Genomic DNA, 196,638 nt, shown 5'->3' on the forward strand with positions numbered 1-196,638 from the left:
CGCCCCAGGAGGGCCCGAAACAGGGGGGTACCTTAACTGCGTTCCCGCAGGTCAGGCCCCCTGTTTCGGGCCGATGCCGGAGCTAGCCCCCGACGCGCACGCCGGCGACGTTGCGCTTGCCCTTGCGGACCACGAGCCAGCGGCCGTGCAGAGCGTCGTCCGCGGACGGCTTCCACTCCTCGTCGGCGATCTTCGTGTTGTTGACGTACGCGCCGCCTTCCTTGACGGTGCGGCGCGCGGCGCCCTTGCTGTCGACGAGGCCACCGGCGATCAGCAGGTCGATGATCGTCGAGTCGCCACTCGGGTCGACCTTGCCGTTCGGGACCTCGGCCATGGCCGCGTCCAGCGTCGGCGAGTCGAGCTCACGCAGCTCTCCCCTGCCGAACAACGCCTGGCTCGCGGCGACGACCTGCCGGGTCGCCTCCTCGCCGTGGACCAGGGTCGTGAACTCCTCGGCCAGCCGTTTCTGGGCCGCCCGCAGGTGGGGCCGCTGCTCGGTGTCCTCGGCGAGCGCCGCGATCTCCTCCTGCCCCAGGAAGGAGAACATCCGCAGGTAGCGGACGACGTCGGCGTCCGCGACGTTCACGAAGTACTGGAACCACGCGTACGGCGAGGTCATCTCCGGGTCGAGCCAGAGGCTGCCGCCCCCGGTGGACTTCCCGAACTTGCGGCCCTCGGCGTCGGTGACCAGCGGCGCGGTCAGCGCGTGCGTGTGCCCGCCGTCGGTCCGGCGGATCAGGTCGACGCCGCCGACGAGGTTGCCCCACTGGTCCGAGCCGCCGACCTGCAGCTTGCAGCCGTACTCGCGGTACAGGTGCAAGTAGTCCTGGGACTGCAGCAGCAGGTAGCTGAACTCGGTGTAGGACATGCCGTCGGTTTCGAGGCGCCGCTTCACCGTCTCCCGGTTCAGCATGGTGTTGACCGGGAAATGCTTGCCGACGTCGCGCAGGAACTCGAGTACGGTCTGCTGTCCGGTCCAGTTCAGGTTGTTCTCGACGACCGCGCCGGTCGGCGAATCGTCGAAGTCGACGAACCGTTCGAGCTGGCCGCGGATACGGCCCGCCCATTCGGCGACCGTGTCGAGGGTGTTGAGCGTGCGCTCGCCGGTGTCACGCGGGTCGCCGATCATCCCGGTGGCGCCGCCCGCCAGCACGATGGGCCGGTGCCCGGCGCGCTGGAACCGCGAAAGCATCAGCAGCGGGACGAGGTTGCCGGCGTGCAGGCTGGGCGCGGTCGGGTCGAATCCGCAATAGAGGGTGAGGGGTCCCTGGTCGAGGTCTCGCCGCAGTGCGTCGGCGTCGGTGGATTGCGCGATCAGGCCGCGCCAGGTCAGCTCGTCAAGGATGTGCTCACTCACGCCTGTAGATCCTCCCGTACCAGGTCAACCGACTATCGGCCGGGGGCCGCCGCTCGTCGCTTGCCGCCGCGGCGATAGGCCGAGACCGCGGGTGAGCCGTCGACCCAGAACCGCCACGGCGTGTCCATCGCCATCGCGACGCCGACGCGCGGACCGGTGCGGATGGCCGATTCGGGCACGCGCTCACCGGTGAACAGCCGGACGGGTGACGCGGGGTCGGTCAGATCGACGCCGTTCTCGGCCTTGTCGATCCGGAGGACCGAGGTGAGGATGGCCGGTCCTTTGGCGAGTTCGCCGTTGCCCCGGGCGGACGGCCTCCGCGCCCGGGCGATGTCGGCGCCGGACACGACCTCTCCGGCACGCAGCAGCACGGCACCCGGCCGGCCGTCTTCGGTGCCGACGACGTTGGCGCAGAAGTGCATCCCGTAGACGAAATACACGTACAGATGCCCCGCGGGCCCCCACATGACCGCGTTGCGCGGAGTCTTGCCGCGATAACAGTGGGACGCGGGATCGTCGAGTCCTCGATAGGCCTCGACCTCGACCAGGCGGACGGCGACCGTGCCGTCGGGTCCGGTCGCTTCGATCACCGCGCCGAGCAGGAGCGAGGCCAGTTCCACCGGATCCAGCGCCAGTTCCTCCCGGGTGAACTGCTTGCCGGTCACCAAGTTCCGCACGCCCAGACCCTAACCGGAGGGTCCGACAGATCCGACATTGAGCGATCGCTCAAACATGGTCTACAGTGCGTTTGAGCAGTCGCTCAAAACTGGAGGGAGGCTCGATGAGCCGGAAGGCGCTCTACGTCGAAACGGTGATCCGCACCGATCTCGACACCCTGTGGCGGCATACGCAGGACCCGGGACTGCACGAACGGTGGGATCTGCGCTTCGCCCGGATCGAGCCGGTCCCGGGCTCACCGGGCCGGTTCCGCTACGCGACGAAGTTCCTGGGAATCGTCATCAGCGGGACCGGGACGCACGCCGGGGAGAGCACGCGTCCCGACGGCGGCCGGACGTCCGCGCTGCGGTTCGCCTCCGCGGATCCGATGTCGCTGATCAGGTCCGGTTCGGGGTATTGGCGCTACACCCCGACCGAGGACGGCGTCCGGTTCGTCACCGGCTTCGACTACGCCACCCGGTGGGGTGTCTTCGGCCGGTTCGCCGATCTGCTGTTCCGGCCGCTCTTCGGCTGGATGACGGCCTGGTCGTTCGATCGGCTCCGGTTGTGGCTCGAAAGTGGTGTCCCGCCCGAAGAACTCCCTCTGCTCGCCCCGTCGGCGAGCCGCTGTAGCCGAAGTCCGCGGGCAGGCGAGGACGGCGTCGCACCCCGCGTTCTCGACACCCTGGAGCAGGCGTGATCTTCCGAGAAGCACTGGGCGACGACTTCGCGTCGCTACACCCCCGCATGCGCGAACGGCTTTCGCTGAGCCCCGAGAACGGCGTCGGGATGATCGGCGTCGGCGTGATGGACGAGATCTGGCGCGGCCCCGCCTTCGCCACGCCGTTCCTGAGGCTCGGCGCGTCGAGGCACATCCTGTTCCCCGAACGGGGGCGGAACGTGCCCTTCACCATCGAGAACTATCCGTACGTCGATTCGCTCGGCCGGGAGACGGTGTCGTTCGTGCGCACCTTCGAACTGCCGGAACGACGTCGCCGGTTCGACGCCCAGATGGTCTACAGCGCCGAACGCGGGAAGATCGTCGACTACCTCGGCACGCATCAGCACATCGCCGTCGACCTCGAAATGACCGTGCGGCCGGACGGCGGCTTCCGCATCCGTTCGGAGGAGTTCCGGCTCCGCGAAGGCCCGCTTCGGTGTGTGGTGCCGCGATCCGTCGTCGGGGTGGCGGAGGTCGACGAGTGGTTCGACGAGGAGAGCGGCCTGTTCCGGATCGAGATCCGGGTGACGAACCGGCGGTTCGGTCCGCTGTTCGGTTACCGGGGCGCGTTCGAAGCGCGGTTCGTCGACCTGCGGACGGGGGTGAGCGGGGCGGTCAAGCCGTTGCGTGAGAAGGTCCTGGACTGATGAACGGGCCGAGTACGAAACAGCGGTTGATCGACGGGGCGCTGGAGACGATCCGCACCAGCGGCATCACCGCGGTTTCGGCCAGGACCGTGGCCACCGCGGCGGGGACCAACCAAGCGCTGATCTTCTATCACTTCGGCAGTGTCGAAGAGCTGATCGCGCAGGCCTGCGTCACGGCGACCGAGAACCGCGTCACCCATTACCGTGACCGGTTCGCCTCCGTCAGCACGGTGGGTGAGCTGCTCGAACTCGGCCGGACCATCCATGCGGAGGAACGGGCCGAGGGGAACATGGCGGTCCTCGCCCAGACCCTCGCCGGCGCTCAGGGCGGTGGGCGGCTGGCCGAGGCGACGCGTGAGGCCCTGGACAAATGGGTCCGCGAGGTCCGGGGCACGCTCGATCGCGTGCTGGCGGGTTCACCACTGCTCGAAGTGGCGGAGACCGAAGGGCTCGCCCATGCGGTCTCCGCCGGATTCCTCGGCCTGACGCTGTTCGAATCCGTCAATCCGGAGGGCAGCGAGCAGGCGCTGGCCGCGTTGGGACAGCTGGCCGTCCTGGTCGACGTCCTCGAAGGACTCGGCCCTGTCGCGACTCGCGCCGTACGCGCGAAGCTGCGGAAGACGGCGAAGCAGTAGCTACGCGATCTTCGGCGCCACTCGCATACTGGTGAAACAGCATGGGGTGCCGTCCGGGAGCTCGGTGAACAGGACCGGCATCCAGTCGTCGCCGAACATCGGGTTCATCCCGGCGAAGACGCCTTCCGACACCGGCACCAGATCCGCCTCGATCGGCGGCGCGATGCCTTCGAGCGCGTCGGCGAATTCGTAGACGAAGTGCAGTTTTCCGTCCGTATCGGTGACGGTGATGATGACGCCTTCGCGCCGGTAGGTGCCCACGAAAGACGCGACGTCCACCGAAGGCGGTGAAGTCGGCGGAGCGAAGTCGGCCGGCAGGACGACTCCAGCGAGTTCTCCGAGCAGTTCTCGCGCCAGCGAGGTGTAGAGCCGATCGGTCGTGCCGTGGTTGGAGAGCAGCGCGAAGGCCACGCCCGCTTCCGGCACCACTCGCAGGTAGGAACGCTGGCCGATCGACGAACCGTTGTGCCCGAAGCCGAGAACTCCGTCCCAGTCGAAGATCGACAAGCCCAGGCCCCAGCCGTCGGAGCCGAGCGTCCATTTGTCGGGCACTTCGACCTCGCGACGCCGCATGGCGGCCACGGTCTCCTCGGCGAGCACGCGGGTCCCGTCGGCCGCGACGCCGTCCACCAGCATCCGGGCGAACCGGACGACGTCGCCGGCGGTGGCGAGGACACGGCCATAGGGACCGGCGTTGCGCGGCAGGAGGTCCCAGACGGCCGTCGGCTCCGGATCGGGCCCTAGATGCCCCATCGCCACCCGGAACCGCAGCGCCTCCTCGGGCAGGGTCATCGTCTCGGTGAGCCCGAGCGGCGCGATGAGCCGCTCGCGCAAGGCGTCGTCCCAGGTCAGACCCGTGAGTACTTCGACGATCCGGCCGAGCACGTTGTACCCCACGCTGCTGTAGGACGCCGCCGTCCCCGGCGGGCAGTCCATCCCCACTCCCCTGGCCGCTTCGACGTACTTGGCGAGACAGTCGTCGCCGCGTCCGGTGTCGTCGGTGAAATCGCAGGTGAGACCGCTCGTATGACTGAGCAGTTGCCGGGCGGTGATCGTCTTGGTCGCTTCCGGATCGACCGTCGCGAACTCCGGCAGCACCTCGATCACCGGCGCGTCGAGATCCAGGCGTCCTTCCTCGGCCAGCCCCATCACCAGCGACGCCGTATAGACCTTCGCGACCGAGCCGAGCTGGAAGACCGAGTCGCTGGTCGCCTCGACTCCGGTTCCCCGATGCAGGATCCCGCTCGCGAGTTCGTGGATCTCACCGTCGATCAGCACCGCCAGGGCAGCCCCCGGAACGTGGTGCCCGGCCCGCAGTCCGTCGAGCCGGGCCTGCCAGTGGGCGCGGTCGAATGTTGTCCGTACACTGTTCGGCATAGTGAACACTGTACGGACAAGGAGTGCGGATGTCGTTCCCGTCGGTGTGGGCCCGTCCCCCGAAGCGAAAGCGCGACCAGCCGTCCCTGAGCCGGGAACAGATCGTGGCCGCGGCCATCGAACTCCTCGACACCGAAGGCATCGACGCGCTGAGCATGCGGAAGCTCGGGATGCGGCTCGACGTGGCGGCCGCCTCGATGTACACGCACGTGGCCAGCAAGGACGAACTGGTCGAGCTGGTCGTCGACGAGATCTACGGCGAGGTCGCGCTACCGGAGGCGGGCCCGTGGCGCGCGGCCGCGCCGCGCTTCGCGCACGACCTGCGTTCGGTGTTCCTGCGGCATCCCTGGATCGCCTCGCTGCTCGGCGAGACGGGGGTGGCGTATCTGGGACCGAACGTCCTCAGGCTGTCGGAGGCGGCGCTGACGCTGTTCGAGGACGCCGGTTTCTCGCTGGAGGACGCGGATCTGGCGTGGAACACGGTCATGGCGTACGTCGTCGGGCGGGCCACCAGCGAGGCCGCGTGGCTCTCGACGCTCACCCGCAGCGGGCTGGGCGAGCAGGAGTGGAAGGACCGGCTGTGGCCCACCGCCGAGCAGGCGGTGCGGGATCACCCGCGGCTGAAGAAGCTGTATGCGGCCCGCCGGAACCGGAAACCGGGCGAGATCAACAGCTCCGACTTCGCGAATGGCCTGGAGTGCGTCCTCGACGGCCTCGCGAGCAAACTGCCCTGAAGTACGTGAAGGCCCCCTTCCTGTACTTAGGCGTAAGGAAGGGGGCTTCACGTACTTGTCAGCTCAGCCAGGTGCGGTGCTCGGTGACCCGGGCGACCAGCCGGTCCAGCTGCTCGGCGACCCGCTCGGGAGCTGTGCCACCACGGGCGTTGCGCGAACTCACCGAGCCTTCGACGGTCAGCACCTCGCGCACGGCCGGCGTCAGGGCCGGGTTGATCTTCTCGAACTCTTCGTCGGTCAGTTCGTCCAGGCCGACACCGCGGCCCTCGGCGACGCGGACGCTCTCCCCCGCCGCTTCATGCGCGACGCGGAACGGAACCCCTTGGCGCACCAGCCATTCGGCGATGTCGGTGGCGAGCGTGAAGCCGGCGGGCGCCAGTTCGGCGAGGCGGTCAGTGTGGAAGGTCAGCGTCTCCAGCATGCCCGCGATGGCCGGGAACAGCAGTTCCAGCTGCTCGACGGAGTCGAAGACCGGTTCCTTGTCCTCCTGCAGGTCCCGGTTGTACGCCAGTGGCTGCGCCTTGAGCGTCGCGAGCAGGCCGGTCAGGTTGCCGATGAGGCGTCCCGCCTTGCCGCGGGTCAGCTCGGCGACGTCCGGGTTCTTCTTCTGCGGCATGATCGAACTGCCGGTCGCCCACGCGTCGTCGAGGGTGACGTAGCCGAATTCGGCGGTGTTCCAGATGATCACCTCTTCGGCGATCCTGGACAGGTTCACCGCGAGCATCGCGACGTCGAAGGCGAACTCGGCGACGAAGTCCCGCGAGGCGGTGCCGTCGATGGAGTTGTCGACGCTGGTGTCGAAGCCCAATTCCGCGGCGACGGCCTCCGGGTCGAGACCGAGCGAGGAGCCCGCGAGCGCGCCGGAACCGTAGGGCGACTCGGCTGTACGCGCGTCCCAGTCACGCAACCGGGTGACATCGCGCAGCAGCGACTGGCCGTGCGCGAGCAGGTGATGCGCCAGCAGGACCGGCTGGGCGTGCTGCAGATGCGTACGGCCCGGCAGGATCGCGTCCGGGTGCCGCTTCGCTTGCGAGACGATCGCGTCGACGACGCCGAGCGTGCCCGCGACCACGCGGCGGGCCGCGTCCCGAAGCCACATCCGGAACAGCGTCGCGACCTGGTCGTTGCGCGACCGGCCCGCGCGCAGCTTGCCGCCCAGTTCGGTGCCCGCCCGCTCCAGCAGACCACGTTCGAGCGCGGTGTGGCAGTCCTCGTCGGCGACCGTCGGGGTGAACGCGCCCGAAGCGACGTCCTGCGCGAGGGTGTCCAGCGCGGCGAGCATGCCGGTCAGCTCGTCTTCGGTGAGCAGTCCCGCCTTCCGCAGCACTCGCGCGTGGGCCCGCGACCCGGCGATGTCGTACGGCGCCAGCCGCCAGTCGAAATGGGTCGACGCGCTCAGCGCCGCCATGGCCTCCGCCGGTCCGCTGGCGAACCGGCCGCCCCACAGCTGCACCGGCTGCTCATTCCCGCTCACAACACTCCTCGGTTCTTTCGTTTTCGTCAGGCGACTGATCGGTCGAAGGTAGCGCCTGTGGTGAAGTCGTACAGTGTGCGCTCGTCGCGCGCGGAGTTCACGACCGCGTTGCCGCGGTGCAGCACCAGGCTGACTTCGCCGGACACCTGGCCGCGGCCGACCTTCCGCAATTCCTCGTACGCGGTGGCCAGCGCGAGCACACCCGGGCCCTCGTGGCTTTCGCGCCCTTTGAGACCGAAGGCGCAGGCGCGAAGGTTCAGCTGCTGGAGCGCCTCCAGCAGGGTGACGGTCTCCCCGTCGATGGCCACCGGCACCCCCTTGTCGAAGGTGAGGACCAGCTCTTCCGGGTCGTCGGCGAAGCCGAACTCGTCAGGCGCCACCTTCGGTCTCCTCACCGCCGTCCAAAGTGGACGACCGCCGGGCCAGCGCCATGAAGCGCTCGGCCAGATCCTTGCCGGACAACGGTTCCCTGGCGATCACCGCGACAGTGTCATCACCGGCGATCGAACCGACGACCTCCTCCAGCGCCGCCCGGTCGATGGCGCTGGCGAGGAACTGCGCCGCCCCCGGCGGGGTGCGCAGCACGGTCAGGTTCCCCGACGAATCGGCCGAGACCAGCAGTTCGGCCAGCAGCCGGGAAAGCCGCGAGGTTCCACCCTGCACGCCGCGTACCGGGCTGCCGTCCTCCGGGATGACGTACACCGGGGCACCGGAATCGGCACCCCGCAGCTTGACCGCGCCCAGCTCGTCGAGATCGCGGGACAAGGTCGCCTGCGTGACGTCGATGCCTTCCGCCGCCAGGAGCTTCGCGAGCTCCGTCTGGCTGCGGATGGCCATCGTGGACACGAGTTCGGTGATCCGGGCCTGCCGGGTGACCCTGCTGCCGGTCATCGTCGCTTCTCGTCCAAGAGCCACACCATGAGCGCCTTCTGGGCGTGCAGCCGGTTCTCGGCTTCGTCCCAGACCGCGCTCGACGGGCCGTCGAGGACCTCGTCGGTGATCTCCCAGCCGCGGTGCGCGGGCAGGCAGTGCAGCACGATCGCCTCGTCCGCGGCGCGGCGCATCAACGCGGCGTTCACCTGAAGCTCGCGGAACGGGCCGACTCGGTCGAGCCCGTCGTTCTCCTGGCCCATCGACGTCCAGGTGTCGGTGACGACGACGTCCGCGCCTTCGACCGCGGCGTACGGGTCGGTGAAGACCGTGGTGCTGCCGCCGGTTTCGGTCGCGCGGTGCTTGGCGTCGAGCATGACCTGCTGGTCCGGCTGGAAACCTTCGGGCGAGACGACGCGAACGTTCATCCCGGCCGTTGTCCCACCGAGCAGCAGCGAATGCGCCATGTTGTTGGCGCCGTCACCGAGGTAGACCAGGGTGAGCCCGGCGAGCTTTCCCTTACGCTCGCGGATGGTCATCAAGTCGGTGAGCACCTGGCACGGGTGGAACTCGTCGGTGAGCGCGTTGATCACCGGGATGCTCGCCGCCGACGCCATCGCGTCGATGCGCTTCTGCGCGAAGGTACGCCAGACGATCGCGTCCAGGTACCGCGAAAGCACCCGCGACGTGTCCTCGATGGTCTCTTCGCGGCCGAGCTGCATGGAGCGTCCGTCGACGATGACCGGGTTCCCGCCGAGCTGGGAGATGCCCACCTCGAACGAGAACCGGGTCCGGGTGGAGTTCTTCTCGAAGATCGCCGCGACGGATTTACCCTCCAGCGCACGGGAGCTCAGCGGCTCGGCCTTCAGCTGGTCGGCGAGATCCAGGATCTCGGCCTGTTCGCTCGCGCTGAGATCGTCGTCGCGGAGAAAGTTGCGGGGCATGTTTCGTCTCTGTTCTAGGTGGTGGTGGAATCGAGCGCCCCGGGAAGGGCTTCGAGGAATCCCTGGGCCTCGTCGGCGCTCAGGATCAGCGGTGGTGCCAGCCGGATGGCGTCCGGGGCGACCGGGTTGACCAGATAACCCGCCTCCTGCGCGGCCTTCGCGACCGCCGCCGAGACCGGTTCGCGCAGAGCGATGCCGAGCAGTAGCCCGGCGCCCCGGACACCGGCCACCAGCGGGTGGCCGAGTTCCTCGACACCGGTGGCGATGTCCTTGCCCAGCGCGGAAACGTGGTCGTTCAGGTTGTCGGCGGCGATGGTCTTGAGCACGGCGAGTCCGGCGGCGCAACAGATCGGGTTGCCGCCGAAGGTGGTCCCGTGCTGCCCCGGCTTCACCAGGTCGCCCGCCTCACCGACGCCGATGACGGCGCCGATCGGGAGGCCGCCACCGAGCCCCTTGGCCAGGGTGATGACGTCCGGGACGATGCCGGCGTGCTGGAAGGCGAACCACGCGCCGGTGCGGCCGATGCCGGTCTGCACCTCGTCCAGGACCAGCAGGGTCCCGGTCGCCTTGGTGATCTCCCGCGCGGCCTGGAGGTAGCCGTCCGGTGCCGGGATGACACCCGCTTCACCGAGGATCGGCTCAAGGAACACCGCGGCCGTGTCGGTGTCCACGGCGGCGCGGAGCGCGTCGATGTCACCGTAGGGGACATGCGTGACACCGGGAACCAACGGCACGAACGGGTCGCGCTTCGACGGCTGCCCGGTCAGGGTCAGCGCGCCCATGGTGCGGCCGTGGAAGGCGCCCTCGCACGCGACGATCTTCGTGCGCCCGGTGAGCCTGCTGATCTTCAGCGCGGCTTCGTTGGCCTCCGCGCCGGAGTTGACGAAGAGCGTCTTCGCGTTGCCTGTCAGGCCCGCGACGTCCAGCAGGGTCTCGGCGAATTCGACGACGACCGGGTTCACGTAGATGTTCGACGTGTGCCCGAGTTTCGCGACCTGTTCGGACACCGCGGCGACGACGGCGGGATGCGCGTGGCCCAGGGCGTTGACCGCGATCCCGCCGAGCAGGTCGACGTACTCCTTGCCGTCGGCGTCCCAGACCTTCGCGCCCTCACCGCGGACGAGCGTCAGCGCCGGGGTGCCGTAGTTGTCCATGAGGGAAGACTTCCAGTGCTCCTGGCCGTCTACATTGGACTTGAGCGTGGTCACGGAAGCTCCGTTTCGGGGAAGACCATGGTACCGATGCCGCGGGAGGTGAAGACCTCCAGCAGCACCGAATGGGCGATGCGGCCGTCGATCACGTGCGCACGGCGGACACCACCGCGGATGGCGCGCACGCAGGCCTCCATCTTCGGGATCATGCCGCTGGCGAGGCCGGGCAGCAGGGTTTCGAGGCGGTCCACGCGAATGCGGTCGACCAGCGAGCCGCGGTCCGGCCAGTTGGCGTAAAGGCCCTCGACGTCGGTGAGGACGACGAGTTTCTCCGCGCCCAGCGCGGCGGCCAGCGCACCGGCGGCGGTGTCGGCGTTGATGTTGTGCACGACGCCGTCGATGTCCGGCGCCACGGTGGACACCACGGGGATCCGGCCCGCGTTGACGATGTCGAGCACCGCGTCCGGGTTGACCTCGGAAACCTCTCCGACGAGCCCGATGTCGACCGGAACACCGTCCACAGTGGCCTGTTTGCGCTCGGCGGTGAACAACCGCGCGTCCTCGCCGGAGATGCCGACCGCGTACGGGCCGTGCGCGTTGATCAGTCCGACCAGTTCGCGACTGACCTGGCCGGTCAGCACCATGCGGACGATGTCCATCGTCTCGGGCGTGGTGACGCGCAGGCCTCCCTTGAACTCGCCTTCGACGCCGAGCCGGTTGAGCATCGCGGTGATCTGCGGGCCGCCGCCGTGCACCACCACCGGACGCAGCCCTGCCATGCGCAGGAACACCATGTCCTCGGCGAAAGCCTGCTTGAGGCTCTCGTCGATCATGGCGTTGCCGCCGTACTTCACCACGACGGTCGCGCCGTGGAAGCGCTGCAACCAGGGCAGGGCCTCGATGAGGATCGCGGCTTTCTCGGCTGCCGTCGCGAGCCGCTCGTCCGCGGGCACCGTGGTTTCGGAAGGGCTCATGACGAGTACGCACTGTTCTCTTCGACGTACGCGTGCGAGAGGTCGGTCGTGAAGATCGTCGCCTCGCCTTCGCCGAGGCCGAGGTCGACGACGATCTCGATGTCGCGGCCGGACAGGTCGGCTTCGGAGCGGTCCGAAGCCGTCGTGCCGTTGGCGAACAGGGTGACGCCGTTGATCGTGATGGCGACCTTGTCCGGATCGATCTCCGCGGGCACCCGGCCCAGCGCCATGGCGATGCGGCCCCAGTTCGGGTCCGAACCGAACAGCGCGGTCTTGACCAGGTTGTCCTCGGCGATCGTCCGGCCGACGGCGATCGCGTCGGCCTCGTTCGCCGCGCCGGTGACCGTGACGTCGACGTATTTGGTCGCGCCCTCGGAATCCGCTCGCAGCTGCAGCACGAGGTCGAGGCTGACGGCGGTGAGCAGTTCGGTCAGCTCGGCCTCGGTCGGCTCGACGCCGCTGGCGCCGGACGCGAGGACGAGCACCGTGTCGTTGGTGGAGGTGCCGCCGTCGACGTCGAGCCTGTCGAAGGTGACGCCGGTGGCGGCGCGCAGGGCCCGGTCGAGGACCTCGGGTGTGACGACGGCGTCGGTGGTGAGGACCGAGAGCATCGTCGCGAGGTTCGGCGCCAGCATGCCGGCGCCCTTGGCGAATCCGCCGACGCTCCAGCCGCTGTCGTGTTTCGCGACCGCCTGCTTCGGCTTGCTGTCGGTGGTCATCACCGCGGTGGCGGCGTCGAGGTCGGCGTCCGAACCGGTGCCGAGCTCCTTGAAGGCGGTGTCCACGCCGGAAAGCAGCGCGTCCATCGGCAGCCGCTCGCCGATCAGGCCGGTGGAACAGACGGCGACCTCGATGGCGCCGGCTTCGAAGAGCTCGGCGACCTTCTCGGCGGTCTGGTGGGTGTCCTGGAAACCGCCGGGACCGGTCGCGGCGTTCGCGCCACCCGAGTTGAGGACGACCGCCTTGAGGCGCCGCTGCTTGAGCACCTCCTGCGACCACAGCACGGGCGCGGCCTTGATCACGTTGCGCGTGAAGACGCCGGCCGCGACCTGCAGCGGCCCGTCGTTGACGACGAGCGTGAGGTCGAGCTTGCCCTCGGCCTTGATCCCGGCTGCGACGCCCGCGGCGCGGAATCCCTTCGGCTGGGTGACGGTCACGGAGCCACTCCTACGGTCGGAAGTCCGGTGGTTTCGGGGAGGCCGAGTGCGAGGTTCATCGACTGGACGGCGCCTCCCGCGGTGCCCTTGGTCAGGTTGTCGATGGCCGCGATCACGATCAGGCGCCGGGTGTCGGTGTCGACGGTGACCTGCAGCTGCACGTTGTTCGAACCGACCACCGAGGCCGACGACGGCCACTGGCCCACGGGCAGCAGCTGGACGAACGGCTCGGCGGCGTACGCCTTCTCGTACACCTCGCGGGCCCCGTCGGCGTCCAGGTCGGACTTGAGCGCGGCGCTCGCGGTGGTGAGGATCCCGCGCGGCATCGGGGCCAGCACGGGGGTGAACGAGACCTTGACCTGCTCCCCCGAGACCGCCGAGAGGTTCTGCGCGAATTCGGGGGTGTGGCGGTGGGCGCCGCCGACGCCGTACGCGCTGGCCGAACCCATCACCTCCGAACCGAGGAGGTTCGGCTTGAGACTCTTGCCCGCGCCCGAGGTCCCGGTCACGGCGACGACGGTGACCTCCGGCTCGACCAGGCCCGCGGCGAGGGCCGGGGCGAGGGCGATCGAACCGCCGGTCGGGAAGCAGCCCGGGACCGCGATGCGCTTGGTCCCGGCGAGGCGCTCACGAGCGCCCGGCAGTTCGGGGAGCCCGTACGGCCACTGCCCGGCGTGGTCGCCCCCGTACCAGCGCTGCCAGTCGGCCGCGTTCGAAAGCCGGTGGTCGGCGCCGAGGTCGACGACCAGGACGTCCGGGCCCAGCTGCGCGGCGATGGCTCCCGAGTGGCCGTGCGGCAGGGCGAGGAAGACGACATCGTGCCCGGCCAGGGTCTCCGGAGTCGTCTCCAGCAGGACTCGGTCCGCCAGCGGCGCGAGATGCGGTTGGTGCTGGATGAGCGGCGTCCCTGCGGAGCTGGCCGCGGTCAGCGCACCGATCTGGACTTCGGGATGGGTCAGCAGCAGGCGCAGGAGTTCGCCGCCCGCGTACCCGCTGGCTCCGGCCACCGCGATCTTCACCGTCATACGAATGATTATGCACAGCCGTGCAAGTTCAATCAAACAAAGTCGCGCGGCTCACCCGATATAGGCCATCCCCTGTCCCTTATACGGGGCATCCTTGCCCCATGACGGATACGCCCGCCCGGCTGCTCAGCCTGCTGTCGCTTCTGCAGACGCCGCGCGAGTGGCCTGGCAGCGAGCTCGCCCAACGGCTGGAAGTCAGCCAGCGGACCATCCGGCGCGACATCGACCGGCTGCGTGAGCTCGGCTACCCCGTCGAGGCGAGCCGTGGATCCGAGGGCGGCTACCGGCTGGGCGCGGGCGCGGCGATGCCGCCGCTGCTGCTCGACGACGAGGAGGCCGTCGCGATCGCCGTCGGTCTCCGTGGCGCCGCCGGGCAGGCGATCTCGGGGATCGAAGAGTCGTCGGTGCGGGCGCTGGCGAAACTCGAGCAGGTGCTGCCCTCGCGGCTGCGCTACCGCGTCGGCGCGCTCGGCGCCGCGACGGTGCCGCTGCCCGGCACCGGCCCCGCGGTGGACCCCGAACACCTCACCGTCTTCGCCGGCGCGATCGCCAACACCGAACGGACGCGGTTCGCCTACCGCACCGGCGACGGGACCGAATCCCGGCGGCACGTCGAACCGCACCGGCTCGTTTCGGCCGGTCGCCGCTGGTACCTGCTCGGCTACGACCTCGACCGCGACGGCTGGCGGATCTTCCGGGTGGACCGGATCACCGAGCCGCGCGCGACCGGCGGACGGGCCACCCCGCGCCGGCCACCCGCCGAAGACGTCGCGGCCTATGTCACCGGCAAGATGCACAGCCTCCTTCCCACCTACGGCGCACGCGTGACCCTGCACGCGCCGCTGAACCAGGTCGCCCCCGCGATCGGGGACAACATCGGCGAACTCGAACCACTCGACGACGAGAACTGCGTCCTGAACGCGGGCGCGGACACGTTGGACTGGCTCTCGTTCCGGCTGCTGGGGCTGGGCTGCGAGTTCACCGTGCACGAACCGCCGGAACTGATCGGCCACCTTCGCGAGATGGCGGCACGCGCCACTCGCGGCATTCAGTCCACAGTGGACTAATGGGGGCGGGCCGCCCGTGAGGTCGTGAGTGGTAAGGGCCGTTCTATCGAGCAGAAAGGCGAAGGTGGCGTGTTCTGCCGGTCGCCCGCACGCCGACCCCGGGTGTTGCGAAAGCCACTTCCACAACGTTGAAGGTTGCGAAAGTGGCTTTCGCAACACCCGGGGCTCCGCCGCCCACGAGGACCACAGACCCGCGTCGAAGGGGACTTTCCCCTCACTATACGAGCAGAAAGTCCCCTTCACCCCGCTGATCACCGGTCCGTGAAGGCCTCCTTGAGGGACCCAGAGTCCCTCAAGGAGGCCTTCACGGACTCGGCACCCGACACGACACCTTTGCCTTACCCCTCAATAACTCTCCTTACCACTCACGACCGGCCCAGCGCGATCCGCCGGTCTACCAATGTTGCGAAAGTGCCCCTCGCAACACCCTCTCGGGGCAGACCGCACTGAGGTGGGGAGGTCGCGATCCGAGCCAGGGCCGGTGGCGAAGGAGGTCACCGGTCCCGCGCCCGACGCCTTCGCGCTCTCTCAGGACGCGGTGGACTGACGGCGGCCGCGAGGACCGGTCGCCCTCGCGGCCGCCCGGAGTCAGGCGAGCTCACCTACCTCCCGCTGGCTGGGCGGGACCGGGAGGTACGCACCCCGGCGCTCCGGGTCGCAGCCGACCCTGGGCAGCCGGGCCCGGATCCCGCCCGGCGTCCGCTCGAACCGCCGCGCGATCTCCTCGACGCTTTCCCCATCCAGCCAACGGCTTTCCAGTTCGGCGTCGAGTTCTTCGGACCAGGGCGAGCCCTGCTGCGAGGGGCGGTCGGCCGATCTTCGGCGACGGCTCCCGCCGCCGCTCCGCCCGGCGAACGCCATCAGCGTGTCGGAAAGGACGGTCGCCAACGCCGGTACGGCCTCGGCGTCGATGTCGAGCCTGCCTTCGGCGACAGGCTCCTCCTGCGGTCCGGCGCCGCCGACCATTACGGTCACCCAGCGGTCTTCCCCGGCCGCGCCGCCACCCTCACGGGCGGCGACCTCGATGCGATAAACGGTGTCCTGCACCCGGATCTCGGTCCGGTGCTCTTCGACGATGGTCATGCCCGGAACGCTAAGGGGCGTCCCCGACAATTCCCCGGGCCGTCGGTGGACGACCGGTACTTTCAGTGCTTTTCGGGACGAGAGGGTGCCGGTCACGACCACCTTCCCCCAAGGAAATGCCCCGGCCCGGGGAACCGGACCGGGGCACCGAAGCATCCCGAAAACGACAGACTCAGAAAGGCAGCGCCTGAGCCAGCGCCTCCTTCTTCACCTCAGCGGCCGAAGAAGGCACGTCGGACTTCTTCGTCGTCGCCGAAGCACCGGCCGGGACGGGCGCCGGCACCGGGGTGCACTGCACGTCCGAACCGTTGCCCGGCTTCCGCACGGGCAGCTTGCCGGTCAGCAGGTAGTCCGCGATCTTGTCGTCCACACAGGACACACCGGACAACGAACCCGAGTGCGTCGTGCCACCGGGCGCGCTGATCAGGCTGGAGTTCGGGTAGCGCTTGCGGATCTCGAGGCTGCCGGGGTACGGCGTCGCGGCGTCGTTCTCCTCGTTGACCAGCAGGATGCCGGGCACCTTGCGCCCGTCGATCTCCACCGGCTTGCCCGCCTTCGCGGGCCAGTCGAGGCAAGGCGCGTTGAACCAGGCGTTGCCCCACGTCTCGAACGGGGCCCGGAAGTGCGTGACCCAGTTGTCGAACTTCCAGCGGTTCCAGTTCTGCGGCCACGCGACGTCGGTGCACTGCACGGCCGCGTAGACGGCGTACCCGTTGTCCTGGCCCGGCGGGTTGGAGTCGTCGTACAGGCCCTTCAAGGTCTGCCAGTCACCCTTGTGCACCCAGCCCGAGAACGCGTTCGCGATGTCCTCCCAGCCGAAGACGTAGTACCCGGCCTGCAGGAAGATGTCCGTCCACTCGGAACCGCCGATGACGCCGCCCGCGGGCTTGTCGTACAGCTTCTTCTGCTCGGCGTACCACAGCTTCTCGACCGCCGAAGCGGTCTTGCCGAGGTGGTAGACGTCGTCGTACTTCGCGAGCCAGCCGAAGTAGGTCTTGATGTTCTTGTCGAAGGCGATGTCCTGGTTCAGGTTCGCCTTGTACCAGACGTCGCGGGGGTCGACGGTGCCGTCGAACACCATCCGCCGCACGTTCTGCGGGAACAGCGTGCTGTAGACCTGGCCGAGGTAGGTGCCGTAGGAGAAGCCGTAGTAGTTGATCTGCTTCTCGCCCAGCGCCTTGCGAAGGCTGTCGACGTCCTTCGCGACGTCGATGGTCTTGATGTGTTCGAGGATCGCGCCGTTCTTGGCGCACGCCTTCGCGTAACCCTTCGCCTTGTCCAGCCACGCCTTCTCGATGGCGCGCGTGGTCGGCACGTACTGCGGGCGGTTGTAGGAGGCGTAGTTGCCGTCGCAGGTCAGCGACGGCTTGCTCTCCCCCACGCCGCGCGGGTCGAAGCCGATCCAGTCGTACTCCTGGCCGGCCTTCTTCGGGACGTACTGGCCGAGTGTCGAGAGGCCGAGGCCGGAGCCGCCGGGGCCGCCCGGGTTGACCAGCATGACGCCCTGTGACTGGGCGGACTTGTGCTTGACGCGCGAGACGGCAATCGAGATCTTCTCCCCGCCCGGCTTCGCGTAGTCCAGCGGGACTTCGAGGAAGCCGCATTCCGCTCCGGCCTTGACCAGACTCGGCCGGGTGCAGGCTCCCCAGCTGATGGGCTTCGGATCGAAGTCCTGCGCAGAGGCGGCCGTGGCGGAGGGAGCGAGCGCCATGGTGCCGACGCCGATCCCCGCGACCGCCAGGGCGGCAACGAATTTCTTCATGTGTTCCTTTTCGTCCGCGTTCGACCCGGTCGGGCCGAAGCTACCGAGAACCGGCTTCAATCTCGCTGACCGACACGTTGACCGCCATCCCTCTTTAGTCGGTATCCGGGCGGGCGACGGGATCCGATCCGGGCATATCAGTCTTGTCGGTCCCCTGTCGTACGCTCGCGGAGTCCACTGGGGAAAGGAGCCCGCGTGAACGAGGTGAAAAGCCTGGTTTCGGCGGTTCGCAACGGTTTGGCCGGACTGGCCGATCCGGAGAAGGCACCGGGCATGCGCGCGTACATGAAGTCGGAGATGCCGTTCCTCGGTATCGCGTCACCCCCTCGGGCGGCCTTGCTGAAACAGCTCTTCGCCGAACATCCGCTACCCGATCGAGTGAGTTTTTCCGCCGTCGTCCTCACCTTGTGGCGTGAAGCGGAATTCCGTGAAGAGCGGTATGCGGCGGTCGCGCTTTCCGGGTATCGCGCCTACGCCCGCTGGCAGGACGTCGAGCTGATCGGCCTGTACGAAGAGATGATCGTGACCGGCGCCTGGTGGGACTACGTCGACGAGGTCGCCATCCGCCGGGTCGGGCCGATCCTGCGGGCGGACCCGGAAACGCTGACCCCGCTGATGCTGACCTGGGCCTACGACGAGGACAGATGGCGCCGCCGTACCGCGGTGATCTGCCAGGTCGGCGCCAAGGGCGGGACCGACACCGATCTGCTCACCCGAGCGGTCGAGGCGAACATCGACGACAAGGACTTCTTCCTGCGCAAGGGGATCGGCTGGGCGCTACGCGAGTACGCGAAGACCGAGCCGGACTGGGTGCGCGCGTTCGTCGCCGCGCACCCCGCGCTCTCGAATCTGTCCCGGAAGGAGGCGCTCAAGCACCTGGGCGGTTGAGCACCGGCCGCGGGATCAGCGCGGTGAGCTCGTCGATGACGTCGCCCAGTTCGGGCAACAGCTGTCCCGTCTCCTTCAAATCACGGAGCAGATCCAGCCGGGTTCCTTGCGGCGGCCCCTCTTCGAGAAGCTTGACGAGGTCGCGTTTCGCGTCGTCGGCGCGTCCGAGAGCCAGGAGATAGAAGAGCGGCTGGGCCTTGGCGTCCCAGTCCCCGGGGTCGGCGGCCACATCGGCCAAGACCTTCTCCAGGGCTTCGCCGAGCTGCCGTCGGGCTTCTTCGGTTCGCCCGGTCTTCAGGTCGGCCAACGCGAGAAGATTGCGTATCCATAAGGATTGCGACGCGAAGGGACGCAAGACCTCCTTCGCCTCGTCCGGCTTCCCGGCGAACAGCAAGGTCTCTCCGAGGTTCCCGCGGTATTCGGTGTCGTCCGGATCCAGCGCGATCAGTTCGCGTAGTTCCTCGATCGCCTTGCCGTAGTCGCCCGCACAGCGATGGATCTCCGCGCGCAGGGCACGGCCACTCTCGTCGTGACCGTCGGCCGGCGCGTTGTCCACATCGGACAAAGCGCCGGAGAGATCGCCGAAGAGAACGCGATGGTGGGCACGCTGGTAGTAGGCATATCCCCCGTCCTCTCCCAACCGGACCCCCTCGTCCAGTTCCGCCCTGGCTTCTTCGTGGCGATCCAGCTTCGCCAGGCTTTCCGCCCGGGTCACATGGAAGAAGGAGGTCGAAGGGCTCGCTTCGAGTGCGACGCCGAGATCGATGAGAGCGGCCCGATGATCGCCCGACCTCTGATGAGCCATCGCGCGCCAGGTGTACGCCCACGCGTTTTCGGGGTCGAGTTCGATCGCGCGGCTCAAGCCCTCCACCGCTTCGCTGTTCCTCTTCAACCGGCTGAGCGTCATCCCTCGCCACAGGTGATTCTCGGCGTCCTCGGGAGCCAGCTCGACGGCTCGGTCGAAGTCGGCCAGTGCCGCCTGCCGATCTCCCAGGTCGTCATGGACGAGCCCACGCATGTAATACGCCCACTCGTAGTCCGGGTCGATCCGGAGCGCGGTGGTGAAGCCGTCGATCGCGAGCCGATGGCGTTCCTTGCGCCGATGGAACGCCGCCCGGATCGCGTGTGGCCTCGCACTGCCGGGTTCCGCCGCGACCGCCGCGTCGAAGACCTTCGAGGCCCCGTCGTCGTCACCGATCTTCACGAGGAACCAGGCGAGCTCGGCCAGGTAGTAGACGTCTTTGGGGCGAAGAGCGGCCGCTGCCCGGTAGCCGGCGAGCGCCTCGTCGGTCTCCCCCAGTTCGGCGAGCAGGACGGCCCGGTAGTTGATCGCCCAGGCGTAGTCGGGATCGAGGCGGATGGCGATCTCGAGTTCGTCGATCGCCTTCCGGAGTTCTCCGCGCTTGTAGTGGACCTCGCTTCGGGCCGTGTAGGCCCACGCGTGGTCGGGTTGCAGACGGACGGCTTCGTCGAGGTCGGTCATCGCGCCGTCGAGATCGCCGAGTTCGGCACGTGCCGAACCGCGCCCGCGCCACGAGTACGCGTACGTGGGGTCGAGTTCGATCGCCCGGTTCAGGTCTTCGAGCGCCGGCGCCCAGTCCGCCTCGTTGCGGAGGAAGTTGCCGCGATCGCTCCAGACGTAGGGATCGGCGGGATTGAGGTCGAGGGCCCGGTCGTAGTCCCTTTTCGTCGCCTCTAGTTCGTCACGGCCCTCGTGAGCCCAGGCGCGCCGCCTGATCACCGTCGAGAGCCGGGCCGCGTCGAGTTCACCGGCACCGGCGAGCAGATCGAGGACCTCCACCTCGCGGGCGCCGTCGTCACCTCCCACCGCTTCGGCCAGCCGCTGTGCCCAGCGCAGGACGGCGGGCTCGTCCGCGTCGATGCCCGCCTGCTCCATCATGCGCGCCCAGGTTCGTGCGGCCGCGGTGCTGGTCGTGATCATCTCGGCGGCGCCGAGCAACGCGTCCGGCAGCGCTTCGGCCGGATCGCCGCAGAGCCGGTGGTAGGTCTGTTCCAGTTTCCTTCGCTGCCAGCGTTCGTCGGTCCAGGCGTCGCGGTGCCGGCTGTGCCCGAGTTCGGTGCACCGGCCTTCGTAATACTCGGCGAGCTTGCGGTGGTGCTCGGCGAATTCTCCGGGTGAGCGACCGCGTTCCATGCGCACCATCGGGCCGCGGACCACCGGGTGGTAGCGCACCGGCAACTCGCGCCGCCCGACGAACGGCAGTTCCCGCAGCCAGCGGAACGTCTCCCCCGCCGTTTCCTTCCCGGTCAGGACGCCGAGGACGTCTTCGTCCAGGACTCGGGGTAGCGACGCCGTGGCTGCGATCTTCTGCTTCGCCTCTTCGGGGACCCAGTGCAGGAACCGTTTGACCGCGTCGTCACCGGGATCGCCGACGGCGTCCGCCCCGGTGGGCTTTCGCTCCGCCAGCATGGCGACCAGGACGGGCAGGCCGTCGGTCAGCCGCAGCACGATCTCGATCACCTGCTCGTCGGTGATCCCGTGCTCGGCGAGCAGGCGGCGCGCCTCCGGTTCGGTGAACGGCCGGAGTTCGATCTCGCGCACCAGCGGCGCGTACCGGTTCCACTTCGCTTCGTCCAGCGGGAACTGGCCCGCCACGGTGAGCACCAGGTTCTGCGGAAGATCCCCGTACCGGCCGCCGAACAGGTCCAGCAGCCAGGTCCCCAGTACCGGCGCCGTCCGCTCGAAGGTGTCGAAGAACAGCGTGATCTGCCGGGATTCCGGAAGCCGCCAGAGATCCTCGACGAACGGTTTGGTCAGCTCCTCCGCCGGATCCAGGAGCAGCTGGACATCGGCCTTCCGCTTGAACTTGGCCGCGAGATAGCTCTGCAGTTGCTCCAGCTGTTTCGCCGTCGCGTCGGCATCGATCGCGTCGGCCGCGATGCTCCCGCCGGGAAGGGTCTTCGCCACGCCGAGACCGGCCTTGACCACGGTCTTGGTGACGAGCGCGCGGCCGGCCGCGGGAGCCTGCGGATCGCTGCGAAGCCGTTCCCTCGCCTTGAGATAGGACTCGTAGCGCTTCTCGAACCGGCGCATCTCATGCCCGCCGCGAGCGAGATCCTTCGCCAGCTTGACCAGGGTCGCGGGCAGATCCTGCAGACGGTCGTCCGCGAACCCGACGAGGGCGCGGGATTCCTCGGCGATACCGCGAAGCTGTTCGAGGAGGAAGGTCTTGCCGACACCGGCGAGACCGTGCACCGAGAACAGATACCGGCGACGCCGATCGCTGCCCGGCAGCGCCAGATTGGCCCGGAAATCCTCACGTTCCCCGACGCGGCCGACGAAGCCGTCGCTCAATCGGGCGCGGGCGATGTCTTGGATGCTTGAGCGACCGTCTGGACGTGACACGGGAACTCACTTTGCCACACCTGGTGACGTGTGAAGGCCCCCTTCCCTCGGTTCAGCTCAGGGAAGGGGGCCTTCATGGGACTTCGGGACGCTGTGTCAGGCCCGCAGGCTCGCGCCGAAACGTTCACCGGCGACCACGACGGCGGCGTCGCGGGCCTTGGTGGCCTCTTCGACGGTCAGCGTGCGATCCGTGGCACGGAACCGCAGCTTGTACGCCACCGAACGCTTGCCCTCGCCCACCTGCTCGCCCTCGTAGGAGTCGAACAGCGTGATGTCCTCGAGCAGTTCGCCCGCGCCTTCACGGAGCGCCTCGGCCAGGTCGGCCGACGGCACGTCCGACTTGGCCACGAGGGCGACGTCGAGCAGCACCGGCGGGTAGGCCGAGATCCGCGGCGCCGGACGGCCGTCCGGGATCGGGATCGCGTCCAGGTCGAGCTCCATCGCGACGGTCCGCGGCGGGAGTCCGAGCGCCTCGACGACCTTCGGGTGCAGCTCGCCGGCGTAGCCGACGGGCCATTGCCCCACGCGAAGCTGCGCACACCGGCCGGGGTGCCACGGCGGCTGATCCGCCGCCGCCGTGGTGAGCTCGACACCGGCGGCCTGCGCCACCAGCCTCGCCGCCTGCACCGCGTCGGCCCAGTTCGCCTGCTCGCCCTCGCCCCACCAGCCGGCGCGGCCACGCTGGCCCGCGAGCACGACGGCGACGTGGACCGGCTGCGGCGGGACGGCCGCCTCCAGTACCGCGAGTTCCTCGTCGGTCGGCCGCCGGTCCACCCCGAGCGAAGGCATCGGGAGCGGGTTCGGCCCGGGCAGGACCACCTGTCCGATGTGGAACAGCGAGACGTCCTTGAAGCCGCGGGAAATGTTGCGCTGCAACGTCTCCAGCAGGCCAGGCAGCAACGTACTGGCCATCCGGTCCTTGTCCGACTCCAGCGGATTGCGGACCTTGACGGTCTTGCGGCGGACGTCGTCCTCGGGCAGCCCGAACGAATCCCAGACCGAGTCCGAGATGAACGGGAAGGGCAGCACTTCGACGTACCCGGCCTCGGCCAGCGCACGTGCGACCGAACGACGACGTCGCTGCGTGTCGGTGAGACCACGACCGGCCGGGGCGTCGGGCAGCACCGACGGGATGCTGTCGTAACCCTCCAGCCGGAGCACCTCCTCGACCAGGTCGGCGGGCTGCACCAGGTCGCCGCGCCAGCTCGGCGGGATCGCGGTCACCAGCGCGGTACCGTCCTCGGCCGTGCCCACGTTGACCTTGCAGCCGATCTGCGAGAGCCGCTTGACCGTGACACCGCGCTCGTAGCGCACACCGGCGACCTGGTCGGGCAGGCTGATCGGCATGGTCACCGGCGGGTTCGGCTCGACGCCGCCCTCGTCGGTGCGGCCGGGCAGGATCGAGCCGTCGCCGTACTGACGCAGCAGACGCGCGGCGAGTTCGACGGCCGCCGCGCACAGCTGCGGGTCGGTGAACCGCTCGAACCGTTTGGCCGCCTCGGAGAACAGCTTGTGCCGACGGGCCGTCCGGCTGATCGACGACGGATCCCAGTGGGCCGCTTCGAGCAGCACGTCGGTGCTCTCGGGGGTGATCTCGGTCGACGCGCCACCCATGGTGCCCGCCAGCGAGATCACCCCGCTGTCGTCGGCGATGACCACGTCGTCCGCGTCGAGCGTGCGCTCGACATCGTCCAAAGTGGTCAGCTTCTCGCCCGGCTTCGCCTTGCGCACCACCAGGTCGCCCTTGACCGAACCGGTCGCGAAGGCGTGCAGCGGATGCCCGAGCTCGATCATGACGTAGTTGGTGACGTCGACCGCGAGCGAGATCGAACGGATTCCCGCCAGCATCAGACGGCGGCGCATCCACCACGGCGTCGGCGCGGTGGCGTCGAGGTCCTTGACCCGGCGCAGCACGAACCGCTTGCAACCCTCGTCGTCTTCGAGGTGCACCGGCCAGGCGACGCTTTCCGCCTCCGGGACCTCGATGGACGCCGGGTCGCCGAACGGGACGTCGAGCGCGTTCGACAACTCACGGGCCAGGCCGCGGACCGACAGCGTGTAGCCGCGGTCCGGGGTCGGCGTCACCTCGAGGACGGTGTCTTCGAGCTGCAGCAGCTTGTTGGCGTCCTCGCCCGGGCTGGCCGTGCTCGGGGGCAGCACCAGGATGCCGGAGTGGTCGTCGCCGATGCCGAGTTCGCTCGCCGAGCAGATCATGCCGTCGCTGATCCGGCCGTAGGTCTTGCGCGAGGCGATCTCGAAACCGCCGGGCAGCACGGTGCCGGGCAGCGCGACGACGACCAGGTCGCCCTCGGCGAAGTTCGTGGCACCACAGATGATCCCGCGGGTGCGGATCCCCGTGGGGCCGTCGTCCTCGAAGGGACCCTCGTCGTCGTCGGAGTCGTCATCCGCGTCGATGTTCTCGTCCGGCTTGCCGTCGTCATCGGCGTCGTCTTCGGATTCGCCGACGTCGACACGGCAGAAACGGACCGGCTTCTTGAACTCGGTCAGCTCCTCGATCTCGGCGACGCGGCCCACCACGAGGGGGCCGGTGACCGGTTCGAGCGCGCGGACGTCGTCGACCTCGATGCCGATGCGCACGAAGGCGTCGGCCAGATCCTGGGCCGTGACCTCCTCGTCGACGTCGAGGTGTTCGGTCAGCCAGCTGGCTGGGACCTTCACTCAGGCCTCCGTTCCGAAGGGCAGGGTGAACCTGATGTCGCCCTCCACCATGTCGCGCATGTCCGGGATTCCGTTGCGGAACTGCAGGGTGCGCTCGATTCCCATGCCGAAGGCGAAGCCCGAGTAGATCTCGGGGTCGACACCGCAGGCACGCAGGACGTTGGGGTTGACCATGCCGCAGCCACCCCATTCGACCCAGCCGGCGCCGCCCTTCTTCTGCTCGAACCAGACGTCGACCTCGGCCGACGGCTCGGTGAACGGGAAGAAGTGCGGGCGAAGGCGGGTCTTCGAGCTTTCACCGAACATCGTGCGGGCGAAGGCGTCGAGGGTGCCCTTGAGGTGCGCCATCGTCAGGCCCTTGTCCACCGCGAGGCCTTCGACCTGGGAGAACACCGGGGTGTGCGTCGAGTCGAGCTCGTCGGTCCGGTAGGTGCGGCCGGGGCAGACGACGTACACGGGCAGGTCGCGGTGCAGCAGCGTGCGGGCCTGCACCGGTGAGGTGTGCGTCCGCAGCACCAGCCCGGAGTCCTCCTCGCCGAGGTAGAACGTGTCCTGCAGCTGGCGCGCGGGGTGGTCCTTGCCGAAGTTCAGGGCGTCGAAGTTGAACCACTCGGCTTCGAGCTCCGGCCCGTCGGCGACCTCGTAGCCCATCGCGACGAACGCGTCGGCGATCCGCTCGGACAGCGTCGCGATCGGGTGCCGGGCGCCACGGGGTACTCGGTCCCACGGGAGCGTGACGTCGACGGTCTCCTCGCGGAGCACCCTTTCGTCACGCTCGGCCTGGAGCACGGCGCGGCGCGCGTCGAAAGCGGCCTGGATGCCCTGGCGCGCTTCGTTGACCCGCTTCCCCGCCTCGGCCTTTTCCTGCTTCGGCAGGGCGCCGATCTCGCGGCGAGCGAGGAGCAGCGGAGACTGGTCCCCGAGGTGCGCGGGCTTGATCGCGGCCAGCGCGTCGAGATCCGCCGCGGCCGCGAAATCCGTCTCGGCCTGCTTGACGGCGGCCGTCAACGTCTCCGGCACGAGCGCTCCCGCCTGGGGGTCCTGCTTGTCGTTGGCTTCGGACATAACTCCTCGGCGTCCGCTGGGACTGGTCCGGTGCACGCGAGCGCACACATGGGTTTAGCAGCTGCTGAATTCTATGGGACAGCGAACGGCGGCCCCCGATCACCCTCGGGCTGGGCACACCGTCACTCGGGAGCGCGAAAGATCCCGGATCTACGCCGTAAACAAGGTGCTGGAACGAACACCGCGTTCCATGAGAGCTCCCTTGTTCCGTGGTACGAACGGCCTGGTGCCCGTGACCCTACGTGGCCACGGGCACCGGCGCGAACGGAATTACGGCTCAGCGTCCGGCGAACGCGCCCTCGAAGTCCACCTTGCCGAACGCCTCCGGGACGACGCCGTCCGCGGCGTAGCGGTACAACGCGGTCTGGTAGATCCCGGAAAGCGTCGTGCAGACGATGGAGACCAAGAACCCCCACACGAGTGAAATCCCGATGGCGACGAAGATCGTGATGGTGCCGCCCAGCAGCAGGCCCGCACCGACGATGACCGCGAAGCCCGCCAGCGACACCAGGAAGCCGATCACCCAGATACCGGCCTCGCCGACCGCCTGCTCGCCCCAAGTCCGCTTGAACAGCTGGGCCGACCGCTTCGCCCCGTGCCGGACACCGGCGTCCTCGATCATCATCACCGGGAGGACGAGGTAGGTGACGAGGCTCCAGGCGGCGCCGATCAAGCCGCTGATGAAGTAGCCGATGAAATCGAGCCGCCGCTCGATCTGCCGGAGGATCAGGGAAACCGTGGCCGTCACCGCGGACCAGCCCAGCAAGGGCAGCCAGCGGCGGCCTGCCGCGGCCAGCCCGTCGGCCACGCGGGGATCGTCACCGCGAAGCGCGACGTCCGCCTGCGAGATGAGCGCGGCGTTGAAGAACACCGTGACGAACGCGGCGGCGAGGTAGAACAGCCCGAGCATCACGTACGAAGCGGGGGTCAGCCGCGAGTGCTCGGCGATCTCGGTATGAGAAATCCAGTAACCGGACCCGAGGAACACCGCGGCCACCAGAAGACCGGCGAAACCGGCAAGCACCGGGAAGACCGCGAGCTCCTTGCGGGACCGCAGAACACGCCAGGAAGCGCCGAACAAAGCGAAAGAACGGGCGATACGCCCCATGATTCCCCCAGGAAGTCAACGGAATCCGCAGCTTAGCGACCCGGGCGCAGCGCCATCGCGTTGGTGTAGACACAGACCGCCGCGGCCGTCGCGAGGTTCAGGCTTTCGGCCCGACCGTACATCGGGATCTTGACCGCGAGGTCGACCGTGTCGAGCACGTGCTCCGGCAGACCGTGCGCTTCGTTGCCGAAAACCCAGGCGGCAGGCTGGTCGAAGCTCACCTGATCGAGCTCGGTGTCGGCGTAACCGTGCGCGCCGAGGGTGCGGAGACCGGCGGCGGAGCAGGCCTTCAAGGCCGCGTCGACGTCCCGGATCCGGGTGATGGCGGGGTGGAACAGGCTGCCGGCGGCGGCCCGGACGCATTTGCCGTTGTGCGGGTCGACACTGTCGCCCGCGAGTACGACCGCGTCGGCGCCGGCCGCGTCCGCGACCCGGATCACCGTGCCCGCGTTACCGGGGTCCGAGACGTCGACGAGGACGACGACGAGCTTCGCGCCCGGCTTCAGGACGGTCTCCTGTGGACGGTCGACGAGTGCGCAGACCGCGACGATGCCTTGCGGTGTCACGGTTTCGGAAAGCCCGTCGGCGGCACGATCGGTGATCGGGGAGATCGGGACACCGGCCTCGCCCGCGGTGACGAGCAGCCCCTCGTGCTGGGCTGCGGCGCGTTCGGTGACGAACAGCTCGTACACCGTGCCGCCGTCTTCGAGGGCGTGGGTGAGCGCGGCTTCGACCGCGTTCGCGCCCTCGGCGAGGAACCGGCCCGTCTTCTCGCGTTCGGCCCGGCGGGTGAGCTTGCGCGCAGCAACAACCCGGGGCGTCCGTTCGGTGAACGGAGCGGCCCCGGGTTGCGGAAGTGCGCTGCGGCCGGTCAGGCCGACTTCTTCTCTTCGGTGTTCACGTTCGCCTTGGCCAGCTCGGCCAGCGCGGTGAACGCGGCGGCGTCGTTGACCGCGAGGTCCGCGAGGATCTTGCGGTCGACCTCGACACCCGCGGCCTTGAGGCCCTGGATGAAGCGGTTGTAGGTGACGCCGTTGGCGCGGGCGGCCGCGTTGATACGGGTGATCCACAGCTGGCGGAAGTCACCCTTGCGGGCACGGCGGTCCCGGTAGGCGTAGTTCAGCGAGTGAAGCGTCTGCTCCTTCGCCTTGCGGTACAGCCGCGAACGCTGGCCGCGGTAGCCGCTGGCGAGCTCGAGAGTCGCGCGACGCTTCTTCTGGGCGTTTACAGCCCTCTTGACGCGTGCCACTGGGTCCATCCTGTCGATCTGGGGGCGCGCTGACGCGCCCGGCGTTTACAAAGTGCGGGGAATGTCAGCGGCCGAGAAGGCGCTTGACGCGGCCGACGTCGTTCTTGGCGATCTCGGTCGTGCCTTCGAGGCGACGGGTGAGCCTGTTGGACTTCTTCTCCATCAGGTGGCGACGACCGGCCTTCTGGCGGCGCAGCTTGCCCGAACCCGTGACGCGAACTCGCTTCGACGTCCCGCTGTGCGTCTTCATCTTCGGCATTACGTAGTCCTCTTTCGTGCGGCGGCACACCGGAGTTCCCCGGTGTGCCGCTGACATGTGCTGGTCGGCGCTAGGCGTCGGCGGGCGGCTCGGACGAATCGTCCTTGGCAGCCTTCGCGGCCTTGGGCGGCTTCACGTTCTTGTGCGGGGCCAACACCATGATCATGTTGCGGCCGTCCTGCTTCGGCGACGACTCGACGAAACCGAGTTCCGTCACCTCGTCGGCGAGCTTCTGCAACAGGCGGAAACCGAGTTCCGGCCGCGACTGCTCGCGCCCGCGGAACATGATCGTGACCTTGACCTTGTTACCGGCCGCGAGGAAGCGCGACACGTGACCCTTTTTGGTCTCGTAGTCGTGCTGATCGATCTTCGGCCGCAGCTTCTGCTCTTTGATGACGGTGAGCTGCTGGTTGCGGCGGGACTCGCGGGCCTTCTGCGCGCTCTCGTACTTGAACTTGCCGAAGTCCATGAGCTTGCATACGGGCGGGCGAGCCTGCGGAGCGACCTCGACGAGATCGAGATCGTTCTCCTGTGCCAGCCGCAGCGCATCTTCGATCCGGACGATGCCGACCTGTTCACCGGCGGGTCCGACGAGGCGGACCTCCGGTACCCGGATTCGGTCGTTGATGCGTGTCTCGGAGCTGATGGGGCCTCCCTGGTTCGAGGTAAATTCTTCTACCGTTTCGACCTGGTGCCCACATACCGAAGGCCTCGGTACCGTGAGGTACACGAGGCCCACTCTTTTCCGATCGCGTTCAGTCTCCAGAACCGAACACACCGCCTCGGACGCCCGAAATCGTCTTTGGCGAGACCGGACCCGGACACCTGGTGTTACGGCGGTGACACGGGTGGGAGCGGGGCTCCACTTGCCGCCCCCGATCGCTCAGGGGCTGGTCGCTCGTGGAAGGGTACCAGACGTGTCAGAAGAACCGGTTCAGCAGCCCCCGTATTCCCAGGACGTCCGCGGCTTGGAGGACATCCCGAGCGTCGAGGTGATCAGCAGGGCGGCCGTCATGCTGCTCTCCGCCGGCGCCGAACGACTCGGCCTCGCCGACGAGGACCCGGCCAACTCTCCCCACCGCGACCTCGACGAGGCCCGCCGCCTGATCACCGCCCTCGCCGGGCTGGTCACCGCTTCGGCAGAGTACCTCGGCCTGCACGCGGGCCCGTTGCGCGACGGCCTGCAGTCGCTGCAGAAGGCGTTCCGCGAGGCTTCGGCCGTGCCGGACGCCCCCGGTCAGGGACCGGGCGAGAAGTACACGGGCCCGGTCTACTAGGCCTCCCTTACTCTCCACCCGCTGCCATGAACGGCCCGTTCCTTGCGAATTTCGCAAGGAACGGGCCGTTCCTTGCACGGGCGGGGCTACCCCAGCGGCCCACAGGCGACTAACATTTCAGATGTGAGTGGGTTGGCGAAGGTGCCGAGGTCCCTCCTGCGGGACGAGGCCTACGAGAACATCCGCCGGGCGATCATCGACGGGACGCTGCCGCCGGGGACGAACCTGCGCGACGGCGACCTGGCCGAGCAGCTCGGTCTTTCGCGGGCGCCGGTGCGGCAGGCGCTACTGCGCCTCATCGAGGACGGCCTCGTCGAGTCGAAGCCGCAGAGCTACACGCGGGTGGCGGGGTTCGTCCCCGACGACGTCCGAGACGCCCTGCACCTGGTCCGCACGCTGCACGAGGCCGCCGTCCGCGCGGGCGCGCCGCGGATGGGGCCGGCCGAGGTCGCCGCGATGCGGGCGGCCAACGCCCGGTTCGCCGACGCGATCGCCGCCGGGGACATCGCGGCCGCGATCGCCGCCGACGACGACCTCCACGACATCCCGGTCGCCGCCGCGCGCAACCGGGCTGTCGCCGCGACGCTCGACCGCTACACCCCACTGCTCCGGCGTCTCGAATACGCGCGCTTCGGCTCCCTGCCCGCGCACCGGTCGGTCCAGCGTCACGCGGACCTGGCCGACGCGATCGAAGCGGGCGACGTCGACGCGGCCTGCTCGATCACCGCCACGATCTGGACCGAACTCGAAGCCCTCCTGGAGACGCCATGACCCTCGCCGACTTCCCGCGCTACCCGCTGCTGTTCGGTCCCTCCCCCGTGCACCCGCTGGACCGGCTCACCGCCCATCTCGGCGGCGCGAAGGTCTGGGCGAAACGTGAGGACGTCAACTCCGGTATCGCGTTCGGCGGCAACAAGACCCGGAAGCTCGAATACCTGGTCGCCGACGCGCTCGCCTCGGGCGCGGACACCCTGATCTCGATCGGCGGCGTGCAGTCGAACCACACCCGCCAGGTCGCCGCGGCCGCCGCGCGGGCCGGGCTGAAGGCCGTCCTGGTGCAGGAAAGCTGGGTCGATTGGAACGACCCGCTGTACGACAAGGTCGGCAACATCCAGCTCTCGCGCATCCTCGGCGCCGACATCCGGATGGTCGAGGCCGATTTCGGCGTCGGCTTCAAGGAGAGCTGGGAGAACGCGGTCAAGGAGATCGAAGCCGACGGCGGGAAGCCGTACGCGATCCCGGCGGGCGGTTCGGACCATCGGCTCGGCGGGCTCGGCTTCGCGAACTGGATCGGCGAACTCGAAGCGCAGGAGGCCGAACTCGGTGTCTTCTTCGACACGGTGGTCGTCTGCTCGGTCACCGGCGGCACGCAGGCCGGAATGGTCGCCGGGGCCGCGCTTTCCGGGAAGCCGCGGCGGATCCTCGGCATCGACGGTTCGGCGAAACCGGCCGAGACCCGCGCCCAGATCACCCGCATCGCCCGCGCGACCGCGGAGCTGATCGGCGCCGGCGAGATCGGCGAGGTCGAACTGGACGAGCGGTACCACGCAGGGATCTACGGCATCCCCGACGAGTCCACTTTGGACGCTATCCGGACGCTGGCGCGTCTGGAGGGCGTACTCACGGATCCGGTGTACGAGGGCAAGTCGATGGCGGGCCTGATCGACCTCGTCGGGCGGGGCGAGATCTCGCGGGAATCGAACGTGCTGTTCGCGCACCTGGGCGGGCAGCCCGCGCTCAACGGCTACACGAGCGTGCTTTAGCGGAAGCTGTCATGAACGGACCTTTCATAACAAGAAATGTTATGAAAGGTCCGTTCATAACACGCGTGACTAGTCCACCACGGCCAGGACGTCGATCTCCACCAGCAGGCCGGCGGGCAGGCCGACGTACACGGTGGTGCGAGCCGGGTGCGGCGCTTCGCCGATCAGCTTGTTGTAGACCTCGTTGAACGCGCCGAAGTGGTCGACGTCGGTCAGGTACACGCGCACCATCAGGGCGTCGCCCAGGCTCGAACCGGCGGCCTCGAGCACGGCTTCGATGTTCTTGAAGGTCTGCTCCGTCTGCTCACCGACGGTCTCGCCGACGATGGCGCCGGTGGCCGGGTCGAAGGCGACCTGGCCGGCCACCTGCAGGATGTTGCCCTTGCGGACCGCCTGCGAGAACGCGGCCACCGGCTTCGGCGCGTTCTCCGTGCTGATCGCGGTCTTGCTCATTCCAACTTCCCCTTTCGGTTCCCCGTCCATCCGCTGTGGACGGAAGCTTCTTCGGCGGCGGTGATCAGTTCGGGCACGAGCCCCATCAGGCCGTCGTAGTCGAGCAGTACCTTCGGCACCGACACGGACGCGGCGGCGAGCACCACCCCGCCCGGGCCGCGGACCGGCGCGGCGACGCAGTGGATGAAGTCCTCGTGCTCGGCGTTGTCCACCGCGTAACCCCGGTCGGCGACGAGCGCGAGTTCCTTCTCGTAGGCCTCGGGTGTGGTGATCGTGTTCGGCGTGCGGACGAAGAAGTCGATCCTCGACACGACGTCGGCCTGCTTCTCCGGGGTCATCGCCGCGACGAGCACCTTGCCGACGGCGGTGCAGTGCAGAGGCGCGCGCTTCCCGATGCGGGAGTACATCCGCACCGAATGCCTGCCCTCGAACTTGTCGATGTAGACCACCTCACCGTCCTCATAGGACGCGAGGTGCACGGTGTGCCCGGTGCGTGCGTTGAGCCCGGCGAGAGCCGACTGCGCGGTGCGCCGGACGTCGCGGTCCTCCAGCGCCTGCTGTGCGAGGTCGAAGAGAGCACTGCCGAGCCGGTAGTACCGCTGTCCCTCCCTGCGCACGAAATGGTGCGTCTCCAGGGTGCGCAGCAGGCGCAGCACGGTCGACTTGTGCACACCGATCTCTTCGGCGAGCTGATCCAGCGTCTTCGCCTCGCGCGCGAGCCCGCTCAACAAGGTGAGCGCCCTGTCCAAACTCTGGCTCATACGCCCACCAACCCCTTGTCCGTCAGTCTCGCCGCCGCCCATGCTGCCGCATCCGCCCCGATGAGCGCATCGACGACGGCTTCGGGCAGCGGTGTCCCCACGTCGTCGTGGGTCAGCAAGGTGGCGGCGGCCTGCAGATGCCCGCGCCGCAACCGGGTCGAGGGGTCGTCGCCGCGCAACGTGGAAGCGAGGAAACCGGCCGCGAAGGCGTCTCCGGCACCGACCGGCTCGACGACGTCGACCTGGAGCGCCGGCGCGAACAGCGGCGCCGCGTCCCCCTCGACGAGCGTCGCGCCGCGCTCCCCGTGCTTGACCACCAGCGTCTTCGGCCCGGGCACGACGGCACGCAACCGCTGCGGGTCACCGGTCCCCCACACCCGTTCGGCCTCGTCGTCCCCGGCGAGCACGATGTCGGCGCGGGCGGCCAGTTCGGCCAGCACCGACGGGTCGCGCCCGGTCCACAACGCGGGCCGGAAGTTCACGTCGAACGACACCAGCGTGTCGCCGCGCGGACGTTCCATGAGCGCCCGCACCAGGTCGAGACAGCCGTCGGACAGGGCGGGCGTGATCCCGGACAGATGGATCACGCGGACACCGTCGAGTTCGAGCTTCCCCAGCAGTCCGGCGTCCATCCCGGACGCGGCGGACCCCTTGCGGTAGTACCGGACCGGGCTGCCCTGGGCGCCGCTTTCCTTGATGTAGAGCCCGGTCGGCCGCGTCGGGTCGACCAGCACCGCGCTGACGTCCACCCCCGCCTCGGCGATCTCGCGCACCAGCGCGCGTCCGAACGGGTCGTCGCCGACGGCGCTCACCCAAGCGCTGGCGAATCCCAGCGCCGGGAGATGGCAGGCGACGTTCGATTCGGCTCCGCCGATCGTCCGCACCCACTTACGTACCTCGTCGGGCGGCCCTGGTTCGGCCGGTACGAACAAGGCCATCGACTCCCCGATGCAAATAACGTCGGGCGCGCTTGTCACTTCCGCGTCTCCTCATCGTCACGCCGTTGACCTCCAGCGGACCGGATGCTACACCTATCCCACGCAATATGCGCAACGTCCGTTGCAACATACGCAACCGAGGTGAACCTCATGTTCGAAGCCGGCACCATCGATTCCGCCGCGGTCGCGGCCGTCCGGGAGGAGCGCGTCGACTGGCGCTTCCGCTCGGTCGCGCCTTCGCTGTCCGGACTCACGATCGGCGAAGCCGCCGCCCGTGGCGCGAAGCTGTTCGAAGACGGCTTCCTCGGCCCGTTCGTGGTGCTCGACGAAGAAGCCGTCGAACACAACCTCCGCACGATGGCGGGCTGGTGCGCCGAACGCGGGATCGCGCTCGCGCCGCACGGCAAGACGACGATGGCGCCGCAGCTGTTCGAGCGTCAGCTCCAGCACGGCTCCTGGGGCATCACCTGCGCGAACGCCGGACATCTGCGCGTTTACCGGGCGTTCGGGGTTTCCCGGATCCTGCTCGCGAACCAGCTGCTCGACCCGTCGGGCCTGCGCTGGCTCTCGAAGGAACTGGACGCCGACGACGGCTTCGAGTTCGTCTGCTGGATCGACTCGGTCCGCGGCGTCGAGCTAATGACCGAAGCACTGCGCGGAGCCCGCCGTCAGGTCGACGTACTCGTCGAACTCGGCGGCGAAGGGGGCCGCACCGGGGTCCGCAGCACCGAGACGGCACTCGCCGTCGCCGAAGCCGCGCATGCGAGCCCGGCCCTGCGACTGCGTGGATCGGGCGGCTACGAAGGCGCGCTCTCCCACCACACCGACGAAAAGTCGCTCCAGCTGATCAGCTCCTATGTGGACGGTCTACGCGAGCTCGTCTTCGCGTTCTCCGAAAAGGGGCTGCTCGACGACGCCGGCCAGATCATCGTCACCGGCGGCGGCAGCGCCTACTTCGATCGCGTCGCCGACGAGCTCACCAAGGACTGGGGTGACCTGGACGTCCTGCCGATCCTGCGCAGCGGCGCCTACATCACCCACGACGACGGCTTCTACCGGGTGATCTCGCCGCTCGGGGAACACCCGCGCATCGGCGGCGTCGACTCGTTCCGCCCCGCGCTGCGCGCGTGGGCCCAGGTGACGTCGAAGCCGACGGAAGAACTCGCGCTGCTCACCATCGGCAAACGGGACGCCTCCTTCGACGAAGGCATGCCCGAGCCCCGTCTGATCCGCAAAGGCGACGGGCCACCGTCCGCGCTCGAAGGTCACACCATCCAGAAGATGAACGACCAGCACGCCTTCCTCACGCTGCCGTCGTCGTCGCCGGTCGAGGTCGGCGACTGGATCGGCCTCGGCCTGTCGCATCCGTGCACCGTGTTCGACAAGTGGCCGCTCATCCCGGTCGTCGGTCCCGACGGCGAGACAGTGCTCGATTTCGTCCGCACCCATTTCTGATCCGTCCTCCACCGCCGCAGAGGAAGAATCATCATGGACATCGTTGTCCGCTCCGCACTGGTCGCCGACGGCACCGGGGATCCGCTCACCAGGCACGACGTGGGCATCACCGGCGGCCGGATCGCCAGTGTCGCCGAACCGGGCTCGCTCGCGGGCCGCCGCACCATCGACGCCGAAGGACTCGTGCTCGCGCCCGGGTTCATCGACATGCACTCGCACTCCGACCTGCAGCTGCTCGCGAACCCGGACCACCTCGCGAAGCTCTCGCAGGGCGTCACGACCGAGGTCCTCGGACAGGACGGCCTTTCCTACGCGCCCGTGAACGACGACGTCCTCGCGGCGCTGCGCCAGCAGCTCGCCGGATGGAACGACGATCCCGCCGGATTCGACTGGAACTGGCGCTCGGTCGGGGAATACCTCGACCGGCTCGACACCGGGGTCGCGGTCAACGCGGCGTACCTGGTGCCGCAGGGCACCGTCCGCATGCTCACCGTCGGCTGGGACGACCGGCCGGCCACCGAAGCCGAGATGAACGCGATGAAGGAGCTCATCGCGACCGGGCTCGCCGAGGGCGCGATGGGCATGTCGTCCGGCCTCACCTACACGCCGGGCATGTACGCGACCACCGAGGAACTCGTCGAGCTGTGCCAGGTCGTCGGGGAGAACGGCGGCTTCTACAGTCCGCACCACCGCAGCTACGGCAAGGGCGCGCTCGAAGCGTTCGGCGAGATGGTCGACGTCTCCCGCCGGTCGGGCTGTCCGCTGCACCTCGCGCACGCGACGATGAACTTCTCGGTGAACAAGGGCAAGGCACCCCAGCTGCTGGAGCTGCTCGACCAGGCGCTCGACGACGGCTGCGACATCTCCCTGGACACTTACCCCTATCTCCCGGGCGCCACCTACCTTTCCGCACTGCTGCCCAGCTGGTCGACGGAAGGCGGGCTCGACGCGACGCTCGCTCGCCTGTCCGATGTGGACACCCGTGAGCGGATTCGCGCGGAGATCGAGGAGACCGGCTCCGACGGCGCCCACGGGGTGCCGATCGACTGGGAGGCCATCGAGATCAACGGTGTCCGCCGCGACGAGAACTCGCACCTGGTCGGGCATTCCGTCGCCGCTTCGGCGCAGCGAGCCGGGAAACCGGCCGCGGAACTGTACTTCGACGTCCTGCTCTCGGAGAAGCTCGGCACGTCCTGCCTGATGCACGTCGGGCACGAGGAGAACGTCCAGGCGATCATGCGCCACCGCACGCACACCGGCGGCAGTGACGGCCTTCTCGTCGGCGCGCGGCCGCATCCGCGCGCCTGGGGCACCTTCCCGCGTTACCTCGCGCGCTACGTCCGCGAACTCGGCGTCCTCGACCTCGCCGAATGCGTCTCGCATCTCACCGGCCGGGCCGCGGAACGCCTGCGGCTGACCGATCGCGGCCTCGTCCGTGCCGGGTACGCGGCGGACCTCGTGCTGTTCGACCCGGAAACCGTCGCCGACACCGCCACGTTCGACGAACCGCGGCAGCAGGCCGCCGGTATCCCCTATGTCTTCGTCAACGGTGTCGCCGCCATCGACGATGGTCAACCGACCGGCGCCCTCGCCGGCCATTCACTGCGCAACCCCGGGAGTGCCCGATGATCGATTGGCTCCAACATTCGACGGGAGGTCTCCTGACCCTCGCCGCCGTCTCGATCGCGGTTCTGCTGTTCCTCATCATCAAGGTCAAACTCGAGCCCTTCATCGCGCTGATCGTGGTCGGCCTCCTGACCGCACTGGCCGCGGGCCTGCCCGTCGGGCAGATCGTCGGCTCCGCGCAGAAGGCGTCGGATTCCCTGCTGGAAAAGGGTTTCGGCGGGATTCTCGGGCATATCGCCGCGATCATCGGGCTCGGCACGATCCTCGGCTCCATTTTGGAGCGTTCCGGCGGGGCGAAGGTGCTCACCGGCGCGCTGCTGCGGGCCATCGGCGAGAAACGGGCCCCACTCGCGATGGGCCTCGCCGGTTTCGTCTTCGGTATCCCGGTCTTCTTCGACATCGGCATCTTCGTGCTGGCGCCGCTGGTCTACGTCGCCGCCAAACAGGGCGGCCGTTCGCTGGTGCTCTACGCGCTGCCGCTGCTCGCCGGTCTTTCCATCACGCACGCGTTCCTCCCGCCGCACCCCGGTCCGGTGGCCGCGGCCGGCCTGCTGCACGTCGAACTCGGCTGGATCATCCTGATGGGCCTGGTCTGCGGTATCCCGGCGTTCCTGGTCGGCGGTGTCGTGTACTCGACCTGGATCGGCAAGCGCATCGACGTGCCGGTTCCCGAGGAATTCCTTGTCGCGGAGGACGAAGGCGAGAAAGAGGAGAACCCGCCGTCGCTCGGCCTGGTGGCCGCGATCATCGCCGTTCCGCTGGTCCTGATCCTCGCCGGGACGTTCGGCAGCATCTGGCTCCCGAAGGATTCCGCACCCGCCGGTGTGGCCGCGTTCATCGGCACCCCGGCTGTCGCGCTGACGATCTCGGTGCTGCTCGCGTCCTGGCTGCTGGGGCTGCGCCGAGGCTTGACGGGCAAGGATTTGAGCGAGCTTTCGGCGAAATCCCTCCGCCCGGTCGCGATGATCCTGCTGGTGGTCGGCGCGGGAGCGTTCTTCGGCGCCGTGCTGTCCGCGACGGGAATCGGCAAGGCCGTCGCCGGTTCGCTGGACAACGCCGGTCTCCCGGTCATCCTCGCGGCGTACGTGATCAGTTGCGGTATGCGGATCGCACAGGGTTCCGCGACCGTCGCGATCGTGACCACGAGCGGCATCGTCGCACCGACGGTGGCGACGCTGGGCTATTCACAGATCCAGCTCGCCCTGCTGGTCGTGGCGATCTCGGCCGGGTCGATCATCGCCTCGCACGTGAACGACGGCGGGTTCTGGATCATCTCGCGGTACTTCAACCTGACCGTGCCGCAGACCCTGAAAACCTGGACCGTCCTGGAAACCGTCCTTTCCGTTTCCGGTTTCGGCGTGGCAGCATTGCTCATGGCAGTGGTTTAAACCACCTGAAAGCTGGGAGAGATCACGATGACCGGACTCGATCGACGCACCTTCCTCGGCGCCGTCGGAGCGGCTGGACTCACCACCGTTCTCGGTTCCCACCTCGCGAACGCTTCCGAACAGACCTGCGGACCGAAGGGAACCGGGGCCATCTACATCAGCAGCTACACCAGTTCCGGACACGGACTCGATGTCGCTCACCGGGACACGGCGACCAACGCGCTGGTCGTCGACCGGACGATTCCGGGTGTCAGCAACGCCTCCTGGTTCGACATCAGCGCCGATCGCAAGACGCTGTACGTGACCAATGAGGACGAGAGCGGCCAGATCTCCGCGCTGAGCCTGGCCGATCCCACGAAACCCAAGCTGCTCAACAAGAAGTCGGCCAAGGGGCAGCACCCGACGCATCTGACCGTCCACTCCAGCCAGAAATACGTGCTGGCCGCGAACTACAGCAGCGGCAGCGTCGTCGTCCTCCCGATCCTGGCGGGCGGGAAACTCGGCGACGTCGTCGATCTCGCTCAGCACAAGGGCGCCGAGCGTGCCGCCCACGCGCACCAGGTGGTCAACGATCCCACCGGCAAATGGGTGCTCTCAGTCGATCTCGGCGCGGATTCGGTCTACGTCTACCAACTCGACGTCGCCACCGGGAAGCTCAAGCTGAACCAGCAGCTGAAGCTCCCGTCCGGCGCCGGGCCCCGGCACCTCGCGTTCCACCCGAGCGGCAAGTACGCGTACATCCTCGGCGAGCTTCGTGCCGAGGTGACCGTCGCGACATGGAACGCGGCCACCGGGAAGCTCGCCGCAGGGCAGGTCGTCCCGGCCGTTCCGGCGGGCACTCCCGGCGAGCAGTACCCGGGTGAGATCACCACGTCCAAGGACGGGAAGTTCGTCTACGCGTCGGTGCGCGGCTCCGACACGATCGCGTCGTTCGGCGTCGGTGAGGACGGGAAGTCCTTGAAGCTGCTGGGCAACGCGCCCGTCGGCGGCGTCTACCCCCGCCACATCACCCTGGATCCGACCGAACGCTGGTTCTACGTCTCCAGCGACAAGTCCGGCACGCTCAGCTGGCTGCCGCGCGATCCCGCCACCGGCCTTCCCGGTGCCGTCGCCGGGAAACTGGCGCTCCCCCAGGTCAATTCCGTCTTTTTCGCATAAGGAGAAACTCCCATGAGAACTCGCGTCCTGATCGCGGGCCTCGCGGCGCTCGGCCTCGTCTCGGCCTGTGCGCCGGCGCAGAACACCCCCGCCGCGAGCGGCGGTGACGAGAAGTCCGGCACGGTCCGGGTCTGGCTGTTCGACGAGGCCAACCGCGCCCCCAAGGAGGCCGCGGTCAAGGAGGCGATCGCCGAGTTCAAGGCGGCGCATTCCGGGGTCGAGGTCGACGTCCAGTGGATCCCGGTGGAGGGGCGCGCGGACAAATTCTCCGGCGCCTTCAACGACCCGGCGAGCGCGCCGGACGTCGCCGAGTTCGGCAACACCGACGTCTCCAGCTACGCCGCCACGGGCGCGCTGGCCGATCTCACCGGTGATCTCTCGTCGTGGAAGGAGGGTTCCGACATCCTCCCCGCGGTGCTGGAGACGGCGAAGTCCGGTGGCAAGACGTACGGGCTCCCCTGGTTCACCGGCATCCGCGCGTTGTACTACCGCACGGACATCTTCGCCGAGCTCGGTCTCAAGCCGCCCGCCACGCTGGCGGAGCTGACCGAGACCGCGCGGACGATCCGGGCCAAGAAGCCGGAGCTGTACGGCATCTCCGTCGGTGGCAAGTACACCTACGCGATGCTGCCGTTCCTGTGGGCACACGGCGGCGAGATCGCCAAGCAGGAAGGCGACAAGTGGAAGTCCACTGTGGACTCCGAGCAGGCCAAGGCCGGGGTCGCGACGTACGCGAACCTGATGAAGGCCGACATCTGCCCGCCGGAACAGTGCGCCAACCTCACCGGGACGCAGAGCATCACGGCGTTCGCGGGCGGCAAGGCGGGTATGTCGATCGGCGGTGACTTCAACCGCAAGGCCGTCGAAGCCGGTCAGGTGAAGGGGAAGTACGCGATCCTCCCGATCCCGGGCACCGAGGCCGGCAAGATCGCGCCGGCGTTCGCGGGCGGCAACCTGCTCGGCGTGTTCAACGCGACCAAGCGCAAGAGCCTCGCGGTCGAGTTCGTCGAACTGCTCGGTGGCGCGAAGTACCAGGAGAAGATGTACTTCGGCATGGGCAACCTGCCCACGCTCGGCAGCGTCCAGAAGAAGGTCGCGGCGAGCGACCCGTCGGTCAAGCCGTTCGTCGACACGCTCACCGCGGGCACCAAGTTCGTCCCCGCCACCGCCGCGTGGTCGAAGATCGACGCGCAGAACGTCCTGCCGACCGCGATCCAGCAGATCGCGACCGGTGGCAAGGATCCGGCCGCCGCACTGGGTGCCGCCTCCGCCGAGATGAACAAGGCGTTCGGCTAGCTCCATGGTGACCAAGGAACTTTCACGCACCGCGGCGTCGCCCGCCCCGGCCCGGCGTTCCCCACGCCGTCGCCGGGACGGGCGGGCCGCCCTGCTCTACCTGGCACCGGGCGGCATCCTGCTGCTCGCCATGCTGGTCTACCCGATCTACCAGCTCATCCTGATCTCGTTCTACGACTACGGGCAACCGCAAGCCGTCGGCAACGCGCCTCTGGTGTTCCTCGGCTTCGGCAACTACGCCGAACTGCTGCAGAACCTGCAGTTCTGGGAGGTGCTGGCCAAGACCCTCGGGTTCACCGCGGTCTGCGTCGTGGGCAGCCTCGCGCTCGGGACGGCGCTGGCCGTCCTGGCCACCCGGGTCCGTACGTGGGCACGGGTGCCGCTGTTCCTGGCGGCTCTGGCCGCGTGGGCGACGCCGGCGATGGCGGGCTCGTACGTCTGGCTGTTCCTGTTCGACGCGGACTTCGGCCTGGTGAACGAGGTGCTCTCGGGCCTCGGGTTCTCCGGGATGGCGAACCACTCCTGGACCTACGGCACCTACGGCACGTTCGGGCTGGTGGCCGCCGAGGTCATCTGGTGCTCGTTCCCGTTCGTCATGGTGACGATGTACGCGGGGATCAAGGGCGTGCCGGAAGAGGTCATCGAGGCCGCGCATCTCGACGGCGCGTCGACCTGGCGCACCACGTGGACGATCACGCTGCCGATGGTGCGGCCGCTGCTGACCATCGCCACGATCCAGTCGATCATCTGGGACTTCAAGATCTTCACCCAGATCTACGTGATGACCAACGGCGGCGGGGTGGCCGGGCGCAACCTCGTCCTCAACGTCTTCGCCTATCAACAGGCCTTCGCCGGACAGGAATACGGTCTCGGCGCGGCGCTCGGAGTCGTGATGACCTTGCTGCTGCTGTCCATCACCGGGCTGTACGTCCGGTCGCAACGCCGGGGTGCCGGATGGGTGTGACGACAGCGCCCGCCAGGGCAAGGAACCGGCGGGTCAAGAAGCCGGGCAGGCTGATCGCCGAGATCGTCTGCGTCGTGATCGCCGGAATGGTCGCGTTCCCGGTGTACTGGATGGTGCTTTCGGCGTTCAAGCCGACCGGGCAGATCCAGTCGGACAACCCCCGCCCGTGGACGCTGACACCGACCCTGGAGCACTTCGAGCGGGTGCTCAGCGGCGAGGGATTCGCGATGTTCTTCCTGAACAGCGTGATCGTCGCCGTCGTCGTGGTGGCGCTGTCGCTGCTGCTGTCGTTCCTCTCGGCGGTGGCGCTGACTCGGTTCAACTTCCGCGGCAAGACCGTCCTGCTGGTTATGGTGCTGGTGGCGCAGATGGTGCCGGTCGAGGCGCTGACCATTCCGCTGTTCTTCCTGATGCGGTCGGTCGGCGACGTCGCGCCCGCGTTCGGCACCAACCACCTCGGCTCGCTGATCCTGGTGCATCTGGCGTTCAGCCTGCCGTTCGCGATCTGGATGCTGCGCGGCTTCGTCGCCGCGGTGCCGCAGGAACTGGAAGAGGCGTCGAAGATCGACGGGGCGAGCCGCATGCGGTTCACCTGGCAGATCCTCTTCCCGCTGGTGGCACCCGGGCTGGTGGCGATCAGCGTGCTGTCGTTCATCCACGCCTGGAACGACTTCCTGTTCGCCAAGACGTTCATCATCTCCAACACCGAGAACCAGACGCTTCCGCTGGCGATTCTCGTGTTCTTCAAACCGGAGGACACCGACTGGGGCGCGGTGATGGCGGGCTCGACCCTGATGACCATCCCGGTGCTGGTGTTCTTCATCCTCGTACAACGACGACTCGTGTCCGTCATGGGCGGCGCGGTGAAGGGCTGACATGCCGGGATTCGAAACTCTTCTCCCCCGTCCCGTCTCAGTGGAGCCACTGCCGGGAAGCTGTCCGGTACCGTCCGAAGTGGACGTTCGCCTTGGCGCCGACCTGCCCGCCGAGGGCTACCGGCTGGAGATCGATCCGTCCGGGGTGACGCTGCACGCCGCCGACGCGGCCGGCGAGTTCTACGGCCGCCAGACGTTGCGTCAGCTCGTCGGACCGGACGCGTTCCGGTCGACGTCCATCCACCAGGGAGAGCGGAAGATCCCGTGCGGCGTGGTGACCGACCATCCGCGCTTCGGCTGGCGCGGCTGTCTCCTCGACGTCGCGAGGAATTTCCGGACCAAGGCCGAGGTACTGCGGTTCATCGACCTGCTCGCCGCGCACAAGCTCAACGTGCTCAACCTGCACCTGACCGACGACCAGGGCTGGCGGATCGAGATCCCCGAGTTCCCGAAGCTGACCGAGGTCGGCGGCTGGCGGAAGTCGTCCATGGTCGGCAGGCACGACGGCCCCGAACGCGACGGACGTCCGCACGGCGGGTTCTACACGACCGACGACCTGCGCGAGATCGTCGCGTACGCGGCGGCGCGCGCGATCACGGTCGTCCCGGAGGTCGACATCCCAGGCCACGCGCGGGCCGCGATCGCGGCGTACCCCGAACTCGGCCCGAAGACCGAGGAACCGTACGAAGTCTGGACGAGCTGGGGTATCAGCACGTCCCTGCTGAACACCGAGAAGTCCACAGTGGACTTCTTCCGGACCGTTTTCGACCACGTACTGGAGATCTTCCCGTCCGAGGTCATCGCGCTCGGCGGCGATGAGGTCCCCGGCGCGACCGAGGAACACGGCCGGTTCGTCCGCGAGATCGCGCAGCACCTGGTCGAACGCGGACGTCGTCCACTCGGCTGGGACGAGGTGCTCGAAGCGGGCGACCTCCCGCCGATGGTCATCGGCTCGTGGCAGAACGAGGCCGCCGGGGCGCGGGCCGCCGCGGCCGGGCACGACGTCGTCATGTGCCCCGAGGACCGCGTGTATCTCGACCACCGGCAGTCCGATCACCCCGACGAGCCGATCCCCGTCGGCTATCTGCGGACGCTGGAGGACATCTACTCCTACGAGCCGGTGCCGGCGGATTTCCCGGCCGACCGGAAGATTCTCGGCGCCCAGGCGCAGGTCTGGGCGGAGCACCTGGACACGGTGCGCCGCGTCGACTACGCCGCTTTCCCGCGGTTGAGCGCTTTCGCCGAGGTCGCGTGGAGTGATCCGACGGGCCGGGACTACGCGGAGTTCCTGCCGCGCCTGCGGGACCACCACCTGCCGCGGCTCGACGCGCTGGGCGTCGAGTACCGGCCACTGGACGGTCCGCACCCTTGGCAGACACGGCCCGGCGTTCCGGGGCGGCCCCGCTAAGAGCTGGAGAAGGGCGGGGTAGGCGGCCAGGTCACCTCCAGGAACCGCGGCCGGTAGATCCGCGCGTCCGCGATGTTGTCGCCGTGGTCCAGGCTGTTCACGTTGTACGAAACGACGAGCTTCCCCGGAGCGCTCAGCTGCGGATGCGCGGTCGCGTCGTAGACGATGAGCCGGGCACTGGCCTCGGGTGCCCGGTAGAGCACCCGAGGCTTCCCGAACGGCCCGGTCGGCGAACTCGCCGTGTACGCGAGCATCACCGGGCTGAAGCCGGGACTGGTGTCCATGGTGACGAGCACGTACTCGCCGTCGACCCGGGTCACCGAGAAGGCCGTCCCGACCCCGGACAGCATCCGCGCGGAGTCCTCCTCGTGCGATGACCAACCGAAGCCGGTCCAGAACCGCCAAGGGCCGCGAAAGCCGCCGGTGGGCACCCTGGCCAGCCGGAGATGTCCTTGTTCGGCACCGTAGATATAGGTGTACCCACCGTCTTCGAGCAGCTCGGATCCCCACGCGACCCGGTCGCTCACCGGGATCAGCAGTACCTCGGACGGCGTCAGCGAAGACAACGGGAAGGTGGCCAGCGAGGTACCGGTGCTCCGGAAGTCGAGCCCGCCGGATCCCGTCGTCGCGTAGCGGTTGTAAAGCACCCGAAGGACATCACCTTCGACGACGCCGTCCCCGACCCAGTAGTGCTCGGCAGAGCCAGGGAGCCCGACCAACGACTTCGGGTCGTCGGCGGAGCCACCGTGCAGCGTTTCCCCGAGGGTTCCGTCGGGACGCTGGACGACCAGGGTGTTGCGGGCGATCGGGCTGTCCGCAGGACGGCTGTGGTCGGGATTCACCGTGCCCAGGAAGGTGTCCGAGAACAGCCACGCGGTGCGGCCGTCCGGCAGCGGGACGGAAACCGTGCGATCGCCGCCGGTCCAGTGGCCGCCCCGATCGCCGTAACGGTTCCAGAGATCGTTCAGCGCCGAGGCCGGAAGCACGTCCGGCACGACCGGCGGCAAGGCGGCCGGAGGCGCGATCCCGCTGCTCGCGACGACGGCGCTGAGCAGCAACGCGGCCGGTACGAGATTCCGCCACGCCCGACGCATCGGATCATGGTAGAGCCGCGGACGTCTTTGTACGAGCCTTGTGCGGAGCCTGGTTAGCGTCCGCGAAATGTCCTGGAAACTGCTCTCCGTGGGTCTGCTCGCCGCGATCGCGAGCACCGGCTTCACGGCATCAGAAGCGGCCCCGAAGACGTACTACGTCGACCAGACCATCGGCAACGACACCGCGAGCGGTACCTCGCAGCAGACACCGTGGAAATCACTGACGAAGGTCTCTTCGACCACGCTCGCCGCGGGTGACACCGTCCTGCTGCGCCGTGGCGGCGCTTGGACCGGTGGCCTCACCGTCAAGGGCTCGGGCGTCACGATCGGCGCGTACGGCACCGGTGCCCGCCCGATCGTCAAGGGCGACGCCGAAGCCTGCGTCGACCTGCCCGGCAACGACGTCCGCGTGCAGGACCTGCAGATCGGCGTCGCCGCCGACGCCGGCCGCTGCTCCTGGGCCGGGGTGAAGGTGACCGGCGACCGCAACAAGGTGCTGTCGAACCTCATTACCGGTGCGGGCGCGGGCGTGTACATCGCCCCGTCCGCGGACCACACCGAGGTCACCCAGAACGACCTCGTCGACAACAACCACATGACCGTCGTGACACCGGGCGGCAACGACGACTCCGGCGCGTTCGCCGTCCTGGTCCAGGGCAACGACTCCGACATCGGCTGGAACCGGATCAGCGGTTCGATCGCGAAGGCCGACGACTTCGGCGGTCTCGACGGCGCGGCTGTGGAGATCTTCTACGGGTCTCGCAACGTCATCCACCACAACATCTCCGAGGACAACGAGACGTTCACCGAACTCGGCACCGACACCGAGGATCCCGACGGCGTCTCGACCGGCAACGTCTTCGAGTACAACGCGATCTTCGGCGCCAAGACCCGCGGCGGCGTCATCACGCGCGGCGCCGAGGACGGGAACGGGCCGGTGCTCGGGACGGTGTTCCGCAACAACTCGCTCCGGCTCTCCAACGCCGAGTCGGAGGGTTTCGTCTGCTACGGCGGCTGCACGAACCAGATACTGACGATGACGCAGAACGTCGTCCAGGCCGCGTACAAGGTCGGCTACGCGGACACGACCTTCACCGCGACGGATCACAACGTCTACTTCGGCGGTCTCCGGCAGTTCGCTCCGGGCGGCACCGACAAGGTCGCGGATCCGAAGTTCACCTCGGCGACGAACCTCGTCCTGAAGGCGGGAAGCCCGGCGATCGACCTCGGCACGACGAAGTACGACGACCGCGACGTCGACGGCAACCCGGTCTTCGCCGGTGCCCGGGTGGACGCCGGCGCCTACGAGTTCCAGGGGTAGAACGCCGTGAAGGCCTCCTTCCCTACCTTGAGAGTAGGGAAGGAGGCCTTCACGGAACGTCAGGGTCAGTAGTTGTAGATGCGCTGCATGGCGCCGGCCGCCAGCATGCCGTTGGCCCACAGCGAGTTCACCCGGGAGACCTCCTGGGCGTTCGGCTTCGCGTTGGTGCAGGACGGGCCGGGGCCGCCACCGGACATCAGTTCGGAGCACGGACCCTGGTAGTTGTCCGGCAGGCCGAGCGCGTGGCCGGTCTCGTGCGCGGCGATCCGGGTCTGGTCGTACTGCTGCGCCTGCGTGTAGTCGATGAAGATCGTGCCGCGGCCGTGGCCGTCGGTCTGGGCGTACGAACCCCGCGGGTCGTTGCCCTCGGTGTAGCGCAGGGTGGCCCCCGACGAGCTCTCCTGCAGCTTCACGTTGGACACCGAGTTGTTCCAGTTCGCCGCACCCGCCTGGATGGCGGCACGGAAGCTGGGGGCTCCCGAGGCGTCGTAGTAGACCGTGGTCGCCGCCGCGGTCTGCTGAGCAGGCTGGACCGCAGCCGTGGCCTGACCCGCGGTGACCGGGACGGCGAGCAACGCCACGCTCACGGACGCGGCGACGAAGAACTTCCTTGCCATGGACCCACTCCTTGTGAGGACAACGGAATGGTTCGTGAATCTAGGAGCGAAACCCACGACATGGCACCAACTTTCGTCGCGTCAGCCAGCTGGTGATTTACCAACACTTTCGCCCTATTGACATGCGCATGTCCGCATACGACTATGCACGGCCACCCTCGTTCAGGGCCGCAGCACGAGCTTCCCGGACGTCGCCCGCGCTTCCAGGTCCGCGAGTACCTTCGGCCCGTCCGCGAGGTCGTGGATAGTCGGCGTCCCCGGCGCGCAGACCCCGGCGGCGATGAGCGAACGCAGCTCCTCCAACAGCTCCGCGAAGATCCCGGGCGCATGCTCGATCAGGACGCCGAGGTGCAGGCCGATCACGTGGATCTGGTGCTCGAAGTTCAGGGCCCGGTTGGTGATCGCGGCCTCTCCCGCGGCGATGCCGTAGACCACGACGCGTCCGGTCACGCGTTTGGCGGCGGCGAGACTCGCGGCGAAGTTCGCCCCGCCGACCGATTCGAGCACGAGGTCAACCTCTCCCGTCGCGATGCCGTAGTCGAGGACGCGGTCGGCGCCCAGGGCCCGCACGAGGTCGTGCTTACCCGGCGACGCGGTGGCGATGACCGTGGCACCGTAGTGCTTGGCCATCCGGACCGCGGCCTGCCCGACCCCGCCCGCCGCCGCGTGCACCAGCACCGTCTCACCGGCGGCGAGGCGTCCCAACGGTCTGAGCGCGGCGAGCGCGGTGGCCCAGTTCAGGAGCAGGCCCGGCGCCTGCTCGTCCGCCCAGCCCTCCGGCACCGGAACGGCGCCCGCGGCGGACATGACCATGTACTCGGCGAAAGCCCCGCCACCGGTCCCCAGGACGTGGTCGCCGGGTGCGAATCCGGTCGCTCCCTCTCCTGCGGCGACGACCTCACCGGCCGCCTCGAAACCTGCGATGTAAGGCGCTGTCGGGCCGCCTTCGTAAGTCCCCCGGGTCTGCATGACGTCGGCGAAGTTGACGCCCGCGGCGGTGACCTTGACCAGGATCTCGCCTGGTCCCGGCGACGGAACGGGCGCATCATTGATCAGGTGCAGGTCTTCGGGACCGTTCGTGGAGTTCTGCCGCAGGGCACGCATCGAAGTCATGCTCCGACGCTAAAAGCCTTACGTTTGCGTGAGGGTCAAGTCGCGGAGGTACGCGTCGAGGGCATCGCGATTGCGGGTCATGAGCGCGATCCGGCGATCGAGCACTTCCCGCTGCCGGGCGATCTCGTCGATCATGTACTCGCACGGCACCTTCGGCCGCACGTCCCCGGGCCCGTCGAGATAGGGCAGGATCTCGCGGATCAGCCTGGTCGGCAGGCCGGCGTCGAGCATCCCGCGGATTTGCAGGACGGCCTCGACCGAGCCGTCACAGAAGTCGCGGTAGCCGTTGCCGCCGCGGCCGGGCCGGATCAGGCCCTCTTCCTCGTAGTAGCGCAGCGCGCGGACGCTGACCCCGGTCTTCCGCGCGAGTTCGCCGATCTTCACCCTGCCCAAGATAATCGCCGGGGTGCGGTATAGGTCGTTATACAAGCCCCTCGGACCCGTCGGAAGCGGATCAAGGATCAACGAAGGTCAGAGGCCCGGAAACGGATCATGAAACGACCTGCGAAGATCAACGCGAGGGACGTTGTTCCCACGTCGGCTTGATCCACTCCGGCCGGCCGGGCTAGCGTCCGCCCTCGGGACGCCGCGCGTGCGCACACAAGAAGGCAGCCCCGCACGATGACGACGGCCACCACGGCAGCGACTGTCACCCCCAAGAAGAAGCCGAAGAAGCCGCCCTCGCGCCCTCGGCTCCCGAAAGCCGAACAGCTCCCCTCCGGCCGCTGGCGCGCCTACGTCTGGGACTCCCACCGCCAGGCGAAGGTGTGGCCACGAACCGCGAGGACGGCACCGAGACCTTCGATGAACGGTGGATGGCGGAGGCCGCCCAAGTTGTCCTCTACCGCCGCATGGAAGCCCTGTACGAGGAGCTTGGCGACCCGCAGGACCGCAAGACCTTCCGGCACCCATTTCTCGACGTCTCCCGGGAGTACCTCCGCGAGGAGGAGAACCGGCTCAGCCGGACCGGGGGCAAGGAGCGGGGCGGAACGTTCAACACGCGCAAGACGCGACGCAACCAGGTCAACCAGCTCTGCAAGGTGTTCGCGAAGGACGACATCCGGCAGATCGACCAAGTCCGCTTCCTGGAGTACCTCGACGAGCTTGAGGAAGACGGGTTCTCAACGGCCAGCCTCGCCGGTCGCCTGACCTACATGCGCCAGGTCATGGCCTTCGCCTCACTGAGGGGATACATCGAGGACGACTGCACCCGTGGACTCTCGATCTCCGTCGACCGTCTGCGCGAACCTCGCATCCTGACCGACCAGGAACTCTGCCTGCTGAGCAACTACGTCCCGCGCTGGTACTACGTCGCCCTCCTGCTGGCCTTCGACTGTGGACTGCGAGCCGCAGAAGTCGCCGGCCTTCGATGGCTTCGCGTTGACCTCGACGCAAAGATTCCGAAGGTCACCGTCAAGGACGTGATGGAGGTCGGCAAAACGCTGCGGGGCTATCCGAAGGGGAAGACCACCGAGGACGTTTACCTCACGCCGCGCTGCGTGGAGGCGCTACGCGAGCTTCAGCGGTGGCGTCCGGACGACGGACCGGAGGGCTTCATCTTCCGCAACGAGAAGGGCGCGCCGATGTCGCCGTCCGACCCCAGCCTCATCCTTCAGCTCGCGTGGGATGCGACCGGGCTCGAAGGAGAGCGGCCCCGGTTCCACGCACTCCGCCACGCGTGCGCGACCAACCTGGCCGAAGCTGGCGCACCGCTCGACGTCATCGTGCGCCGGATGCGGCACAGGAACACCCAGACCACGATGAAGTACATCCGCCGGTCGCTGGAGCGGGAGGCCGAGTGGGCGGGTCGCGTACAGGACGCGACCAACGACCAGGTCATCTCTCTACATCGAACGCGCGCGGCGCAGGCAGACCGAGGCCGCAACGCCGGCTGGCGCGGCCTCATAGAGGGCGTCAGACGACGCGAAGGCAAGCAGTAGGTTTCAAACTGAGACAGGGACGGGTTCCTGGCGTGGAAACCACGCCAGGAACCCGTCCCTTGTTCCGTTAGCGTAGTGGGCCGCCATGCCCGGCCATTCGTTCCCCGGCGGGGCCGGGTCGGCAGCGAGCTACCTGTGTAAGCCTTGCACCATTTCGCGCCAGCCCTACGGCATGGGTGCGACCTGGACGCGACAACGGCCCCCGGCGTGACACCGGGGGCCGTTGTCGCGTCCGCAGCCTCTACTCAAGTGCCCCCAGGACGGGGGCGACCTGCGCCGAGCCGACCGGCGCGATGCGGACCGACCCCGGCGTCACGTCGATCTCGACGTTCGAGAAGCCGATGCCGACGAAGACCATCGTCACAGCGAAGGCGACGAGCACGATGAACCGCCACATGCGCCCCTCGGTGGCCGTCAGCCAGTCCAGCAGGCGGCCCCCCTCTTCCCGGGCCGCCCTCTGGAGCCCTCCGGCCACGGGGGGCGCGTAGGGGTTTTCGCCGGACTCCTCGATCGTGTGCCGCCTGTCGCACGCGGGCGACATTCCGCCGTCCTCGCCTGGCATCCCAGGCACGTCGGGTCGTATCGTCATGATGTCTCCCTTGTTCTCATCCGAACGGAAGACGCAGGTCAGGCCTGCGGATGCGTGGTCTGACCCCGGGTTCCCGGAGTGCAATCCGGTACCCGCACGGGCGGCTCCATCAGGGGCCGCCCGCTTGCGTTCCCGGGATCGAGCCTATGGCGCGCCGTCCTCGCTTGGGGTGCCTCAGCGCCGAAGAACCGGGACCAACCGACCAGCGGTCATTTCACTTGTTTCATCGAATCGGTGCTACTGAAGACCACGTGGGTTTGCTATCCGCACTGGTCACGGCTGGTCTTCGCTGTCGTCCTGTCCAAATCGAGGGCAAAACATGCTCTCCTGGAGCTGTTCCGTGACGGCCCGGTGCGCCCCCGGTTTGAAACCCCTGGCCAAGCGCGACGTGTCCGAAATGTCTTGCTTTCTTTAGCGCGTGCATGCAAGGGAAGGCGCAACCGAATCGCCGAACGGTCGACGAACGGTCGCCGCTAAGAGGCTGAAAGTTCACGACTATCCGGGACAGCTGACCAACACTTGCACCCGGGCGGGAACACATGTTCGACTGTGCGGCATGAGCGCGTCGCGGACACTGTCGGACTGGTGCCCCCCCCAGTCGAGAGAGGGCAGCCACCCCACGTCTGGACCATCGCCTTTGACCCCACCTTCGAGTGCTGGTCACAGGAGGACTCCGCGATCGCGGGGTCGCCGGCCGGTGTGGACCTGGAGGTGGTGCTGCGGAACTGGTTCGAGGCGCACGGCGGGCTCGGCGGCCCGGTGGCGCCCGCGGGTCTCACTGGAGGCCGACGAGTCGACCGTCGTGGCCGAGACGATCGTGATCTTCACGGAGATCGTGGAGCGGAAGGTGAGAAGGCTCGGCCCTGACCGAGGTCCGGCAGCGCCCACCTTCGACTCCACCACGATCTTGCTGCCGCCCTCGCCCGAGCAACTCGCAGCATGGGCGGAGCGGGACGCAGCGGAGCAGCCCCGGACGTGACGAAGGCCCCGACAACTCGCCGGGACGTTCGGTGTCACTGCCCCCGGCGAGACAGGGAACCGTGGGAAGAGGGGCCGACTCGGGGCGACTCAGACGTCAACTGTGCGACTCGACGCGATCCACTTGACACGGTAAACGACCAGGCGGGAGCCTTGCCCGGCCAAAACACCAGGTCAGCACGCCGGTGACCCCGATAAAGGTCGTTATACGGTTTTCGGTTTGTACCAGACTTCGGGCCGGCCGACCTGGCCGTAGCGGGGTTCGCGCTGGGCGAGGCCGTTGTCGGCGAGGTATTCGAGGTAACGCCGCGCGGTGACGCGGGAGGCGCCGATCGCGGTCGCGGCCGCCCCGGCGGACAGGCCGTCCGCGGCCGAGGCGAGGACTTCGGTGATGGCCTCCAGGGTCTGCGCGCTCATCCCCTTCGGCAGCGCCTGCCGCTCGGTGGTGCGCAGGGTGCCGAGCGCGCGGTCGATCTCGGCCTGACCGGTGACCTCGCCCGACGTGCCGTGGAACTCGGCGTAGCGCTCGAGTTTTTCCCGCAGCGAGGCGAAAGTGAACGGTTTCAGCAGGTACTGGACCACACCGACGGACACCGCGGCCTTCACCAGCGCCAGATCGCGCGCCGAGGTCACCGCGATGACGTCGATCGGCAGTCCGGCCGCCCGCAGGGACCGGCAGACCGCGAGCCCGTGCGTGTCCGGCAGATAGAAGTCCAGCAGCACCAGGTCGACGGGCTCGCGTTCACAGAACCGCAACGCGTCACCGCCGGAATGCACGACGCCGGCCACGCTGAAACCGGGCATCCGCTCGACGTACACCCGGTGCGCGTCGGCGGCCACCGGTTCGTCTTCGACGACCAGCACCTTGATCATCGGGTCGGCTCCTTCGACGACTGCGGCGTCTTGAGTGGCAAGCGCACGGTGAACACCGCGCCCTCGTCGCGGCCGACGTCGATGGTCCCACCGTGCCGCCGCACCGCCTGACCCACCAGCGCCAAGCCGAGCCCGTGCCCGTCCTCGGGTTTGGTGGACCACCCGCGCCGGAAGACCTCTTCGACGTCTTCGACGCCCGGTCCGGTGTCGGCGACCCGGAGCAGCAGTCCCTCGGCGTCCGAACGCACGGTGACCTCGACGCCGGGACGTTCGCCGTCGGCCGCGTTCCCCGCCGCCGCGTCGATCCCGTTGTCGATCAGGTTTCCCAGGATGGTCACCAGATCGCGGGGCGGGACGCCGGTGTCCGAGTCGTCCATGACCGTGTCGGGCGCGATGGTGAACTCGACGCCGCGCTCGCTCGCCTCCGCCGCCTTGCCCAGCAGCAGCGCCGCGAGTACCGGTTCGGCGACCGCGCCGACGACGCGGTCGGTGAGTTCCTGCGCCAGCGCGAGTTCCGCGGTGGCGAATTCGACGGCCTGTTCTGGACGGCCGATCTCGACCAGCGAAACGACCGTGTGGAGCCGATTCGCGGCCTCGTGCGCCTGCGAACGCAACGCCTCGGCCAGCCCGCGCACCGTGGTCAGCTCGCCGGTCAGCGCCTGCAATTCGGTGTGGTCGCGCAGGATGACCACGGTGCCCATCGCCTTGCCGCGCGACCGCACGGGCGCGGTGCTGACGACGAGCACCCGGGCCTCGGTGAGATGCAGCTCGTCGGTGCGCTCCTCCCCCGAGGTGAACGCTTCGACGAGGTCTTCGGGAATGTCCAATGCGGACAGTTCCCGCCCGACCGGGTCGCCGTCGACGCCGAGGAGCGCGCGGGCGCCGTCGTTGCACAGCACCACGCGTCCGTCGCCGCCGACGAGCAGCAGTCCTTCGCGCATCGAATGCAGCACGGCTTCGTGGTACTCGAAGAGGTTGCTCAGCTCCTCGGGCGCGATCCCCCGGGTCTGCCGCCGGAGCCGCGCGCTGACCAGATAACTGCCGATCCCGCCGACGACCAGGACCGCGACCGCGACGCCGATCAGTGGCCAAAGACGTTCGCGCAGTTCGGCGTCGATCGCCTCGACGGTGATGCCGACCGAGACCAGCGCGACCACCTGTCCCTCGGTGCTGAGCACGGGAACGACGACGCGTTCGGACGGCCCGAGCGAACCGGCGTATGTCTCGACGACCTTCCCGCCGCGCTGCGCCTCGCCGATGTTGCCGATGAACGGCTGCCCGATCAGGTCCGGGTTCGGGTGGGTGAACCGGATGCCGTTCGTGTCCATGATGGTCACGAAGTCCACACCCGTATCCGCGCGGACACTCTGCGCGAACGGCTGCAGGGTCCGGCTGGGTTCCGATGTGGACAGTGCGGCGAGTACGCCGGGCGCGTCCGCCACCGCTTCGGCGACCGCGGTCACCTGGTCCCGCGCACGATCTTCGGTAGCCTTCACGGAATCCAGGTAGGCGAACGCCACTCCCGCCGCTACCAGTACGAAGAGCACCACGAGCTGCAGGATCAGCAGCTGGCGGGCGAGTGAGCCACGCCTGGTCCGGGTCCGCTTCGTCGAGGGCACCCGCTCATACCAGCACACCCGCGTCACGGCCGCGCGATCCCCTGGCCGGAATTCTCCGAAAACCGCCCACGCGAACTCTATGAACACAACCGTGACCCAGCTCACCTGCCCGGGTGATAGTGACCGGCAATTCCCGAAGACCCCTGAGCTGGAGGCAAAGGTGCCTACAACGGCCGAAGCGGCGCCGCGTCGCCGAGACAAGATGCATTACCTGTACATGGCGGTGATCGCCGCCGTCGTCCTCGGCGTCATCGTCGGGTTCGCCGCGCCCGGTCTGGCCAAGGAGCTCAAGCCGCTCGGCACGGGCTTCGTCAACCTGATCAAGATGATGATCTCCCCCATCATCTTCTGCACCATCGTGCTCGGCATCGGATCGGTGGCCAAGGCCGCGAAGGTCGGCAAGGTCGGCTTGCTCTCGCTCGGCTACTTCCTGCTGATGTCGACGTTCGCGCTCGCGATCGGTCTCGTCGTCGGCAACCTCCTGCACCCGGGTGAGGGCCTGCACCTCGACCCGGCCGCCGCGGCGAAGGCGCACACCCAGGCCGAGGGTGGCGAAGGCTCAGTCGACTTCCTGCTCGGCATCATCCCGACGAGTTTCGGTTCCGCCTTCACCGAAGGCCAGGTGCTGCAGACCCTGCTGGTCGCGCTGCTCGCCGGTTTCGCCGTCCAGAAGCTGGGCACCAAGGGCGAGCCGATCCGCCGCGGCATCGAGCACATCCAGCGTCTCGTGTTCCGGATCCTCGCGATGATCATGTGGGCGGCCCCGGTGGGCGCGTTCGGCGCGATCGCCGCGGTGGTCGGGGAAACCGGCTGGGGCGCGCTGCGCAGCCTCGCCGTCATCATGATCGGCTTCTACCTGACCTGCCTGGTGTTCGTGTTCGGCGTGCTCGGTTCGGTCCTGTGGCTCGGCGCGCGGATCAACATCTTCACGCTGCTGCGTTACCTCGGCCGCGAGTTCCTGCTGATCCTCTCGACGTCGTCGTCCGAGTCGGCCCTGCCGCGGCTGATCGCGAAGATGGAGCACCTCGGGGTTTCCAAACCGGTCGTCGGCATCACGGTGCCCACCGGGTACTCGTTCAACCTCGACGGCACGGCGATCTACCTGACGATGGCGACGCTGTTCATCGCGACGGCGCAGGACCAGCCGCTGTCACTCGGCGAGCAGATCTCCTTGCTGCTGTTCATGATCATCGCCTCGAAGGGCGCGGCGGGCGTCAGCGGCGCCGGTATCGCCACCCTCGCCGGCGGTCTCCAGTCGCACCGGCCGGAACTGGTCGACGGCGTCGGGTTCATCCTCGGCATCGACCGGTTCATGTCCGAGGCCCGCGCGCTGACCAACTTCGCGGGCAACGCCGTCGCGACCGTCCTGGTCGGAACGTGGACCAAGGAATTCGACCGGGAACGGGCAAACCAGGTCTTCAGCGGCCAGGCCCCGTTCGACGAAGCCACCCTGGTCGACGACCACGCCTCGGACGCCCCCGAAGCCAGCGACGACGGCCAGGAGAAGAAAGCCGTAGCGCACGTCTAGCGCACGGCCACGGTGAAGAACCGCGGTGCGAGGGTCCCCCGTCCTCGCACCGCGGTTCTTCGTTTCCGGCAAACTACGGGTATGCCGGACGCCATCGACCACTACGTGCTCAAGCGGTATTCGAAGCTCCTGCACGGCAACTTCGGCGCGATGGCGGGCGGCCCCGAAGGCGAGGCGTTCCTGCGCGACCTGGTCGAGGACGCCCGCCGGATCACCGACGAAGAACTGGAAACGCTGTTCGAGGTGAACTGGCGGCCTCGGATCACCGCCGCCTGGCTGATCGGCGTCGACCGGCGGACCGAGTGGCGCGAACGCATCCGCGAACTGTTCCTGGAGAGCAAGCTGGTCTTCACCGGGCAGGGCTACTGTTTCGCGCTGGCCCGGTTCGGCACCCTCGCCGACGCCGAGATCCTCGTGTCCTATCTGGACCATTACCTCGCCGAGCCGACACTGCGTTACGACCAGCAATGGGCGCTCGCGGCCCTGCACCACCTCGACGCCGACCTCAGGACCGCGTACACGTCGCGCTACCTGAGGCCGGGCGGCCTGTGGGAAAGCTGGTCCGCGGCGAACAGTACGGACCTGCCGTTCCACAAGATGTGGTTCGACCAGCTCTGCTCACACGTCCAGCGGGCCGTGCACGCGGCCGACGTCAGGCGCTGACCTTCTCGTCGTAGACGACGCGGGACGCCGCGATCGAATCGCGGTGCCGCTCCGCCCAGTGCAGCAGGCCGCTCAGCGACGCGTACAACTCCTTGGCCATCGCGGTGACCTCGTACTCCACCTTCGGCGGCACCGTCGGGTACACCGTGCGGATCAGCAGACCGTCGCGTTCGAGGTTCCGCAGCGTCAGCGTCAGCATCCGGCGGCTGATGCCCTCCACCGACCGTTCCAGCTCGGTGAACCGCACCGGACCGCGCGTGGCCTCCAGCAGGATGCCGATCGCCCACTTCCCGCTGATCCGGTTGATCACCTCGAGCACGGTGCAGACCTCGAGTTTTTCCGGGTCGACCACCCTGGCCTGCGCGGTCACATCGGTGTTCCCCTGGGACATCAAAGTGCCTCCTTCCGGCAAGGAACAGAGTCACACAAGATGGGCGCTGTAACAAGTGATGCACCAAGGCATCACCTGGGGAAATCGTCACAGATGGGTACCTCCATGCCTCAGCGCGCTCTCGCTCTCGCCGTGCTCTGCGCCGTCTCGCTGATGGTCGTCCTCGACGGCTCGATCGTCGCCGTCGCGCTGCCCGCGATCCAGAACGACCTCGGCTTCACGCCGTCCACCCTGGCCTGGGTGGTCAACGCCTACCTGATCGCCTTCGCCGGGTTGCTGCTGTTGTCCGGCAGGCTGGGCGATCTGCTCGGCCGAAAACGGGTCTTCCTCGCCGGACTCGGCGTGTTCACTCTCGCCTCCCTGCTGTGCGGCATCGCGCAGGACCAGACCCAGCTCGTCGTCTTCCGGTTCCTGCAGGGCGCCAGCGGCGCGCTCGCCTCGGCCGTCGTACTCGGCATGATCACCACGCTCTACCCGGAGCCGCGAGCGCGAGCGAAGGCCATCGGCGTCTACAGCTTCACCCAGGCCGCCGGAGCGTCGATCGGGCTCATCGCGGGAGGGACGCTCACGCAGTTGCTCGACTGGCACTGGACGTTCTACATCAACCTGCCGATCGGCGCGGTGGCGCTGGTGATGGCCGTCCGGCTACTGGCGGACGATCGCGACCCCGGACCGCGTGGCGGCACCGACATCGCCGGCGCCGGGCTCGTCACCGGCGGGCTGATGCTGCTGGTCTACACGATCGTCAAGGCCGAGGAGTACTCGTGGGCCGACGCCCGCACGCTCGGACTGCTCGCGGTCTCGCTCCTGCTGCTCGCCGGATTCGTGCTGCGACAGGCGAAGGCCCGCGAACCGTTGCTGCCGCTGAGGATCTTCCGCTCGCGGGCGGTGTCCGGGGCGAACGCGGTGATGGTCCTGATGGTCGCCGGGCTGTTCGGCTTCCAGTTCATCACCGCGCTCTACCTGCAGCGGGTACTTCAGTTGGACGCGCTGAGCACCGGATTCGCCTTCCTGCCCGCCCCGGTCTCGATCGCGGTGATGTCGCTGGTCTTCGCGGAGAGGCTGAATCACCGCTTCGGGGCGCGGACGGTACTCGTCACCGGTCTCTCGCTGGTCGCGCTGGCACTCGGCTTCCTCGCCATGGTCGAAGCGGACGGGAACTACGCGATGGACGTCCTCCCCGCGCTCGTCCTGATGGGCATCGGATTCGGCGCGGCGATGCCGGCGCTGATGGGGCAGGCGATGTCCGGCGCCGACCCCGCCGACGCCGGGGTCGCCTCCGGGCTGATCAACACGACCCAGCAGATCGGTGCCGCCGTCGGCACGGCCGTACTCGCGACGGCGGCCGCGTCCCGCACCGGTTCCCTGCTGGCCGAAGGCGCGGCGACGCCCGAAGCGCTGACCGGTGGGTACCGGACCGCGTACGCGCTGAGTGCGGGGCTGCTCGCCCTCGCCGTCTTCGTCTCCGCGGTGGTCCTGCGCGAACGGAAGACTCAGGAGGTGATCGTCGCGTAAGCCCACTCGGAGAGCTCGCCGCCGAGGCGCACCTCGGCGGCGCCTCCGGGTTTCCAGACCCCGCTGCCACCGAACGCCGCCATCCCCCCGGTCTTCCCCGAGTACTGGGAAAGCACGACCCACATCCCGTGCCCGGCGGCGACGCCGACCTGGGCGAGCAGCCTGTCTTCCTGACCTTCACTGAAGAGTGCGCTGAGGACGTAGACCTCGGCACCGGCCTCGGCGAGTTCCCGGGAGTGGTCCGGGTTGGCGGCGTCGAGGCAGATCGCCAAGCCGAGCCGCCGACCGTGGACCTCGATGATCACCTGTCGGCGGCCTGGTTCGAAAAGCTCGTCTTCACTGTCGTGGAGATTGCGTTTCGCATAGGTGGCAACGGTTTCGCCATCGGGACCGAGGACGAGCGAACCGATGTGCCGCCGGCCGTCCTCCACGAGGGGAAGTCCGATGACGGCGTGGACTCCGCTCTCCCGGCAGGCTTCCCGGAGCGGTTCGAGGCGCGGATCATCCCGCGTCAGCCAGAGTCCCGGGTCCGCGGCGAGCGCGTCGAACTCCAGGCCGATCAGGGAAAGTTCGGGGAAGACGCAGAGATCGGCCTCCGCGATCCGGAGGAGCCTGGCGTGTTCGGCGATGTTCGCGGCGAGATCCGCGGGGACGGTGAACGGCTGCACGGTGGCGACACGCATACGCGGCAGATTAGCCCGCAGCGGTGAGCAGATACCCCCGTAATCCGTGTTGCCCGCGTCTCATCATCAGCGCGTGATTGACCCGGAACAGCGGCCACGCGACCCTGTCGAGCTTGCGCAGCAACGGCTTCCTGGCTTCGACCTCCTGCGTGATCTCCAGGCGGGTCCCGTCGCCGTCCGGGCTCAGCTCGCCGTCGAGCGTCCCTTCGAGATCACCGCTGAGCAAGACCCGGACTTTGCCCTCACCCTCGTCCTGCCGATCGCGATGCATCCGCAGCCTCAGCTCGTACGGAAGCCGCGAGCGGCAGACGAGTTCGGCGGTGTCTTCGTCGACCTGGCTGACCGAACGGACGTCCCGCCACCACGACGGATACGCGGCGAGATCGACGACGGCGTCGAAAACCGCCTTGGGTGAGCCGGGAAGCACCCACGTGTCGCGGAAGCGGTACCAACCGCCACCGCCACCGCGACCCGTGGGCGTCACCGTCACACCTGCGCCGACACCAGGTTCCGGCCGTCCATGGTCACGACGTCGACCGAGGCCACGTCGTTGGGAGCGACCAGGGCGGAACCGTCGATCCCGGTGCCTTCTTTTTCACCCTTCGCCGAGACCAGCCAGCTGCCGGCATTGACCCGCTCACCGTTCTTGGTCACCACGACGAGCTGACACTTCTCGCCTTCGCGGACGCCTTCCGCCTTCGCGTGCAGCCGCACCCAGCCCGCCGCCGGGATCACCCGGACCGCGAGCTGCGCGCCCGTGTCCTGGTTCGTGGCAGCGAGGTCCTTGGTGCCCGGAACCGGGGCTGTCGACGCCGGCACCGGCAGCGCCACGGTCGACGGTTCGGGTGAGGTCTGCCTGCCGACCAGCACGCCCGCACCCAGGGCCACGACGACCAGTGCGGCCGCCCCGGCCAGGGCGAGGAACCGCCGCGGCTTGCGCTCCTGGGCGCCTTCTTCGTCGCGGACCTGCCGCAGCGTGCGCTGCAGGAGCAGGTCGCCTCCGTCCGGAGGCCCTTCGAGGAACGCTTCCGGCGGCACCTCGTCGAGGTGGTACCGAAGCTCGCCCAGCTCCCGAACCTCGCGACGGCACGCGGGGCAGTTCGCCAGATGCGTCTCGAAAGCGGCCGCCTCCGCCGGGTCGAGCCCACCGAGGACGTAGGCCGCGATCTGGCCCTGGTCGTGTCCCACCGCACTCATCGCGCTACCTCCCTTCCGGTCCCCGACATCACGGCTCTGAGCGCCCGTAACGCGTAATAAGATCTCGACTTAACGGTACCTGGGGCCACGCCCAGTGATCTCGCCGCTTCGGCCACCGTCCGGCCCCGGTAGTAGATCTCCACCAGTACCTCACGATGTTCCGTGGACAGGCCGTCCATCGCCCCGAGCACGGCCATCGAGTCCACGACGCTCTGCGCGTGATCCCGCTCCACCGCCGGGGTGGGCACGCCTTCCTCGGGTTCCGCCACTTCCGGCGGCCGTGCCGCCCTGGCCCGAGCGCGGTCGGTGATGATGTTGCGGGCGACCGTGAGCAGCCAGCCCCGCACCGATCCCTTCGCGTCGTTCTCCAGGTCTTCGGCATGCTTCCAGGCGCGGACCAGGGTCTCCTGCACGACGTCCTCCGCGGCCGCACGATCTCCGGTCAGCCTCGTCGCGTACGCCAGCAGGCTCCTGCCGTGTTCGGCGTACAAGTGCCGGACCAGGTCCTCGCCCTTGGCCTTCTTCGGCCGCCAGCCTCCGATCGCCACTCGTGTCCTCCCGACGGTCTTCTGGGTCGGCGAGGACAGTACTGCAACCCGCAGGGGCAAGGTGGATCGCTCGGCCGCGATCGAACTGTGCATCGGCACCGGCCTCTCCTCGGTTCTCCATGGCCGCCTCCTCTTGCCTCCCACACGGACGGCCTCGCGGAACGGTTCAACCGGGTTTCCCGGGGTCTTGTCGATCACCGGACGCGCTCGTATGCTGACGCCTCCGGATTCCGCCGCCGCCTGATTCCCGGGAGGCTGAAGGCGTGCCAAGGAAAATCGCGGCCGTTCTGCTGGTGCTGGCTTTCGCGGCCGGGTGCGCCGCCGAAGAACCCGCGGCCGGATTCACCGCGACGCTGACGGATCCGGTGAACGTGGACCTGAACTGGCCGGACGACGATCCGGACGTCGCGGGCCGGATCGTCGAATACACCACCGATCCGAACGGCGAATACACGATCCTGCAGTTCGTCCCGCCGCGGCAGACGACGTACCGGCATCCGGATCTGATCCCGGAAACGCGGTTCTACTACCGGATCCGGCCGTTCTACGGCCCGGTCTCCGACGCAGTCACCGTCTCCGGTCCCGCCTCGCCGGGCGCAGCCGGGCCCGCGGTCCCTCTACGCGACGGTGGCCGAGACGCGACTCCGGCGGCATTCCGCGCGGAACCCGCCGAGGAGGAGATGGTGCGGTTCAGCTGGGCGGACCGATCCGCCGACGAGGACGGTTTCCTCGTGGAGATCAAGAAATCGGGCGCGGACGCCTTCGTGCCGATCGAGATGTCGGATCCGGGGACGACCACGGCCGGGCTCGCGACGATGCCGGACGAGAAGGGCGCGTCGTACCGGCTGCGCGCTTTCTACTACGGGCCAGCGTCGCCGGTGCTGGAACGGACCACGGGGAAGGCTTGAGACCCTGCCCCCGATGCTATGAACGGCCCGTTACTTGCAAAATTTGCAAGTAACGGGCCGTTCATAGCGCTTGGGGTGACTCAGGCGAGAACGGTCTTCAGGAACTCGCCGGTGTAGCTCTCCTCGACCGAAGCGACGTGCTCCGGCGTCCCCTCGGCGATGACCATGCCACCACCGGAACCGCCTTCGGGCCCCATGTCGATGATCCAGTCCGACGTCTTGATGACGTCGAGGTTGTGCTCGATGACGATCACCGTGTTGCCCTTGTCCACCAGCCCGTTGATCACGCCGATCAGCTTGCTGATGTCCTCGAAGTGCAGACCGGTGGTCGGCTCGTCGAGGATGTAGACCGTCTTGCCGGTGGACCGCTTCTGCAGTTCGCTGGCGAGCTTCACGCGCTGCGCCTCGCCACCGGACAGGGTCGGCGCGGGCTGCCCGAGCCGGACGTACCCGAGGCCGACGTCGACGAGCGTGGCCAGGTGCCGGTGGATCGCCTTGATCGGCTCGAAGAACTCGGCCGCCTCTTCGATCGGCATGTTCAGCACGTCGGAGACGGTCTTGCCCTTGTAGTGCACCTCGAGGGTCTCCCGGTTGTACCGGTCGCCCTTGCAGACCTCGCACGGGACGTAGACGTCCGGCAGGAAGTTCATCTCGATCTTGATCGTGCCGTCACCGGCGCAGGCCTCGCACCGGCCGCCCTTGACGTTGAAGGAGAACCGGCCCTGCTGGTAGCCGCGGACCTTCGCCTCGGTGGTCGCGGCGAACAGCTTGCGGACGTGGTCCCACACCCCGGTGTAGGTCGCCGGGTTGGACCGCGGCGTGCGGCCGATCGGCGACTGGTCGACGCGGACCAGCTTGTCGACGTTCGTGAGGCCGTTGACCCGGGTGTGGCGACCGGGCACCTGGCGTGCGCCGTTGAGCTTGTTCGCCAGCACCGTCGCGAGGATGTCGTTGACCAGCGTCGACTTCCCGGAGCCGGAGACACCGGTGACCGACACCAGGCAGCCGAGCGGGAACGACACGTCGAGGCCGCGCAGGTTGTGCTCGCGCGCGCCGACGACGGTCAGCTGACGCTTCTTGTCGATCGGGCGCCGGATCGCCGGGACCTCGATCTTGCTGCGGCCCGACAGATACGCGCCGGTGATCGATTCCTTGTTGCGCAGGATCTTCTTGTACGGTCCACTGTGGACGATGTGGCCGCCGTGCTCGCCGGCGCCCGGGCCGATGTCGACCACCCAGTCGCTGGAGCGGATGGTGTCCTCGTCGTGCTCGACCACGATCAGCGTGTTGCCGAGGTCGCGCAGCCGGACCAGCGTCTCGATCAGGCGGTGGTTGTCCCGCTGGTGCAGGCCGATCGACGGCTCGTCCAGCACGTACAGCACGCCGACCAGGCCGGAGCCGATCTGCGTGGCGAGCCGGATGCGCTGTGCCTCGCCGCCGGAGAGCGTCCCGGAGGCGCGGTCGAGCGAAAGGTAGTTCAGGCCGACGTCGAGCAGGAAGCGCAGTCGCGCCTGGATCTCCTTGAGCACCGCGCCGGCGATCACCGTCTCGCGCTTGCCGAGTTCCAGCTCGTCGAGGAACTGCGACGCCTCCGCGATCGAGAGGGCGCAGACCTCGGCGATCGACCGGTCGCCCTGCGTCTTGTGCTCCAGGGTGACCGCGAGGATCTCCGGCTTGAGGCGCGTGCCCTGGCAGGCCGGGCACGGCACCTCGCGCATGTAGCCCTCGTACCGCTCACGCATGTACTCGGACTCGGTCTGCTCCTGGCGCCGCTCGAGGAACGGGATCACACCCTCGAAGCTCGCGTAATAGGAACGCTGGCGGCCGTAGCGGTTCTTGTAGCGGACGTGGACCTGCTCGTCGACACCGTGCAGGACGGCCTTCTGGATCTTCGCCGGCAGCTTGCGCCACGGGGTGTCCATCCGGAAGCCGATGGTCTCCGAAAGCGATTCGAGCAGGCGGATGAAGTAGTCGGCGCTCTGGCCGCCGGCCCACGGCGCGATGGCGCCCTCACCGAGCGACATCTCGTCGTCCGGGACCACGAGTTCCGGGTCGACCTCCTTGCGGACGCCGATACCGGTGCACTCGGGGCAGGCGCCGTAGGGCGCGTTGAACGAGAACGACCGCGGCTCGAGGTCCTCGATCGCCAGCGGGTGGCCGTTGGGGCAGGCCAGGTTCTCGGAGAAGCCGCGCACGCGGTGCGGATCGTTCTCCGGCAGGTCGACGAACTCGAGCTCGATCAGGCCGTCGGCCAGCCGCAGCGCCGTCTCGACGGAGTCGGTGAGCCGCTGCCGTGAGCTCGTCTTCACCGAAAGCCTGTCGATGATGACGGCGATCTGGTGCTTTTCCTGCTTCTTCAGCTTCGGCGGCTCGGTGAGCGGGTGGATCGTCCCGTCGACCACGACTCGCGCGTAGCCCTGCTGCTGCAGGTTCTCGAAGAGGTCGAGGTACTCCCCCTTGCGTCCGCGCACGACCGGCGCGAGCACCTGGAAGCGGGTGCCCTCCTCCATGGCGAGCACCTGGTCGACGATCTGCTGCGGGGTCTGCTTGCTGATCGCCTCGCCACACTGCGGGCAGTGCGCCTTGCCGGCGCGGGCGTAGAGCAGACGCAGGTAGTCGTAGACCTCGGTGATGGTGCCGACGGTCGAACGCGGGTTGCGCGAGGTGGACTTCTGGTCGATCGACACCGCGGGCGAAAGGCCCTCGATGAAGTCGACGTCCGGCTTGTCCATCTGGCCGAGGAACTGGCGCGCGTACGCGGACAGCGACTCGACGTAGCGGCGCTGCCCCTCGGCGAAGATGGTGTCGAAGGCGAGGCTCGACTTCCCGGACCCGGACAGACCGGTGAACACGATCAGGCTGTCGCGGGGCAGGTCGAGATCCACGCCGCGGAGGTTGTGCTCGCGGGCGCCGCGAACAACGAGGCGATCAGCCACGCCAGGGTCCCTTCAGGTTTCATTCTCAGCTGCGGTCGCCGGCCCGGTCGATAGCTGCACGGGCGGCCGCGACCATGCTACGAGGCACCACCGACAGAAACTGGATCCGAGTCCTTGACCTGCGGTTTTTCCGGTTCTTCGGAGCGGCCGCGGCGGCGGGCGGTGAGCCGTCGGTGGATCGGCCGTTCCACTCCCGCGGTGATCGCCCAGCCCCCCATCACGGCGGCGGCCAGCACGATCGGAAGACGCAGCCAGCCGGGGACACCGACGTTCAGCAGGGCACGGGCCAGGATGTAACCCAGTTCCTGGTGCACCAGATAAAGACCATACGAGATGCCCGCGAGCCAGGTGACAGCCGGGGCGATCCGGGCCAGTCCCGGGAACCGCCAATCGGGCCCGCGCGCGGCCAGGCACACCAGCAGCAGCATGATCGCGAATCCGACGGCCGACGGCCAGCGCTCGGGATCGTTCGGGAGCGACTGGTGGAACGGGAAGACCTGCAGGTCCTGGGCGGCCCAGGCGGCGATCAGGAAGAGCGCGAGATGCCACTGCGCCAGCCGACGTTTCGACCACAGCCAGATCGCGATCCCGATGGCGAAGACGTGCACGCGGTGCAGGCCGAGGCCGTAGAACAGGGTCTCCACGTACCGCGGGCTGGAAACCGGGTCGAACACGACGAACCGGAGGAAGAGCGGGACGAGGATCAGCGCCCACACCAGCCCGACGGTGAGCCGGTGGGTGCGCCACCGGCGCGGCCACAACAGGGCGGCCGCGGTGAACGCCATCAGCTGGACCGGCAGCGTCCAGTAGGCGCCGTCGAGGTAGTAGAAGAGTTCGTAACGCCAGCCCCACTCCTGGACCATGCCCAGGTTGGCCAGCAGATCGGCCCAGCCGGGGACGTACCACGGCGACGGATCGGTCGGCAGGCCTTCCGGGACGCCGAACAGGAATCCGGTGAGCCCGGGCGGGAACGGCAGACCACTGAAGCGGATCGTCGCGTACCGGGCGACGACGTAGGTGACGATCACCGCGGCCAGATACGCGGGCACCAGGCGCGCGACCCGGTTCCACAGCCACCGCCCAGGTTCACCCTTGCGAAGACTCGCGCACACGAAGAACGCGGAAATCACCAAAAGGATGGCCGCACCGAACTGAGCCGTAACCCGAAAGGGGTACCCCGTCAGTTCGGGGTGCAGAAGAGCACCCTGATGAGTGACATGACCCAGGATCACCGCGAGGACGGCGACAACGCGAAGGACGTCCCAACTGATCTTGCGCGGAGTACGCGACGCTGTCTGTGGCGAAGGGTCGGGCACGGGTGTCCTGTGGCTCGTCTGGCGGGGCGTCGCGAGCCTACGTGGCAGGGCTGTGCGTCACCTGTGCGGGTGGAACCGATTGCAGGCGAACGACTACCGTGTGCGCTGTGAACATCGTCGAGACCTACACCGGGCATGTCGAGCCCGGCGGTGACGCCGCCCGTCGCACCCTGGACGCGCTCACCATCACGAAGCTGTCGGTCGGTCCGATGGACAACAACGCGTATCTGCTCGTCTGCCGCGCCGAGAACGAGGCGCTGCTGATCGACGCCGCGAACGACCCGGACCGGATCTCCGACCTCATCGGCCACGGCCCCGACCGCCCCGCGCTGAAGACGGTCGTGACCACCCACCAGCACCAGGACCACTGGCAGGCGCTCGGCGCCGTCGCCGGCGCGAACGGCTCGAACACCGCCGCCCACCCCCTGGACGCCGAACCTCTGCCGATCCCGCCGGACTTCCTCGTCGAACACGGCGACACGGTCAAGGTCGGGCAGATCACCCTCGAGGTGATCCATCTGCGAGGCCACACCCCCGGCTCCATCGCCCTGCTCTACCGCGACCCGGCCGGCCACCCGCACCTGTTCACCGGCGACTCGCTGTTCCCCGGCGGCGTCGGCAAGACGAACTCGCCGGAAGACTTCAAGTCGCTGGTCGACGATGTCGAGTCGCGGATCTTCGGCGAACTGCCGGACGAGACGTGGTTCTACCCGGGGCACGGGGACGACTCGACGCTGGGCGAACAGCGTCCGCACGTGGCCGAATGGCGCGAACGCGGCTGGTGAACTGACGACGTTCCCGAACGGGGCTGCCTACCTACTAGGCGGCCCCGTCCAAAGCGCCATAGCTCACGCACTCAACCCGGATCGTGAGCAGGCTGCTCAACCAGACACCTCAGGACTGACGGCTTCACTGATTCGGAGCCACTACTGGAGCGGTTCGTCCTGGCTCGCACCAAGGCGCGGGAGCTCACCCCTGGGGCCGGAGTTGAGATACGACCCTCCGTCGAAGTGACTGCTAGTCCCGGCAAACCGGCCTCGGCCTAGATTGAGCTCACCGGTAGGCCCTGCGGATACCTGCGCCAGACTCGCTGACAGGTCAGCCTCCACGCCTCCCGGGAGTTTCAGCCGAACTAAGTGTGGCAAAACAAATCCGAGAGCGAAAAGACTGGCAAGAACTGCGGTCATGGTGCCCAAAACGACAGAACTAATCTTTTCGGTCAAGAAGAAGCCTGTCCACAAACCAATCAACAGCAAGGCTGTGATCCAGCTTAGAGCCCTACTACCCGCCAGACTACCGCCCGCCAAAGCCACGCTTTGCTCTGCTAGCGTCATGACACGCCTAGCTTCCTCGTGACGACTGTCCCGCTCAAGGCATCGTCGCAGGTATCGGACTGAGCGGCGGCGATATAGAGAAACCAGTCGCGCATCCGAATTTTGCGATCCTGCCTTGAAAGCCGCAACACCGGTCACAAAGTAAGGCTCCGCGTCCCAATTTGCCAAGTCGATGGCCTCCTGACCTAAAGCTAGCGCCTCCAGGTACAGCTCAGGACGTTGCGCAGAATCACCGCGTTCGATTAGCAGTCGAGCTAAAGTGAGCAGCAGCGGCCAACGGGCGTCACCCTGTTTAGTAAGACTGATTACTCGTCGCATCACGCGTTCAGCTTCAGGGAGGTCTCCCGGCAATCTACTAAGAGTTACGGCCAACCCTGTGGCCGCAGACGGACTGGTCGGATCCAACGTCAGTGCTCGACGGAAATCGGCGCCCGCAGATCTGGCATTCTTCCCTACCTCACCATTGTCGATGTCACGCTGCAGATGCAACCTGCCTAGCTCGATATGCGCCTGAATATCATACCAATTTCGATCAAGGGCCTTCGTCAGCAACTCCTCAGCTTCATCAAAACGTTCAAGATCAACAAGCAGTACCGCGAGGTCTACGAAGCTGCCATCGAAAGGATCCAATTCCAACGAGTAGCGCAGATGATGCTCTGCGAGCGGAAAATCTCTTTGCCTGGCAAAAAGAACGCCGAGACATGTATGAGCAAGATGATTCCGGGGTTCCGCACCCAGAACCTCAAGACATAGCCCTTCAGCAGCTTGATCACTTTCCAGATCATCCAACCTGACCAAAGACCACGCGAGGCCGATTTTTGCGTCGATTACATAGGAATCTTCCAGGAGAACCTCTCGAAATAGATCCCTGGCTTCATCATACTTGTCATCCGCAAATGCCGTCCAACCCAGGCATCTCCGCGCATCGGCTCGGACCGCAGGAATAGGGACCACATCGGCAACCTTCGAAAAGGCCTGCTTTGCAAGACTCAGTCGCCCCTGATCGCGATAAATCCAACCGCGTTCAATCAATAGTTCAGCCATGTCCGGAAACCTATCCAACGCAGGCTCCAGCATTGCCTCAGCCTCACCAAATCGTCCCAACGATCGCAAAGTAGCCGACTTTGCAACCAGAGCCGCACTATAGAATTTGTCACTTTCCAGAGCGCGATCAAACCATTCTATCGCCGCAGTATAACGGTTCTGATCATCATTAAGTAAGCCGAATTGAGTTAGAATGAGCAAATTTCCAGGATAACGAACAAGAGCCTTTGTTAATACTTTTTCAGCTTCGACCCAACGATTCAATCGCCGAAGCATCAAAGCATGGTTAACAATTCCATCAACGGGTCCGAACTCGATACTCCGAGCGCGCTCGCACTCCGCAATTGCCTCTTTTTCCTTAGCTTGCATCCAATACACCCAAGCAAGCTCGTGACGAAGGATCGCATAATTGGGTTTAGCGCGAATCTCATCAGCCAGCAGAACCTCGGCATCGGCAAACCGTCGAACCTGGCAAAGCATCTTCGCCATGCTCCGCACGGCCCAAATCGTGCGTTTCATGGCACACACTGACTCGAAGTCGGTCAACGCGCCGGCAAAGTCGCCAATCTCCTGCCGAAGCCATCCAAGCCTCATTCGCAGGGAAGTATTTGTCGGATACAGCACAGTAACACGTTCACCATACGCTATTGCCTCGTCGTACCGACGGACATCACTCAGCAGATCCAGCATCCAGCGATGCGCAGCGAGGTCATGTGGATCATCAATGAGCATTTTCGCGACATCATCTAGCGCCTCTTCAAATCTTCCCTGACGACGCAAGCACCGAAGAATCCCAAGGTGGATCGGCCATTTGTTTTCACATCTATCCAATGCGCTCCTCAACATCACCTCAACGTCAGACTCTCGCCCAGCGTCGCGCATTGGCCAAGTTTGCATCTCGCACAGATTGCCATTTCCCGGCAATGCGTCCACAGCAACTCTCGCGGCGATCCCTGCCTCTTCGAGCCGCCTAAGACGGCACAACAAACCGATCTTCGCCGTATGTCCAGGGACATTAATTAAATCAAGTTCTATCACCTTATCGTAAGCCTCTAAGGCCCCTGAAAAATCTCCCGCCAGCTCGCGAATTGCTCCCAGCCTACGGAACAATGCAACAGAATCTGACTGCACTTCGATTGAAGACAGCAGCAATGACTCGGCCTCCGCGAACCGATTGAGCCACCCTAGCGCCATAGCGATTCGAGAAATTCGAAACGCTTTAGGATCCAATGAATACGCAGTACGATACCATGCCAACGCATCCTCGTCCCGGTCAAGTTGCCCATAGACCGACGCCACCTCAGCCGCCAACCTCGCATTCCCAGGATGCTCGCGCGCTGCAGCAAGAGCAAGATGCTCCGCCTCCTCATAGCAGTGACGATCAGCAAGAGCCGAAATATGGCGCAGAAGTGCGCTTGTGTTTGCAGGAGCAGCTTGCACAGCCTTTCCAGTCAGGACAAGTGCGGCGTCGAAGTCACCTCGCCATCCACTCTCGTCGGCCGCCACCGAAAGCAACACTTGATTTGTCGGCATGCGACGCAGTGCACCTTCGATCTCCCGGTGAACTTCTTCGTGCCGTTCTAGAACCCTCAGCGCAGAAACCAGCCACTGGACACTTTCGGCCCTGTGAGGTTCCAGCACTGACGCTCGCCTAAAGGACTCGATAGCAGCGGCGAACTGACCCTGTTCATATCGAGCACGCCCTCGAGCAACATGCAGATCTGCGGCAGCTGGGGCGAGCACCAGGGCATCGTCAGCACGATCCACCGCCTTTTCTAGCTGCCCAGTACTGATAAGCCAGTCAACCTTCATCCGCAGCGGTGGCACACACGCCGGATGAACTTCGATTGCCTGGTCGAGAATCTCCTGTGCCCGAGCAGTCTCTTGTTTTCCCTTCGCACTGGTGTAAGCAGCTACGAACAGCTCGGGCGCCCCAGGAAAACGGCGTACGGCGAGCCAAAGCTCGTCAAGCGCGGCACTATGCCCTCGCAAACGGCCGATAACCTCGATACGCCATTCAATTGCATCTAGATATCCAGGTGCGATCTGCAACGCCCTCTCATATTCGGCGAGTGCCTCCTCTTTGGAGCCTTCAAATTGACGACTACGCCCGAGCGCCACTCGAACAGCAGGAAGGTTCAGGTCGCTGGCCAGAAGTTCCTCAGCTAACAGAATCGCCGCAGCAGGCCCTTCGTTTACGTTCTTTAGCGCCACTTTCCAGGCAAGCGCTCGATCATTCGACGGGCCTAACTCGAGTGCCAGATCGAAATATTCCGCAGCTAAGTCTAGTCGCCCGCGATCGTATGCGACGTGGCCTGCCTCCACATGCGGCTCCGAAGAGAGCGGGTGAGATGACTGATATGTGCGTATTAGCTGAGCGGCAGCAGAGTAGTCACATGCACGTCGTGCTTTCGTTACCTCAGCTAGGAAACGCTCTCGCTGCACTGGCTCTCCTCACTAGACACGGCCGGACGCTCCCTAGGAGTCGGAAGCACTTGACGGTGCGTTACTCGAAGAGGGTTCCTGAAGGCCAGTGTGCCGTCGCCGGGGCTGACGTCGCCCTTAGTCACGAAGTGACTCGACGTAGCGCATTCAAGGTTCGTTGCGTCGTGCGAACTCGTTTGTCACACTCACTTCTGACGCGCGGGGCGTCATCGACAGGTTGTTCCGGCCGCCTTGGCTCGCCATACCCAGAACAGCAGTGGCCAAGTTCGTGACAGAATCTCGACGATCGCAACGCCGAGCCCCTGCTAGGTGAACTGTTTCAGACGGAGACTGCTGATCGCGGGATAGTCGATCATCGTCGCCGTCAGAAGTCGTTCGTGTAGCCCTGCGGAAGCCAAGTCAGCGGATGCCGGGATGACAGTTCAACGAAGCGCTTCAAGCCTAGAACGTTCCCACTCCAGTCTTCTCGGTTCACCACAACCGGCGCTCCCAGAACCGCCAAGCGCAGCTCAGTCGAAGGTGATCTGTGAGCCGCACAAAGGCTCAGGTTATCTTAGAGTGGTGAGCCGGTACGGATACGACGGCTACACTGCGGTCGCCATCGGCGGCCATCTGCTCGCGCCCGACAACTTCCGCGAAGACCCCATCCACCACGGCTACGGCGGGATCCCCGAGTCGGCCTGGCATCCACCGCGAGTCCGCGTGGTCCGCCCAGGCGACAGGGTCCCGCAGCCGATCCGCCGAGCGGTCTGGTCCTTCTGGAGCGCCCCGTACCGCCTTCAGCACGGAAGGCACTGGGTCGACGACATCTCCCACGCACTCTCTTGGATCCTCTCGTTCCGCCTGGCGTCACGTCACTTCCCCGAGACCGCCCTGGTGACCGACGATTGGGGCTACGAACTGCTCATCAGGCGGTTGCGCCTGCCCTTCGGCGAAGTGACCGTCACGCTGAACGGACTCGCCGGGCAGAACCCGTCCTGGTGGGCACTCGGAAAGCTGTACGCCTACCGCGAGCAGAGCGAGCCGTTCCTGCACATCGACAACGACGTGTTCCTGTGGCCCGGCTTTCCGGCCGAGGGCCTCTCCGGTGAGGTCATCGCGCAGAACCCTGAGCACGCACCGGTTTCGGACGTGGGCTACTACCGGCCGACGGCCGTCGCGACCGCGATCCGCGCCACCGGGGGCTTCCTGCCGCCGGAACTGGGCGACTACATCGACAACGCCGGCGACGTCGCGTTGTGCACCGGGGTCATCGGCGGGACGGCCGTTCCGCTGCTCCGCCATTACGCCGATCTCGGCATCCGTTTGGTGGAGTCGGCCGAGAATCGGGCTGCCTGGCGACGACTCGCGCCGCTTGAGGACTACAACCTGGTAGTCGAGCAATATCTGCTCGGCGCACTGTGCTGGGGCGGCAGTGCCATCGACGTGCACTGTGTTTTCGGGTCGCAGCACGAAACCTTCAGGGAGGAAATCGCTGTCGCACAGCGATTCACACACCTTATCGCGTCGGCGAAAAGCGATCTCCGCTATGCGCGATGGCTGGCGCATCGGGTGAGAAACCATTTCCCGGCCGACTTCGAGATCGTTCGACGCGTATTCGGCGATCAGTAACGATTGGCGCGGAGAATACAACCTTTTTGCCGCGTCAGGCGTCTTCCGGTGACTCGACACTTCGGCAGGAGGTCATCGCCATGACCAGAACCCTACGGCGCGCGCTCGGTGCGCTCGCTGCCACCGCACTGATGCTGACCGGCGCCATCGCCGCGGCATCGCCTGCTTCCTTTGCCGCACAAGTGATCCCCACAATGACGAACATCCGCACCGGGCAGAATCCCGGATTCGACCGGATCGTGCTCGACCTGACCGCCGGTCCGGCGCCCGCCGTCCGGTACGACCTCGTCGACGAGCTGATCGCCGACGGCTCCGGCGAGATCGTGTGGCTGACCGGTGAGTACTTCATCGCCGTCGCCGCGACTCCGGCCGCCGCACACGACTCCGCCGGGAACCCGACGTATCCCGGGCCGCAGAAGTTCCGGACCCGTAACCTCCGCAACGTCATGGCGGTCGCGGTCACCGGCGACTACGAAGGCGTTCTGTCCATCGGTCTCGGCGTCCGGAGCAGGACACCTGTCACCGTGTTCACGTTGACCTCGCCGAACCGCGTGGTCATCGACGTCGGTCATTGATCGCCGGCGGGAATCCGTGAAGGCTTTTCACCGACGTCGCGCCTTTCGGTGATCAAAAGCCTTTTCGGATTCCCGCGGTGAAAATTCCGGCACGCCTCAAGAGGCAACTTTTCGGGAAATCAGGTATCTGCGGTCCGCTATCGCGTTCCTTCCTTCCGTCAGCATCATCGCCGCTGCGAAGGAGAACCTCATGCCGACCCCACGCAATCCCGACACCCCTTCCTTGGGCCCGGGTGGCGACAACCTCGAAGCCGGCCCGAGCAGTTCGGGTCTCGGAAGTTTCTCGAACAGCGAGATCGGCGAACTGGTGACCCAGGCCGCCGAAACCATGGCGGCGTCCGGAGAGGACGCCGAGCGCAATTACCAGCGGAGCCTCGACAGGCTGCGCGAACGCGCGGACGAAGTCGTCCCGGCACTCGGCGAGCAGTACGACGCCCTGTCCGAGGAGCAGTACCTGGAGCGCTGGGGCCTGGTCCAGTTGCTCACCGATCTGCGGCACACCGCAGCCGTTTCGGTTCTCGAAAACGTGCTCCGCCAGCCGATCCCGCCGGAGCGTTCCGACGACCCGGCACACGGGATCAGCACCGTCGGCGAAGAGGTGATCATCCGCACCACCGCCGTGGAAGCGTTGGCGCGTCTGGCATCCGCCGGTGACGGCGCGGCCAAGGAACTGCTGCTGCGGCAAGTCCGGCATGAAGTGTTCACCGTGCGGCGGGCGGCCGTCCAGGCCATCGCCGAGACCGGCGACACCGATCTCACCGCCCAGGTCCGCGAGTCGCTCAGCGGTACCGAAGACGAGCGCCTTCTGAACATCCGGCGTGTCGACGTCCGCGGTGTCCCACAGGCCGTCGGCGGGCGCTACGTCAAGGACTCGCGGACCGACGACGTGCCGCCGCCGGAGCCCCCGCGCTCCTGAATCGAACGAATTCCTTCTACAGACAGGTGATCTCCGATGGCCACTTGCAGTTACACAGTGCCGGACAAGAACGTGACCGGGGACAATTTCTACGGCGCCTCGATCTGCAACCAGACCTACATCGACTATTTCTGGAACACCTACGGTTTCTCGGGCAACAAGGACTACTGGGACGACGGCTTCGGCTGGGAAGACGCGTGCAACACCGACAAGCCGCTCGCCCGCACCTTCAACGCGTGCTACCTGCTGACCTATTCGGCGCAGGACTACGCGAACGACGCCTATTCGGGGGCGATGCTGAACTGGGCACGCCGCTACGTGCGGGACAACTGTGACGATCTGCGGTCGCTCTGCGGCGACGGCAGCGCCATCGCCCGGTCCTTCAGCGGGGCGTTCGTCGACGACCGGATCGAGCTGTACCTCGGTTTCTGGTACTCGAAGGACGTTCCCGGCCGCGCCGAGACGCTGATCCACGAGTCCCGGCACCAGGGCGGGAAACCGCACAACGCGAACTTCCCGGCGGGTTCGGTGTTCGGGGCCGGCAAGAGCGGCGCCGACTCGACCTGGGGCTACGAGGGCGCGTGGATGTACGGCGCACTGTACCTGTGGTGGTTCTTCGCCCAGGGCGCGCGCACGACGACGGCCCTGCGCGAGCGGGCCCGGCAACGCGGGAACCTCGTGATCGACAACGCGTTCGCGACCCACCCGGGCTTCAACATCTGAGTGCCGATCGCAAGGCCCCCTCGTCCGACAGCGAGGGGGCCTTCCGACGTCACACCTCCGATGACTAACCCCGCGTCCCGCTCAATGGGTCATGACCCTTCAGATATCAGGCACAATCATCGGATCTCTCGGTAACGCGCCTGGATGAGAGCGGATGGCCATGAGAGTTCAGCGTCGCACTGCCTGGTTCGCCGTCGTTCTCGCCCTGCTGGCGGGCCTGCTCACCGCGACCGACTGCGCCGCCTGGGAACGAGCCGTCACCGATGGCGGCTGGAGCGCCGATTACCGGGTCGACGAGGCACGCAAGCTCGGCGCCTCGTACATCGTGCTCGCCACCTTCCACAGCAGGCTGGGTTACGCGCGGCCGTGGCCGTCGAAGATCCCGGGCAGCTGCGCCACGCGGCGCGACCTGCTCGGCGAACTCGTCAAGGCGGGCAACGCCAAGGGCGTCCGGACGATTCTCTACATGACCGACGATCCCCAGTGGCACAAGGAAACCGGGGTCGAGTCGCTGGATTCCGCCGCGTATTCCGCCTACAAGGGCAAGCGGGTCGACCTGACCACCCGGCCGAGGCCAGGCGGTACACCCTGCACGTCGACTTCACCGTCAACGGCCCGCGGTCCTACTTCGTCACGGTCAACGGCGGCACGCCGGTCGAGGTGAAGGGCGACGGCGCCGGCAACAACACGCGGTACACGACGTCCTTGCCGGTCGATTTGAAGGCGGGGGCGAACACGATCAAGCTCCACAACGACCACGCGAGCGCGCCGGACCTCGATCGGCTGTCACTGGGCTGAGGTACCGCTTGACCCTCTCCCGGGGAGAGGGTTCAGGCTGGTCCCATGACGACCTTGATGCCGATCGGCGTGTTCGCGCACGCCACCCGGCTGTCGGTCCGCGCGCTGCGGAACTACGACCGGCTCGGGCTGCTCGTACCCGCCCGGATCGACGCCGACACCGGGTATCGCCGGTACTCGCTCGAACAGTTCGCCCGGGCCGGCCTGATCCGGCGGCTGCGGGAACTGGAGGTGCCGCTGGCTGAGATCGCCGAGATCCTCGCGGCGGGCACCCCGGACGACGTGAAGGCCGCGATCAAACGGCATCACGACCGGGTGGCGGTCCGGGCAGCGGAACTCGCGGCGATCAGCGGAAGGCTCGACTCCGTGCTCGCCGAACCGACGCGATGGCTGCACGTGTACGAACGCGTGCGCGCCCCGCAGTCGATCGCCCGTCTGACGATCCGGACCCCGCTGGGCGGGCTGGCCGAACTGATCGGACCCGCCTACACGCGGCTGTTCGCGGCGCTCGAAGCGCAGGACGTCACACCCGCCGGACCGCCCGGGACCCGGTACCTCACCGACGATCCCGACGAATTGACCGTCGAACTCTTCGTCCCGGTCGATCAGCCGGTGCGGCGCGAAGGCGAGATCGACTCCGGCGAGCTGCCGGGCTGCCTGCTCGCGGCGACGATCCACGAGGGCGGCTACGAAGACGTCGAAACCGCCTACCGGTCGCTGGGCCGCTGGATCGCCGAACGCGACCGTGTCCCGGCCGGCCCTGCCGAGGAGCTGTACCTCGTGGCGCCGGGTCCGGGTGTCGCGCCGGAGGCCTACCGCACCGAGATCGCCTGGCCGGTGACCGCGTGATCCTCGAAGACATCAAGACCGCCGGTGGCGAGCACTGTGAGACCAGCACTCTCGACGTCCTTCTGCGGCACGCCGGGGTCGAGCTGTCCGAGCCGATGCTGTTCGGGCTCGGCGGAGGTCTGGGCTTCATCTACTGGGATGGGAAGAACCTGCCGTTCCCGTTCGTCGGCGGGCGCAGCAAACCCATGGAGATCAGCCGGAAGCTGACCGAGCGGATCGGCTTGGCCTTGCGGGTCAAGGAGACCACGTCGGCGCGCACGGCCTGGCGGAACGTGGCCGAGCAGATCGACGCGGGTGTCCCGGTCGGTCTGCAGCTCGACTCCTACCACCTCGAGTACTTCACCTCGAAAGTCCACTTTGGAGGTCACTTCGCCGCTTTGTACGGCTATGACGACGAAAAGGCGTTCCTCGTCGACACCGCACAACAAGGCGGCGAGGTGTCGACGTCACTCGAAAGCCTGGAACGCGCTCGCGGCGAAAAAGGCCCCATGACGGCGAAGAACCTGTCGTTCACCATTACCGCGGACACTCCCCCGACGGTGTTGTCCGACGCCGTCCGGGCGGCCGTCCGGGCCAACGCGACGGAGTTCCTCAATCCGCCCATCGCCAACCTCGGTCACCGCGGGATCGGGAAGGCCGCCGTCCAGGTGCGGAAATGGCTCGACCGCAGCAGCGATCCCGCCCGCGACCTCCCCCAGGCCGCCGTCCTGATGGAACGAGCGGGAACCGGCGGCGCGCTGTTCCGCCGGATCTACCGAGACTTCCTCGAAGAGTGCACGGCGATCGTCGACGACGCCGGTCTCCACACCGCGTACGAGAAGTACCGCGAGATCGCTCCACTGTGGACCGAGGTGGCGCGATCGTTCACGCGGGCGGGGGAAACCGGCGACGCCCGGCATCTTGCCGATGCCTCCGCGATCCTGTCCGGACTGGCTCAGCTCGAACAGGAGGCGATGACGGCTCTCGCGACGGTTCAGGCTTCGCGTTCGTAGGGCAGCTTCTCCCCCGCCTCCACCGCGAACGGCAGCCGGTTGCCCGCCGGCGGCAGTGGGCAGGTGGCGAAGTCGGTGAACGCGCACGGCAGGTTCGTCGCCCGGGTGAAGTCGAGGACGACGGAACCGTCCTCGGCGGGCGCGGGTACCGCGAGCGACCGGTTCGCCGCGTAGGTGGTGACGCCGCTCGTGGCGTCGGTGAACAGGATGTTCAGCCCGCTTTCCTTGCCGTTGAAGGCGGTGAGCGTGTATTCCTCGCCGTCGTGTTCGAACCGGACGATGCCCGGGGCGACGTACACGTGACTGAGTCCTTCGACGACCGCGCCGACCGTCGTCGGCTTCGGCTCGTCGAACGGCTCGAAGGTCCCGGAGAGCACCCAGGCAGCGTCGGGCGCGTAGGCCGGGACGCCGTGGAAGGCGTTCAGGACCGGCGCTTTCGGATCGTGCACTCGGATCAGGTAGCCGCCGCGGCGAGCGACCTCGATCTCGAGATCCCCGGCGACGACCCGGGTGCCCGCGCCACTCTTGACCAGCTCGAACCGGTGGACCTCGGTGACCGGCTCGCCCTCATGGGTGACATCGGCACCCTGCGGGTCGAGATAGGCGGCGTCGTCGTCCTGCCACCACAGGCCGGGCAACCCCTCGTACGCGCGCGGCTTGTCGTCGAGCCAGTCGAGCGAGACGAGGGCGAGCCAGCCGAGCGGATCGGCGAGATCACGCTCGCGCTGGGTCTTCCAGTCCTGCCAGTCCTGGCTGAATCGCTCGGTGTCCAGGCTTGTGCTCATCGCCGATCCCTTCCGTGACCCTGCTCGTTCTCCGCGGTCAACGGCCTGACGGCGACGATATTTCCCGTCCCGGCATGTGGGCGGTCACTGGGCCCGGTAGTCCGCGGTCGTGCCCTCCTCGGCGGAGACCAGTTCGGCGATGGGCGCGAAGAAGGCCTTGATCCCCGGCAGATTCGCGCCCTTCTCGCGAGACGCGGCGAAGTCCTCGGAGGAACGCCACCACACGACGTCCAGCCAGGTCTCGTCGTCGACCCGGATCAGCTGAGCGTCGAGAAAGCCCTCCCGGTCGGCCCGGAAGTCGGCGAGCATCGCGGCCCGGGCCCGGAGCAGTTCGTCCGCGCGATCGGCCGGGACCTTGAAGCGGGTGAGTTCCACTGTCGTCATGATCCAGATGCTAGGCGGCGGTCGTTGAGTGATGTCGGTGGCAGCCGACGCCGGGTCCGGCTTGGCCGTGAGTGGCGCGAGTCCAGGCCTTCCGAGATCGCGAACTTCGAGAAGCAGCCCGGCACCAACGGTTACCGGAGTTCATCCCACCCCAGTACCGGGACCCGCTCCGCAGTCCCCGGCGCAACAGCCTCCACCGCGCCATCGCCTGACATGCCAAGGAGCCCGCCACCGAACCGGCGACGGGCTCCTTGGCATGTCCAACCCAGAAAGCGTTCGGTACCGGCATGAGTCCGAGGTTCAACTGGGCCATTCGGGCGTATTCGTGGCGAAGCGCTCCGCCTTTCATGAAGTCCGGAGCAGGATCTTCCGTTCCGGACTTGGGAGGGAACGGAAAGTTCCATGGGAAAACCAGATCAACCGCGTGACGAAAAAGGACGCTGGACGAGTCGTGGCAGCCTCGCGGCGGTCGCCACCGCGAGCGTGGTCGCGGTCGGCGGTGTCAGTATCAGCGCAGGTGGAGGCGGCGCCGCTTCACTCGACTCCGCCGCGAGCCAGGCACTCAAAGGCAAGTCGTCCAGTAAGAAATCCGCACAGAAGGGCCGTCAATCCGAAGCATGGCAGCGTCTCGGCTGGCGCCAGATGAAGAAAACCGCGAAACGGGAACTCAAATGCGGTCCGAATTCCTTCGGCGAGGTCCAGCGATTCTTCCTCCGCCACCCCTGCACCGATCTGAACCGCATGTTCGTCACCGTCGGCGACGGTGCCGGGAACACGATCGCCGTCTCCGTCGCTTGGGTGAAGATGCCGAAAGCGGGCCAGGCGAGCGACCTGAGGCGGCTCGTCGACAAGGACGACACCGGCAATATCGTGCTCTTCGGCGAAGCGCGGCCCGGAACCCGTTTCACCGGAGAGAACTATGACTCCCGCCTGGACAGAAAGCTGGTCGTGATCGCGGAAGCCGCCCCTGACGGCGGACGGCCGAGCGAGTCGACGCTGGAGACAGCGGTCGAGGTCGCCGTCGAATTCCCCGCTCCTTGACCCGGCGCCGGACGAAGGCTGACGCCACGATGGAGGCATGAACGAGCAGACCGACCTGCCGCACGGCATCGGCAAACCGGCGACGCGGGCCTTCACCGGCGCCGGCTACACGCGGCTGGAGCATTTCACCCGGGCGACCGAAGCGGAGCTCGCGGCACTCCATGGCGTCGGCCCCAAAGCCCTCCGCATCATCCGCGAGGAGCTCGAAGCCCGAGGTCGGAGCTTCCGCGCCACCGAATAATTTTTTTGTCTTGACAACTCGAACCTTCGGACGGTTAGCTGACAGCACACCGATCGAAGGGATCCAGTCATGGCCAAGTTCGCGAACGTCGACGACTACATCGCCGCCCTGCCCGAGGGCCTGCGTGAGGTCGCCACCGCGCTCCGCCCGATCGTCAACGCGGCCCTGCCGGGTTCCGTCGAGGCGATGTACCACGCCTCCCCGACGTGGAGCGCCGGTGAAGCGGCCGGGAAGAACCTCGTCTGCCTGATGAAGGCGTACTCGTCGTACGTCACCTTCGCCCTGTGGAAGGGCCAGCTCATCGACGACGAATCCGGCAGGCTCGAGGCGAGTTCTCGCACGATGGCGCATGTCAAACTGCGTTCGGTCGACGACATCGACGCGGAACTGTTCGCCGGCTGGCTCAAGCAGGCACGGGACCTCGAAGCCGCCGCGGCCGCGCGATGACACAATCCCGGCGTGATCACCGATGAATCCCGTTGTCCCTGCGGCCTCGGCGAGCCCTACGGCGTTTGCTGCGGCCGCTTCCACCGGGGTACCGCGACCGCGCCGACCGCCGAACTCCTGATGCGCTCGCGGTTCAGCGCGTTCGCCGTCGGCGACACCGCGTACCTCACCGAGACCTGGCACCCCGACACCCGGCCCGCGGACCTCGAACTGGACCAGGGTCAGCGCTGGACATTCCTGGAGATCCTCGGCAAAACGGGCGGCGGCCTGCTGGAACAGGAGGGCACCGTGGAGTTCCGGGCCCACTACCGGCAGGATCGCCGAGCGGACAGCATGCACGAGAACAGCCGCTTCGTCCGTGTCGACGGACAGTGGATCTACGTCGCTCCGGTGAGCTGAGCGGCAAGCCCTAACCGGCGACCGGACGACCGTCCTCGCAGATCGTGAGAGTCCCGGTTCGAGCAGCTTCGAGAGCCACCGAGACTCGCCGAGCGAGGCGGGGGCTCACTTTCCTCGCCGCCTCCGCCAGGGACACCAAGGCCACTGACACGATCTCGGAGTCCGCGAAGACGAACCCGGCGACGTCTTCATCCGTGATCACTCCGCCGTCGAAGACGAAAGTGAGCCCTTCGGGCATCCGTTCGGTGGCCGGGGCGTAGTCGATGGTGATCACCCTGCCCGCGGCGCGGGTGATGCCGAGTTCCTCGCCGAGCTCACGTTCCGCCGTTCGCCAAGGCGGCTCCCCCTCGTCGCAAGCGCCGCCGGGGATTTCCCAGTCCTCCTTGTAGGACGGCTCCACGATCAGGACGCGGCCGGCGTCGTCGTGGAACAGCACACCGGCGGCCATCCGCTTCCGGTTCAGCGAACGCACGTACTCGTCGAACGGGAGCAGGTCCACGAGCAGGAGGCTACTCGCGGCAGACCCACACCACCCACCGCTGACAAACCCCGTGCAAGGGTCTGTTCCCCGCGTGACCGGACGGCTACTATCGCTCCCAACATTGTTAGGGAACTTTCTTAACGATTTCCGCCCAGGTCCGCCGCCGTGTGCCCGAGGAGGCGCGCTCGTGAGTTTTCGGCAGAAGAGAACCCGGATCCCCTTGCTGGCCATGACCGTGACAGCGCTGACCGCGGCCGTTTGCGGGGTGACCTCCGCGCCTGTCGCCACCGGTGCGGAGGTGGCCGCGTCGGTCGACGTCGGCGCGGTCGCGGGCAACGCCACCCCGATCCCCGGATTCGTGATCCAGTCCTCGGCACAGGTCAGCGATGACTCAGCGGTGTCGAAGCCGGGCTTCCCCACCAACGGGTGGTACCCGGTGTCGTCGCGGTCGACCGTCTACGCCGGGTTGCTGCAGAACGGCAAGTACGCCGACCCCTTCTACTCCACCAACATGAAGAACGTGCCGGCGTCGGACTTCGCCGTGCCGTGGTGGTACCGCACCGATCTCAACGTCGACGACACCTCGTCGCGCACCTATCTCGACTTCAGCGGCGTGCTCTCGAAGGCCGACGTCTGGGTCAACGGCACCAAGATCGCGACGAAGGACCAGGTCAACGGCGCCTACACGCGCCACGACCTGGACATCACTTCGCATGTCCGCGCGGGTGTCAACAGCGTCGCGTTCAAGGTCTATCCCAACGATCCCAACAACGATCTGTCGATGGGCTGGATCGACTGGGCGCAGACCCCGCCGGATCAGAACATGGGCATCGTCCGTGACGTCCTCGTCCGCCGCGGCGGCCCGGTGGCGCTGCGCAGCGCGCACGTGGTCCAGAAGCTGAACTCGTCGCTCGACCACGCCGACCTCACGGTGAAGGCCGATGTCCGCAACGACTCGGCGAACGCGGTGCAGGCCACCGTCGCCGGCACGGTCGCGGGCAAACCGGTCAGCCAGACGGTGCCGTTGGCGGCCAAGGAGCGCAAGACCGTCACCTTCCCGGTGGTCGGTCTCGACAAGCCGAACCTGTGGTGGCCGGCCGGGATGGGCTCCCAGCACCGGTACGAACTCGATCTGACCGCGAGTGTCGGCGGCGCGCCGTCGGACGCGTCGAAGTCGAAGTTCGGTGTCCGCGACGTCAAGGCACCGCTGAACTCCAGCGGCGGGCGGCAGTACAGCGTCAACGGCAAACCGCTGCTGATCAGGGGCGGCGGTTACACGCCGGACCTGTTCCTGCGCTGGAACGAGACCGCGGCGGCCGACAAGCTCAAGTACGTGTTGAACCTCGGACTCAACACGGTCCGGCTGGAAGGCCACATCGAACCGGACGAGTTCTTCGACATCGCCGACGACCTCGGCGTGCTGACGATGCCCGGCTGGGAATGCTGCGACAAGTGGGAAGGCCACGTCAACGGCGAGGAGAAAGGTGAGCCCTGGGTCGAATCGGACTACCCGATCGCCAAGGCTTCGATGTTCTCCGAGGCCGAGCGCCTGCGCGACCACCCGAGTGTCATCTCCTTCCACATCGGCAGCGACTTCGCGCCGGACAGGCGGATCGAGCAGGGCTACCTCGACGCGATGAAGGCGGCCGACTTCCAGCTCCCGGTGATCCCGTCGGCGTCGAAGAGGCCGTCCCCGATCACGGGTGCTTCCGGGATGAAGATGAACGGCCCGTACGACTACGTCCCGCCGGTCTACTGGTACGACAAGTCCCAAAAGGACCGTGGTGGCGCTTGGAACTTCAACTCGGAGACCAGTGCCGGCGTCGACATCCCGACGATGGACACGCTGAAGCGGATGATGTCCGCGAGCGAACTGGAAACGATGTGGAAGAACCCGTCCGCACCGCAGTACCACCGGTCCTCTTCGTCGACGTTCGCGAATCTGAAGCTGTTCGGTGACGCGCTCACCAAACGGTACGGCGCGGCCGCGAACCTGAACGACTTCGTGCGCAAGGCGCAGCTCGCGCAGTACGAGAACGTCCGGGCGGAATTCGAGTCGCACTCGCGCAACTACACGGACTCGACGAACCCGTCGACCGGGCTGATCTACTGGATGCTCAACAGCCCGTGGACTTCGTTGCACTGGCAGCTGTTCGACGCCTACATGGATCAGAACGGCGCCTACTACGGCGCGAAGAAGGCCAACGAGCCGCTGCACATCCAGTATTCGCACGACAACCGCTCGGTCGTGGTGATCAACCAGACGTCGAACGCGGTGAACGGGCTGACGGCGACCACGAAGCTGTACAACCTCGACGGCACGGAGAAGTACAGCAACACCAAGTCCGGGCTGTCCGTCGGCGCGCTGGGCGCCAAGGCCACCGCGGTCACCGTTCCGGCGGTGAGCGGCCTTTCGACGACGTACTTGGCGAAGCTGGTGCTCACCGATTCGTCCGGCAAGGAGGTCAGCCGGAACGTGTACTGGCTGTCCACCAAGGCGGACACGCTCAACTGGGGCGGCAGCGACTGGTACTACACGCCTCAGTCGGCCTTCGCGGATCTGTCCGGGCTGAACAACCTCGGGCAGTCGGCCGTCAGCGCGACGGCGAAGTCGACCGCCGGATCCGACGGGACCACCACGACGACCGTGACGCTGAAGAACACCTCGAGCGGCAAGCTCCCGGCGTTCTACGTCGACACGAAGGTCGTGGATTCCGCGGGCAAGCCGGTGCTCCCGGTCGAGTGGAACGACAACGCGATGAGCCTCTGGCCGGGTGAAACGACCACGCTGACCGCGAAGTACCGGACGTCCGACCTCAAGGGCTCGAAGCCTTCGGTGCGGGTCTCGGGCTGGAACACCGGCACGCAGACCGTTCCGGCCGACGGCTCCGGTCCCGGCCCGGGCAACCCGGTCGACTACCAGGCCGAGGACGCCACGGTCGTCCAGGGCGCGGTGGAGTCCAACCACGCCGGGTTCACCGGCAGCGGATTCGTCAACTACGACAACGTGGCGGGCAGCGCGGTCGAGTGGACGGTGAACGCACCGGCCGCGGGCACCTACGACGTCGTCGTCCGGTACGCCAACGGCACCACGGCGAACCGGCCGCTGGACTTCTCCGTCAACGGGACGGTGAGCGCGTCGGGCGTCGGCTTCGGCGGCACCGGTGCCTGGCCGAACTGGACGACGAAGACCGTCAAGGTGACCCTGGCCGCGGGGGTGAACAAGATCAGTGCGGTCGCCACCACGGCGAACGGCGGCCCCAACGTCGACAAGATCACCCTCTGATCATCGAGATCCGCGAGAGGCCCCCTTCGCCGCCCGGCGAAGGGGGCCTCTCGGCGTCCGACCTTGGGTTACGCTTTCCGGGTGACCGGCAAACCCGACCCGCGCCTGCGTGACCTCGCCATGTTGCGACGCGTCCGCGACCGGATCGACCGCGACTACGCGCAGCCTCTGGACGTCGAGGCGCTGGCACGCGGCGTCCACGTCTCGGCCGGGCACCTGAGCCGCGAGTTCCGGGCGGCGTACGGCGAATCGCCCTACAGCTATCTGATGACCCGCCGGATCGAGCGGGCCATGATGCTGCTGCGGCGCGGGGACATGTCGGTCACCGAGGTCTGCTTCGAAGTCGGCTGCTCGTCGCTGGGCACGTTCAGCACGCGGTTCTCCGAACTGGTCGGGATGTCGCCGAGCGCCTACCGCAAGCAGGCGGTGGAAGAGGGCAGGGGCATGCCCGGCTGCGTCGTCAAACAGGTCATGAGGCCGGTCAGGAATAGAGAAGCGGCGCCCCCGCGCCCAGACCTACCTTGAGCCGTATGACCCTCTCGATCGACGCGTCCTTCCTGCCCTCGGACGATCTCGAAGCCTCACTTTCCTTCTACCGGGACATCCTGGGCTTCCAAGTGCGCGAGGAAGGTCCGAGGCGGGCCGCCGTCGGCCCGGAGGGACAGCCGGGGACGTCGATCGTGCTCCATTCCCCGGCCGCCGACGGGGGGCTCACCGAAGAAGAGCACGCCACGATCGTCGAACTGATGGCCAAGGGCACCTACGGCGCCATCGTGCTGTCCACCCCGGACCTGAACGAGACCTTCGACCGGATCCAGGCGACCGGCGCCGACGTCGTCCAGGAACCGCTCGAGGGGCCCTACGGCGTCCGCGACTGCGCTTTCCGCGACCCCTCGGGCAATCTGGTGCGTATCGAACAGCGGTAGCCCGACCTCGGTGCGCGCGCACCGGGGCTCCCGGGTGATGATGAGCGGCGTGGAGATCGCGGTAGAACTCGTGGCACTGGTGGTGGCCGTCCTCCTGGTCACCGCCGCGGCGCGGAAACTCGACTGGTCGGCGCCCCTGTGCCTGATCGCGGTCGGGATCGTCGCCTCGTACATCCCCGGTGTCCCGGAGTACGAACTGGACCCGGAGGTCGTGCTGCTGGGGCTGTTGCCCCCGCTGCTGTACGCGACCGCGATCCGCACGTCGCTCATCGACTTCCGCCGCAACCGCGGGCCGATCCTGCTGCTTTCGGTGGGTCTCGTCATCTTCACCACGGCCGCGGTCGGTGTGGTCGCGTGGCTGGTGATCCCCGGGTTGCCACTCGCCGCCGGGCTCGCGATCGGCGCGGTGGTCGCCCCGCCCGACGCGGTCGCGGCCACCGCGGTCGCCCGCAAGGTCGGGATGCCGCGCAAGCTGACCCGGCTGCTGGAGGGCGAAAGCCTGTTCAACGACGCGGCCGCGCTGGTCGCGTTGCGGACCGCCATCGCGGCCATCGCCGGTTCGGTCAGCCTCCTGCAGGTGGGCGGCGATTTCCTGCTCGCCGCGGGCGGCGGGCTGGTGATCGGGTTCGCCGTCGGCGCGCTCGCCGCGATGATCCGCACCCGGCTCGAAGATCCGGTAAGCGACACCGCGCTTTCGCTGGTGGTCCCGTTCGTCGCCTACCTGGCCGCCGAGGCGATCCACGGTTCCGGGGTGATCGCCGTGGTCATCGCGGGCCTGATCCTCGGGCACAAGGCGCCGAGCATGCTGTCGGGTCGCTCGCGGCTGGCCAGCAGGCTGAACTGGCAGACCATTCAGTTCCTGCTGGAGAACATCGTCTTCCTGCTGATCGGCCTGCAGGTCCGCCGGATCATGACCGAGGTCGGCGAGAGCGGGCTGAGCGCGCTGGAACTGGTCGTCATCTGCGCCGCCACGCTCGCCGCGACGATCGTCGCCCGCATCATCTGGATGATCGGTATCGGGCTGACGCGGCGGGTGTTCCGCCGCCACGCCTGGCCTTGGCGGTACTCGACGGTGATCGCCTGGGCGGGCATGCGCGGCGTCGTCACGCTCGCGGCCGCGTTCGTGCTGCCCGCGGACACCCCGCAGCGGGCCGTGCTGGTCCTGGTGGCGTTCGTCGTCGTGGCGGGAACGCTGGTGCTGCACGGGACGACACTGCCGGTGCTGGTGCGCCGGCTGAAGCTGCCGCCGCCCGATCCCGCCGAGGACGCGCTGCAGGAAGCGGCCGTCATCAACACCATGACGAGGGCCGCGTTGGAGAAACTGGAGGAGATCCGGACTCCCGAAGATCCCGAAGACATCGTCGAGCGGCTGCGCAGCCGTCTCCAGCACCGGTCCGATTCGGCCTGGGAAGAGCTCGGCAGGCAGAGCTCGCTGACCGAGACGCCGAGCGACGCCTACCGCCGCCTGCGGTTCGAGCTACTCGAAGTCGAACGGGAGAAGTTCCTGGAGGCGCGGGACTCCGGAATGGCCGATGATGATGTCCTGCGCCGGATCCTCGAACGGCTCGACATCGAGGAATCCATGCTGGACAGGGAGGAGGAGACCGTGCCGGACTCCGATCGGGAACTGCGCACACCCGCCGCGACGGCGGGATCCTGCAAACATCTGACCAAGGAATGGCCGGATACCGAAGCCGGCTCCCCCGACGTCTGCGCGGTCTGCGTCGAGAACGGGATGACCTGGGTCCACCTGCGCAAATGCGTCAAATGCGGGAATGTCGCCTGCTGCGACTCGTCGCCGGGCAAACACGCGACCCAGCATTTCCACGACACCCTGCACCCGGTGATGCGCAGCCACGAGCCCGGCGAGACCTGGCGCTGGTGCTTCGTCGACAAACAACTGGGGTAGCTCGGTATCGTCCGATCCATGAGCACCCCTGAGCAGGAAGTCGAATACCGCCAGCACCGGTTCTCGCCGCCGCCCGGCGCCACCGAGATCTTCCTTGTCCGCCACGGTGAATCGGCGCCGGCCAAGGCCAGCACGCCGTTCGACACGGTCGATGGTCAGGCCGACCCGGACCTCGCGCCGGAGGGCCGGGACCACGCGGAGAGGGTCGGCCGCCGTCTCGGGGACGAACGGATCTCCGCGCTGTACGTGACGACGTTGCGGCGGACCTCGCAGACCGCGGCACCGCTGGCGGCGAAGCTCGGGATGACGCCGGAAGTCGAAGCCGATCTGCGGGAGATCAACCTCGGTGAGTGGGAGAACGGCCTCTTCCGGCGCTACACCTACGAAGGCCACCCGATCATCGAGAAGCTGTGGCAGGAACAGCGCTGGGACGTCATCCCTGGCGCGGAGACGATGGAGAGCTTCAACGGCCGGATCACGTCGGCCCTCGGCAGGCTGGCGGCGGCCAACCCGGACCGGCGGATCGCCGTCTTCACCCACGGCGGTGTCATCGGCGAGGTGTTCGCGCACGCCAGCGGCGCGAAGAACCGGTTCGCGTTCCTCGGCGCGGACAACGGCTCGATCTCGCACCTGGTGATCTCAGGGGACGACTGGCAGGTGCGGCGGTTCAACGACACGTCGCACCTTCAGGCGCCTTTCGGCTGATCCGGCCGGCCGCGACCAGGTGCACGGCGACGAGGACCGCGACAGCTTCCGCGGCCAGTAACCCGATCAGCACGAGTACCTGCGTCACCCCGGCCTGCAACGGCCCGGCGCCACCGAGGAGGACACCGACGTAGGCGCCGGGCAGGGTCACCAGGCCGACGGTGCGTGTCTGGTCCAGCGCGGGGATGAGCGCGTGCCCGGCCGAAGGGCGGCAGATCTCCAGCGCGGCCGGGCGGCGCAGGAATCCCAGCGCCAGCGCGGCTTCGTACTCGCCGTGCCGGGAAACGAGTTCGTCCAGCGCCCGCCGGGACGCCTGGGAGGTCGCGGACATCGCGCCCCCGATGACGATCCCGGCGATCGGCACGATCGCGATCGGACGCCACGGGACCACGCCGGTCACGAGGACGAGGGTCAGCACGGGCACCACGCCGGACGCGATGGCGAGCGCGACCCAGGCCAGGTCCCCGGCCACGCCGATGCGGCGCGCGGAGGTGAAGGCCGCGATCGCGAACATCAGCAGCACGAACCCACCGGTCAGCCAGCCCGACTTCAGGATCCCGACGATCACCAGCGAGACGGCGGCGAGTTGCACCACGGCACGCGCCGCCGCGAACAGCACCGCCTTGCCTTGCCCCAGTCGCCCGAAATGCACCACGGCCGCGCCGAAGATCGCCAACGCGACGAGGACAACGGCGAGTACGGGGCCGAACGCGATCGCACCATCCGTCATGCGGCGATCCTGCCGCAAGGTCGCGGTCAGGCCGTGCAGGTCACCGCCGCGCCCGCGGCGGGGGCGGAGTGATCGCTGACGACCACTCCGTCTTCCAGGATCCGGCAGCGCAGCACGCCGTTGCCCGCTCCCTGCGCGGAGAGACTGTAGAACTCGTCGCGGCCTTCCTGGCTCGCGCGTTCGAAGACGGTGCTCCACGGCGCCGTCACTTCGGTCTTCTGCATGAGTTCCGAGCCCTGCGCGACGTAGGTGACGTTCTGCGCGCCCTGTGCGCCGGAAAGCTCGTAGACGACGGAGTGCGTCAGGGTCGCCACGGCGGCCGCGACCTGTTCGACCTGCGGCGCGGGCGGGCTCTGCACCGGCCGGGACGCCTTCGGCATCACGTAACTGGTCAGGGCGACGGCGACGGCCATCACGCCCAGCACGACCACGACGGTCCCGAGCGGCTTCAGCCTGCCCGGGGCACCCGATACCGGCGGCGATGCCGGAGGGGTCGCGGTGGGAACACCCATGGAGAGGTCTTCTCTCGTCCGAGCGCACTTCCAACGAGTGCGTCGACTACTTCTCGTTCGAAGGTGACTCCGCGTTAGCCGTTATCGGGAAGAAACCCGATATTCACCCTTTTGGGTGCCCTGGAGGGCAGGGAGCGCCTGGTCATGGGGCGATCGGCGTAAACGCGGTGAGCCGGATAGCTCACTTTGAGTGATACCGCCGGCTTGAACGGACTCAGTCGACGAGGCCCGCGTCGGCGAGCAGTCCGAGCATCCGCCGTCCGGCCGGCGGGCATACGTGGGCGTCGGCCGACGTGAGCCAGGCGGACTCCGCGATCTCCCGGCCGGGAGCGGGCTCGCCGCGATGCTCGGCGGTGTAACAGGTCATCCGGACACGGCGGCCGTCCGCGTAGCCGTCGGCCTGCTCGTTCAGCACCGCGAAGAAGCGGAAGCTCAGCGGCAGGTCATCCGGACACGGCGGCCGTCCGCGTAGCCGTCGGCCTGCTCGTTCAGCACCGCGAAGAAGCGGAAGCTCAGCGGGTCGAGTTCGACGCCGAGTTCCTCCCGGATCTCCCGGCACAACCCGGCGACGTCGCCCTCCCCCGGTTCGCGCTTGCCCCCCGGCAGGTAGAACTTGGCCTTCCCCTCGGTCCGCACCGACAGCAGGCGGCGGTCGCGGACATGGATCCAGGCCAGTGAATCGATCTCTGCTTCGGACACGACCCGATTCTGTCGTAGGCCCGGGGCATGATGGCAACCGTGTATCGGGAGACGGCGGGACCCGGCGAGCTGAGCGGCGTCGTGCGCTGCCGGTGGGAATCCGCGGGCCAGGCGGCGAAGCGGATCGTGCCCGACGGCTGCGTCGACCTGGTCATGAGCGGCGGGGAGGTCTTCGTCGCCGGACCGGACACCGCTGTCTGGACCTGGGACACGTCCCCGGACGCCCACGCGCTCGGCGTGCGGTTCGTTCCCGGCCGGGCCGGCGACGTGCTGGGCCTGGGCGCAGACGAACTCCGCGATCAGCGCGTCCCCCTGCGCGAACTCTGGGGCCGGGAGGGCGAGCTGCTGGCCGAACGCGTGCTCAGCGGCGCCGCTTCGCTCACCGACGTGGTCATCGAACGCCGGGCCGGGCAAGCCGACCGGGAGGTCCGGGAGCTGATCACCCGGCTCGACAACGGGGCTCCCCGCGTCTCCGTCGCACTGGAACCGTTCTCGACCGGGGAACGGCAGTTGCGACGACGGTTCACTCTCGCGGTCGGGTACGGCCCGGCGACCTATCTGCGCGTCGCGCGGTTCCAGCGGGCGATCGGGCTGGCCGGGCGGACGCCGGATCTCGCCTCGCTGGCGTTCTCGGCGGGCTACGCCGATCAAGCCCATCTGAGCCGGGATTGCCGGGATTTCGCCGGCGTGAAGGCGAGTGAGTTCTTCCGGCGGTGATCAGTCCCCACGACGCTGCTTCGACGCCAGGAAGTGCGCGATGTCCACTGTGGACCGGTACAGCCCGCGATAGTGCGGGTAGAACTCGTCGTAGACGTCGGCGTCCGCACCCGGGCGGACGATCTCGGCGACCGGGTTCCACGCTGCGATATCCGGTTCCCGCCCCACCGCGAAGGACGCGAGAACCGCGTTGCCGAACGCCGCACCGATCGTTTCCGCGGGGATCTCCTGTTCGATGCGCGCGACGTCGCTGACGATCCGCGTCCACACCCCGCCTTGCGTCCCCCCACCGACCGCGACGAATCGCCGTGCGCCGCCTCCTGCCTCGTGCATGGCTTCGAGGTTGTGCCGCACCCCGTACGCCGTCGCTTCCAGCGCGGCGCGGTACAACTCGGCGGAACCGTGGGACGTGGTGAGCCCGGCGATGACGCCCCGCGCGTCCGGATCCGGCACCGGTGTCCGCTCCCCGGCGAAATACGGCAGCATCAGCAATCCGCGGCTTCCCGCCGGGACGCGCCCCGCCTCGGCCGCCAGCGTGCCGAATTCGCCGCCGGCGAGATCCCGCAGCCAATCGGTGATCGCGCCGGAGGTGGCCATCCCGCCGGCGAGCGAATAGGTACCGGGGAACACGCCGCGAGTCGTCCACAACCCCGGGCCGGGCCGTGGATCCGAGAGCACCTGGACGAGGAACATCGTGGTGCCGTACATGAGCATCGTGTCGCCGGGTTCCGTGACACCGGCGCCGGTCGCCTCGGCCCAGGCGTCCACCGTGCCCGCCGTCACCGGGATTCCTTGCGGCAGGCCGGTTTCCGCGGCGGCCTCGGCGGTGATCGAGCCGGCCACTTCGGTGGGCCAGGCCAACCGCGGCGGTTCGACGCCGGGAGCGATGGCGGCCACCCGGTCCGGCGCCCACCGGGCCTCGCGCAGGTCGTACATCGGATCGCACTGACTGGCCGAATGATGATCGAGGACGTATTCGCCGGTCAGTCGGAGTACGAGGAACGAACTCGCCATCAGGAAGAGCCGCGCCTGTTCGAAAACCTCGGGTTCGTTCTTGGCCAGCCAGCGCCACTTCGGGCCGACGGCCTGAGAGCTCAATGCGCTCCCGCCGCGTTCCACAATGGATTCTTCACCGAATTCCCGGGTCATTTCCCGGATTTCGTCGTGAGCGCGGGTGTCGACGCCGTAAAGGATCGCCGGGCGCAGTGGTTTCCCGGAAGCGTCGGCGGGCAGGAGCACCGGGCCGATCCCGCTGACCGACACTCCGATGATGGGATGATCCCCGGCCGTCGCGAGTTCTCGGGACAACGCAAGGAAATCCTGCCACCACACGGTTTCGGCGTCGTGTTCGAACCAGCCGGGGCGAGGCTGGGCGGTGGTGTGCGGCCGGGACGCTCGGGCCACCACGGTGCCCCGCGAATCGACGAGGACACCTTTGGAACTCGAAGTACCGATGTCGATACCGAGCACCAGGCCCGGGTCGCTCACAGCCCCTCCGAACTCCGGACCGCGAGTAGCGCGATCAGCGGATGGTAACGATTGTCGGCGACGCTATTCTTCCCGTGCGAAGGTGTCAATACACCTGCAGAAGGGGAGGTCACGGTGGCCACCATCAACGACGTGGCGGCGAAGGCCGGGGTTTCGACGGCGACCGTGTCGAGAACGCTCAACGGGAAGTCCACTGTGGACCCGGCTCTCGCGGCGCGGGTGCAGGCCGCCGCCGCGGAATTGGGATACCACCCGAACGGGCTGGCGCGGAATCTGCGGCGTCAGGAGACGGCGGTGCTCGCGCTCATCATCTCCGACGTGGAGAACCCGTTCTTCACCGCGATCGCGCGCGGCGTCGAGGACATCGCGGTGACGGCGGGCTATTCGGTGGTGCTGTGCAACGCCGACGACAACGAGGAGAAGGAGCGTCGCTACATCGACGTCGCCCTGCAGGAGCGGGTCGCCGGCGTCGTGCTCTCGCCCACCGGACGCGCCACCAACGTGGACAGGCTGACGCAGCGCGGCACTCCGGTGGTGGCCGTGGACCGGCCGTTGCAGGAGCATGCCGGAGACCAGGTCCTGGTCGACACCAGGCTCGCCGCCCGCGACGCGACGCGGCATCTGCTCGACGGCGGCTACCGGCGGGTCGCCTGCGTGAGCGGACCGCCGGGGGTACGGACCGCCGAGGACCGGCTGGCCGGGTACACCGACGCCGTCGGCGCGGAGAACGCGCTCACGCGGCGCGCGGAATTCCGTGCCGAGGGTGGACGGCTGGCCGCGCTCAGCCTGTTGGACGAGCCGGAGCCGCCGGACGCCCTCCTGGTCGGCAACAGCACGATGGCGATCGGCGTCCTGGAGGCGCTGGCCTCACGCGGTCTGCGTTCGGGCCGGGACGTGGGGATCGTGTCGTTCGACGACGCGCCGTGGACGACCCTGATCGATCCGCCGCTGACGGTGGTCGCCCAGCCCGCTAACGAGGTGGGCCGGGTCGCCGCCGAACTGCTGCTCGCCCGGATCGGGGACAGCACCCGGCAGGCCACGACGACCACACTGCAGGCGAAGTTGATCGTGCGCCGGAGTTCACGGCGAGACTGACACCGCCCGGAGAGCCGAGGCCGACGGATCAAGGTGCACGACGTGCCTGGGCGACCGGTTCGCACCGGCCGCCCAGGAACGCCCCACCCCCTTGTTCCCCCAAGCCGGTCCCACACCAGCCGGGTTCTCCGAAGCGGTGGGAAAGAAATCGATTACCTTTCGGAAGGTAAGTTCCCCTTCACGGCATGTCAAGCCGAGTACCCCTGGACAACCTCGCCCGATACGGGCAAACTGTCCCGACGTTGCCTACTGCGCGTGTTTGATTCCGTGCACTCTGTGTCCATCTCTGGTGAATTCCCCCACGAAATCGAGATGAGACCGCACGAACCCGCACAGACGAGTTACTCTAGGCGCTATGTCCATAGCGCTCGAGAACGTACTCGCCAAGGCGGGCCTGAAGGTCGACGCCAACGAGTTCCTGAACCTCGTGGAGGACGCGGCGCGGAGGCTCTCCCCGCCGAACCCCGATCCGTCGCACTATTTCTCGGCCGATCAGCGGGCGGCGCTCACCGACGTCGGCCTGGACATCTCCCCCCGTACCGAGGACGAACCGGACTTCCGTGCCCGCACGGTCGCCGCGCACGCCGTACTCGCCGATTCCGCGCTGAGTGTGCTGGAAGCGGCGAAGGCGCTGGGCGTCGACGACAGCCGCATCCGGCACCGCCTCAAGGAAGGCAGGCTCACCGGCTGGAAGGACCAGGGCTGGCGGCTGCCGTCCTGGCAGTTCACCGGCTCCGGGGTGCTGCCCGGCCTGGAGATCGTGCTGCGCGCCGTGCCCGACGACCAGCCCGCGCTGGTCGTGGCCGCGTTCATGAGCACGCCCCAGTCGGATCTGGTGATCAACGACCACCCCGCGACCCCGCGCCAATGGCTGCTTTCCGGCGGCGACCCCGACCATGTCGCCAAGCTGGTGGCCACGCTCGGTTCCCCGTTCTAAGGTGTTCTGCCCGACGACGGAAAATTTCAGTCGGGGGTAGGCCGTAGGCTGGCCCCACCGAGCAAGATCACCCGACAAGGACGGACGACTCCCGAGGTATGGCCCGGCTCCCCCTGCCGCCCGCACGCTCTGTCCTGGTCAAGGAGCTGCACCGCACCAACGACGTGGTGACGGTGCACCCCGGCACCAGGCTGGTCAGGATCTTCACCGCGCACGGCAACCACCCCCAGCAGTGGAACACGTTCCGCTACAGCGGCCCGCTCCCGCACGGCCGCTTCGACCCGCAGACCCCAGGTCGTGGCGGGCGCCCGGTGACCGACCCCGGGAACGGCGTCCTGTACTTCGGGCTCACCGTGCGCACCAGCATCGCGGAGGTCTTCCAGACCACGTCGACGGTCGACCGCAAATCCCGCGGCCCGCGCCTGGTCGTCGTGCGGCCCACCCGCACGCTGCGGCTGCTCGACCTCGCCGGCCTCTGGCCGACCCGGGTCGGCGCCTCGCAGGAGATCTCCAGCGGCCCGAAGAAGATCACCCAATCCTGGGCGCGCGCCATCCGCGCGGCCTTCGGCGACCTCGACGGCGTCTGGTACCGGTCGTCGATGGACTCCGGCGGCCCCGCGCTCGCCCTATGGGACCCGCCCGCCGGGAACGCGCTGCCGGTCGCGCCGGACGTGCTGCTCCCGCTGGACCATCCCGGGCTGGACGTCCCGCTGGGCCGGGTGTGCGAAGAGCTGAACTACACGCTTCTGAGCTAGGCCCCCAGTGCTATGAACGGCCCGTTACTTGCAAATTTTGCAAGTAACGGGCCGTTCATAGCATCCGGTGACCCGGAGATCAGAGGTGCCGGCCCCACCACTCGAGCACGGCGTCGAACCGCTGTACCCGGTGCCGCGGTTTCCCGGAGCGCGTGAGTTCGTGCCCCTCGCCCGGGAACAGCAGGAACTCGGCGGGGGTCCCGTTCTGCCGGAGCGCGACGTACATCCGCTGCGCCTGCTCCAGCGGGCACCGCCAGTCCTGCTCGGAATGCGCGACCATGAACGGGATGTCGATCTTCTCCGCGTAGGTCAGTGGGCTGCGCTCGCGCTGCACTTCGACGTCCTCGCCGATGTAGCCCTTGGCGAAGAACCAGCCGATGTCCGAGCTGCCGGTGAACGAGTCGTGCGCGTTGACCGCGCGCTCGCTCCACGCGGCGCGGAACCGGCCGCCGTGGTGCGCGGAGAGCCAGCTGGTCATGAAGCCGCCGTACGAACCGCCCATGACGCCGACACGATCACTGTGCAAATTGGACAGCTTCAGCGCTTCGTCCAGCAGGGTCAGCAGATCCGTCGCGTCGACGGTACCGAAGCCGCCGATGATGCTGCGGCCGTGGCTTTCGCCGTAGCCCGCGGAACCGCGCGGGTTCGCCAGGACGACGGCGTATCCGGCGGCGGCGAGCACCTGCGCCTCGTCGAAGACCTTCCATTCGTACGGCGCGAACGGTCCACCGTGGATCATCAGGACCACGGGATGCGGCCCCTCGCCCTCGGGCCGGACGATCCAGCCGTGCACCGGGTAGCCGTCGGACGCGGTCGCGTCCAGCTCCTCCAGCGGCAGGATCCCCGTGTCTCGCAACGCCTTCGAGTAATCCGTGAGTACACGGGGCTCTTCGCCGGACAGCAGCACGACGTCGCCGGAGCTCTCCGGCGTGCCGATCACGGCGGCGATCCGTTCGCCGTCGACGGCGAACGACTTCACCGCGGCGAACTCACCCGCGAGATAGCGCAAGGACTTCAGCTCGGCCAGGTCCGCGTCGAGCGGGACGGCGCGCAACTCGGCGGCACCCCGGGTGCGGACCACGACGAGCGCTTCGTCGCCGAGGACGACCGGGACACCGGCGGCGAGGTCGCAGTCCACCGTTTCGACGTCGGTCAGCCGCCGCGCGGACGAGGGTTCGTCGCCCGACGGCCACGGCGCGTGCCACAGGCCGGTATTGCGGGCGACCTCTTCCCAACCGGGGAATTCGGTGCCGTAGAAGAGGATCGAGCCGTCCGGAGTGGACACCGGCTTGGCCGCGGAGCCAGGGCTACGGACCACCAGACGGGGCTCGCCGCCCTCGGCCGGCACGGCGTAGACGTCCGAACGGACGGTGTCCTCGACGGCCCAGTCCCGCGGCGCGACGATCAGGACGGACTCGCCGTCGACAGTCCACGAAGGATGCTCGACGTCGGCCCGGTCGTCGGTCAGCGGGGCGGCTTCGACCGGTTCGGCCTCGGAAAGCGCGGAGACGGCGTCCAAGACGAACAGCCGCTGCGGGCGGTCGTTGAGGAAGCCGACGTCGTCGACCCGGTAGAAGAGATTGGTGATGTGACGCGGCGCTTCCTCGCCCGGCTCCAGGATCTCGCCGTCCGCGTTCTCCGTGCCGTACCGGCCCGGCTCGGGCACGCGCGCGACGAAGGCGATCCGGCGGGAATCGGGTGCCCAGACCGGGGCGCCCGCGCCGAGGGGCAGGTCGGTGATCCGCTTCGCGTCACCCCCGGCCGCGGCGATCACATGCACCTGCGGTTTGGCTTCACGACCGGTGCCCTCCCCCGCGCGCAGGAAGGCGACCCACCGGCCGTCCGGGGAGATGGCGGGGGCGGTGTCCTGGCTCCCGTGGGTCCAGGGTCCTTCCCCGCCGCCGCCCAGGTCGACCCGGCGCAGGCCACCGCGGTAGCTGTTCGTCTTCAGATCGGGCGCGCTCACGGCGGTGAGCAGCAGGTCTCCACGCAGCGCCGGGGCGCCGGGGACCGTCAGGGCTTCGATGTCAACGGGACGCACGGCCCCGACGGTACCCGATCCTTAGCAGTTCTAACTACCTACCGAAGATTCCTGCTCAGCGGCTTCCAGCTTCTTCGCTTTCGCGAGGCTGGCCAGCGTCGTGACCGTCAGGACCACCACGATGACGCCGAGCGAGACCCAGTTGTTGATGTCCAGCCAGTCCGGCACCACGTGGTACTCGTGCAGCGCGTGCAGGAACAGCTTCGCGCCGATGAAGGCGAGGATCACGGCGAGGCCGTAGGACAGGTACACCAGCTTGGTGACCAGGCCACCGAGCAGGAAGTACAGCTGACGCAGGCCCATCAGCGCGAACGCGTTGGCGGTGAAGACCAGGAAGGCCTCCTGGGTGATGCCGAAGATCGCCGGGATCGAGTCGACGGCGAACAGCAGGTCCGCGCTGCCGATGGCGACGATCACCAGGAACATCGGCGTGATCCAGCGCTTGCCGTCCTTCTTCACGAACGACTTGTGGCCGTGCCACTCGTTGGTGACCGGGAAGAGTTTGCGCACCCAGCGGGTGAGCGCGTTCTCCTCGTACTCCTCGTCCTCGTCCTTGTTGCGGACCATGCTGACCGCGGTCCAGATCAAGACGGCGCCGAAGAGGAAGAAGACCCAGACGAACTGCGCGATCAGCGCGGCGCCCACGGCGATGAACACACTGCGCATGGCGAGCGCGAGCAGGATGCCGATCAGCAGGACGCGGTGCTGGTGTATCGCCGGCACCTTGAACGACGTCATGATGATCATGAAGATGAACAGGTTGTCGACGCTCAGCGAGTACTCGGTGATGTACCCGGTGAAGAACTCGACGCCCGGGTCGTGTCCCCCGAAGATCCAGACGCCGATACCGAAGGCCACGGCGACGGCGACGTAGAAGATGACCCACCGGGCGGCTTCACCGGTGGTGACCTCATGCGGCTTGCGATCGACGATGACGAGGTCGAGAGCGATCAGCGCGAGCAGACCGCCGACCGTGGCGATCCATAGCCACAGGGGAACAGACATGTAACCAACCCTCCGGATAGTGCACAGCAGCAACTAACCGGAGGTCTCTTCCGCCGGTGTGAACCGGCCGACGGTGCCGGGGGCCTGCGAAGACCACCGTGCTGACGACACCGCCGCGAAGGAATACTCCCCTCACAGCTGGTCCAGTTTGACCTGTCTGTACGCATGACGCCAGTTAAGGTTGCCCTTGTCACCAAGATGATGGCGTAACTCCCGTCACATTCACCTCTTCCTCCACGTGGAGTACCCGTTCTGGTGGCTGGCCGACATCACTCTTGTGTGGTCTCTGTGAGCCGGACGAGCGACTCTCAGGTTCGGGCGAATACGGTCATTCCGTGCCCCGAATCCCGCTCCCTCGCACGCGCGGCGCCCGGCTCACCGCGCTAGGTGCGGTCGTGGTGGTCCTGGCCGCCGCGGCCGTCGTGTGGACGAACAGCGAGCCCGCTCCGTCCGCAGTGAAAACCCAGGAAGCGATCCTCGACATGCCCGAAGTCCCGGGTTCGTCGGAGGTCGTCAAAATCGACACGACGCTGTACCTGCCCGAGCAGACCCCGGCGCCGGCCGTCCTGCTCGCCCACGGCTTCGGTGGCGACAAGAACAGCGTCGCCACCGAAGCCCGCGAGCTCGCCGACAAGGGTTTCGTCGTGCTCTCCTGGTCCGCTCGCGGTTTCGGCCGCAGCACCGGGAAGATCGCGCTGAACGACCCCGATCGCGAGGTCGCCGACGCCAGGAAGCTGATCGACACGCTGGCCTCGCGGCCGGAGGTGCTCAGCGAGAACGGCGATCCGAAGGTGGCCGTGTCCGGTGCCTCCTACGGCGGCGCGCTGTCGCTGCTGCTGGCCGGGACCGACAAACGGGTCGACGCCATCGCCCCGGTGATCACCTACAACGACCTCGCGCAGGGCCTCTTCCCGAACGCCGCTTCCGCGACTTCCTCGGCCGCCACGACTCCGGCCGCCGGGGCGTTCACCGCGGACGGCGTCTTCAAGAGGTCGTGGGCCGGCATCTTCTTCTCGGCCGGTTCCGGTGCGGCGCAGGGCGGATCGCCGTCGAATGACGCCCCCGAAGCCGGCGACGAGACGAGCGAATCCGGCGCCTCGCAGGCCACCGGCGCGGCGGGTGCCGCGGCGCAGTCCCTCCCGCTCGGCGGACCGAACGGGCAGCGCCCGGCGGCCGGCCCGGCCGACCCTTGTGGACGGTTCACCGCGGACGTCTGCCAGGCCTACACCGAACTCGCGACCACCGGTAAGGCGAGTCAGCGGACCGTCGACCTGCTCCGCCGCGTCTCCCCCGCGTCCGTGACGGACAAGATCACCGTGCCGACCCTGCTGGTGCAGGGCGAAAGCGACACCCTGTTCGGATTGGACCAGTCCGACGCGACCGCCCGGCAGATCGCGGCGGCGGGCGGCAAGGTCCGCACGATCTGGTACACCGGCGGCCACGATGGCGGGAAACCCGGCCAGAAACTGCGCACGCAGATCTCGGACTTCCTCAAGTTCTCGCTGACCGGCCAGGGCACCGATCCCGGCACCGGGTTCAGCTACGACATCCAGGGCACGCTGCGCGCCAACGGCGCCCCGTCGGTCCGCACGGTCACCGCTCCCGCGTACCCGGGTGCCACCGGTGACGCCACCGAGCGGCGGCGGTTCACGCTGGAGGGTCCGGCCCAGCCGGTCGTCCGGCCCGCCGGCGGCAATCCCGCCGCCGTGAGCGGGATCCCCGGACTGAACGGCGCGGTCGCGGGCTCGTCCCGCCTTTCCGGACTGTTCAGCATCGACCCGCCCGGTCAAGCCGCGCAGTTCGCGACGGCGCCGCTCGGTGAGCAGACGATCGTGGCCGGTTCGTCCACGGTCCGCCTGCGGGTCTCTGCGGATCCGGCCGCGGCGGCTCCGCAGAAGGAAGCCGTCCTGTTCGCGAAGCTCTACGACGTCAACTCCGAGGGCGTCCGGACGCTTCCGGCCAACGCGGTCGCACCGTTCCGCGTATCCGGCCTGCCCGCCGACGGCAGCCCGGTCGAGGTGACGGTGACCCTGCCGGGCATCGTGCGTCCGCTGGAGGCCGGGCACACGCTCCGGCTGGTCGTCGGAACCACGGATCAGGCGTTCGCGACGCCGGTCGAGCCCGCGGTGTTCCGCATCGGGCTCGCCGACGGCGGACAACTCGGCGTCCCGGTCGTCCACGGCACGTCGGTCGGCGCGGGAGCGCCCACGGCGCAGCTGCTCGGGATCGCCGGCACGCTGCTCGCGGGGATCGCGATCGCGGTGATCGCCGCGTTCCGGCGCCGTCGTGCCCACGACGTCGACGAGAGCCTGGCGAAGACGCCACTGGTGATCGAAGGACTGCACAAGGCCTACGCGGGCGGGTTCGTCGCGGTGAAGGACCTGTCGTTCCGGGTCGAACCCGGCCAGGTGCTCGGCCTGCTCGGACCGAACGGCGCGGGCAAGACGACGACGCTGCGCATGCTGATGGGGCTGATCACGCCGACCGCCGGGCACATCCGGGTGTTCGGCCACCTGATCGCGCCCGGTGCGCCGGTGCTGTCCCGGATCGGGTCCTTTGTGGAGGGTTCGGGCTTCCTGCCGCACCTGTCCGGCAAGGAGAACCTGGAGCTGTACTGGGCGAGCACGGGCCGTCCGAAGGAGCGGGCGCATTTCGCGGAGGCGCTGGAGATCGCCGGGCTCGGCGACGCGGTGAACCGGCGGGTGCGCACCTACAGCCAGGGTATGCGGCAGCGGCTCGCGATCGCGCAGGCGATGCTCGGCCTCCCGGAGCTCATGGTGCTCGACGAACCGACCAACGGACTCGACCCGCCCCAGATCCACCAGATGCGGGAGGTGCTCCAGCGCTACGCGGCGACGGGGCGCACCGTGGTGGTGTCGAGCCACCTGCTGGCCGAGGTCGAGCAGACCTGTACGCATGTGGTCGTGATGCACCGCGGCATGCTGGTCGCCTCGGGTGAGGTCGGCGAACTGGCCGCGTCCAGCGGCGAGGCGACGTTCCGGGTCGACAAGCCCGCCGAAGCGGCCGAAGCGCTGCGGAAGGTGGGCGGCGTTTCCGGCGTCGACGTCGACGGGGAACTGGTCCACGCGGACCTCGACGGACTCGCCCGCGCCGAGGCGGTCGCCGCCCTCGTGCGGGCCGGGGTCGCGGTCGAACAGGCCGGGCCGAGACGCCGTCTGGAAGACGCGTTCCTGCAGCTGGTCGGAGAGGACTCGAAGGGTGAGTAAGACCAATGGTTCCGGCCCGGTGACCCGGGCGGATCACGGCGTGCACACCGACCCGGCCGCGCTGCTGGAGCTGACCGAGGTCGCTTCGCACGAACGGACCGAGGTCGGCCCGGACGGCGCGGTGGCGGGCTACCGCGCCGACCGGACACTGCGGCTCGGTGTCGAACTGAAGCGGCAGCTCAAGCGACGACGGACCCAGCTCATGCTGGGCTTCGTCGCGCTGCTGCCGTTCATCCTGGTGATCGCGTTCGAGATCGGGCAGGCCAACCCGAACCGCCGCAGCGGCGGTTTCGTCGACCTCGCCACGGCGAGCGCGCCGAACTTCGTGGTGCTCGCGCTGTTCGTCTCCGGGACGTTCCTGCTGCCGATGATCGTGGCGCTGTTCTACGGCGACACGATCGCCAGCGAGGCGTCGTGGTCGAGCCTGAAGTACCTGCTCGCGATGCCGGTCCCCCGGCACCGGGTACTGCGGCAGAAGGCCATCGTCTCCGGCATCCTTTCGGCCGCCGCGCTGATCCTGTTGCCGTTGGTGTCGCTCGTGGTCGGCGTGATCTGGTACGGCGCGGGCGACGCGATCAGCCCGACCGGCGACGCGGTGTCGTTCAGCGACAGCCTCATCGCGATGGGGCTGGCCACGATCTACATCATCCTCCAGCTGGCGTGGGTGGCCGGGCTGGCGATGCTGCTTTCGGTCGCCACCGACGCCCCGCTCGGCGCCGTGGGCGGCGCGGTCATCGTCGCGATCGTTTCGCAGATCCTCGACCAGATCACCGCGTTGGAAGGGCTGCGGGACTATCTGCCGACGCATTTCGCGTTCTCGTGGATGGATCTGATCTCGACCGACATCGACTGGACCAACATGGCCAACGGCATGTTGTCCGCGGCGTTGTACGGCACGGTGTTCTTCCTTCTGGCCGGCCGCCGGTTCGCGACGAAGGACATCACCAGCTGAGAGCGATTCCGCACCGGAAAACCACCGGGGTCCACCGGGAAGACGAAATCCTCTTCCCTGGTGGGCCCCGGTTTTCACTGGCCGTGGCGACCTTCACCCATTAGCGCCGGTAAGCGGTGTTTCATGCGCATGAGAACATTGATTTTCCGATCATCGACTCATTGGGTGAAAAGTTCCCCATCATCTTCGATGACCTCCGGGAAATCCTTATCTTCAGGGAAAGGTGCCGACGCGAGAAGAAAGCGGGGATGTCACCATGACCCAGTCGATCGAGGTTCCGGTCCAGGAATTCGCTCTTGATTGGACCATGAGCTCCGGCAAAGGTGGCAGAGTCGGATTCGCCGTCTCGGGCCAGGTGACCCTTCTCGACAACAAGCGGTTCTACAAGATCGACGGGGTCCTCTACATTTCCGAGGGCAGCACGTATTGCCGCGACATCGGCAACCCGCATCTGTTCGTCCGGCGCAACGGCGTCGAGGAAAGCGGCAGGCAATGGGGCTGGGAGACCATCTGCAGCCGCAAGTCCAGCAGCAGGCTCTGCGCGATGGACGCGTACTTCGTCCGCACCGGCTACTGGGCGCCCTCAGACCGTGCCATCCAGCTGAGCATCGGTGCCGAGACGGGCTGGAACCGCAAGCGGTCCTTCAGCCCGACGATCACCGTGCGCCTGGCGGAATGAGCGGTCCACTGTAGATCCCCGCCGGCTCGGGTACGGTCGGGCTCATGGCCACCTCCTCGATCCGCGTGGACGACGAAGGCGGGATCGCCGTCGTCACCCTGCAGCACGGCAAGGCGAACACCCTCGACACGGAGTTCTGTCAGGAACTGATCGTCCGGCTCGAAGACGTTCAGCTCGGCGGCTGTCGCGGCGTCGTGCTGACCGGAACCGGCGGCATCTTCTCGGCGGGCGTCGACCTGCGGCGGGTGCACGACGGCGGCAAGGACTACATCGAAGAGTTCCTGCCCGCGCTGTCCGACGCGTTCCTCTCGGTGTTCGGCTTCCCCGGTCCGGTGATCGCGGCGCTCAACGGGCACGCGATCGCCGGCGGCGCCGTCCTGGCCGCCGCCTGCGACCGCCGTGTCCTCGCCGAGGGCCCGAGCCGGATCGGGATCACCGAACTGCTCGTCGGTGTCCCGTTCCCGTTGGCGGCCTTGGAGATCCTGCGCTCCGGGTTCGGCGCCGACGTCCTCGGCGAACTCGCGTTCCTCGGCGAGACGCACCTGCCCGAAGAGGCGTTGCGGCTCGGCCTGGTGAACGAGGTGACCGCGCCGGAGAACGTCCTGCCGCGAGCCGTGGCGCTGGCCAGGAAGCTCGCCGAGATCCCCGCGGCCGCGTACGCGCATACGAAGGCTCAGCTGCACCGGCCGTTCCACGAGCGCATCGCCGAACACCGCACCGGCGACGACGCCCACGTCCTCGAACTGTGGAGCTCCCCCGAGGCACTCGCCGCCATCAAGGCCTACGTCGAACGGGTGCTCAGCCGCCCGAACTGAGGCTTCCCGATCACCGGGACGCCCTCCGGATAGCCGATTGCCGACCGGCCGGGACTCTGTGAGTATCCGACCGCCGAACAGGTCGGCGATGGGGAGGGCACGGATGCGGAAGTTCACGGCCGCGTGGTCGGTTTTGGCGGTCACGGTGCTCGCGCTGGCCGGGCTGACGCCGGCCGCGCAGGCGGCACCCGAGGACATCAAGGACGCGCTCGGCCGGATCCCCGGCCTGACCGTCGTGTCGGAGAACCCGGCGCCGACCGGCTACCGGTTCTTCAAGCTCACGTTCACTCAGCCGGTGGATCACCACAAGCCGTCCGCCGGCACCTTCCAGCAGCGATTCACTTTGCTGCACAAGGAGTTCCGCGCGCCGACCGTGGCGTTCACGAGCGGGTACAACGTGTCGGAAGCGGCTAACCGTTCTGAGCCGACCCAGATCGTCGACGGCAACCAGCTGTCGATGGAGTACCGCTTCTTCACCCCGTCTCGGCCCGAGCGGCCGAACTGGGGCAAGCAGCTGACGATCTGGCAGGCGGCCGCGGACCAGCACCGCGCCGTCGAGGCTTTCAAGCGGATCTACCCGGGCAAGTGGCTCGCCACCGGCGGCAGCAAGGGCGGCATGACGGCGACCTACTTCCGTAGGTTCTTCCCGAACGACGTCGACGGCACGATCCCCTACGTCGCGCCCAACGACGTGATCAACTCGCACGACCGCTACAACCGATTCCTCGCGAACGTCGGCGACGATCCGGCGTGCCGCACGGCGCTGAAGGCGATCCAGCGCGACGTACTGACGCGGCGCTCGGAGTTCGCGGCGCTCGCCGCCGCCGACGCGGCGAAGAACGGCTACACGTTCTCGATCGTGGGCTCCGCCGACGTGTCACTCGAGATCTCGGTGATCGACTCGTACTTCGCGTTCTGGCAGTACCAGAAGCAGGCGGACTGCGCGACGGTCCCGAAGGCCGGCGCTCCGGCGGCCGAGGTGTACGCCTGGTTCGAACGCGTCGAAAGCCTCAACACGTACTCCGACCAGAGCCTCGGCGGCTACGTCCCCTACTACTTCCAGGCCGCGTACCAGCTCGGCGCCCCGGAGTCGTACGAAAGCTACCTCCGGGACCTCCTGCGCTACCCGGGCCGGAACATGTCCCGGTCGTTCGTGCCGAAATCCGTCGATATCCCCCGGTTCGACCACCTGGCCATGCCGGACATCGACTTCTGGGTGAAGACGCAGGGAAAGCGGCTGCTCTACATCTACGGCGAGAACGACCCGTGGAGCGCGGAGCCGTTCGAACTCGGCTTCGGTTCGCGGGACTCGTACACGTACACCGTGCCCGGCGGGAACCACGGCTCGCGGATCGCGCAGCTCCCGGCGGCCCAGGCCGCCGAAGCGACGAACACCGTCCGACGATGGGCCGGTCTGCCTCCCGTTTCGCCGGGCGTCTCCACGCGTTCGGTACCGGCCGGCTTCCCCGACTTCGACGCCGACCTGACCCTGCTGGAGCGCCCGCGCCTCTGACACCCTCGCGTTCAGTCCTCTCAATGCGGTAGTTGCACACGCAAGGATCGCAACGAGAGGACTGAACGCGCCTATTTGATGCCGGCCGCGTCCATGCCGCGCAGCTCCTTCTTCAGGTCCGAAACCTCGTCGCGCAGGCGGGCGGCGAGTTCGAACTGCAGGTCGCGGGCGGCCTGCATCATCTGGTCGGTCATCTGCTGGATGAGGTCCGCCAGCTCGGCTCGCGGCATCCCGGCGACGTCCTTGTCGGCGAGCATCCCGGAGCTGCGCACGCGGTCGCCCTGCTCGGGCTTCTTGCCGCGGGAAGAGTTCCGGCCCGAACCGCCGACGGCGACGGACTCCGTGTCCTCGGCCTCGCTGTAGACACGGTCCAGGATGTCGGCGATCTTCTTCCGCAGCGGCTGCGGGTCGACGCCGCGCTCCTCGTTGTAGGCGACCTGCTTGGCGCGACGGCGATCGGTCTCGTCGATGGCGTGCTGCATCGAGTCGGTGATCTTGTCGGCGTACATGTGCACTTCGCCCGACACGTTTCGCGCCGCGCGGCCGATCGTCTGGATCAGCGAGGTCCCGCTGCGGAGGAAGCCCTCCTTGTCCGCGTCGAGGATCGCGACCAGCGACACCTCGGGCAGGTCGAGACCCTCACGGAGCAGGTTGATGCCGACGAGTACGTCGAAATCGCCCGCGCGCAGCTGCCGCAGCAGTTCGATCCGGCGCAGCGTGTCCACCTCGGAGTGCAGGTACCGCACCCGGATGCCCAGCTCCAGCAGGTAATCGGTGAGGTCCTCGGACATCTTCTTGGTGAGCGTGGTGACCAGGACACGCTCGTCCTTCTCGGCCCGCTCGCGGATCTCGTGCACCAGGTCGTCGATCTGGCCCTCGGTGGGCTTCACGACCACCTTCGGGTCGATCAGGCCGGTCGGCCGGATGACCTGCTCGACGAACTCGCCGCCGGCCTGCCCCATTTCGTACGGGCCCGGCGTCGCCGACAGGTACACCGTCTGCCCGATGCGGTCGGTGAACTCCTCCCAGGTCAGCGGCCGGTTGTCGACCGCGCTGGGCAGCCGGAAACCGAACTCGACCAGGTTCCGCTTACGGGACATGTCCCCTTCGAACATGCCGCCGATCTGCGGGACGGTCTGGTGCGACTCGTCGATGACCAGCAGGAAGTCGTCCGGGAAGTAGTCGATCAGGGTAGCGGGCGCGGAACCGGCGTCGCGGCCGTCGATATGCCGCGAATAGTTCTCGATCCCCGAGCAGAACCCGACCTGGCGCATCATCTCGATGTCGTACGCGGTCCGCATCCGCAGCCGCTGGGCCTCCAGCAGCTTGCCCTGCTTCTCCAGCTCCGCCAGCCGCTGCTCCAGCTCGGCCTCGATGCCGCGGATGGCCTTCTCCATCCGCTCCGGACCCGCGACGTAGTGCGTGGCCGGGAAGATGCGGACCTCGTCGACCTCTTTCACGATGTCGCCGGTGAGCGGGTGCAGGTAGTACAGCTTCTCGATCTCGTCGCCGAAGAACTCGACGCGGATCGCCAGCTCCTCGTACGCCGGGATGATCTCGACCGTGTCGCCGCGGGCACGGAAGGTTCCCCGAGCGAAGGCGATGTCGTTGCGGGTGTACTGCACGTCCACCAGCGCGCGGAGGAAGACGTCCCGGTCGAGCTGCTCGCCGACCTTCAGTTTCGAGGACCGGTCCAGGTACGACTGGGGCGTGCCGAGGCCGTAGATGCAGGAGACACTCGCGACCACGATGACGTCGCGCCGCGACAACAGGTTCATCGTCGCCGAGTGGCGAAGTCGCTCGACGTCGTCGTTGATCGACGAGTCCTTCTCGATGTAGGTGTCCGTCTGCGCGATGTACGCCTCGGGCTGGTAATAGTCGTAGTAACTGACGAAGTATTCGACCGCGTTGTGCGGGAACAGCTCCCTCAGCTCGTTCGCCAGCTGCGCGGCCAGCGTCTTGTTCGGCGCCATCACCAGTGTCGGACGCTGGACCCGCTCGATCAGCCAGGCCGTCGTCGCCGACTTGCCGGTACCCGTGGCGCCCAGGAGCACCACGTCCCGCTCGCCCGCGTTGACCCGGCGTTCGAGTTCGTCGATGGCCGCCGGCTGGTCGCCGGCGGGCTTGTAGTCACTGACGACCTCGAACCGGCCGCCGGTCCGGGGGACGTCGGTGACGGGCCGGTGGTCCGACTGGGCGAGCACGGGGTGTTCGGTTGCGAAAGCCACGAGGACCAGAGTAGGCGCTGGGTCCGACAGTTTCCGTTTCGCCTGGTCGACTCAGCAGGAACAGTCACAGCAATCGCAACAGTCACAACCGTCACAGTTGTTGCACCATGCCTCGTGCGGCTTCCCGCTCCACGGTCCCGGGAACGGGTCCCGGCAGCAGAACTGGCACGAGCAGCACATGTAGGTCGCCACCGCGCAGCCGAAGAAGAACCCCCTCGGCCGGGCGGGTACCCGGAACTTCGGCGTCCAGCAGCAACCGCCCTGGCCGTCGGTCGGCGGGCCCCCGTGCTTCCGCTTCTTCTTCGGCGGTTCCTGCGGCGGACCTCCACCACCGGGAGCACCCTGCGGCGGCACCGGTCCAGGAGGCGGTACCTGGTAACCGCCCTGCGGATACTGCTGAGGCGGATAAGGCTGGTGGGGATGCTGCTGCGGCCGCGGCCCGGGTCCGATCCAGCCCGGCGGCGGCTGCTGCGGGCCGTGCCCATGACCGTGACTCCGGCTGATGAGGCCGTGCCCGAAAGCACGCCGGACCGCCTGGCGCAGTTCGTGCACCAGCAGGACGTGCACCAGCTTGGGCTGATCGAAGCGCACCTCGCGAAGGGCCAGTTCGACGCCGAGCACGGCGTCGTCGCACAGCCGCCGCGCTTCGGTGAGCCCGGTGCCGGTGACCGTCAGCGGGTTCCACGCGCCGGCCGCCTCGTCCTCGGCGAGGTCCTCGACGGCGTCGAGCAGATGCGCGGCCCGGCCGAACAGCCTTCCGGCCTCGGCCAGCGGCGCGGCGTTCTCCGGGCGGCAGGCCAGAACGGCGGTGTGCGCGAACGCGGCCGACGTCGCCAGCTCCGCGGGTTCGGTGGCCAGCACGGCCGAATCCCCCAGGCGGACGGCGCGTTCGATCTCGCCCTGCCGGTCGACGGCCTCGGTCAGGACGGCGGTGTCGAAGCCGATCCGTGTACCGGTCCGGCTCCCCTGGTCCGCCCAGCGTGTGGCCATCCGCTTCGCGGCGACGGCGACGGTACGCCGTGCGAAGGCGCCGTCGCGGTCTTCGACGTGGTCGGTGATCTTGGCCGACGCCAGCACGAGGGAGACCGCGGCCGCGAGCTGGGCACCGCCACCCCGCGCGACCGAAGTCCCCTTCATCGCCCGAAGCGGACAAGGGCCGGCGTCGCGGCGTCCTTCGGCGCGCGGCGACTGGGCTTCGACGAGCGCGGAGATGATCAAGCCGTCGTAGTTCGTCACCATTCGGGCGAGATGTCCGTGTTCGTCGCGCAGTGCAAGGCAAAGCCCGCAGAGATGCGCCATCCAGTCGGCGTGCAGACCGGCGGAAAGCCGGTGACGGCACGGCCTGATGATCCCGAACATGCGTGGACTCCCGCTCACCCGTATGGCAGAACCAGCGCACCCTATCCGGCCGGGCGGCACTACTCCGGCGGAACACCGAAACCGTGATCGTCCACCCGGTTGGGTGGTGGCCGCGAGCGCCGGAGCCTTCCAAGATGAGCGCATGACCGCGCTGCACCCGCCCAAGGTCGAGTACTTCGACCCGTCCGCGAAGACCAACACCGACCCCAAGGGCGTCGTAAGGGAGGTCGAGGAATACCGCGAAGAGCCCTTCGGCCTCTACATGGCGCGGCCGACCCCCGGGCGGGCGCAGTTCCACTACCTCGAGTCCTGGCTGCTGCCGGACCTCGGCCTGCGGATCACCGACTTCTGGTTCAACGCCGGTCACGAACGCGATCAGGACTTCTACCTCGACGTCGTCGACATCCGCCGCGAAGGCGGCACCTGGGTCGTCACCGACCTCTACCTCGATCTCGTACTGAAGGACAAGAAGTCCGTCCAGGTGATCGACACCGACGAACTCCTCGACGCCGTCACCAGCGGGCTGCTCTCCCCCACCGACGGCGAACGCGCGCTCGGCATCAGCCACGCGACCGTGGACGGGCTGGCCACCTACGGCCACGACCTGCGCGCCTGGCTGTCCACAAAGGACATCACGCTCGGCTGGCGGCGGCACTGACGAGGCGTTCGGCGCCGATTCGCGGTACTTGTGCCGTACTTCACGCAAGTCCTCTCACAACCGACGAGCCAGGACGGTGACACGTAGGGTGCGAAAGGACCGGCACCCGAGGGATCTGCGAGGAATGGATGGAAGCCGCCCACGCGGCCGAAACACCGACCGCGTCCGGCACGACGTTCGCCCGGCTTCCGGTGGCCTTGCTCGCCGTCGCCGCCGCGGCGGCACTGCTGGCGACGGCGTGGCGGTACGGCTACTTCGGCGACGAACTGTACTTCCTCTCCGCCGGCAAGCGGCTGGCCTGGGGCTACGCGGACCAGCCGCCGGTCCTCCCGGCACTGGCGTGGGCGATGGACTCGCTCGCGCCGGGGAACCTCTTCGTGTTCCGGCTCCCCGCTGTCTTGGCGACGGCGGCCGGGGTGGTGTTCACCGGGCTCATCGCGTACGAGATGGGCGGCGACCGCCGGGCGCAGACCCGGGCAGCCGCCGCGTACGCGATCTGCGGGCAGTTCATCGGCAGCGGGCACTACCTGGCGACGTCGACGATCGATCCGGCGCTGTGGGCCCTCATCGCATGGCTGCTGGTGCGGTGGATGCGGACGCGCGACGACAACCTGTTGCTGTGGCTGGGCCTGGCCACCGCCGTCGCGCTCAACGTCAAACTCCTCATCGCCGCGTTCTGGATCGCCGCGGGAGTGGCGATCCTCGTCTTCGGACCGCGGGATCTCCTGCGCAGGCCCAAACTCTGGATCGGCGCGGCCATCGCGGCGCTCTCACTCGTGCCCACCCTGTGGTGGCAGGCCGCGAACGGCTGGCCCCAGCTGGAGATGGGCGACGTCATCGCGCACGAGACCACCGGCGGCTGGAGCGGCCGCGCCGGATTCCTGCCCGCCCTGCTCACCGGTGCCGGGCTCGGCATCGGCGCCGTCGGTGTCCTTTATGGACTCTGGGTGCTGCTGTTCTCGCCGCGACTACGCGAACACCGGTTCCTCGGCTGGACCGCGGTCGGCGTGATCGCGCTGTTCATCCTGTCCAACGGCCGGTACTACTACGCCGCCGGGATGTTCGGGATCCTCTGGGCCGGCGCGGCCGTCCATTTCGGGCGGCTGAAGCCGTCGCTGTGGTTCCGCTGGATCCCGACGTGGCCGGTGTTCCTGCTTTCCGCGCTGTACAGCCTTCCGTACGCGCTGCCGGTGTGGCCCGCCACCTGGCTCGCGGAAGGCCGTGACGTCCCGCGTCCGGCGTACGCGCTCGAAGAGATCGGCTGGCCGGATCTCGCCCGTTCGGTGTCGGACGCGTATCACCGGCTCCCGCCGGAGCAGCAGGCGCGCACCACGCTCGTCACGGCCGGGTACTGGCAGGCCGGAGCACTGGACCGATACGGCCCCGAATTCGGGCTTCCCGCCGCCTACAGCCCCAGCCGGGGTTTCTGGTACTTCGGCCACCCGCCGGAGACCGCGGACAGCGTGCTGTTCGTCGGACCGGATCCGGCGCGGTTGCACCGCTCGTTCACCGACGCCCGGATCGTGTCCCGCGTCGACAACGCGCTCGGCGTCCGCAACGTGAGCCGCGGGATGCCGATCTGGCTGGTCACCGGCCGCACCGAATCCTGGGCGGACGCCTGGCCGGGGCTGCGGGAATTCCGGGTCTGACCAGCCAGGCTACGGGGTCCAGCCGGTCGCCTCGGCCCACGCGTCGGCGCGGGTGAAGGCGGCGTCGACCCAGACCTGCTTCTCGTCCGTGTACTGCTCGACGGTCCCGTCACTGGAGTGCTTCGCCGCCATGGCGTTCTTGACCGCCGCGTAGGCGTCGCGCTCGTCCGGGTTCTGCCGCAGCCACTCCGGGAACAGCAGCGCGAGCCGCCAGGCCGGCGTCTCCTGCGACCGGACGTGCAGGTTGACCGGACGACGCGGGTCGCCGCCGAAGTGGAAACGCTTCGGCCAGGTGCCCTCTTCGCCGTGCGCGTCGTCGAACCAGTCGCCTTCCGCACGCGGAAAACCGGCGTCGGAGAGCGCTTCGGCCAGCCCGTCGGCGATGTCCACAGTGGACACGGTGAGCTGCAGGTCGAGAATGTCCTTGGCGGGCAACCCGGGAACGGACGTCGAGCCGATGTGGTCGACCCGTACGGCACGATCCCCCACCACCACGCGGATCCGGGCCAGCGCCCGCTCGGCCTGGACCGGCCACGTCTCGTCGTACTCCGCGATCTTCGGCGACATCGGCGCCCGCGGCTTGCGGAGCCGCACGTTCGCCTCGAACGGGGTCAGCCTGTCCGCCCAGAGCGCGTCGACGTCGGCGAGCACGATGTCGGGGGCACCGCTGTTGTCGAGCCAGACGTCGGCCACCGCGCGGCGCTGGTCGGTGGTCGCCTGCGCCTTGATCCTGGCGCGCGCGTCGGCCTCGGGCATCCCGCGGGCCTCGACCAGACGGCGGAGCCGGACCTCTTCCGGCGCGTCGACCATGACGACGAGGTGGTACATCGGCGCGAGGCCGCCTTCGACGAGCAGCGGGATGTCGTGGACGATGATCGCGTCCGGCGCCGCCTCCGCCATCAGCTCGGCCGTCCGCGCGCCGACCCGGGGGTGGACGATCGAGTTCAGCCGCTTGCGGGACTCCTCGTCGGCGAACGCCTTGGCGGCGAGCGCGGCACGATCGAGTGAACCGTCGGAAGCGAGGATGTCGTCCCCGAACGCCTCGACGAGTTCGGCGAGCCCGGGCGTCCCCGGCTGGACGACCTCCCTGGCGATCTTGTCGGAGTCGATGAGGACGGCGCCGTGCTCGGAAAGCCGGTTCGCCACCGTTGATTTTCCGGCGCCGATCCCGCCGGTCAGGCCCACACGCAGCATGACGATCAGCCTAGTGCCGCCACCTGGGCAGACCGCGCAGGGTCACGTCCCGAGTACGTCCGGCACAACGGGGTCCGAAAGGCAAGATCATCGTGACGCGCGACTCAATCATTTCGGGTGACACGCCGGTCGGTTACGCGGTTTCGGGGGCCTGATTGCGTACCGTGCGCGGCGAAGGTAGCCCACACGGAGGAAAGATGGCAGACGGCAAGCACGCCGGAAGGCACCGGCTCGGTACGCCGGGGCTGACGCATTGTGTCCTCCATCGTCCCGTGGCCGAAGCCCTCGCCGAATATCGGCGCACGTGGCTGAGCGCGCTCCTCGTCCCGGCCAAGCACAGCTTCGCCGGACTCCGCCGCAAGGCCCGTGCCGCGGCCCTCGAACGCATCTGGGTGCCGGCCGTCCGGCCCGCCACCTCCTGACCCACCCCACCCTCCCGCGTTTAGTCCTCTGAATGCGGTAGTTGTCTTGCGCAAGTACCGCATTCAGAGGACTAAACGCGGTCTGGACACAAAGAAAGCGGCCCCGGTCCGTGGAGGACCGGGGCCGCTTTCTGTCAGCTACTGGCTGAGCGCCTGGATCACGCGCCGCCCGACAGCTTCTCGCGGAGAGCCGCGAGCTGCTCGTCGCTGGCCAGCGTGCCACCGCTCTTGGCCTCGGCCGGAGCGGAGGTGTAGCTCTGCTCGCCCGAGTCGCTGCTGGTGACACCGGTCGCGGCGTCGGCGGCGGCTTCGGCGTCGGCCTCGGCGGCCTTGACGACCTGCTTCATGTGAGCCTCGTAGCGGGTGTGAGCCTCGGCGTACTGACGCTCCCACTCCTCACGCTGCTTGTCGAAGCCTTCCTGCCACTCCTGGGTGTCCGGGTCGAAACCTTCGGGGTAGATGTAGTTGCCCTCGGTGTCGTACTCGGCGGCCATGCCGTACTGAGTGGGGTCGAACTCGGTCTCCGGCGTGACGCCCTCGTTCGCCTGCTTCAGCGACAGCGAGATGCGACGACGCTCGAGGTCGATGTCGATGACCTTGACCATCACGTCGCCGTTGACCTGGACGACCTGCTCCGGGATCTCCACGTGGCGCTCGGCCAGCTCGGAGATGTGCACCAGGCCCTCGATGCCCTCTTCGACGCGCACGAACGCACCGAACGGAACGAGCTTGGTGACCTTGCCCGGCACGATCTGGCCGATCGCGTGGGTGCGGGCGAACTGACGCCACGGGTCTTCCTGGGTCGCCTTCAGCGACAGCGAGACGCGCTCGCGGTCCATGTCGACGTCCAGAACCTCGACCGTGACCTCCTGGCCGACCTCGACGACCTCGGACGGGTGGTCGATGTGCTTCCAGGACAGCTCGGAGACGTGCACCAGGCCGTCGACGCCACCCAGGTCCACGAAGGCACCGAAGTTGACGATGGACGACACGACGCCCTTGCGGACCTGGCCCTTGGCGAGCGCGTTGAGGAACTCGCTGCGCACCTCGGACTGGGTCTGCTCCAGGTAGGCGCGGCGGGACAGGACCACGTTGTTGCGGTTCTTGTCCAGCTCGATGATCTTCGCCTCGAGCTCGCGGCCGACGTACGGCTGCAGGTCGCGCACACGGCGCATCTCGACCAGCGACGCCGGCAGGAAGCCGCGCAGGCCGATGTCCAGGATGAGGCCGCCCTTGACGACCTCGATGACGGTGCCCTTGACGGGCTCGTCCTTCTCCTTGAGCTCCTCGATCGTGCCCCAGGCGCGCTCGTACTGCGCACGCTTCTTGGACAGGATCAGACGGCCTTCCTTGTCCTCCTTCTGGAGGACCAGGGCTTCGACCTCATCGCCGACGGTGACAACCTCAGCCGGGTCGACATCGTGCTTGATGGAGAGCTCGCGCGAGGGGATGACACCCTCGGTCTTGTAGCCGATGTCGAGCAGGACCTCGTCGCGGTCGACCTTGACGATGGTGCCTTCAACGATGTCGCCATCGTTGAAGTACTTGATCGTCTTGTCGATCGCAGCGAGGAAGTCTTCCTCCGACCCGATGTCGTTGATAGCGACTTGCTGGGGCCCGGCGGGGGCGGTCGGGGCGGTGGCGGTGTCGGTCGTCATTAGGCGGGTTGCTCCGGTGGATGGGAAGTAGTGGGTTTGCGGTTAGGGCACCATGGGCTCATCCGACATGAGGCGACCGCATTAGCAAACGTCCACAGGGAACGACCGCGAGCATCACCGCATACGGTGCGCGACCCCCTGACCCGGCCGCTGAGCGAACCGGGGGAAAGAGTAGCGCGAACCCACTGCGCTAACAGATATCCTACGCGGCCCCCTGTACACGGCACAATCAGGGTCGCCCGCGCGATCACGGCGGGCGGATAGAGTCTTCCGCAAAGCCCTGACCTGGGGAAAGGATATCGGTTTGAGTCAGCAGTCCGCCACCGAGCAGCAGACGGAGGCCGAAAGGCACGCGCAGGCCGAGGAGCGGCTCGGCACCGCAGGGGTCGCCTACCGGGCCGTTTCGGCGCCGGAGGCGACGGCCGCGAACCTGGCGTGGTGGGACGCCGACGCGGACGACTACCAAGCGACCCACGGCGGCTTCCTCGGCGACGCGGACTTCGTCTGGTGTCCCGAGGGCCTCCGCGAGGCCGACGTCGCACTTCTGGGTGAAGTCGCCGGGAAGCGGATCCTCGAAGTCGGGTGTGGACAGGCGGCGTGCTCGCGCTGGCTCGCCGAGCAGGGCGCCGAAGCGGTCGCGACCGATCTGTCGGCGGGCATGCTCCGCCACGCGCGGGAGGGCAACGAGCGGACCGGTCCCGTCGTCCCGCTCGTACAGGCGACGGCCGAATCGCTCCCGTTCGCCGACGCGAGCTTCGACTCGGCGTGCTCGGCCTTCGGCGCGATCCCGTTCGTGGCGTCGGTGGACGTCGTGTTCGCCGAAGTGCACCGGGTACTCCGGCCGGGTGCCCGGTGGGTGTTCTCGGTGACCCACCCGATGCGCTGGATCTTCCCCGACGATCCCGGCCCGCAGGGCCTCACCGTCACCCAGCCGTATTTCGACCGCACTCCGTACGTCGAGGTCGACGACGAGGGCGTCGCGACCTACGTCGAGTACCACCGCACCGTCGGCGACTACGTCCGCGCGCTCGCCGACGCCGGTTTCGCGCTGACGGATCTCATCGAACCCGCCTGGCCGGAGGGGCACTCGCGCACCTGGGGCCAGTGGAGCCCGTTACGCGGCAAACTCTTCCCGGGTACGGCGATCTTCTGCACCCAGCGGGGATGATCCGGGCGGCGGAACTGCAGCGGGCACGGTTCGCCGCGCTCGATCCGCTGCTTCCGCCGCCATCGGCGCTCCCGCCCGGCGATCCCGTCGAAGCGGCCGGTGCCGCCGGGACGATCGCGCACGTACGGTTCCCGGCGGGTTCGTGGCAGCGGCTCTGGAGTCCGGCGCAGCTGCAGATCCTCTCCGCGGTCCTCGGCCGGAACGCCGGCGCGGGAATGAACGCGCTGCTCTCCGCCTGGCGCGAGCGGATCACGCTCGCCGGCGCCGAGACCGATTCGTCGTGCACGGTCACCTGGCCCAGCCGTGACGTCGTGGTCGCGCGCGCCCTGCTCGACCACGGGCTCACGCCGCAACTGGCGCTCGCCGTCCGTGCGCCGGCGCCGGGCCGGGCGCACGCCGTGCCGGGCGTGACCGTCCGCGAATCCAGGCGCGGGGATCTCGAGGAGATCGTCGAGCTCAGGTACGAGGAACTCCGCTACACCTCGTACGTCGGCCATGGCGTCCTCCAGCCAGGCGCCAGGGCGTTGCTCGCCGAAGAGGTCAGCCGCGGGTTGCAGTTCGGCGGCCGCGTCTGGATCGCCGAAGAAGAAGGTGTCACCGTGGGAATGGTGACCGGCGGAAAACGTTCACCGGCCCCCGGCGACGCGCTCGCCGGGCGGGTGAGACCCGGCGAATGGGGCTACCTCGGCACGCTCGCGGTCACCGCGGCCGCACGGGGACGCGGGATCGGGCGCGCGCTGACCGCGGTCGCGCACGACGAACTGTTCTCGCCGTCGCTGACCGGTACGTTCGTCTCGTACAATCCGGCCAATCCGCTTTCCCCGGTGTTCTGGCACCGGCAGGGTTATCGTCCACTATGGACGACGTGGGCGGTGAGCCCCGCCACTGCCCTGCGGTAGCGGTGATCGGCGCTGTCGACCCCTGGGGACGGGATGGAAATCGAGAAGACGTTGTTCGACGCGCACCGGACGCGGTTCGCGACGATCGACCGGCTGCTGCCCAAGGCGGCCCCGCCCCCGGTCGTGGGCGAACGCGTGGACGCCGCCACGACCTCGGGGGTTCAGGTCACCGGCGTGGTCCAGCGCCAGCTGCACGGCCCGGACGACGTCCCGTTGCTCTGGTCGGCCGCCGACGTGCGCCAGCTGTTCCCGTTCATCGGGAACACCGGGACCGAGGGCATGGACGTGCTGCTGCGCGCGTGGCGGACGTGGATGGACGCCGAATCACCCGGCGAGGATTCGTCCTGTGTGGTCAATTGGCCGAGCCGGGACGCCGAGGCGATCCGCGCCTTCCTCGACCACGGGCTGGTGCCGATGTCCGCGCTGGCCGTGCGTACCGGCTGCCACCGTGACGACACCGCGGACGACGGTATCGCCGTGCGCCGGGCCAGGCCGGACGACTTCGAAGACGTCCTCGCGATGGCCGTCTCGACGCACGACTACATCGGCCAGGTCGCCACCCGGCAGCGCCCGAACGCCGCCGAGCTGCTCGCCCCCGCGCTGGAACGCGCCCTCGACAAGGACAGCCCGCTGCTGTGGCTGGCGGAGCGGGACGGTGTGATCGCCGCGTTCGCGCACGCCGCCTGGATCGCCTCGACGCCGGGATCCGCCGAGGCCGAACTCCTCCCCCACGGCCGCTGGGGTTACGTCAACAACGTCGTCACCGTGCCCGGTCTGCGCGGGAGCGGCCTCGGCCGGACCCTGATGTCCGTGGTGCACAAGGAGTTCTCCGCCGACGGCGCGGACGGCACCTACCTCTACTACAACCCGACCAACCCGCTCTCCTCGGTGTTCTGGCACCGGCAGGGTTATCGTCCACTGTGGACGTCCTGGGAGGTCCATCCGGCTTCGGCCTTGCGTTAGCCGTCCGGTTTGCGGGGGTTTCGTCATCCTTGCGTGTGACGTGGGCCCCCCACGGTTGTGCACCTCCCAGGTCAGGGCTACCTTTTGTACTGACCAGTCAGTTTAAAAGTTCCGCGAGTCACCGACCTGGGAGTTCTTCGTGCGGGTTCAAGCCGACAGGGTGTCCGTCACCGGACCCCACGGCACGTTGCTGTCGCCCACCTCGCTCACCGTCTCGGGCGGTGAGCTGGCGATCGTGCACGGCGAGCCGGGGGTCGGCGTGACGGCCTTCGGTCTGACGCTGGCCGGACGGCTGAAGCCCGCCACCGGGACCGTGACCGTCGAAGGCGGCGATCCCCGGCAGGTGGTGGCCGTCGTCGACTCCCCCGGCGTGAGCGAACCGGACGGCGCGCTGTCGCTGCAGGTCGTCGTCGGGGAGGAACTGGAGCTGGCGAAGCGCCCGGCGAACAAGGCCGCCGTCGCGAGCTGGCTGGCCGAGCACGACGCCGCCGCGTTCGCCACCACCCGCTTCGAGAACATCGAGGCGGCGACGCGCACCCGGCTGCTCACCGCGCTCGCCGCCGGCCGCAAGGGCGTCGGGGTCCTCGTGCTCGACACGCCCGACAGGCACACCAGCGACGTCGACAGCTGGGCGCGGATCGCCCGCGAGCACGCCGAACGCGGTCTCGCCGTCATCGTGCTGACCGCCACCACCCCGGTTTCGGCCCTGCCCCAGCAGCCCGCCCTGTGCGGTGGCCTGGAGCAGCCCGACCCCGTGCGCTGCGCGCCGATCGAGGCGCCCGCCGAGCCGGACGACACCGAAGAGACTGAAAAGACTTCAGGAGACCAGGAATGAACCCCGTCCGGATCGCCGCCAACGAGCTGCGCCGACTGAGCAGCGGCACCCTGCCGAAGCTCGCGATGGTCGCGCTCGTCCTGGTGCCGCTGCTGTACGCGTCCTTCTACCTTTACGCGAACTTCGACCCGTACTCGCGCCTCGACAAGCTCCCCGCGGCCGTCTTCACCTCCGACGCGGGTTCGAAGGACTCCGCCGGCGCGGAGCGCAATGTCGGCCGCGAAGTGACCGACGAGCTGGTCAAATCCGGCACCTTCCAGTGGCACGAGGTCTCCCCCGAGGAGGCCGCCAAGGGTGTCCGCGACGACAACTACTCGTTCGCGATCGGCATCCCGCGCGACTTCTCCGCCGCGCTGCTGTCCTCGGGCAACTTCCAGCCGCAGCAGGCGACGATCACGCTGACCACCAACGACGCCAACAACTATCTGTCCGGCACCATCGCGAAACAGGTGGCCGAACAGGTCCGCAAGACGATCGCGGAGAAGGTCGGCAGCGAGGCGGCGGACAAGTTCCTGGTCGGCTTCTCCACGATCTACGGCAAGATCCAGGAGGCGTCGACGGGCGCGTCGCAGCTCGCCGACGGCGCGGGCAAGCTCAAATCCGGCCAACAGCAACTGGCCGACGGCGCCTCCCAGCTCGCGTCCGGCAGCTCCCAGCTGGCGACCGGGCTCGGCACCCTGAAGTCGAGCACCGCCCAGCTGCCCGCCCAGACGAAGAAGCTCGCCGACGGCGCCGGTCAGGTCGCCGACGGGAACCAGAAGGTCGCCGACGCGGCCTCGCTCGCGGCGACGGCGTCCGGCGACATCCAGACCAGACTCGACGGTTATCGCACCCAGCTCGCGCAGGATCTGCGGAACGCGGGCATCCCGGAGACCCAGGTGCAGGAGATCCTGGGCCGCCTCGACACGCTCCGCTCACCGGTGGACCAGGCGAACACGAAGATCCAGGGCGCGAACAGCCAGCTCACACAGCTCGCGTCCGGCGCGCGCCAGGTGTCCGACGGCGCGCATCAGCTGGCCTCCGCGACGCCGCAGCTCACCAGCGGGATCGCGCAGGCGGCCGACGCGTCGACCCAGATCCGGGACGGCGCTTCGAAGCTGAACGACGGCGAGAAGTCCGCCGTCACCGGGACGAACCAGCTCGCCGACGGCGCGGTACAACTGCGCGACGGGCTCGCCGCCGGACTCAAGGAGATCCCGAACCCCGACGACCCCACCCGCGCGGCCACCGCCAACACGATCGCCGACCCGGTCGCGGTCAACTCCTCCGGTGTCGCGTCGGCCGGGACCTACGGCGCCGGCCTCGCCCCGTTCTTCATCTCCCTGGCCACCTGGATCGGCGCGTTCGTGCTGTTCCTGTTGCTGCGCCCGCTTTCCACCCGCGCGCTGACCGCCGGCGCGTCGCCGTTCAAGGTCGCGCTCGGCGGCTGGCTCTCCTCGGCCCTGCTGGGGATCGCGCAGGTGATCGTGCTGTTCGGCGCGGTGACCTGGCTGGTCGGCATCGACGTCGCGCATCCGCTCGGCGCGATCGGGTTCGCGGTTCTGGTGTCGCTCACCTTCACCGCGGTGGTACACGCGCTCAACGCGTTCTTCGGCGCCGTCGGGAAGTTCCTCGGCCTGGTGCTGCTGGTGCTGCAACTGGTCAGCGCGGGCGGGACGTTCCCCTGGCAGACCATCCCGGACGCGCTCTATCCGTTGCACATCGTGCTGCCGATGGGTTACGCCATCGACGGGTTCCGGCACCTGCTCTACAGTGGCGCGTCGATGGAGATCCTCGGTGACATCGGTGTCCTGGTCGCGTACCTCGTGGGCGCGATCGGAGTATCGACGCTGGCCGCGCGGAAACGGCGTACCTGGACGGTTTCGGCGCTGAAACCCGAGCTGGCGTTGTGACCACCCGGGGTGAGGCGACGAAGCAGAAGTTGTTCGAGGCGACCCTGCGGCTTTCGGCCAGCCGCGGCCTCGTCGGGCTGACGGTGGACGACATCGCGGCCGAGGCGAAGGTCGCCAAGGGCACCGTCTACTACAACTTCGGCAGCAAGGACGGCCTCGTCGACGCGCTGCTGCGCTACGGCGTCGGCGTCCTCGCGGACCGTCTGCGCGCGGCCACCGGCGACGGCGACCCGATGGACGTCATCTCCTCGCAAGTGGACGGTGCGCTGGAGTTCATCGCCGAATACCCCGGTTTCTCGCAGATCCTGGTCAGCGAGATGTGGCGCACGCCCGGCACCTGGCACGAGACGCTGACGTTGCTGCGCGAGGAGATCATCTCGATCGTGCGCGACCAGCTCCACCGGCTGGACGCCGCCGGGCGGCTGCCCGACGGCGTCCAGATCCAGACGGCCGCGGCCGGGTTGTTCGGCACGATGCTCGTGGTCGCGCTGGACTGGCAGGTCTTCCAGCCGAAACGGACGCGGGCCGACGTCCGGGAGTCGGTGATGGTGCTGATCCGGGGCCTCGGCCGTTAGCGCCGACGTGATCAGACGGACGGCACCCGTGATCGGGCGGCGCACACGCGTGATCAGATGGACGGCAAGCGTGATCGGGCGGACGACTCACGTGGTGGTGGTGCCGGGGTCCCGGACCCACTTCAGTTTGACCTCGAAGTTCCCTTCCAGACCCGTTTTCGCGATGACCGCGCCCGCCTGCGCGGTCAGCTTGACGCCGAACTTGAGCTCGACCTCGTCCGGTCCCCTGGTCATCGAGCGGAAGGTGTCCAGCGCCGACGCGGCCGCGTCCTTCACGTTCGCGAGCGCCGCCTCGAAAGAACCCTTGGCGTCCTCGACGACGTCGTCGCGCCGGGAGACCCGGGAAGTGCCCGGGACGGGGTCGATCTCGACGACCACCGAACCGCCGCCTTCGAGGGGGAACCGCGTCAGGTCGTTCACCGGCACTCCTTCACTGTCCACATTGGATTCTCAGCCATTCGCCCTGCTGGATGCTCGCCCGGACGTCGTCGAGTTGTTTGAGCAGGATTTCCAGCCGGTCCCGGTTGCTCAGGTATTCCAGGACGGCGCGGTGGAAGGCACCGGTCATCGTCGCGGGCATCAGGTCGGAGGCGTCGAAGCACAAGGCGGTCGCCGAAACGATCGTGTCCGCGACCTTCCGGCTCACCTGGTCGGTGTAGACGTCGAGACCGAGCTTCCGGTTGGCTGAGAACGCGCTCGCGCCCGGGATCGACGGCCAGACGCGCTGCGCCTTCTCCGAAGCCAGGTACTCGATCAGTTTCCGGGCCTGCGGAGTGTCCTGGAACATGCCGGCGAGGTCGGCGCCGACCTCGGAGACGTCCCGCCCGGGGAACGGAAGGAAGTCGAAATCGTTGCCGGGCTTGGGATGCGTGCCGTCGGCGCGGTCGTGCTTCTGGTAGCGGCTCATGATGAACGACGCCTGATGTTCGAGCACACAGCCCGGCGGGTCGGCGAACATCGGTTTGCCCGCGTCGCCGAAATCGGTCAGCAGCGCGGCCGCGGTCCCGCCGCGGATCCCGCCTGGCTCGACCAGGGAACCCCAGTCCAGCCAGGCCTGTTTGACCTCCGGCGAGGTCCACTTGAGACTGCCGGATGCCCATTGCCAGTACTTCTCGGGTCCCGCCGAATGCAGCAAGATGTCCTCGATCCAGTCGGTACCCGGCCAGCCCGAGGTCGGCGGGGCGCCCATCCCGACACACCACGGCGTGCCGCCCGCGGCCGTCAGCCCGCCGGAGAACGCGCGGAGGGCTTCGAAAGTCGTCGGGCGGATTCCGGTCAGCCGCGCCGGGTCATACCAGATCATGCTCTTGAGGTCGGCCTTCACCGCCACCGCGTACAGCTTCTCGGTGCCGATCTTCTGCAGCGTGACCCATTGCGGGCTGAAGGAACCCGCCACGGTCGCGGAAAGTTCGTCGTCGAGCGGCAGCAGGTCGCCCGTCTTCTGGTACTTCGCCAGCACCCCGGCGTTGGGCAGGACCGCGACGTCCGGCGGGGTACCGCGCTGGACGTCCGAGGCCAGCACCTGGTCGACTGCCCGGGTGCCCTGATAGAGGTAGTCGATCCCGGTGTCGGCCTTGAACGCGTCCAGTACCTGCCGGAACGCCTTCTCCTCGTCTCCGGTCCACGACGCGAGCACGACCACGGTCCCGCCGTCCGCCGACGCCGAGCAGCCGCCCGCCACCAGCGACAGTGCCATCAGCAAAGCCAGCAAGCGTTTCACGGGCGGTACCGGTATTCGTCGATCCGGCCGTGCAGGCCGAGCAGGACGAGCCCGCCCGCGAGCAGGGTGCCGGCCGGGATCAGGAACTCCCGGCCACCGGATTCGGCCGCCCCGGCGGCGTCGGCCGCCACCTCCTTGGCGCGCGCGGTCGCCACCCGGGTGTTGTCCGTCGCCACCGTGGTGGTCCGCTCGGCCCGCTCCCGGAACTCGTCGACGGTCACACCGCATCCCTGCTCCTCGTCGCAGTACTCGGTCACCAGCGCGGCGAGCAGTCGCTGCCCTTGGTCGTCGGCGGCCTGGATCTGCGCGTTCCGCGCCTCGGCGACGTCGTCGAGCCGCTCACCGACCGAGTCAAGCCTGCCGCGGCTGACCAGGGTGAACACCAGCGCCACCCCGATCGCGGCGATCAGCAGGGTCGCGCCGAGCAACGGGACGTTCGCCCTCCGGCGGAAGCGTTTCTTCAGGTACAGCTGGGTCAGCACGAGCAGGACCAGCAAGCCCACCACCGGCAGGAGCCACAGCGGGAGCATCGCCAGGCTCACTCCGGTCGACGACAGCTGCGCGTCCAAGGCCGCACGTTGCTTGCCCTGCAACGCTTCCAGCTCGTCGAGGACGCCGCCCTGCGCGTGCAGCAGCCGGGACGCGTTCCACAGATCCACCGCGCCGAGCACCGCGGCGTCCGGCTGCCGGAAGTGGACATCCGCCTGGCCGATGGATCCCGAATAGGCCGCGACCTGGCTCTCGACCACCTGCAGCGCGTTGCCGCCGGGCTCGCCGGCCTGATTGAACTCCGCGACCTGCGCGAGGCTCTGGCTCGCCAGAGCGAGCTGGTTCGTGTACTCCTGCCCAGGTCCGGCGAGTCTCGCCTCGCCGGAGGTGAAACTGGTGATCGCGGCGGCGTCGGCGGCCACCAGCGCGGCCCGCGCGGCGGTCACTTCGAGCACCGCCTGCGACGTCCGGTCGCGCACCGTCTCGGCCGTGTCCTGCACGCTGTGGAACGACCACAGCGAGCTCACCAAGACCGCGACGGTCAGCGTCAGCAGGGCCGCACGGAGCCGCACCAGCGTCACCCGCGTCGCGGTTCTCTTCACGACGCTCAAGACACGGCCCCGGCGAGCGGCTCGCCGCAACCGACGCAGAAATTCGCCCCGGATGGAGACAGCGCGGAGCAGTCGGCGCAGACCGTCGGCGGCGCCTCATCCTGGAGAGCGGGTTCGGGCATCGGCCGATCTTCCTGCCCGGGAGCGATTTCCGAAACCCTCGACGGGATGACGAGATGCAGGATCGCGGAGCGCGGCGCCTCGTCCCGCACCCGGACGATCCCCTTTTCCGCGTCGAGGACCTCCACGACGGCGTTGAGACGCCGTAGCGTGTCCTCGTCTCCCTCCGCGGTGGCCAAGGTGAACGCCGCACCCCATTCCCGTGCGGCGGTGGCGTGATCCCCGGCGGCGTGGGCGTCGCCGCCGAGGGTGAGCGCCTCGCCGAGCTTGGCCTTGCCCTGGTAGACCCCGACGATGGGGTCGATCAGCGTCGGCGGGATCGGGTCGTGCGTCCACCGCCCGGCGATGGCGAGCGCGTCCTCCTCGACGGTGGCCCCGGCCAGCGGCACGAGTTCCGCCCACGCGAGCTGCCGGTCCTGGCCGTGACTCGGTTCGAGGTCCGGGTCGAGATCGAGGATCACCTGGTAGTCGCGGGTCTCGTCGCCGGAGAACGCGCCGAGCGAGAGCTCACTCTCCCGCACGGCGATCTCCTGGCAGCGGTCGGTGAGGTCGTACTCGTCCGGGAACACCTGCTTGATCGACCGCAGCCGGCTGAACGGCATGGTGCCGATCCGCAGCCGGACTTCGGGCAGCACCTTCGTCATCGCGCTCTCGACGAGCTGCCGGAAATCGTCGGCCAGCTCGTCGTCCTCGACGACGGAGTCGACGTTCCCGCGCAGCACCCGGCCGATCTGGGTGAGTTCGGCGGGCTCCCAGCCGTCACCGATCCCCCTGGCGTCGCAGACGAAACGGCCTTCGCAGTCGTTCAGCACGGTCATCAGATCGGCCCTGGTCTGCGAATCGTTGCGGCCGTCGGTGAGGAGGATCGCGTGGCGGACGGCGTCCGGGGCGCGTTCGAAGAGGTCACGGGCCTTGGTGAGCCAGGCGCCCATCGCGGTGCCGCCGACAGCGGCGAGATGTTCGACGGCGGCGCGTGCCTCGGCCCGGGTCTGCTCGGAGGCGGTCACCAGGCCGTCTTCGGCGGGATACAGCATCGTCGCGCGATCCGTGCCCTGGACGACCGCGAACCGCACTCCGTCGGGCAAGACGTCGATGGCCGCCGCGGCCGCGCGCCGTGCCTCGCCGATCTTGGTGCTGGGGAAGCGCATCGAGCTGGAGCAGTCGATCAGCAGGACCTCGGCGGCCGTCCTGGCGGCGTTCGCTTCGCCGCCTCGTGAGACGACCCGGACGATCGCGGTCATCGCCCGGTCGCCCTCGGCCAGGAACTTGTTCTGGTGTACTTCGAGGCCCAGACTCGGCTCCCCGCTCATCTTTCCCCTTTCACACCAGGGTCACCGGTCTCACCGAGTTGGCGAGATCGATCAGGACGTCGTGCGCTTCGGGCGGCGGCGCGTGATGGGCGAGCCGCCGGTAGGACTTGTCGAGCAGCTTCCGCGCGCCGGTCTCGTCCGCCCGCAGGATCTCGCCGTCGGTGATCCCGTCCTGTCCGATGAGGACGGCCGCCAGCCCGGTCTCGCGCACGGCCGTCACCAGCCTGTCCTGGGCGTCGCCGTCGAGGTCCAAAGCGGACAGCCGGACCACCGCGTCGTCGAGTTCGGCCGAAACCGGGAGGTCCCCGGTCTCCGGCAGCGGCGCGGACAGTACGCGCACCCCGGCGATCCGGGCCGCTTCGTCGTAACGCGAGAATTCCGGGACCTGGTCGAGGATCGCGACGGCGGCCGCGCGATCACCGCGCAGCAGCCGGACCCTCGCGAGCCCGAACGCCGCGCTGACCTGGGCACGGTCCCGCACCCACAAGGCGTCGTAGTACCGCTCGGCGGCGGCCGCGCCGTTGAGGTGCTCCTCGCAGAGTCCGAGCGCCAGTTTCGGCGGTTCCTCGCCGGGGATGTCGCGGTACACGACGTCGAACTTCCTCTTGGCCGCCTCGAAATCGCCCTCACCGAGCGCGAGCAGGCCGCGATGCCAGGCCACTCGCCAGTCGTGGACGGCCCGCTCGCCCAGCAGCCGTTCCGCCTCCGCCACCGCCAGCGCGGCTTCGACGGTCGCCCCGCGTTCGAGATGCGCCCGGCAGCGGCGGAACTCGACCTCCACCGAACTGGGCACCTTGTCGAGTTTCTTCAGCAGCCTGGCCGCGTCGGGAGCACGGACGGTCCGCAGGAACGTCACCTGCGCGTCATCCGGGTCCTCGCGCGGCACCGGCAGGCCCACGGCGATCTCGGCGGCCTTCGGCCGTTCGCCGAGCGAGACGGGAATCCCCTCCGTCCAGTGTTCCAACAGCGGCGCCTGGCCGAGACCGGCATCGAGCAGTACGGCTCCCTCGGTGAACAACGTCGACCCGGCGGGCCGGGACTGCCTGTCCCGTAAGGAAAGGATCTCGGCGAGGACACCGTCCAGCTGGACGAGCATCTCGTCGGCGGAGGCGAACCGCTGCTCGAACGGGGCGGTCGCGCGGTCGAGGACGCGGATGAACGACTCGATGCCGAACCGGACGCCGCGGGCGTCGGGGGTCACCGACCAGCCGTCGCTGGCCTGGAAGAGTTCACGCAGCGTCATGCCGACGGTGTGGATGTCCGACCGGACGGTGAGCCCGCGTTTGGCCCGTTCCCGCGGCGTCACCTGGTAGTGCTCGGTGCCGACGGCCGGGCTCTCGTCGTCGGTGATCTTGCGGATGGCGCCGAAATCGATGAGCTTGATCCGCTTCTCGCCGTGGATCACGTTGTCCGGCTTCATGTCGCAGTACAGGAGACCTTCGCCGTGCAGGTAGCCGAGCGCGGTCAGGATCTCGCGCCCGTACGCCACGACGTGCTCGACCAGCAGTCGCCCTTCGCTGGAATCCAGTCCTGCGCGGCCACGATTCTTGATCTCTCGCAAGGAAAGGCCGTCGACGAACTCCATGACGATGTAGCGGGCACCGTCGTGCTCGACCACGTTGAGGATCCGGACGATGTTCGGATGTTCCAGCGCGGTGAGCACCTGGCTCTCGGTCTCCGCGATCCGCACGGCGGCGGTGTTGTTCGTGTTGATCAGGCCCTTGAGTGCGACGTGCAGCCCGCCGAGGCCGGAATCCGTTGCCAGGTAGACGAAACCGAGGCCGCCGCGCGCGACACATCCGAGCACCTGGTACCGGCCGTCGACGATGTCACCGGCCTTGAGCTGGGGAGAGAAGGAGAACGACGTCCCGCAGACCGGGCAGAATCCCTCGGCGGGCGCGGTTCCGCCGCCGACCGAACGGCCGACCGGGGTGCCGGTGCAGCCGTGCTTGCCGCAGAACCGTTCCTCCTCCGGCACGTGTGGATCGGTCAGCAGACGGCCGCCGACATCGGGGAGTTCGACGATCGGCAGCGGGACGCGGTCGTCGGCGGTCGCGTGGCCCGCCATCTGCTGCGAGCGGGTGACCACCGTGCTCGCGATCCTGGTCGGCGCCTCACCGGGACCGGGGATCACCAGGGTCGGTTTCTCCGTGCGCTCGGGCTCGCCCGGCGGCAGGCCGCAGACCTTGCAGAATCCGGTCTTGCCGAGCACACCCGGGCAGCCGTCCCGGCCGCAAGCCGTCATCCGTCGATCCGTTTCCGTACGGTGTTCGCGTACTGCTCGACGGCGTCCGCCGCGGCCGCGAGGTCGCACGGTCCTTCGAAGAGCATCCGCCAGGCGGGAGCGTAGGCGGCATCCAGTTCGACGTCTTCGACGAAGCCACTGTTACGGGCCATCTCGCCGTACGCGTCGAGACGGGCACGGAGTTCGGCGCGCCGAGCGAGGTTTTCGTCGAGAAGCCGGCGCAGATCGCGGGCGCGTTCCTCGTCCCGGGCGACGGTCCGCTCACAGGCGGGCAGGTGCCGTTTCACCCAGTCGGGTTCACCGTCCTGTTCCGCCGCACGCAGTTGCGTCAGAGCGCCCTTGAGCCGCCGGGCCCTGGCCAGGACGTCCGGGGCGCCGGTGAACCGCGGCGCGTCACCCAGGTTGTCCTTCTCCAGCGCGGCGAGTTCGGCCACCCGGGTCTCCAGCAGCGCGAGGCGACCTTCGAGGTCGTCCTCGTCGGCGGGCAGGACATCGGTGTTCGACCGGACCACGCTCACCCCCGGCGAGGTCTCCCGGCGGAAGGCGAGCGCGAGCCGCAGGCCGAGTTCGTGCGCGCGCTGGGCGAGCGGGACCAGGACCTCGCCGACGAGCTTCTCCGGTTCGGCCGACTCGTCGATGCCGTAGACGACGACCGTCCTGCCGGTCCCGTGATGGCCGGCGGGCGAGTCCGCGACGACGTCGAGGCGTTCGGAGATCCGGCGGCGCACCTCGTCCGCGGTCTTGCCGACCGCGTCGACCGCGAGGACGACGCTGCCCACCGGCGGCACCGTCGGCCCGGACGCGCTCCGCCCCGCTCCGCGTTCGCGGTCGGCGAGCACCACCGCGCGGCGCAACGAGGCCGCGATGGCCGAATCGTCCTCGCCGGTGATGATCACCCAGACGTCCGACCGGCCGTGCCCGCCCAGCCAGCCGGCGAATTCGCGCGCGAACGGCAGGTCGATCGCGGGCGGCTCCGGGTACTGGACGAAGCTGGGATCGATCGCCGGGCGGCCTTCGGCCCAGCGGCGCAGTTCCGGCAGGTAACCGAGCATGGTCTCGACCGGGATCATCCAGGAGACCCGGGCGGCCTCGGTCGCGTAGCGGGTCGCGACCATGCCGACGACGTGTCCGGTCTTGTCCGCGACCACGGCGGAACCGCTGAATCCGTGCGTGATCGGCTCGGCGTCGGGCGTCCGGTGCAATTGGACGCGTTCGAGGCCATGGCCGCCGTCGCCGACGACGGTCGCGAGCGACCACATGCCGTCCGAACCCTGGGGGAAGCCGTAGGCGCGCACGCGCTGGTTGTCTTCGAGCGCCGTCCGGTGCAACCGAGCACCCGCGACCTGTTCCTCGGCGTCGCGCAACCGCAGCAGAGCGATGTCCCCGCCGTCGTCGCCGATCGGGTCGGCTTGGGCGACGAGGGTGGCGATTCCGGGCTCCACACCGGGAAGCGCCACGAAATCCACCGCGATCCCGTCGTGGCCTTCGATCACGTGAGCGCAGGTGAGAAGGTGCTCGCCGTCGAGCATGGTCCCGGCGCCCAGGATCCGCCCACGGTCGTCGCGCAGCCGCACCCGCCAGCGTCCGCGCTCGGAAGTCACGCGGAAGACCCTACCGATCGTGAGTGGTAATGACGGTTCTCACCGTCATTACCACTCACGAGGCCTAATGCGCGGCGTCGTTCCAGGACCGCCCGTACCCGACGGAGACCTCCAGCGGTACGGCCAGCTCGTAGGCGGAGCCCATTCCCTGACGCACCAAGGCTTCCAGCTCTTCGCGTTCGCCATCGGCGACCTCGAGGACGAGTTCGTCGTGGACCTGCAGCAGAACGCGGCTCTTCAGTTTCGCCTCGGTCAGCGCACGGTGCACGTTGAGCATGGCGACCTTGATGATGTCGGCGGCGCTGCCCTGGATGGGCGCGTTGAGCGCCATCCGCTCGGCCATTTCGCGGCGCTGGCGGTTGTCGCTGTTGAGGTCCGGCAGATACCGACGTCGGCCGAAGATCGTTTCGGTGTAACCGACCTTGGCCGCGTCTCCCACGACGGAGTGGAGGTAATCGCGCACGCCGCCGAAGCGGGAGAAGTACGCCTCCATCTGTTCCTTGGCGTCTTCGGTCGAGATCCGCAGCTGCTGTGAAAGCCCGTATGCCGAAAGCCCGTACGCGAGGCCGTACGACATCGCCTTGACCCGGAACCTCAGCTCCGGCGTGATCTCCTCCGGCGGCAGCGAGAACGCGCGCGACGCCACGAACGTGTGCAGATCCTCGCCGCTGTTGAAGGCCTGGATCAGCCCTTCGTCCTGCGAAAGGTGCGCCATGATCCGCATTTCGATCTGGCTGTAGTCCGCCGTCATCAACTCGGTGTACCCGTCGCCGACGACGAAGGCGTCGCGGATCCGGCGGCCTTCCTCGGTGCGGATCGGGATGTTCTGCAGGTTCGGGTCCACCGAGGAGAGACGTCCGGTGGCGGCGATCGTCTGCAGCAGCGTGGTGTGGATGCGGCCGTCGTCGGCGACCGCCTTGATCAGGCCCTCGACCGTGGTGCGCAGCCGGGTCGCGTCCCGGTGCTCCAGCAGATGCTGCAGGAACGGGTGCTCGGTCTTCTCGAACAGGCTCTGCAGCGCCTCGGCATCGGTGGTGTAGCCGGTCTTGGTGCGCTTGGTCTTCGGCATGCCGAGCTCGTCGAACAGGATCACCTGGAGCTGCTTCGGCGAGCCGAGGTTGACCTGCTTGCCGATGACCGCGTACGCCTCGTCGGCGGCCTGCGTGACCCGGCCGAGGTAGTGCGATTCCAGATTCGTCAGGTGTTCGATGTCGACCGCGATACCGGCCGCTTCGAGTCCGGTGATCACCTGCAGCAGCGGCAGTTCCAGCTCGACGAGCAGCTGGGCGCCGCCGAGTTCCTCGAGCTCCTTCGTCAGCGCGCCCGCCAGTTCGGAGACCGCGCGGGCCTTGACCAGCTCGGCCTGGATCTCCTTCTGTTCCAGGTCCTCGGCGCCGCCGCCGTCGAGCAGCGACAGCTGGCCGTCGCCGGTGTCGGCCTCGGAGCGCAGCTCGCGGTGCAGGTACCGCAGGGCGAGGTCGTCGAGTTCGAAGGTGCGCTGGCCGGGGCGGACCAGATACGCCGCGAGCGCGGTGTCCATGACGAGCCCGGCGAACGTCCAGCCGCGCGCGCGGACGGCGTGCAGCGCGACCTTGAGCTCGTGGCCGATCTTCTGGATCTTCCCGTCGGCGAGCCAGGCCGTGAGGGCCTTGTCGTCCTCGGCGTCCATGGCGGTGACGTCGACGTACGCGCCTTCGCCGTCCGCCGCCGCGAAGCTGATGGCCTTCAGGTCGGCGCGGACCGAAGCGCCGGTGGTGCGGAACGCCAGGCCGACCGGCTCGTCCTGACCGGTGTGCGCCGAGAGCCAGCCGGCGAGAGCGCCCGAAGCGAGCTTCGCGCCTTTGACCTCGAAGCCCTCTTCGGCCTCCGGCTCGGCGCTCTGCAAGGTCGCGAAGAGACGGTCACGCAGGACGCGGAATTCGAGCTCGTCGAACAGCGCGTGCACGGCCTCGCGGTCCCAGGGACGCAGTTCGAGACCGGACGGGCCGAGCTCCAGCTCGACGTCGCGGATCAGCTCGGTGAGCTGGCGATTCAGCATCACCGCGCCGAGGTGCTCGCGCAGCGCGTCGCCGACCTTGCCCTTGACCTCGTCGACCCGGTCGATCAGGTCGTTGAAGGAGCCGAACTGCCGGATCCACTTGGCCGCGGTCTTCTCACCGACGCCGGGGATGCTGGGCAGGTTGTCCGAGGGGTCGCCACGCAGTGCGGCGAAGTCCGGGTACTGCGCCGGGGTGAGGCCGTATTTCTCCTCGACCGCCTCCGGGGTGAACCGGGTCATCTCCGACACGCCGCGCTTCGGGTACAGCACGGTGACCTGGTCGGTCACCAGCTGGAGCGCGTCACGGTCGCCCGTACAGATGAGGACGTCGAAGCCTTCGGCGGTCGCCTGTGTCGTGAGCGTGGCGATGATGTCGTCGGCTTCGTAGTTCTCCTTGGTCAGCGCCGGGATGCCGAGGACCTTCAGCACGTCCTCGACCAGCCCGACCTGACCCTTGAACTCGTCCGGTGTGGCGCTGCGGTTGGCCTTGTACTCCTTGAAGGTCTCGGACCTGAACGTCTTGCGCGAGAGGTCGAACGCCACCGCGAGGTGGGTCGGCGCCTCGTCGCGCAGGAGGTTGATGAGCATCGAGGTGAACCCGAAGACCGCGTTCGTCGTCTGCCCTGTCTTCGTCTTGAAGTTCTCCGCGGGCAGCGCGAAGAAGGCGCGATACGCCATCGAATGGCCGTCGATCAGCAGCAGCTTGGGCCGCTCGGCCTGTGCGGTCGCGGGTGTGGCGTTGGCAACGGTCGTGTTCTCACTCGGGCTCACGGGAGCGAGTCTAGGGTGAGGGTCTGACAGTCCTACCTGTCGTGTCGTTTAAGGAGCTCTGCGTGACCGAACAAGCCCTCGAATCCTTCGCGGGGATCGACCCGGCCTTCGCCGGCCAGCAGCTCAACGACAAGATCGGGCTCGAAATCAGCGAATTCGGCCCCGAACGCGTCGTGGGCAGCATCCCGGTAGAGGGCAACCTCCAGCCGTACGGCCTCCTCCACGGCGGCGCGAACGCCGTCGTCGCCGAGGCGCTCGGCTCGATGGTCGCCGCGCTCAACGCGGGTACCGACAAGGCCACCATGGGCCTCGAACTTTCGTGCACGCACCACCGGGCGGTCCGCGCCGGCCGGGTCACCGGCGTCGCGACGCCGGTGCATGTCGGGCGGGGCACCATCACCGCGGAGATCGTGCTGACCGACGACCAGGGCCGCCGCTCGTGCACCGCACGGCTGACCTGCGTCGTGCGGGACCGGCCGCCGGGCGCCTGAGCGCGCGCCAGTCTTCGGAAGTCCGTGAAGGCCTCCTTCCCTACCTTGAGAGTAGGGAAGGAGGCCTTCACGTACTTTTGAGCGCGTGGATCTCGACACGGCTCAGGTGCGGGCGTTCGTCGCGACCGCCGACCACAGCCATTTCGGTCGCGCGGCCGAATCCCTGTACCTCACGCAACAAGCACTCTCGAAGCGGATCCGGAAGCTCGAGGACGCCCTGTCGGTCCAGCTCTTCCGGCGCACCAACCGGTCCGTCGAGCTGACCCCCGACGGCGACCGTTTCCTCCCGCACGCGCGCGAGCTGATCCGGGCCGCGGACGCCGCCGTCGCCGCGATGGGGCTGCAGGACCGTCCGCCGCGCCTCGACGTCATCGATCCGCGCCTCTCCCCGATGTACATGTTGCGGCGGATCGCCGAGCGGGACCCGGCGCTGGCCGTCGAGCGGGTGGCCGGGCGCGGGCTGGCCAACGCGCTGGACCCGCTGGTCCGCGGCGAGATCGACCTCGCGTTCGGGCGGGTCGCCGACCTCGGCCGGGAGATTCCCGCCGAACTCGAACACCGGCTCGTCCGCTTGGAGCCGCTGGTCGCGCTTCTCGCCCCGGAGCATCCGCTGGCGAAGAACGACGTCCTCCATCTCTCCGACCTCGAGAATGACGGGATCTGGATCCCGCAATTGGCGGGTCCGGTCGAATGGCTTTCTTATTTGCAACGCCTATGCAAAGAATTCGGCGTTCCGATCGACCAGTCCGGCGTCAGTTACGACCTCCGGCACACCCTGGAGCAAACCCGCTACGGGAAGCAACGGGTCACGCTCGCCGGCGCCGACATGGACCTCGCCGCCGACCTCAACCTGCGCGTCCTCCCTTTCGAGCCCTCGCCACTGTTCCCCTGGTCGGTGGTGTGGCGGCGCGGCGAGGGCCCGGCCCTGCGGCGCCTGCTGGCGCTCGCGGGCCGGACCAGCCACGAAGAGGGTTGGTGCGCCTACGATCCCGAGCGGTCCTGGCTGCCCGACGACGACCTCAGACAGTTAGGTGCCGGGCGAACCACCGGGTGAGTTCGGCGTCGACGAGCTTGGCGTGCGCGGTCTGCGGCGCCGGTTCGAGACCCGGTGCCTCGGCGAACTCGTGCGCCATTCCCGGGATGGTGACCAGCTCGGATCGCTGCTCCCCCAGCGCCTTGTACAGCGCCGCGGCGGGTTCGGTGATGGAGACGTCGTCCTCCTCGCCGATGACGAGCAGCACCGGCGCGGTCAGTTCGCCGGCGCGGCGGACGTAGTCGTACTCGTTCGCCACCGCCCTCGACCGGTCCGACCAGTGATAGGTGACGTCGTAGACCCGCTCGTTCGCGGCGATCACCGGCGCCAGCTGCGTCACCGGGTTCACCAGCGCGGCCGCCGCGACCGGGATCTCCGCGTGGGTCAGCATCTGCAGTGCGACCCCGCCGCCCTGCGATCCGCCGACCAGGCCGATCGGTCCGTCCTCAATGGACAGCCGCGACCGCAGTTCCGCCACCGCGGCCGGGAACTCCGCCTCGACCTGCTTCGTCATCGGCTCGACGACGTTCAGCACGTTGTCCTCGGCGGCGAGGCCGAAGAATCCCTCGAAACCGCCTTCGGGGAAACGTTTCCCGGTCAGCGGCAACCCGAGGTGCACCCGCCAGGCGTGCAGCTCCCGCATCGGCAGCGCCGCCGCCATCGCCGCCTCGCTGAACGGCGCGCCCAGCAGGTGCCAGGTGAGCACCAGCGGCGCCGGACGGTCCTTTTCCACCGGGGGCAAGGCCACGAACGGAACCCCCGCCGCCACGCCTTCGATAGCTCCGCTCAGTTCGACGCTCATCGTTCTTCTCTCCCAGGTCCGGCCGGTGTTTTCCGGCTCTGGGAACAGCTAACCGCGAGGTCGGGGTGGTGATCCAACAGCCGTTCGGGCCTCGATGACAACCATCGGTTGTCACTCGGGACAGGCGCCGGAGGCACCGTTGGCGCCCTTTGGGGCAGCATCACTACGACGAACAGACGCCCTCGAAGGGAGTGAAAAGCGCGAGATACGCGCCCGAAACATGATCATTACCCACGAGCATGATCGACGTGGTAGCGGTGAATCCCCAGCGTGACCAGCGAAGACTCGACAACCGGCAACATTCGCCTTTTCGTGCAATTCGTTCTGGTTTCGACCGTCACGATGTGGACACAGAGTGATGGGCGTCTGGGCAGATCATGGCGTAGGGGGATATCTTCCTGCCCTAACCTAGCCCCTGTGTCGGGGGCAACGCCTACCGGCGGCTGGTTGGTCATGGGAGGTAGTCGGTGTCAGGAGTGCGTTTTGGACGGGTATTCGCCGTCGCGGCGGCTGCATCGCTTGCGCTGGCAGGCTGCGCTGGCGGCAGCAGCTCGTCCGGCAGCGGTGACAGCAGCACGCTGAAGATCGGGTTCATGGGTGACCTCACCGGTGAGAACTCCGGGATCGTGATCCCGCCCCGCAACGGCGCGAAGCTCGCTATCGACGAGTACAACAAGACGAACCCGGCGACGAAGCTGGAGCTCAAGGAGTACGACAGCCAGGGCAAGCCCGAGCAGGCGACGTCGCTGATCGCGACCGCCGTCGGCCAGGACAAGATCACCGCGCTGATCGGCCCGGCCTTCTCCGGCGAGTCGAAGGCCATCGGCGGTCAGCTGGAGCAGAACAAGATCCCGAGCGTCTCGCCCTCGGCGACGAACCCGGGTCTGGCCTCGAACGGCTGGAAGTACTGGCACCGTGTCGTCGCGAACGACAACGACCAGGGTCCGGCCATCGCGAACTTCTTGATCACGGCGAAGTCGCCGAAGAAGGCCTACGTCATCTCGGACGACCAGGAGTACTCGGTCGGCCTGGCGGACGCCTTCGAGAAGACCTTCAAGGAGAAGAGCGTCCCGACCGAGCGCGACAAGTTCGCCAAGGACGCGTCGGACTACTCCTCGACCGTGCAGAAGGTCAAGGCCGCGAACCCGGACGTCATCGCCTTCGGTGGTTACTACGCCCAGGGTGGTCGTCTGCTCAAGCAGCTGCGTGACGGCGGCGTGACCGCCACCTTCGCCACCGGCGACGGTTCACTCGACGCTCAGCTGGTCAGCGGCGCGGGTGCCGCCGCCGCGGAGAAGGCCGTCATCGGCTGCCCCTGCAACATCAAGGACGCCGGTTCCGGCGACGAGTTCGTGAGCAAGTACAAGGCCGCGTTCAACGTCGACCCGGCGATCTACGCGACCGAGGGCTACGACGCCGCGACCGCCATCATCAACGCGGTCAAGGCCGGTAACACCACGGCGGAGAAGATCAACGAATTCCTCAAGACCGTCGACTTCAAGGGTGCCTCGAAGCAGATCAAGTTCAAGGAGAACGGCGAGCCGCAGACGAACGCGATTTACGTCTACCAGGTCACCGGTGGCGTCATCAAGAACCTCGGCGCCTCGACCGAAGCCAAGCTCAACGGCTGACGGAGCAGGTAGGAACACCTAACGGAAGCGGGGGCGCTGTGCGGGCACAGCTCCCCCGCTTCCCGCAAATGTGGCGAAAGAAATCCTCGCCCCGTCCCGTAAGGCATCCACGTCATGCTTCAAGATCTGCAAGCCCAGTTCCTCGGTAGCACCATCGGCGGACTGGTCGCCGGAAGCATCTACGCCCTCATCGCCCTCGGCTACACAATGGTCTACGGCGTGCTCCGGCTCATCAACTTCGCACACTCAGAGATCTTCATGATCGGGACGGTCACGTCCCTGTTCATCCTCATCTCCATCGCGGGCGGCGGTTCGATCACGCTCGGCGTGTTCGGGATGATCGCCGTACTGCTGCTGATCATCATCGCTTCGGCCGCCGTATCCGGCGGCGCGGCGGTCTTGCTGGAGCAAGTGGCCTATCGGCCGCTCCGCAAGAAGGGCGCGACCCGCCTGGCCGCGCTGATCTCCGCGATCGGCGCCTCGCTGTTCCTGCAGGAACTGTTCGGCCTCGAGATCATCGAATGGCTGACCGGGAAATCCGGCCGCGTCCAGCAGAACGCGCCCCGGTTCATCCCGCACGACGAGCTGTTCCACATCGGCAACGGCGTCGTGCGCACGGACCACGTGTTCGTCATCGTCGGCGCCGTGATCATGATGATCGCCCTCGACCAGCTGGTGAGCCGCACCCGCATCGGCCGCGGTATCCGTGCCACCGCACAGGATCCCGAAGCCGCCGTGCTGATGGGTGTCAGCATCGACAAGATCGTCCGGCTCACCTTCCTGCTCGGTGGCGCCATGGCCGGTGTGGCCGCGGCGCTGTACGTCATGGAATACGAGAACACCGATTACCGCATCGGCTTCCTTCTGGGCATCAAGGCGTTCACCGCGGCCGTCCTCGGCGGTATCGGCAACCTTCGCGGCGCCCTCTTGGGTGGCATCGTGCTGGGCCTGGTGGAGAACTGGAGTTCCATTTTCTTCGGTTCACAATGGAAGGACGTCACCGCCTTCGTGGTCCTGGTGCTGGTCCTGATGTTCCGTCCCACCGGTATTCTCGGTGAATCGCTGCAGCGGGCACGCGCATGAAGGGCAACGAAGAAGTGGCTGAAAAGTCTCCGGAAAACGAAAAGCCCGCGCGCGCCGGCTTTCACCCTGTCGACGGTCTGCGGGATTGGTGGGCCGACGCTCCGCATTGGCAGCGTTATGGCGTTTACCTCGCCCTGATCATCGGCGCGCTGATCCTGCCCGCGCCGGCGATCGGCTCGTTCATGTCCCCGGAGTCCGACTGGACGACGGTGCTGATCTTCCCGGTCGGGACCTACATCCTGCTGGCGATCGGCCTGAACATCGTGGTCGGCCACGCGGGCATGCTGGACCTCGGTTTCGTCGCGTTCTTCGCGATCGGCGCCTACACCCTGGCCGTGATGGGCACCAAGTACGGCTGGGGATTCTGGGGATGTCTCGTCCTCGGGATCTTCCTGGCGGCGATGTCCGGCGTCATCCTCGGTGCGCCGACGCTACGACTACGCGGTGACTATCTGGCCATCGTGACACTCGGCTTCGGTGAGATCGTCCGCATCACGGCGAACAACACCGACGGCATCGGCGGCGCCCGCGGTATCACCAACGTGCCGCACCCGGACGCGATGTTCGGTGTCGAGTTCCTGCTCGACCCGGCGCCGTACTACTACCTGATCCTGGCGGCGATCGTGATCGCGATCGTCTTCTCGGTGCGGCTGCACCGGAGCCGGGTCGGCCGCGCGTGGGCCGCCATCCGCGAGGACGAGGACGCCGCCGAACTGATGGGCGTCCCGACGTTCAAGTTCAAGCTGCTGGCGTTCGCCATCGGCGCGATGCTCGGCGGTATGGCCGGTGTGGTCTACGCCAGCAAGGCCGTCTTCATCGAACCGAACAACTTCCCGTTCATCCTGTCGGCGACCATTCTCGCGGCCGTCGTACTCGGTGGTGCGGGGAACCTGCCCGGGGTCATCCTCGGCGCTTTCCTGGTCGCCTGGCTCCCGGAGCGGTTCCGGTTCCTGTCCGAGTACCGCATCCTGATCTTCGGCGGGGTGCTCGTGCTGATGATGGCGCTGCGGCCGGAGGGTCTGCTGCCGTCGCGGCAGCGCAAGGCGGAACTACGTGAAGGAACGGGCGGGATGGGCGCCATGGGCGCCGAAGTCGCGGGTCCGGATTCCGAGGCTTCGGCGGAGGTGACGAAATGAGCGCACTGCTCGAATTCGACAACGTGACCATGCGCTTCGGCGGTGTCACGGCCTTGAAGGAAGTCAACCTCACCATCGACCAGGGCGAGATCTTCGCCTTGATCGGGCCGAACGGCGCGGGCAAGACCACGGTGTTCAACGTGATCACCGGCGTCTACCAGCCGACCGAAGGCCAGGTGCGCTTCAACGGCACCCAGGTCAGCGGGATGAAGCGGTTCAAGGTCAACCAGGCCGGGATCGCCCGCACGTTCCAGAACATCCGGCTGTTCCACAACATGTCGGCGCTGGAGAACGTGATGGTCGGTGCCGACTCGCACCACAAGACCGGCGCGATTTCGGCGACCCTCGGGCTTCCGGTGCACCGCAGGGAAGAGAAGCGGGGCCGCGAGCTCGCTCGTGAGCTGCTGGACTTCGTCGGTATCGGGCGGGTCGAGCACAACACCGCGAAGAACCTCTCCTACGGCGACCAGCGGCGGCTGGAGATCGCGCGTGCGCTCGCGACCGATCCGAAGCTCCTGCTGCTCGACGAGCCCGCCGCCGGCATGAACCCGGCGGAGAAGAACTCGCTGCAGCAGCTGATCCGCAAGATCCGTGACGACGGTCGGACCGTGCTGCTCATCGAGCACGACATGGGTTTGGTCATGCAGATCGCGGACCGGCTGGCCGTGCTCGACTTCGGCCAGAAGATCGCAGAAGGGCTCCCCCACGAGGTGCAGAACAACCAGAAGGTGATCGAGGCTTACCTGGGGGTGGCGGAAGATGCTTCTTGAGGTTCAGGACATCAACGTCCACTACGGGAAGATCGCCGCGCTCAAGGGAATGACCATCGAGGTCGGCGAGGGCGAGATCGTTTCGCTCATCGGGGCCAACGGTGCCGGCAAGACCACGACGCTGAAGACGATCTCGGGCCTGCGTCCGCTGACCAGTGGCCGGATCCTCTTCGACGGCAAGGACATCTCGAAGACACCCGGGCACAAGCGGGTCGAACTCGGGATCGGCCAGGCACCGGAAGGCCGGGGCGTGTTCCCCGGTATGACGGTGCAGGAGAACCTCCTGATGGGTGCCTACACCCGTAAGGACGATCTGAAGGCCGACCTCGCCGAGGTCTACGAGCTGTTCCCGCGGCTGAACGAACGCAAGACCCAGTTCGGCGGCACGATGTCCGGTGGCGAGCAGCAGATGATCGCCATCGGCCGCGCGCTGATGACCAAGCCCAAGGTGCTGCTGCTCGACGAGCCGTCCATGGGCCTGGCACCGATGTTGATCGCGCAGATCTTCGACATCATCCGCGAGATCAACAAGCGCGGGACCACGGTCCTGCTGGTGGAGCAGAACGCGCAGCAGGCGCTGAAGCTCTCCGACCGCGCGTACGTGCTGGAGACCGGTGAAGTGGTCAAGAGCGCCCGCGGTTCCGAGCTGCTGGACGACCCGCAGGTGCGGGCCGCCTACCTCGGTGGCGACCTCGGCGTCTGACGCTCTTTTGGAGGGGCCTCGTCGCTTTCCGCGGCGGGGCCCCTTTCGCTATCCCAGCTTGATGTCGGTGCCGGCGAGGTTCTTCATGTCGGTCAGCGTCGGGCCGCCGAAAGCCCGCAAGACCACGGGTTTCGCCTCCTTGGGCGCGTCGAAGTAGAGGTCGAACTCGACCCGCACACCACGTCCGAGCTCGAACTTGTCGGGCTGGCGTTTGATCGTCATGGCTTGGTTGTCGACCTCGATCACGGCACCGGAATCGGTGAGGAGCTGCTGGCGCCTGGTGTCGAAGAGGATTCCGGACAGGCCCTTCCCGGTGACCACCAGCCGGATCCGCACGAACTGTCCCTTCGCGTCGAATTCGGCGTGGCTGCCGGTGAGACTCGGGAGCCCCGCGGCCAGCCCGATCAAGGAGAACTCGGTCTCCCCGTTCGTCGACGGTGGGAGGTGTAGCGCGGTCTCGTCCGGCCGGACCTCACGCGCGGGCAGGTCGTAGACGGGTTTGGCGGGGGTCTGCTGCGGCTCGCCGCCGGAACAGCCGGTCAGCAGGAGGACGGACAGGACAGTCACCGCGATTCCAGTGCGCACCCCGCTGATTCTGCCCGCTGGACGGCTACTGTGCGGCTGTGGAGTTACGACGTCTTCGGTATCTGTGTGTCGTCGCCGAGGAGGAGCATCTCACCCGCGCGGCGGAGCGCCTCGGTATCCGGCCGTCGTCGCTCAGCCAGCAGATCATCGCGCTGGAACGGGAACTGGACGCGACCCTGTTCGTCCGGACCCAGGCGGGGATGACGCCCACCGAAGCCGCGCGGGCGCTGCTCCCCCATGCCCGGCGAACGCTCGAAGCAGCCGACCTCGGCATGCGAGCCGTCCGGGACGCCGTGTCCGGCGAAGGCCGCGTGATGCGCATCGGCGTGACCCCGGGTGCGCCGCCGACCGTCCTCTCCGTGCTCTACGCGGCCGGTGCGGTGGAGTTGCTCGATCTCTCCGCCGCTCGTCAGGTGGACCTGCTGGGCCGCGGTGCGCTCGACGTCGGCCTGATCGCCCTTCCGGAGGACCTGAGTGGCTTACGGACCGCCGTGGTGAGTGAAACGCCGCTGGGTGTGCTCGTCGCCGACACCCATCCGCTGGCGGGCGTTCACGACGTCGGCTGGAGCGACCTCGACGGCCGGGATCTCCTGCTGTACGCCCGGGATCTCGCCCCGGGCTACCACGACGCGCTGCTCGCGGAATGCGCCACGGCGGGCTGGCGGCCGAGCGACGTCCGGCCCGGTCCGCCCCGGCGGTCGCTGTTCGCCGCCGAGCTGCGGCACGGCGGTGACGTCGTGGCTCTGCGTCCCGAGTGGGACTCCGCGGAAGGGTTGCGCTGGCTGCCGTTGCGGACGGCGGTGCCGCGTGTCCGGCACGCGCTGGTGTGGGACCCGGCGCACGAGTCCGCGGACCGGATGGGGAAGCTGGTGCCGCGCCTCGCGGTATGACCGTGCCCACAACGGTTTCGTCCCGCGTCTGCCCGACCTCGTCTCTTCGGCGCTCCCGAACGGCTGTGCGGATCCGCCTCGTGGACAGCGGTCCCGTCTCGCGATTACCTCAGGGTGTCCGACGACGAAGGAGAATTGTCATGCGACAGTGGGGTTTCGTGTACTTGGCCGACGGCTGCGACCCGGACCGGGACGTGTCCCGTGTGGACACCGGGAGGTGCCTGACGGTGCTGGTCGGCGTCGGCCGTGCGGACCAGGTCGTCGAAGCGGCCGAACGGCTCGTCGCCGAAGGGGCGCAGCTGGTCGAGCTGTGCGGCGCGTTCGGTCCGGTGTGGACGGCGCGGGTGATCGACGCGGTGGGAAGCAAGGTACCCGTCGGAAGTGTCATGTACGGCGGTGAGGCGACGAAACAACTTCACGATCTGTTCGGCCTCGGGGTGCCTTCTTCCTGATGCTCGGGTACAACCGAAGGATGGCCCCGGTTCCGTGCTCCGACCTGTCCCCCGCCGGCTGGATCGCGTCGAGCGACCTGCCATGGCAGCGCCTGGTGACCTTCGGCCCGGCGGGTTTCGCCGGCTACGCGCGTTTGCGGCTGATCCCCGACCCGGCGTTCGAAGGTCAGAGCGAGAACGACGTCACGGCTCCGGAAGCACCGGAAGACGAGCAGTTCTGGCGGCTCTTCGCCTTCCTCGCTCGCGCCACCCGGACGCCGGCCGAATGCTACTTCTGCGTCTGGGACGGCTACGGCGACGTCGCCGGGCAAGCCAAGGTCGTTGTCCCCCAACGGAGTTACTTCCTGTTCAGCGGCCGGCTCGAAGACGCGGGCTTCTGGGGAACACCGGGGCCCGCCTTCGTCTGGCCAGCCGATCACGCCTGGTGCGTGGCCAAGGACGTCGATCCGCATTGGGCGGGTATCGGCGCCGGCACCGCAGTCCTCGACCGGCTCGTCGCCGACTCCGGGCTGGACGTCGTTCCCGCGGATCCCGCGCTGGAGCAGCCCGCCTACCGCTGAGCCTCGGGGTTCAGCAGTCGTCGACGTGCACGGCTTCGACGCAAGCGACGGTCTCGGTCCGGCTGGTCGCCTGCTGCAGCAGCGAGTAGAGCGTCTCGCGCTGGTCGCCGTCGAGCGCGCCGAGCACCTCGTCCTCGACCCCGGCGAGGGCGAACTCCGCCTTCGCGAGTTGCTTGGCGCCGACGTCGGTGAGTTCGACGATGTGTCGCCGCCGGTCCTCCGGGGACCGCCGTCGCTCGATGAGGTTCGCGGACTCCAGGTCGTTGAGCAGCCCGACGACGTTCGTGCTGTCCATCTCCAGCGTTTTCGCCAGGTGCTGCTGCGAACTGCCACCGAGGTCGCGCAGCACGGTCAGCGCGACGAGATGCCGGGGACGCAGGCCGAGCGGCGCCAGGACGGACTCGCTGCGGAGCCGGATCCGCCGGGTGACGTGGTCGAGCAGCGCGCCGCAGCGATGCGGGGGCTGGTTGACGACCGGGAGCTCGGACACAGGTCGAGTGTACGTTCCCGCATGATGGTCGCCACCCCATCAATGGTTTGCGTTACACAAACCATCTGTGCATGATTATGGGTATGACGCATCTGCTGCACATCGACTCGAGCATCACGGGCGAGAACTCGGCCAGCCGCCGCCTCACCGCCCGGGCCGCCGCCGCCTGGCGCGCCGCGCATCCGGAAGGCACGGTCACCCACCGCGACCTGAACGCGGAGCCGCTGCCGCATTTCGACGCGGCGAGCAACGCGGCCAGGATGGTGCCGCCGGACCAGCACACCCCCGAACAGGCCGCGGCCTGGCGGCTCATGACCGAACTGATCGACGAGGTCAAGGCGGCCGACACCGTCCTGCTGGGCCTGCCGCTCTACAACTTCGGCGCGCCGAGCACGGTCAAATCCTGGGTCGACCACCTCATCGTGCCGGGGCTCGCCTTCGACCCGGAGACCGGCCAGGGCCTGCTCGGCGGCCGCGACTTCATCGTCCTGGCGTCCCGCGGCGGCGGGTACGGCGAAGGCACCCCGCGCGAAGGCTGGGACCACGCGGAGTCCTGGATCCCCCACGGCGTCTCCATGACGGGGCTCGAACCGAGGTTCGTCACCGCCGAACTGACCCTCGCGAAGGTCAACCCGGCGATGGCGGACCTCATCCCGCTGGCCGACGAAAGCCAGGCCGCCGCCGAACGCGCCATCGACGCGCTGTGGACGTCGGTGGCGGCCTGACTCGTGAGTGATTTGGGTCGTTCTAACGACCCAAATCACTCACGACCTGGTCAGGCGATACCGGCGGAGAACACGTGCATCGCGGCGTTGGAGGGAAGCGTCACCGCGACGACCTCCTTCCCCGCGGCCAGCGGGACGGAGTTCGCGAACACCCGGTACGGCGTGGTCGGATACGCCGCACCGGTGCGGGTGTTCTTCCCCAGCACGGTCGCCACCGTGGCCGCGCCGTACTGGGCGGGATCGGCACAGCACCAGTTGGGGAAGCCGAGTTCGGCCTGGCTCGTGGTGCCGTCGGCGTAGCGGACGACGACGGTGCCCTTCGCCGTTCCGGTACCGGTCCCGGCCAGCACCAGCTTGGCTCCGGTACCGCGTACGGCCACCGTCTGGCCCGACGCGAGGGCGTTGTCCTTCGCGCCGGTGCCGGCGTTCGGCCAGGTCAGCTGGGCACCGAGCGCGGTGAAGGACGCGCCCGGCTTCAGCCCGGCCTCGGCCAGGCCCTCGGCCCGGAAGCTGCTGCCGCCGCCGTCGAGGTCACCCGCCGCGACATGGGCCGCGTCGGTGACGCCGACGTTGCCGTAGGCGGCGGCCAGTGAAGCGTGCGGAACGGTGACCGTCACCGAGTCCGTGACCCGGTTCTCCCCGAGCCTCGCCCGATACGTCGCCGTAGCGGTGAGCTGGTAGTCGTCCGGCTTGATGCCCGCGTCGGGCGTGACCTTCACCGGGACCCGCACGGTCTTTCCCGGCATCACCAACCGGGGCCCGGCGGGCACCTCGACACGGAAGCCGTTGGCGGGCAAGGAGAACGTGACGTCCCGCACCGGCAGCGGTGTGCCGTTGGTGAAGCTCAGCGTGCCCGTCGCGGTCTGGCCGGGACCGGCGACCGCCGGCACGGACAGGGCGACCGCCCCGTTGCGGTCCTCGGGGAAGATCCCGCCGACCGCGCTGGTGCCGAACAGCCGGACGTCCTGGCGGTCGGCGGCGCCGACCTTGCCGGTCTTGACCCGCACCACACCACCGGTGGCCGAGTCGTACCACCAGCCGGACGGCGCCGCGTCCAGTTCGGCCTTGCTGCCGTACTGCCGCAGGATCGACGTCCCCGCCAGGACGGTCGCGGGCTTGCTTCCAGTGTGGACGGTCAGCTGATAGTTCCGCGACGCGGGCTTCCCGGCGTACGAACCCGTGCTGGCGCCGATTCCGACGGTCACCGTGCCCAGACCGGACGTCGGCGCGTCGACGGTGAACGTCTGCTTCGCCTGGTCGCCGTTCTTGTAGGCGCGAGTGACGCCGTCGTCCTCGGTGAGCGTGAACGAGCCCTTGCCCTGCGGGTAGACGTCGAGATCGAGCACACCCTTGTCCCGGGTCTGCCAAGACTTCGTGCCCTCCGCCCACATCGGGACGACGGCCCCGGCGCGGACGAACAGCGGCAAGGTGTCGAGCGGAGCGTCATAACCGTCCACAGTGGTCGGTCCGGTGTAGGTCTTGCCGCTCCAGTAGTCGACCCAGGTCCCCTTCGGCAGGTAGATGCCGTTGCGGACGTTGGAGTTCTCGTACACCGGCGCGACCAGGAAGTCCTTGCCGGACAGGAACTCGTACTTCGCCTTCTCGCCCCACACGTTCGGGTCGTCGGGGTATTCGAGCGCGAGCGGGCGGACCTGGCCGACACCGGTCTTGTGCGCCTCCACCGAATGGCTGTACGTGTAGGGCAGCAGCCGTTCCTTGAGCAGCAGGTACTTGCGGTTGATCGAGGTGAACGGTTCGCCGTGGCGCCACGGCTGCTTGTCCGACGCGGCCCAGCCGTCCATCGTCATCGCGGTCGGCAGGAACGACTTCCACTGCAGGTCGCGGGCGTAGGTCTGCGGGCTGCCGCCGAAGATGCCGTCGATGTCGCCGGTGTTGTACGCGATACCCGACGTCGTGGTGCCGGCGTACGTCGGGATCTGCCACTTGATGTAGTCGTAGGAACCGGCCTGGTCGCCGCTCCACAGCACGCCGCACCGCTGCGCGCCCGCCCAGCTGACCGGCGTCCAGACGAACCCGCGCGCGTCGCTGTTGTCCTCGATGCCCTTGTGCGCCGTGTCGCAGGCGTCCAGCGCGAACTGGTAGCCCGGGCCGACCCACGCGACGTCGAGTTTGCGGACCCGCACGCCCGCCTTGACCTCTTCGGCCTGGTTCGGGACGCCGTTCTCGGTCCACAGCCCGAGTTGCATGTCGTTCTTGCGGAGGCCTTCGCCCGTCTGCTGGAGGTTTTCGTACCCGCAGCCGTAGCCGTCGTTGACCAGCATCCAGCCGTTGGGCATCCCGTGCTCGGTGTACCCCTCGGCGACCTTCACCGCGTCCAGCGTGTGCCGTTCGCCGCGGTTGGCGTTGTGCAGGTAGCAGTCGGCGTCACCGGTTTCGAGCCCGTAAAGCGGCGGCAGGAAAGGTTTTCCGACCAGATCGGTGTAGCCGGTGATGATGTCCTTGAGTCCGTCGCCGACCACGTACGTGGCGTCGAAACGTCGTTCGTCGTGGGTGGTGCGCACCGGTTCGGCGAAAGCGTAGGTGCCTTGCGCGAAGGTGTTGCGCAGCACGCCGTATCCGGCCGTGGAAGCGTAGAACGGCTGCGAGTTCGGGGCCCCGCCGTCGTCCCAGTTGTAGTCCGCGAAGATCCGGATCGTCTGGTCGCGATGGCTGAACCGGCCGTTCTGCTCGCCCCCGCCGACGAACTGTTCGGTCGCCGTCCGCGCCAGGGTCTGCGTGGTCTGCTTGTCGGTCCAGGACAGCGGCGCCGACTCCTCCCAGAGCCGCTTGCGATCCGCGCCGTCGTAGAGCCCGAGGCGCATCGGGTGCTTGTACGCCCGCAGCGTCGCCTTGCCGGTGGAAATGGCCCAGTAGTCCCCCTTGTCGGCCTTCTTCGGGGTGACCGGGTCCGTGGTCTTCGGCAGCACGATCTTGCTGCCGGCGGGGTCGGTGAACGTCCCGTCCGGCGCCAGCCAGACCCGGACCGCGCCTTCGGACGGGAAGCTGACGCGCACCGCGGCGCTTCCCGAATTCAGCTTGACCGTGGGGCCTTCACTGGAGATACCGGTCAGATCGCCCAGTTTGCCGGACGGCGCCTCGGCGGGAGCGGCGTGGGCCGCGACCGGGGCGAGCCCGAGGAGGGTCACTGCGGCCAAACAACGTAGGGATTGCGCAACTCTGCTCATTCAAGACACCTTTCGCGCATGAATACGCAATATGGTCTCTGTATAGCGCACCGTTCGCGCAAAGTCATCCGCCGAAGCGGTGCTGCCGACTTTCGTCGGGTCCTTATGCGACAAGGAAAGGGCTCAGCCACCAGGGGGCCAGAAGGACACGTTGCGAAAGCCACTTTCGCAACGTTGAAGGTTGCGAAAGTGGCTTTCGCAACACCTCCCGCGAGACCAGCGCCAGGGAGGTCAGACGGCCTGGACCTCGACCCCGGCGGCTTCGAAAGCGCGCAGTGCCTTCGGATCGGCGTTGGAATCGGTGACCAGGGCGTGCACCTGTGTCGTCGCGCAGATCCGCGCGAACGCGCGGCGGCCCAGCTTCGAACCGTCGGCGACCGCGACGACCCGCTCGGCGCGCTCGACCATCAGCCGGTTGATGCTCGCTTCGCCTTCGTGGTGGGCGAAGGCGCCCGCCTCGGCGTCGAACGCGTCGACGCCGAGGAACAGCAGGTCGATCGTCAGTTCGCTGAGCACCCGCGTGGCCAGCGGGCCACTCAGTTCGAACGACTGCGGGCGCGCGACACCGCCGGTGACGACGATCTTCACATGCGGCCGCACCGCCAGTTCGTGCGCGATGTTCAGCGCGTTGGTGACCACGGTGAGCCCCGGCGAATCACCGCGTCCCGCCAGGTCGGAACGCGTGGCCAGCGACCGCGCGACCCCGGCGGTCGTCGTCCCGCCGTTGAGCCCGACCACCATGCCCTGCGCCACCAGCGAAGCCGCCGCGACGCTTATGCGCTGTTTCTCCGGCACGTGCCGCGCGGTCTTGTACCGCAACGGCAGGTCGTAGGCGAGATCGTTCGCCACCGCGCCACCCCGGGTGCGGGTCAGCAGCTGCTGTTCCGCGAGGTGGTCGAGGTCGCGCCGGATGGTGGCCGCGGAGACGTTCAGCTCCTCGGCGACGTCCTCGACGTCGATCTTCTCCCGCTGTCCCAACAGGTCCAGCAGGGTGCTCAGCCGTTCGTGCCGGGCCATCCGCGCCACTCCTAGCTCGCTGCGGCCTATCGCGCATCACGTTGCGCTGTTGGCCACTGTTTCGAGCAGTATGCTGCATCGCGGCTGTCCGTCGCGAGCGGCACGCCGTTCACCTCGCCCCGAGGTCTTCGACGATCAGGTCGTCGAGGATCAGGTCGCGGTCCTGCTCTTGGGTCGCCGGGGTCAGTTTCGAGATCCCGATCCAGTCGGTGCCTTCGATGGTCGCGGTGAACGTCGTCGGCGTATGCGCCTCCGCGAACGTCGAACTCGTTCCCGCGCCGGTCACGAAGGCGTAGTCACCGGTCTTGGAGGCTTCGTAGGTGAACGAAATCCGGTACCGGTGCCCCGGGTCGAACCGCAGCGTCTGCGGGATCGTCCGGTAGATCAGTCCCTGGTTCTCCTCGTGGGATTTCAGGGATTCGTTGCCCGACAACACGTCGTCGACGAGTTTGCCGTTCCAGCCCCGCTGAGTGTACGGCGCGTTCTTCTGCGCGATATGCGTGCGGGGGTCTTCGGCCGCGCCGGCGTTGCCGCCGTAGACGAACGGACCCCACCCGGTGTCGACGTTCTCGAAGTCCTCGGCGAAGTAGTGCCCGCCGGGCTTGTTCCCGGTGCGCACGACGCGGACGTCGTCGAACGCCACCGGCGTGCTCCCGGCGTCGGCGCGCACGGCGAGGTTCGCAGTCGTCTGTCCCGGCGGGACGGTGAACGTGACCTTCATCCGCTGGGTGTTCGTCCCGGCGTACTCACTGGCACGGACGTAGTTCTTCACCGTCGAACTGTCCGTCCACTCGGTCACCTTCGCCCCGCCCGGCGGCGTCACGTCGAGGCTCGCCTTACGCTTGCCGGTGACTTCGACATTGACCGACGCCGTGTACGTCCCCGCCGACAGGCCGGTGACCTGCTGCGACGCCGAGCCGGCATCGCCTGGCGCGAACTCCAACCGCCGCTGGCCCGCCGCGTTCTGAGGCACCGACGCGCTGCCGGTCACCTCCCAGCCGTCGAGTTTCCCGGAGTAGAACGACGGATCCTTCAATCCCGTGCCGTCACCCCAGTTCTGCTCGACGTTCGGACCGGGATCGGCCGGATAGACGACGTACGGCGTGTTCGCGTCGGCCGCGATGGTCACCTTGCGGTCGTTCACCTTCAGGTCGGAGACGAACTGCCTGCCGGTGTCGGTGAGGCGGTACAACTTCGCCTTCGGACGTGGCCCCCACGACGACGGCAAGGTCCAAGTAGTGCTGCCGCCCGTCGCGTTCCAGTGGTACAGCTTGCTTTCCTTCTGCTGGTCCCACGGCAGGAGATAGCTGCCACCGTCGAGCACGAGATGGCCGTCCTTGGTGATCTGCCGGGCGCCCGACGCCTTCGAGACGCTGACGCCGTCGCTGAGCCGGATCTCCTCCGGTGCCCACTTCTGGATCTGGAAACCCTGCAGGTACTTCGTCGGGACGTCGACGGCGAAGGTGCGCTTCAGGAAACCGGGGTATCCGGAACCGCCGACCCAGCCTTCGTAGGCGGCCAGTTCGCCGCCGCCGAGCAGCGGATCGCCCGCGATCCAGTCGTCCTTCTGGTGGTTACGGATGAACCGGACGATGGTGCTGTTGATGCCCTTGTAGTTGCTGCCGCCGTAGTTGACGTCGTTCGCCCAGTGACTCCAGGTGTTCTGGCGTTCGAACTTGTCCGGGAACTCGGTGGCGATCGCGTAGCCGAGGTCGTTCATCTCGCGGGCGAACTTCTCCGAAACCTGGCCGTCGCCGTACCAGACGTCGACGTAGAGGAAGTCCAGGTTCGGCGCCTTCCGCTTGAGTTCTTCCAAGCGGGACAAGCGCTTTCCGCTCTGTCCGTCCAGGCGGTAGTCGATGTGGTAGCTCTGGTCGAGCCAGTCCCAGCCGAGGTCCTTCCGCACATCGGTCGCGATCGCGGGGTCGAAGGCGGGCGAGACCGGGTACTGCTCGGTGTCCTGGATGTGCACGCCGACGTCGGCGTTGTAGCGGTGCGCCCCGTCGATCAGCTTGTTCAGGTCACCGACACCGCCCTGCCGTTTGCCGATGCCGCCGTAGTCGGGATGCGCCGAGTCGTGGCCCTCCGAGCCGTAGCCCTTGAGCAGCACGAACTGGCCGAGCCCGTCGGTGTTGAGCGCGACGCGTTTGGTCTCGTCGAGCGTCTGCAGGAACGGGTGCTCGGCGTTGGAGGCGAAGTTGAACGGGATGCGCATGACCGGCCGTCGCGCGACCTGCTCCCAGCCCTTCGGGTCGACCATGATGTCGCGGAAGGCGATCGCGCCGTCCTGCCAGTCGACGACACGGTCCGCGTTACGGTCACCGGCGATCACGATCTTGGCGTACGGCAAGGGATCCGTGTCAGCGGGTTTCGAGCCGTCGGCGCGGTACGTCCAGTCCCCGCTCCACAGCCCGGCGCGTTTGAAGGTCCCCTTGTCGGTGACCTGGGCGCGGATACGCCCGTTGTCCTTGGCCGTGGGACCGGACGGCTTGTCGTAGGTGGAGTTCGTTTCGATCGCGGCGGCGAGACCACCGGTGTTGACGATGGCGTACATCGCGCTGCGCGCGGCGGTGTCGACGGGCGTCGCCGCGGTGATCGGGGTGAACGTGTCCCCCGTTCCGGTCGTCGCGTTGTGCATCTTCGCCGTGGAGAGCGCCGAGCCGGGCTGATCACTGCGCACGGAGACCAGGTTGTGGTCCGGAATGGACAGTGACTTCACCGGATTCGCGGTGGTGTCGGAGATCTTGGTGACGGCGAACTCGGTCGTGCGATCGCGCAGCCGGATAGTGGCGTCGATCCGGACCCCGCCGTAGGACGGGAAGGCCAGCCGGTAGTCGACGCGGTCCCAGGACCGGCGGCTGGTGACCTCCGGCGTGTACGCCGTGCCGTTGAGCACGACCTGGCCGAGCTGATCGGTGTTGCCGTCGAGACGTGCGCCGCTGCGGTTGTCGGTGTAGCCGACGACGCGCGGAAAGGCCGAATCGGCCGTCACCGTCAACGCGCCGGAGCGCAGGGTGACGAGTCTTTCCCGAGCGTCCGCCGGAGCGGGCGCGGCTAAGAGACCAGCGAGAAGCACGGGGACCAGGACGAGCCGGACCATGAACACTCCGATCGGGAAGCGGTCGGTTACTGGGCGGTAAGGCGAAGGTGCCGTGTCTCGTGCCGGCCTCGGGCACCCGGTCCTGTGGCGGGTGTTGCGAAAGCCACTTTCGCAACGTTGAAGGTTGCGAAAGTGGCTTTCGCAACTCCTCGCTACTTCATGCGGAAGTCGTACTGTTTCGGCAGCGGCTCAGCGGAAACGGCCGCCCAAGTGTCTGAAAGGGACGTATCCCCTTCTCGGATGTTCGGTACCTCGAAGCCCGCTTCGTACACGGCTTCGGCGGCTTCGATGTCGCCTTGGGCAAGATGGGTCCGGGCCGCCAGCAGGGCGATCCGGCCTTCCCGCGGAAGTCCGTCCAGCAATCCGGCCGCTTCCCGCGCGAGCCCGGCGGCGAGCTGCGCGGCGATCGCCTCGACGACCAGCGGACGCAAGGACGGCGTGAGGGCGACAGCGCGGCGGTAGAGCCAGGCGGCTTCGTGCCCGGCCGTGGCGACCGCGAGATTCCGCAGTGCCCAAGGGTTCTCGTCGGCGGCCACGGACTCGCGCCAGGCGCCGACGGCGTCCGAGTGCCGTCCGGCCGCCCAGTGGGCGACGCCGCGGTGATACCAGGTCAGCCAGTTCTTCGGGGCGTACTCCATAAGATCCGCCCAGTACCGGTTCACCAGCGTCGGAGGGGGCACCACGAGCGGGTCCCCCGCCGGAGGCGTTCCGTCGAGCAGTGCGAGCCAGGGCGCCTGCTCCGGCCCGAGGGAGTCGTCCGGGAACGGCGTGCCGGGAAGACACATCGGCGCCCGGCGGTTCTCCAGCGCACCCCAGCCGGATCCGGTGGCCAGGAACGATTCCGGGGTGACGTCGGCGATCTTCCGCCAAGCGTCGTGGTACTCGTCCAGCGTCTCCGCCGACGGCAGCTCAGCGGCCACCGCCTCACGAGCCGCCGCCCAGTCGTCCCCGTGCACCGAGGCGGGATCGACGGTGACCGGGCCATAGACCTCAAGCCAGTCCCAGCTCTCCCCCGGCGGCAACCGCAGATGCTCCAGCTGGGTACGCGCGAGACCGGCCTGGATCTCCAGGTAGCCGCCGGCACCGGGCGCCAGCCATTCCTGCCAGCGGCGTCCACCGGCGGATTCGCCCCACAGGAACAGTTTCCGCCCGCGCAGCCGGGACGTCGACAGCTGGGCGAGGCCCGTGCCGTCACCGTCGACGGCCGCGACCCAAGGCCGTTCGGTCACCTCGAAGAAGTAGTCGGCCGCGGCGTCGGCCCTCGCCGGATACGTCAGCTCACCCGGGACGTCGACCAGGTCCAGCCGTCCCGAGTAGCCGTAGTGCCAGGCCTTCGTCGCGGGCGCCAGCACCCGTGTGTCGTCGTGCTGCGGCACCGCGATGTTCGACCACCAGTACACCGGGACGTCGTACGGATGCGGATTCCGCAGCCGCACCGCCACGAGCAGGTGGTCCGAGTCGGCGGGCAGCCAGAAATCGATCTGGTACGGCAGGTCGCGGGTGCGTTCCCACTCCCACAGCCGCAGGACCGGCGTGCCGTCGGGGCCTTCGACCTCGGCGGCGAACATCGGCTCGCAGGTCAGGGTGGTGTGTCCGGTGCTGCCGAGGTTCCACTCGACACCCCCGGCGAACCACGCGTCCCGCAGGGCCAGGTTCGCGGGCTGGAACACCGGGTTGCGGTAGAGCAGTTCGCGGCCGGACGGCTTGTGGAAGAGCGAGTAGAGCCGCCCGCCCAACGACGGCAGCACAGTGGCGCGGAGCTTGTCGTTCTCCAGCACCAGTGCGGGAAGCTCACGTTCGGTGCGCTCACGCGTGTAGCCGTCCTGCAACAGGCACGGCAGGCTGGTGTCCAGCCGCCCGTAGCCGATGCCCTCCGCCAGCTCCGGCGGCAGCTCGTCCACATTGGACACTTTCGCCACCGCTTCGGGTTTCTTCAGCGGCGGTAACGGGTTCTCCGGACCCAGCTCGGCGGCGGGGAGCTTCAGCCCCTCGCGGTAGAGGCGGGTCATGCGTCCGGGAGCCGGTCGCCGGTGGCGGCGTCGAACAGGTGCACCGAACCCGGCCGCGGAGTCAGCGAGATCGGCTCGCCCCGTTGCCACGGCGCCATCCCCGGCGTGCGGACCGTCAGCACACGATCCCCGTCGCGGCAGTACAGGTACTGGTCGCTGCCCAGTTCCTCGACGACCTCGACGACGGCCTCGAAGCCCCCGTCCCCGATCGTCCAGCCTTCCGGCCGCACGCCGACGACGATGCCGGGACCGGTCAGCGCCGAGCGCTGCGCCGGGGTCAGCGGCAGCCGCGTCCCGCCGGCGACGGCGCCGTCGGTGTCCACGGTGGTCTCCAGCAGATTCATCGCGGGCGAGCCGATGAACCCGGCGACGAACACGTTGACCGGACGCGCGAACAGTCCGACCGGCGTGTCGCACTGCTGCAGGATCCCGTCCTTCAGCACCGCCACCCGGTCGCCCATGGTCATCGCCTCGACCTGGTCGTGCGTGACATAAAGCGTGGTGATCCCCAGCCGCCGCTGGAGCGACGCGATCTGGGTCCGCGTCTGCACCCGCAGTTTGGCGTCCAGATTGGACAGTGGCTCGTCCATCAGGAAGACGCTGGGCTCGCGCACGATCGCCCGGCCCATCGCGACCCGCTGCCGCTGCCCACCGGACAGTTTGGCGGGTTTGCGGTCCAGGTACTCGGTCAGGTCCAGCACCTCCGCGGCCTCGCGGACCTTGCGGTCGCGTTCCGCCTTGGGCATCTTGGCCAGCTTGAGGTGGAAGCCGATGTTCTCCCCCACCGTCATATGCGGGTAGAGCGCGTAGTTCTGGAACACCATGGCGATGTCCCGGTCCTTCGGCGGCAGTTCGGTGACGTCGCGGTCGCCGATGTGGATGGAGCCGTCGTCGACGCCCTCCAGCCCGGCCAGCATCCGCAGCGTGGTCGACTTGCCGCAGCCGGACGGGCCGACCAGCACCAGGAACTCGCCGTCGGCGACCTCGAGGTCGAGACCGTCGACCGCGGGACGGTCCACCCCGGCGTAGAACCGGGTCGTGTCTGAGAAGGTCACGGGGGCCATCAGGTCCTACTTTCCGGCGCCGAGGGTCATGCCGGTGATGATCCGGCGGGCGAGCACGAGGTAGAGCACGAGCATCGGGAGGACGACGATCGCCACACCGGCGATCAGACCGCCGTACTCCGACTGGTAGCTCGCGGCTCCGTAGAAGGTGAACAACGCGCGGGACAGCGTGAAATGCGCCTGGTCCTTGAGGAACACGATCGCCAGCAGCGTCTCGTTCCACAGGCCGATGGCGTTCAGCGTCAGCGCCGTGATCATCCCGCCGCGGGTCAGCGGCAGCATGACTGAGAAGAACGTCCGCGTCGGCGACGCGCCGTCGAGTGCCGCGGCCTCCTCCAGTTCGTCCGGCAGGGACCGGAAGAAGCCGGTCATCAGGAACACCGTGAACGGGATGGACAGGGCCACGTACAGCACGAACAGGCCGTACTCGTTGTCCATGTGGATCTTGCTCATGACCACGAACAACGGGATGATGACGGTCTGGAACGGCACCCCCATGCCGATCGCGACGGCGTTGGTCATCGGCCCGGCACCGCGCACCCCGAGCCTGGTCAGCGCGTAGGCGCAGGGCGCCGACACGGCGACCGTCGCGACCGTCGCCAGCCCGACCAGGACCACCGTGGTCAGCACCGCGTCGCCGAAACCGGCGTTGTTCCAGGCGTAGATGAAGTTCCGGAACGGCTTGCCGACGTGGAACCACTGGTACGGCAGGGCGAACGGCTTGGTGAAGATCTCCACCGGCGTCTTGAACGACGCCGTGAGCAGCCAGTACAGCACCAGGACGTTGCCGGCGGTGAACAGCCACACGATCGTGGAGCCGAGTATTCGCAACGGGCTCAGCCGTTTCGAACCGGGCGCCGGACGCGGTTTGCGCGGTGGCTTGCGCACCGGTTTCGCCGGTCGCCGCGCGGGCGCCTCGACGTCGGTGACGGACATTCGGTCTCCCTCAGAACTGGATCGCGTCACGGCGCATCAAACGGCGTAGCAGGACGACGAGCACGGACACCAGCACGATCATCGCCACCGCGCAGGCACAGGCGGCACCGAAGTCCGGGGTGCCGTTCGAGCCGAAGGTCCGGTCGAACACGTAGATCCCCAGCGTCCACGCCTGGTTGGGCGGGGCGTAGGTACCCGGCCCGGCCAGCACGAACACCAGCTCGAAGATCTTGAGCGCGTTGATCGTCCACAGGACACCTGCGACGCCGACGACGTCCCAGGTCATCGGCAGCGTGATGTTGCGGAACTTCTGCCACGGCGACGCGCCGCCCAGTTCGGCGTCCTCGTAGAGATACGGCGGGATCCGGTCGACCGCGGCCATCAGGATGGTGATGTAGAAGCCGGAACTGGCCCAGATCAGCGAAGCCGTCACCACACCGGTCACATTGGACGGAGCGAGGAACTTCGCCGCGTCCGCGCCGAGCCCTTCGAGCACGTAGTTCGCGAGGCCCTGTTTCCCCGGCTGATACTTGAACACGAAGCCGAGGAACATGCCGAGCGCCACCGGCGCCACGATGTTCGGGAAGAACAGGATGGCGCGGACGATCTTCCCGCCCTTCATGTCCCTCAGCACCATGGTGAACAGGAACGCCAGCGCGAACGTGCCGATACCGCCGAGGAACACGTAGATCAGGGTGTTGCGGAAGGCGTACTGGAACGAATCGCTCGCCCACATCTGCGTGTAGTTGGTGACGCCGTTGGGTTCCGGCGTGTCACCGGCGCCCGCCCAGCTGGTGAAGCTCAGGACCACGGTCGCGATCGTCGGCAGCACCAGGAAGGCGAGGTACAGCACCAGCGCGGGCGCGGCGAACGGCCAGAACAGCCGTTTCTTGCGGCGCAGGTGCGCGCCAGCCTTCACCACCCGCGCCGGCGCCGGTGTCGTCGAAGTCGTGACCGTGGCCATCAGCCCTGGTTCTTCCAGAACTCGGCGCCCTTGGTGGCGAGCTGGTCGATGAACTGCTCCGGGGTGAGCTGGCCCTTCAGCAGCCCGATGTCGGCCGGGTCGAAGACGTCGGTCTGCCATTTGCCGCCGGCGACACCGTCGATGCCGTCGTACTGCAGCACGTGTTCCTTCTTCGGGTCGTCCATCGCGGCCTTGACCTGCTTGAGGTCGTCCGGCACGGCGAGGTCGGCGCGCGGTACGAGGTTGTCGGCCACCGCGGGGATCCCGGAGAGCAGGTCCTTGTTGAGGAAGTAGGCGATGAACGCCTTGGCGGCTTCGGCGTGCTTGGCCTTCTTGGTCACCGAGAAGCCGATCGACATCTGCTCGACGGTGTCGTGCGTCGCGCCGGCGGGCATCGGGAACTGGAAGGAACCGTAGTTGATCTTCGTCCCGGCACCCTGCTTGTCCAGGTACTCGCGGGTCTCGCTCGGCGCCCAGCTGCCGACGTAGAGGAAGCGGGAGTCGCCGTCGGCCCAGCGCTGCTGCACCTGCGGGAACTTCGCCGCGTCCCAGCCGTCGATGAAGTACTTGGGCAGCTTCGCGGTTTCGGCGGCGGCCTTGAGGAAACCGGGCTCGGTCTTCCACGCCTGACCGGTCTTGTCGGTCGCGGCCTTGTACAGCCCGCCCGCGCCGACGTACCGCTCGGCGAGCTGGGTGTAGAAGTACATGTTGTAGAACGGGATGTCGCCGTCGAGGCTGATCGCGGCCGTGCCGTCGGCCTTCGCCTTGTCGAACAGCCCGATCATCTCGTCCATCGTCTTCGGCTGCTGGATGTCACCGGCGGTGTCCTTGTTGAACCACCAGGCGCTCGACTGGATCGTGTACGGGACCATGAAGTTGTGGCCCTCGCGGTCCTTGTTCTGCGGGAAGTCGTACGAGCTGGGCGAAAGCACGTCCTTGACGGTCTTGTCGCCCTCGCCGACCTTCATCGCGAACACGTCGTCGACGCTCTGCGTGCCACCCGGCGTCATGATCGCCGCGCCGACCTTGCTGACGTCCTGGTCGAACAGGTCCGGCACGGCGTCGGTGTTCAGCGCGGGCACCAGGTTCTGGGTGTAGGCCTTGCGGCCCAGCCACTGCACGTCGACCTTGACGCCGGTCTTCTCCTGGAAGCATTTGAAGGCCTTCTGCAGGACCTTGCCCTGCGGCTCGTCGGCCGTCCACATGGACCAGTACGTGAACTCCTTGTCCGTGGCGGGTTTCACCGCCGCCTCCGGACAGGGCGCGTTGAGGAACTGGTCGACGCCGGGAAGGGCGTTCTCGCCGGTTCCCCCGGCCGTGTCCCCGCCGCCGCATCCCGCGAGCAGGAGCGACGCCCCCGCCGTCAATGCCATCAGCTTGCCTATCCGCATCCGCCACCACCTGGATCGAAGATCACACAAGTTCTGCTTGTTCTTGCGCAGTTTTGTGAGGTTTCACGCACATGTCAACAGTCAATCGCGCAAACTCTGCTCAATCGTCACCTTTTCCGGTTCAGTCTGATCAAGCTTGAGCACTCCGAGCAGACGCCGCACCTCGACGGCGACCGCCGCCCGGCCGGCACCGAGGTACTTCCGCGGGTCGACACGGTCCGGATGTGCTCGCCAGTCGTCCGCCGCGGCCGCGGTGAACACCTTGTTGAGCTGGGTGGCGATATTGATCTTCGTCATCCCGGCGCGCACCGCCTCGGCCAGCCCGCCGTCGGGCACGCCCGACGATCCGTGCAGCACCAACGGCACCGGCACGCGGTCCCGCAGCCGGGTGATCAGCTCGAAGTCCAAGGCGGCGTCGCGCGTGAGCATGGCGTGCGAACTGCCCACCGCCACGGCCAGCGCGTCGACCCCGGTGGCCGCGACGAACTCCGCGGCCTCGTCCGGATCCGTGCGCGCGCCGGGCGCGTGCACACCGTCCTTGCCCCCGACCTCGCCCAGTTCGGCCTCGACCCAGACACCGTGACCGTGGCAGTACTCGACGACTTCCCTGGTGGCACGCACGTTGTCGGCGTAGTCCAGTTTGGACGCGTCGAACATGACCGAACCGAAGCCGAGCGCGACGGCCTCCCGGACCAGATCCACCGACTCCGCATGGTCGAGGTGCACGGCGACCGGGGTACTCGCGGCCCTGGCCGAGGCGAGCGCCGCGGTGCCGACCGGCGCCAGCGAACCGTGATACTTCACGGCGTTCTGGCTGAGCTGCACGATCACGGGTGCTTCCGCGGCGGCCGCGCCGTCGATGATCGCGGTGATGTGTTCGAGCTGGATCGCGTTGAACGCGCCGCAGCCGTGCCGGGCCGCCGCGGCGGCTCCGACGATCTCCCCGGTTCCCACCAGAGGCATGACGGTTCTCCTAGGTCGTGTCCAGTAAGCCTGGGCGGGCGCGCACGGCGACCAGCCCCTGTTCCCGGTGGTAGTGCGCGAGGTCGACGTCCCCCGCGAGCGGGCCGAGCACGGCCGCGCCGGACAGCGCGACGGCCCCGCGCAGGATGTCCGGCCAAGATTCGCCTTGGCCGAGTCCCAGCGCGAGCGCCGCGACGACGGCGTCACCCGCGCCTGTGGTGTTGCCACTGAGCAAAGTGGACGGCGCCGCGTGCCAGGTGCCGGACCCGGTGACCGCCAGCAGTCCTTCGCCGCCCAACGAGACGACGACCGCGCCGGCCCCGGCCTTGCGCAGTTCGGCCGCCGCGGCCACCGGATCGCGCAGACCGGTGACCTCACGCAGTTCTTCGGCGTTCGGTTTGACCACGGAAGGCCGTCCGGCCAGTGCGGCGAGGAGCGCTTCACCGGAAGTGTCCAGAATGGACTTCGAGCCGCCGAGGAGTTCCGCGTAGCCCCCGGCCCCCGGCGGCAGGCTGCCGGAACAGACCAGCACGTCCGGTTTTCGGGTCCGGACGGCCGCCGCAAGCGTTTGCCATTCGGTTCCCGTGAGCCGCGGCCCGGGTTCGTTCACCAAGGTGACTGATCCGTCGTCGGCCAGAACCGTGGTGGTGCGCCGGGTTTCGCCTCCGATGGGGACGACGTCCGCGGGGATTTCCGCCGCCGCGAGGTCCGCCTCGACGGCGGCTCCCGTCGAACCGCCCGCCGTCAGGATCGCGCGGACGTCGGCGCCGAGCGCGTGCAGCACGCGGGCGACGTTGACGCCCTTGCCGCCCGCCCGGTGCCGGACGTCCCTGGCCCGGTGCACCTCACCGGGCCGCAGACCGTCCACTGTGTACGTGACGTCGAGCGCGGTGTTCGGCGTGACGGTGACGATCACGGCAGCCTCAGGTGAGCACGACGGAACGGGTGAGGCTGCGGGGGTTGTCCGGGTCGAGGCCCTTGCGGGCGGCGATCGCCCCGGCCACCCGCTGCGCGCGGACCAGATCCGCCAGCGGGTCCAGGCCGCTCTCGACGAACAGGCCGCCCGCGCGGGCGACGTCCTCGGCCAAGCCCTCCGGCGCCTGCCCGAACATCCAGGTCACGCGGCCGGGCTCACTGATACTGATCGGGCCGTGCCGGTAGTCCCAGGCCGGGTACGACTCCGTCCACAGCAGACACGCCTCGCGAAACTTGAGCGCGGCCTCGTTCGCGATGCCGACCGACCAGCCGGTGCCGAGGAAGCTGAACTGTTCCGCGCCGAGCAGCTCGTCGGGCAGCTCTTCGGCGAGCACCCGGTCGGCCTGGTCCGCGACCGCGGTCAGGTCTTCGCCGAGGTGTGCGCGCAGCATCGCCAGCGCCGTGGTGGCGAACCGGGTCTGCACGACCGAACGTTCGTCCACGACGGACAGATCGACGATGGTGTCCGCGGCCGCCTCGATCTCGCCGGGCACACCCGTGATCGCGATGGTCGGCGTCTTCCCGCGCAATCTCGCCAGGAGGGCGTGGACTTCGGTCGTCGTCCCTGACCTGGTCAGCGCCACGACGTGGTCGTACTCGCGGGCAGACGGAAACTCCGACGCGGCGAACGCGTCGGTCTCGCCGAGCCCGGCGGTTTCGCGAAGGACGGCGTACGCCTGGCCGATGAACCACGACGTGCCGCAGCCGACGATCGCGACCCGCGCGCCCGGCGGCGGCAGCAGATCACCGTTCGCCGAGGCCAGCGCCGCCGCGTCCCGCCAGCAGCCGGGCTGGCTGGCGATCTCCGCAGCCATGAAGGTCCCGCTCATGAGCTCCCCATCCGTGCCTGTTGTGCGCAATAGCTGTCACGTTAGGTGCAGTTTTGTGCAGCGTCAATGCTCTGTTAGCGCACTTTCACGCATTTGGCTCGCTCAGATGTGCAGGAAGTGCTGGTCGCCTACCGTGGACGGATGCGGATCGTCTCGCTGCTCCCGGCCGCGACGGACTTCGTCGCGACCCTCGGCCTCCTGCCATCGCTGGTAGGGCGGACCCACGAATGCGACTGGCCACCCGGCTCGCTCGACGACGTCCCGGTGGTCACGAGCAGCGCGATCGACCACGACGTGCTGTCCAGTCGCGAGATCTCGGCCGCGGTCGGCGGCGAGCACCGCGGTTCGGGCCTCTACTCGCTCGACGCCGGCCTGCTCGCGGCAGCCGAAGCCGACGTCGTCCTCACGCAGGACCTCTGTGACGTCTGCGCGGTCTCGTACCGGCAGGTGTCCGAAACCGTACGCGCGATGGAGGGCGATACGCGGGTCGTCAGCCTGGAACCGCGGACGATCGAAGGCGTCTTCACCTGCCTGACCACGCTCGGAGAGGTACTGAACGTCCCGGAGAGGGCCGCCGTCGAGGTCCGGCGTCTTCGAGAGCGCCTGGAGGCCGTCCGCGCCGGGGTCGCCGGACGGCCGCGTCCGACGGTGGCCGCCATCGAATGGCTCGACCCGCTCTGGCCGGCCGGACACTGGGTCCCCGAACAGATCGAAGCCGCGGGAGGCGCGCCACTGCTGGCCACCGCGGGCGAACACACTCGGCCGATCTCGTGGGACGCCGTCGTCGAGGCGCGGCCGGACGTGGTGATCCTCATCCCTGCGGCTTCCCGCCCGAGCGGACCGCGGCCGAACTCCCCCTCCTGACCGGCCTGCCCGGCTGGGACGACCTACCGGCCGTCCGCGCGGGCCGGGTGCACACGCTGGACGGGCCCGCCTACTTCAACCGGCCCGGCCCCCGCGTCGTCGACGGCGCCGAGATCCTCACGGACCTTCTCCATCAGTGACCGGCGTCACTTTCCCAAGCTGTCACAACCTCTCCGGCCCATCCGTCATGTGTGTGAACCCGACGGAGAGGAAAGATCATGGAACCCCGCCTCAACCTTTTCGAGAACGAGACCGCCCTCAAGTTCGTCAAGCGCCTCGGCGCCGCGAGCCGCCCCATCGAGGAGTCGTCGCTGCCGCACTCGACCCAGGAACTGGTGAAGCTGCGCGCCAGCCAGATCAACGGCTGCGGCTTCTGCACCGACATGCACAGCAAGGACGCCGCACACGCCGGGGAGACCTCGGTGCGGCTCAACCTGGTCGCCGCGTGGCGCGAGGCGAACGTGTTCACCGAGGCCGAGCGCGCGGCGCTGGCGCTCACCGAGGAGGGCACCCGCATCGCCGACGCCCACCATGGCGTCAGCGACGAGACCTGGGCGCAGGTGCGCAAACACTACGACGACGAGGAGATCGGTGCGCTGATCTCGCTGGTCGCGACGATCAACGCGTACAACCGGCTCAACGTCATCGCCGGGACCCCGGCAGGTGACTACCAGCCCGGCCAGTTCGGCTGACACTCACCGACAAGAGGATTGCCTTGGCGGACAACGATTACGGCGTTCCCTGATGCTAAACCTGCGGAAACACGCGATCCGGAGGTTCAACCCGTGGAACTCGACGTCCGCTTCTACCCCGTGACCGGGACCCATCCGCTGAGCACCGACCTGGTCGGGCTCCGCGCGAATTTCCACTACGGCTCGGGGAACGTGCTGCAGCAGCACTACGCGGACAAGACGACGATGATCTGGACGGGGATGTCCGGCGACTTCGCCGGTGTCCGGCAAAAGGAACAGACGTTGCGGGTCTTCGCGACCGGACCGGCCCAGTACTTCGTCACCTGGTACGAAACCGGAACGGTCGCGACGGCCGCGCACGGCGAGATCTTCGACGGCGGCTACCCCATCGCCGTAATGGCCGACTTCGCCCAGTTGGTCGCGACGGCCGCCTATACCAATCCACGCGAGGACGGCGGCCAATACTTCCTCGTCGACCAGGCCACGATCGAGATCCTGGACCGGCCGCACGGCTGGCCGACCTTTCCGGAGCCGCGCGGGTCGTGAGTGGCGACCCCCTTACCGACCCGCCCTCCGGGGTTGCGAAAGCCACTTTCGCAACGTTGAAGGTTGCGAAAGTGGCTTTCGCAACCCCCGCCACGGAATCGGGTCCGAGGCCGGCGCCGGCCGCGCCACTGTCGCCCTGCCCTGGCCGCTGCGCTCACGAACAAGCGGTCCGCACGCAAAGGCAAAGCCCGTGAAGGCGACCGCTCGCATACTGGCGGCCCCGGGAGTCCGATCGGGTCAGAGCAGGGAGCGCGGATGAGCCAGGACGACACGTCACTCGCCAAGAACGTCCTCGGCGTACCCGGCATCGTGTTCCTCGTCCTGGCCGCGGTCGCACCGCTGACCGGCATGGTCGTGATCGCCGCGATCGGCATCGCGCTCGGGAACGGCGGCGGCATGGTCGCGGCCTTCCTGTTGGCCACGGTGGTCCTCCTGCTGTTCGCGGTCGGCTACGCGCAGATGTCGAAGGTGCTCACCAGCGCGGGTGGCTTCTACGCGTTCGTGGTCAAGGGGCTGGGCCGGACGCCCGGTCTGGTCGCCGGGTTCGTCGCGATGCTCGGTTACAACTGTTTCGTCGCGGGCGCGATCGGCACGAGCGGGTTCTTCACCTCCACGGCGATCGACGACGTCTTCGGCCTGAAACTCGATTGGATCTTCTGGAGCGCGCTTTCGGTCGTACTGGTGCTCCTGCTCAGCCGCCGGGGGATCGCCGTCAGCGCGAAGGTGCTGGGAGTGTCGCTGATCCTCGAGGTGTCGATCCTGCTGATCATGGACTTCAGTGTGCTGTTCCGGCACGGTTTCTCGTTCGCCGCGTTCAGCCCGTCCGTGCTGTTCCAGGGTGCGAGCGGGCTGGCGTTGTTGTTCGCCGCCAACGCCTTCATCGGTTTCGAGGCGACGGCGTTGTTCGGCGAGGAGGCCAAGGACCCGAAACGGACGATCCCGCGGGCGACCTACATCGCCATCGGGTTCATCGGGGTGTTCGCCGCGTTCACCACCTGGGCCGTGGTCAGCGCGATCGGCGCCGAGCAGGCGCAGGACGTGGCCGCCGCACATCTGTCGAGCGGGGACCTGGTGCTTTCGGTCTCCCAGGAGTACCTCGGCGGTTTCCTGACCAAGGTGATGCTGCTGCTCCTGGTGGTCAGCCTGTTCGCGGCCTTGCTCGCGTTGCACAATTCGGCCACCCGCTATCTGTACGCGCTGGGCCGCGTCGGTGTGCTGCCCCGGCCGCTGGGCAAGACCAGTCCGCGCAACGGGTCGCCGCGCTTCGCCTCGATCGTCCAACTGGCCTTCGGATCGTTGGTGGTGCTGGGCTTCTGGCTCGCCGGACTCGATCCGGTCGCGGATCTCACCGCGAGCATGACCGGCTTCGGCACCCTCGGCATCCTCACACTGCAACTGTTCGCGGCGGTGGCGATCCTCGTCCACTTCCGCCGGAGCCGCGATCGCCGCGTCGTGCGGACGCTGCTCGCTCCGGGACTGGGCGCGATCGGGCTCGGGATCATCGTGACGCTGGCGATCCTCAACTTCCCGACCCTCGCCGGTTCGAGCAACGGCGTCGTCCCGCTGCTGCCGTGGCTGCTGCTGGTCGTCGCGCTGGCCGGGCTCGCGGTCGCCGTCTGGCTGCGCCGGTTCCGCCCGGCGGTCTATGACGCGCTGGAGTCCGATCTGGAACGCGAGCCGTCAGACGTTGTTGGTCAGTGACAGGTTGAACGAGTAGCGCGAGGCGCGGTAGACGTGCCAGCCGTACTCGACGACCCGGCCGGTGTCGTCGTACGTGGTGCGCTCCATGGTGAGCAGCGCCGCCCCCGGCTTCTCCCCCAGCAGTTCGGCGTCCTCCTCGGTGGCGAGGCGGGCGCCGACGTTCTGGTGGGCGGCGTGCAGCCGGACGCCCGCCGACCGCAGCAGCTGGTAGAGGCCCCTGTCCCGCAGTTCGTCGTCGTCCGGGTCGATGATGCCGTCGGGCAGCTGGTTGTTCATGATCGCCAGCGGTTCGCCGCCGGTCGAGCGCACCCGCTTCAGGCGCCGGACCCGGGTCAGCCCCGGTGTTTCCAGCCGTTCGACGGCGTCCTCGCCGGCGGGGTCCACCCGGTTGATCAGCACGACCGTCTCCGGCTTGTCGCCTAGTTCGTTCAGGTCGTCGAAAAGGCTGCTCAAGCGCAGCGGGCGGGCGACCTTGGTGCGGACGACCTGAGTGCCGACGCCGCGTTTGCGCACCAACAGCCCCTCGTTGACCAGGGACTGGATGGCCTGGCGGATGGTCGGCCGCGACAGATGCAGCCGCGAGGCGAGATCCACCTCGTTGTCCAGCCGCGCGCCCGTCGGCAGCCTGCCGTCCTCGATCGCCGCGCGGAGCTGCCGGGCGACCTGGGAATACAGCGGCTCCGGGCTGCCCGGGTCGACGACGATCTCGCCGGGTGCCCAGGTCGGGGGATTCATGCGCGGAGCTTACCGCGAAGCGCGCTATGACCTTATGTCCATATGTCTTGACAAAGTCTCGGCCACTTTGCGATGGTCCTGGTGGAACGCGAGCCAGGAGGAACAAGAGTGTCCGACACAGTTCGGCGAGTCGTCGCCAAGCGGGTACGCGATCCGGAAGCGATCGCGGAGGCCGCGGCCGCCCGGGTCCGGGCGAAGTCACCGTTCAACGACAAGGGCCGCACGATGATCATCGCCGCGGACCATCCGGCGCGCGGCGCGAACGGCGTCGGCTCCGACCCGCTGGCGATGGCCGACCGCGGCGAACTGCTGGACCGCCTCTGCCTGGCGCTGGACCGGCCGGGCGTCACGGGTGTGCTCGCGACCCCGGACATCGTCGACGACCTGCTGCTTCTCGGTGTCCTCGACGGCAAGACCGTCCTCGGCTCCATGAACCGCACGGGACTCGCCGGATCGGCTTTCGAGATCGACGACCGGTTCGCCTGCTACGACGCCGAAGCGATCGAACGGATGCGCTTCGACGGCGGCAAGACCCTCACCCGGATCTGCCTGACCGACCCGGCGACGCCTGCCGCGCTCGAGAACACCGCGAAGGCGATCAACGACCTGGCCGACCGGAAACTGATCGCGATGGTCGAACCGTTCCTCTCGGACTGGGTCGACGGGCGTCTCCGCAACGACCTCTCCCCCGACGCCGTGATCCGCTCGATCACCATCGCCTCCGGGCTCGGCCGCTCGTCCGCCTACACCTGGCTGAAGCTTCCCGTCGTCGAGGAGATGGAGCGCGTGCTGGCGGCCTCGACGCTGCCCGCCGTCCTGCTGGGCGGCGAGGTCAAGGACCCCGACGCCGCGTTCGCCGCCTGGCAGCGGGCGCTCGCCCTGCCGACCGTGCAGGGCCTCGTGGTCGGCCGATCGCTGCTCTACCCGCACGACGGCGACGTCGCGAAGGCCGTCGACACGGCCGTCGGGCTGCTGTAACCCCTGTGGAGGACAACGCGTGAAGACCATCGAACACTGGATCAACGGCACCGCGACCTCGGCGGGCTCGACCCGCACCGGCCTGGTCTACGACCCGGCCGCCGGACGGCCGCAGGCGGAGGTGCTCCTCGCCGAACCGTCCGATGTGGACACCGCGGTCGCCGCCGCGGGCAAGGCCTTCGAGTCGTGGGGTGATTCGTCGCTCTCGCAGCGGACCAAGGTGATGTTCGCCTTCCGCGAGTTGCTGGTGAGGCATGAGGACGAACTCGCGCGGATCATCTCCTCCGAGCACGGCAAGGTGCTCGACGACGCGCGCGGCGAGATCGTCCGCGGCCGCGAGATCGTGGAGTACGCCTGCGGGATCGCCGACGCCTTGAAGGGCGGCTTCTCCGACCAGGTGTCGCGGGACGTCGACGTCCACGACTTCCGGCAACCGCTCGGGGTGGTCGCCGGGATCACGCCGTTCAACTTCCCGATCATGGTGCCGCTCTGGATGCACCCGATCGCCATCGCCACCGGCAACACGTTCGTGCTCAAGCCCAGCGAACGGGTTCCGTCCGCTTCCCGGCTGGTCGCCGAGCTGTACGCCGAGGCTGGTCTGCCGGACGGCGTGTTCAACGTGGTCAACGGGGACAAGGTCGCGGTCGACGCGATCCTCGAACACCCGGGGATCTCCGCGGTGTCGTTCGTCGGGTCGACCCCGATCGCCAAATACGTGCACGAACGTGCCACCGCGACCGGTAAACGCGTGCAAGCCTTGGGCGGGGCCAAGAACCACGCCGTCGTCCTGCCCGACGCCGACCTCGAATACGCCGCGAACCACCTCACTGCCGCCGCGTTCGGTTCCGCCGGGCAGCGCTGCATGGCGATCTCCATCGGCGTCGCCGTCGGCTCGGCCGGCGACCAACTGGTCGAGATCCTCAAGCGCAAGGCCGCCGAGGTCAAGATCGGGCCCGGCCACGACGCCGGCAACGACATGGGCCCCGTCGTCACCCAGGCCGCGCGGGAACGGGTGATCGACGCCGTCACGACCGGCGCGAAGCAGGGCGCGACCGTGGTCGTCGACGGCCGCGCGGTCCGCGTCGAGGGGCACGAAGGGGGCTTCTTCGTCGGACCGTCCCTTTTGGACAACGTGACCGCGGAGATGGCCGCCTACCGCGAGGAGATCTTCGGCCCGGTGCTCGGGATCGTGCGGGTCTCCACCGTGGACGAAGCCATCGCGCTGATCAACGCGAACCCGTACGGCAACGGCACCGCCATCTTCACCGGCAGCGGAGAGGCGGCGCGACGATTCCAGCGGGAGGTGAAGGTCGGCATGATCGGCGTGAACGTGCCCATCCCGGTGCCGATGTCGTACTACTCCTTCGGCGGCTGGAAGGACTCCCTCATCGGGGACAGCCCCATCCACGGCCCCGAAGGCGTCCGGTTCTACACCCGGGCGAAGGTCGTCACGACCCGGTGGCCGCACACCGCCGCCGCCTTCACCTTCCCGACGTCCAGCTGAGCCCCGCGTTTAGTCCTCTGAATGCGCCTTTGCGCATTCAGAGGACTAAACGCGGGTCGAGATCGTCAGCGCACTTGCTGCTGTTGCCGCTTCCCGACGTAGCGCCAGCCCACCAGGAGCACGATGGCCAGCACCGGGATCGAGTAGAACGCGATCTTCTCGGCGCCGTCGGAGAAGCCCATCAGGACGACGACCAGCGCGAGGAACCCGAGTGTCGCCCAGCCGCTGTAAGGCGCCCACGGCATCCGGTAGGACGGCCTTTCCAGTTCACCGCGCAGCGCGGCCTGACGCAGCCGCATCTGGCAGAAGATCAGCGTCGCCCAGGTGGTGATCACGCCGAGCGAGGCGATCGCGATCGCGATGTCGAACGCGTCCTTCGGCACCAGGTAGTTGAGCACCACGCCCAGCACATAGGCGCCGGACGTGAACAGGATGCCGCCGTAGGGCACGTGACGGCTGCTCATCTTGCCGACGAACTTCGGCGCTTCACCCTTGTCCGCCAGCGCGCGCAGGATGCGGCCGGTGGAGTAGAGGCCGGAGTTGCAGCTCGACAGCGCGGCGGTGAGCACGACGGCGTTCATGACGTCGCCGATACCCGGGATCCCGAGTCGGCTGAACACGGTGACGAACGGGCTCTCGCCGCCGTTGTAGAACGGCCAGGGCAGCAGCATCGCCAGCAGCAGCACGGAACCGACGTAGAACACGCCGATCCGCCAGACCACGCCGTTGATCGCCTTCGGCAGAACCTTGCGGGCGTCCTTGGTCTCACCGGCCGCGATGCCGACGACCTCGATCGCGGAGTAGGCGAAGATGACGGCTTGCAGGGTCATCAGCGCGATGCCGATGCCGGCCGGGAAGAATCCATTGTGGGCGGTCAGGTTGTGCACGCCCGCCTGGGTTCCGCCGATGTCGGCGCTCGTGAGCACCAGACCGGTCGCGGTGACCAGGAAGACCACGATGGCCAGCACCTTGACCACCGAGAACCAGAATTCCAGCTCGCCGAACAGTTTCACCGACAGCAGGTTCACCAGGATCAGCACGCCGAGCGCGACCAGCGCGGTGATCCACTGTGGCACGTCGGGCAGCCATTTGTGCACGTAGATCGCGACCGCGGTGATCTCCGCGATGCCGGTCATCGCCCAGTTCACCCAGTACATCCAGCCCGACGCGAAGCCGGCCCACGGCCCGATGAACTTGCGGGCGTAGGTGACGAAACTGCCGGAAGTCGGCTCGTGGAGCACGAGTTCACCGAGCGCCCGCATCACGAAGTACGCGGCGATACCGCAAAGGGCGTAGGACAGGACGAGCGACGGCCCGACCTGCTGGAGCTTGCCACCGGCACCGAGGAACAGCCCGACGCCGATCGCACCGCCGATGGCGATCATCTGCACTTGGCGGTTGCCCAGTGCTTTTGAGTAGCTTTCACCTTTGTCGGTGAGGAGCGAGGAATCCATGGTTGCCAGACGCTAGAGCGTGTGCGTCAGGTCACCAACAATGCTAAGGAAGACTTAAGGTGTGCGAGACGTCACTCTAGGGGTTTTACCGGTATTTCCCGATTCGATTTGACAAATTCACCCGCGAACCCCGATCTTCGCGCGCGAAGACGGCCTCCTACGCTACGCCCGTGGACCTCGCAGCGTTGCTGGACCGGATCGCCGACGACGTCGCGCCGGAGATCGGCCGCGGCTTCGTCGCGGACTACATCCCCGCCCTCGCCCGGGTCGAACCGGAACGGTTCGGGATGGCCGTGGCCGAAGTGGACGGTGCGGTGCACGGGGTCGGCGACTGGGAGCGGCCGTTCTCCATCCAGAGCATGTCGAAGGTCTTCACCCTGGCGCTCGCGCTCTCCCACGGCGACGGCCTGTGGGCGCGGGTGGGCCGCGAACCGTCCGGCAACCCGTTCAACTCGCTGGTGCAGCTGGAAAACGAGGACGGCATTCCCCGCAACCCGTTCATCAACGCGGGCGCGCTGGTGGTGACCGACGAACTGGCGCAACGCGGTGACGCGGCGGCGGCGTTGCTCGAGTTCCTCCGCGAGGAGAGCGGCCGGGCGGATATCGGCATCGACCCCGAGGTCGCCGCCTCCGAGGCCGACCACGCCGACCGCAACCGCGCGCTCGCGTACTTCATGGCCTCTTACCAGAACATGCTGCATCCCGTGCCCGCCGTACTCGACCAGTACGTGCGCCAGTGCTCGATCGCGATGAGCTGCGCCGACGTCGCGCGCTCGGCGCTCTTCCTGGCCCGCCACGGCGTCCGCAACGACGGGTCCCGGCTGCTGGGGCTCAGCGCGGCGAAACGGGTCAACGCGGTGATGCTGACCTGCGGCACCTACGACGCGGCGGGCGAATTCGCTTACCGTGTCGGGCTTCCCGGCAAGAGCGGCGTCGGCGGCGGCATCCTCGCGATCGTCCCCGGCCGGTGCGCGGTCTGCGTATGGAGTCCCTGTCTGGACGCCCGCGGCAACTCCGTCGCGGGTGTCGCGGCTCTCGACCGCTTCACCACGCTGACCGGCTGGTCGATCTTCTGACCCTGGATCCTCAGGTGCTGGGATTTCCCATCTCGTGCCCGGGCCGCCCTTCGGTACGCCGGTCGCGTTTGATCCGCTCCTCGTGCAGATGCCGCCGTCCGCCGGTCAGATCGGCGGCGACGTCCCGCGTCAGCCCGCGGAAGGTCGCGTAGTAGCCGTCGTCGTACTCCTCCACCAGCTGGAAGGTCCACCGCTCCGGCAGTACGTTCAGGCCGATCAGCTCGGTCCGGATCCGGTCCGCCCATGCCGGGTGCCCGGCCTTCCGGAGCGCCTCGACAGCCTCACCCAGTGCGAAATCGGCGCTTCCGGTGAGGTGGTGGAAGGCGTAGAGATGTCCTCGCGCCTGCTCGATCGTCTCGAACGCGGCGACCACTTTCCCGACGGCGTCGACGGTCTCGTCGTCGGGCTCTGAAGGTGTGTCCGGCATGGACGGGAGATTCCCTGGAACCGGCGTTTCTACACGCGGGGGCTAGCGGTGGCTTTCGACGGCGATCCGCGCGAACGAGCGGATCAGCGGACTCTCCTGCCCCGTCACCCAGGCCACGACGAGCGGGCTCGGCGGCATGTCGGCCAGCGGAACCCAGGTCAGGCCGTCCGGCAGCGCGTGCGTGAGCGGCGCGATGCCGACCATGCCGTTCCACAGGACGGCTTGCAGGCATTCGCTGACCGTGCGCACCACCGGTCCCGGGAGCCGCGACCCGACCGGCGCCGCCCCGTTCCAGTACTCGCGCCACAGCGGGTCCGTCCCCTCCGGCAGCCGGAACCACGGCCGGTCGGCGACCTCGGCGAGCCGGAGCGAGTCGTGGCCGGCCAGCGGGTCGCCGTCACGCAGCACGATCCCGACCGGGTCGGTGCGCAGCGTGCGGAGACTGATCCCGGTCTCGTCGAACGGCGACCGGGTCAGCGCGACGTCGGCCAGCCCGGCACGCAGGCCGGTGGTGGGGTCGGTGAAATCCGCCTCGCGGAAACGGATCGTGACTTCGGGATGATGACGGCGGAACGCCTCGGCCAGCCGGGTGCTCGCCTCGCCGGCGCCGTCGGCGAGGGTGCCGACGGTGAGCGTCGCCGGGCCGGCCGCGGCCATCACCCGGGCGCGGGCCCGCTCGGCCTGGTCCAGCAGGGTGCGGGCCTCGGCGTACAGGGTGGTTCCGGCGGCGGTGGGTTCGACGCCGGCGGCCGAGCGGTGCAGCAGCACGACCCCCAGGTCGCTCTCCAGCTGCCGGATGGCACGACTCAGCGGCGGCTGGGTCATGTGCAGGCGCGCGGCGGCCCGGCCGAAGTGCCGTTCCTCGGCGACGGCCACGAAGTACCGCAGCAGACGAAGATCCATCACCAGCGATGATACCCATCCGGTATCGGGTCCAGGGAATCGGTCTTGGACGGCGGCCGGGTATCGGCGGGACATTCGGATCATGCCCTTCGAACCTGTTACCCATGAGCCGGCCGTCGAGCCCGGCAAGGCCCAGGAACTCGCCCGCGACCTGGTGGTGATCCCGAATCACGGTGTCGACCTCGTGCCCAATATCGGCGTCATCGGCGGCGAGCACTCGGTGCTGGTCGTCGACACCGGGCTCGGCCCGCGCAACGCCGAGAAGGTGCTCGCCTTCGCGACCGAGTACGCCCGCGGGCGACGGCTGTACCTGACGACGACGCATTTCCACCCCGAGCACGCGTTCGGCGCGCAGTCCTTCGAGGATCAGGCGACCTACCTCGTCAACAGCGCCCAGGCGGCGGACCTGGTCCACAAAGGACCCGGCTACCTCGAAATGTTCCGCGGCCTCGGCGCGCCGGTCGCGCGGAACCTGGAAGGCGTCCGCCTGGCCGAGCCGGATCTGGTCTACGACGACACGTACGACCTCGATCTCGGCGGCCGGATCGTCCGGCTGCGAGCCACCGGACGCGCGCACAGCAAGGGCGATCAGGTGGTGACCGTCCCCGACGCGGGCGTGCTGTTCACCGGAGACCTGATCGAGGCGGGTCAGTTCGCCATCTTCCCCTGGTTCCCGCCCTACGACGCGGACGTCTCGGGCCTGCGGTGGATCGAGGTGCTGCGCGGGCTGGCCGCCGCCGGGCCGGACGTCGTCGTACCGGGCCACGGCGGCGTTTCCGGACGTCAGGTGCTGACCGACGTCCGCGAGTACCTCGAACTGCTGCGCGACGAGACATGGAGGCGGCGGGACTCGGCTCTCCCCGAAGAGACGATCGCCGCCGAAGTCGAAGCACTGATGATCGAACGTCATCCGGAATGGGAAGGCCGGGACTGGATCGCCAAAGGCGTCGGCTGCTTCTGCTCCGAGCACACAGGGCACTCAGCGCACTCAGGGCATGAGACAGCAGGCGCCGGTGAAGCAGCCGTAAGCCCCTCCGTTTGACGGGTTCTTCCGGTTGTCGAAGTGGTCGATCACCAGGTCGACGTCGGCCTGCCCCGCCAGGGCGACGTCGATCCCGGAGTCGGCGAAGAGCGAACGGATATCGTCGGAAACGGTGGTCTTCATGGAAATCTCCCTCTGAACCTGCGGTGTTCGATACCGAAATCGTGCAGGTTCGGGCCCACCGCCCGACAGTGCGAAGCGCCACGGACGACGTGTGGCTTTCCTATGCTCCACTCGCTTCAATCACGCCGCGCAAGTGGAGCACAGTGTCACTTGAAGATGGCGATCGGATGGACGACGAGTTCACCGGTCTCGGAATCCCAGTCCTCGACCTTGCCGAGGCAGCGCGCCCGGAACGCGCCCGACGGAACGGAATCCCGCAGATCGCCGGTCACACAGGTGAACCGGATCCGTCTGCTCCGCTCCGGATCGTCCGGGTTTCCGTACGGGGCGAAGAAAACCGTCTCCTCACCGGACTGGGATCGCTTACGGAACAGGCCCTTCACCGAGACGAACGCCTCGACACCGCGAAGCCGGGTCTTGAGCTGCCGCGTGGTCTCCGGACCGTCGGACCAGCCGAGTTCCTTGACCAGCGCGCGATTGTGGGTCAGTTCCTCTTTCACCAGATCGACGTAGATGATGTCGTGATGTTTCTCGAGCACCTTCATCACGATGCCGATCACCGTGATCGGCTCGGCCTTGCGGATGTACCGCCGGAACTCCTCGTCGGTGTCGGTACGCTCCGCTTCACCTTTCAGCGGACCGAATCCGCCGGATCCCCAGAAGCGCCACCCGCGGCTCTTCCGTTTCTCGACCTCCTGTTCCAGCGCCTCGTTGTAGCGATGCAACTGGTAGAGGCCCATCACGGATTTCGTGTTCAGGTAGAACCCGATACCCCGGATCATCCCCTGATCGCCGTCGGAACGCACACGACGCCAATGCTTCAGGAGGACCACGGCCGCGACGACGAAGGCGGCCAAGGTCAGGACCCAGACGGCCAGCCACAGTCCCCAGACTTCCCACCACAGATTATCGGCAGCCACGGATCTCCTTGAACGCGTCGAGCAGGGAGGTGGAGTTCGCGTCGACCATCCGGCCACCGGTGGCCTTGGCCGCGCGGTCCAGCTCGGCGGGATCCGCCTCACCGAACCGGATGGTGTACGTGCGCACGCCGGAATCCCTTGGCGCGCGCAGGAATTCTTCGATACCTTGACCGGTGTTGCTTTCACCGTCGGTCATCAGCACGATCGAAACGTCCCGGCCGGGTTCCGCCTTGCGATAGCCGCCGGCCTTCGCGTAGGCCTCGCCGAGCGCCGACCAGACCGCCGTATCACCGTCGAAGTCGTCGGCCGCGATGAAGGTGCGCAAGGCGTCCAGGTCCTGCGGGCCGTTGATGATGAACTCCTTGTCCCCCAGTACCTTCCCGCCGAACCGGAGCACCGTGAGGCGCTCTCCCCGGTAGAACCGGTCGAATCCGCCGCCCGGTCCGCCGCTCAGCCCGGCGAACGTCGCACGGAGCGCGGCGATCCTCGGCCCCTTCATCGACCCGGAGAAGTCCAGCACGAACAGCACGCGCCCGGGTGCCCGGCCGGCCGGATCGCCGTAGTCGGCGAGGAGCCGGTCCACCACGGCCGGGTCGTCGGGGAAGTACAGCGAATTCCCGATCGAGGCGGGCAGTCTCGGATCGAGACCCACTCCGCCGGTGATCGGCCGCCGGAGCGTCCTTTCCATCAGCTTCTTCTGCGTCTCCGGGCTTCTGAGCCAGGAGACGACCTTGTCGTACGCGTCCCGCTTGGCCGGGTCGAGCAGCAGGATCGGGTGATCCGCCTGGACGATGCCGTCGCGCGGGTACACCAGTTCCAGCGGCGCCTTGAGCCTGCCGCTGCCGTTCAAGGTGAGCAAAGTGGACTCGTAGCCGATGATCGCGTCGGCGTCCTGGCGCTCGGCGAACCGGTCGGCCAACGCGGCCGAGGTGTCCGCGGTGACCGTGTGCCCGACGCGGAAGCCCCGGAGTTTGTCGCACTTCACGTCTTCGAGCCGCAGCGCCGCTCCGGTCCCCGAGGCGGCCGTCGCCACACCGATGAGCGAGGTGAGTCCGCTGGTCGACGTGGCCGGTTCCGCCATCGCGAACCGGAACGACCCGCTCGCGGCGGCGTCCGCGAGATCCGCCCAGGACAGTGTGCCGCCCGGTTTCCCGCGGCGCAGTTCCGCCGCCTTCGCCGAGGTCATCGCGACGACCACCGGCGAGACCATGGTCGTGGTGGCGAGTGGCCGCTCACCCTTGTCCGCCGCCCGCCGGAACTCGAGCTGGAAGAACCGATCGGTGGAAAGCCAGGCGAGATCGTGCGAGGCCCGGCCGGGAATCAAGGCGGTACTCGTGTTGACGGCTGCCTGGAAATCCATCTCCAGGGCGATTCCGGTATCCCCGCGGAGATCGTCGAGGATCGGCCCGAGGTCGGCGAGTTCGGGACTGGCCAGTACCCGCAGCTTCACCGCCTCCCCGCCGCTAGTGCACGCGGTGGCCACCAGGAGCAGGCAGCACAGGACCGCCAGGACCCGCTTCACGGGCAGTCACCGACGGTCTTGATCATCTCTTCGAGCACCAGGTTGTCCGGCAGCGGCGTGGTGCCGTCGTTGTCCGCGCTCTCCGGGGTCGGCAGGCCCTGTTCGCGGAGGAAGTCGTACAGCCGCGCGCTCTTCGTGCTGCCCGCGGGAGTGGCGACGCCGAATCCGAGTTCCATCGCGCGGCGCTGCAGTTCCGGGTCGAAGGTGATCAGCTCGCCCAGCCGTTCCGCCTCCGGTTTCAGTGCCAGGAACTGCGGTTTCGTCAGGATGTTGTCCCTCGGGTACAGCAGGACGCGGTCGGCGTCCGCCTGGCCGCTCCGCGCCTTGGCCCGCAACTGCATGGCGAGGTACTGATGCTCGTAGAGGACGACGATCGGCCGATCCCCCTCGGCCAGGTTCGCGTAGGACTCGGACAGATCGGCCGACGGGAAGCCTTGGGCCGCCATGAGCGGCTTGACGCGGTCGGCCACCGCCCGCGCGGCCGAAAGGACGGGCGGGCCGGTGGGCGCTCCCGCCGGCCGCGGATCGACGACCGGCACCTGACGGCCGTTCTCCAGGAAGGCCAGCAGGGTCAGGTACGTCGCGGCGGAGTTGGAATCGCAGACGTTCGGGGTCTGGGCCAGCACCTGGTTCCCGTTCGCGGCACCGAACCGGGCGACGCCCAGCGAATCCCAGGTCTGCTTCCGCTTCATCGTCTCGGCGAACTTCTCGGTGTCCAGCGTGTAGTAGAGCGGGCTCTCACCGGCCGGTTTCGTCGCGATCTTGTTCTCCACCAGGGTTTCCGCGTAGCGGCGATAGGTGGCGAGGACGATCGGGCTGGTGAACGGCTGCCGGGCACTGCCCGTCCACTGGTTCGCCCTGGACCGCCGGACGAGGCCGGCGGCGGACTCTCCGGACAGGAACACGAAGTCGTACTGGCTGAGGTCGTGATTGGCGGCGTCCCGGGAGCCCGCCCTGGTCACGTGGACGCGGATGTGGTGACGCATCAGGATTTCCTGGATCTCGGCGTCCTCGAAGAGATCCGATTTGGAGCCCATTTTGCCGCGCAGGACCAGCGTCTGCTGGAAGGGCACCACGATCGTCCCGCTCACGAGCAGGGCGACCAGACCGGTGACGGCGAGGACCAGCGCGGGTCCGAAAGTGCGCAGGAAACGCCGCCGCAGAAAGAACGCCGGCGGCTTGGGACCGATGGTGAGCTGCGGTTCTTCACGAAGTGATCGATCGGTCGTCACCGATTTCCTCCCCGAATGTCCGGCAAGCCCATTTTACCGGGATGCACCGACGGAAAAGCACGTCTCGATTCGGCTTCCCGCTGGTTCAGGACCCGCCCTAACCAGGCCGGGAGGCCGGACGGCTACGCTCTTCGGTGGCGAAAAAGCCATGCACCACGACGCCGGGAGATCTGAACCGCCATGCTGGACCGAGCAGTCATCGACGCCCTGTTCCCCGCCGACCTGCCCGAACCCGAGCACTGGGAGCAGCGCTACCCGGCCCGCGACCTCCCCGAGGGCGCCCGGGTCACCCGCTTCGGACCGTCCCCCACCGGGTTCGTCCACATCGGCGGCATCTACGTCGCCACCATCGACCAGGACGTCGCCCGCCGCACCGGCGGCCGCTACCTGGTCCGGGTCGAGGACACCGACCGGTCACGTGAGGTCGAAGGCGCCCTCGACCAGTTCGAGCGCGGTTTCTCCTACTTCGGCCTCGCCTCCGACGAAGACATCCACCGCGGCGGCGACTACGGCCCGTACCAGCAGTCCGAGCGCGAGCAGATCTACCTGACCTACGTCCGGCACCTGCTCCGCCTCGGCCGCGCGTACCTCGACTTCGCCACCAAGGACGAACTGGCGGCGATCACCGCGCGCCAGCAGGCCACGAAGCTGCCGACCGGTTACTACGGTTCCTGGGCCATCTGGCGCGACGCCGACCCAGCCGACGTCCAGGCCAAGCTCGACGCCGGTGACCCGTACGTCGTGCGGTTCCGCGCGCCGGACGACACCGGTGCCCGCGCCCGGTTCACCGACGCCATCCGCGGCCCGCTCGAAGCCGAGGCCAACCGCAACGACGTCGTCATCCTCAAGAGCTCCGACCAGAGCCCGCGCCTGCCGACCTACCACTTCGCGCACGCCGTCGACGACCACCTGATGCGCGTCAACCTGGTCATCCGCGGCGACGAGTGGATCTCGTCGGTGCCGACACATCAGCAGCTGTTCGACGCGCTCGCCTTCGAGCCGATCACGTACGCGCACATCGCGCCGCTGATGAAGCAGGAGGGCGGCAGCAAGCGCAAGCTGTCCAAGCGCAAGGACCCGGAAGCTAGCGTCGACTTCTACATCGAGTCGGGCTACCCGGCGAAGGCGGTGCTGTACTACCTGCGCGGTCTCGCGAACGGCCGTCTCGCCGAGATGCCGCTCGACCAGGCCCTGACCGAGCCGATCAACCTCGACGAATGCGGTGTCGCCGGCCCGCTGGTCGACCTGGTCAAACTCGACGACATCTCGGCCGACCACATCGCGACGCTGTCCGGCGCCGAGATCCTCGCCGAGGTGAGCGCCTGGGCGGAACGGTTCGACCCCGCGCTGCGCACAGTCCTCGACGCCGAGCCCGAGCTCGCGCTGCGCGCGCTGGCCGTCGAGCGCGACGGCGCGGAGAACCCGCGCAAGGACCTCAAGAAGTGGAGCGAGTTCCGCGCCGTCTACGGGTTCTTCTTCCCGCAGCTGCACGCCGCCGTCGCCGGCCCGGACGACGAGCGGATCGCCGCACTCGGCGTCGACCGCGACGTCGTCCAGGCCGTGGCGCGCGACTTCGTCGGCAACTACCAGCAGCTCGACGACGGCCAGGAATGGTTCCAGCAGATCCGCGACGTGGCCGCGAAGCACGGTTTCGCGAAGAACGCCAAGGAACTCAAGAAGAACCCCGAGGCCTTCCCCGGCTCGATTCGCGAGGCTTCGCAGATCATCCGGATCGCGATCACCGGCTCGACCCGGAGCCCGGACCTGCACTCGATCACGCAGGCGCTGGGCCGCGAGGAGACGCTGGGCCGCTTCAACGGCCTCGTCGGCTAAGACGCATTCTGTCGAGAGGCGGACGAACGTCTCGCGGGAGGCGTTGCGAAAGCCACTTTCGCAACGTTCAGCGTTGCGAAAGTGGCTTTCGCAACACGCCTTCGCGGCTGCGCCCGTACCAGGACGAGGGCTGCGTGAGTGATCAGTGACGTTGGAACGTCACTGATCACTCACGACCACGCCGACCTGCTCCGGGTCCTCCGGGGCGGGCATGTGACGGATGCTTTCGCTGCCCTTGTGGTCGTGGGCGCGGCTGTACCGGGAATCGAGCACCCGTCCCAATTTGTGCGCCGCCCCGGCGTACGCCTCGTCCACGGTGGCCGCGTGGTGGGTGACCGCGAGCGGTTGTTTACCACCGGGCCGCGCCTCGATCACGCACTTCTTGTCCTCCGGTTTGCCGCCGGCGTCCTCGCTGAGGTGTACCTCCACCCGGGTCAACCATCCGCCGAACCGGGACAGGCTGTCCTCCAAGTCGGTCGACACGAAGGTGACCAGCTTTTCGCCACCGGGGATGTTGTGGTCGGTGTTGACCTGGATCTGCACGAGCACCCTCCAAAACGGGGAACGGCGATGATCTCCTTCAGTACCACGGGAGCGGCCGGCTCAAACCCCCTCGGTTCAGCGACAGGAACCGACCGTGGAAACCGCGACCTTCGCCGGGGCCATTCGCGAGGTTTCGCAGATCTCTCTTGCGACAACCGGAATTTCGTGCCCCCCGAGGCAGGCCGATAGCGTCGAATTCATGGAATGGAGCTTTGAATCGGCCGAAGAACTCGTTGCCGCGTTGCGCGCCGGTGCGGTGACATCGGTGGAACTGACCGACGAGGCGATCGCCCGTATCGAACGCGAAGACGAGGTGGTCAACGCGATCTGTGTGCCGGACTTCGACCGTGCGCGGGCCGCCGCACTCCAGGCCGACCAGGCACGTGCGCGCGGCGAGGACCGGCCGCTGCTCGGTGTTCCGGTGACGGTCAAGGAGTCGTACGACATCGCCGGGCTGCCCACGACCTGGGGTATGCCACCGCACCGGGATCACATGCCTGCCGAAGACGCGGTCCAGGTCTCGCGGCTTAAAGCCGCGGGCGCGGTGGTGCTCGGCAAGACCAACGTGCCGTTGGGGTTGCAGGACATCCAGAGCTTCAACGAGATCTACGGCACCACCACCAACCCGTGGGATCACACTCGCACGTCGGGCGGATCGTCCGGCGGCTCGGCGGCGGCCCTCGCGTCCGGGTTCGGCGCGCTGTCCATCGGCTCCGACATCGGAGGCTCGCTGCGCACTCCCGCGCATTTCTGCGGCGTCTACGCGCACAAGCCGACGCTCGGGCTGGCGGCGACCCGCGGCATGGTCGCGCCGTCCGAGCCTGTCTTGCCGGTCGACCTCGACCTCGCCGTCGTCGGCCCGATGGCGCGCACCGCCCGCGACCTCACGCTCCTGCTGGACGTCATGGCCGGACCGGACCCGCTGACGCACGGTGTGGCCTACGACCTGGCACTGCCGCCCGCCCGCCACGAACGGCTCCGCGATTTCCGGGTCTTGGTCCTCGACGAGCATCCGCTCATTCCGACCGGGTCCGCCGTCCGAACGGGCGTGAATCGGGTGGCCGCCGCGCTCGTCGACGGCGGTGCCCGCGTCGAACGGCACAGTCCGCTGCTGCCCGATCTGACCGAAGCCGCGACGCTCTACCTGCAGTTGCTGATTTCGGGCTCCGTCGCACGCTTTCCCCTCGACTCGTACGAGGAGCTGCAGGCCCGCGCCGCCGGACTGAGCGCGGACGATCAGAGTCTCGACTCCGTGCGACTGCGCGCCATGGTGTTCAGCCACCGCGACTGGCTCGAGGCGAACAACCGTCGCGAGGTCCACCGCCAGGGCTGGCGGCGGTTCTTCGCCGAATTCGACGCCGTGGTGTGCCCGATCACGCCGACGCCCGCGTTCCCGCACGACCACGACCCCAATCCGTTGGAACGGCACATCGACATCGACGGCGTCGAGTACCCGTACTTCGACCAGCTCGTCTGGGCAGGCCTGGCCACCATGCCCGGCCTGCCCGCCACCGCCGTCCCCGCGGACCGGTCCCCCGAGGGCCTGCCGGTCGGAGTGCAGCTCATCGGTCCGATGTTCGAGGACCGCACCCCGCTGCGTCTGGCCGAACTGCTGGAACGGGAGATGGGCGGCTTCCAGGCACCGAAGTAGGGCGTATCGGCAGTGCGGCCAGTTCGGCCGGTGGCTGCCCGGGGTGTACGACGCCCAGCCGGTGCGTGGCTCTGGTCATCGCGACGTACAGGTCGTTGTGGCCGCGAGGTGCGGTGCGGAGGATTTCGCCCGGGTCGGCGATCAGGACCGAGTCGAACTCCAGGCCTTTGGCCTGTCCGGGGGTGAGCAGTACGACCTTGCCGGTCAGGTCCGGGAAGGTGGTGAGGGACAACGCCGCGGCCAAGGGCTCGATGAGAGTGCCGGGGGCGATGATCCCGAGTTGGCCGTCGGTGTGTGCCGCGGCGAGGTCGGCGAGGGTGGTGATCAGGTCGGCGCGGGCGGTGCCGAGTCGCCACGGTGGTGTACCGGCCGAGCGGACCGACCGGACCGGCGGCGTCCCGGGGTGGTGGGCGGCGAGCAGGTCCGCGGTGGCGGCCATGATCTCCGCGGGTGTGCGGTAGTTGACCGTGAGCCGGGCGAGCTGCCACCGATCCCGCACATGTGGCCGCAGCACGCGATCCCACGACGAGGCGCCCGCCGGGTTCCCGGTCTGGGCGAGGTCTCCGACGACGGTCATCGATCTGGTGGGGCACCGGCGCATCAGCATCCGCCAGTCCATTTCGGACAGTTCCTGTGCCTCGTCGACGACCACATGCCCGAACGTGACATCGGCGCCCTGGCCGATCAAGGTGGCGGCCTCGTCCAGCAACGGGACATCCGCGGCACTCCAGCCGTCGGCCCGCTCGCCGAGGAGGTCCGACACCAGGCGCTCCGGTGTCAGCGGCGGCCACAGCATGTCGAGTGCGGCTTGGACGCCGGTGTCGGCGAGCAACGAGTGTCGTAAACCGGTCCGGTCGATCTCGTCCAGCAGGGTCTTCGGCCCGGTGTCGTGATCATCCTGGCCGAGCACGACACCGGCGGCGGCGAGCGCGCGCAGATCGGCCTCGCCGAGTCTCCCGTCCGAACTGCCGCCGTCGATCGACTCGCCGGTATCGGTGAGCACGACCGCCTCCATACCCTCGATCAGGAGCCGCGCGAGCACATCCACGATCTCCCGCTGGAAGACCAGTCTGGCCTGGTTGTGCGGAAGTCCGGAGCGTCCGGCCTTCCGCAGGGCCCGGCCGCACTCGCGCGGTTCGAGCCGCAGCATCTGCTGTTCGAACTCGATGTCGACCGGGTGTTCCGGTGTCCTGACCCGCGAACGCACCGCCGCCGCCAGCCGTTCGGCCATGACCGCCTCGCCTTTGCGCTCGACGATCCCGGGCGGGTCCACTCGATCCACCTCGACGTCCGGCCTCAGGTCGGCGATGGTCGTGGTCACCACGCTGTTCTCGCCGAGACCGGGCAGGACCTGGCCGATGTAGTCGAGAAAGATCCGGCTGGGACCCACTACCAGGACACCGCGGGTGCGCAGATGAGGACGGGTGTAGAGCAGGTACGCGACCCGGTGCAACGCGACCGCCGTCTTCCCCGTGCCGGGACCGCCCTGCACCACCAGCACCCCGCCGGACTCGTGCCGGATGATCCGATCCTGCTCGGCCCGCAGGGTGGTGACGATGTCGTGCATGCGCCCGGTCCGCTCCCCGGTCACCGCCGCCAGCAACGCCGCCTCGCCGACCAGACCGTCATCGCCGGCACCGTCGGCGTTCAGCAACTCGTCGTTCACCGCGACGACGGTCCGGCCTCGCGTGGTGATGCGCCGCCGTCGCCGCACCCCGTCCGGCGCGGTCGCGGTCGCGGTGTAGAACGCCCGGGCCGCCGGGACGCGCCAGTCCAGCAGCAGCGGTTCCTCGCCCCCGTCCCGGAACAGGCCGAGCCTGCCGATGTAAACGCGCCGGCCGTCGTGCATGTCCAGGCGCCCGAAGCACAACCCCTCCTCGACCGCGTCCAGCCGGGCCATCTCCGCTTGCCAGACGGCCGCCGCCTCCCGGTCCCCCTCGGCCCGCCGGGCCACCAGCCGCTCGGCCGTCTCCTCGCGCAGCGCGTCCAGACGGGCGTACAGGGTCGCTAGGTATTCCTGCTCGATGTCGGTCTCACGGTCGATGCCGGTCACGGCCACCCATGCCTCCAGGTCGGCGATCAGTGCCATCGAGCGTGCACGGCGGCACCGGGGAAGAACAGTCTTGTTCTTCTCCGCCGCCTCAGCCGCCCACGTCAGGCCCTGGTCGCCGCGGTAGGGCCCGCCCCCGCCTCCCTCGGTGGCCGCCCCCAGTGTGTTCCCGCTTCCGCTTCGGCAGGCTCGACTCCGAGCGAAACCGACACGGAGCAGGGGAATCGTCATGACGGTGGACGACCGCAGACAGCCAGGCACGACGATGGCCGCGATCGGAGCGACGGCGGCCGCGGCCGCGTTGCTGTACTTCGGGACCGGGCCGGATCCGATCCCGGCACTGACGTGGCTCGCTGCACTGCCGTTGTTCCTGCTGGCCCCTCGCGTGAGCGCCCGTGTGGCACTGCTCGCCGCGTTCGTCGCCGGGTTCCTGGGGACGGCCAACAGCTGGTCGTACTTCCTCGGCTCGGACTCGATCCCGTTGCCGATGGTGGCGGTGATCGTGCTCGGTTCTTCTTCGCTGCTCTTGCTTTCCGTCGCGCTCTTCCGGGCACAGGTACTCCGGGGACGGCCGCTGACGGCCGCGCTCGCCGCACCGGCGATCTGGGTGAGCGGGTTGTACGTGGTTTCGCTGACCAGTCCGGTCGGGGTGATGGGGACCTTCGCGACAAGCCAGGCCGACCAGCCCACGGTGGTCCAGATCGCCGCCGTCACCGGCGCTTGGGGGGTGGAGTACCTGGTGCTGCTCGTCCCCGCCGCGGTAGCCGCACCGCTCGCGCCCGGGATCGCCAAGGCGGCCCGTCTTCGCGCCGGTGCCGTCGTGGCGCTCTTCTTGGTCGCGGTGCTCGGCTACGGGCTGGTGCGACAGCAGGGCTCGACGACGTCGCAGCTGCGTGTCGCCGCCATCGCCCAGACGGACAACAAATGGGCGACCGACGTGAACAGCCCGTCGGGCAAGGAAATCCTTCAGTCCTATGTGGACCAGATCGCGGTTCTGCCCGCAGGCGTCCGGATCGTCGTCCTACCGGAAGCGGTGTTCACCGTGGAGGAAGCGGACACCGACGCCTTGGTGCTGCCGATCCGCCAGGCAGCGGCGGCCAAGGGGGCGGACGTCGCCGTCGGCGCGATCGTGAAGCGGTCGCAGGGAAGCAAGTACAACGCCGTCTTCGGCGTACCGGCCGATGGCGGGCCCGCGGCCGTGTTCCACAAATGGCACGTGGGCGACTCCCCCGGCACGGTCCCCGGCGACAAGCTCGCGTACCTGTCCACCGGGGTGGGCCTGCAGAACTGCATGGACGTCAACTTCCCGTCCCCGGCCCGGGACTACGCGCTGGAGAAGACGTCGCTGCTCGCCGTCCCCGCCGACGACGAGGACGTCGACGGCTGGCAGCACAGCCGGACGGCCTTGCTGCGCGGCGTGGAGAACGGCCTGGCGATGGCGTGGGCCGCCACCGACGGCCGGACACTCGTCACCGACCCGTTCGGCAAGGTGCTCGCCGAGGACCGCACCGGCGGCAAGCCGTTCGCCGTCGCGGTCGCCGACGTGCCCGGCGGCGTCGCCCCTACGCCCTACAGCCGGCTGGGCGAGTGGTTCGCCTGGCTGTCCGCGGCCATGACACTGATCGCCACCGTGACCAGCCTGCGCACTCGTGCGACCGGCCGCGGTCGTGAGTGAAAGGGTCCGTTCTCACGGGCGCCCGCGTCAGGTCGTCACGCCCGCTTGGGTCAGCGGCAGGAACTGGTCGTAGAACCCGGTTTTGATCGCGATGACCGCCTCCTCTGTCTCGCGGAACCGCTCCTCGGCCGCGCTCGAGTCGATCAGCTGGACGAGCCTCATCCCCAGCTGGTCGGAGTGCGTGAGCGAGAGCGGGGACGCGGCGGCGAGCGGGCGGGACTTCGCGTCGTGCACGTGGTGCGGGTAGTAGAAGACGGATTTGTCGCCGAGCACCGGGCCGATCCGGCGCCACAGTTCGCCGTACTCGACGGAGACCAGCACCTCGCCCCAGAAGCGCAGGATCGTCAGCAGTTCGACGTCGGCGTGCTCCGAGTCGCCGGCGAGGGCGATCAGTTCCATCGTCGCGTCGATACAGGCCGACGTGGCCAGCGATTTCCGGGAGCGCACCAGCGCTTCCCGGGGACGCCGAGCGCGAGGATGTCGGCCATCATGTCCTCGCGGTGCGAAGGCGTGTTGCCCGGTGAATTGTTGTCCGGGTACTCCTCGCGGACGATCACGCGCGCGATCCGCTTCGACTGCTCGTCGGTGAGCAGGTCGATCGCGAGGTCGTAGGCCATGGTGAAGGCCAGCGACAGGAACCGCCGCTGCAGCAGGACGGTCTGCAGATCCTCCTGCCGCAGATCGGTGAGGTCCCGCAACGCCGGATGATCGCGGAACCGCTCGATCAAACCGTCTTCGAACTCGTCCAGGTCTCGCATCGGTACACCCCTCTGCTCAGAATCGGATCATGTCGATGCTTCGGTTCCAGTCGCCGAGATCCACGTCGCGGCCGATGTCCCACAACGTGTCGAGCTCACGCTGGATCTGTTCGCCGAGCACGGTGTCCCGCGTGCCCTCGATCTCGAACTGCGGCGAATTGATCGCCAGCTGGCCGTGCAGGAACATGCTGACCAGGTAGCGCTCGTCGGCCCGGTACACCGAAACGGAGGCCTGCGAGTTGAACACCCGCACCTTGAGGTTGCCCTGCCGTTTCGCGAGCCGCCGGTGCAGCCGCGCCAGCGTCTCCAGGCAGTTCGTGATGCCCGTGCTCACGAAGGCGTTGCCCGCCCCGTCGGACCGGCCGAGCGCCGCCTCGCGCAATCCCACCAGCAGTGATCTGGGATGCAGCAACATGATGCGGACTTCGGCCCGGCGGTCGACGATCGCCGCTTCCAGTTCCTGTTCCAGCAGATCGAGGTTCGGGATCCAGGTGTTCAGGATCGTCACCTGTTTGGCCTTGGCGACACGGGACGCGAATACGTCGTCCGGAAAACGTTTGTGCACTTCGACCACCCCGCCGTAATGCGAACGGCGAAGGCTCGCGGCGATGGTGTCGATGTCGAGTCCGGCGAGGCGGTCGCGGATGTCTTCCAAGGCGCGCAGCGGGCTGAGTTCGACGAGCAGCATCACGACCACACCGCTGACCATCAGCAGGGTCAGCGTGGCGACGCCCTTGGGCGCGACCTTGTCCAGCCAGCCGAGCTGATCGGCGATACCGACCCCGAAGCCGACCACCGCCAAACCGCCGAGACCGAGCAATTCGAGCCAGCGACGTATTCTGCGGGGCATTCACCCTCCGGGAGCCGGAAACGGGACGACTCATTTTCCCACGATCGGGTAAGTCGCTGTGATCGGGGTCACCGATTCGGCCGCATCCGCTTCCGCATACGAAATTCACGAAAAGAAGCGGATCCGAAGCGGAATCCGCAGCTCCGCGGCCATCGCCGTCGCACCGTTCCCGACGCTCCCAGGCCGGCCACGCGGTCACCGGCGGGCACACAGCGTGAAACGCCCGGACCGCGACGAACGACTTACTCGGTACGCGAGTACCGAAAGTTGTGGTCGATGAGTTCTGATCGTGTGGTCCAGCTGCACTGGGAGTCCCGGCAAGTCGCCGCCGACGGCCGCTGCACGCTGTCCTATCCCGGTATCGCCGTGATCCGCCGCCATGACGGTGAAGTCGTCGACCGCACCTGGGTGCCTGTCGGGGACGAACCCAGCTTCAGCGACGACGAGGCCCTCATAGCCGCCCTGCACGCGGCGTGGCGGTGGAGCGGACGCGCCGCCTGACCGTCCTTCCCACCCCGGGCTACTCGCCGCTCTTGTACTTCCGCCGATGGTCCCCACAGATGAAGTCTTCCGTCGAGGACAACGCGGGGAAGGCCCCGGTCCCTGCTCTTTTCGGGCTAGCCCGCCAGGCCGACCCGGTGTCAGCCCGTGCGGCGAGGTACCGGGCGTCTGACCCGCTTTACAGTGACGAGGTGCTCGGTGAACGGCTCGATTCCTGGCTGCGCGGACACGAATCGCTCGTCGATGTCCTGATCGCGCTCCTGCTCTGCGCCTCTTGCGTCCTTTTCGGACTTTTCGTGCGCGCGGACGCCGCGTACTTCGTGTTCTCCCTGGTCTTACCGCTGCCCTTGGCGGTGCGACGACGGAAGGCCACGGTATGCGCGGCACTGGTGCTGGGCGGCGCGGCGGTCCAATGGCTCACGGTCCGGGACGGCAACGGCGCGCTCCCCGCGGACCTCGCCGTTCCCCTGGCGGTGCACGCGGCGGCGGCCTACGGACCGCGGTGGACAGGCCGGGCCGGGCTCGCCGCGGGCCTTTTCGGCGCGGTGCTGGGTGGGCTGAGCTGGCCGTTGCTGCCCTCCTCCGTGACGGCGCACGTGCTCGTCGGCGCGTTACTGGCCAGCACGGTGGTGGCCGCGTGGGCGATGGGATCGCTGCGACGGGTGCGGCTCGCCGAGCGCGACCAGCGAGCCCGCCTGGCAGTCTTGGCGGAGCGGACCCGGATCGCCCGCGAGATGCACGACATCGTCGCCCATTCGCTGGCGGTCGTGATCGCGCAGGCCGACGGGGGCCGGTACGCGGCGGCCACGTCGCCGGAGGCCGGACGGACCGCGCTGGCCACGATCGGCGACTGCGCCCGGCAGGCGATGGGCGAACTCAGGCGCGTGCTCGGCGTGCTTCGGGACGGCCCGGAGACCGCGGAACCCCAGCCGGGCCTGGACGACGTACCGGAACTGGTCGATCGCGTGCGGGCCGGCGGGCTCGACGTCCGGCTCGTCTTCGAAGCGCCGCCCGGACCGATCGAGGCCGGGTTCTCCCTTGCGGCGTACCGAATCGTCCAGGAAGGGCTGACGAACGTCCTGAAACACGCGGGGACGGCCGCCCGCGCCGAGGTTTCCGTGCGCTGGCCCGGCGGACGACTGGAGATCGACGTCCTGGACGACGGCCCGGCGCGGACCGCGGGCCCCGGCGGCGGGCACGGACTGGCGGGTATGCGCGAGCGCGCGGCGGCCTACCGCGGGACGGTGACGCTGGAACCGAGGCCCGGCGGCGGCCATCGGCTCAGCGCACGGCTCCCGGTGCTCGCATGACCGGCGAGCGTCCCGTCCGTGTCCTGCTGGCCGACGACCAGGCGCTGGTCCGGGCGGGGTTCCGGATGGTCATCGACTCCCAGCCGGATCTGACCGTGGTCGGCGAGGCGGGTGACGGGCTCGCCGCGGTGGAGCAGGTCCGGCGGCTGGCTCCCGACCTGGTCCTGATGGACGTGCGGATGCCGATGCTCGACGGCATCGAGGCGGCGCGCCAGGTGCTGCGTCCGCCGGACGCGCCAAAGGTCGTCATGCTCACCACCTACGACCTCGACGAGCACGCCCTGGCCGCGATCCGCGCGGGTGCCAGTGGGTTTCTGCTCAAGGACGCCACCCCGGAGGAACTGCTGGCCGCGGTCCGGACGGTACATGCCGGTGACGCGGTGATCGCCGCGTCCACCACCCGCAGACTGCTGGACCGCCTGGCTCCCCCGGTCGATCCCGCCGCGGCCCGGTCGGCGGCGACGCTGACCGGGCGCGAGCGGGAGGTCCTCGCCGGGATGGCACGCGGCTGGTCCAACGCCGAGATCGCCGAGCGGCTGACGGTGGCGCCGGGCACGGTGAAGACCCACGTCGGCAACATCCTGGCCAAGCTCCGGGTCCGGGACCGGGTCCAGGCGGTGGTCCTCGCCTACGAGGCGGGGGTGGTCCGGCCCGGTGAACGCTGACCGGCGCAGACGACATCGGTACCGGGCAAAGAACCGCCCAGGAGGTACGACTCGACGGCGTCGGTGACGCAGGCGCTCGTGTCGAAAAGATAGACACCGTGCCGGAAGGCACCGTCCAGCGTGATCATGCGGGAGCCCGTCAGCGCGCGGCGCAGGCCCCGTTGGCCCGGGTACGGCGTGACGGGATCGCCCGACGCGCCCACGAGCAGCGCGGGGTGGCCGTTGCCGATCGTGGTGGGCGGCTCCGCCGGCGAGACGGGCCAGAACGCGCAGGGCGTGATGTGCCGCGCGAGCGGGCCGAACAGCGGCTCGGAGACCCGGTGCGCCTGGATGTCCCGGTAATAGGTTTCCGGGTCGCGGGACGCGGCGCGATCCGCGCACTGGTTAGCGACCGTGGCACTGAAACCGAAAGCGGGCTCCACATCCTGGTCGCGGTAGAGAGAAAGCTTCAGCTCCTGTTCGGGAGTCGGGGTGACCGCGAGACCGCGAGCGGCATCGCGCAAGACGACGAGCTGGGCGCTGAACTCCGCGTAGAAGGCGTCGCTGTCGTCAACGGTGAGCAGTAGCCCCGGGATCATCGCCGCATCGATCCGATGGCCGCCCACTTTCAGCGGTTCGCGGGCGGCGGCGCGAGCGATCCGGTCCACCGTGGCGAGGACGTGGTCCGCCGTCGCGCCCAGGTGATAGCGCCGGTCCCGGCCCGCGGCCCACCGGGCCCAGTCCCGCAAGGCGGCAGCGTCCGCCGGGGCCGTCTCACGGGTCAGCGCCGGGCCGGTCGCCTCGGGCGCGGCGGCGCTGTCGAGCACGATCCGGTCGACGCGCCGGGGAAAGAGCTGAAGGTAGGTCGCACCGAGATGACTGCCGAAAGACCAGCCCAGGTACGAAATCCTCGTTTCACCGAGAGCGGCGCGCACGAGGTCCATGTCCCTGGCGATGTCACGCGTGGACGCGTACGGGAGAACGTCGCTCCGGTCCGCGCAGCCGGCCGCGAGTTCCTTCGCGACGGCGACACTTCGGTCGAAGGTGACCCGGTCGGGGCTCGCGAGCTGAGCGCTGTGCAGGTACCGGCCGGTGGGCCAGCCGCACTCCAAAGGGTTGCTGAGCCCGAAGAATCGGGGATCGATCCCGACCAGGTCGTATCGCGCGGCGATCCCCGGTGCCCCGGACGGGACCTCCGGCGGGAGCCCCTTCGCGACGAGTGCCACGCCGTCCCGTGACGGGCCGGGTCCGCCGGTATCGACCATAAGTGTGCCCAGCCTGCGTCCGGGATCGGACGCGGCGCGGCGGGCGACGGCCAGCGACAGCGTCCGGCCGCCGGGATCGCCGTGGTCCAGCGGCACCGTGATCTCGCCACAGCTCGCGCCCGCCTCCGCCAGCCGGTGTCCGGTCTCGTCGGCCGGACTCGTCCGGCAGTCGTGCCAGGCGATCCCCCGGCCCTCGGCCGCCGCGTCTCCTTGCAGGGCCCCGGCCGTCAACACCGCCGCCAAGGCGATCAAGCGAATCTTCATCGTTTCCTCGCTGCTGGTTCCTGTCCGACACCGGCGACGCTAAGGGCGGAATACCGCGGAAACCTCTGCCCGCGGAACGAAATCAGCGCTGGGAAACCAGTCCCTGAGGCTTAGCCCGATCGTGACCCGGTTCGCCCTTCGACCAGGCTTTTTGCGCGAGGGCGCAAAAGGGTCGTGCGGCGTCGGCCGCCTCCGGCAGGCTCATCCGGGGAGAGCCGCACCCAACGGGGTCTGACTGTGCCGCACCATCGCGCCGTCACGCGTGCTAGTGATCAGGCCGGCGTCGCGAAGGACCGCGGTGTGCCGCGAAACCGCCGTTGCGGAGATGCGACCGGTTCGAGGTCACCTAGCGGAGAAATGACGATCCCCGGTATCCGCGTGGTTTCGCGGATACCGGGGACCGGGGGCGGGTCAGCCCCGGGCGTTCGGGTCGATCACGTCGCCTGCCAGGCCGGTGGCGGCGTCGCCGATCGTGCCGGTGGAGTCGACGACGCCCTGACCTGCGGCGGTGGCCGAGTCGACGGCGTCCTGACCGGCCGCGGTGGCGTTCTCGGCAAGGCTCTGTCCGGTCTCGGCCAGACCGCCCGCAGCCTGAGATGCCTGGTCAGCGGCACCGGACAGGTCGACTCCGGTCAGCTCGCTGACCTTGTCGCCGGCACCGCCCAGCAGCTCGGCGGCCTTCTCCTTCAGCGAGTCGAACAGGCTCATCAGGGGTACTCCTCGGATCGGTCGAGCGGGGGCGGCTGAAAGTTCACCGTACAGGACAAAACGGGCACTGTGTGCGACGGCCATACCGCGTCCACAGTGGACGGTCACTTCAGAGGCGCCCCGGATCGGCGATGCGTGCTCAGAGACACGGTGGCCGGTAGCGATCGACGCGCAGTCCGCGGAAGTCGAGCTTGTTCGGCGTCTTGCCGACGAAGACCAGCCCACGAGCCTCCGCCAGCGCCGATTCGAACGAGTAGGCCGGCTTGCCCAGCTCGGGCAGCGTCGTCCACGCGTCGGGCGCGAAGCTGAAGAATTTCTTCACAAGCTTCCCGCCTGTCGACGGCACCTTCGTCAGCCACTTGTCGCCGCCGCTCCAGTGCGAGGCCGGACGTAGCTGAACGTAGAGGTCGTCGGTCGCGCTGTAGGTCATCCAGAAACCGGCGGATTTCGTGAGATCGGCCTGCGCCTCGAACTGATTCCCGAGCCACAGCACCATCACATGCCATTCGGCGCTGAGGAAGTCCACCTTGGCCGCGTATCCACCGCGCTCGCGGACGAGGATGCTGCCGGTCGCCGGAACGGTGGCGCCCTCACCGGACGCGATCCACTGCTGCAACCGGTCGATCGACGGGGTCGCGCATTCGCAGTCGTGCCGCGGCGGATGCCCGCCGGACGCGTTCGCGATCGCCCCGGGGCCGGTCAGGGAGACGAGGAGCATGGACGCGAGCACCGCGAGCGTCCTACCGAAGCGAACCTTGGATCCTCCGCGCATTCCGGGAAACTAGCACGGAACTCCTTGGCGCAGCAGGAAAGATCGACGGATGCCCCACTGAGCGGGAACCGTCCTTTGTGGATGATCAGTCGCGGTCGAGGTCCTCCAGTTCGGCGGCGAAGAGCAGGGCGGGATCGAAGCCCATCCCGGAGAAGTGACCGGCGAGTTCGAGCGACAGGACGCCGTGGATCCGGGTCCAGAAGGTCAGGGCGCGGCGCAGGGTTTCAGACGGCGCCGGATGGCCACCGTCCCACTGGCGATGGTCGTCGAGATGGGCGTCGAGCGCCGGCTTCCGGCCATCCGAAGGACGTGCGGCGTGGACGTCGAGCAGCACCGCCATGATCTCGTTGGAGATCCGAGTGGTGTCGTCGGGCGCGTGGTAGCCGGGAATCGGCGTGCCGTAGATGAGCAGGTACCGCTGCGGATCCTCCACCGCCCATTCCCTTATGGCGTAGGCGACCTCGCCCACGCCGCCGCCCGCCTCGGCGGCGGCGCGAACGGTGTCGGCGAGGCTTCGGTAGGCGTCGCGGATGAGGTCCGTGAGCAGCTCGTCGCGACTGGCGAAGTACCGGTACAACGCGGGACCGCTCATGCCCACGTGCTTGGCGATCGCGTTGAGGGACAGCGCGGACACGCCCGTCGTGGCCAACTGCTCCCACGCGTACTGCTTGATCTCCGCGCGCACCTGCGCCCGGTAGCGCTCACGTGAGCTCTTGCCGCCTGCGTCCATCGGTCACCTCTCCCATCGCCGAGTTAGAGGCTATCACTTTCCCTATTGACACTCATCCGGCTTTGGTTATAGCTTCTAACTATCGCAAGCGCAGCTAACGACGCAGAGGAGAAACCCATGACGGACACCCAGGTCACCCCGAAGTCCCGCCGCCGTATCGGAGCGCGTGCCGCGGTGCTCGCCCTCCCGCTGGCCATCGGGTTCCTGGGCGGCGCCGTCACGCCGGCGCAGGCCGCCACCCCCGCATCCCCCGCTCCGCTGTCGTGCCAGGGCAAGACCATCGACACGAAGGCCCCGATCCACTACCGCACCGAGACCCTCGTCAACGCCCCGCTGAGCAAGATCTGGCGACTGCAGACCGACGTCGAGAACTGGCCGTCCTGGCAGGAACCGGTCCTCAGCAACGAACGCCTGGACCGGGGCCCGCTCCGGAAGAACTCGCGCTTCCGCTGGACCACCCCCGCGCCGCCCACCGAGACGACTCCCGCCACCACGCTGTCGATCACCTCGACCGTCCACCAGATCCAGCGCGGCAAGTGCCTCCGCTGGAGTGGGCCCGCCGTCGGCGAGGGGCTGAGCATCGACAACGGCATCCACGTCTGGAACTTCACCGAGGTCAAGGGCGGCGTCCTCGTCCGCACCGAGGAGAACTGGTCCGGCGCGCAGGTGGAGGCCGACGTGCCCACCGCGACCAAATTCCTCGGCTGGGGTCTCGAAGCCTGGCTGAAGGACCTCAAGACCACCGCCGAAGCCCACTGCTGACCGACCACGCCGAACCTTCAGGAGGAAACCATGGCCACCCAGACGCTCGACCGCGAGAAGACCACCGGCCGCGCCCCGCGCTCCGTCATCATCTCTGCCTGGGCCGTCCCGATCATGATCATCGGCCAGTTCGCGATGATCGCCATCGTCCCGGTCGCCCTGGTGCTGATCGGAACCCTGCGCGACGCCCGGCTCAGAGCGCTCCGCTGGGGCGCGATCGCCCTCACCGCGGCCTACGCCACGCCCTTGGCACTCTGGGCGATCGGGCCCGAGCGCGCGCCGAGCCTGTCCAAGGACATGCATCCGGTCTTCGCCGCGATCATCGTGGCGGTCGGAGTGGCGTTCGCCGTCGCCGTCCACGTCCTGCGCCGGTCCCGCATCCAGAGGACTAAACGCGGGACGGGCCGTCCGTGAACGACGGAATCGCGCCGTAGGAAGCCTTCCGGGAAGCCCGCCGTAACGTCGCGAGCACGGCGGGCCCCAGGACCAGGATCGCCACCGTGTTCGTGATCGCCCGCCCGGTGTCCCAGCCCGCCGTCGACGTCAGCAGCGTGAAGACGGCGAAGCGGTGCAGGTTCTCCAGGAGCGGGGCGCCGGGAACGTACGAGATGTGGCCGTCGTGGTAGGGCACTTCGGCGTCGGTGATGAACGGCCAGAACCACAGGTTCATCAGGAATCCGAACACGTACGCGACGAAGATGCCGTAGGCCACCAGCATCGCGATCTCGGCCTTGCCGGTGACGCGGCGGGGCAGCAGCCCCGCGCCCATCCCGATCCACGCCGAGCACATCATCTGGAACGGCAGCCACGGCCCCACACCGGCGGTCAGCAGCGCCGAAGCGAACAGCGAAGTACAGCCCAGCACGAAACCGAAGCCCGGCCCGAGCACGCGTCCGGCCAGTACCAGCAGGAAGAACACGGTCTCGATGCCCGCGGTCCCCGCTCCCAAGGGACGCATGGCCGCGTTCACCGCCGAAAGGACGCCGAGCATCGCGAGGGCCTTGGAGTCCATGCCCCCTTCGGACATCTCGGCCAGCACGATGACGATCAGGATCGGCAGGATCGCTATGAACACGAACGGCGCGTCCGGGCCGTGCTGCATCGACTGCGGTTCGACGCGGACCAGCAGCGGCCAGACGAACATCATCAGTCCCGCGAGCGACGCGAGCCCGAGCACCGTCGCCGAACGCGGGCCCAGCCGGACCGCGGGCGCCGTGGTCACCGGACCTCCTGCGGCAACGCGGAACGGACGTCGTCGACGGTGAGCCAGGGTTCGCCGAGGATCTTGGCGACCTGCGTGGCGAACGCCGGGGAGCCACCGAGCACCTCGCCGGTCGGGCCGTCCGAGACGACCTCCCCTTCCGCCATCACGAGCACACGGTGCGCGATCGTCGCGACGAACTCGACGTCGTGGGTGGCCACGACGACCGCCTTGCCCTCCGCAGTCAGCGAGGCGATCATCTGCGCCAGCGCGGCCTTCGCGGTGTAGTCGAGGCCCCGGGTGGGTTCGTCCAGCAGCATGATCCGGGGCGCGGCCGACAACTGGACCGCGAGCACGAGCGCGAGACGCTGACCCTCGGAGAGGTCACGCGGATGCGACGTCGGCTCGATCCCCGGAGCGAGCCTGTCGAGCAACCCACGGCAAGAACCGGGCTCAGCGCCCGATTCCGCGTCGGCGGCCTCGCATTCGGCGGCGACGGTCTGCAGGTACAGCAGGTCGCTCGCGGTCTGCGGCACCATGCCCACCAGTTTGCGGGCCTCGGCACTGCTCAGCGTCTTCGGATCCTTGCCGCCGACGGCGACCTTCCCGCCCTGTCGCGGACCGGAACCCTGCACCGCCCACAGCAGCGAGGACTTACCGGATCCGTTGCGCCCCATCATCGCCAGCACCTCGCCGGCGCGCAGGGCGACGTCGACCTCCCGCACCGCGACCTTCGGCCCGTACCGCACCACGACACCGGACGCGGTCAGCAACTCCTCGCCCGCAGTCGTGGACCGGATCGGTGGAGTCCCCAGTTTCAGCGAAGAAGCACGACGACGGGCGTCACGTACCGACATCGGCAGGGGATCCCACGACGCCAGCCGTCCCAATTGGACGATCGGCGGCGCGATGGGCATGTCCTTCAGCACTTCGGGCGGCGTGCCGTCGACCACTCCCCCGGTACCCGGCACGTAGATCATCCGGTCCGCGAACGGGATCACGCGTTCCATCCGGTGCTCGGCCATCAGCACCGTCGTACCGAGGTCTTCCACCAGCCTGGCCAGCGTGGCCAGCACCTCTTCGGCCGCGGTCGGGTCCAGCGCCGACGTCGGCTCGTCCAGCACGAGCACCTGCGGATGCGTGGTCAGTACCGAACCGATCGCCACCCGCTGCTGCTGGCCGCCGGACAGCGTCCGCAGCGCACGACGGCGAAGTTCGGCGATACCGAGCAGGTCCAGGGTCTCTTCGACCCGGCGGCGCATCACCTGCGGGTTCAGGCCGAGTTGTTCCATGCCGTAGGCGAGTTCGTCCTCGACAGTGTCGGTGACGAAACCCGCGAGCGGATCCTGGCCGACGACGCCGACCAGGTGCGCGAACTCGCGCGGAGGACGGGAGCGCGTCGTGACGCCGTCGACCGACACCGTCCCTTCGAGGTGACCGCCGGTGAAATGCGGGACGAGACCGTTGATCGTGCCGAGCAACGTCGACTTGCCCGCCCCCGTCTGACCCGCGAACAACACGAGTTCGCCTTCACCGATGGACAGCGTCACGTCGGAGAGCACCGGCTCGGATCGGCCGTGGTAGGTGAAGGAAACCTGATTCAGTTCGATCATGCGTGCGCTTCTTCTCCGTGCGCTGGTTCTTCGAGCGCGGCGTACGGGGGTTCGGGGACCGGGGTCAGGAAGGCGGGCAGCACGCCGATCAGCACCCCGAGCAACGGTCCCCACGACAGCGACGGCCAGGAAAGGTCGATCAGCGACGGGTTCATGTTCATCGGGTCCACCTCGGACGTCGTGAACAGGATGGCGGCGACGGCGATCCCGCTCAGGGCGACGACGAGTTCCGGCAGATGCCAGCGATCGGGCCGGTAGCGGGTGCGCTGGACCCGCTTGCCCGCGGACCAGAACCCGAAGAGCCCGATCACCACGCCGGCGGAAAGCACCGGTGCGGCGAGATAGCGGGGCGTCGAACCGTCCAAAGTGGCGTAAACGCCGACGCAGACGCCGATCAGGCCGACGATCATCAGGGTTCCGGTGATCAGCCGGGCGCGCGCCTCCACCGTCCCGGCGCGGCCGTAACCCCGGGAATCCATGGACGCGGCCAGCTGCAGTGAGCGGGACAGCGCATCCTCCAGCACCGGGATGAGCACCGTGTGGAGTGCCTTCACCTTCTTCTTGCCCGAGCCGCCCCGCAGCTTGCGCGCCCGCCGGACCCGCAGCACGCTCTCGGCCAGCTGCGGGAACACCGACAACGCGACGATCACCGCGGTGCCGACCTCGTACAACGCCGGCGGCATGGCCTTCAGCAGCCGTTTCGGGTTCGCCAGCGCGTTGGCCGCGCCGAGGCAGATCACCATCGTCGCCAGCCGCATCCCGTCGTAAAGCCCGCCCAGCAACGATTCCGCGGAAACGTCGCCGAACAGCCGGATCCCCGCCGCCCAAGCGGGCAGCGGGATCTCGGGCAGCCGCAGGATGATCGTGGTGCCCTCGGCGCCGCCGAAGACGATGCGGAAGAACACCCGGATCGCCACGATGCACGCGCCGAGGTATAGGTAGAGCCGGAACGCCAGCGCCCACGGCGCCTCGGAACGCCGCGCCACGACGACGTAGCCCGCGACCGCCACGATCGTCAGCAGCAGCCACGGGTTCGTCGTGCGGGTCGCCGCGACGGCGAGCCCCAGCGCCCACACCCACCAGGCGGCCGGATGCAGGTCGCGCGGCAGGAAGTACGAGGTCATCAAACTCCCTGGGCGCGTTTACGTCTGCGTGCCAGGAAGAATCCGGCCACGCACAACGCCAGCACGGCACCACCGGCCGCCCAGGGCGCCCAGTCGCTCGCACCGGACTCGCGTTCGATCACCGCGTTGACGTCTTCGGCGTTCTCGCCGCCGGTGAACGCGACGTTCGTCGACGGGTCCTTCGCCTGCGGCCGCGCCGAAGCGCTCGGACGCGGTTTGGGCGGCGGCAGCGCGCCGGAACTCTGGCCCGCCGCCGGGGCTTCCCCAGGGGCCGCGCCAGGTTCCGCCGTCGACTGCTGTCCGTCGCCCGACTGCTGTCCGTTGCCCGCCTGGGGCCGCTGTTGCTGCCGCTCGTTGGGATCGTCGGTGACCGGTTTCGCCTCCTCGCGCGGCACACAAGGCTGACTCTCGGTGCCCGGTCGCACGGCGGAAACCCGGGGAACCGGGTTGCTCTCCGCGGTGGCGTTCAGCGAGAAGGACCAGCCTTCGAAACCACCGGGGATGAAGTCACGGTTCTTGATGCCCCACTGGCTGTAGTCCCACGCGCAGTTGTTCGAGGCGTGCCAATACGACCAGTACGCCTGCGCCGGAGGAGTGTCGATGCACAGCTCGCGGTACTTCTCGCGCCCGGTGATCGAGATGTTCTCGGCGGCGGACGGCCGGTTCTCGACCCGGCAGATGAACGCCTCGCCCCAGCGCTGCACACCCGCGATCTGGAATCCCGCACCCTTGAGCGCGTCCAGTCCGGTACCGCGGGTGGTCTGGGGATTGCAGCGCACGATGGTCGTGCCGCCGAGTTGCTGGAAGTCGACGACCACGGTGACCCCGGTGGCGTCCTTGCAGAAACCCGGGTGGCCCTTGCTCTGGTCGATCGCGTGCGCGGCGGGCGACGAGGCGGCGATCAGGAAGATCGCCGCCACCAGGCCGAGGACCCTCCTCATTGGACGGTGCGGGCCGGCGTGACCCCGGGCGGCGGGTTGGTCGTCGCCGACTTGTTCAGCGAGAACGACCAGCCCTCGAACCCGCCGGGGATCACGTTGCGGTTCAGCGCGCCGAAGTTGCTGTAGGTCCAGGTGGTCCCGGAACCGTCGGCGTGCCAGTAACCCCAGTACGCGCCGGCGGGCGGGGTGTTGACGCACGCTTCCTTGTAGTTCGGGTTGGTGGAAAGCGGGATGGTCTCCGTCGCGGCCGGGCGGCCGCTCAGCCGGCAGACGAAACCGAGACCCCACCGCGCGGTGCCCGCGACGGGGATCCCGGCGTCCTGCAGCGCCTTGATGCCGGTGCGGGCGGTGCCCGGGTTCGCGTTGGGCGAGCAGCGGGTGATCGTCGGCGCCGCGGTGCCGCCGTTGCCGTCCAGTTCCTGGAAGTCGACCACGACGGTGACGCCGGTCAGGGCGTCGCCGCCGGTGCAGACCCCGTCGTAACCCGCGGCCTGCGCCGGCGCGGCCACGGCGGTGGTCAGCCCGGTCAGTCCGATGAGGACGGACGCGATGGTGAACAGTTTTCTCATGACGAGACCCCCTTGATCTTGATGAAACGGCGAAGCAGAAGGATCAGCACGATCGCGGCGGCCAGCAGCAGTCCGGCCAGTCCGACGAGACCCCAGGTCATCCAGGTGGGCTGCGCGGGCTGGGCGACCTGCGACTGCGGGCTCACCGCGGCCGCGTTGGCGGCGTCGACATCCGACAGCGGCAGCCGGACGGCGGGCGAAAGTGGCGAATCCGCGGCGGTGAGCCAGGAACGGCCCGCGACACCCTGCGCGGCGGCCAGACTCGTCGGGAAGTCGGTCTTGCCGTCGCTCGCCGCGACGGACCCCTTGGCGAAGCCGCCGTCGGCCAGCACCAGCTTGCCCAGCGAACGAGCGATGCCGCTCGCGTCGAGACCGGCGATCTGGCGCGCGGCGGCGACGGCGGCGCTGAGCGCGACGTCCTTCGAGTCATGGCTGTACCCCTTGCCGCACACCGTCGGACGCGCACGA

Annotated in this window: 180 protein-coding genes and 3 pseudogenes; 86 read left to right on the forward strand and 97 right to left on the reverse strand. The window is 68.2% G+C overall.

Annotated elements, in window-relative coordinates; all coding sequences use genetic code 11:
• Nucleotides 1-82 precede the first annotated feature (82 nt).
• Nucleotides 83-1,357: a tyrosine--tRNA ligase gene (gene tyrS, locus H5J31_RS02190; RefSeq protein ID WP_181770718.1), complete on the reverse strand. Its 1,275-nt coding sequence runs from the start codon at nt 1,355-1,357 to the stop codon at nt 83-85.
• A 32-nt stretch (nt 1,358-1,389) separates the two neighbouring features.
• Complete coding sequence (locus H5J31_RS02195; RefSeq protein ID WP_181770875.1) at nt 1,390-2,025, reverse strand: DNA-3-methyladenine glycosylase; 636 nt, start codon at nt 2,023-2,025, stop codon at nt 1,390-1,392.
• Nucleotides 2,026-2,138: 113 nt separating this feature from the next.
• Here H5J31_RS02195 and H5J31_RS02200 point away from each other — a divergent pair, with 113 nt between their 5' ends.
• The 3 genes from H5J31_RS02200 to H5J31_RS02210 are packed head-to-tail and all read left to right on the forward strand — an operon-like array spanning nt 2,139 to nt 4,017.
• A complete protein-coding gene (locus tag H5J31_RS02200; RefSeq protein WP_181770719.1) occupies nt 2,139-2,714 on the forward strand; it encodes an SRPBCC family protein in 576 nt (191 codons plus the stop codon).
• The gene (locus tag H5J31_RS02205; protein ID WP_328701351.1) at nt 2,711-3,382 is read left to right on the forward strand and encodes a DUF4166 domain-containing protein; all 672 of its coding nucleotides are present in this window, start codon (nt 2,711-2,713) and stop codon (nt 3,380-3,382) included. Before H5J31_RS02200 ends, H5J31_RS02205 begins: the two co-directional genes overlap by 4 nt.
• Nucleotides 3,382-4,017 (forward strand): TetR/AcrR family transcriptional regulator, encoded by a 636-nt coding sequence (locus H5J31_RS02210; protein ID WP_181770720.1) that lies wholly within the window; start codon nt 3,382-3,384, stop codon nt 4,015-4,017. Before H5J31_RS02205 ends, H5J31_RS02210 begins: the two co-directional genes overlap by 1 nt.
• Here the strand turns inward: H5J31_RS02210 and H5J31_RS02215 are convergent, their stop codons facing one another.
• Nucleotides 4,018-5,394, reverse strand: a complete 1,377-nt coding sequence (locus tag H5J31_RS02215) for a serine hydrolase domain-containing protein (protein WP_181770721.1) — start codon at nt 5,392-5,394, stop codon at nt 4,018-4,020.
• Between the two features lie 29 nt (nt 5,395-5,423).
• Between H5J31_RS02215 and H5J31_RS02220 the strand changes: the two genes are divergently transcribed.
• On the forward strand, nt 5,424-6,128 hold the full coding sequence (locus tag H5J31_RS02220; RefSeq protein ID WP_181770722.1) for a TetR/AcrR family transcriptional regulator: 705 nt from the start codon (nt 5,424-5,426) through the stop codon (nt 6,126-6,128).
• A gap of 58 nt (nt 6,129-6,186) precedes the next feature.
• Here H5J31_RS02220 and argH read toward each other — a convergent pair whose 3' ends face one another.
• The 8 genes from argH to argC are packed head-to-tail and all read right to left on the reverse strand — an operon-like array spanning nt 6,187 to nt 13,723.
• Nucleotides 6,187-7,602, reverse strand: a complete 1,416-nt coding sequence (gene argH, locus H5J31_RS02225) for an argininosuccinate lyase (RefSeq protein WP_181770723.1) — start codon at nt 7,600-7,602, stop codon at nt 6,187-6,189.
• Between the two features lie 26 nt (nt 7,603-7,628).
• Entirely contained in the window at nt 7,629-7,982 is a 354-nt protein-coding gene (locus H5J31_RS02230; protein ID WP_181770724.1) for an adenine nucleotide alpha hydrolase family protein, read from the reverse strand.
• Nucleotides 7,972-8,493, reverse strand: coding sequence for an arginine repressor (locus H5J31_RS02235; protein ID WP_181770725.1), 522 nt, complete (start codon nt 8,491-8,493; stop codon nt 7,972-7,974). The genes H5J31_RS02230 and H5J31_RS02235 overlap by 11 nt, the downstream gene beginning before the upstream one ends.
• Nucleotides 8,490-9,416: an ornithine carbamoyltransferase gene (gene argF / locus H5J31_RS02240; RefSeq protein ID WP_181770726.1), complete on the reverse strand. Its 927-nt coding sequence runs from the start codon at nt 9,414-9,416 to the stop codon at nt 8,490-8,492. The genes H5J31_RS02235 and argF overlap by 4 nt, the downstream gene beginning before the upstream one ends.
• 14 nt (nt 9,417-9,430) lie before the next feature.
• Nucleotides 9,431-10,624 (reverse strand): acetylornithine transaminase, encoded by a 1,194-nt coding sequence (locus tag H5J31_RS02245; protein WP_181770727.1) that lies wholly within the window; start codon nt 10,622-10,624, stop codon nt 9,431-9,433.
• Nucleotides 10,621-11,541, reverse strand: a complete 921-nt coding sequence (gene argB / locus H5J31_RS02250; RefSeq protein ID WP_181770728.1) for an acetylglutamate kinase — start codon at nt 11,539-11,541, stop codon at nt 10,621-10,623. The genes H5J31_RS02245 and argB overlap by 4 nt, the downstream gene beginning before the upstream one ends.
• Nucleotides 11,538-12,698: a bifunctional glutamate N-acetyltransferase/amino-acid acetyltransferase ArgJ gene (argJ, locus tag H5J31_RS02255; protein WP_181770729.1), complete on the reverse strand. Its 1,161-nt coding sequence runs from the start codon at nt 12,696-12,698 to the stop codon at nt 11,538-11,540. Before argJ ends, argB begins: the two co-directional genes overlap by 4 nt.
• Nucleotides 12,695-13,723, reverse strand: a complete 1,029-nt coding sequence (gene argC / locus H5J31_RS02260; RefSeq protein ID WP_181770730.1) for an N-acetyl-gamma-glutamyl-phosphate reductase — start codon at nt 13,721-13,723, stop codon at nt 12,695-12,697. The genes argJ and argC overlap by 4 nt, the downstream gene beginning before the upstream one ends.
• A 101-nt stretch (nt 13,724-13,824) precedes the next feature.
• On the opposite strand from argC, the gene H5J31_RS02265 reads away from it, so the two are divergent.
• Nucleotides 13,825-14,790, forward strand: coding sequence for a helix-turn-helix transcriptional regulator (locus H5J31_RS02265; protein WP_181770731.1), 966 nt, complete (start codon nt 13,825-13,827; stop codon nt 14,788-14,790).
• A 588-nt stretch (nt 14,791-15,378) separates the two neighbouring features.
• Here the strand turns inward: H5J31_RS02265 and H5J31_RS02270 are convergent.
• Nucleotides 15,379-15,873, reverse strand: a complete 495-nt coding sequence (locus H5J31_RS02270) for a helix-turn-helix domain containing protein (protein ID WP_181770732.1) — start codon at nt 15,871-15,873, stop codon at nt 15,379-15,381.
• Between the two features lie 172 nt (nt 15,874-16,045).
• Nucleotides 16,046-17,635, reverse strand: a complete 1,590-nt coding sequence (locus H5J31_RS02275; RefSeq protein WP_181770733.1) for an alpha/beta hydrolase — start codon at nt 17,633-17,635, stop codon at nt 16,046-16,048.
• A 195-nt stretch (nt 17,636-17,830) separates the two neighbouring features.
• Here H5J31_RS02275 and H5J31_RS02280 point away from each other — a divergent pair, with 195 nt between their 5' ends.
• Nucleotides 17,831-18,523, forward strand: coding sequence for a DNA alkylation repair protein (locus H5J31_RS02280; protein WP_181770734.1), 693 nt, complete (start codon nt 17,831-17,833; stop codon nt 18,521-18,523).
• Here H5J31_RS02280 and H5J31_RS02285 read toward each other — a convergent pair.
• The 8 genes from H5J31_RS02285 to infC form a co-directional block, all read right to left on the reverse strand.
• Entirely contained in the window at nt 18,504-21,890 is a 3,387-nt protein-coding gene (locus H5J31_RS02285; RefSeq protein ID WP_181770735.1) for a tetratricopeptide repeat protein, read from the reverse strand. The two genes, H5J31_RS02280 and H5J31_RS02285, sit on opposite strands and share 20 nt — an antisense overlap.
• Nucleotides 21,891-21,986: 96 nt before the next feature.
• Nucleotides 21,987-24,569 carry a phenylalanine--tRNA ligase subunit beta gene (gene pheT, locus H5J31_RS02290; RefSeq protein WP_181770736.1) on the reverse strand — a complete coding sequence of 861 codons (2,583 nt, stop codon included), beginning with the start codon at nt 24,567-24,569 and terminating at the stop codon, nt 21,987-21,989.
• Complete coding sequence (gene pheS, locus H5J31_RS02295; RefSeq protein WP_181770737.1) at nt 24,570-25,634, reverse strand: phenylalanine--tRNA ligase subunit alpha; 1,065 nt, start codon at nt 25,632-25,634, stop codon at nt 24,570-24,572.
• A 277-nt stretch (nt 25,635-25,911) separates the two neighbouring features.
• The gene (locus H5J31_RS02300) at nt 25,912-26,742 is read right to left on the reverse strand and encodes a DUF6159 family protein (RefSeq protein ID WP_181770738.1); all 831 of its coding nucleotides are present in this window, start codon (nt 26,740-26,742) and stop codon (nt 25,912-25,914) included.
• A gap of 32 nt (nt 26,743-26,774) precedes the next feature.
• Nucleotides 26,775-27,617 carry a TrmH family RNA methyltransferase gene (locus H5J31_RS02305; protein ID WP_181770877.1) on the reverse strand — a complete coding sequence of 281 codons (843 nt, stop codon included), beginning with the start codon at nt 27,615-27,617 and terminating at the stop codon, nt 26,775-26,777.
• Nucleotides 27,614-27,991, reverse strand: coding sequence for a 50S ribosomal protein L20 (gene rplT / locus H5J31_RS02310; RefSeq protein ID WP_005163284.1), 378 nt, complete (start codon nt 27,989-27,991; stop codon nt 27,614-27,616). The genes H5J31_RS02305 and rplT overlap by 4 nt, the downstream gene beginning before the upstream one ends.
• A 64-nt stretch (nt 27,992-28,055) precedes the next feature.
• Nucleotides 28,056-28,250, reverse strand: a complete 195-nt coding sequence (gene rpmI / locus H5J31_RS02315) for a 50S ribosomal protein L35 (RefSeq protein ID WP_007028043.1) — start codon at nt 28,248-28,250, stop codon at nt 28,056-28,058.
• 70 nt (nt 28,251-28,320) lie between these two features.
• Nucleotides 28,321-28,896 carry a translation initiation factor IF-3 gene (gene infC, locus H5J31_RS02320; protein ID WP_328701357.1) on the reverse strand — a complete coding sequence of 192 codons (576 nt, stop codon included), beginning with the start codon at nt 28,894-28,896 and terminating at the stop codon, nt 28,321-28,323.
• Nucleotides 28,897-29,167: 271 nt separating this feature from the next.
• Here infC and H5J31_RS02325 point away from each other — a divergent pair, with 271 nt between their 5' ends.
• The 3 genes from H5J31_RS02325 to H5J31_RS02335 all read left to right on the forward strand — a co-directional run bounded on the left by H5J31_RS02325 (nt 29,168) and on the right by H5J31_RS02335 (nt 31,290).
• Nucleotides 29,168-29,527 (forward strand): DUF1844 domain-containing protein, encoded by a 360-nt coding sequence (locus H5J31_RS02325; protein WP_181770740.1) that lies wholly within the window; start codon nt 29,168-29,170, stop codon nt 29,525-29,527.
• Nucleotides 29,528-29,659: 132 nt separating this feature from the next.
• Nucleotides 29,660-30,298, forward strand: a complete 639-nt coding sequence (locus tag H5J31_RS02330; RefSeq protein WP_181770878.1) for a GntR family transcriptional regulator — start codon at nt 29,660-29,662, stop codon at nt 30,296-30,298.
• Nucleotides 30,295-31,290: a 1-aminocyclopropane-1-carboxylate deaminase gene (locus H5J31_RS02335; RefSeq protein WP_181770741.1), complete on the forward strand. Its 996-nt coding sequence runs from the start codon at nt 30,295-30,297 to the stop codon at nt 31,288-31,290. Before H5J31_RS02330 ends, H5J31_RS02335 begins: the two co-directional genes overlap by 4 nt.
• A gap of 69 nt (nt 31,291-31,359) precedes the next feature.
• On the opposite strand, the gene H5J31_RS02340 is transcribed toward H5J31_RS02335, so the two are convergent.
• Genes H5J31_RS02340 through H5J31_RS02350 form a run of 3 tightly spaced genes read right to left on the reverse strand, consistent with a single transcriptional unit; the run spans nt 31,360 to nt 33,442 of the window.
• On the reverse strand, nt 31,360-31,743 hold the full coding sequence (locus H5J31_RS02340) for a RidA family protein (RefSeq protein WP_076157057.1): 384 nt from the start codon (nt 31,741-31,743) through the stop codon (nt 31,360-31,362).
• Nucleotides 31,740-32,504 (reverse strand): IclR family transcriptional regulator, encoded by a 765-nt coding sequence (locus H5J31_RS02345; protein WP_181770742.1) that lies wholly within the window; start codon nt 32,502-32,504, stop codon nt 31,740-31,742. The genes H5J31_RS02340 and H5J31_RS02345 overlap by 4 nt, the downstream gene beginning before the upstream one ends.
• Complete coding sequence (locus H5J31_RS02350) at nt 32,501-33,442, reverse strand: sugar kinase (RefSeq protein ID WP_207897307.1); 942 nt, start codon at nt 33,440-33,442, stop codon at nt 32,501-32,503. Before H5J31_RS02350 ends, H5J31_RS02345 begins: the two co-directional genes overlap by 4 nt.
• Before the next feature lie 150 nt (nt 33,443-33,592).
• On the opposite strand from H5J31_RS02350, the gene H5J31_RS02355 reads away from it, so the two are divergent.
• The 8 genes from H5J31_RS02355 to H5J31_RS02390 are packed head-to-tail and all read left to right on the forward strand — an operon-like array spanning nt 33,593 to nt 43,612.
• On the forward strand, nt 33,593-34,897 hold the full coding sequence (locus H5J31_RS02355; protein WP_181770744.1) for an amino acid deaminase: 1,305 nt from the start codon (nt 33,593-33,595) through the stop codon (nt 34,895-34,897).
• 33 nt (nt 34,898-34,930) lie between these two features.
• Nucleotides 34,931-36,526 (forward strand): N-acyl-D-amino-acid deacylase family protein, encoded by a 1,596-nt coding sequence (locus tag H5J31_RS02360; RefSeq protein WP_181770745.1) that lies wholly within the window; start codon nt 34,931-34,933, stop codon nt 36,524-36,526.
• The gene (locus tag H5J31_RS02365) at nt 36,523-37,911 is read left to right on the forward strand and encodes a GntP family permease (RefSeq protein ID WP_181770746.1); all 1,389 of its coding nucleotides are present in this window, start codon (nt 36,523-36,525) and stop codon (nt 37,909-37,911) included. The genes H5J31_RS02360 and H5J31_RS02365 overlap by 4 nt, the downstream gene beginning before the upstream one ends.
• Before the next feature lie 27 nt (nt 37,912-37,938).
• Nucleotides 37,939-39,069, forward strand: a complete 1,131-nt coding sequence (locus H5J31_RS02370) for a lactonase family protein (protein ID WP_181770747.1) — start codon at nt 37,939-37,941, stop codon at nt 39,067-39,069.
• Nucleotides 39,070-39,081: 12 nt separating this feature from the next.
• Nucleotides 39,082-40,365: an extracellular solute-binding protein gene (locus H5J31_RS02375; protein ID WP_181770748.1), complete on the forward strand. Its 1,284-nt coding sequence runs from the start codon at nt 39,082-39,084 to the stop codon at nt 40,363-40,365.
• A 4-nt stretch (nt 40,366-40,369) separates the two neighbouring features.
• Nucleotides 40,370-41,329 (forward strand): carbohydrate ABC transporter permease, encoded by a 960-nt coding sequence (locus tag H5J31_RS02380; RefSeq protein WP_181770749.1) that lies wholly within the window; start codon nt 40,370-40,372, stop codon nt 41,327-41,329.
• Nucleotides 41,320-42,204 (forward strand): carbohydrate ABC transporter permease, encoded by an 885-nt coding sequence (locus H5J31_RS02385; RefSeq protein WP_181770750.1) that lies wholly within the window; start codon nt 41,320-41,322, stop codon nt 42,202-42,204. The genes H5J31_RS02380 and H5J31_RS02385 overlap by 10 nt, the downstream gene beginning before the upstream one ends.
• Nucleotide 42,205: 1 nt before the next feature.
• Nucleotides 42,206-43,612 (forward strand): beta-N-acetylhexosaminidase, encoded by a 1,407-nt coding sequence (locus H5J31_RS02390; RefSeq protein ID WP_181770751.1) that lies wholly within the window; start codon nt 42,206-42,208, stop codon nt 43,610-43,612.
• On the opposite strand, the gene H5J31_RS02395 is transcribed toward H5J31_RS02390, so the two are convergent.
• A complete protein-coding gene (locus H5J31_RS02395; protein WP_181770752.1) occupies nt 43,609-44,706 on the reverse strand; it encodes a DUF5005 domain-containing protein in 1,098 nt (365 codons plus the stop codon). The genes H5J31_RS02390 and H5J31_RS02395 overlap by 4 nt on opposite strands.
• 67 nt (nt 44,707-44,773) lie before the next feature.
• Here H5J31_RS02395 and H5J31_RS02400 point away from each other — a divergent pair, with 67 nt between their 5' ends.
• A complete protein-coding gene (locus H5J31_RS02400; protein WP_181770753.1) occupies nt 44,774-46,027 on the forward strand; it encodes a choice-of-anchor Q domain-containing protein in 1,254 nt (417 codons plus the stop codon).
• A gap of 65 nt (nt 46,028-46,092) precedes the next feature.
• Here H5J31_RS02400 and H5J31_RS02405 read toward each other — a convergent pair whose 3' ends face one another.
• From H5J31_RS02405 to H5J31_RS02415, 3 genes are all read right to left on the reverse strand, one after another.
• A complete protein-coding gene (locus H5J31_RS02405) occupies nt 46,093-46,644 on the reverse strand; it encodes a snapalysin family zinc-dependent metalloprotease (RefSeq protein ID WP_181770754.1) in 552 nt (183 codons plus the stop codon).
• A 162-nt stretch (nt 46,645-46,806) separates the two neighbouring features.
• Entirely contained in the window at nt 46,807-47,757 is a 951-nt protein-coding gene (locus H5J31_RS02410) for an alcohol dehydrogenase catalytic domain-containing protein (protein ID WP_181770755.1), read from the reverse strand.
• A gap of 18 nt (nt 47,758-47,775) precedes the next feature.
• A complete protein-coding gene (locus H5J31_RS02415) occupies nt 47,776-48,141 on the reverse strand; it encodes a MerR family transcriptional regulator (RefSeq protein WP_181770756.1) in 366 nt (121 codons plus the stop codon).
• Nucleotides 48,142-48,524: 383 nt separating this feature from the next.
• On the opposite strand from H5J31_RS02415, the gene H5J31_RS02420 reads away from it, so the two are divergent.
• The gene (locus H5J31_RS02420; RefSeq protein WP_181770757.1) at nt 48,525-49,697 is read left to right on the forward strand and encodes a tyrosine-type recombinase/integrase; all 1,173 of its coding nucleotides are present in this window, start codon (nt 48,525-48,527) and stop codon (nt 49,695-49,697) included.
• Between the two features lie 241 nt (nt 49,698-49,938).
• Here H5J31_RS02420 and H5J31_RS39730 read toward each other — a convergent pair whose 3' ends face one another.
• From H5J31_RS39730 to H5J31_RS02435, 3 genes are all read right to left on the reverse strand, one after another.
• A complete protein-coding gene (locus tag H5J31_RS39730; protein ID WP_236004563.1) occupies nt 49,939-50,286 on the reverse strand; it encodes a hypothetical protein in 348 nt (115 codons plus the stop codon).
• Nucleotides 50,287-51,468: 1,182 nt separating this feature from the next.
• Nucleotides 51,469-52,137: a response regulator gene (locus tag H5J31_RS02430; protein WP_181770758.1), complete on the reverse strand. Its 669-nt coding sequence runs from the start codon at nt 52,135-52,137 to the stop codon at nt 51,469-51,471.
• A complete protein-coding gene (locus H5J31_RS02435; RefSeq protein ID WP_181770759.1) occupies nt 52,134-53,756 on the reverse strand; it encodes an ATP-binding protein in 1,623 nt (540 codons plus the stop codon). The genes H5J31_RS02430 and H5J31_RS02435 overlap by 4 nt, the downstream gene beginning before the upstream one ends.
• Before the next feature lie 202 nt (nt 53,757-53,958).
• Between H5J31_RS02435 and H5J31_RS02440 the strand changes: the two genes are divergently transcribed.
• Together H5J31_RS02440 and H5J31_RS02445 are read left to right on the forward strand one after the other, a co-directional pair.
• A complete protein-coding gene (locus H5J31_RS02440; RefSeq protein WP_181770879.1) occupies nt 53,959-55,284 on the forward strand; it encodes a cation:dicarboxylate symporter family transporter in 1,326 nt (441 codons plus the stop codon).
• 81 nt (nt 55,285-55,365) lie between these two features.
• Nucleotides 55,366-55,947, forward strand: a complete 582-nt coding sequence (locus H5J31_RS02445) for a DUF6000 family protein (protein ID WP_181770760.1) — start codon at nt 55,366-55,368, stop codon at nt 55,945-55,947.
• Here the strand turns inward: H5J31_RS02445 and H5J31_RS02450 are convergent.
• On the reverse strand, nt 55,937-56,338 hold the full coding sequence (locus H5J31_RS02450; RefSeq protein WP_181770761.1) for a winged helix-turn-helix transcriptional regulator: 402 nt from the start codon (nt 56,336-56,338) through the stop codon (nt 55,937-55,939). The two genes, H5J31_RS02445 and H5J31_RS02450, sit on opposite strands and share 11 nt — an antisense overlap.
• A 105-nt stretch (nt 56,339-56,443) precedes the next feature.
• On the opposite strand from H5J31_RS02450, the gene H5J31_RS02455 reads away from it, so the two are divergent.
• Nucleotides 56,444-57,853, forward strand: coding sequence for an MFS transporter (locus tag H5J31_RS02455; protein WP_181770762.1), 1,410 nt, complete (start codon nt 56,444-56,446; stop codon nt 57,851-57,853).
• Here the strand turns inward: H5J31_RS02455 and H5J31_RS02460 are convergent.
• Genes H5J31_RS02460 through H5J31_RS02475 form a run of 4 tightly spaced genes read right to left on the reverse strand, consistent with a single transcriptional unit; the run spans nt 57,832 to nt 60,281 of the window.
• Nucleotides 57,832-58,536: a carbon-nitrogen hydrolase family protein gene (locus H5J31_RS02460; protein ID WP_207897309.1), complete on the reverse strand. Its 705-nt coding sequence runs from the start codon at nt 58,534-58,536 to the stop codon at nt 57,832-57,834. The genes H5J31_RS02455 and H5J31_RS02460 overlap by 22 nt on opposite strands.
• A 10-nt stretch (nt 58,537-58,546) precedes the next feature.
• The gene (locus H5J31_RS02465) at nt 58,547-59,020 is read right to left on the reverse strand and encodes an SRPBCC family protein (protein WP_407925035.1); all 474 of its coding nucleotides are present in this window, start codon (nt 59,018-59,020) and stop codon (nt 58,547-58,549) included.
• A 2-nt stretch (nt 59,021-59,022) separates the two neighbouring features.
• Nucleotides 59,023-59,733: an anti-sigma factor family protein gene (locus H5J31_RS02470; protein WP_181770764.1), complete on the reverse strand. Its 711-nt coding sequence runs from the start codon at nt 59,731-59,733 to the stop codon at nt 59,023-59,025.
• Entirely contained in the window at nt 59,730-60,281 is a 552-nt protein-coding gene (locus H5J31_RS02475) for a sigma-70 family RNA polymerase sigma factor (protein ID WP_181770881.1), read from the reverse strand. The genes H5J31_RS02470 and H5J31_RS02475 overlap by 4 nt, the downstream gene beginning before the upstream one ends.
• Nucleotides 60,282-60,544: 263 nt before the next feature.
• Here H5J31_RS02475 and H5J31_RS02480 point away from each other — a divergent pair, with 263 nt between their 5' ends.
• Nucleotides 60,545-61,189: a fibronectin type III domain-containing protein gene (locus H5J31_RS02480; protein ID WP_181770765.1), complete on the forward strand. Its 645-nt coding sequence runs from the start codon at nt 60,545-60,547 to the stop codon at nt 61,187-61,189.
• Nucleotides 61,190-61,269: 80 nt separating this feature from the next.
• On the opposite strand, the gene uvrA is transcribed toward H5J31_RS02480, so the two are convergent.
• Together uvrA and H5J31_RS02490 are read right to left on the reverse strand one after the other, a co-directional pair.
• Entirely contained in the window at nt 61,270-64,125 is a 2,856-nt protein-coding gene (gene uvrA / locus H5J31_RS02485; RefSeq protein ID WP_181770766.1) for an excinuclease ABC subunit UvrA, read from the reverse strand.
• A gap of 77 nt (nt 64,126-64,202) precedes the next feature.
• Complete coding sequence (locus tag H5J31_RS02490; RefSeq protein WP_181770767.1) at nt 64,203-65,441, reverse strand: acyltransferase family protein; 1,239 nt, start codon at nt 65,439-65,441, stop codon at nt 64,203-64,205.
• A gap of 107 nt (nt 65,442-65,548) precedes the next feature.
• On the opposite strand from H5J31_RS02490, the gene H5J31_RS02495 reads away from it, so the two are divergent.
• The gene (locus H5J31_RS02495) at nt 65,549-66,226 is read left to right on the forward strand and encodes an MBL fold metallo-hydrolase (RefSeq protein WP_181770768.1); all 678 of its coding nucleotides are present in this window, start codon (nt 65,549-65,551) and stop codon (nt 66,224-66,226) included.
• Between the two features lie 141 nt (nt 66,227-66,367).
• On the opposite strand, the gene H5J31_RS02500 is transcribed toward H5J31_RS02495, so the two are convergent.
• The gene (locus H5J31_RS02500) at nt 66,368-70,264 is read right to left on the reverse strand and encodes a tetratricopeptide repeat protein (RefSeq protein ID WP_181770769.1); all 3,897 of its coding nucleotides are present in this window, start codon (nt 70,262-70,264) and stop codon (nt 66,368-66,370) included.
• 561 nt (nt 70,265-70,825) lie between these two features.
• Here H5J31_RS02500 and H5J31_RS02505 point away from each other — a divergent pair.
• The 8 genes and pseudogenes from H5J31_RS02505 (at nt 70,826) to H5J31_RS02535 (ending at nt 76,728) form a co-directional block, all read left to right on the forward strand.
• Nucleotides 70,826-71,875: a DUF6734 family protein gene (locus H5J31_RS02505; RefSeq protein WP_181770770.1), complete on the forward strand. Its 1,050-nt coding sequence runs from the start codon at nt 70,826-70,828 to the stop codon at nt 71,873-71,875.
• A gap of 80 nt (nt 71,876-71,955) precedes the next feature.
• The gene (locus H5J31_RS02510) at nt 71,956-72,450 is read left to right on the forward strand and encodes an AMIN-like domain-containing (lipo)protein (RefSeq protein ID WP_181770771.1); all 495 of its coding nucleotides are present in this window, start codon (nt 71,956-71,958) and stop codon (nt 72,448-72,450) included.
• Nucleotides 72,451-72,640: 190 nt separating this feature from the next.
• Nucleotides 72,641-73,366, forward strand: a complete 726-nt coding sequence (locus tag H5J31_RS02515; RefSeq protein WP_181770772.1) for a HEAT repeat domain-containing protein — start codon at nt 72,641-72,643, stop codon at nt 73,364-73,366.
• 36 nt (nt 73,367-73,402) lie between these two features.
• Nucleotides 73,403-74,089, forward strand: a complete 687-nt coding sequence (locus H5J31_RS02520; protein WP_181770773.1) for a hypothetical protein — start codon at nt 73,403-73,405, stop codon at nt 74,087-74,089.
• Nucleotides 74,090-74,243: 154 nt separating this feature from the next.
• A pseudogene (locus H5J31_RS02525) lies at nt 74,244-74,660 on the forward strand (alpha-L-fucosidase); the annotation flags it as partial.
• Between the two features lie 89 nt (nt 74,661-74,749).
• Nucleotides 74,750-74,887: a carbohydrate-binding protein gene (locus H5J31_RS39580; RefSeq protein WP_207897311.1), complete on the forward strand. Its 138-nt coding sequence runs from the start codon at nt 74,750-74,752 to the stop codon at nt 74,885-74,887.
• Nucleotides 74,888-74,932: 45 nt separating this feature from the next.
• Complete coding sequence (locus tag H5J31_RS02530; protein ID WP_181770774.1) at nt 74,933-75,736, forward strand: MerR family transcriptional regulator; 804 nt, start codon at nt 74,933-74,935, stop codon at nt 75,734-75,736.
• Nucleotides 75,733-76,728 carry a BtrH N-terminal domain-containing protein gene (locus H5J31_RS02535; RefSeq protein WP_181770775.1) on the forward strand — a complete coding sequence of 332 codons (996 nt, stop codon included), beginning with the start codon at nt 75,733-75,735 and terminating at the stop codon, nt 76,726-76,728. Before H5J31_RS02530 ends, H5J31_RS02535 begins: the two co-directional genes overlap by 4 nt.
• Here the strand turns inward: H5J31_RS02535 and H5J31_RS02540 are convergent.
• Together H5J31_RS02540 and H5J31_RS02545 are read right to left on the reverse strand one after the other, a co-directional pair.
• The gene (locus tag H5J31_RS02540; RefSeq protein ID WP_181770776.1) at nt 76,710-77,513 is read right to left on the reverse strand and encodes a DUF1684 domain-containing protein; all 804 of its coding nucleotides are present in this window, start codon (nt 77,511-77,513) and stop codon (nt 76,710-76,712) included. The two genes, H5J31_RS02535 and H5J31_RS02540, sit on opposite strands and share 19 nt — an antisense overlap.
• A gap of 84 nt (nt 77,514-77,597) precedes the next feature.
• Entirely contained in the window at nt 77,598-77,897 is a 300-nt protein-coding gene (locus H5J31_RS02545; protein WP_181770777.1) for an antibiotic biosynthesis monooxygenase family protein, read from the reverse strand.
• A gap of 402 nt (nt 77,898-78,299) precedes the next feature.
• On the opposite strand from H5J31_RS02545, the gene H5J31_RS39740 reads away from it, so the two are divergent.
• The 4 genes from H5J31_RS39740 (at nt 78,300) to H5J31_RS02565 (ending at nt 80,025) form a co-directional block, all read left to right on the forward strand.
• Nucleotides 78,300-78,938: a hypothetical protein gene (locus H5J31_RS39740; protein ID WP_236004565.1), complete on the forward strand. Its 639-nt coding sequence runs from the start codon at nt 78,300-78,302 to the stop codon at nt 78,936-78,938.
• Between the two features lie 37 nt (nt 78,939-78,975).
• Complete coding sequence (locus H5J31_RS02555) at nt 78,976-79,179, forward strand: helix-hairpin-helix domain-containing protein (protein ID WP_181770778.1); 204 nt, start codon at nt 78,976-78,978, stop codon at nt 79,177-79,179.
• Between the two features lie 69 nt (nt 79,180-79,248).
• Nucleotides 79,249-79,626 (forward strand): DUF1801 domain-containing protein, encoded by a 378-nt coding sequence (locus tag H5J31_RS02560; RefSeq protein ID WP_181770779.1) that lies wholly within the window; start codon nt 79,249-79,251, stop codon nt 79,624-79,626.
• Between the two features lie 12 nt (nt 79,627-79,638).
• Nucleotides 79,639-80,025, forward strand: coding sequence for a YchJ family protein (locus tag H5J31_RS02565; protein WP_181770780.1), 387 nt, complete (start codon nt 79,639-79,641; stop codon nt 80,023-80,025).
• 10 nt (nt 80,026-80,035) lie between these two features.
• On the opposite strand, the gene H5J31_RS02570 is transcribed toward H5J31_RS02565, so the two are convergent.
• A complete protein-coding gene (locus H5J31_RS02570) occupies nt 80,036-80,524 on the reverse strand; it encodes an NUDIX domain-containing protein (protein ID WP_181770781.1) in 489 nt (162 codons plus the stop codon).
• A 169-nt stretch (nt 80,525-80,693) separates the two neighbouring features.
• Between H5J31_RS02570 and H5J31_RS02575 the strand changes: the two genes are divergently transcribed.
• The 5 genes from H5J31_RS02575 to H5J31_RS02595 all read left to right on the forward strand — a co-directional run bounded on the left by H5J31_RS02575 (nt 80,694) and on the right by H5J31_RS02595 (nt 87,332).
• Nucleotides 80,694-83,792, forward strand: coding sequence for a glycosyl hydrolase 2 galactose-binding domain-containing protein (locus H5J31_RS02575; protein ID WP_181770782.1), 3,099 nt, complete (start codon nt 80,694-80,696; stop codon nt 83,790-83,792).
• 120 nt (nt 83,793-83,912) lie between these two features.
• A complete protein-coding gene (locus H5J31_RS02580) occupies nt 83,913-84,317 on the forward strand; it encodes a helix-turn-helix transcriptional regulator (protein ID WP_207897337.1) in 405 nt (134 codons plus the stop codon).
• A 5-nt stretch (nt 84,318-84,322) separates the two neighbouring features.
• The gene (locus H5J31_RS02585) at nt 84,323-84,718 is read left to right on the forward strand and encodes a VOC family protein (protein ID WP_181770784.1); all 396 of its coding nucleotides are present in this window, start codon (nt 84,323-84,325) and stop codon (nt 84,716-84,718) included.
• Nucleotides 84,719-84,758: 40 nt separating this feature from the next.
• Nucleotides 84,759-86,627, forward strand: coding sequence for a Na+/H+ antiporter (locus H5J31_RS02590; RefSeq protein WP_207897338.1), 1,869 nt, complete (start codon nt 84,759-84,761; stop codon nt 86,625-86,627).
• Nucleotides 86,628-86,645: 18 nt separating this feature from the next.
• The gene (locus H5J31_RS02595) at nt 86,646-87,332 is read left to right on the forward strand and encodes a histidine phosphatase family protein (RefSeq protein ID WP_181770786.1); all 687 of its coding nucleotides are present in this window, start codon (nt 86,646-86,648) and stop codon (nt 87,330-87,332) included.
• On the opposite strand, the gene H5J31_RS02600 is transcribed toward H5J31_RS02595, so the two are convergent.
• The 3 genes and pseudogenes from H5J31_RS02600 to H5J31_RS02610 form a co-directional block, all read right to left on the reverse strand.
• Complete coding sequence (locus H5J31_RS02600) at nt 87,295-88,062, reverse strand: ABC transporter permease (protein WP_181770787.1); 768 nt, start codon at nt 88,060-88,062, stop codon at nt 87,295-87,297. The two genes, H5J31_RS02595 and H5J31_RS02600, sit on opposite strands and share 38 nt — an antisense overlap.
• A 26-nt stretch (nt 88,063-88,088) precedes the next feature.
• Nucleotides 88,089-88,574 carry an MmpS family transport accessory protein gene (locus tag H5J31_RS02605; RefSeq protein ID WP_181770788.1) on the reverse strand — a complete coding sequence of 162 codons (486 nt, stop codon included), beginning with the start codon at nt 88,572-88,574 and terminating at the stop codon, nt 88,089-88,091.
• Between the two features lie 214 nt (nt 88,575-88,788).
• Nucleotides 88,789-89,273: pseudogene (locus H5J31_RS02610) on the reverse strand (NUDIX hydrolase).
• 27 nt (nt 89,274-89,300) lie between these two features.
• On the opposite strand from H5J31_RS02610, the gene H5J31_RS02615 reads away from it, so the two are divergent.
• Complete coding sequence (locus H5J31_RS02615; RefSeq protein ID WP_236004567.1) at nt 89,301-89,990, forward strand: helix-turn-helix domain-containing protein; 690 nt, start codon at nt 89,301-89,303, stop codon at nt 89,988-89,990.
• On the opposite strand, the gene H5J31_RS02620 is transcribed toward H5J31_RS02615, so the two are convergent.
• Complete coding sequence (locus H5J31_RS02620; RefSeq protein WP_181770789.1) at nt 89,991-91,478, reverse strand: FGGY-family carbohydrate kinase; 1,488 nt, start codon at nt 91,476-91,478, stop codon at nt 89,991-89,993.
• Between the two features lie 114 nt (nt 91,479-91,592).
• Between H5J31_RS02620 and H5J31_RS02625 the strand changes: the two genes are divergently transcribed.
• The 3 genes from H5J31_RS02625 to H5J31_RS02635 all read left to right on the forward strand — a co-directional run bounded on the left by H5J31_RS02625 (nt 91,593) and on the right by H5J31_RS02635 (nt 94,265).
• Nucleotides 91,593-92,573 carry a LacI family DNA-binding transcriptional regulator gene (locus tag H5J31_RS02625; protein ID WP_181770790.1) on the forward strand — a complete coding sequence of 327 codons (981 nt, stop codon included), beginning with the start codon at nt 91,593-91,595 and terminating at the stop codon, nt 92,571-92,573.
• 355 nt (nt 92,574-92,928) lie between these two features.
• Complete coding sequence (locus tag H5J31_RS02630; RefSeq protein ID WP_181770791.1) at nt 92,929-93,510, forward strand: DNA-binding protein; 582 nt, start codon at nt 92,929-92,931, stop codon at nt 93,508-93,510.
• Nucleotides 93,511-93,608: 98 nt separating this feature from the next.
• The gene (locus H5J31_RS02635) at nt 93,609-94,265 is read left to right on the forward strand and encodes an RES family NAD+ phosphorylase (protein WP_181770792.1); all 657 of its coding nucleotides are present in this window, start codon (nt 93,609-93,611) and stop codon (nt 94,263-94,265) included.
• Between the two features lie 79 nt (nt 94,266-94,344).
• Here the strand turns inward: H5J31_RS02635 and H5J31_RS02640 are convergent, their stop codons facing one another.
• Both H5J31_RS02640 and H5J31_RS02645 read right to left on the reverse strand, forming a co-directional pair.
• On the reverse strand, nt 94,345-96,306 hold the full coding sequence (locus tag H5J31_RS02640; RefSeq protein WP_181770793.1) for a S9 family peptidase: 1,962 nt from the start codon (nt 96,304-96,306) through the stop codon (nt 94,345-94,347).
• 30 nt (nt 96,307-96,336) lie between these two features.
• Nucleotides 96,337-97,311, reverse strand: coding sequence for a TerC family protein (locus H5J31_RS02645; RefSeq protein ID WP_181770794.1), 975 nt, complete (start codon nt 97,309-97,311; stop codon nt 96,337-96,339).
• A gap of 335 nt (nt 97,312-97,646) precedes the next feature.
• On the opposite strand from H5J31_RS02645, the gene H5J31_RS02650 reads away from it, so the two are divergent.
• The 5 genes from H5J31_RS02650 to H5J31_RS02670 all read left to right on the forward strand — a co-directional run bounded on the left by H5J31_RS02650 (nt 97,647) and on the right by H5J31_RS02670 (nt 104,497).
• Nucleotides 97,647-100,538 carry an alpha/beta fold hydrolase gene (locus H5J31_RS02650; RefSeq protein WP_181770795.1) on the forward strand — a complete coding sequence of 964 codons (2,892 nt, stop codon included), beginning with the start codon at nt 97,647-97,649 and terminating at the stop codon, nt 100,536-100,538.
• A complete protein-coding gene (locus H5J31_RS02655) occupies nt 100,531-101,490 on the forward strand; it encodes an ABC transporter permease (protein WP_181770796.1) in 960 nt (319 codons plus the stop codon). The genes H5J31_RS02650 and H5J31_RS02655 overlap by 8 nt, the downstream gene beginning before the upstream one ends.
• Nucleotides 101,491-101,746: 256 nt before the next feature.
• Nucleotides 101,747-102,169: a hypothetical protein gene (locus H5J31_RS02660; protein ID WP_181770797.1), complete on the forward strand. Its 423-nt coding sequence runs from the start codon at nt 101,747-101,749 to the stop codon at nt 102,167-102,169.
• 44 nt (nt 102,170-102,213) lie between these two features.
• The gene (locus H5J31_RS02665; protein ID WP_181770798.1) at nt 102,214-102,984 is read left to right on the forward strand and encodes an enoyl-CoA hydratase/isomerase family protein; all 771 of its coding nucleotides are present in this window, start codon (nt 102,214-102,216) and stop codon (nt 102,982-102,984) included.
• A 103-nt stretch (nt 102,985-103,087) separates the two neighbouring features.
• Nucleotides 103,088-104,497, forward strand: coding sequence for a S28 family serine protease (locus H5J31_RS02670; protein WP_181770799.1), 1,410 nt, complete (start codon nt 103,088-103,090; stop codon nt 104,495-104,497).
• 71 nt (nt 104,498-104,568) lie between these two features.
• On the opposite strand, the gene uvrB is transcribed toward H5J31_RS02670, so the two are convergent.
• Nucleotides 104,569-106,725 (reverse strand): excinuclease ABC subunit UvrB, encoded by a 2,157-nt coding sequence (gene uvrB, locus H5J31_RS02675; RefSeq protein WP_328701353.1) that lies wholly within the window; start codon nt 106,723-106,725, stop codon nt 104,569-104,571.
• Nucleotides 106,726-106,776: 51 nt separating this feature from the next.
• Complete coding sequence (locus H5J31_RS02680; protein ID WP_181770800.1) at nt 106,777-108,084, reverse strand: DUF5685 family protein; 1,308 nt, start codon at nt 108,082-108,084, stop codon at nt 106,777-106,779.
• A 142-nt stretch (nt 108,085-108,226) separates the two neighbouring features.
• Here H5J31_RS02680 and H5J31_RS02685 point away from each other — a divergent pair, with 142 nt between their 5' ends.
• Nucleotides 108,227-108,742, forward strand: a complete 516-nt coding sequence (locus H5J31_RS02685; RefSeq protein WP_181770801.1) for a DUF402 domain-containing protein — start codon at nt 108,227-108,229, stop codon at nt 108,740-108,742.
• Nucleotides 108,743-108,870: 128 nt separating this feature from the next.
• On the forward strand, nt 108,871-110,391 hold the full coding sequence (locus H5J31_RS02690; RefSeq protein WP_181770802.1) for a glycosyltransferase family 39 protein: 1,521 nt from the start codon (nt 108,871-108,873) through the stop codon (nt 110,389-110,391).
• Nucleotides 110,392-110,400: 9 nt separating this feature from the next.
• Here H5J31_RS02690 and coaE read toward each other — a convergent pair whose 3' ends face one another.
• On the reverse strand, nt 110,401-111,585 hold the full coding sequence (coaE, locus tag H5J31_RS02695; protein WP_181770803.1) for a dephospho-CoA kinase: 1,185 nt from the start codon (nt 111,583-111,585) through the stop codon (nt 110,401-110,403).
• 197 nt (nt 111,586-111,782) lie between these two features.
• On the opposite strand from coaE, the gene H5J31_RS02700 reads away from it, so the two are divergent.
• A complete protein-coding gene (locus tag H5J31_RS02700; protein ID WP_181770804.1) occupies nt 111,783-112,007 on the forward strand; it encodes a hypothetical protein in 225 nt (74 codons plus the stop codon).
• Between the two features lie 158 nt (nt 112,008-112,165).
• On the opposite strand, the gene rpsA is transcribed toward H5J31_RS02700, so the two are convergent.
• The gene (gene rpsA / locus H5J31_RS02705; protein ID WP_181770805.1) at nt 112,166-113,665 is read right to left on the reverse strand and encodes a 30S ribosomal protein S1; all 1,500 of its coding nucleotides are present in this window, start codon (nt 113,663-113,665) and stop codon (nt 112,166-112,168) included.
• Nucleotides 113,666-113,969: 304 nt separating this feature from the next.
• Here rpsA and H5J31_RS02710 point away from each other — a divergent pair, with 304 nt between their 5' ends.
• The 6 genes from H5J31_RS02710 (at nt 113,970) to H5J31_RS02735 (ending at nt 119,997) form a co-directional block, all read left to right on the forward strand.
• Nucleotides 113,970-114,833, forward strand: coding sequence for a class I SAM-dependent methyltransferase (locus tag H5J31_RS02710; RefSeq protein ID WP_181770806.1), 864 nt, complete (start codon nt 113,970-113,972; stop codon nt 114,831-114,833).
• Nucleotides 114,830-115,732, forward strand: a complete 903-nt coding sequence (locus H5J31_RS02715; protein WP_181770807.1) for a GNAT family N-acetyltransferase — start codon at nt 114,830-114,832, stop codon at nt 115,730-115,732. The genes H5J31_RS02710 and H5J31_RS02715 overlap by 4 nt, the downstream gene beginning before the upstream one ends.
• A 33-nt stretch (nt 115,733-115,765) precedes the next feature.
• Nucleotides 115,766-116,695, forward strand: coding sequence for a GNAT family N-acetyltransferase (locus tag H5J31_RS02720; protein ID WP_181770808.1), 930 nt, complete (start codon nt 115,766-115,768; stop codon nt 116,693-116,695).
• 139 nt (nt 116,696-116,834) lie between these two features.
• Nucleotides 116,835-117,530, forward strand: a complete 696-nt coding sequence (locus H5J31_RS02725; protein ID WP_181770809.1) for an ATP-binding cassette domain-containing protein — start codon at nt 116,835-116,837, stop codon at nt 117,528-117,530.
• Nucleotides 117,527-119,422 carry a YhgE/Pip domain-containing protein gene (locus tag H5J31_RS02730; protein WP_181770810.1) on the forward strand — a complete coding sequence of 632 codons (1,896 nt, stop codon included), beginning with the start codon at nt 117,527-117,529 and terminating at the stop codon, nt 119,420-119,422. The genes H5J31_RS02725 and H5J31_RS02730 overlap by 4 nt, the downstream gene beginning before the upstream one ends.
• A complete protein-coding gene (locus H5J31_RS02735) occupies nt 119,419-119,997 on the forward strand; it encodes a TetR/AcrR family transcriptional regulator (RefSeq protein ID WP_181770811.1) in 579 nt (192 codons plus the stop codon). The genes H5J31_RS02730 and H5J31_RS02735 overlap by 4 nt, the downstream gene beginning before the upstream one ends.
• A gap of 87 nt (nt 119,998-120,084) precedes the next feature.
• Here the strand turns inward: H5J31_RS02735 and H5J31_RS02740 are convergent, their stop codons facing one another.
• The 7 genes from H5J31_RS02740 to polA form a co-directional block, all read right to left on the reverse strand.
• Nucleotides 120,085-120,417, reverse strand: a complete 333-nt coding sequence (locus H5J31_RS02740) for a CU044_2847 family protein (RefSeq protein ID WP_181770812.1) — start codon at nt 120,415-120,417, stop codon at nt 120,085-120,087.
• A gap of 10 nt (nt 120,418-120,427) precedes the next feature.
• Complete coding sequence (locus tag H5J31_RS02745; RefSeq protein WP_181770813.1) at nt 120,428-121,717, reverse strand: ABC transporter substrate-binding protein; 1,290 nt, start codon at nt 121,715-121,717, stop codon at nt 120,428-120,430.
• Entirely contained in the window at nt 121,714-122,808 is a 1,095-nt protein-coding gene (locus H5J31_RS02750) for a hypothetical protein (RefSeq protein WP_181770814.1), read from the reverse strand. Before H5J31_RS02750 ends, H5J31_RS02745 begins: the two co-directional genes overlap by 4 nt.
• Nucleotides 122,809-122,813: 5 nt before the next feature.
• Complete coding sequence (locus H5J31_RS02755; RefSeq protein WP_181770815.1) at nt 122,814-124,247, reverse strand: VWA domain-containing protein; 1,434 nt, start codon at nt 124,245-124,247, stop codon at nt 122,814-122,816.
• A 10-nt stretch (nt 124,248-124,257) separates the two neighbouring features.
• Nucleotides 124,258-126,492 (reverse strand): serine/threonine-protein kinase, encoded by a 2,235-nt coding sequence (locus tag H5J31_RS02760; protein ID WP_181770816.1) that lies wholly within the window; start codon nt 126,490-126,492, stop codon nt 124,258-124,260.
• Nucleotides 126,489-128,093, reverse strand: coding sequence for a serine protease (locus tag H5J31_RS02765; RefSeq protein WP_328701354.1), 1,605 nt, complete (start codon nt 128,091-128,093; stop codon nt 126,489-126,491). Before H5J31_RS02765 ends, H5J31_RS02760 begins: the two co-directional genes overlap by 4 nt.
• A 64-nt stretch (nt 128,094-128,157) precedes the next feature.
• Nucleotides 128,158-130,902 carry a DNA polymerase I gene (polA, locus tag H5J31_RS02770; protein WP_181770817.1) on the reverse strand — a complete coding sequence of 915 codons (2,745 nt, stop codon included), beginning with the start codon at nt 130,900-130,902 and terminating at the stop codon, nt 128,158-128,160.
• Between the two features lie 62 nt (nt 130,903-130,964).
• Here polA and H5J31_RS02775 point away from each other — a divergent pair, with 62 nt between their 5' ends.
• Together H5J31_RS02775 and H5J31_RS02780 are read left to right on the forward strand one after the other, a co-directional pair.
• On the forward strand, nt 130,965-131,393 hold the full coding sequence (locus tag H5J31_RS02775) for a PaaI family thioesterase (protein ID WP_181770818.1): 429 nt from the start codon (nt 130,965-130,967) through the stop codon (nt 131,391-131,393).
• A gap of 85 nt (nt 131,394-131,478) precedes the next feature.
• Nucleotides 131,479-132,447 carry a LysR family transcriptional regulator gene (locus H5J31_RS02780; RefSeq protein WP_181770819.1) on the forward strand — a complete coding sequence of 323 codons (969 nt, stop codon included), beginning with the start codon at nt 131,479-131,481 and terminating at the stop codon, nt 132,445-132,447.
• On the opposite strand, the gene H5J31_RS02785 is transcribed toward H5J31_RS02780, so the two are convergent.
• Entirely contained in the window at nt 132,413-133,228 is an 816-nt protein-coding gene (locus H5J31_RS02785; protein WP_181770820.1) for an alpha/beta hydrolase family protein, read from the reverse strand. The two genes, H5J31_RS02780 and H5J31_RS02785, sit on opposite strands and share 35 nt — an antisense overlap.
• A 451-nt stretch (nt 133,229-133,679) precedes the next feature.
• Complete coding sequence (locus H5J31_RS39585; protein ID WP_005159379.1) at nt 133,680-133,823, reverse strand: hypothetical protein; 144 nt, start codon at nt 133,821-133,823, stop codon at nt 133,680-133,682.
• Here H5J31_RS39585 and H5J31_RS02790 point away from each other — a divergent pair.
• The 5 genes from H5J31_RS02790 to H5J31_RS02810 all read left to right on the forward strand — a co-directional run bounded on the left by H5J31_RS02790 (nt 133,822) and on the right by H5J31_RS02810 (nt 138,551).
• Entirely contained in the window at nt 133,822-134,859 is a 1,038-nt protein-coding gene (locus H5J31_RS02790) for a branched-chain amino acid ABC transporter substrate-binding protein (protein ID WP_236004570.1), read from the forward strand. The two genes, H5J31_RS39585 and H5J31_RS02790, sit on opposite strands and share 2 nt — an antisense overlap.
• 114 nt (nt 134,860-134,973) lie before the next feature.
• A complete protein-coding gene (locus H5J31_RS02795; protein WP_181770822.1) occupies nt 134,974-135,942 on the forward strand; it encodes a branched-chain amino acid ABC transporter permease in 969 nt (322 codons plus the stop codon).
• On the forward strand, nt 135,939-137,078 hold the full coding sequence (locus H5J31_RS02800) for a branched-chain amino acid ABC transporter permease (protein WP_181770823.1): 1,140 nt from the start codon (nt 135,939-135,941) through the stop codon (nt 137,076-137,078). The genes H5J31_RS02795 and H5J31_RS02800 overlap by 4 nt, the downstream gene beginning before the upstream one ends.
• Nucleotides 137,075-137,848 carry an ABC transporter ATP-binding protein gene (locus H5J31_RS02805; RefSeq protein WP_181770824.1) on the forward strand — a complete coding sequence of 258 codons (774 nt, stop codon included), beginning with the start codon at nt 137,075-137,077 and terminating at the stop codon, nt 137,846-137,848. The genes H5J31_RS02800 and H5J31_RS02805 overlap by 4 nt, the downstream gene beginning before the upstream one ends.
• Entirely contained in the window at nt 137,838-138,551 is a 714-nt protein-coding gene (locus tag H5J31_RS02810) for an ABC transporter ATP-binding protein (RefSeq protein ID WP_181770825.1), read from the forward strand. Before H5J31_RS02805 ends, H5J31_RS02810 begins: the two co-directional genes overlap by 11 nt.
• A 48-nt stretch (nt 138,552-138,599) precedes the next feature.
• Here H5J31_RS02810 and H5J31_RS02815 read toward each other — a convergent pair whose 3' ends face one another.
• Nucleotides 138,600-139,136 carry a hypothetical protein gene (locus H5J31_RS02815; protein ID WP_181770826.1) on the reverse strand — a complete coding sequence of 179 codons (537 nt, stop codon included), beginning with the start codon at nt 139,134-139,136 and terminating at the stop codon, nt 138,600-138,602.
• Nucleotides 139,137-139,174: 38 nt separating this feature from the next.
• Between H5J31_RS02815 and H5J31_RS02820 the strand changes: the two genes are divergently transcribed.
• The 3 genes from H5J31_RS02820 to H5J31_RS02830 all read left to right on the forward strand — a co-directional run bounded on the left by H5J31_RS02820 (nt 139,175) and on the right by H5J31_RS02830 (nt 141,038).
• The gene (locus H5J31_RS02820) at nt 139,175-140,026 is read left to right on the forward strand and encodes a LysR family transcriptional regulator (RefSeq protein WP_181770827.1); all 852 of its coding nucleotides are present in this window, start codon (nt 139,175-139,177) and stop codon (nt 140,024-140,026) included.
• A gap of 140 nt (nt 140,027-140,166) precedes the next feature.
• Entirely contained in the window at nt 140,167-140,478 is a 312-nt protein-coding gene (locus H5J31_RS02825) for a DUF6506 family protein (protein ID WP_181770828.1), read from the forward strand.
• Between the two features lie 20 nt (nt 140,479-140,498).
• A complete protein-coding gene (locus tag H5J31_RS02830) occupies nt 140,499-141,038 on the forward strand; it encodes a hypothetical protein (protein ID WP_181770829.1) in 540 nt (179 codons plus the stop codon).
• Between the two features lie 10 nt (nt 141,039-141,048).
• Here the strand turns inward: H5J31_RS02830 and H5J31_RS02835 are convergent, their stop codons facing one another.
• On the reverse strand, nt 141,049-141,528 hold the full coding sequence (locus tag H5J31_RS02835; RefSeq protein ID WP_181770830.1) for a MarR family winged helix-turn-helix transcriptional regulator: 480 nt from the start codon (nt 141,526-141,528) through the stop codon (nt 141,049-141,051).
• A gap of 83 nt (nt 141,529-141,611) precedes the next feature.
• Between H5J31_RS02835 and H5J31_RS02840 the strand changes: the two genes are divergently transcribed.
• Nucleotides 141,612-142,253 carry an FMN-dependent NADH-azoreductase gene (locus H5J31_RS02840; protein ID WP_181770831.1) on the forward strand — a complete coding sequence of 214 codons (642 nt, stop codon included), beginning with the start codon at nt 141,612-141,614 and terminating at the stop codon, nt 142,251-142,253.
• A 50-nt stretch (nt 142,254-142,303) separates the two neighbouring features.
• Here the strand turns inward: H5J31_RS02840 and H5J31_RS02845 are convergent, their stop codons facing one another.
• The 11 genes from H5J31_RS02845 to H5J31_RS02895 form a co-directional block, all read right to left on the reverse strand.
• Complete coding sequence (locus tag H5J31_RS02845; RefSeq protein ID WP_181770886.1) at nt 142,304-145,399, reverse strand: TIM-barrel domain-containing protein; 3,096 nt, start codon at nt 145,397-145,399, stop codon at nt 142,304-142,306.
• A gap of 270 nt (nt 145,400-145,669) precedes the next feature.
• Entirely contained in the window at nt 145,670-146,455 is a 786-nt protein-coding gene (locus H5J31_RS02850; protein WP_181770832.1) for a DeoR/GlpR family DNA-binding transcription regulator, read from the reverse strand.
• A gap of 109 nt (nt 146,456-146,564) precedes the next feature.
• Nucleotides 146,565-149,555 (reverse strand): endo-alpha-N-acetylgalactosaminidase family protein, encoded by a 2,991-nt coding sequence (locus tag H5J31_RS02855; protein WP_181770833.1) that lies wholly within the window; start codon nt 149,553-149,555, stop codon nt 146,565-146,567.
• Between the two features lie 152 nt (nt 149,556-149,707).
• On the reverse strand, nt 149,708-151,564 hold the full coding sequence (locus H5J31_RS02860) for a DUF5107 domain-containing protein (protein ID WP_181770834.1): 1,857 nt from the start codon (nt 151,562-151,564) through the stop codon (nt 149,708-149,710).
• Nucleotides 151,561-152,628 carry an ABC transporter ATP-binding protein gene (locus H5J31_RS02865; protein ID WP_181770835.1) on the reverse strand — a complete coding sequence of 356 codons (1,068 nt, stop codon included), beginning with the start codon at nt 152,626-152,628 and terminating at the stop codon, nt 151,561-151,563. The genes H5J31_RS02860 and H5J31_RS02865 overlap by 4 nt, the downstream gene beginning before the upstream one ends.
• Before the next feature lie 6 nt (nt 152,629-152,634).
• The gene (locus H5J31_RS02870; RefSeq protein ID WP_181770836.1) at nt 152,635-153,564 is read right to left on the reverse strand and encodes a carbohydrate ABC transporter permease; all 930 of its coding nucleotides are present in this window, start codon (nt 153,562-153,564) and stop codon (nt 152,635-152,637) included.
• Between the two features lie 10 nt (nt 153,565-153,574).
• Nucleotides 153,575-154,528 carry a carbohydrate ABC transporter permease gene (locus H5J31_RS02875; protein WP_181770837.1) on the reverse strand — a complete coding sequence of 318 codons (954 nt, stop codon included), beginning with the start codon at nt 154,526-154,528 and terminating at the stop codon, nt 153,575-153,577.
• Nucleotides 154,528-155,919, reverse strand: coding sequence for an ABC transporter substrate-binding protein (locus tag H5J31_RS02880; protein ID WP_181770838.1), 1,392 nt, complete (start codon nt 155,917-155,919; stop codon nt 154,528-154,530). The genes H5J31_RS02875 and H5J31_RS02880 overlap by 1 nt, the downstream gene beginning before the upstream one ends.
• A gap of 81 nt (nt 155,920-156,000) precedes the next feature.
• Entirely contained in the window at nt 156,001-156,882 is an 882-nt protein-coding gene (locus tag H5J31_RS02885) for a class II fructose-bisphosphate aldolase (RefSeq protein ID WP_181770839.1), read from the reverse strand.
• Nucleotides 156,883-156,892: 10 nt separating this feature from the next.
• On the reverse strand, nt 156,893-157,798 hold the full coding sequence (locus H5J31_RS02890; protein ID WP_181770840.1) for a 1-phosphofructokinase family hexose kinase: 906 nt from the start codon (nt 157,796-157,798) through the stop codon (nt 156,893-156,895).
• 7 nt (nt 157,799-157,805) lie between these two features.
• Complete coding sequence (locus H5J31_RS02895; protein WP_181770841.1) at nt 157,806-158,687, reverse strand: SIS domain-containing protein; 882 nt, start codon at nt 158,685-158,687, stop codon at nt 157,806-157,808.
• Between the two features lie 141 nt (nt 158,688-158,828).
• Between H5J31_RS02895 and H5J31_RS02900 the strand changes: the two genes are divergently transcribed.
• The 4 genes from H5J31_RS02900 (at nt 158,829) to H5J31_RS02915 (ending at nt 162,490) form a co-directional block, all read left to right on the forward strand.
• Nucleotides 158,829-159,551, forward strand: coding sequence for an ABC transporter substrate-binding protein (locus H5J31_RS02900; RefSeq protein WP_236004574.1), 723 nt, complete (start codon nt 158,829-158,831; stop codon nt 159,549-159,551).
• A 218-nt stretch (nt 159,552-159,769) separates the two neighbouring features.
• Nucleotides 159,770-160,243 carry a carboxymuconolactone decarboxylase family protein gene (locus H5J31_RS02905; protein ID WP_181770842.1) on the forward strand — a complete coding sequence of 158 codons (474 nt, stop codon included), beginning with the start codon at nt 159,770-159,772 and terminating at the stop codon, nt 160,241-160,243.
• Between the two features lie 93 nt (nt 160,244-160,336).
• Nucleotides 160,337-160,789 carry a MoaF C-terminal domain-containing protein gene (locus H5J31_RS02910; RefSeq protein ID WP_181770843.1) on the forward strand — a complete coding sequence of 151 codons (453 nt, stop codon included), beginning with the start codon at nt 160,337-160,339 and terminating at the stop codon, nt 160,787-160,789.
• A 255-nt stretch (nt 160,790-161,044) separates the two neighbouring features.
• Nucleotides 161,045-162,490 carry an APC family permease gene (locus tag H5J31_RS02915; RefSeq protein ID WP_181770844.1) on the forward strand — a complete coding sequence of 482 codons (1,446 nt, stop codon included), beginning with the start codon at nt 161,045-161,047 and terminating at the stop codon, nt 162,488-162,490.
• Here the strand turns inward: H5J31_RS02915 and H5J31_RS02920 are convergent.
• Nucleotides 162,470-163,225, reverse strand: coding sequence for a GntR family transcriptional regulator (locus tag H5J31_RS02920; RefSeq protein ID WP_181770845.1), 756 nt, complete (start codon nt 163,223-163,225; stop codon nt 162,470-162,472). The two genes, H5J31_RS02915 and H5J31_RS02920, sit on opposite strands and share 21 nt — an antisense overlap.
• 108 nt (nt 163,226-163,333) lie before the next feature.
• On the opposite strand from H5J31_RS02920, the gene H5J31_RS02925 reads away from it, so the two are divergent.
• Complete coding sequence (locus H5J31_RS02925; RefSeq protein WP_181770846.1) at nt 163,334-164,203, forward strand: Cgl0159 family (beta/alpha)8-fold protein; 870 nt, start codon at nt 163,334-163,336, stop codon at nt 164,201-164,203.
• 19 nt (nt 164,204-164,222) lie between these two features.
• Complete coding sequence (locus tag H5J31_RS02930) at nt 164,223-165,707, forward strand: CoA-acylating methylmalonate-semialdehyde dehydrogenase (RefSeq protein WP_181770847.1); 1,485 nt, start codon at nt 164,223-164,225, stop codon at nt 165,705-165,707.
• 65 nt (nt 165,708-165,772) lie between these two features.
• Here the strand turns inward: H5J31_RS02930 and H5J31_RS02935 are convergent, their stop codons facing one another.
• The gene (locus H5J31_RS02935; RefSeq protein ID WP_181770848.1) at nt 165,773-167,161 is read right to left on the reverse strand and encodes an amino acid permease; all 1,389 of its coding nucleotides are present in this window, start codon (nt 167,159-167,161) and stop codon (nt 165,773-165,775) included.
• 170 nt (nt 167,162-167,331) lie between these two features.
• On the opposite strand from H5J31_RS02935, the gene H5J31_RS02940 reads away from it, so the two are divergent.
• Nucleotides 167,332-168,237 carry a glutaminase gene (locus tag H5J31_RS02940; RefSeq protein WP_181770849.1) on the forward strand — a complete coding sequence of 302 codons (906 nt, stop codon included), beginning with the start codon at nt 167,332-167,334 and terminating at the stop codon, nt 168,235-168,237.
• Nucleotides 168,238-168,247: 10 nt separating this feature from the next.
• Here the strand turns inward: H5J31_RS02940 and H5J31_RS02945 are convergent, their stop codons facing one another.
• Together H5J31_RS02945 and H5J31_RS02950 are read right to left on the reverse strand one after the other, a co-directional pair.
• On the reverse strand, nt 168,248-168,664 hold the full coding sequence (locus H5J31_RS02945) for a hypothetical protein (RefSeq protein ID WP_181770850.1): 417 nt from the start codon (nt 168,662-168,664) through the stop codon (nt 168,248-168,250).
• 42 nt (nt 168,665-168,706) lie between these two features.
• Complete coding sequence (locus H5J31_RS02950) at nt 168,707-169,567, reverse strand: LysR family transcriptional regulator (protein ID WP_181770851.1); 861 nt, start codon at nt 169,565-169,567, stop codon at nt 168,707-168,709.
• Nucleotides 169,568-169,649: 82 nt separating this feature from the next.
• On the opposite strand from H5J31_RS02950, the gene H5J31_RS02955 reads away from it, so the two are divergent.
• Entirely contained in the window at nt 169,650-170,609 is a 960-nt protein-coding gene (locus H5J31_RS02955) for an MBL fold metallo-hydrolase (RefSeq protein WP_181770852.1), read from the forward strand.
• Here H5J31_RS02955 and H5J31_RS02960 read toward each other — a convergent pair.
• The 4 genes from H5J31_RS02960 to H5J31_RS02975 form a co-directional block, all read right to left on the reverse strand.
• Nucleotides 170,556-170,732, reverse strand: a complete 177-nt coding sequence (locus H5J31_RS02960) for a hypothetical protein (protein WP_181770853.1) — start codon at nt 170,730-170,732, stop codon at nt 170,556-170,558. The genes H5J31_RS02955 and H5J31_RS02960 overlap by 54 nt on opposite strands.
• Nucleotides 170,733-170,878: 146 nt before the next feature.
• Nucleotides 170,879-171,652 (reverse strand): hypothetical protein, encoded by a 774-nt coding sequence (locus H5J31_RS02965; protein ID WP_181770854.1) that lies wholly within the window; start codon nt 171,650-171,652, stop codon nt 170,879-170,881.
• Complete coding sequence (locus H5J31_RS02970) at nt 171,639-173,174, reverse strand: vWA domain-containing protein (RefSeq protein ID WP_181770855.1); 1,536 nt, start codon at nt 173,172-173,174, stop codon at nt 171,639-171,641. Before H5J31_RS02970 ends, H5J31_RS02965 begins: the two co-directional genes overlap by 14 nt.
• A complete protein-coding gene (locus H5J31_RS02975) occupies nt 173,171-174,406 on the reverse strand; it encodes a substrate-binding domain-containing protein (protein ID WP_181770856.1) in 1,236 nt (411 codons plus the stop codon). The genes H5J31_RS02970 and H5J31_RS02975 overlap by 4 nt, the downstream gene beginning before the upstream one ends.
• Before the next feature lie 180 nt (nt 174,407-174,586).
• Here H5J31_RS02975 and H5J31_RS02980 point away from each other — a divergent pair, with 180 nt between their 5' ends.
• A complete protein-coding gene (locus tag H5J31_RS02980) occupies nt 174,587-176,239 on the forward strand; it encodes a glutamate--tRNA ligase (protein ID WP_181770857.1) in 1,653 nt (550 codons plus the stop codon).
• Nucleotides 176,240-176,398: 159 nt separating this feature from the next.
• On the opposite strand, the gene H5J31_RS02985 is transcribed toward H5J31_RS02980, so the two are convergent.
• Nucleotides 176,399-176,782, reverse strand: coding sequence for an HPF/RaiA family ribosome-associated protein (locus tag H5J31_RS02985; RefSeq protein WP_181770858.1), 384 nt, complete (start codon nt 176,780-176,782; stop codon nt 176,399-176,401).
• Between the two features lie 199 nt (nt 176,783-176,981).
• On the opposite strand from H5J31_RS02985, the gene H5J31_RS02990 reads away from it, so the two are divergent.
• The gene (locus tag H5J31_RS02990; RefSeq protein WP_181770859.1) at nt 176,982-178,433 is read left to right on the forward strand and encodes an amidase; all 1,452 of its coding nucleotides are present in this window, start codon (nt 176,982-176,984) and stop codon (nt 178,431-178,433) included.
• Here H5J31_RS02990 and H5J31_RS02995 read toward each other — a convergent pair.
• Complete coding sequence (locus tag H5J31_RS02995; protein ID WP_181770860.1) at nt 178,345-180,522, reverse strand: HelD family protein; 2,178 nt, start codon at nt 180,520-180,522, stop codon at nt 178,345-178,347. The two genes, H5J31_RS02990 and H5J31_RS02995, sit on opposite strands and share 89 nt — an antisense overlap.
• Nucleotides 180,523-180,712: 190 nt before the next feature.
• On the opposite strand from H5J31_RS02995, the gene H5J31_RS03000 reads away from it, so the two are divergent.
• Nucleotides 180,713-182,158 (forward strand): nitrilase-related carbon-nitrogen hydrolase, encoded by a 1,446-nt coding sequence (locus H5J31_RS03000; RefSeq protein ID WP_181770861.1) that lies wholly within the window; start codon nt 180,713-180,715, stop codon nt 182,156-182,158.
• A gap of 27 nt (nt 182,159-182,185) precedes the next feature.
• Here H5J31_RS03000 and H5J31_RS39745 read toward each other — a convergent pair whose 3' ends face one another.
• Genes H5J31_RS39745 through H5J31_RS03010 form a run of 3 tightly spaced genes read right to left on the reverse strand, consistent with a single transcriptional unit; the run spans nt 182,186 to nt 183,766 of the window.
• Nucleotides 182,186-182,557 carry a hypothetical protein gene (locus H5J31_RS39745; protein WP_236004577.1) on the reverse strand — a complete coding sequence of 124 codons (372 nt, stop codon included), beginning with the start codon at nt 182,555-182,557 and terminating at the stop codon, nt 182,186-182,188.
• Nucleotides 182,548-182,916 (reverse strand): hypothetical protein, encoded by a 369-nt coding sequence (locus H5J31_RS39750; protein WP_236004579.1) that lies wholly within the window; start codon nt 182,914-182,916, stop codon nt 182,548-182,550. The genes H5J31_RS39745 and H5J31_RS39750 overlap by 10 nt, the downstream gene beginning before the upstream one ends.
• 16 nt (nt 182,917-182,932) lie before the next feature.
• Nucleotides 182,933-183,766 carry a hypothetical protein gene (locus tag H5J31_RS03010; RefSeq protein WP_207897316.1) on the reverse strand — a complete coding sequence of 278 codons (834 nt, stop codon included), beginning with the start codon at nt 183,764-183,766 and terminating at the stop codon, nt 182,933-182,935.
• A gap of 276 nt (nt 183,767-184,042) precedes the next feature.
• Between H5J31_RS03010 and H5J31_RS03015 the strand changes: the two genes are divergently transcribed.
• The 3 genes from H5J31_RS03015 to H5J31_RS03025 all read left to right on the forward strand — a co-directional run bounded on the left by H5J31_RS03015 (nt 184,043) and on the right by H5J31_RS03025 (nt 186,242).
• Nucleotides 184,043-184,267 (forward strand): hypothetical protein, encoded by a 225-nt coding sequence (locus tag H5J31_RS03015; protein WP_181770862.1) that lies wholly within the window; start codon nt 184,043-184,045, stop codon nt 184,265-184,267.
• Between the two features lie 191 nt (nt 184,268-184,458).
• The gene (locus tag H5J31_RS03020) at nt 184,459-185,577 is read left to right on the forward strand and encodes a sensor histidine kinase (RefSeq protein ID WP_181770863.1); all 1,119 of its coding nucleotides are present in this window, start codon (nt 184,459-184,461) and stop codon (nt 185,575-185,577) included.
• The gene (locus H5J31_RS03025) at nt 185,574-186,242 is read left to right on the forward strand and encodes a response regulator (protein ID WP_181770864.1); all 669 of its coding nucleotides are present in this window, start codon (nt 185,574-185,576) and stop codon (nt 186,240-186,242) included. The genes H5J31_RS03020 and H5J31_RS03025 overlap by 4 nt, the downstream gene beginning before the upstream one ends.
• On the opposite strand, the gene H5J31_RS03030 is transcribed toward H5J31_RS03025, so the two are convergent.
• The 4 genes from H5J31_RS03030 to H5J31_RS03045 all read right to left on the reverse strand — a co-directional run bounded on the left by H5J31_RS03030 (nt 186,206) and on the right by H5J31_RS03045 (nt 189,960).
• Nucleotides 186,206-187,750 (reverse strand): alpha/beta hydrolase, encoded by a 1,545-nt coding sequence (locus H5J31_RS03030; RefSeq protein WP_181770865.1) that lies wholly within the window; start codon nt 187,748-187,750, stop codon nt 186,206-186,208. The genes H5J31_RS03025 and H5J31_RS03030 overlap by 37 nt on opposite strands.
• Before the next feature lie 411 nt (nt 187,751-188,161).
• A complete protein-coding gene (locus tag H5J31_RS03035) occupies nt 188,162-188,458 on the reverse strand; it encodes a hypothetical protein (protein WP_181770866.1) in 297 nt (98 codons plus the stop codon).
• A gap of 139 nt (nt 188,459-188,597) precedes the next feature.
• The gene (locus tag H5J31_RS03040; RefSeq protein ID WP_181770888.1) at nt 188,598-189,188 is read right to left on the reverse strand and encodes a hypothetical protein; all 591 of its coding nucleotides are present in this window, start codon (nt 189,186-189,188) and stop codon (nt 188,598-188,600) included.
• A gap of 127 nt (nt 189,189-189,315) precedes the next feature.
• Nucleotides 189,316-189,960, reverse strand: coding sequence for a TetR/AcrR family transcriptional regulator (locus tag H5J31_RS03045; RefSeq protein WP_181770867.1), 645 nt, complete (start codon nt 189,958-189,960; stop codon nt 189,316-189,318).
• A 117-nt stretch (nt 189,961-190,077) separates the two neighbouring features.
• Between H5J31_RS03045 and H5J31_RS03050 the strand changes: the two genes are divergently transcribed.
• Both H5J31_RS03050 and H5J31_RS03055 read left to right on the forward strand, forming a co-directional pair.
• Entirely contained in the window at nt 190,078-190,722 is a 645-nt protein-coding gene (locus H5J31_RS03050) for an SRPBCC family protein (protein WP_181770868.1), read from the forward strand.
• A gap of 30 nt (nt 190,723-190,752) precedes the next feature.
• Nucleotides 190,753-191,136 (forward strand): hypothetical protein, encoded by a 384-nt coding sequence (locus H5J31_RS03055; protein ID WP_181770869.1) that lies wholly within the window; start codon nt 190,753-190,755, stop codon nt 191,134-191,136.
• Here the strand turns inward: H5J31_RS03055 and H5J31_RS03060 are convergent.
• The 6 genes and pseudogenes from H5J31_RS03060 to H5J31_RS03085 form a co-directional block, all read right to left on the reverse strand.
• Nucleotides 191,111-191,944: an ECF transporter S component gene (locus H5J31_RS03060; protein WP_181770870.1), complete on the reverse strand. Its 834-nt coding sequence runs from the start codon at nt 191,942-191,944 to the stop codon at nt 191,111-191,113. The genes H5J31_RS03055 and H5J31_RS03060 overlap by 26 nt on opposite strands.
• On the reverse strand, nt 191,941-193,536 hold the full coding sequence (locus H5J31_RS03065; RefSeq protein ID WP_181770871.1) for an ABC transporter ATP-binding protein: 1,596 nt from the start codon (nt 193,534-193,536) through the stop codon (nt 191,941-191,943). Before H5J31_RS03065 ends, H5J31_RS03060 begins: the two co-directional genes overlap by 4 nt.
• Entirely contained in the window at nt 193,533-194,660 is a 1,128-nt protein-coding gene (locus H5J31_RS03070; protein WP_181770872.1) for an energy-coupling factor transporter transmembrane component T, read from the reverse strand. Before H5J31_RS03070 ends, H5J31_RS03065 begins: the two co-directional genes overlap by 4 nt.
• Nucleotides 194,660-195,580: an ABC transporter substrate-binding protein gene (locus tag H5J31_RS03075; protein ID WP_328701356.1), complete on the reverse strand. Its 921-nt coding sequence runs from the start codon at nt 195,578-195,580 to the stop codon at nt 194,660-194,662. Before H5J31_RS03075 ends, H5J31_RS03070 begins: the two co-directional genes overlap by 1 nt.
• Before the next feature lie 17 nt (nt 195,581-195,597).
• A complete protein-coding gene (locus tag H5J31_RS03080) occupies nt 195,598-196,170 on the reverse strand; it encodes a flagellar hook-length control protein FliK (protein ID WP_181770874.1) in 573 nt (190 codons plus the stop codon).
• Nucleotides 196,167-196,638 (reverse strand): annotated as a pseudogene (locus H5J31_RS03085) (hypothetical protein); the annotation flags it as partial. The pseudogene H5J31_RS03085 and the gene H5J31_RS03080, both read right to left, overlap by 4 nt.

It is taken from the genome of Amycolatopsis pittospori (assembly GCF_013870525.1).
Taxonomy (GTDB): domain Bacteria; phylum Actinomycetota; class Actinomycetes; order Mycobacteriales; family Pseudonocardiaceae; genus Amycolatopsis; species Amycolatopsis pittospori.

Bases quoted from the DNA above. Each gene is read 5' to 3' on its own strand.
- H5J31_RS03055 (WP_181770869.1), top strand. From the start codon at position 190,753: ATGGCCACCCAGACGCTCGACCGCGAGAAGACCACCGGCCGCGCCCCG.
- H5J31_RS39750 (WP_236004579.1), bottom strand. From the start codon at position 182,916: ATGCGAGACCTGGACGAGTTCGAAGACGGTTTGATCGAGCGGTTCCGC.
- H5J31_RS39745 (WP_236004577.1), bottom strand. From the start codon at position 182,557: ATGGAACTGATCGCCCTCGCCGGCGACTCGGAGCACGCCGACGTCGAA.
- H5J31_RS02405 (WP_181770754.1), bottom strand. From the start codon at position 46,644: ATGGCAAGGAAGTTCTTCGTCGCCGCGTCCGTGAGCGTGGCGTTGCTC.
- H5J31_RS03010 (WP_207897316.1), bottom strand. From the start codon at position 183,766: ATGCCCCGCAGAATACGTCGCTGGCTCGAATTGCTCGGTCTCGGCGGT.
- H5J31_RS02830 (WP_181770829.1), top strand. From the start codon at position 140,499: ATGGCCCCGGTTCCGTGCTCCGACCTGTCCCCCGCCGGCTGGATCGCG.
- H5J31_RS02555 (WP_181770778.1), top strand. From the start codon at position 78,976: ATGAACGAGCAGACCGACCTGCCGCACGGCATCGGCAAACCGGCGACG.
- H5J31_RS02445 (WP_181770760.1), top strand. From the start codon at position 55,366: ATGCCGGACGCCATCGACCACTACGTGCTCAAGCGGTATTCGAAGCTC.
- H5J31_RS02785 (WP_181770820.1), bottom strand. From the start codon at position 133,228: ATGAGCGTCGAACTGAGCGGAGCTATCGAAGGCGTGGCGGCGGGGGTT.
- H5J31_RS02590 (WP_207897338.1), top strand. From the start codon at position 84,759: ATGAGCGGCGTGGAGATCGCGGTAGAACTCGTGGCACTGGTGGTGGCC.
- coaE (WP_181770803.1), bottom strand. From the start codon at position 111,585: ATGCTGCGTGTGGGCCTGACCGGCGGGATCGGCGCCGGAAAATCAACG.
- H5J31_RS02265 (WP_181770731.1), top strand. From the start codon at position 13,825: ATGACGGATACGCCCGCCCGGCTGCTCAGCCTGCTGTCGCTTCTGCAG.
- H5J31_RS02825 (WP_181770828.1), top strand. From the start codon at position 140,167: ATGCGACAGTGGGGTTTCGTGTACTTGGCCGACGGCTGCGACCCGGAC.
- H5J31_RS02515 (WP_181770772.1), top strand. From the start codon at position 72,641: ATGCCGACCCCACGCAATCCCGACACCCCTTCCTTGGGCCCGGGTGGC.
- H5J31_RS39730 (WP_236004563.1), bottom strand. From the start codon at position 50,286: ATGACGATACGACCCGACGTGCCTGGGATGCCAGGCGAGGACGGCGGA.
- H5J31_RS03045 (WP_181770867.1), bottom strand. From the start codon at position 189,960: ATGGACGCAGGCGGCAAGAGCTCACGTGAGCGCTACCGGGCGCAGGTG.
- H5J31_RS02755 (WP_181770815.1), bottom strand. From the start codon at position 124,247: ATGAGCGGGGAGCCGAGTCTGGGCCTCGAAGTACACCAGAACAAGTTC.
- H5J31_RS02390 (WP_181770751.1), top strand. From the start codon at position 42,206: ATGCCGGGATTCGAAACTCTTCTCCCCCGTCCCGTCTCAGTGGAGCCA.
- rpmI (WP_007028043.1), bottom strand. From the start codon at position 28,250: ATGCCGAAGATGAAGACGCACAGCGGGACGTCGAAGCGAGTTCGCGTC.
- H5J31_RS02915 (WP_181770844.1), top strand. From the start codon at position 161,045: ATGAGCCAGGACGACACGTCACTCGCCAAGAACGTCCTCGGCGTACCC.
- H5J31_RS02580 (WP_207897337.1), top strand. From the start codon at position 83,913: ATGTTGCGACGCGTCCGCGACCGGATCGACCGCGACTACGCGCAGCCT.
- H5J31_RS03065 (WP_181770871.1), bottom strand. From the start codon at position 193,536: ATGATCGAACTGAATCAGGTTTCCTTCACCTACCACGGCCGATCCGAG.
- H5J31_RS02860 (WP_181770834.1), bottom strand. From the start codon at position 151,564: ATGACCCGCCTCTACCGCGAGGGGCTGAAGCTCCCCGCCGCCGAGCTG.
- H5J31_RS02665 (WP_181770798.1), top strand. From the start codon at position 102,214: ATGGCCACCTCCTCGATCCGCGTGGACGACGAAGGCGGGATCGCCGTC.
- H5J31_RS02270 (WP_181770732.1), bottom strand. From the start codon at position 15,873: ATGACCATCGTCGAAGAGCACCGGACCGAGATCCGGGTGCAGGACACC.
- H5J31_RS02685 (WP_181770801.1), top strand. From the start codon at position 108,227: ATGACCGCGCTGCACCCGCCCAAGGTCGAGTACTTCGACCCGTCCGCG.
- H5J31_RS02360 (WP_181770745.1), top strand. From the start codon at position 34,931: ATGGACATCGTTGTCCGCTCCGCACTGGTCGCCGACGGCACCGGGGAT.
- H5J31_RS02375 (WP_181770748.1), top strand. From the start codon at position 39,082: ATGAGAACTCGCGTCCTGATCGCGGGCCTCGCGGCGCTCGGCCTCGTC.
- H5J31_RS02895 (WP_181770841.1), bottom strand. From the start codon at position 158,687: ATGAGCGGGACCTTCATGGCTGCGGAGATCGCCAGCCAGCCCGGCTGC.
- H5J31_RS02460 (WP_207897309.1), bottom strand. From the start codon at position 58,536: ATGCGTGTCGCCACCGTGCAGCCGTTCACCGTCCCCGCGGATCTCGCC.
- H5J31_RS03015 (WP_181770862.1), top strand. From the start codon at position 184,043: ATGAGTTCTGATCGTGTGGTCCAGCTGCACTGGGAGTCCCGGCAAGTC.
- H5J31_RS02680 (WP_181770800.1), bottom strand. From the start codon at position 108,084: ATGTTCGGGATCATCAGGCCGTGCCGTCACCGGCTTTCCGCCGGTCTG.
- H5J31_RS02355 (WP_181770744.1), top strand. From the start codon at position 33,593: ATGTTCGAAGCCGGCACCATCGATTCCGCCGCGGTCGCGGCCGTCCGG.
- H5J31_RS02615 (WP_236004567.1), top strand. From the start codon at position 89,301: ATGATGGCAACCGTGTATCGGGAGACGGCGGGACCCGGCGAGCTGAGC.
- H5J31_RS02210 (WP_181770720.1), top strand. From the start codon at position 3,382: ATGAACGGGCCGAGTACGAAACAGCGGTTGATCGACGGGGCGCTGGAG.
- H5J31_RS02900 (WP_236004574.1), top strand. From the start codon at position 158,829: ATGCGGATCGTCTCGCTGCTCCCGGCCGCGACGGACTTCGTCGCGACC.
- H5J31_RS02220 (WP_181770722.1), top strand. From the start codon at position 5,424: ATGTCGTTCCCGTCGGTGTGGGCCCGTCCCCCGAAGCGAAAGCGCGAC.
- H5J31_RS02995 (WP_181770860.1), bottom strand. From the start codon at position 180,522: ATGGCACTGATCGCCGACCTGGAGGCATGGGTGGCCGTGACCGGCATC.
- H5J31_RS02410 (WP_181770755.1), bottom strand. From the start codon at position 47,757: ATGACTTCGATGCGTGCCCTGCGGCAGAACTCCACGAACGGTCCCGAA.
- H5J31_RS02990 (WP_181770859.1), top strand. From the start codon at position 176,982: ATGGAATGGAGCTTTGAATCGGCCGAAGAACTCGTTGCCGCGTTGCGC.
- H5J31_RS02300 (WP_181770738.1), bottom strand. From the start codon at position 26,742: ATGGGGCGTATCGCCCGTTCTTTCGCTTTGTTCGGCGCTTCCTGGCGT.
- H5J31_RS02605 (WP_181770788.1), bottom strand. From the start codon at position 88,574: ATGGGTGTTCCCACCGCGACCCCTCCGGCATCGCCGCCGGTATCGGGT.
- H5J31_RS02275 (WP_181770733.1), bottom strand. From the start codon at position 17,635: ATGAAGAAATTCGTTGCCGCCCTGGCGGTCGCGGGGATCGGCGTCGGC.
- H5J31_RS02920 (WP_181770845.1), bottom strand. From the start codon at position 163,225: ATGAATCCCCCGACCTGGGCACCCGGCGAGATCGTCGTCGACCCGGGC.
- H5J31_RS02715 (WP_181770807.1), top strand. From the start codon at position 114,830: ATGATCCGGGCGGCGGAACTGCAGCGGGCACGGTTCGCCGCGCTCGAT.
- H5J31_RS02955 (WP_181770852.1), top strand. From the start codon at position 169,650: ATGCCCTTCGAACCTGTTACCCATGAGCCGGCCGTCGAGCCCGGCAAG.
- H5J31_RS03050 (WP_181770868.1), top strand. From the start codon at position 190,078: ATGACGGACACCCAGGTCACCCCGAAGTCCCGCCGCCGTATCGGAGCG.
- H5J31_RS02635 (WP_181770792.1), top strand. From the start codon at position 93,609: ATGGCCCGGCTCCCCCTGCCGCCCGCACGCTCTGTCCTGGTCAAGGAG.
- H5J31_RS02370 (WP_181770747.1), top strand. From the start codon at position 37,939: ATGACCGGACTCGATCGACGCACCTTCCTCGGCGCCGTCGGAGCGGCT.
- H5J31_RS02880 (WP_181770838.1), bottom strand. From the start codon at position 155,919: ATGCGGATAGGCAAGCTGATGGCATTGACGGCGGGGGCGTCGCTCCTG.
- H5J31_RS02510 (WP_181770771.1), top strand. From the start codon at position 71,956: ATGACCAGAACCCTACGGCGCGCGCTCGGTGCGCTCGCTGCCACCGCA.
- H5J31_RS02200 (WP_181770719.1), top strand. From the start codon at position 2,139: ATGAGCCGGAAGGCGCTCTACGTCGAAACGGTGATCCGCACCGATCTC.
- H5J31_RS02980 (WP_181770857.1), top strand. From the start codon at position 174,587: ATGCTGGACCGAGCAGTCATCGACGCCCTGTTCCCCGCCGACCTGCCC.
- H5J31_RS02365 (WP_181770746.1), top strand. From the start codon at position 36,523: ATGATCGATTGGCTCCAACATTCGACGGGAGGTCTCCTGACCCTCGCC.
- H5J31_RS02340 (WP_076157057.1), bottom strand. From the start codon at position 31,743: ATGAGCAAGACCGCGATCAGCACGGAGAACGCGCCGAAGCCGGTGGCC.
- H5J31_RS02470 (WP_181770764.1), bottom strand. From the start codon at position 59,733: ATGAGTGCGGTGGGACACGACCAGGGCCAGATCGCGGCCTACGTCCTC.
- H5J31_RS02440 (WP_181770879.1), top strand. From the start codon at position 53,959: ATGCATTACCTGTACATGGCGGTGATCGCCGCCGTCGTCCTCGGCGTC.
- H5J31_RS02380 (WP_181770749.1), top strand. From the start codon at position 40,370: ATGGTGACCAAGGAACTTTCACGCACCGCGGCGTCGCCCGCCCCGGCC.
- argC (WP_181770730.1), bottom strand. From the start codon at position 13,723: ATGACGGTGAAGATCGCGGTGGCCGGAGCCAGCGGGTACGCGGGCGGC.
- H5J31_RS02950 (WP_181770851.1), bottom strand. From the start codon at position 169,567: ATGGATCTTCGTCTGCTGCGGTACTTCGTGGCCGTCGCCGAGGAACGG.
- argB (WP_181770728.1), bottom strand. From the start codon at position 11,541: ATGAGCCCTTCCGAAACCACGGTGCCCGCGGACGAGCGGCTCGCGACG.
- H5J31_RS02865 (WP_181770835.1), bottom strand. From the start codon at position 152,628: ATGGCCCCCGTGACCTTCTCAGACACGACCCGGTTCTACGCCGGGGTG.
- H5J31_RS02810 (WP_181770825.1), top strand. From the start codon at position 137,838: ATGCTTCTTGAGGTTCAGGACATCAACGTCCACTACGGGAAGATCGCC.
- H5J31_RS02520 (WP_181770773.1), top strand. From the start codon at position 73,403: ATGGCCACTTGCAGTTACACAGTGCCGGACAAGAACGTGACCGGGGAC.
- H5J31_RS02905 (WP_181770842.1), top strand. From the start codon at position 159,770: ATGGAACCCCGCCTCAACCTTTTCGAGAACGAGACCGCCCTCAAGTTC.
- H5J31_RS02870 (WP_181770836.1), bottom strand. From the start codon at position 153,564: ATGTCCGTCACCGACGTCGAGGCGCCCGCGCGGCGACCGGCGAAACCG.
- H5J31_RS02875 (WP_181770837.1), bottom strand. From the start codon at position 154,528: ATGGCCACGGTCACGACTTCGACGACACCGGCGCCGGCGCGGGTGGTG.
- H5J31_RS02885 (WP_181770839.1), bottom strand. From the start codon at position 156,882: ATGCCTCTGGTGGGAACCGGGGAGATCGTCGGAGCCGCCGCGGCGGCC.
- H5J31_RS02720 (WP_181770808.1), top strand. From the start codon at position 115,766: ATGGAAATCGAGAAGACGTTGTTCGACGCGCACCGGACGCGGTTCGCG.
- H5J31_RS02545 (WP_181770777.1), bottom strand. From the start codon at position 77,897: ATGACGACAGTGGAACTCACCCGCTTCAAGGTCCCGGCCGATCGCGCG.
- H5J31_RS02215 (WP_181770721.1), bottom strand. From the start codon at position 5,394: ATGCCGAACAGTGTACGGACAACATTCGACCGCGCCCACTGGCAGGCC.
- H5J31_RS03000 (WP_181770861.1), top strand. From the start codon at position 180,713: ATGACGGTGGACGACCGCAGACAGCCAGGCACGACGATGGCCGCGATC.
- H5J31_RS03070 (WP_181770872.1), bottom strand. From the start codon at position 194,660: ATGACCTCGTACTTCCTGCCGCGCGACCTGCATCCGGCCGCCTGGTGG.
- H5J31_RS02455 (WP_181770762.1), top strand. From the start codon at position 56,444: ATGCCTCAGCGCGCTCTCGCTCTCGCCGTGCTCTGCGCCGTCTCGCTG.
- H5J31_RS02560 (WP_181770779.1), top strand. From the start codon at position 79,249: ATGGCCAAGTTCGCGAACGTCGACGACTACATCGCCGCCCTGCCCGAG.
- argF (WP_181770726.1), bottom strand. From the start codon at position 9,416: ATGCCCCGCAACTTTCTCCGCGACGACGATCTCAGCGCGAGCGAACAG.
- H5J31_RS39740 (WP_236004565.1), top strand. From the start codon at position 78,300: ATGGGAAAACCAGATCAACCGCGTGACGAAAAAGGACGCTGGACGAGT.
- pheS (WP_181770737.1), bottom strand. From the start codon at position 25,634: ATGTCCGAAGCCAACGACAAGCAGGACCCCCAGGCGGGAGCGCTCGTG.
- H5J31_RS02960 (WP_181770853.1), bottom strand. From the start codon at position 170,732: ATGAAGACCACCGTTTCCGACGATATCCGTTCGCTCTTCGCCGACTCC.
- H5J31_RS02840 (WP_181770831.1), top strand. From the start codon at position 141,612: ATGACGCATCTGCTGCACATCGACTCGAGCATCACGGGCGAGAACTCG.
- H5J31_RS02585 (WP_181770784.1), top strand. From the start codon at position 84,323: ATGACCCTCTCGATCGACGCGTCCTTCCTGCCCTCGGACGATCTCGAA.
- H5J31_RS02430 (WP_181770758.1), bottom strand. From the start codon at position 52,137: ATGATCAAGGTGCTGGTCGTCGAAGACGAACCGGTGGCCGCCGACGCG.
- H5J31_RS02350 (WP_207897307.1), bottom strand. From the start codon at position 33,442: ATGGCCTTGTTCGTACCGGCCGAACCAGGGCCGCCCGACGAGGTACGT.
- H5J31_RS02450 (WP_181770761.1), bottom strand. From the start codon at position 56,338: ATGTCCCAGGGGAACACCGATGTGACCGCGCAGGCCAGGGTGGTCGAC.
- H5J31_RS02800 (WP_181770823.1), top strand. From the start codon at position 135,939: ATGAAGGGCAACGAAGAAGTGGCTGAAAAGTCTCCGGAAAACGAAAAG.
- H5J31_RS02935 (WP_181770848.1), bottom strand. From the start codon at position 167,161: ATGGATTCCTCGCTCCTCACCGACAAAGGTGAAAGCTACTCAAAAGCA.
- H5J31_RS02335 (WP_181770741.1), top strand. From the start codon at position 30,295: ATGACCCTCGCCGACTTCCCGCGCTACCCGCTGCTGTTCGGTCCCTCC.
- H5J31_RS02645 (WP_181770794.1), bottom strand. From the start codon at position 97,311: ATGTCTGTTCCCCTGTGGCTATGGATCGCCACGGTCGGCGGTCTGCTC.
- H5J31_RS02630 (WP_181770791.1), top strand. From the start codon at position 92,929: ATGTCCATAGCGCTCGAGAACGTACTCGCCAAGGCGGGCCTGAAGGTC.
- H5J31_RS02690 (WP_181770802.1), top strand. From the start codon at position 108,871: ATGGAAGCCGCCCACGCGGCCGAAACACCGACCGCGTCCGGCACGACG.
- H5J31_RS02945 (WP_181770850.1), bottom strand. From the start codon at position 168,664: ATGCCGGACACACCTTCAGAGCCCGACGACGAGACCGTCGACGCCGTC.
- H5J31_RS02795 (WP_181770822.1), top strand. From the start codon at position 134,974: ATGCTTCAAGATCTGCAAGCCCAGTTCCTCGGTAGCACCATCGGCGGA.
- H5J31_RS02805 (WP_181770824.1), top strand. From the start codon at position 137,075: ATGAGCGCACTGCTCGAATTCGACAACGTGACCATGCGCTTCGGCGGT.
- H5J31_RS02235 (WP_181770725.1), bottom strand. From the start codon at position 8,493: ATGACCGGCAGCAGGGTCACCCGGCAGGCCCGGATCACCGAACTCGTG.
- H5J31_RS02670 (WP_181770799.1), top strand. From the start codon at position 103,088: ATGCGGAAGTTCACGGCCGCGTGGTCGGTTTTGGCGGTCACGGTGCTC.
- H5J31_RS02530 (WP_181770774.1), top strand. From the start codon at position 74,933: ATGACGACCTTGATGCCGATCGGCGTGTTCGCGCACGCCACCCGGCTG.
- H5J31_RS02760 (WP_181770816.1), bottom strand. From the start codon at position 126,492: ATGACGGCTTGCGGCCGGGACGGCTGCCCGGGTGTGCTCGGCAAGACC.
- H5J31_RS02730 (WP_181770810.1), top strand. From the start codon at position 117,527: ATGAACCCCGTCCGGATCGCCGCCAACGAGCTGCGCCGACTGAGCAGC.
- H5J31_RS02345 (WP_181770742.1), bottom strand. From the start codon at position 32,504: ATGAGCCAGAGTTTGGACAGGGCGCTCACCTTGTTGAGCGGGCTCGCG.
- H5J31_RS02385 (WP_181770750.1), top strand. From the start codon at position 41,320: ATGGGTGTGACGACAGCGCCCGCCAGGGCAAGGAACCGGCGGGTCAAG.
- H5J31_RS02395 (WP_181770752.1), bottom strand. From the start codon at position 44,706: ATGCGTCGGGCGTGGCGGAATCTCGTACCGGCCGCGTTGCTGCTCAGC.
- H5J31_RS02400 (WP_181770753.1), top strand. From the start codon at position 44,774: ATGTCCTGGAAACTGCTCTCCGTGGGTCTGCTCGCCGCGATCGCGAGC.
- H5J31_RS39585 (WP_005159379.1), bottom strand. From the start codon at position 133,823: ATGAACCCGATCTTCAGCGTGCTGCTGTCACCGCTGCCGGACGAGCTG.
- H5J31_RS03025 (WP_181770864.1), top strand. From the start codon at position 185,574: ATGACCGGCGAGCGTCCCGTCCGTGTCCTGCTGGCCGACGACCAGGCG.
- H5J31_RS02700 (WP_181770804.1), top strand. From the start codon at position 111,783: ATGGCAGACGGCAAGCACGCCGGAAGGCACCGGCTCGGTACGCCGGGG.
- rpsA (WP_181770805.1), bottom strand. From the start codon at position 113,665: ATGACGACCGACACCGCCACCGCCCCGACCGCCCCCGCCGGGCCCCAG.
- H5J31_RS03035 (WP_181770866.1), bottom strand. From the start codon at position 188,458: ATGAGCCTGTTCGACTCGCTGAAGGAGAAGGCCGCCGAGCTGCTGGGC.
- H5J31_RS02850 (WP_181770832.1), bottom strand. From the start codon at position 146,455: ATGGCCCGGCACGAACGGCTGAGCACCCTGCTGGACCTGTTGGGACAG.
- H5J31_RS03030 (WP_181770865.1), bottom strand. From the start codon at position 187,750: ATGAAGATTCGCTTGATCGCCTTGGCGGCGGTGTTGACGGCCGGGGCC.
- H5J31_RS02790 (WP_236004570.1), top strand. From the start codon at position 133,822: ATGGGTGACCTCACCGGTGAGAACTCCGGGATCGTGATCCCGCCCCGC.
- H5J31_RS03080 (WP_181770874.1), bottom strand. From the start codon at position 196,170: ATGAGAAAACTGTTCACCATCGCGTCCGTCCTCATCGGACTGACCGGG.
- H5J31_RS02600 (WP_181770787.1), bottom strand. From the start codon at position 88,062: ATGACGGATGGTGCGATCGCGTTCGGCCCCGTACTCGCCGTTGTCCTC.
- H5J31_RS02660 (WP_181770797.1), top strand. From the start codon at position 101,747: ATGACCCAGTCGATCGAGGTTCCGGTCCAGGAATTCGCTCTTGATTGG.
- H5J31_RS02595 (WP_181770786.1), top strand. From the start codon at position 86,646: ATGAGCACCCCTGAGCAGGAAGTCGAATACCGCCAGCACCGGTTCTCG.
- H5J31_RS02855 (WP_181770833.1), bottom strand. From the start codon at position 149,555: ATGGTCCGGCTCGTCCTGGTCCCCGTGCTTCTCGCTGGTCTCTTAGCC.
- H5J31_RS02540 (WP_181770776.1), bottom strand. From the start codon at position 77,513: ATGAGCACAAGCCTGGACACCGAGCGATTCAGCCAGGACTGGCAGGAC.